The organism is Mesorhizobium sp. M0077 (assembly GCF_040322955.1).
GTDB lineage: Bacteria > Pseudomonadota > Alphaproteobacteria > Rhizobiales > Rhizobiaceae > Mesorhizobium.
In genome coordinates this window covers 393870-579969 of the sequence record NZ_JAMYUL010000002.1, presented here as the reverse complement: position 1 = coordinate 579969, position 186100 = coordinate 393870, and the positions used below count along the sequence as shown (strand labels likewise).

The 186100-nt window shown below is 62.1% G+C and carries 193 protein-coding genes, 3 tRNA genes and 7 pseudogenes (1 of these 203 running past the window's edge); 117 read left to right on the top strand and 86 right to left on the bottom strand.

Going from position 1 to position 186100, the window contains the following annotated elements; translation table 11 throughout:
• Positions 1-367: 367 nt before the first annotated feature.
• A complete protein-coding gene (locus NKJ57_RS07160) occupies positions 368-1582 on the top strand; it encodes an AI-2E family transporter (protein ID WP_352511391.1) in 1215 nt (404 codons plus the stop codon).
• On the opposite strand, the gene NKJ57_RS07155 is transcribed toward NKJ57_RS07160, so the two are convergent.
• The 3 genes from NKJ57_RS07155 to NKJ57_RS07145 form a co-directional block, all read right to left on the bottom strand.
• Positions 1570-2466 (bottom strand): DMT family transporter, encoded by an 897-nt coding sequence (locus tag NKJ57_RS07155; protein ID WP_023829426.1) that lies wholly within the window; start codon positions 2464-2466, stop codon positions 1570-1572. The genes NKJ57_RS07160 and NKJ57_RS07155 overlap by 13 nt on opposite strands.
• Positions 2467-2586: 120 nt before the next feature.
• Entirely contained in the window at positions 2587-3351 is a 765-nt protein-coding gene (locus tag NKJ57_RS07150) for an arginyltransferase (RefSeq protein WP_023682417.1), read from the bottom strand.
• A 139-nt stretch (positions 3352-3490) separates the two neighbouring features.
• Positions 3491-3961, bottom strand: a complete 471-nt coding sequence (locus tag NKJ57_RS07145; protein ID WP_023673020.1) for an RDD family protein — start codon at positions 3959-3961, stop codon at positions 3491-3493.
• A gap of 191 nt (positions 3962-4152) precedes the next feature.
• Between NKJ57_RS07145 and sthA the strand changes: the two genes are divergently transcribed.
• Positions 4153-5541 carry a Si-specific NAD(P)(+) transhydrogenase gene (gene sthA, locus NKJ57_RS07140; protein ID WP_023682415.1) on the top strand — a complete coding sequence of 463 codons (1389 nt, stop codon included), beginning with the start codon at positions 4153-4155 and terminating at the stop codon, positions 5539-5541.
• A gap of 57 nt (positions 5542-5598) precedes the next feature.
• On the opposite strand, the gene NKJ57_RS07135 is transcribed toward sthA, so the two are convergent.
• Positions 5599-6270, bottom strand: a complete 672-nt coding sequence (locus NKJ57_RS07135) for an alpha/beta hydrolase (protein WP_352511390.1) — start codon at positions 6268-6270, stop codon at positions 5599-5601.
• A gap of 217 nt (positions 6271-6487) precedes the next feature.
• Here NKJ57_RS07135 and NKJ57_RS07130 point away from each other — a divergent pair, with 217 nt between their 5' ends.
• Positions 6488-7702: an OpgC family protein gene (locus NKJ57_RS07130; protein WP_352511388.1), complete on the top strand. Its 1215-nt coding sequence runs from the start codon at positions 6488-6490 to the stop codon at positions 7700-7702.
• A 15-nt stretch (positions 7703-7717) separates the two neighbouring features.
• On the opposite strand, the gene NKJ57_RS07125 is transcribed toward NKJ57_RS07130, so the two are convergent.
• Positions 7718-8800: a LacI family DNA-binding transcriptional regulator gene (locus NKJ57_RS07125; protein WP_352511387.1), complete on the bottom strand. Its 1083-nt coding sequence runs from the start codon at positions 8798-8800 to the stop codon at positions 7718-7720.
• A gap of 145 nt (positions 8801-8945) precedes the next feature.
• Here NKJ57_RS07125 and NKJ57_RS07120 point away from each other — a divergent pair, with 145 nt between their 5' ends.
• Both NKJ57_RS07120 and NKJ57_RS07115 read left to right on the top strand, forming a co-directional pair.
• Positions 8946-9089, top strand: coding sequence for a hypothetical protein (locus tag NKJ57_RS07120; protein WP_023705079.1), 144 nt, complete (start codon positions 8946-8948; stop codon positions 9087-9089).
• A 62-nt stretch (positions 9090-9151) separates the two neighbouring features.
• The gene (locus tag NKJ57_RS07115; RefSeq protein ID WP_352511385.1) at positions 9152-9295 is read left to right on the top strand and encodes a hypothetical protein; all 144 of its coding nucleotides are present in this window, start codon (positions 9152-9154) and stop codon (positions 9293-9295) included.
• Between the two features lie 39 nt (positions 9296-9334).
• Here the strand turns inward: NKJ57_RS07115 and NKJ57_RS07110 are convergent, their stop codons facing one another.
• Positions 9335-9709, bottom strand: a complete 375-nt coding sequence (locus NKJ57_RS07110) for a DUF423 domain-containing protein (protein ID WP_023673013.1) — start codon at positions 9707-9709, stop codon at positions 9335-9337.
• A gap of 43 nt (positions 9710-9752) precedes the next feature.
• Positions 9753-11018, bottom strand: a complete 1266-nt coding sequence (locus NKJ57_RS07105) for a multidrug efflux MFS transporter (protein ID WP_352511384.1) — start codon at positions 11016-11018, stop codon at positions 9753-9755.
• A gap of 150 nt (positions 11019-11168) precedes the next feature.
• Between NKJ57_RS07105 and NKJ57_RS07100 the strand changes: the two genes are divergently transcribed.
• Both NKJ57_RS07100 and NKJ57_RS07095 read left to right on the top strand, forming a co-directional pair.
• Positions 11169-11834 carry a GntR family transcriptional regulator gene (locus tag NKJ57_RS07100; RefSeq protein ID WP_027049606.1) on the top strand — a complete coding sequence of 222 codons (666 nt, stop codon included), beginning with the start codon at positions 11169-11171 and terminating at the stop codon, positions 11832-11834.
• A gap of 109 nt (positions 11835-11943) precedes the next feature.
• Positions 11944-12177, top strand: a complete 234-nt coding sequence (locus NKJ57_RS07095) for a DUF982 domain-containing protein (protein ID WP_245259900.1) — start codon at positions 11944-11946, stop codon at positions 12175-12177.
• Positions 12178-12249: 72 nt separating this feature from the next.
• On the opposite strand, the gene NKJ57_RS07090 is transcribed toward NKJ57_RS07095, so the two are convergent.
• On the bottom strand, positions 12250-12408 hold the full coding sequence (locus NKJ57_RS07090; RefSeq protein WP_023673009.1) for a hypothetical protein: 159 nt from the start codon (positions 12406-12408) through the stop codon (positions 12250-12252).
• A gap of 178 nt (positions 12409-12586) precedes the next feature.
• Here NKJ57_RS07090 and NKJ57_RS07085 point away from each other — a divergent pair, with 178 nt between their 5' ends.
• Complete coding sequence (locus NKJ57_RS07085) at positions 12587-13558, top strand: glycosyl transferase family 90 (protein ID WP_352511383.1); 972 nt, start codon at positions 12587-12589, stop codon at positions 13556-13558.
• 20 nt (positions 13559-13578) lie between these two features.
• On the opposite strand, the gene NKJ57_RS07080 is transcribed toward NKJ57_RS07085, so the two are convergent.
• A complete protein-coding gene (locus NKJ57_RS07080; RefSeq protein WP_352511381.1) occupies positions 13579-14622 on the bottom strand; it encodes an aldo/keto reductase in 1044 nt (347 codons plus the stop codon).
• Between the two features lie 243 nt (positions 14623-14865).
• Between NKJ57_RS07080 and ppk2 the strand changes: the two genes are divergently transcribed.
• On the top strand, positions 14866-15786 hold the full coding sequence (ppk2, locus tag NKJ57_RS07075) for a polyphosphate kinase 2 (RefSeq protein ID WP_023689516.1): 921 nt from the start codon (positions 14866-14868) through the stop codon (positions 15784-15786).
• A 188-nt stretch (positions 15787-15974) separates the two neighbouring features.
• On the opposite strand, the gene NKJ57_RS07070 is transcribed toward ppk2, so the two are convergent.
• A complete protein-coding gene (locus tag NKJ57_RS07070) occupies positions 15975-16619 on the bottom strand; it encodes a dihydrofolate reductase family protein (protein ID WP_023689515.1) in 645 nt (214 codons plus the stop codon).
• A 110-nt stretch (positions 16620-16729) separates the two neighbouring features.
• Complete coding sequence (locus NKJ57_RS07065) at positions 16730-17425, bottom strand: winged helix-turn-helix transcriptional regulator (RefSeq protein WP_023682403.1); 696 nt, start codon at positions 17423-17425, stop codon at positions 16730-16732.
• Positions 17426-17601: 176 nt separating this feature from the next.
• Here NKJ57_RS07065 and NKJ57_RS07060 point away from each other — a divergent pair, with 176 nt between their 5' ends.
• On the top strand, positions 17602-17928 hold the full coding sequence (locus NKJ57_RS07060; protein ID WP_023673003.1) for a DUF1330 domain-containing protein: 327 nt from the start codon (positions 17602-17604) through the stop codon (positions 17926-17928).
• A gap of 34 nt (positions 17929-17962) precedes the next feature.
• On the opposite strand, the gene hemB is transcribed toward NKJ57_RS07060, so the two are convergent.
• Together hemB and NKJ57_RS07050 are read right to left on the bottom strand one after the other, a co-directional pair.
• On the bottom strand, positions 17963-19018 hold the full coding sequence (hemB, locus tag NKJ57_RS07055) for a porphobilinogen synthase (RefSeq protein ID WP_352511379.1): 1056 nt from the start codon (positions 19016-19018) through the stop codon (positions 17963-17965).
• Positions 19015-19530 carry a pyridoxamine 5'-phosphate oxidase family protein gene (locus NKJ57_RS07050; protein ID WP_352511378.1) on the bottom strand — a complete coding sequence of 172 codons (516 nt, stop codon included), beginning with the start codon at positions 19528-19530 and terminating at the stop codon, positions 19015-19017. Before NKJ57_RS07050 ends, hemB begins: the two co-directional genes overlap by 4 nt.
• Before the next feature lie 263 nt (positions 19531-19793).
• Here NKJ57_RS07050 and NKJ57_RS07045 point away from each other — a divergent pair, with 263 nt between their 5' ends.
• From NKJ57_RS07045 to NKJ57_RS06955, 19 genes are all read left to right on the top strand, one after another.
• Positions 19794-20831, top strand: a complete 1038-nt coding sequence (locus NKJ57_RS07045; RefSeq protein ID WP_352511376.1) for an enoyl-CoA hydratase/isomerase family protein — start codon at positions 19794-19796, stop codon at positions 20829-20831.
• Positions 20828-21250 carry a DUF6163 family protein gene (locus tag NKJ57_RS07040; protein ID WP_023689511.1) on the top strand — a complete coding sequence of 141 codons (423 nt, stop codon included), beginning with the start codon at positions 20828-20830 and terminating at the stop codon, positions 21248-21250. The genes NKJ57_RS07045 and NKJ57_RS07040 overlap by 4 nt, the downstream gene beginning before the upstream one ends.
• A 203-nt stretch (positions 21251-21453) precedes the next feature.
• Positions 21454-21969, top strand: coding sequence for a transcriptional regulator LdtR (ldtR, locus tag NKJ57_RS07035; RefSeq protein WP_023672997.1), 516 nt, complete (start codon positions 21454-21456; stop codon positions 21967-21969).
• Positions 21970-22346: 377 nt separating this feature from the next.
• Complete coding sequence (locus NKJ57_RS07030) at positions 22347-23600, top strand: L,D-transpeptidase family protein (protein ID WP_023693255.1); 1254 nt, start codon at positions 22347-22349, stop codon at positions 23598-23600.
• 203 nt (positions 23601-23803) lie between these two features.
• Positions 23804-23950 carry a hypothetical protein gene (locus tag NKJ57_RS07025; RefSeq protein ID WP_245265594.1) on the top strand — a complete coding sequence of 49 codons (147 nt, stop codon included), beginning with the start codon at positions 23804-23806 and terminating at the stop codon, positions 23948-23950.
• A 171-nt stretch (positions 23951-24121) separates the two neighbouring features.
• The gene (gene glyA, locus NKJ57_RS07020; RefSeq protein ID WP_352511375.1) at positions 24122-25435 is read left to right on the top strand and encodes a serine hydroxymethyltransferase; all 1314 of its coding nucleotides are present in this window, start codon (positions 24122-24124) and stop codon (positions 25433-25435) included.
• Between the two features lie 80 nt (positions 25436-25515).
• Positions 25516-26100, top strand: coding sequence for a hypothetical protein (locus tag NKJ57_RS07015; protein WP_023819340.1), 585 nt, complete (start codon positions 25516-25518; stop codon positions 26098-26100).
• Between the two features lie 138 nt (positions 26101-26238).
• Positions 26239-26733: a transcriptional regulator NrdR gene (gene nrdR, locus NKJ57_RS07010; protein WP_023669351.1), complete on the top strand. Its 495-nt coding sequence runs from the start codon at positions 26239-26241 to the stop codon at positions 26731-26733.
• Positions 26734-26735: 2 nt separating this feature from the next.
• Positions 26736-27866, top strand: a complete 1131-nt coding sequence (ribD, locus tag NKJ57_RS07005; protein ID WP_352511373.1) for a bifunctional diaminohydroxyphosphoribosylaminopyrimidine deaminase/5-amino-6-(5-phosphoribosylamino)uracil reductase RibD — start codon at positions 26736-26738, stop codon at positions 27864-27866.
• A 1-nt stretch (position 27867) separates the two neighbouring features.
• On the top strand, positions 27868-28485 hold the full coding sequence (locus tag NKJ57_RS07000; protein WP_023708666.1) for a riboflavin synthase: 618 nt from the start codon (positions 27868-27870) through the stop codon (positions 28483-28485).
• Positions 28485-28664 (top strand): hypothetical protein, encoded by a 180-nt coding sequence (locus tag NKJ57_RS06995; protein WP_352511371.1) that lies wholly within the window; start codon positions 28485-28487, stop codon positions 28662-28664. Before NKJ57_RS07000 ends, NKJ57_RS06995 begins: the two co-directional genes overlap by 1 nt.
• Positions 28665-28742: 78 nt before the next feature.
• Entirely contained in the window at positions 28743-29237 is a 495-nt protein-coding gene (gene ribH / locus NKJ57_RS06990) for a 6,7-dimethyl-8-ribityllumazine synthase (protein WP_023669354.1), read from the top strand.
• Complete coding sequence (gene nusB / locus NKJ57_RS06985; RefSeq protein WP_023669355.1) at positions 29234-29734, top strand: transcription antitermination factor NusB; 501 nt, start codon at positions 29234-29236, stop codon at positions 29732-29734. The genes ribH and nusB overlap by 4 nt, the downstream gene beginning before the upstream one ends.
• Positions 29731-30948 (top strand): MFS transporter, encoded by a 1218-nt coding sequence (locus NKJ57_RS06980; protein WP_023705069.1) that lies wholly within the window; start codon positions 29731-29733, stop codon positions 30946-30948. The genes nusB and NKJ57_RS06980 overlap by 4 nt, the downstream gene beginning before the upstream one ends.
• Positions 30949-31126: 178 nt before the next feature.
• Positions 31127-32038, top strand: coding sequence for a glycine betaine ABC transporter substrate-binding protein OsmF (gene osmF, locus NKJ57_RS06975; protein WP_023689505.1), 912 nt, complete (start codon positions 31127-31129; stop codon positions 32036-32038).
• A 316-nt stretch (positions 32039-32354) separates the two neighbouring features.
• Positions 32355-33518 (top strand): ABC transporter permease, encoded by a 1164-nt coding sequence (locus NKJ57_RS06970; protein ID WP_352511369.1) that lies wholly within the window; start codon positions 32355-32357, stop codon positions 33516-33518.
• Positions 33515-34453 (top strand): ABC transporter ATP-binding protein, encoded by a 939-nt coding sequence (locus tag NKJ57_RS06965; RefSeq protein ID WP_352511368.1) that lies wholly within the window; start codon positions 33515-33517, stop codon positions 34451-34453. Before NKJ57_RS06970 ends, NKJ57_RS06965 begins: the two co-directional genes overlap by 4 nt.
• Positions 34450-35217, top strand: coding sequence for an ABC transporter permease (locus tag NKJ57_RS06960; RefSeq protein ID WP_352511367.1), 768 nt, complete (start codon positions 34450-34452; stop codon positions 35215-35217). The genes NKJ57_RS06965 and NKJ57_RS06960 overlap by 4 nt, the downstream gene beginning before the upstream one ends.
• A 260-nt stretch (positions 35218-35477) precedes the next feature.
• Positions 35478-37619, top strand: a complete 2142-nt coding sequence (locus NKJ57_RS06955; RefSeq protein WP_023689501.1) for a sodium-translocating pyrophosphatase — start codon at positions 35478-35480, stop codon at positions 37617-37619.
• A gap of 77 nt (positions 37620-37696) precedes the next feature.
• On the opposite strand, the gene NKJ57_RS06950 is transcribed toward NKJ57_RS06955, so the two are convergent.
• Together NKJ57_RS06950 and NKJ57_RS06945 are read right to left on the bottom strand one after the other, a co-directional pair.
• Positions 37697-38695 carry a glycosyltransferase family 2 protein gene (locus NKJ57_RS06950; RefSeq protein ID WP_352511366.1) on the bottom strand — a complete coding sequence of 333 codons (999 nt, stop codon included), beginning with the start codon at positions 38693-38695 and terminating at the stop codon, positions 37697-37699.
• A gap of 1 nt (position 38696) precedes the next feature.
• On the bottom strand, positions 38697-39242 hold the full coding sequence (locus tag NKJ57_RS06945; protein WP_245265717.1) for a dTDP-4-dehydrorhamnose 3,5-epimerase family protein: 546 nt from the start codon (positions 39240-39242) through the stop codon (positions 38697-38699).
• Positions 39243-39538: 296 nt separating this feature from the next.
• On the opposite strand from NKJ57_RS06945, the gene NKJ57_RS06940 reads away from it, so the two are divergent.
• Together NKJ57_RS06940 and NKJ57_RS06935 are read left to right on the top strand one after the other, a co-directional pair.
• Positions 39539-40000, top strand: coding sequence for an anthrone oxygenase family protein (locus NKJ57_RS06940; protein ID WP_352511365.1), 462 nt, complete (start codon positions 39539-39541; stop codon positions 39998-40000).
• A gap of 75 nt (positions 40001-40075) precedes the next feature.
• Positions 40076-40633: a hypothetical protein gene (locus NKJ57_RS06935; RefSeq protein ID WP_023705063.1), complete on the top strand. Its 558-nt coding sequence runs from the start codon at positions 40076-40078 to the stop codon at positions 40631-40633.
• A 58-nt stretch (positions 40634-40691) separates the two neighbouring features.
• Here the strand turns inward: NKJ57_RS06935 and NKJ57_RS06930 are convergent, their stop codons facing one another.
• Complete coding sequence (locus NKJ57_RS06930) at positions 40692-41606, bottom strand: LysR substrate-binding domain-containing protein (RefSeq protein ID WP_352511364.1); 915 nt, start codon at positions 41604-41606, stop codon at positions 40692-40694.
• 209 nt (positions 41607-41815) lie between these two features.
• Between NKJ57_RS06930 and NKJ57_RS06925 the strand changes: the two genes are divergently transcribed.
• Positions 41816-42856 carry a helix-turn-helix domain-containing protein gene (locus NKJ57_RS06925; RefSeq protein ID WP_352511363.1) on the top strand — a complete coding sequence of 347 codons (1041 nt, stop codon included), beginning with the start codon at positions 41816-41818 and terminating at the stop codon, positions 42854-42856.
• A gap of 100 nt (positions 42857-42956) precedes the next feature.
• Here the strand turns inward: NKJ57_RS06925 and NKJ57_RS06920 are convergent, their stop codons facing one another.
• Positions 42957-43469 carry an outer membrane protein assembly factor BamE gene (locus tag NKJ57_RS06920; protein ID WP_023669368.1) on the bottom strand — a complete coding sequence of 171 codons (513 nt, stop codon included), beginning with the start codon at positions 43467-43469 and terminating at the stop codon, positions 42957-42959.
• A gap of 115 nt (positions 43470-43584) precedes the next feature.
• Here NKJ57_RS06920 and NKJ57_RS06915 point away from each other — a divergent pair, with 115 nt between their 5' ends.
• From NKJ57_RS06915 to NKJ57_RS06885, 7 genes are all read left to right on the top strand, one after another.
• On the top strand, positions 43585-44127 hold the full coding sequence (locus tag NKJ57_RS06915) for a ubiquinol-cytochrome C chaperone family protein (protein ID WP_023669369.1): 543 nt from the start codon (positions 43585-43587) through the stop codon (positions 44125-44127).
• Positions 44128-44142: 15 nt separating this feature from the next.
• Positions 44143-44691: a YceD family protein gene (locus NKJ57_RS06910; RefSeq protein ID WP_027049589.1), complete on the top strand. Its 549-nt coding sequence runs from the start codon at positions 44143-44145 to the stop codon at positions 44689-44691.
• A gap of 147 nt (positions 44692-44838) precedes the next feature.
• Complete coding sequence (gene plsX / locus NKJ57_RS06905) at positions 44839-45909, top strand: phosphate acyltransferase PlsX (RefSeq protein ID WP_352511362.1); 1071 nt, start codon at positions 44839-44841, stop codon at positions 45907-45909.
• Positions 45910-45918: 9 nt separating this feature from the next.
• Entirely contained in the window at positions 45919-46890 is a 972-nt protein-coding gene (locus NKJ57_RS06900) for a beta-ketoacyl-ACP synthase III (RefSeq protein ID WP_352511361.1), read from the top strand.
• Positions 46891-46994: 104 nt separating this feature from the next.
• A complete protein-coding gene (locus tag NKJ57_RS06895; protein WP_006201891.1) occupies positions 46995-47318 on the top strand; it encodes an integration host factor subunit alpha in 324 nt (107 codons plus the stop codon).
• A 134-nt stretch (positions 47319-47452) separates the two neighbouring features.
• Positions 47453-47995 (top strand): MerR family transcriptional regulator, encoded by a 543-nt coding sequence (locus NKJ57_RS06890; protein ID WP_023669374.1) that lies wholly within the window; start codon positions 47453-47455, stop codon positions 47993-47995.
• Between the two features lie 84 nt (positions 47996-48079).
• Positions 48080-48382 (top strand): hypothetical protein, encoded by a 303-nt coding sequence (locus NKJ57_RS06885; RefSeq protein ID WP_023669375.1) that lies wholly within the window; start codon positions 48080-48082, stop codon positions 48380-48382.
• Positions 48383-48454: 72 nt separating this feature from the next.
• Here the strand turns inward: NKJ57_RS06885 and NKJ57_RS06880 are convergent, their stop codons facing one another.
• Positions 48455-48724, bottom strand: coding sequence for a hypothetical protein (locus NKJ57_RS06880; protein ID WP_352511360.1), 270 nt, complete (start codon positions 48722-48724; stop codon positions 48455-48457).
• Between the two features lie 418 nt (positions 48725-49142).
• Between NKJ57_RS06880 and NKJ57_RS06875 the strand changes: the two genes are divergently transcribed.
• A complete protein-coding gene (locus NKJ57_RS06875; protein WP_352511359.1) occupies positions 49143-49364 on the top strand; it encodes a hypothetical protein in 222 nt (73 codons plus the stop codon).
• Between the two features lie 214 nt (positions 49365-49578).
• Here NKJ57_RS06875 and NKJ57_RS06870 read toward each other — a convergent pair whose 3' ends face one another.
• Both NKJ57_RS06870 and NKJ57_RS06865 read right to left on the bottom strand, forming a co-directional pair.
• Positions 49579-49773 (bottom strand): hypothetical protein, encoded by a 195-nt coding sequence (locus NKJ57_RS06870; RefSeq protein WP_352511358.1) that lies wholly within the window; start codon positions 49771-49773, stop codon positions 49579-49581.
• Positions 49774-49934: 161 nt separating this feature from the next.
• A complete protein-coding gene (locus NKJ57_RS06865) occupies positions 49935-50549 on the bottom strand; it encodes a hypothetical protein (protein ID WP_352511357.1) in 615 nt (204 codons plus the stop codon).
• A gap of 296 nt (positions 50550-50845) precedes the next feature.
• On the opposite strand from NKJ57_RS06865, the gene NKJ57_RS06860 reads away from it, so the two are divergent.
• Positions 50846-51127, top strand: coding sequence for a helix-turn-helix domain-containing protein (locus tag NKJ57_RS06860; RefSeq protein WP_023689492.1), 282 nt, complete (start codon positions 50846-50848; stop codon positions 51125-51127).
• A gap of 77 nt (positions 51128-51204) precedes the next feature.
• Here the strand turns inward: NKJ57_RS06860 and NKJ57_RS06855 are convergent, their stop codons facing one another.
• The gene (locus NKJ57_RS06855) at positions 51205-51657 is read right to left on the bottom strand and encodes a cupin domain-containing protein (RefSeq protein ID WP_352511356.1); all 453 of its coding nucleotides are present in this window, start codon (positions 51655-51657) and stop codon (positions 51205-51207) included.
• A gap of 244 nt (positions 51658-51901) precedes the next feature.
• Between NKJ57_RS06855 and NKJ57_RS06850 the strand changes: the two genes are divergently transcribed.
• The 3 genes from NKJ57_RS06850 (at position 51902) to NKJ57_RS30890 (ending at position 53816) form a co-directional block, all read left to right on the top strand.
• Positions 51902-52360 (top strand): YbaK/EbsC family protein, encoded by a 459-nt coding sequence (locus tag NKJ57_RS06850; RefSeq protein ID WP_352511355.1) that lies wholly within the window; start codon positions 51902-51904, stop codon positions 52358-52360.
• Between the two features lie 95 nt (positions 52361-52455).
• Positions 52456-53244: a hypothetical protein gene (locus tag NKJ57_RS06845; protein WP_352511354.1), complete on the top strand. Its 789-nt coding sequence runs from the start codon at positions 52456-52458 to the stop codon at positions 53242-53244.
• Positions 53241-53816: a CatB-related O-acetyltransferase gene (locus tag NKJ57_RS30890; protein ID WP_488377244.1), complete on the top strand. Its 576-nt coding sequence runs from the start codon at positions 53241-53243 to the stop codon at positions 53814-53816. The genes NKJ57_RS06845 and NKJ57_RS30890 overlap by 4 nt, the downstream gene beginning before the upstream one ends.
• Positions 53817-53885: 69 nt before the next feature.
• On the opposite strand, the gene NKJ57_RS06835 is transcribed toward NKJ57_RS30890, so the two are convergent.
• Positions 53886-53962, bottom strand: a tRNA-Pro gene (locus NKJ57_RS06835).
• Positions 53963-54132: 170 nt separating this feature from the next.
• On the opposite strand from NKJ57_RS06835, the gene NKJ57_RS06830 reads away from it, so the two are divergent.
• Both NKJ57_RS06830 and NKJ57_RS06825 read left to right on the top strand, forming a co-directional pair.
• On the top strand, positions 54133-55101 hold the full coding sequence (locus NKJ57_RS06830; RefSeq protein WP_084013644.1) for a glycosyltransferase family 8 protein: 969 nt from the start codon (positions 54133-54135) through the stop codon (positions 55099-55101).
• Positions 55102-55149: 48 nt separating this feature from the next.
• Positions 55150-56133 (top strand): glycosyltransferase family 8 protein, encoded by a 984-nt coding sequence (locus NKJ57_RS06825; RefSeq protein WP_352511353.1) that lies wholly within the window; start codon positions 55150-55152, stop codon positions 56131-56133.
• A gap of 53 nt (positions 56134-56186) precedes the next feature.
• Here NKJ57_RS06825 and NKJ57_RS06820 read toward each other — a convergent pair whose 3' ends face one another.
• The 4 genes from NKJ57_RS06820 to NKJ57_RS06805 all read right to left on the bottom strand — a co-directional run bounded on the left by NKJ57_RS06820 (position 56187) and on the right by NKJ57_RS06805 (position 60759).
• A complete protein-coding gene (locus NKJ57_RS06820; protein ID WP_352511351.1) occupies positions 56187-57440 on the bottom strand; it encodes an O-antigen ligase family protein in 1254 nt (417 codons plus the stop codon).
• Positions 57437-58972: an undecaprenyl-phosphate glucose phosphotransferase gene (locus NKJ57_RS06815; RefSeq protein WP_023711534.1), complete on the bottom strand. Its 1536-nt coding sequence runs from the start codon at positions 58970-58972 to the stop codon at positions 57437-57439. Before NKJ57_RS06815 ends, NKJ57_RS06820 begins: the two co-directional genes overlap by 4 nt.
• Before the next feature lie 85 nt (positions 58973-59057).
• Positions 59058-60188 carry a glycosyltransferase gene (locus NKJ57_RS06810; RefSeq protein ID WP_352511350.1) on the bottom strand — a complete coding sequence of 377 codons (1131 nt, stop codon included), beginning with the start codon at positions 60186-60188 and terminating at the stop codon, positions 59058-59060.
• A gap of 7 nt (positions 60189-60195) precedes the next feature.
• A complete protein-coding gene (locus tag NKJ57_RS06805) occupies positions 60196-60759 on the bottom strand; it encodes a polysaccharide biosynthesis/export family protein (RefSeq protein WP_023669390.1) in 564 nt (187 codons plus the stop codon).
• A 265-nt stretch (positions 60760-61024) separates the two neighbouring features.
• Between NKJ57_RS06805 and NKJ57_RS06800 the strand changes: the two genes are divergently transcribed.
• Positions 61025-63241 (top strand): GumC family protein, encoded by a 2217-nt coding sequence (locus tag NKJ57_RS06800; protein WP_352511349.1) that lies wholly within the window; start codon positions 61025-61027, stop codon positions 63239-63241.
• Positions 63242-63339: 98 nt separating this feature from the next.
• On the opposite strand, the gene NKJ57_RS06795 is transcribed toward NKJ57_RS06800, so the two are convergent.
• The 6 genes from NKJ57_RS06795 to NKJ57_RS06770 form a co-directional block, all read right to left on the bottom strand.
• Positions 63340-64176, bottom strand: coding sequence for a GNAT family N-acetyltransferase (locus NKJ57_RS06795; protein ID WP_352511405.1), 837 nt, complete (start codon positions 64174-64176; stop codon positions 63340-63342).
• A gap of 5 nt (positions 64177-64181) precedes the next feature.
• Positions 64182-64928 (bottom strand): aspartate/glutamate racemase family protein, encoded by a 747-nt coding sequence (locus NKJ57_RS06790; RefSeq protein WP_352511347.1) that lies wholly within the window; start codon positions 64926-64928, stop codon positions 64182-64184.
• Positions 64929-64930: 2 nt separating this feature from the next.
• Positions 64931-65749, bottom strand: a complete 819-nt coding sequence (locus tag NKJ57_RS06785) for an ABC transporter permease (protein WP_023669394.1) — start codon at positions 65747-65749, stop codon at positions 64931-64933.
• Between the two features lies 1 nt (position 65750).
• Complete coding sequence (locus NKJ57_RS06780; protein WP_023697429.1) at positions 65751-66662, bottom strand: ABC transporter permease; 912 nt, start codon at positions 66660-66662, stop codon at positions 65751-65753.
• Between the two features lie 237 nt (positions 66663-66899).
• Positions 66900-68189 carry an ABC transporter substrate-binding protein gene (locus tag NKJ57_RS06775; protein ID WP_352511346.1) on the bottom strand — a complete coding sequence of 430 codons (1290 nt, stop codon included), beginning with the start codon at positions 68187-68189 and terminating at the stop codon, positions 66900-66902.
• 34 nt (positions 68190-68223) lie between these two features.
• Complete coding sequence (locus NKJ57_RS06770) at positions 68224-69324, bottom strand: ABC transporter ATP-binding protein (protein WP_352511345.1); 1101 nt, start codon at positions 69322-69324, stop codon at positions 68224-68226.
• A 264-nt stretch (positions 69325-69588) separates the two neighbouring features.
• On the opposite strand from NKJ57_RS06770, the gene NKJ57_RS06765 reads away from it, so the two are divergent.
• Positions 69589-70299, top strand: coding sequence for a GntR family transcriptional regulator (locus tag NKJ57_RS06765; protein WP_023697427.1), 711 nt, complete (start codon positions 69589-69591; stop codon positions 70297-70299).
• 3 nt (positions 70300-70302) lie between these two features.
• On the opposite strand, the gene NKJ57_RS06760 is transcribed toward NKJ57_RS06765, so the two are convergent.
• Entirely contained in the window at positions 70303-71532 is a 1230-nt protein-coding gene (locus tag NKJ57_RS06760) for a GNAT family N-acetyltransferase (protein ID WP_023669399.1), read from the bottom strand.
• 91 nt (positions 71533-71623) lie between these two features.
• Here NKJ57_RS06760 and NKJ57_RS06755 point away from each other — a divergent pair, with 91 nt between their 5' ends.
• Complete coding sequence (locus NKJ57_RS06755) at positions 71624-72682, top strand: polysaccharide deacetylase family protein (RefSeq protein ID WP_023697426.1); 1059 nt, start codon at positions 71624-71626, stop codon at positions 72680-72682.
• A 15-nt stretch (positions 72683-72697) separates the two neighbouring features.
• Here NKJ57_RS06755 and NKJ57_RS06750 read toward each other — a convergent pair whose 3' ends face one another.
• Complete coding sequence (locus tag NKJ57_RS06750; RefSeq protein ID WP_023669401.1) at positions 72698-72913, bottom strand: DUF2842 domain-containing protein; 216 nt, start codon at positions 72911-72913, stop codon at positions 72698-72700.
• A gap of 151 nt (positions 72914-73064) precedes the next feature.
• On the opposite strand from NKJ57_RS06750, the gene NKJ57_RS06745 reads away from it, so the two are divergent.
• Positions 73065-74189, top strand: a complete 1125-nt coding sequence (locus NKJ57_RS06745; RefSeq protein WP_023697425.1) for a COX15/CtaA family protein — start codon at positions 73065-73067, stop codon at positions 74187-74189.
• Positions 74190-74242: 53 nt separating this feature from the next.
• On the opposite strand, the gene NKJ57_RS06740 is transcribed toward NKJ57_RS06745, so the two are convergent.
• The 3 genes from NKJ57_RS06740 to speB all read right to left on the bottom strand — a co-directional run bounded on the left by NKJ57_RS06740 (position 74243) and on the right by speB (position 77101).
• Entirely contained in the window at positions 74243-75082 is an 840-nt protein-coding gene (locus NKJ57_RS06740; protein ID WP_352511344.1) for an aminoglycoside phosphotransferase family protein, read from the bottom strand.
• Positions 75083-75143: 61 nt separating this feature from the next.
• Positions 75144-76070, bottom strand: a complete 927-nt coding sequence (gene argC / locus NKJ57_RS06735) for an N-acetyl-gamma-glutamyl-phosphate reductase (protein WP_352511342.1) — start codon at positions 76068-76070, stop codon at positions 75144-75146.
• A 29-nt stretch (positions 76071-76099) separates the two neighbouring features.
• Positions 76100-77101, bottom strand: coding sequence for an agmatinase (speB, locus tag NKJ57_RS06730; RefSeq protein WP_023669405.1), 1002 nt, complete (start codon positions 77099-77101; stop codon positions 76100-76102).
• Between the two features lie 141 nt (positions 77102-77242).
• Between speB and NKJ57_RS06725 the strand changes: the two are divergent.
• Positions 77243-77445, top strand: a pseudogene (locus NKJ57_RS06725) (glycerophosphodiester phosphodiesterase family protein); the annotation flags it as partial.
• 199 nt (positions 77446-77644) lie between these two features.
• Here the strand turns inward: NKJ57_RS06725 and NKJ57_RS06720 are convergent.
• On the bottom strand, positions 77645-78517 hold the full coding sequence (locus NKJ57_RS06720) for an aldo/keto reductase family oxidoreductase (RefSeq protein ID WP_352511341.1): 873 nt from the start codon (positions 78515-78517) through the stop codon (positions 77645-77647).
• 91 nt (positions 78518-78608) lie between these two features.
• Here NKJ57_RS06720 and NKJ57_RS06715 point away from each other — a divergent pair, with 91 nt between their 5' ends.
• Positions 78609-79508 (top strand): LysR family transcriptional regulator, encoded by a 900-nt coding sequence (locus NKJ57_RS06715; RefSeq protein ID WP_023669407.1) that lies wholly within the window; start codon positions 78609-78611, stop codon positions 79506-79508.
• Between the two features lie 292 nt (positions 79509-79800).
• Here NKJ57_RS06715 and rpsI read toward each other — a convergent pair whose 3' ends face one another.
• The 3 genes from rpsI to NKJ57_RS06700 all read right to left on the bottom strand — a co-directional run bounded on the left by rpsI (position 79801) and on the right by NKJ57_RS06700 (position 81430).
• Positions 79801-80283, bottom strand: a complete 483-nt coding sequence (rpsI, locus tag NKJ57_RS06710; RefSeq protein WP_023669408.1) for a 30S ribosomal protein S9 — start codon at positions 80281-80283, stop codon at positions 79801-79803.
• 1 nt (position 80284) lies between these two features.
• Positions 80285-80749 (bottom strand): 50S ribosomal protein L13, encoded by a 465-nt coding sequence (gene rplM, locus NKJ57_RS06705; protein WP_023669409.1) that lies wholly within the window; start codon positions 80747-80749, stop codon positions 80285-80287.
• A 216-nt stretch (positions 80750-80965) separates the two neighbouring features.
• Entirely contained in the window at positions 80966-81430 is a 465-nt protein-coding gene (locus NKJ57_RS06700; RefSeq protein ID WP_023693292.1) for a PaaI family thioesterase, read from the bottom strand.
• Between the two features lie 146 nt (positions 81431-81576).
• On the opposite strand from NKJ57_RS06700, the gene NKJ57_RS06695 reads away from it, so the two are divergent.
• The 6 genes from NKJ57_RS06695 (at position 81577) to NKJ57_RS06670 (ending at position 86110) form a co-directional block, all read left to right on the top strand.
• Positions 81577-82398: an enoyl-CoA hydratase gene (locus NKJ57_RS06695; protein ID WP_023689473.1), complete on the top strand. Its 822-nt coding sequence runs from the start codon at positions 81577-81579 to the stop codon at positions 82396-82398.
• 11 nt (positions 82399-82409) lie between these two features.
• Positions 82410-82832, top strand: a complete 423-nt coding sequence (locus tag NKJ57_RS06690) for a VOC family protein (RefSeq protein ID WP_023689472.1) — start codon at positions 82410-82412, stop codon at positions 82830-82832.
• A gap of 8 nt (positions 82833-82840) precedes the next feature.
• Positions 82841-83617, top strand: coding sequence for an AAA family ATPase (locus NKJ57_RS06685; protein WP_023693294.1), 777 nt, complete (start codon positions 82841-82843; stop codon positions 83615-83617).
• Complete coding sequence (locus NKJ57_RS06680) at positions 83614-84135, top strand: CoA-binding protein (protein ID WP_023669414.1); 522 nt, start codon at positions 83614-83616, stop codon at positions 84133-84135. Before NKJ57_RS06685 ends, NKJ57_RS06680 begins: the two co-directional genes overlap by 4 nt.
• A gap of 167 nt (positions 84136-84302) precedes the next feature.
• Positions 84303-85583: an O-acetylhomoserine aminocarboxypropyltransferase gene (locus NKJ57_RS06675; protein WP_023693295.1), complete on the top strand. Its 1281-nt coding sequence runs from the start codon at positions 84303-84305 to the stop codon at positions 85581-85583.
• Between the two features lie 194 nt (positions 85584-85777).
• Positions 85778-86110, top strand: a complete 333-nt coding sequence (locus NKJ57_RS06670) for a cupin domain-containing protein (protein WP_373420123.1) — start codon at positions 85778-85780, stop codon at positions 86108-86110.
• Positions 86111-86130: 20 nt separating this feature from the next.
• Here NKJ57_RS06670 and NKJ57_RS06665 read toward each other — a convergent pair whose 3' ends face one another.
• From NKJ57_RS06665 to NKJ57_RS06650, 3 genes are all read right to left on the bottom strand, one after another.
• Complete coding sequence (locus NKJ57_RS06665) at positions 86131-86658, bottom strand: type 2 periplasmic-binding domain-containing protein (RefSeq protein ID WP_280790547.1); 528 nt, start codon at positions 86656-86658, stop codon at positions 86131-86133.
• A 206-nt stretch (positions 86659-86864) separates the two neighbouring features.
• A complete protein-coding gene (locus NKJ57_RS06655) occupies positions 86865-88112 on the bottom strand; it encodes a cytochrome P450 (protein ID WP_352511340.1) in 1248 nt (415 codons plus the stop codon).
• Positions 88113-88219: 107 nt separating this feature from the next.
• On the bottom strand, positions 88220-88810 hold the full coding sequence (locus tag NKJ57_RS06650; protein ID WP_352511339.1) for a hypothetical protein: 591 nt from the start codon (positions 88808-88810) through the stop codon (positions 88220-88222).
• A 310-nt stretch (positions 88811-89120) separates the two neighbouring features.
• Between NKJ57_RS06650 and clpP the strand changes: the two genes are divergently transcribed.
• From clpP to NKJ57_RS06630, 4 genes are all read left to right on the top strand, one after another.
• Entirely contained in the window at positions 89121-89750 is a 630-nt protein-coding gene (gene clpP, locus NKJ57_RS06645) for an ATP-dependent Clp endopeptidase proteolytic subunit ClpP (RefSeq protein WP_023682306.1), read from the top strand.
• 295 nt (positions 89751-90045) lie between these two features.
• A complete protein-coding gene (clpX, locus tag NKJ57_RS06640) occupies positions 90046-91320 on the top strand; it encodes an ATP-dependent Clp protease ATP-binding subunit ClpX (protein WP_023682305.1) in 1275 nt (424 codons plus the stop codon).
• A gap of 273 nt (positions 91321-91593) precedes the next feature.
• The gene (gene lon / locus NKJ57_RS06635; protein ID WP_023682304.1) at positions 91594-94005 is read left to right on the top strand and encodes an endopeptidase La; all 2412 of its coding nucleotides are present in this window, start codon (positions 91594-91596) and stop codon (positions 94003-94005) included.
• A gap of 196 nt (positions 94006-94201) precedes the next feature.
• Entirely contained in the window at positions 94202-94474 is a 273-nt protein-coding gene (locus tag NKJ57_RS06630; RefSeq protein WP_023669423.1) for an HU family DNA-binding protein, read from the top strand.
• Between the two features lie 90 nt (positions 94475-94564).
• Here NKJ57_RS06630 and NKJ57_RS06625 read toward each other — a convergent pair whose 3' ends face one another.
• Positions 94565-95587 carry an aldo/keto reductase gene (locus tag NKJ57_RS06625; RefSeq protein ID WP_352511337.1) on the bottom strand — a complete coding sequence of 341 codons (1023 nt, stop codon included), beginning with the start codon at positions 95585-95587 and terminating at the stop codon, positions 94565-94567.
• 184 nt (positions 95588-95771) lie between these two features.
• On the opposite strand from NKJ57_RS06625, the gene NKJ57_RS06620 reads away from it, so the two are divergent.
• Together NKJ57_RS06620 and NKJ57_RS06615 are read left to right on the top strand one after the other, a co-directional pair.
• Complete coding sequence (locus NKJ57_RS06620) at positions 95772-96338, top strand: SIS domain-containing protein (RefSeq protein ID WP_023669425.1); 567 nt, start codon at positions 95772-95774, stop codon at positions 96336-96338.
• A 3-nt stretch (positions 96339-96341) separates the two neighbouring features.
• Positions 96342-97085 carry a creatininase family protein gene (locus tag NKJ57_RS06615; protein ID WP_023705033.1) on the top strand — a complete coding sequence of 248 codons (744 nt, stop codon included), beginning with the start codon at positions 96342-96344 and terminating at the stop codon, positions 97083-97085.
• A 112-nt stretch (positions 97086-97197) separates the two neighbouring features.
• Here NKJ57_RS06615 and NKJ57_RS06610 read toward each other — a convergent pair whose 3' ends face one another.
• From NKJ57_RS06610 to NKJ57_RS06600, 3 genes are all read right to left on the bottom strand, one after another.
• Complete coding sequence (locus tag NKJ57_RS06610; RefSeq protein ID WP_023669427.1) at positions 97198-98115, bottom strand: carbohydrate ABC transporter permease; 918 nt, start codon at positions 98113-98115, stop codon at positions 97198-97200.
• A gap of 9 nt (positions 98116-98124) precedes the next feature.
• Positions 98125-99240, bottom strand: coding sequence for a carbohydrate ABC transporter permease (locus NKJ57_RS06605; protein WP_023705032.1), 1116 nt, complete (start codon positions 99238-99240; stop codon positions 98125-98127).
• Positions 99241-99338: 98 nt separating this feature from the next.
• On the bottom strand, positions 99339-101003 hold the full coding sequence (locus NKJ57_RS06600) for an ABC transporter substrate-binding protein (RefSeq protein WP_023705031.1): 1665 nt from the start codon (positions 101001-101003) through the stop codon (positions 99339-99341).
• 273 nt (positions 101004-101276) lie between these two features.
• Here NKJ57_RS06600 and NKJ57_RS06595 point away from each other — a divergent pair, with 273 nt between their 5' ends.
• From NKJ57_RS06595 to NKJ57_RS06570, 6 genes and pseudogenes are all read left to right on the top strand, one after another.
• Positions 101277-102329, top strand: a complete 1053-nt coding sequence (locus NKJ57_RS06595) for an ABC transporter ATP-binding protein (RefSeq protein WP_023705030.1) — start codon at positions 101277-101279, stop codon at positions 102327-102329.
• A 42-nt stretch (positions 102330-102371) separates the two neighbouring features.
• Positions 102372-102824 (top strand): RbsD/FucU family protein, encoded by a 453-nt coding sequence (locus tag NKJ57_RS06590; protein WP_023705029.1) that lies wholly within the window; start codon positions 102372-102374, stop codon positions 102822-102824.
• Positions 102825-102828: 4 nt separating this feature from the next.
• A complete protein-coding gene (gene rbsK, locus NKJ57_RS06585) occupies positions 102829-103758 on the top strand; it encodes a ribokinase (RefSeq protein WP_023705028.1) in 930 nt (309 codons plus the stop codon).
• Positions 103759-103859: 101 nt separating this feature from the next.
• Positions 103860-104228, top strand: a pseudogene (locus NKJ57_RS06580) (alpha/beta fold hydrolase); the annotation flags it as partial.
• Between the two features lie 4 nt (positions 104229-104232).
• A complete protein-coding gene (locus tag NKJ57_RS06575) occupies positions 104233-104835 on the top strand; it encodes an alpha/beta fold hydrolase (protein WP_050587681.1) in 603 nt (200 codons plus the stop codon).
• Between the two features lie 130 nt (positions 104836-104965).
• Positions 104966-105601: an SGNH/GDSL hydrolase family protein gene (locus NKJ57_RS06570; RefSeq protein ID WP_023705027.1), complete on the top strand. Its 636-nt coding sequence runs from the start codon at positions 104966-104968 to the stop codon at positions 105599-105601.
• Positions 105602-105662: 61 nt separating this feature from the next.
• Here NKJ57_RS06570 and NKJ57_RS06565 read toward each other — a convergent pair whose 3' ends face one another.
• Positions 105663-106676, bottom strand: coding sequence for an NADP-dependent oxidoreductase (locus NKJ57_RS06565; protein WP_023700514.1), 1014 nt, complete (start codon positions 106674-106676; stop codon positions 105663-105665).
• Between the two features lie 92 nt (positions 106677-106768).
• Between NKJ57_RS06565 and NKJ57_RS06560 the strand changes: the two genes are divergently transcribed.
• The 5 genes from NKJ57_RS06560 to NKJ57_RS06540 all read left to right on the top strand — a co-directional run bounded on the left by NKJ57_RS06560 (position 106769) and on the right by NKJ57_RS06540 (position 111774).
• Positions 106769-107701, top strand: a complete 933-nt coding sequence (locus tag NKJ57_RS06560; RefSeq protein WP_352511335.1) for a LysR family transcriptional regulator — start codon at positions 106769-106771, stop codon at positions 107699-107701.
• A gap of 194 nt (positions 107702-107895) precedes the next feature.
• Positions 107896-108300 (top strand): MAPEG family protein, encoded by a 405-nt coding sequence (locus NKJ57_RS06555; RefSeq protein WP_023682292.1) that lies wholly within the window; start codon positions 107896-107898, stop codon positions 108298-108300.
• A 645-nt stretch (positions 108301-108945) separates the two neighbouring features.
• Positions 108946-109851: an SMP-30/gluconolactonase/LRE family protein gene (locus tag NKJ57_RS06550; RefSeq protein ID WP_023693321.1), complete on the top strand. Its 906-nt coding sequence runs from the start codon at positions 108946-108948 to the stop codon at positions 109849-109851.
• Between the two features lie 68 nt (positions 109852-109919).
• Positions 109920-111092 (top strand): alpha-hydroxy acid oxidase, encoded by a 1173-nt coding sequence (locus NKJ57_RS06545; RefSeq protein WP_031246463.1) that lies wholly within the window; start codon positions 109920-109922, stop codon positions 111090-111092.
• Positions 111085-111774, top strand: a complete 690-nt coding sequence (locus NKJ57_RS06540) for an RraA family protein (RefSeq protein WP_023682289.1) — start codon at positions 111085-111087, stop codon at positions 111772-111774. The genes NKJ57_RS06545 and NKJ57_RS06540 overlap by 8 nt, the downstream gene beginning before the upstream one ends.
• Before the next feature lie 13 nt (positions 111775-111787).
• Here NKJ57_RS06540 and NKJ57_RS06535 read toward each other — a convergent pair whose 3' ends face one another.
• The 7 genes from NKJ57_RS06535 to NKJ57_RS06505 form a co-directional block, all read right to left on the bottom strand.
• On the bottom strand, positions 111788-112741 hold the full coding sequence (locus tag NKJ57_RS06535; RefSeq protein ID WP_023669440.1) for a response regulator: 954 nt from the start codon (positions 112739-112741) through the stop codon (positions 111788-111790).
• Positions 112742-112805: 64 nt separating this feature from the next.
• Positions 112806-113825: a chemotaxis response regulator protein-glutamate methylesterase gene (locus NKJ57_RS06530; RefSeq protein ID WP_023693323.1), complete on the bottom strand. Its 1020-nt coding sequence runs from the start codon at positions 113823-113825 to the stop codon at positions 112806-112808.
• A 22-nt stretch (positions 113826-113847) separates the two neighbouring features.
• The gene (locus NKJ57_RS06525) at positions 113848-116121 is read right to left on the bottom strand and encodes a hybrid sensor histidine kinase/response regulator (RefSeq protein WP_023713485.1); all 2274 of its coding nucleotides are present in this window, start codon (positions 116119-116121) and stop codon (positions 113848-113850) included.
• Positions 116118-116822, bottom strand: coding sequence for a chemotaxis protein CheW (locus NKJ57_RS06520; protein WP_084559018.1), 705 nt, complete (start codon positions 116820-116822; stop codon positions 116118-116120). The genes NKJ57_RS06525 and NKJ57_RS06520 overlap by 4 nt, the downstream gene beginning before the upstream one ends.
• The gene (locus tag NKJ57_RS06515) at positions 116822-118063 is read right to left on the bottom strand and encodes a CheR family methyltransferase (RefSeq protein WP_023742809.1); all 1242 of its coding nucleotides are present in this window, start codon (positions 118061-118063) and stop codon (positions 116822-116824) included. Before NKJ57_RS06515 ends, NKJ57_RS06520 begins: the two co-directional genes overlap by 1 nt.
• Positions 118060-118527 carry a chemotaxis protein CheW gene (locus tag NKJ57_RS06510; protein WP_023700505.1) on the bottom strand — a complete coding sequence of 156 codons (468 nt, stop codon included), beginning with the start codon at positions 118525-118527 and terminating at the stop codon, positions 118060-118062. Before NKJ57_RS06510 ends, NKJ57_RS06515 begins: the two co-directional genes overlap by 4 nt.
• Positions 118528-118550: 23 nt before the next feature.
• Complete coding sequence (locus NKJ57_RS06505; RefSeq protein WP_352511334.1) at positions 118551-120188, bottom strand: methyl-accepting chemotaxis protein; 1638 nt, start codon at positions 120186-120188, stop codon at positions 118551-118553.
• A gap of 1103 nt (positions 120189-121291) precedes the next feature.
• Between NKJ57_RS06505 and nanR the strand changes: the two genes are divergently transcribed.
• From nanR to ligD, 13 genes and pseudogenes are all read left to right on the top strand, one after another.
• Positions 121292-121999 carry a transcriptional regulator NanR gene (gene nanR, locus NKJ57_RS06500; RefSeq protein ID WP_023742808.1) on the top strand — a complete coding sequence of 236 codons (708 nt, stop codon included), beginning with the start codon at positions 121292-121294 and terminating at the stop codon, positions 121997-121999.
• A complete protein-coding gene (locus NKJ57_RS06495; protein WP_023742807.1) occupies positions 121999-122304 on the top strand; it encodes a putative quinol monooxygenase in 306 nt (101 codons plus the stop codon). The genes nanR and NKJ57_RS06495 overlap by 1 nt, the downstream gene beginning before the upstream one ends.
• 47 nt (positions 122305-122351) lie before the next feature.
• Positions 122352-123128 (top strand): HpcH/HpaI aldolase family protein, encoded by a 777-nt coding sequence (locus NKJ57_RS06490; RefSeq protein ID WP_023726880.1) that lies wholly within the window; start codon positions 122352-122354, stop codon positions 123126-123128.
• A 14-nt stretch (positions 123129-123142) separates the two neighbouring features.
• Positions 123143-124195, top strand: coding sequence for an NAD(P)-dependent oxidoreductase (locus tag NKJ57_RS06485; protein WP_023742805.1), 1053 nt, complete (start codon positions 123143-123145; stop codon positions 124193-124195).
• A gap of 120 nt (positions 124196-124315) precedes the next feature.
• Entirely contained in the window at positions 124316-125971 is a 1656-nt protein-coding gene (locus tag NKJ57_RS06480) for an extracellular solute-binding protein (RefSeq protein ID WP_023742804.1), read from the top strand.
• Between the two features lie 87 nt (positions 125972-126058).
• A complete protein-coding gene (locus tag NKJ57_RS06475) occupies positions 126059-127000 on the top strand; it encodes a carbohydrate ABC transporter permease (protein WP_023705662.1) in 942 nt (313 codons plus the stop codon).
• Positions 127000-127848, top strand: a complete 849-nt coding sequence (locus NKJ57_RS06470; RefSeq protein ID WP_050586890.1) for a carbohydrate ABC transporter permease — start codon at positions 127000-127002, stop codon at positions 127846-127848. Before NKJ57_RS06475 ends, NKJ57_RS06470 begins: the two co-directional genes overlap by 1 nt.
• A gap of 12 nt (positions 127849-127860) precedes the next feature.
• Complete coding sequence (locus NKJ57_RS06465) at positions 127861-128955, top strand: ABC transporter ATP-binding protein (RefSeq protein WP_023705660.1); 1095 nt, start codon at positions 127861-127863, stop codon at positions 128953-128955.
• Positions 128952-130925, top strand: coding sequence for a D-apionate lactonase family protein (locus NKJ57_RS06460; RefSeq protein WP_023742803.1), 1974 nt, complete (start codon positions 128952-128954; stop codon positions 130923-130925). Before NKJ57_RS06465 ends, NKJ57_RS06460 begins: the two co-directional genes overlap by 4 nt.
• Positions 130926-131080: 155 nt before the next feature.
• A pseudogene (locus NKJ57_RS06455) lies at positions 131081-131329 on the top strand (hypothetical protein); the annotation flags it as partial.
• Between the two features lie 36 nt (positions 131330-131365).
• Entirely contained in the window at positions 131366-131860 is a 495-nt protein-coding gene (locus NKJ57_RS06450; protein WP_023682271.1) for a YidB family protein, read from the top strand.
• Between the two features lie 56 nt (positions 131861-131916).
• Positions 131917-132276, top strand: a complete 360-nt coding sequence (locus NKJ57_RS06445; RefSeq protein ID WP_023827578.1) for a DUF4112 domain-containing protein — start codon at positions 131917-131919, stop codon at positions 132274-132276.
• Between the two features lie 96 nt (positions 132277-132372).
• On the top strand, positions 132373-134142 hold the full coding sequence (gene ligD, locus NKJ57_RS06440) for a DNA ligase D (protein ID WP_023705656.1): 1770 nt from the start codon (positions 132373-132375) through the stop codon (positions 134140-134142).
• Positions 134143-134196: 54 nt separating this feature from the next.
• Here the strand turns inward: ligD and NKJ57_RS06435 are convergent.
• The 5 genes and pseudogenes from NKJ57_RS06435 to NKJ57_RS06415 all read right to left on the bottom strand — a co-directional run.
• A pseudogene (locus tag NKJ57_RS06435) lies at positions 134197-134346 on the bottom strand (DUF3606 domain-containing protein); the annotation flags it as partial.
• 578 nt (positions 134347-134924) lie between these two features.
• Complete coding sequence (locus tag NKJ57_RS06430; RefSeq protein WP_502902035.1) at positions 134925-135962, bottom strand: sensor histidine kinase; 1038 nt, start codon at positions 135960-135962, stop codon at positions 134925-134927.
• Positions 135962-137449: an ATPase domain-containing protein gene (locus NKJ57_RS06425; RefSeq protein ID WP_023705654.1), complete on the bottom strand. Its 1488-nt coding sequence runs from the start codon at positions 137447-137449 to the stop codon at positions 135962-135964. The genes NKJ57_RS06430 and NKJ57_RS06425 overlap by 1 nt, the downstream gene beginning before the upstream one ends.
• 170 nt (positions 137450-137619) lie before the next feature.
• Positions 137620-137823: a CsbD family protein gene (locus tag NKJ57_RS06420; protein ID WP_023682266.1), complete on the bottom strand. Its 204-nt coding sequence runs from the start codon at positions 137821-137823 to the stop codon at positions 137620-137622.
• Between the two features lie 273 nt (positions 137824-138096).
• The gene (locus tag NKJ57_RS06415) at positions 138097-138858 is read right to left on the bottom strand and encodes a CGNR zinc finger domain-containing protein (protein WP_352511330.1); all 762 of its coding nucleotides are present in this window, start codon (positions 138856-138858) and stop codon (positions 138097-138099) included.
• Between NKJ57_RS06415 and NKJ57_RS06410 the strand changes: the two genes are divergently transcribed.
• Positions 138845-139816, top strand: a complete 972-nt coding sequence (locus tag NKJ57_RS06410; RefSeq protein WP_352511328.1) for a DMT family transporter — start codon at positions 138845-138847, stop codon at positions 139814-139816. The two genes, NKJ57_RS06415 and NKJ57_RS06410, sit on opposite strands and share 14 nt — an antisense overlap.
• Before the next feature lie 275 nt (positions 139817-140091).
• Here the strand turns inward: NKJ57_RS06410 and NKJ57_RS06405 are convergent, their stop codons facing one another.
• From NKJ57_RS06405 to NKJ57_RS06395, 3 genes are all read right to left on the bottom strand, one after another.
• On the bottom strand, positions 140092-140352 hold the full coding sequence (locus tag NKJ57_RS06405; protein ID WP_245260004.1) for a hypothetical protein: 261 nt from the start codon (positions 140350-140352) through the stop codon (positions 140092-140094).
• Between the two features lie 1022 nt (positions 140353-141374).
• Positions 141375-142265 (bottom strand): adenylate/guanylate cyclase domain-containing protein, encoded by an 891-nt coding sequence (locus NKJ57_RS06400; RefSeq protein WP_023731706.1) that lies wholly within the window; start codon positions 142263-142265, stop codon positions 141375-141377.
• A gap of 406 nt (positions 142266-142671) precedes the next feature.
• The gene (locus NKJ57_RS06395) at positions 142672-143700 is read right to left on the bottom strand and encodes a LacI family DNA-binding transcriptional regulator (protein WP_352511327.1); all 1029 of its coding nucleotides are present in this window, start codon (positions 143698-143700) and stop codon (positions 142672-142674) included.
• 355 nt (positions 143701-144055) lie between these two features.
• On the opposite strand from NKJ57_RS06395, the gene NKJ57_RS06390 reads away from it, so the two are divergent.
• The 14 genes and pseudogenes from NKJ57_RS06390 (at position 144056) to NKJ57_RS06325 (ending at position 158037) form a co-directional block, all read left to right on the top strand.
• Positions 144056-145669: an extracellular solute-binding protein gene (locus tag NKJ57_RS06390; protein ID WP_352511326.1), complete on the top strand. Its 1614-nt coding sequence runs from the start codon at positions 144056-144058 to the stop codon at positions 145667-145669.
• Positions 145670-145750: 81 nt separating this feature from the next.
• On the top strand, positions 145751-146611 hold the full coding sequence (locus NKJ57_RS06385) for a carbohydrate ABC transporter permease (protein WP_352511325.1): 861 nt from the start codon (positions 145751-145753) through the stop codon (positions 146609-146611).
• Positions 146608-147564 carry a carbohydrate ABC transporter permease gene (locus NKJ57_RS06380; protein WP_023834197.1) on the top strand — a complete coding sequence of 319 codons (957 nt, stop codon included), beginning with the start codon at positions 146608-146610 and terminating at the stop codon, positions 147562-147564. The genes NKJ57_RS06385 and NKJ57_RS06380 overlap by 4 nt, the downstream gene beginning before the upstream one ends.
• Positions 147561-148652 carry an ABC transporter ATP-binding protein gene (locus NKJ57_RS06375; RefSeq protein WP_352511324.1) on the top strand — a complete coding sequence of 364 codons (1092 nt, stop codon included), beginning with the start codon at positions 147561-147563 and terminating at the stop codon, positions 148650-148652. Before NKJ57_RS06380 ends, NKJ57_RS06375 begins: the two co-directional genes overlap by 4 nt.
• A 1-nt stretch (position 148653) precedes the next feature.
• On the top strand, positions 148654-149715 hold the full coding sequence (locus tag NKJ57_RS06370; protein ID WP_352511323.1) for an ABC transporter ATP-binding protein: 1062 nt from the start codon (positions 148654-148656) through the stop codon (positions 149713-149715).
• A 35-nt stretch (positions 149716-149750) separates the two neighbouring features.
• Entirely contained in the window at positions 149751-150848 is a 1098-nt protein-coding gene (locus NKJ57_RS06365; protein WP_352511322.1) for a Gfo/Idh/MocA family protein, read from the top strand.
• 26 nt (positions 150849-150874) lie between these two features.
• The gene (locus NKJ57_RS06360; RefSeq protein ID WP_352511320.1) at positions 150875-151789 is read left to right on the top strand and encodes a sugar phosphate isomerase/epimerase family protein; all 915 of its coding nucleotides are present in this window, start codon (positions 150875-150877) and stop codon (positions 151787-151789) included.
• A gap of 55 nt (positions 151790-151844) precedes the next feature.
• Complete coding sequence (locus tag NKJ57_RS06355; RefSeq protein ID WP_023689426.1) at positions 151845-152786, top strand: sugar ABC transporter substrate-binding protein; 942 nt, start codon at positions 151845-151847, stop codon at positions 152784-152786.
• A 61-nt stretch (positions 152787-152847) separates the two neighbouring features.
• Positions 152848-153852 (top strand): ABC transporter permease, encoded by a 1005-nt coding sequence (locus tag NKJ57_RS06350; protein WP_050586906.1) that lies wholly within the window; start codon positions 152848-152850, stop codon positions 153850-153852.
• Positions 153849-154631 (top strand): ATP-binding cassette domain-containing protein, encoded by a 783-nt coding sequence (locus NKJ57_RS06345; protein ID WP_196814833.1) that lies wholly within the window; start codon positions 153849-153851, stop codon positions 154629-154631. The genes NKJ57_RS06350 and NKJ57_RS06345 overlap by 4 nt, the downstream gene beginning before the upstream one ends.
• A gap of 10 nt (positions 154632-154641) precedes the next feature.
• On the top strand, positions 154642-155817 hold the full coding sequence (locus tag NKJ57_RS06340; RefSeq protein WP_352511318.1) for an aldose 1-epimerase family protein: 1176 nt from the start codon (positions 154642-154644) through the stop codon (positions 155815-155817).
• Positions 155818-155934: 117 nt separating this feature from the next.
• Positions 155935-157029, top strand: a complete 1095-nt coding sequence (locus tag NKJ57_RS06335) for a fatty acid desaturase family protein (protein WP_023709721.1) — start codon at positions 155935-155937, stop codon at positions 157027-157029.
• A gap of 27 nt (positions 157030-157056) precedes the next feature.
• A pseudogene (locus NKJ57_RS06330) lies at positions 157057-157351 on the top strand (Rieske 2Fe-2S domain-containing protein).
• Positions 157352-157719: 368 nt separating this feature from the next.
• A complete protein-coding gene (locus NKJ57_RS06325; RefSeq protein ID WP_352511316.1) occupies positions 157720-158037 on the top strand; it encodes a hypothetical protein in 318 nt (105 codons plus the stop codon).
• Between the two features lie 274 nt (positions 158038-158311).
• Here the strand turns inward: NKJ57_RS06325 and NKJ57_RS06320 are convergent, their stop codons facing one another.
• The 5 genes from NKJ57_RS06320 to NKJ57_RS06300 all read right to left on the bottom strand — a co-directional run bounded on the left by NKJ57_RS06320 (position 158312) and on the right by NKJ57_RS06300 (position 160750).
• Positions 158312-158788 (bottom strand): hypothetical protein, encoded by a 477-nt coding sequence (locus NKJ57_RS06320; RefSeq protein WP_352511314.1) that lies wholly within the window; start codon positions 158786-158788, stop codon positions 158312-158314.
• A gap of 23 nt (positions 158789-158811) precedes the next feature.
• Positions 158812-159018, bottom strand: coding sequence for a hypothetical protein (locus NKJ57_RS06315; protein WP_023708917.1), 207 nt, complete (start codon positions 159016-159018; stop codon positions 158812-158814).
• 195 nt (positions 159019-159213) lie between these two features.
• Entirely contained in the window at positions 159214-159654 is a 441-nt protein-coding gene (locus tag NKJ57_RS06310; RefSeq protein ID WP_156033661.1) for a hypothetical protein, read from the bottom strand.
• A 38-nt stretch (positions 159655-159692) separates the two neighbouring features.
• Positions 159693-160049, bottom strand: a complete 357-nt coding sequence (locus NKJ57_RS06305) for a hypothetical protein (protein ID WP_352511312.1) — start codon at positions 160047-160049, stop codon at positions 159693-159695.
• 188 nt (positions 160050-160237) lie between these two features.
• Entirely contained in the window at positions 160238-160750 is a 513-nt protein-coding gene (locus NKJ57_RS06300) for a DUF4142 domain-containing protein (RefSeq protein ID WP_023743176.1), read from the bottom strand.
• Between the two features lie 599 nt (positions 160751-161349).
• Between NKJ57_RS06300 and NKJ57_RS06295 the strand changes: the two genes are divergently transcribed.
• The 4 genes from NKJ57_RS06295 (at position 161350) to NKJ57_RS06280 (ending at position 162951) form a co-directional block, all read left to right on the top strand.
• Positions 161350-161895 (top strand): hypothetical protein, encoded by a 546-nt coding sequence (locus NKJ57_RS06295; RefSeq protein WP_352511310.1) that lies wholly within the window; start codon positions 161350-161352, stop codon positions 161893-161895.
• A gap of 36 nt (positions 161896-161931) precedes the next feature.
• Entirely contained in the window at positions 161932-162324 is a 393-nt protein-coding gene (locus NKJ57_RS30885) for a hypothetical protein (RefSeq protein ID WP_023743175.1), read from the top strand.
• Positions 162325-162493: 169 nt separating this feature from the next.
• Complete coding sequence (locus NKJ57_RS06285) at positions 162494-162643, top strand: hypothetical protein (RefSeq protein ID WP_023834193.1); 150 nt, start codon at positions 162494-162496, stop codon at positions 162641-162643.
• A 98-nt stretch (positions 162644-162741) separates the two neighbouring features.
• Positions 162742-162951, top strand: coding sequence for a hypothetical protein (locus NKJ57_RS06280; protein ID WP_023708908.1), 210 nt, complete (start codon positions 162742-162744; stop codon positions 162949-162951).
• Here the strand turns inward: NKJ57_RS06280 and NKJ57_RS06275 are convergent.
• The 3 genes from NKJ57_RS06275 to NKJ57_RS06265 form a co-directional block, all read right to left on the bottom strand.
• Complete coding sequence (locus tag NKJ57_RS06275) at positions 162948-163316, bottom strand: hypothetical protein (RefSeq protein ID WP_155923565.1); 369 nt, start codon at positions 163314-163316, stop codon at positions 162948-162950. The genes NKJ57_RS06280 and NKJ57_RS06275 overlap by 4 nt on opposite strands.
• A 439-nt stretch (positions 163317-163755) precedes the next feature.
• Positions 163756-164007 carry a hypothetical protein gene (locus tag NKJ57_RS06270; RefSeq protein WP_023708906.1) on the bottom strand — a complete coding sequence of 84 codons (252 nt, stop codon included), beginning with the start codon at positions 164005-164007 and terminating at the stop codon, positions 163756-163758.
• 421 nt (positions 164008-164428) lie between these two features.
• The gene (locus NKJ57_RS06265) at positions 164429-164830 is read right to left on the bottom strand and encodes a Ros/MucR family transcriptional regulator (protein WP_084014356.1); all 402 of its coding nucleotides are present in this window, start codon (positions 164828-164830) and stop codon (positions 164429-164431) included.
• Positions 164831-165100: 270 nt separating this feature from the next.
• Between NKJ57_RS06265 and NKJ57_RS06260 the strand changes: the two genes are divergently transcribed.
• From NKJ57_RS06260 to NKJ57_RS06250, 3 genes are all read left to right on the top strand, one after another.
• On the top strand, positions 165101-165850 hold the full coding sequence (locus tag NKJ57_RS06260) for a Crp/Fnr family transcriptional regulator (RefSeq protein WP_023708903.1): 750 nt from the start codon (positions 165101-165103) through the stop codon (positions 165848-165850).
• 366 nt (positions 165851-166216) lie between these two features.
• Positions 166217-166759: a sensor histidine kinase gene (locus tag NKJ57_RS06255; RefSeq protein ID WP_352511307.1), complete on the top strand. Its 543-nt coding sequence runs from the start codon at positions 166217-166219 to the stop codon at positions 166757-166759.
• Positions 166707-167033, top strand: coding sequence for a sensor histidine kinase (locus NKJ57_RS06250; RefSeq protein ID WP_196814989.1), 327 nt, complete (start codon positions 166707-166709; stop codon positions 167031-167033). Before NKJ57_RS06255 ends, NKJ57_RS06250 begins: the two co-directional genes overlap by 53 nt.
• Before the next feature lie 144 nt (positions 167034-167177).
• Here the strand turns inward: NKJ57_RS06250 and NKJ57_RS06245 are convergent, their stop codons facing one another.
• The 4 genes from NKJ57_RS06245 to NKJ57_RS06230 form a co-directional block, all read right to left on the bottom strand.
• Positions 167178-167471 carry a helix-turn-helix domain-containing protein gene (locus NKJ57_RS06245; protein WP_081726104.1) on the bottom strand — a complete coding sequence of 98 codons (294 nt, stop codon included), beginning with the start codon at positions 167469-167471 and terminating at the stop codon, positions 167178-167180.
• A 324-nt stretch (positions 167472-167795) separates the two neighbouring features.
• The gene (locus tag NKJ57_RS06240) at positions 167796-168095 is read right to left on the bottom strand and encodes a DUF1236 domain-containing protein (RefSeq protein ID WP_023669226.1); all 300 of its coding nucleotides are present in this window, start codon (positions 168093-168095) and stop codon (positions 167796-167798) included.
• Positions 168096-169337: 1242 nt separating this feature from the next.
• The gene (locus tag NKJ57_RS06235) at positions 169338-169622 is read right to left on the bottom strand and encodes a hypothetical protein (RefSeq protein WP_352511305.1); all 285 of its coding nucleotides are present in this window, start codon (positions 169620-169622) and stop codon (positions 169338-169340) included.
• A gap of 321 nt (positions 169623-169943) precedes the next feature.
• Positions 169944-170204: a hypothetical protein gene (locus tag NKJ57_RS06230; protein ID WP_023745949.1), complete on the bottom strand. Its 261-nt coding sequence runs from the start codon at positions 170202-170204 to the stop codon at positions 169944-169946.
• Positions 170205-171037: 833 nt separating this feature from the next.
• On the opposite strand from NKJ57_RS06230, the pseudogene NKJ57_RS06225 reads away from it, so the two are divergent.
• The 3 genes and pseudogenes from NKJ57_RS06225 to NKJ57_RS06215 all read left to right on the top strand — a co-directional run.
• Positions 171038-171242 (top strand): annotated as a pseudogene (locus NKJ57_RS06225) (adenylate/guanylate cyclase domain-containing protein); the annotation flags it as partial.
• Positions 171243-171503: 261 nt separating this feature from the next.
• Positions 171504-171689 (top strand): hypothetical protein, encoded by a 186-nt coding sequence (locus NKJ57_RS06220; RefSeq protein ID WP_352511304.1) that lies wholly within the window; start codon positions 171504-171506, stop codon positions 171687-171689.
• A gap of 26 nt (positions 171690-171715) precedes the next feature.
• Positions 171716-172453 (top strand): hypothetical protein, encoded by a 738-nt coding sequence (locus NKJ57_RS06215; protein ID WP_352511302.1) that lies wholly within the window; start codon positions 171716-171718, stop codon positions 172451-172453.
• A gap of 45 nt (positions 172454-172498) precedes the next feature.
• Here the strand turns inward: NKJ57_RS06215 and NKJ57_RS06210 are convergent.
• Positions 172499-172575 (bottom strand) — tRNA-Asp (locus NKJ57_RS06210).
• Positions 172576-172793: 218 nt separating this feature from the next.
• On the opposite strand from NKJ57_RS06210, the gene NKJ57_RS06205 reads away from it, so the two are divergent.
• Positions 172794-172869, top strand: a tRNA-Val gene (locus NKJ57_RS06205).
• A 77-nt stretch (positions 172870-172946) separates the two neighbouring features.
• Here the strand turns inward: NKJ57_RS06205 and NKJ57_RS06200 are convergent.
• A complete protein-coding gene (locus NKJ57_RS06200) occupies positions 172947-173510 on the bottom strand; it encodes a hypothetical protein (RefSeq protein ID WP_031203220.1) in 564 nt (187 codons plus the stop codon).
• A gap of 87 nt (positions 173511-173597) precedes the next feature.
• On the opposite strand from NKJ57_RS06200, the gene NKJ57_RS06195 reads away from it, so the two are divergent.
• The gene (locus tag NKJ57_RS06195; protein WP_352511300.1) at positions 173598-174419 is read left to right on the top strand and encodes a M15 family metallopeptidase; all 822 of its coding nucleotides are present in this window, start codon (positions 173598-173600) and stop codon (positions 174417-174419) included.
• Here NKJ57_RS06195 and NKJ57_RS06190 read toward each other — a convergent pair whose 3' ends face one another.
• The 5 genes from NKJ57_RS06190 to NKJ57_RS06170 form a co-directional block, all read right to left on the bottom strand.
• Positions 174420-175190, bottom strand: a complete 771-nt coding sequence (locus NKJ57_RS06190) for an SDR family oxidoreductase (RefSeq protein ID WP_352511298.1) — start codon at positions 175188-175190, stop codon at positions 174420-174422.
• A gap of 13 nt (positions 175191-175203) precedes the next feature.
• Positions 175204-176199, bottom strand: coding sequence for an ABC transporter permease (locus tag NKJ57_RS06185; protein ID WP_352573668.1), 996 nt, complete (start codon positions 176197-176199; stop codon positions 175204-175206).
• A gap of 160 nt (positions 176200-176359) precedes the next feature.
• Positions 176360-177400 carry a sugar ABC transporter substrate-binding protein gene (locus NKJ57_RS06180; RefSeq protein ID WP_023684845.1) on the bottom strand — a complete coding sequence of 347 codons (1041 nt, stop codon included), beginning with the start codon at positions 177398-177400 and terminating at the stop codon, positions 176360-176362.
• A 41-nt stretch (positions 177401-177441) separates the two neighbouring features.
• Positions 177442-178206, bottom strand: coding sequence for an ATP-binding cassette domain-containing protein (locus tag NKJ57_RS06175; protein ID WP_023669142.1), 765 nt, complete (start codon positions 178204-178206; stop codon positions 177442-177444).
• The gene (locus tag NKJ57_RS06170) at positions 178203-179369 is read right to left on the bottom strand and encodes an ROK family transcriptional regulator (RefSeq protein ID WP_023694099.1); all 1167 of its coding nucleotides are present in this window, start codon (positions 179367-179369) and stop codon (positions 178203-178205) included. Before NKJ57_RS06170 ends, NKJ57_RS06175 begins: the two co-directional genes overlap by 4 nt.
• A 212-nt stretch (positions 179370-179581) precedes the next feature.
• Between NKJ57_RS06170 and NKJ57_RS06165 the strand changes: the two genes are divergently transcribed.
• Complete coding sequence (locus NKJ57_RS06165) at positions 179582-180763, top strand: M24 family metallopeptidase (protein WP_352511296.1); 1182 nt, start codon at positions 179582-179584, stop codon at positions 180761-180763.
• Between the two features lie 47 nt (positions 180764-180810).
• Here NKJ57_RS06165 and NKJ57_RS06160 read toward each other — a convergent pair.
• The 3 genes and pseudogenes from NKJ57_RS06160 to NKJ57_RS06150 all read right to left on the bottom strand — a co-directional run.
• A pseudogene (locus NKJ57_RS06160) lies at positions 180811-181077 on the bottom strand (ABC transporter permease); the annotation flags it as partial.
• A 156-nt stretch (positions 181078-181233) separates the two neighbouring features.
• On the bottom strand, positions 181234-182517 hold the full coding sequence (locus tag NKJ57_RS06155) for a M23 family metallopeptidase (RefSeq protein ID WP_023690221.1): 1284 nt from the start codon (positions 182515-182517) through the stop codon (positions 181234-181236).
• Positions 182518-182679: 162 nt separating this feature from the next.
• Entirely contained in the window at positions 182680-183147 is a 468-nt protein-coding gene (locus NKJ57_RS06150) for a peroxiredoxin (RefSeq protein ID WP_352511294.1), read from the bottom strand.
• 162 nt (positions 183148-183309) lie between these two features.
• Between NKJ57_RS06150 and NKJ57_RS06145 the strand changes: the two genes are divergently transcribed.
• Positions 183310-186100 carry the 5' portion of a hypothetical protein gene (locus tag NKJ57_RS06145; RefSeq protein WP_352511293.1) on the top strand. 596 nt of this gene lie beyond the right edge of the window, so only the first 2791 of its 3387 coding nucleotides appear in the window; the start codon lies at positions 183310-183312; its stop codon lies beyond the right edge, outside the window.

The following is a 186100-nucleotide window of genomic DNA, read 5'->3' as shown; positions in this document are numbered from 1 at the left end:
AAGAGCTGGCCGAGTGGATCGGCGCGAGAGCGTCGGCCGGACGGATGGTGCCGAAGGGATTCCCGCGGACGGGGAAATTTGGTTGAAGCTGCTGATCTCCCCCCAAGTGGGGGAGATGGCCGGCAGGCCAGAGGGGGGCGCTGTCCCGCCAGCGCATCAAATGGTCATGGCTCGCCACTCGGTCGCAACTCTTGGGTCTTCAATGTCGGGTGCCAGGCTGGCGATCCTTCGCGCCCCCCTCTGTCCTGCCGGACATCTCCCCCACAAGGGGGGAGATTGGCAGCTTCACCAGCCATTTGGACTATCGTCACGATTGCGGCACTATGACAGTGCACAAACGCTGTGTAGGCCGGGGAGAATTGACCGTTTGAAGGAAGCGAAGATCCAGAAGCCGGCACGTCAGCAGCGCCTGTTCGGCCTGTCGACACCGCTCAGAGCCGCCGTCATTCCGCCGCTGTCGGCGGCGCGCTGGCTGTTGGTGCTGATCGTTGCCGCCGGCGTCTATTTCTTCCACGGGTTCCTGTTTCCCGTGCTGGCAGCCCTCGTCATTGCTTTTGCCAGCTGGCCGCTCTACCGCCGGCTGCTTGCCGGTGTCGGAGGCAACCGCACGGTCGCCGCGACGCTCGCCATCCTGTTCATCCTCGCCTTCCTGGTGGTGCCGATAGCGCTTGCCGGCACCTACGCCATCAACGAGGTCCGCGAATGGGTCGGCTGGGCGATCGAAACCAACAGGCACGGTGCGGTCACACCGCACTGGATCACCTCGCTGCCGGTCGTCGGCGAGTGGCTGAACGAACAGTGGATCGACAATTTCGGCCATCCCGGCGGCATCGGCGAGCTGATCCAGCTGGTCAGCGGCGCCAATATCGGCAGCATCTATCGCGGCGTGCTGGCTGCCGGCGGCAGCGCCTTCGGTCTGTTGCTGACGCTGCTGTTCATGATGATCGCGCTGTTCTTCGCCTATCGCGACGGCGCACACTTTGCCGGTCAGATCGACCGCCTCGGCGAACGCATCCTGCCGGCACGCTGGGAGCGGATTTCGCGCGTCGTACCGGCAACGATCTCGTCCACCGTCACCGGCATGACCGTGATCGCCATCGGCGAGGGGCTGGTGCTGGGCATCGCCTACTGGCTGGCCGGGGTGCCGTCGCCGGTGACGCTGGGCGCATTGACCGGCGTGATGGCGCTGATCCCCGGTGGCGCGCCGCTGTCGTTTACGCTTGTGTCGATCTACCTCGCCGCCAGCGGCTCGCCGATGGCGGGTCTGGCGCTGTTCATCTGGGGCGCGGTGGAACTGTTCATCGTCGACAAGACCTTGCGCCCGAAGCTGGTCGGCGGACCGATCAAATTGCCCTTCCTGCCGACCTTTTTCGGCCTGATCGGCGGCGTAAAGACAATGGGCTTTCTCGGCCTGTTCATCGGCCCGGTGCTGATGGCGCTGCTGGTCGCGATCTGGCGCGAATGGCTGCGCGAGGTGGAACTGGCCGAAGACACCGTTCCCGACGCGGCGGCCGAGCTCGAAGGCGGGCCGCCGCAGATCGAGATTGTCGCCGGCCCGGCGAAGAAAAGTCAGGCTGGGTAAGCGACGGCGAGCGCTGCCCGGCGCTTGCGCCCTTCATGCAACTGCCACAGGGAATGGGCAACCAGCGTGACGATCAGGATCACGCCGCCGATCAAGCTGTTGCGCGACGGCGTCTCGGCAAAGATCATCCATATCCAGACCGGCGCCAAAACCGTTTCCAGGAGATAGAACATCGCCACTTCCGGGCCTGAAATGTATTTCGGCCCGTTGGCTAGGCAGAAGAAGGCGAACGGCATGATGACGGCGCCGTTGAAAACGATCCACCATGGCGCCTCCACCTGAAAACCGGTCTTGGAGACCATGAGCGCCGCCAGCCCGAACGGCAGCAGGACGCCGGTCAGCGCGGTGAATCCCATATCCCTGCCGCTGGCGCGTGAAACGGTGATGGCGCAGGCAATCGCCAAGGCCGAACACAGCGCCATCACATCGCCGAACAGATTTCCCGTGCCGACGGAATCGCCGACGATGATCGCGATGCCGACGATCATCAGCGCCATTGCCGCAAGCGTCAGCGGCTGCGGTCGCTCCTTCAGGAACAGCCACGACAGCAGCGCCGAGAACATGGTGGAGAAGGCGAGGATGAAAACCAGATTGGCGGTCGAGGTGTTGTAGACGGCGGTGATGAAGGCGATTGCGCCGAGCCCGTAGAGTGTGGCGACCACGAGCCCCGACCAGCCGGGTATCAGCTGCGGAGCATTCTTGCTGAACGAGCGCCAGATGGCCCATACGATCAGCCCTGCCACGAAGGTGCAGCCGGTGCGCAGCAAAAGGATCGTCCAGGCTTCGCCATGGGCGAGCCGGATCAGGGGAATGTCGATGGTCAGCGCCAGCCCGCCAAGCGCGGTGAGCAGGAGTCCTTTGGTGTGGGCATTGTGAGAGGACATGCAACGGCTTTCGCAATGATTTGAGCAGATGCCGGTCGGCGCAATCGCCCCGCCAACGGGCGGAAGACCAGCATCGTCTCGGCTGAAAATGTTTAGATCAGGATCTGGTAAGAAGAAAAATCAGCGCGTGACCGCTTCGTGGTCGTAGCGTTCCCAGCCCTTCGGGCCGAGATGCTCCTGCGGCATGAAGCGCATTTTATAGTTCATCTTGCGCGAGCCGTTGACCCAGTAGCCGAGATAGACATGGGGCAAGCCCATGGCCCGGGCGCGGGCGATATGGTCGAGGATCATGAAGGTGCCGAGCGAACGGTCCTCGAACTCGGGATTGAAGTAGGAATAGACCATCGACAGGCCATCGGCCATCTTGTCGGTCAGCGCCACGGCGATCAGCTCGCCCTGGCCCTTGCCGGTGATGAATGTGTCGGGGCCGCGGCGCCGGTATTCGATCACCTTGGTGTCGACATGGGTATCCTCGACCATCATGGCGTAGTCGAGCACCGTCATGTCGGACATGCCGCCGCGGCGATGGCGAGCGTCGAGATAGCCGCGAAACAGCGAATACTGCTCGGTCGACGGCTGCGCGTCGTGCATGGCGCCGATCAGATCGGAATTGCGCTGGATCACCCGCTTCATGTTGCGGCTGGCGGTGAACTCCTGCGCCAGGATGCGCACCGAGACGCAGGCGCGGCAGGTCTCGCAGGCGGGACGGTAAGCGATGTTCTGCGAGCGCCGGAAACCGCCTTGCGTCAACAGGTCGTTCATCTCCGGCGCCTTGTCGCCGACCAGATGCGTGAACACCTTGCGTTCGAACTGGCCCTCGAGATACGGGCACGGCGATGGCGCGGTCAGGAAGAACTGCGGCGACTGGGTCGGATGGTGCGTCATCGAACCTTGGGAACACTCCTGCGAATCGCTCTACCTTTGGCTTGGCTGGCGAAAAATTCAACAGGATTGTGAAGGCGGGGTTGAACGGACCCCTTCACATTTGCGCACAAATGCCTGTTGGCGTCGGTTGGACGCCGGTTCAACGGTCGCTGCGGCTGACGACCGTGCCAAGCAGCAGGTCGTGCAGTGTGCGCTTGCGATCGGAAAACAGCGTCACCAGGAGGACGAGCGGCGTCAGGATGACCGTGCTCGCCCAGAACAGCACCGAATGGACAACGGCGGTGAGGCCGTCGATACGGCTGCCGTCGAGACGATCGAGCCGAATGCCCATCATCTTCATGCCTGATGTGGCCTGGTTGCGACCGCCCAGCGTGTTCCAGATGTAGAGAATGGCGACCGCCGGCACGAGGATGGAATACAGCGCCCAGCCAAGACCGAATGTCAAAAGGCCAAGCACGGCCACCAGGATCGCGAACGGAATGGTGAGCAGCGCCACGATGCAATAGTCGATGATGAAGGCCAGGATCCGCCGCGTGCGCACACCGTCATAGGCCCTGACGTCGTCGAGCCTGCTGGTGATGATTTCGCCGTCAAGTACGCGCGCGTTCATGTCATGTCCTCGCAACAGGCGCCACGCTAGGGTGCGCCGCCACTGAAATGGTGAAGACCGCGGGCGGAATCAAGATCGGTTCGTCCATCCGGTCCTGCTCGGCAGTGTGACGCGGTTGAGCCGATTGAATTTGGTGGACGGATGGCGTTAGCTTGCTGCGGCGCAACAAGACGCCGAGGGGACGGGGTTACATGGATTACGACATGCTGGTCATCGGCAGCGGCCCTTCCGGGCGCCGCGCGGCGGTGCAATCGGCCAAGCTCGGCAAATCGGTGCTGGTGGTCGACAGGGGCCGGCGCCTCGGCGGCGTCTCGGTGCACACCGGCACCATCCCGTCGAAGACGCTGCGCGAGACGGTGCTGAACCTGTCCGGCTGGCGCGAGCGGGGCTTTTACGGCCGCGGCTACCGGGTCAAGCAGGACATCTCCATCGCCGACCTGGTCGAGCGGCTGCACAAGACGCTCGACCACGAGGTCGAGGTGCTGCAGCACCAGTTTATGCGCAACGCCGTCAAAAGCGTGCGCGCCATGGCGAAATTCGTCGGCCCAAACAAGGTCAGCCTGACGGCAGACAATGGCGACTACTCGGAGGTTGGTTTCACCAATGCGCTGATCGCGGTCGGCACCAGGCCGCACCGGCCGCGCGACGTGCCTTTCGACAAGATCCGCGTCTTCGACAGCGATGAGATGCTGGAACTCGACCATCTGCCGCGCACGCTGACGGTGATCGGCGCCGGCGTCATCGGCGTTGAATATGCGACGATCTTTTCGGCGCTCGACGTGCCGGTGACGCTGGTGGAGCCGCGCAACACCATCCTCGATTTCGTCGACCGCGAGATCGTCGACGACTTCATCCACCAGATGCGCGACCGCGGCATGACCATTCGCCTCGGCAGTACGGTCAAGGAAATCGTCTCAAAACCCGACTATGCCGAAGTGACGCTCGCCGATGGCCGCACCATCCGCTCCGAGATCGTGCTTTACGCCGCCGGCCGCAGCGGCAATCTCGGCAGCCTCGGCCTCGACGTGGTCGGCATCGAGGCCGATTCCCGGGGCCGCATCAAGGTCGATCCGCAGACCTTCCAGACCAGTGCGCCCAACATCTATGCCACCGGCGACGTCATCGGTTTCCCCAGCCTTGCCTCGACATCGATGGAGCAAGGCAGGGTGGCCGCCTGCCACGCTTTCGGCGTGCAACTGCCACCGCCGCCGGAAACCTTCCCCTATGGCATCTACGCCGTGCCGGAAATCTCCACCGTTGGTCAGTCGGAGGAGCAGGTGCGCGAGAGCGGCGCTGCTTATGAAGTCGGTCTGGCGCGGTTCCGCGAAACCTCGCGCGGCCACATCATGGGCGTCAACTCCGGCTTTCTGAAGCTGCTGTTCTCGGTCGAAACGCGCCGCCTGCTCGGCGCCCACATCGTCGGCGAAGGCGCCACCGAACTGATCCATATCGGCCAGGCGGTGATCAACCTCGGCGGCACGGTTGATTTCTTCGTCAACAACACCTTCAACTATCCGACGCTGGCCGAAGCCTACAAGATCGCCGGGCTCGATGCTTGGAACCGGATGGGACAGGGCTAGGCGACGAGCATCTGCTCAGCTGTTCCGCCGGGCGCCGATGCGGTCTACCAAGGTCTCCTAGCCTGCCTGGCGTGCGACCAATGCTGGTCCCGCAAGCCACTGCCGGACGATGGCGGCATCCGGGTCGCCGATTTCGTGACCTGAAGGCACGATGCGCGCATCGACCTCGGCGCCATGTTTGTTGAGCAGCGTCACCAGTGGCGGCGCAAACGGCCCGTAGGTCTCATCGGCGGCACCGGCGACAATCAGGACGCGCGTTCCGGTCAGATTGGTTGCCGGCGCATCGTCAAGCACGGGCATTGCTCTCAGCAACGCCGCTTTTCGGACGAGGCCGGAGTTGAGCAGCATCAGGCTGGAAACCAGATTGGCGCCGTTGGAATAGCCGAGGAAAGTCGCCCGGGCGAGGTCGAGCCCGTAGCGCTTTGCGGCCTCGCTTGCGAAGGCGGCAAAGTACGATGTTTCGGCACGGATGCTCGCCTGTTCGAAACTGGTCGGCGTGATCCGCTCGAACCAGCGGAAGCCGTCTTCTTGGCGGATGCGGCCACGCACCGCGACCAGCGTGGCGTTGGGGGCGATCTGCCTCGCAATCGGCACCATCGTCGTTTCGTCGACACCCGATCCGTGCAGTAAAAACAGGCTCTCGCCGCCGGCATTCTCCGGCTTGAGGAGGCGGTAGGGAAAGGCCAGATCCTGATGCAGAAAGGCGTTCTCGTCGCTATATCGATGCACGCTCATATCTCATTGATTTCACGGAGACATTGGTCCTTTGCCAGCTTCAAAACGGAATATTTTCACGCTCCGCGAAATGTGATTGCAACAGGCTCATTTCAGACCGTTTCTGCGCCGATATGCTCCCTGCGGGAGGAATCGAAGCGGTGTGCGCCGATGGTCGCATCCCGGCATGAACAACGCGAGCACCCTTGCTCTCCTTTGAGGCCTTTTATCGATGACCCTGCCAGTTCCGCCCGATCGCGCCCCGCGTATCGCCGATCGCGCTCCGCGTATCGCCGATCGCGACACGCGCATTGACGTGTTCCGTGCGCTCGCACTCCTGACCATCTATATCGACCACGTGCCGGGCACCGTCTTCGAAACGCTGACCTACAAGAATTTCGGATTCTCGGACGCGGCGGAAGCCTTCGTGCTGATTTCCGGCATGTCGGTCGCACTCGCCTATGGCAACAAGTTCCAGCCGGGCGGCCGGCTGCTGGCGACGTTGAAGATGTGGCGCCGGGCCGGCGTGCTTTACAGCGCCCACATCGTCACCACCATGGTTGTGATGGCGTTATTCTGCGCCGCGGCGGTGTTCGGCCGGCGGCCGGAACTGCTCAAGCTGATCAACATCGAGCCGCTGATGAAGAACACGCCGGAGGTCATGATCGGCATTGTCACGCTCGGCCACCAGCTTGGCTACAACAACATCCTGCCGGTCTATGCCGCGCTGCTGTTGATGGCGCCGCTCTTCCTGCTCTTCGTCAGCTACCGGCCGCTGCCGGCGCTGGTCTTTTCCGGCGCGCTGTGGCTCGTCGCCGGCCTCTGGCAGATCGCGCCGCCGAACTATCCCGAGCCCGGCTTCTGGTTTCTCAACCCACTATCCTGGCAATTCCTGTTCAACGTCGGGCTTGCCGGCATGCTGCATGTCAGGCGCGGCGGCACAATTCCCGTCAATCGTTGGTTGGTAGGCGCCGCGGCGACCTATGTCGCGGCAGCAGCGGTCTGGGTGCACAGCCCGCTCTGGGGCCAAGTAAGCTGGTTCGACCTGCCCGTGGTGATCGGCGGCTTCGACAAGACGTTCCTGTCGCTGCCGCGGCTCCTGCACATATTGGCGGTGAGCTATCTGATCGTCGCCCTGCCGGCTTTCTCGAACCTGTTCCGTCTCAGCCCGGATCATCCGCTTGCTCTGCTCGGCAAGCGTTCGCTGCCGGTGTTCCTCGCCGGCACGCTGATCGCCATGGCGGCACAGGTGATGAAGGTGATCAATCCGGGCGGCTTTGCCTACGATGCGCTGCTGTTATCTTCCGGCATCGCCATGCAGTTCGCGCTGGCCTTCTATCTCGAATGGCTGTCGACTATCGGCTCGAGCAAAAAGCCGGTTCGCAAAGAAGCGCCAGCCGTTCACCAGACCTTCGGCATGCCCGCGATGCCAAGGCTAAGCCGATGATCCCACATCAGCCGCCTAGCTAGCAGGCGAGGGGCCGGACGACCCCCGCACCACAAGATCGACCGGCAGCAATCGCCGGTGCTGCGAGCCGTCATTTTCGAGGATCGCCTTGACGGCCAGGCGGCCCATCTCGGCGATCGGCTGGGCGACAGTGGTTAGTGGCGGCTCGGAGTCGGCGCCTTCCGGCACGCCGTCGAAGCCGACGATTGACACATCGCCCGGCACGGCAATGTTACGCTCGCGCAGCCAGTCGAGCGCATGCAGCGCGATCTTGTCCGACATGGCCAGGATTGCCGTCGGCGTCTGCGGCAGCGCGAAAATATGATCGAGGCCGGCCCGCACGCTCGCCTCGTCATTGAGGGTTTCGTAGATTGGCACTTGCGAGACGTCGATGCCGAAGCGGGAGAGCTCGCCGAAATAGCCACGCAGACGGTCGCGTGTGCCCGAGTAGAGGGATGTCGTCTCGACTTGCTCCTGCGTGACGGGACCAAAGCCAGCGTCGGCAGATTCCAGGGCGAGTACGGCAAAGCTGCGATGGCCGAACTCGGCCAGATGGCGCGCCGCCAGACCCGCGCCGGCGACGTTGTCGACGCCGATCGCAGCGACCGCCTCATTTTCCGAATCGAGGTCAAGCGCCACGAAAGGCAGTTTGCGTTCGCGCGCCAGTTCGACCAGCCGCGACCCGCCCTCGATGCAGAACACGATGAAGCCATCGACCAGGGCGCTCTGGATGTTCCAGGCGAGCTGCTCGCTGTTGGCGGCCGAGACCAGCGAAATTCCGGCGCCGGTGGCGTCGCAGGCCTGCGAAATGCTGGCCATCATGACGCGGGCAAATGGATCGTCGAAGAAATAGGACAATGGTTCTGCCGTTGCCACGCCGATGGCGTTGACCTTGCCGGCGCGCAGCAGCCGGCCCTTGGGATCCGGGCCGGCATAGCCCATCGCTTCCGCCGCCGCCTTGACCCGCTCGCGGACCTCTTCGCGCACGATTTCCGGGCGAGCGAACACGTTGGACGCGGTACCGTGCGAGACCCCGGCCGCCTTGGCGATGTCGGCAAGCCGCACTGGTCTCGTCTTGCCGGAGGTCAATGCCGTCATTTTCGTCTCCTGAACCGGAGCCTGTTTAGCACTTTCGTTGGATCGGTTCAAATTTTCCCTTGATCGGACGGCGGAGAGGGTCTATATTGAATCGATCCAAGGGATTCACCAAGTACAACTTGGATCGATTCAAGAGGAGGGTGCCATGCATCCCGTGAATTATCTGTTCGAAGACATCTACGGCAATGATTGGGGCATAGTCTCCGACGCCGCCACCCGCAAGCGCCGCGACAAGGTCGGGCCGTGGAGGCGTGACCTGCAATACCTTGTGAAACGCAAGCGCAGCTGATCGGCCCCGGCATTTTCGTGCCAGCTGATTGGATCGATTCAAGTTCTTAAGAGGAGACGAACATGCATCCCGTGAAGCATCTGTTCGAAGACATTTATCGCAACTACTGGGGTATCTCGCCTGCCACGGAGCAGCCGGAAAGGCGGCGGCCGACCAAGTCTGCCAAGCGCAACCGCGACCTGCTGCCGGAAAACCGGCAGGATTAAGCCTCGTGTGATATCTGATGGGGCAGGGTTTTTGCCTCGTCAGGACCGTTGCCGCACGAGCGCCGAGGCCGCGATCACCAGCCAGCCCGCGATGAGCAAGGTGCCGCCGATCGGCGCCGACATCGGGAACAGCCGCGATCCCACGAAATCCCGTGCCAGCAGATCGCCGCAGAACAGAACAAGCCCGACGAGCAGCACCAGGCTGCCGATCCGCAAGATCCGGTTTGCGCCGGCGAGGCCGACGGCCAAAAACACCGGCGCATGCATGAGCAGGAAGGATGCGGCCGTGCCGACGAACGCGCCGCCGAGATGCGCTGAAGCCGCCGACAGCGCCACGCCCGCCGCGCCGGCAATGCCGCCGGCGAAAACGAGGATGCGCGCGCTGTTTGCTGGTGCTGACTCGGCGATGCTCATTTCTCGGGCTCCGTGATTGACGATAGGCGGCGCGACCTGTCTGTCAGGATTTTTCCGATATCGCCAGCATGTCGCGCGTGCGGCGCGCCTGGGCCAGCCAATTATACGCGGCACCGCCCGCCATCAGCAACGACGTGCCGAGAAACACCGCGCGCATGCCGAAATGGCCGCCGACGAAGCCGCCCAGCAGCGGCCCCGCAACCTGGCCGACATATTGCGCCGAGATTGCCAGGCCCAGCACATTGCCGCCGACCCCATCGGGAACATTGTGGCGGATGACGCTGGTGATGCAGGGCAACAGCCCGCCCAGCACCAGACCCATAAGGAACCGCAGCCCGACCAACTGCCAGCTCTCGGTGACGAAGGCCTGCGGTATCAACAGCAGAGCCGAGACGGCCAGCGATGCGACGATGACGTTCCAGTGGCCGATGCGGTCGGCGAGTTTGCCCAACCGTGACGCCGACAGGATGGCGCCGAGTGCGGCCGCCGACATGACGACACCTGAGACCAGGGTCACCCGGCTTGCGTCCGCGACCAGTTGCTGGACGTAGACGGTGATGATCGGCTCGATCGACATGTTGGCGAAGGTGAACAGCATGCCGGTCGCCAGCATGGCCACGACAGGGCGTTTGTCGAGGATCTGCGCCCAACTTCCCTTTGGTTTCTCCTCGCGTTTTGCCTGTACTGGCGGGCGAGGCATCTCCTTTATCAGGAACGTCGTCGCCAGCGCCGCCAGGAAAATGACGCCGCCCGCGATGAGGAAGGTGGCGCGAATACCGATCAATGGCGGCAGCGCGCCGCCAAGCAACGGGCCGACCAGGGAGCCTGCGGTGATGCCGGCCGACAGCACGCCAAGCGCCCAGCCGGAGCGCTCCTTCGGCGTCTGCATGGCGACAAGGATCGTCGAGCCTGAGGAATAACCGCCGGCAAAGCCGATCAACAGGCGCAAAAGCACCAATTGCCAGACGGTCTGCACCATGCCGGTCAGCGACATGCAGATCGCCATGCCGAAACTGGCGCGCACCAGCATCACCTTGCGGCCATAACGGTCACCCAGCCGTCCCCACAGTGGCGCGACAAGGGCGGCGGCAAGGAAGGTGGCGCCGAAAGCGATGCCGGACCATTGCACGATCGCCGCGTGGCCCACGGCGCCCAGCTGTTCGACATAGAGCGGCAGGAACGGCAGCAGCAACGTCATCGCCACAAGCGTGCTGAACGATCCGGCAAAGCACACGAACAGGTTGCGCCGCCAATGAATGTTGTAGGTGGAAGGCACTTCGGCGGCCCGCGCTGCACTGTCCTGCGGCATGTCCTGTCCTGTCCGCTTGCTGCGGATACCAATTTGGGATACCAACTTGGTACCCTCATGGACGCAAAGCCCGGCTGCTGTCAATCAGGCGCTCTCAATGTGATCGGCAAGACCAACGGGCAAGGCCGATCGCCAGCAATGGAAGCAACTATGTCGCAGATGCACATCGTCGAAAAAGCGCTTCGCGAGATGATCCTTGGCCTCGAGGTCGGTCCTGGCGAGCGGCTGACGGAGCGCTGGATCGAGAGCCGCTTCGGCGCCTCGCGCACGCCGGTCAGGGCAGCCCTGCTGCGGCTGGAGACGGAAGGGCTGATCTGCCGCGACGGGCGCGGTTGGACCGTGTCGCCGATCAACCTTGCCGAACTGGAACAGATCGCGGTGTACCGCGAAGCCGTCGAGGTCGCGGCGGTCAGGCTGACTTCGGCGCTGGCCGACAGGAGCGCAGCCGATGTCATCGAGGCGATGCTGGGCTCCTGCGACACTGCCACGCCGCGCGAGGAATGGCACCGCGTCGGCATGGATTTCCATATCGAACTGGCGCGGCTCTCCGGCAACGAGTTCCTGTTTCGGGCCGTGCGCGATGCCATGACGCGGCTGTCGCGGGCGCGCTGGCTGGAGGTGCGCGACGAGGCGGCCCTTGGCCGCGCCTGGAGCGAGCATCACGCCATTCTGGCAGCGGTGCGGGCCGGCGATGCCGATGCGGCGGCGGCGCGACTTTCCGCCCATATAGCCGGCAGCCGCGACCGCCTGGTGACGTCGTTGCACAGTGACCGGCGCGGCCTGCGCGCCAGGGGTTTTGCCGTCGTCGCCGCTTGATACTGGTCACGAAAACGAAAGAACGCCGTCGCGATCCGCTTTCGGCCTCGCTTCGCGGACGCCGATGGCGTAAGAGGCGGCCATGGAAAACAACCGATTTGAAACACCCGTGACCGTTAAGTCGGGCACGGAGGGAAGCACTCAGCTCTTGCGTACAGTGCGCGAGGCTTCCGATTACCTGCTCAACAGCTGGCCCGGCAAGCGCAGCCCCAAGCACCGCGAAGCGCTGCAGGCCTGCCATGACGCGCTGGCCGGCGACAAGCCGGCGATGATAGCAAGACGCGCCTTCATCGCCGCCGCGCGCGAGGTCAACGTCTTCGTCAGCGACAAGGCCCCGGCCTGATCACATCGGCCTGATCAGACCGGCATTTTGCCAGGATCCGGCCCGTTTCGTGGGCCGGTGATCCTGTCTTGCCTATTTCTCTGTCTCGGTGTCGGTTTTCGAACTTGCCTCGTTCTCAGGCTCGGCGCGCTCCTTGGCCGCGACCTTGGCGGCGAGCTTCTCCGCCTTCTTGGCGGCCTTCTGCCGGTCGCGCTCTTTGCGTTCCTGACCGTAATTCGGTGGTCGAGCCATATCGTTTCCTTTCGCTGTGCCTGATCCTGCCTAGAAGCATTGGCCGGCAAACACAACAGCGCCGCGAGGGCAGATGCCAGCGGTTCTGGACTTGCGTGATGGCGAACACAATGGTTTAGAAAAGGCTGCGGGACAGTTGCTGGAGCCGCCGCCGACCGATTTCGAATCAAAACGACCGATGGCCACGCTTCAAAGAAACGCACAGAAGCTGATCTACTATGCGCGCAACGCCATGCGCGACATCGCGCCGCCGGTTCTTTTCCGGCGCCGGCTCGGCCGGCTGCTCGATCAGGCCAGGCTTTCCGACGCATCGGTCCGCCAGCGGCTCAATTACTACAACACGCTGCGGGAGCCTTTTAGCCCCAGCCCCGAGGCCGTGCCGGTCAGCCGGCTGCCGTCGGACCGCAGCATGTACTATTACGATCTGAAGGAGTTCACCCGTTATTTCGACCCAGATCTGCGCATCGACCTGGAATTCGGCGACGTCATCGAAGTGCCGAAGATGCCGTCGATCGTCAAGGACCGGCCGATAGCGGACGACAACGGCAACGGCGTCCTGTTCAAGCTGAACAAGTTCCGTCATTTCTACATGCCGGCCGACGATGTCGCCTTCGCCGACAAGCATCCGCTCGTCGTTTGGCGCGGCGAACTCAACAATCCGATCCGCACCTTGTTGCTGGATGCAGCCCGCAATCTGCCGTTCTGCGATGTCGGCACGCCGAGGGCGACAGCACCTGCGGAATACCGCAAGCCCTATCTCAGCATCGATCAGCAGCGCCGCTACCGCTACATCATCTCGCTCGAAGGCAATGATGTCGCGACCAATCTGAAATGGATCATGAGCTCGAACTCGCTCTGCCTGATGCCGCCGCCGACCTATGAGACCTGGTTCGCGGAAGGGCAGCTCGAGCCCGATGTCCATTATGTGCCGCTGGCGCCCGACTTCAGCGATCTGGCCGAGCGCGTGCACCATCTCGAGAAACATCCGGCCGAGGCCCAGCGCATCGTTGCGGCGGCCAACGCCTATTGCCGCAAATTCGCCGACGAGCGGGCCGAGCAGGCGATCTGCCTGCTCGTGCTCTACAAATATTTCGTGCTCAGCGGCCAGATCGAGCCCGATCCGCAGGTCTGGCGGTTTATCGCGGGCTAGCGGCTTCCGGCGCCCTTAAGTCAGATGACGCTGCGGTCCATAACCAGATCGGCCGGGCCGAAGCGGTCCTTCGCCGTAAACTGCTGGTGCCAGTAGGGATAGAGCACCGGAGGCCGGCTGACGGCATCGAGACGCTGGCGTTCATCAAAGGACAGCGTCAGGCTCGCCGCGGCGAGATTGTCTTTCAACTGGGCTTCGTTGCGCGCCCCGATCACCAGCGAGCTGACGGCCGGCCGGCCAAGCAGCCAGGCCAGCGCCACCTGGGCCGCCGAAACGCCGCGTGCCGCACCGATATCGACCAGCACGTCGACAATCCGCCACAGCCGATCCTCGTCGCGGATCGGGGGTTCCGACCAGCCGCCGATCTGGCGCGCCGTCGGACTGTCGCGGCGGTATTTTCCCGACAGCAGGCCGCCGGCGAGCGGGCTCCACACCAAAACGCCAAGGCCCTGGTCGACCGAGATCGGCAAGAGCTCATACTCGGCCTCGCGTGCTTCCAGCGTGTAGTGGATCTGCTGGGTGACGAAGCGCGGCTGGTGCTGGCTGTCGCCGATGCCGAGCGCCTTCATGACCTGCCAGCCGGAATAGTTGGAGCAGCCGACATAGCGGATCTTGCCCTGGGCAACCAGCGTGTCGAGCGCGGCGATGGTTTCCTCGAGCGGCGTCGCGCCGTCCCATTCGTGCAGGAAATAGATGTCGATGACATCGGTCCTGAGGCGCTTCAGGCTCTTCTCGCATTCGCGGATCAGATGATGGCGCGACAGGCCTTCGTCATTGGGGCCCTTGCCGATCCGCATGCGCGCCTTGGAGGCGATCAGCACGTCGTTCTTGCGCTTGCCGCCGAGCGCCTCGCCGATGATCTCTTCCGACAATCCGTTCGAATAGACATTGGCGGTGTCGATGAGATTGATGCCGGCATCGATGCAAGTGTCGATGATGCGCGAGGCCTCCGCGAGATCGGAATTGCCGACGGCAGCGAACGGCCCGCTGCCGCCGAAGGTCATGGTTCCCAAGGTCAGCGCCGAAACTTTCAAGCCGGAACGGCCAAGCGTGCGGTATTCCATGTCAGATCCTCGTAGTTTTGGTGGGGAGGTGGTTTTAGCAGGAAAGGGCGGGGAAGCCCGAACGGGTCCGCCATTTGTAGGACAATTTGAGCGGCTTGTCGCCATCCCAGGGCGATGGATCGGCAATGCTCGCTGGTTTGCAGTGATGACCGGCTGGCCGGCGGCTTGCAATAAAACCGTCATTGCCGGCCTATATCAAGTCGGCTCAGGGTTTCATGTCAGCCGGCAAGCGGAGCAGTGGAAATGAATGAGCTAAAGCAGAATTCTGCGGCCAGGGATTGGCTGGAAGCCGAACTCGCCGACACGCTCGATGAGGACTATGAGCTGGAAATCTCGGAGCCGGCGCTGTCGCTGGAGATCGCCAAGATCTACAAGAACGCGCATCCGCCGTCGATCGATCGCATGCAGTATTTCCGCGACCTGATCGGCTTGCAGTCGGAACTGATCAAGCTGCAGTCCTGGGTTGCCTACCACAAGAAGAAGCTGGTGGTGGTTTTCGAGGGCCGTGATTCCGCCGGCAAGGGCGGCGTCATCAAGCGCATCACCCAGCGCCTCAACCCGCGCATCTGCCGCGTCGTGGCGCTGCCGGCGCCGACCGAGCGCGAAAAGTCACAATGGTATTTCCAGCGCTACGTGCCGCATCTGCCGGCCGGCGGCGAGATCGTGCTGTTCGACCGCTCCTGGTACAACCGCTCCGGCGTCGAGCGGGTGATGGGCTTTGCCGAACCCGATCAGGTCGAAGAGTTCTTCCGCGATGTGCCGGAGTTCGAACGCATGCTGGTCCGCTCCGGCGTCACGCTGGTCAAATACTGGTTCTCGATCACCGACGAGGAACAGCAGATGCGCTTCATGATGCGCATCCACGATCCGATGAAGCAGTGGAAGCTGTCGCCGATGGACCTGCAGTCGCGCGTGCGCTGGGAGCAGTACACCAAGGCCAAGGAAGAGACGTTTGCCCGCACCAACATCCCAGAGGCACCGTGGTACATCGTCGAAGGCAACGACAAGAAGCGGGCGCGGCTGAACTGCATCGACCATCTCCTCAAACAGCTGCCCTATGAGGACGTGCCGCACGAAGAAATCACGCTGCCCGAGCGGGTGTTCAACCCGGAGTACGAGCGCCAGGTCCTGCCGCGCGAGCTTTACGTGCCGGAGAAGTATTGAGCACTTTTCCTTCTCCCCGTTTCACGGGGAGAAGGTGCCTGAAGGCGGATGAGGGGCAGCGCCGGCATCGACGAATTCACAGCCGTCGGACGCTGCTAACCTCCAAAAGCAGCGCTGCCCCTCATTGCCTGCCGGGCATTTCTCCCCGCAAAACGGGGAGAAAGAAGCCTGCGCCTGTTACTTCGCCACTATACCCGCTTGATCGTCACATGCGTGGCGAGCGCCGTGGCCACCTGCTCGGTGCACTGGTAACCCAGCTTCAGCATATCCAGCCCGGCAAACAGGCTCTCGCCCCTCCCGAGCAACACTGGCGACACAGCCAGATGCAACTCGTCGATGAGCTTCTCCTTGAGATATTGCCGGATAGTGGAAACGCCGCCGCCGACGCGGACATCCTTGCCGCCGGCCGCAGCCTTTGCTTGTTCGAGCGCGGCGTGGATGCCGCCGGTAACGAAGCGGAAAATGGTGCCGCCTTCCATCACAATGGGGTCGCGCTTGTGATGGGTCAGCACGAAGGTCGGCACGTGATAGGGCGGGTTGTTGCCCCACCAGCCCTTCCAGTTCTCATCCGGCCATTCGCCGCGGATCGGGCCGAACATGTTGCGGCCGAGGATCCAGGCGCCGACATTGTCGAAGCTGCGGACGGTGAACCGGTCGTCCACATCGGTGCTGCCGCCATCCTTGCCGACCATCTCGTGGAAGGTGCGGGTGCCGGTCATCCATTTGTGCAGATCTTCGCCACCAACGCCGAGCGGATTTTGCAGGTCCTGGTCAGGACCGGCGCCGAAACCGTCGAGCGACAAGGTGAAGGCATTGACGCGCAGTTTGGACATGGAAGACTCCCTTTGGTGACCAGTTGTGATTTGCAATCAGTATTCAAACTGATTGCATTTTGCAACTAGTATTTTTAGAGGCAAGCCGATCTGTGGAATGCGCAGGGACCTCAAGCCGCCACGCGCTTCGGCATCACCGCAAACGGGCTGAGCCCAAGCCAGATCTGCATCTTGCCGGCGACGTCGAGATCGCCGGTCAGGCTGATCTTGTCGCGTTCCTTGTGAACTGTCGTCAGCCCCATCCAGATCGAGGTCATGGTGCACAGATCGGTCGAGACGTAGAGATCGACGTCGAAGCCCGGATCGTACCAGCAAAGATCGACCTCGCCCTGCTTCTCGACGATCAGCCACCACGATCGTTTTGACGCCGGCAGGTCATGGTACAGGAATTGTATCACGGTGCGCCCGTCCGGCAGCGGACTGGGGTTCAGATTGCGCCGCATGTCCCACATCAGCAGCGACGGATCGAGGTTTTTGAGCGACAGCCTGGCCTCGACCCATTTCTGGCCCCAAAACCCCATCGCCTCGACAACCGGGCGCAAATCCCGGCCCGCCTCGGTCAGCCGGTATTCGAACACGCCCTTCTCGGTCGCGATCTCGGTCCGCTCGACGATGCCGCCGGCCTCGAGGTCCTTGAGCCGTTGCGACAGAAGGGTTGGCGACATTTTCGGCACGCCGCGGCGCAAATCGTTGAAGCGGGTCGATCCCGCCACCAGTTCGCGCAGCAGCACCATGGTCCAGCGTGTGCAGAGCAGCTCGGCGGCCATGGAGAGCGGGCAGAATTGCTTGTAACCGGCTTGTGTCATGTGGTGAGCTCCAAAAGATGTTGCCGGACCTTATTCAGAAAACCTGAGTTCAGCCAGTACAGAAGCTGTACTGGCACCCCCGGTACAGTTCTGTGACTGGAGCGGTCCGGCGCCGCCATGCGAGGCAGCGGTCACGTCACCGGGCAGTCCGGTGCCGATCCATGAGGAGTTGGACAATGACCGCTTACGTGATCGCAGACATCAAGGTGAAGGACGACAAATGGGTGCCGGCCTATGCCGCTTCGGTGCATGACCTCGTCCACAAGCATGGCGGCAAGTATCTCGCCCGCAGCGGCAATGTGAAGACGCTGGAGGGCAAGCCGCTCGACACCAGCCTGATCGCCATCATGGCGTTTCCGTCGGCAAAGGCAGCCGAAGCCTTCACCAACGATCCGCAATACGCTCCGTTTGTGGCGGAGCGCCGGAAGGGCAGCGACAGCCGCTTCCAACTGATCGACGATACCGATCTCGCCGGAACGATTCCTTATTTGCCAAAGGCGTGAGGAAAAGCCGGAACCCGGAGCATCCAGGTTCCGGCTAACCCTTCAGCAGCTGCGCCACTTCCGGCGCGAAGTAAGTCAGGATGCCGTCGCAGCCGGCGCGCTTGAAGGCGAGCAGGCTCTCCAGCATTGCCTTTTCGCCGTCGATCCAGCCATTGGCGGCCGCCGCCTTGATCATCGAATATTCGCCTGACACCTGGTAGGCGAAGGTCGGCATCTGGAACTCGTCCTTCAGCCGGCGGATGATGTCGAGATAGGGCAGGCCGGGCTTGACCATCAGCATGTCGGCGCCCTCGGCGATATCCTGCTCGGCCTCGCGCACCGCTTCGTCGGAATTGGCGTGGTCGAGATAGTAGGTCTTCTTGTCGCCCTTGAGCAGGCCGGCGGTGCCGACCGCCTCGCGGTAGGGGCCGTAGAAGGCGGAGGCGAATTTCGTCGCATAGGACATGATCGCCACATCCGAAAAACCGTTGGCGTCGAGTGCGTCGCGGATGGCGCCGATGCGGCCGTCCATCATGTCGGACGGCGCGATGATGTCGGCGCCGGCCGCTGCCTGGATGACGGCCGCGGCGGTCACCTGTTCCACTGTCTCGTCATTGACGATGATGCCGTCGCGCAAGATGCCGTCATGGCCGTGCGAGGTGAACGGATCGAGCGCGGCATCGGTGATGATGCCGATCTCCGGCACCGCGTCCTTGATGGCGCGGGTTGCGCGGTTGATGATGTTTTCCGGGTCGAGGATGTGCGATCCCGTCAGGTCGCGCAGGCTGAGTTCAACATTGGGGAAGGTGGCGATCGCCGGAATGCCGAGCTTAGCGGCCCGCTCGGCCTCCTTGACGGCGAGGTCCAGCGACAGGCGGAATACGCCGGGCATGGCGGCGATCGGCTCGCGCGTGTTCTTGCCGTCGATCACGAAGATCGGCCAGATCAGATCGTTCACCGTAAGCCGGTTTTCCTGCACCAGGCGGCGCGACCAGTCGGCCTTGCGCATGCGCCGCAAGCGGCGGCTGCCGGTGATCTCGTCGACGCTGCGCGCACCGCCGGGCTTTGCCGGCGCGAATTTGTTGCTCGTCGCGGGGGTGAATTTGTTCATCGCAAAAACTCCGGGTCGAGGCGGCTTTTACCACGAGGCCTTGCCGCTGACCAATGCGACACGATTGTGCCAGTCGATAACGCGCTGCTTACGGCTTCGGCGGCCACGCCCAGCTCGGGGCCGGTTTTGAAGAACGACACATTGTTGGTGAAGATGCTCTTCGGGGCAAGCCGGATCAGGCGCCCGTCCGGATGGCCGATGTCGGCGACATTGTCGATGAACCAGCGGTTCCAGGTCGCCTCCGGGCCGAGATATTTGTGCAGCAGCCGTTTGAAGCGTTTCGGCGCCATCGGCTCGATGGTGGCGGAGCCGCGCAGGCCGAGATGCAGCAGGATGCCGGCCTCATTGTCGAAATGGACGATCTCCACGGCGCAGCGCGGGTCACGTTCGAGGTGTTTGACAGCACTTGCCCCGGTCGAGCCGAGCAGCCAGATTGCAGCGTCCTCCCAGATGAACCACATCGGCGCGTTGCGCGGCGCGCCGTCAGGTGTCACGGTCGCCAGATTGGCCATCAGCGGGCGGCTGAGAACATCATCCGGGTCGAACTTTTTCGCATCTCCCAGCCATGGCTCGGCGCTGCGGTTTCAAGCGTCATGCGTTTGTTTCTGCATCAGAAGAAAGGCTGTTTCGCCCGGCAATTCTGCGCGCATTTCTGCGGGGGGCAAAGCACGGTCGCGTTCCCTTGCGAAAATCCAAACCGCGCCCGCCGGTTGACGCACCCATGCGCCACCTTTAGCACTTCAGTCCCGCAGGCGCGGGGAGGGATTCTCTGACGATGGATTTTGGCGGCGGCGACGAGATCCGCTTCGAACAGTTGGGCAAGGCGGGCGTCGTCACGCTGACGCGGCCGCAGGCGCTCAATGCGCTGACACATCGCATGATCAAGGCGCTGGACAAGGCGCTCGACGCTTTTGAGCGCGATACCGGCGTCGATGTCGTCATCGTCAAGGCCGAGGGCAGGGCGTTTTGCGCCGGCGGCGACATCATGCACGTCTACGAGGCCCGCGCCGGAAAGCCGCCGGTCGAGTTCTTCGCCGACGAATACCGGCTCAACGCCCGCATTAACAGTTACAAAAAGCCCTATGTCGCGCTGATCGACGGGATCGTGATGGGCGGCGGCGTCGGCATCTCGTTCCACGGCTCGCAGCGCGTGCTGACCGAGAACGCCCAGTTCGCCATGCCCGAAGTCGGCATCGGTTTCTTCCCCGATGTCGGCGGCAGCCATCTTCTGCCCGACCTTGGCGGCAGCTTCGGCATGTATCTGGCGCTGACCGGCAACCGCATCCGCTATGGCGATGCATTATGGTCGGGCCTGGCCACCCACACCATCAAGGCCGCCGACCAGGCTGCCTTTCTCGACCGGCTCTGCGCCAATGGCGATCCGGAATCGGTCCTGCGCGGCTTCTTCGTGCCGGCCCGGCGCGAAACCGCCCAGCCGGTGCTGGAAGCCATCGCCCGGCATTTTTCCCAACCCTCGCTCGCCGAAATCCTCGAGAGCCTGGAGCGGGCGGCAGGCGCCGACGAGTTTGCCGCCAAGACGCTGGCCACCATCCGCACCCGCTCGCCGACCAGCCTCAATGTCGCGTGGCGCCAGATCAGCGCCGGGCTGACGCTGTCGATGGAAGCCTGCATGAAGATGGAGTTCCGCATCCTCAACCGCATGCTGGCCGGGCACGACTTCTATGAAGGCATCCGCGCCGCCATCGTCGACAAGGGCTCGACGCCGCAATGGCGGCCGGCAAGCCTGGCCGAGGTTGACGCTGCTTCGGTGGACGCCTATTTCGCGCCGCTCGAACGGGAGCTCGAACTGTGAGCGAGGTCACGTCGCGGCGCATCGTGCTGCAGCCCTCGGGTGTCGAGATCATCTTCGCCTGGTTCCAGCGCGTCATAGCGGGCTATTGCCTGCTGTTCGGCATCCTGTACTGGATCCGGCTGATCGGCTTTTATCCCGGCCCGCTGTGGCGCTTCGACCTGATGCCGGTGCACTGGCAGGTCGTGGCGGTGATGCTGGCCGTGTTCTTCCCCTTCGCCGCCGCCGGCCTCTGGATGCTGGCGTCGTGGGGCCCGGTGATCTGGTTCATCTGCGCGGTGACCGAGACCATCATGTATGCCGGCTTCCCCAATCTGTACGGCCACCGGCCGCTGATCGTCTTCTCGCATGCCGCGGTGGCGCTGCTCTACATCGCCTTCCGCGTCGTTATCTGGATGCGCAAGCGCCCCGCGCGCGCCTGAAACGCCGCCCCGCAGCCATTGGCTAAATCTTTAGGTTAATTATCCTTGCTCGGGTGACCGTTCGTTAAGCGTCTTGCGAAACCTATTACCGGTAAGCTCTTGTTAGCCCTAGCGTTTAAGTCGAATTTTATGAGTATTCGATAGTGTCGCAATCAAGGTGAAAAACAAAAAATCACCAGGGCGACAAACGAGAGGCAAAGACAATGATCAATTCGCGTCCGGCGGCGAAGACCGCCAACGTATCCGACGATCGCCGCGAGGCTATCCGTTCGCTTTACATGGAATCGCTTCAGCTGGTGGAGCGTTTGCATCGCCGTCTGCTTGACGTGATCAAGGACGAGTTCGACCGCAACGGCCGTTCCGACATCAATGCCATCCAGGCGCTGCTTCTGTTCAATATCGGCAATTCCGAACTGACCGCCGGCGAGCTGCGCTCGCGTGGCTACTATCTCGGCTCGAACGTCTCCTACAATCTGAAGAAGCTGGTCGATCTCGGCTTCATCAACCACCAGCGCTCGCGCATCGACCGCCGTTCGGTCCGCGTTTCGCTGACGCCGAAGGGCAATGAAGTGGCGGAAGTCGTCGCCGGTCTCTATGAGCGCCATGTCGGCTCGATCGAACAGGTCGGCGGCATCAACAGCGAAGAGTTCAAGCAGATGAACCGCGCGCTGCAGCGCCTCGACCGCTTCTGGAACGACACCATCGCCTACCGGATGTAATCAGCGGGCCATTGAATAGCAGCTGCGCCGGAAGAAGCGCGGCCGGAGGAAAGTCTCAGCCAACAGGCCGGTGCCGAAAAGCACCGGCCTTTTCTTTTCGAGCCGCCGGCGTTCCAAATTCGGCGCAAAGCCACGTTGCCGCCATATTCGCGGTGGAAGCGAGGGGTGTGGGTATGCGGCGGCGAAAGCTGTTCGCGCGCCTGTAAGGTCGCATCGCCGTCCGGTTTTTACGGCCAGGTGACGCAGGTCATGGTTGGCTAATTCTTAACAATGCCAACTTTAAAGTGCGGGCGATATCGCCCAAAATCGAGCACGTAGCCGAACGCTGCAACAGCCAAACGCTACAAGCCAACACGACAAGAATGTCTGGAACGTCCATGAGAACCAGCCGCCGCTTTTTCCTTTCCGGAGCTTCAGCGCTCGCCGTTGCCATGGTTGCCAATGCCGCCAGCGCGCAGGATGTCATCGACGACATCCTGAAGTCTTCGAACCGTGGCAATTGGGACGACCAGTTCGACGCCCGCGCCTCCGAAGGCGGCAAGGTCGCCTCGACGCTGCCGATCTTCAGCCTACAGACGGTCGCCTTCACCGAACAGGCTGTGGCGCAGTATCAGAACATCGTCGCCCAGGGCGGTTGGGGCGAGGTGCCGGCGACAAAGAAGCTGCAGCTTGGCGTCGACGATCCGGACGTGGTGCCGCTGCGCAAGCGGCTGATGGTTTCGGGCGACCTGGCGCAGAGCGCCGGCATTTCGACGTCGTTCGATTCCTATGTCGACGCCGCGGTCAAGCGCTTCCAGGCGCGCCATGGCCTGCCGGCCGACGGCGCCATGGGCAAATACACCTATGCCGCGATGAACGTTTCGGCGCAGATCCGCCTCGGTCAGCTGCAGACCAATCTGGAGCGCCTGCGCGAAAAGGCCGGCACGCTGGGCAGCCGTTATGTGCTGGTCGATATCCCGGCGGCACAGATCGAGGCGGTCGAGAACGATCGCGTCGTGCTGCGCCACACCGCAATCGTCGGCAAGATCGACCGCCAGACCCCGGTGGTCAATTCCAAGATCAACGAGATCATCGTCAATCCTTACTGGAACGCGCCGGTCTCGATCGTGCGCAAGGACATCATTCCGCTGATGCGGAAGAACCCCGACTATCTCAAGGACAGCCACATCCGCCTGTTTGCGCCGGATGGCAGCGAAGTCGATCCGATGACTGTCGACTGGTCGACGGACGATGCCGCAAAATACCGCTTCCGCCAGGATCCGGGCTCCGGCAACGCCATGGCTTCGGTCAAGATCAACTTCCCCAGCCCCGACGGCGTCTACATGCACGACACGCCGCAGCAGAGCCTGTTCGGCAAGATGATGCGCTTCGATTCCTCGGGCTGCGTGCGTGTCCAGAACGTGCGCGACCTCGTCACATGGATCCTGCGCGACACGCCCGGCTGGGACCGCCAGCATTTCGAGGCGACCATCAAGACCGGCGAGAACACGCCGGTGCAGGTCGTCAACCCGGTCCCGGTCCACTTCCTCTATGTGTCGGCCTGGTCGACGGGTTCGGGAGTCGTGCAGTTCCGCGACGACGTCTACGCGCTCGATGGCGCCAGCGAACTGCAGATCACCTCTTCGCTTTAAGCGGCTGATCTCAGTCAGGAAAGGCCACCGCAAGTGGCCTTTCCGTTCGAAGTCCCACGAGGCGGGGCTGGTGGCGCCGGCCATGCGCCAGGCTTGCCGCCGCCGAGAACATCGTCGCCGGCTACCGGCGCCGCATCGCCACCTCGGACGAGGCCGACGACGCCCGGACGGAGGCCCGCGAAGCCGGGCGGCTGGAGCTCGAAATGCGGCTTGCCGGCATCGAGGCCGAGCGCATCGCCGTGCGCGACATGTTAAGCAGCGGCGCGATCAACGACCATACGGCGCGGGCGCTGTTTACCGAGATCACGCTCACCGAAGCCTTGCTGCAGGGGCGGCAGGAGCGAAAATAGCGGTTCAGGGCCGCTCTGGCGCAATCCGGCCAGCAAATTTCGCGCTGCAAACGTGGCGAGGCGAAAACAACTGTGTTAATGGCGCGGCAATGCATGTCGCCCGGAACCGTGCAGCGGTTTCGGGGCAACGATATGCATAGATAAATGCCCCGAACCGAAGGATTTCAGGCCATGGCAACTGCAGCGGCAGCGTCGAACAAATTCGAATCCTTCTTCGAAACCACGCTGGAAGATGCCGATCCGGAGATCTTCGGCTCGATCCGCAACGAGCTTGGCCGCCAGCGTCACGAGATCGAGCTGATCGCCTCGGAAAACATCGTTTCGCGCGCCGTGCTCGAGGCGCAGGGCTCGATCATGACCAACAAATACGCCGAGGGTTATCCGGGCAAGCGCTATTATGGCGGCTGCCAGTTCGTCGACGTCGCCGAGGAACTCGCTATCGAGCGCGCCAAAAAGCTGTTCGGCTGCAACTTCGCCAATGTCCAGCCGAATTCCGGCAGCCAGATGAACCAGGCGGTCTTCCTGGCGCTCTTGCAGCCCGGCGACACCTTCATGGGCCTCGACCTGAATTCCGGCGGCCACCTGACGCACGGCTCGCCCGTCAACATGAGCGGCAAATGGTTCAAGGTCATTTCCTACGGCGTGCGCAAGGACGACCATCTGCTCGACATGGACGCGATCGAAAAGACCGCGCATGAGACCAAGCCGAAGCTGATCCTGGCCGGCGGCACCGCCTATTCGCGCATCTGGGACTGGAAGCGCTTTCGCGAGATCGCCGATGCGGTCGGCGCCTATCTGATGGTCGACATGGCCCATATCGCCGGCCTGGTTGCCGGCGGCGTGCATCCGTCACCGCTGCCGCACGCCCATGTGGTCACCACAACCACGCACAAGTCGCTGCGCGGCCCGCGCGGCGGCATGATCCTGTGCAATGACGAGGACATCGCCAAGAAGATGAACTCGGCGGTTTTCCCCGGCCTGCAGGGCGGGCCGCTGATGCATGTCATCGCCGCCAAGGCGGTCGCCTTTGGCGAGGCGCTGAAGCCGAGTTTCAAACTCTATGCCGAGAGCGTCGCCGCCAACGCCAAGGCGCTGGCGTCGAGCCTCAAGGAAACCGGCCTCGACATCGTCTCCGGCGGCACCGACAATCATCTGATGCTGGTCGATCTCAGGCCCAAGAACGCCACCGGCAAGCGCGCCGAGGCAGCGCTCGGCCGCGCCAACATCACCTGCAACAAGAACGGCATCCCGTTCGATCCGGAAAAGCCTTTCGTCACCTCTGGCGTGCGTCTGGGCACGCCGGCCGGCACCACGCGCGGCTTCGGCCATGCCGAGTTCCGCGAGATCGGCAAGCTGATCGCCGAAGTGCTGGACGGGCTGAAGGTCGCCAATTCCGACGAAGGCAATGCGGCGGTCGAGGCGGCGGTGAAGGCCAAGGTCGTGGCGCTGACCGATCGTTTCCCGCTCTATCCCTATCTCGGTTGACCGCCAGCGGCGCTTCGTCTTTTATCCCGCGCTCTGCGCCGGTTGCTGTTCGGGCGGCGCGGCCTGTTGGAGATCTGACGATGCGCATGTTCCATCCTGCCGTTCTGGCCTTTCTCGGCTCGCTTGCCGCTGTCGCCGTGTCGGGCGCGATCGCCCAGGAGCAGACGCAGCCGGGCACGGATATCCCGGGCACCAACACCTTTCGCAGGTGGACCACCATCATTGATGCGCTCGACACCGGCCAGGATTCGCACAAGACCTGTGCGGCCTCCACGGCCTTTCTCGACGGCAACGGCAATGCCGGCACGCTGACGCTTTCGATCTCGACTGGCGACGCCCTGCCGCCCGATGCCTATCCGGCGATCATGTTCACGATCGCCAACAAGGACCTGCCGACCGGCAAGAAGATCGCCGCGACCTTTGGCGACCCCGGCGTCAAGGTTTCCGCGACCGTCTATTCCAATGATGCCGGCCGCCCGAGCTGGACCGTCGACAACCAGGTCAAGACCAGTCTCGCTTTGTTGCGGGCCATGCGCCAGGTCATCTCGCTCGATGTGACGTTCGGCAAGCAGGCTGTCGCCAGCATCCCGATGGATGGCTTCACCAAGGCCTACCGCAACCTCGGAACGTCCTGCGGCTTCCCGACCAAGGACGTCGCCCCCTGACATATCTGGCGCGGCTGGCAATTTTCCTCCCGCCTCGCTATCTCTGAGGGCGCGAGCGGCCGTTGCCGAACCTTTGCCGTCCCGGCAAAAACCTCTAAGCCTATCGTTCCGCCAGAATCGCCAACCTGAAGGCTCTCCATGCGCTGTCCCTATTGCCAGTCCGAAGATACGCAGGTGAAGGATTCGCGCCCCGCCGAGGATGGCGCCGCGATCCGCCGGCGGCGCGTCTGTCCCGATTGCGGTGGCCGTTTCACCACTTTCGAGCGCGTCCAGTTGCGCGACCTCGTGGTGGTGAAGAAGTCCGGCAGAAAGGTGCCGTTCGACCGCGACAAGCTCTTGCGTTCGGTGGAGATCGCGGTGCGCAAGCGCAATGTCGATCCCGAGCGCATCGACCGCGCCGTCACCGGCATCGTGCGCCAGCTCGAAAGCTCCGGCGAGACTGAAATCGCCTCGGGCGAGGTCGGCCGGCTCGTCATGGAAGCGCTGAAGTCGCTCGACGACGTCGCCTATGTCCGCTTCGCCTCTGTCTATCGCAATTTCCGTGAGGCCAAGGATTTCCACGATGTGCTGGGTGAGCTCAAAGGCGACGAGCTCAAGGGCGACGAGCTGAAGAGCGAAGAGGACGCCGGCTGAGCATGGCAACCCAAACGTCAGGGAAGGCCGATCAGCAGGCTCTCGATCGCGGTTTCATGGCGGCAGCGCTGAGGCTCTCGCGCAGAAATGCCGGCCGCACCTCGACCAACCCTTCGGTCGGCACCATCATCGTTCGCGACGATGGCCCCGGCCCGATGATCGTCGGCACAGGGGTCACCGCCGTTGGCGGCCGGCCGCATGCCGAGACCGAGGCGCTGACTGAAGCCGGCGAGTTGGCGCGCGGCGCCACGGCCTATGTCACGCTGGAGCCCTGCGCCCACCATGGCCGCACCCCGCCTTGCGCCAACGCGCTGGTCAATGCCGGAGTGGCGCGGGTGGTGGGCGCCGCCAGCGATCCCGATCCGCGCGTCTCCGGCAAAGGCTATGCCATCCTGCGCGCCGCCGGCATCGAAGTGGTCGAAAAGGTGCTGGCCGAGGAAGCCGCCGAGCAGATGGCCGGCTATTTGATTCGGTCCCTGAAAAAGCGCCCGGAAGTGATTCTGAAGCTTGCGCTTTCCAGCGACGGCAAGATCGGCAGGCATGGCGCCGGCCAGGTCGCGATCACCGGCGATATCGCCCGCCGCGAAGTCTATCTGATGCGCGCCGAAGCCGATGGCATACTGGTCGGCATCGGCACGGCGCTGGAGGATGATCCCGCGCTCACCGTGCGGCTGCCGGGGCTGGAGAACCGCTCGCCGGCGCGCATCGTGCTCGACCGCCAGATCAGGCTGCCGGAAGCCTCGAAGCTGGTCTCCGGCACCGACCGGGTGCCGCTCTATGTCGCCGCGAGCCTGGAGGCTGATCCGCTACGGCGGTCGGTGCTGGAGCGTGCCGGCGTGCGCTTCATCGGCACCGAAACCCATGAAGGCGGCGTGGCCTTGCCGGAACTGCTCGAGGATCTCGGCGCGCTCGGCATGGCCAGCGTTCTGGTCGAAGGCGGCGCCAAGGTGGCCAGCGCCTTCCTCGCCGAAGGACTGATCGACCGCATCGTGCTGTTCCAGGGACCGGAAGCGATCGGCGAGGGCGGCATTGCATCGCCCATCGACGCCAACCATATCCCGGCAGGCTTCCGCAAATTGCGCGAGATGCGCTTCGGGGAAGACAGCTATGCCGAATGGGTGAGAGATATCTGAAATGTTCACTGGAATTGTCACCGATATCGGCACCGTCGCGGCCGTCAAGCCGCTGAGCGAAGGCGTCGGCCTGCGCATCGACACCGCCTATGACCCCGCGACGATCGCCATCGGTGCCTCGATCTCCTGCGGCGGCGTCTGCCTGACGGTGACGGCGCTGCCAGATGGCGGCTCGAACGCCCGCTGGTTCGAGGTCGAAGCCTGGGAAGAGGCACTGAGGCTGACCACGGCGTCGGGCTGGAAATCAGGCACCAAGGTCAATCTCGAGCGGGCACTGAAGATCGGCGACGAACTCGGCGGCCACATCGTGTCGGGTCATGTCGATGGCATGGCCGAAATCGCCGAGCGCAAGGATGAAGGCGATGCCGTTCGCTTCACGCTGGAGGCGCCGCGCGAACTGGCGAAATTCATCGCGCCCAAAGGGTCCGTCGCACTCGACGGCACCTCACTCACCGTCAACAAGGTCGAAGGCGCCCGTTTCGACGTGCTTTTGATCCATCATTCGCTGACCGTGACCACCTGGGGCGAGCGCAAGGTCGGCGACAAGGTCAACCTCGAGATCGACACCATGGCCCGCTACGCCGCGCGGCTGGTCGAGGCCGCGAAGGAAGGTTTGTGATGACAAGAGACGAAATTCACTTCGGGCAGCGGGAAGAGCTCCACACTGAGGACGCGCTCGGCCTCAGTTTGTCGGTCAACGATCGCAAGGTTTTCCCTGAAGCTCTGATCAATGCTCAGCCCATAAACGATCGTCTTCGCGATACAGTGCGTCGGTATCGCGAGGCTACCGGTATCTGACGGCCTCACCTCCAGCAATCTTCCGCTTGCGATCAAACCGGCTTCGGCCTAAGTCACCGGCTACCCCCGGAGACATTCATGGCAGGCACATCCCAACACGGCAAAGCGTTCATTCGCCCGAAGAAGAAGGCCCACCTTCTGATCATCGAGGCGCGCTTTCATGACGATCTTGCCGACGCGCTGCTCGACGGCGCGACGAGCGCGCTCGACGAAGCCGGCGCGACCTATGACGTCATCACCGTTCCCGGTTCGCTGGAAATTCCAGCAGTGATCACTTTTGCGCTCGACGGCATGGGCGAGGGCGGCAAGGACTATGATGGTTTTGTCGCGCTCGGCACCATCATTCGTGGCGACACTTATCATTTCGACATCGTCGCCAATGAATCGAGCCGCGCGCTGATGGATCTCTCGGTGCAGGAAGCGATTGCGATCGGCAACGGCATCCTGACCACCGAGAACGACGCGCAGGCCTGGACGCGCGCCAAGCGCTCGGAGGGCGACAAGGGCGGCTTTGCCGCGCGCGCGGCGCTGACCATGATCGCGCTCAAGGAGAAGCTGGGAGCGCAATCGTGAGCGAACCCGCTTCGCCCGGCCAGCCCGCGACACGCCATGCCAATAAGCGTGGCGCCGCCCGTCTGGCCGCCGTGCAGGCGCTTTACCAGATGGACGTGGCCGGCAGCGGCGTCTTCGAGATCACCGCCGAATACGAGGCGTTCCGGCTCGGCAAGGAAGTCGACGGCGCGCTTTATCGGGAGGCCGACGCGCAGTGGTTCCGCGCCATCCTGGCCGGCGTCGTCGAGAACCAGACGACCATCGATCCGATCATACGCCAGGCGCTGACGGAAGACTGGCCGCTGTCCAGACTCGATTCGACGTTGCGCGCCATCCTGCGCGCTGGCGTCTACGAACTGATGAAGCGCGACGACGTGCCGGTGGCCGTCATCGTTTCGGAATATGTCGACATCGCCAAGGCCTTCTACGAGGAAGACGAGCCGAAGCTGACCAACGCCGTGCTCGACCGTGTGTCGCGCCGGGTGCGGGGCGAGGGGCGCGGCAAGGACGCATTGTGACCGGCACCGTCCCCGGCGCAGCAAGGGAAGCGCGCCGCACGGCGATCATCCTGGCGACGTCGCAGGCGATTATCGGTTCGGCCGCGCCGATTGCCATTTCCATGGGCGGGCTGGCCGGGCAATATCTGCTTGGCCCCGATAAGTCGCTGGCAACGGCGCCAATCACCGGCTTCAACATCGGCGTGGCGCTCGGCGCGTTGCCGGCCGCGGCCATCATCCGCTGGCTCGGCCAGCGCGGCGGCTTCATGACCGGCACCATCGTGACCGCGCTTGGCGGCGTCATCTCCACGCTGGCACTGTTCCACGCCAGCTTCTGGCTGTTCGCTTTCGCGCTGCTGGTGATCGGCGTCGGCGGCGCCTTCGTCCAGCAGTTCCGCTTCGCCGCCGCCGATAATGCTCCGCCCGAATTCAAGGCGCGCGCCATTTCCTTCGTGCTGGCCGGCGGCGTCATCACCGCGATCCTCGGGCCGCAGATCGTCATCTTCACCCGCGAATTGCTGGCGCCGGTGATGTTTGCCGGCTCGTTCGTGGCCATTCCGGTTCTGGCGGCGGCCGGCGCCATCATCCTGTCATTCCTGCGCATCCCGGCCAAGGCTCCCGGCCACGCGGAAGTCGCGTCAAGCGACGCGCGGCCGCTGTCCGAGATCGTCACCCGGCCGCGTTTCGTCGCGGCACTGTTTTGCGCCGTCGGCAGCTATGCGCTGATGAGTTTCGTCATGACCGGCGCGCCGCTGGCCATGGTCGGCTGCGGCCTGTCGACGGACGACGCCACGCTCGGCATTTCCTGGCATGTGATGGCGATGTTTGCGCCGAGCTTCTTCACCGGATCGCTGATCCATCGCTTCGGCGCCGAACGCATCGTCGCAACCGGCCTGGTCCTGCTCATCGGCTGCGCCGCGGTGGCATTGTCCGGCCTGCATCTATGGCAGTTCTGGACGGCGCTGATCCTGCTTGGCCTCGGCTGGAATTTTGCCTTCATCGGCGCCACCTCCATGGTCGCCGACAGCTACCATCCGTCCGAAAAGAGCAAGGTGCAGGGCTTCCACGACTTCGTCCTGTTCGGCTCCGTCGCCTTCGCCTCGCTAATGTCGGGCGCCATCTACAATGCGTGGGGCTGGGAGATGCTGAACTGGCTGGTTTTCCCGGTCGTCGCCCTCTGCTTCGTCGCCCTTGGCGCGCTCAAACTGACCGGATCACGCAAAGCCCGCGCCTGATCCGGTTCTATCTTTGGCTTGGCACGACCTGTCAGCATGGCGTCGGCCGAAATCGCGGCGACCGCACAAAATTATTGCGTCTGTACCCATTGTTATGAAACCGTGTGCCCCGACGGGGCGTTGGAGCCATGCTCATATGCGGCCACCGCATTTCGGTCCAAAGCAAGGGGTTTTCACAATGTTTTCAGTCAAGATTCTGGCCGGGGCGGCGTTGGCGCTCGGCATCACGGCCGCCTCCGCCAATGCCCAGGTGGTCGTCTCCTCGAAGATCGACACCGAGGGCGGCGTGCTCGGCAACATCATCCAGCTTGTGCTCAACGCCAACAACATCAAGACCACCGACCGCATCCAGCTCGGCGGCACGCCGGTCGTACGCAAGGCGATCACTGCCGGCGAGATCGACATCTATCCCGAGTACACCGGCAATGCCGCTTTCTTCTTCGAGAAGGCCGACGATCCGGTCTGGAAGGATGCCGCCAAGGCCTATGAGACCGCCAAGAAGCTCGACTATGATGCCAACAAGATCGTCTGGCTGTCGCCGTCACCGGCCAACAACACCTGGGCGATCGCGCTGCGCAAGGAGGTTGCCGAGACCAACAAGCTGGCGACCCTGACCGACTTCGGCAAATACGTCGCCGGCGGCGGCACGGTGGTTTTGGCGGCGTCGGCTGAGTTCGTCAATTCGGCGGCAGCCCTGCCGGCGTTCCAGACCACTTACGGCTTCACGCTGAAGCCCGAGCAGTTGATCACGCTTTCGGGCGGCGACACCGCCGCGACAATAGGTGCTGCCGCCAACCAGACCAACGGCGCCAACGCCGCCATGGTCTACGGCACCGACGGCGGCATCGCGCCGTCCGGCCTGGTCGTGCTCGCCGACGACAAGGGCGTGCAGCCGGTCTACCAGCCGGCGCCGATCATCCGCGAAGCGGTGCTGAAAGAGCATCCGGAGATCGAGACGCTGTTGAAGCCGGTGTTCGCCAAGCTCGACCTCGTCACGCTGCAGGAACTCAACGGCCGCGTCCAGGTCGGCGGCGAGCCGGTCAAGGGTGTCGCCGAGGACTTTTTGAAGAAGAACGGGTTTTTGAAGTAGTCAGCGCATAGCTGATCGTGACGCTGGTGCGAGACACCCCTCTCTGGAAGCTGCTGATCTCCCCCCTTGCGGGGGAGATGTCCGGCAGGACAGAGGGGGGTGCTGTCCCGCCGACCTCACAACCGGTAGCAGGTGCGTGCCTCGACAGGGTTGCTTCCGAACAGGCCGACGCTCGAAAGCTGACGATCCTTCACACCCCCCTCTGGCCTGCCGGCCATCTCCCCCGCAAGGGGGGAGATCGGACTTCGCGTCGGCTTGCGCCGATCAACAGCGTAGTCTGCGCAACGTGGAAAATCGCTCCTCATGAGGGGCATCCATGACCCTGCGTTTCGACAAGCTCGGCATGGTTATCGCGGCGATCGTTGCCTATGCGGCGTTTCTGGCTCCGTTCGCCACCTTCCGCGCCAATCGTATCGTACCCGGTCAGGCGCGCTCGGTCCTGGAGGCGCTGCCGGCCACAGTCGGGCCGCTACTGCTGGCGATCGTCGTCGTGGCCGCAATTGTTGCCTTGCTGAAAACCCCGCTTGTCCTGCGCCTGGCCGCAAGCGTCGTGGCGCTCGCCGCCCTTGCCATCCTGATCGGTGTCGCCGGCACCTTCCTGATGCCGGCCGGCAACACCTTCGCCCGCATCTCGCCGGCTTCCGGGTTCTGGCTGTTGATCTTTGCCTTCACATTGTTGCTCGCCGACGTGCTGACCAGGCTCAACCTGTCGCCACCGGCCCGCGTCGGCGTGCTCGTCGTCGCGGCGCTGGCCATCGGCTTGTTGCTAATATCGGGGCAGTGGGACAGCCTGTCGATCCTCAAGGAATATGCAAACCGCGCCGATAGTTTCTGGGCCGAAGGCTCCAAGCACATCACACTGGCGCTGGGGTCGCTGGCGGCGGCGGTGATCGTCGGCCTGCCGCTCGGCATCCTGTGCCACCGCGTCGAACGGTTGCGGGCCGGCGTGCTCAATGTGCTCAACATCGTCCAGACCATACCCTCGATCGCGCTGTTCGGCCTGCTGATCGCGCCGCTCGGCTGGGTCGCCGCGCATGTTCCGGGTGCCGCAGCGCTCGGTGTCAGAGGCATCGGCACCGCGCCGGCCTTCGTTGCCTTGTTCCTCTATTCGCTGCTGCCGGTGGTGGCCAACACCGTGGTCGGGCTTGCTGGCGTACCCCGCGCGGCCAATGATGCAGCTCGCGGCATGGGCATGACCGATGGCCAGCGCCTGTTCGGCGTCGAGTTTCCGTTGGCCTTTCCGGTGATCCTCACCGGCATCCGCATCGTGCTGGTGCAGAACATCGGCCTGGCCACCATCGCCGCACTGATCGGCGGCGGCGGCTTTGGCGTCTTCGTCTTCCAGGGCGTCGGCCAGACCGCAATGGACCTGGTGCTGCTCGGCGCCGTGCCGACGGTGGCGCTGGCCTTCGCCGCGGCCATCATCCTCGACGCAGTGATCGAAATGACCGCCACCAGGCGCAGGGTTGAAACGGCATGATCGAGATCGAAGGCATTACCAAGCGCTATGACGCGACGACCGTGGTCGACGACGTGTCCATGGTCGTCGAGCCGCGCACGGTTTGCGTCATTGTCGGTACCTCCGGTTCCGGCAAGACGACGCTGCTGCGAATGATCAACCGGCTGGTCGAGCCGACCGCCGGCGTCATCAAGCTCGACGGCAACGACAACCGCTCGCTGCCCGGCTACGAACTGCGCCGCAGCATCGGCTACGCCATCCAGGGCCACGGCCTGTTCCCGCACCGCACCGTTGCGCAGAACATCGCCACCGTGCCGGTCCTGCTGGGCTGGGACAAGGACCGCATCAAGGCCCGCGTCGATGAGTTGATGACACTCTACCAGCTCGACCCCGAGGCCTATGGCCAGCGCTACCCGCACGAACTGTCCGGCGGGCAACAGCAGCGTGTCGGCGTCGCGCGCGCGCTCGCCGCCGAGCCCAATGTGCTTCTGATGGACGAGCCGTTCGGCGCACTCGACCCGATCATCCGCACCAAGGCGCAGGAAGATCTGCTGGCGATCCAGAAGCGCTTCGGCACCACCATCATCCTCGTCACCCACGACATGGAGGAGGCGGTCCACATGGGCGACAAGATCGCCGTCATGGATGCCGGAAAGCTGGTGCAATACGCCAAGCCGGAAGAGATCCTGGCGTGGCCGGCGAACGCCTTCGTCGAAACCCTGGTCGGCGCCAGCGAAAAGCCGTTCCGGCTCTTGTCGCTCGGCCGCGTGCGCGACGCCGTGGAAAAGGGGTCTGCCGAAGGCGAGGCGATCCCAGGCGACGCCAGCCAGCGCGACGCGCTGGCCGAGCTTCTGTGGTCGGGCCGGCCGGCGCTGCCGGTCAAGGGCGAAGACGGCAAGCCTCTCGGCCGCGTCACCGTCGACGGGCTGGTGAAGCGCGCGGCGAGACCGGCATGAAACGGGCCGGTCTAAAAGCCTGGCTGCCTTCGCTGCTCAGGCTTGCCCTGGTGGTGCTTCTCATAGCCTTCGTTACCAATCCCGGCTGGTTCGAGCCGCTGTTGAAGCCGCTGACCGAAAACAATGCGCCGGCGATCTACAATCAGGGCAGCCTGCTGACGCTGACCCTGCTGCATCTCAGGACCGTGCTGATCGCTACCGTCGCCGCAACCATCGTTGCCGTGGCGCTTGCCATCCTGGTGACCAGGCCGGCGGGCGCCGAATTCCTGCCGCTGTCGCGCAGTCTGGTGAACATCGGCCAGACCTTTCCGCCGGTGGCGGTGCTGGCGCTGGCGGTGCCCGCCGTCGGTTTCGGCGAGAAGCCGACGCTGATTGCGCTGTTTGTCTACGGCCTGCTGCCGATCTTCGAGAACGCGCTGACCGGCCTCACGACACTGCCCGGCAACATCATGGAGGCCGCGCGCGGCGCCGGCATGACGGGCTGGCAAAGGCTGATCAAGGTCGAATTGCCGCTGAGCGCGCCGATCATTCTGGGCGGCATAAGGCTGTCGGTGGTGATCAGCCTGGCCACGGCGACGATCGGTTCGACGGTTGCCGCCAAGACGCTGGGCGAGGTGATCATCGCCGGCCTGCTGTCCAACAATCTCGCCTTCGTCCTGCAAGGCGGCCTGATCGTCGCGGCGTTGGCGGTGCTGATCTATGACGGACTGTCCGCCGTCGAGCGCTATACGGCGCGCAAGATGGGGCAGGAGACTGGCGACTGATCTTCGCTGGACTGCGGGCAAAGCATTGACTGACGCGGCGTCATTTCAATCGATCTAATATCAGGGCATCGGCCATGGGAATGTTGTGGCCTAAACCTTTTGGCTGAAAGCGGGGCAAAAACCGAACAATATCTTGACGTTCCGAGCCCTGTTTCGCATACACCGCTGCGAAGGACGGATTCCGCCTAGGCTTATCCGCTCCCCGCACCAACGGCCCAGGGAGGGGTTCTTTTGGGCCATCAATCGAGGAAAATTCGGCAATGACCATCATTTCTGCCGTCATCGCCTGCGGCTTGCTTTCAATCCTTTACGCCATCTGGGCGACACGATCGGTTCTTGCAGCCGATCAGGGCAATGCACGCATGCAGGAAATCTCCGCCGCCATCCGCGAAGGCGCGCAGGCCTATCTGGCGCGCCAGTACACCACCATCGCCATCGTCGGCGTGGTCGTGCTCGTGCTCGCCTGGTGGCTGCTTTCGATCACCGCCGCAGTCGGCTTCCTGATCGGCGCCGTGCTTTCGGGCGCCGCCGGTTTCATCGGCATGCACGTCTCGGTGCGCGCCAATGTGCGCACCGCGCAGGCGGCGTCCAACAGCCTCGCCGCCGGTCTCGACATCGCCTTCAAGTCGGGCGCCATCACCGGTATGCTGGTGGCTGGCCTGGCGCTGCTCGGCGTGTCGATTTACTACTATATTCTGACCGGCCCGATGGGCCTGCAGCCCAATGACCGCATCGTCATCGATGCGCTGGTTTCGCTCGGCTTCGGCGCTTCGCTGATCTCGATCTTCGCCCGTCTGGGCGGCGGCATCTTCACCAAGGGCGCCGACGTCGGCGGCGATCTCGTGGGCAAGGTCGAAGCCGGTATTCCCGAAGACGATCCGCGCAACCCGGCCACCATCGCCGACAATGTCGGCGATAATGTCGGTGATTGCGCCGGCATGGCCGCCGACCTCTTCGAGACCTATGCGGTGACCGTCGTTGCCACCATGGTGCTGGCTGCCATCTTCTTCGGCGGAACCGCCGCTCTGGGTGCGGCGATGCTCTATCCGCTCGCTATCTGCGGTGCCTGCATCCTGACCTCGATCGTCGGCACCTTCTTCGTCAAGCTCGGTTCCAACGGCTCGATCATGGGCGCCCTCTACAAAGGCCTGATCGTCACCGGCCTGCTGTCGATCGTCGGTCTCGGTGTCGCTACCTCGGCAACCGTCGGCTGGGGCGAGGTCGGCACCGTCGCCGGCATGACCATCATCGGCAAGAACCTGTTCATCTGCGGCCTGATCGGTCTCGTTGTGACCGGTCTCATCGTGGTGATCACCGAATATTATACCGGCACCAACAAGCGCCCGGTGAACTCCATCGCCCAGGCCTCGGTGACCGGTCACGGCACCAACGTCATCCAGGGACTTGCGGTGTCGCTCGAATCGACCGCACTGCCGGCAATCGTCATCGTTGGCGGCATCATCTCGACCTACCAGCTCGCCGGCCTGTTCGGGACGGCGATCGCGGTCACCACCATGCTCGGCCTGGCCGGCATGATCGTCGCCCTCGACGCCTTCGGCCCGGTCACCGACAATGCCGGCGGCATTGCCGAAATGGCCGGCCTGCCCAAGGAAGTGCGCCACTCCACCGACGCGCTCGACGCGGTCGGCAACACCACCAAGGCGGTGACCAAGGGCTATGCCATCGGTTCGGCCGGTCTTGGCGCGCTGGTGCTGTTTGCGGCCTATTCGAACGATTTGAAGTTCTTTGCCGCCAATGGCGACAAATATCCATACTTCCAGGGCATGGGCGATGTCTCCTTCGACCTCTCCAATCCCTATGTTGTCGCCGGCCTGATCTTTGGCGGCCTGATCCCGTACCTGTTCGGCGGCATCGCCATGACGGCGGTCGGCCGCGCGGCGGGCGCCATCGTCGAGGAGGTGCGCAAGCAGTTCCGCGAGGACCCGGGCATCATGGCCGGCACCTCCAAGCCGAACTATGCCCGCGCCGTCGACCTTCTGACCAAGGCGGCGATCCGCGAAATGATCATCCCCTCGCTGCTGCCGGTGCTGGCGCCGCTCGTCGTCTATTTCGGCGTGCAGCTGATCTCGGGCTCCAAGGCGTCCGCCTTTGCGGCACTCGGCGCCTCGTTGCTCGGCGTCATCGTCAACGGCCTGTTCGTCGCCATCTCGATGACTTCGGGCGGCGGCGCCTGGGACAATGCCAAGAAGTCGTTCGAGGACGGTTTTGTCGACAAGGACGGCGTCAAGCACCTCAAGGGCTCCGAAGCGCACAAGGCTTCGGTCACCGGCGACACGGTTGGCGATCCCTACAAGGACACCGCCGGCCCGGCGGTCAACCCGGCAATCAAGATCACCAACATCGTGGCGCTTCTGCTGCTGGCCGTGCTCGCGCACGGCTAAGGCAACGCCACTGCTTCAGGAACAAACCCGCGGGAGCGATCCCGCGGGTTTTTGTTTGAGATTTACGCTGGTGGCAGTCAACCCTCATCCGGCTCGGTCCCGGCATCGCCGCGCTTGCTGTAGCGATCGAGCAATTCGCTCACGCCAGGTTCGCGCTCAGGCATCGGCGCCAGGCCACGCAGGCGCCGCAGCTTGGCAAGGAAGGCGCCTCGCTTATACTTGCGGCGGAAGGCGCGGGCGCGGGGATGGATGCCAAGAGCCGCCATCAGCCTGCGCCTGAGATAACTCGATGCCGCGAGGCGAATGGGTTCGCCCGCGCAGCCAAGGATTTTCACGCGCAAGGCGTCCGGCGTCTGCATGGCATCCAGAAGATCCTTCTGTTCCTGCGCATTGTCGCCGAGATAGGAACCCTTGCGTATGCCGGAATGAAGCTTGATCACCGTGAGGTGCGGCATCGTCGCGATCACCGCGCCCTTTCGCCATGCCCGAAACAGCCAGTCCTGCGAGCTTTCGCAAAAGCACTGGCTGGCGGGTCGCCAAGGTCCGAGCAGGCTGAACGAAGCGCGGCGAAACATGTGTGCCGAGCCAAATCCTTCCGTCGTGACGGGGTCGTAAAAACCATCCTTGCCGATCCCGAAGATCGAATTGACAGGATTGCCGGCCGCCGACGTCGGCTGGATGACGGCACCGCGCGCCAGCACCACGTCGGCGCCCGAGGCGTCGATCCAGCCGGTCATCGCCGCCAAATGGTCGGGAAACCACAGATCGTCGTGGTTGAGCAAGGCGACGAAGCGGCCACGCGCCCTGGCAAAGCCGATATTGTTGGGACCGGACTGTTCGCCGAAATTGACGGGAAGATCGATGTAGACGATGCGGGCATCGTCAAATTCAGCGACAACGGCCGCCGTATCCGGCCTGCAACCGTCGCCGATGACCAAGGCTTCCCAGTCTTGCAACGTCTGGCGCATGACGCTGGTCAATGCCTGCCGCAGTGCTGCCGGCCGGTTGTGCGTCGCGATCACGATCGAAACCAGCGGTTCGCCGCCGGCCTGATCGCGCTGCGCCGATGCTTCCACGCTACACCAGTCTGTAGGGAATGTGGTCGGTGTCTGGCGGCAGGCGCCAATGGTCGGGCTGATCGTAGGCATAGGCCTTGTCGACGAGGTTGAGCAGCACCGCCGTCTCCGCTCCGAGCGAAACAACACCGTGCCATATTCCGGGTGGAATGATGACGACCGCCGGGCGCAACGGGCCGATAATCTTGTGCCAGACGGCGCCGAAGGTCGGCGACGCCTTGCGTCCGTCAAACAGCGAAATGCGAACGCTGCCGACGCAGCAGAACAGCCGGTCGGTCGTCACCGCATGGGCATGCCAGCCCGTCACCGCGCCGGGATACAAGGTGCGTTGGAAGACCTGGCCGACCGGCTCCGAATCGAGCTCCCACTCCTCGCGAAAGATCTCGGTCAGATAGCCGGTGGAGGTTGCGACCGGCCTGATCTCCTTGACCCTCACGCCATCGATCGTCACCGGCTCGATGGGCATCCAGTCAGGCGTGACCACTTGGCTGTCAGCCGTTCCGGTCGCCATCCAGCCTGTCGGTTTTGTCCGGGTTTTTTCCGGCACGGATGCTCCTCCCAATTCAGCGTGATGCGCCATTGGCCAGCACGGTCTGATACGAATTTGACCGGTCGCTGGCAAGTACGCGTCAAGGTTTGCTGATGGGTTTCGATCTCACGGCACTTGATGTTTTGATGCAATCGGAGGGCCGCATTGCCCAAAACATCGTTCCGTTCTGCCCAAGCCCGGACCGTTCGCCTGCTTTAATACCCCGGCCATGGCCAGGACATTGCGATCGACGCGGTGTCTGCTCGCCCTCGCGGCGATTTCGGGCAGGGAAAGGCATTTCGGCAGGAAAAGACATGGACATGTTTTTGATGACGGCTTCGCTTGCGCTGGCTGGAATTATTGCCGGCATCTACGTCTCGGGCGTAATCCATGATTTTCGCATCGATGATCTTACCGCCGGCCAGTACATGGCCATGCATCAGATGCGCGACCGGACGTTTACCCGGGTGATGCCGGTCGTCAGGCTGACGACGCTGGTGCTGATCGCGGCGCCGGCGATGTTTGCGGTCGATGCCGGCCTGCCGCGCATCCTGACGATCGTCGCCGCGGCGCTGGTGGTGATCGACATTGGCTTCACCGTCAGCCGTCAGGTGCCGCTCAACAAACAGGTGCAGAGCTGGACGCCGGTGACCATCCCCGATGATTGGGCGCAGACGCGCGACAGCTGGGCGGCCAACCACAATCTGCGCCTTGTGCTTGGACTGGCCGAATACGCCTGCCTGTTTGCCGCGGTCATCCTGACGCTCAGCCGGTGATTCAGTTTTCGCGGAACGCCGCGGCATGGGTCGGCACTTCTGCCGGCCGCCGCCGTTGAAAACAGGAGTATTGCCATGCTGCACCACGCTTCATTCAACGCCCGCGATCCGCAGGCCGTCGCCAGCGTCCTTGCCGAAATGCTTGTCGCCACCGCGGTTCGTGCGCCGTCGCCGCCATTTCCTGAGGGAGCATGGTTCGTCTGCCTCGGCGACGATTTCGGCTCGCTGATCGAAATCCTGCCGTGCGGCACGGTTCTGGACCAGCAAGCGCCGCTCGGCATCGGCTTCGACCCGAACATGCGCCTGCGCTCCGGCTCGCATGTGCTGCTCAGCACGCCCAATTCGACCGAAACCATCCAGGGCATTGCCGCCCGCATGGGCTGGCATAGCGAGCTGATCGATGCGCGCCTGTTCAAGGTGCTCAAGGTCTGGGTCGAGGACGAAACCCTCGTCGAATTCCTGACGCCCGAGATCGCACCGCTGTACCGCGCGACATTCGGCTGGGGCGGCATGGCGACACTCGACGCCAAGCTGCGCGAGCTGGAGAGCCAGATGGCGGCAGCGCTTGCCGCCAAGGCCGCGAACCAGTCGGGCCGCAAGGATGACCAACCGGCCGGTGCAATGAGTCCGTGAGCACCGGGGGGCGCCTTCTGCTGACCTCCCGAGGAGAGTTCCCAAACGGCCGCCGAGGTCAACCGGCGCCGGCGCTGTCGCCGGCTTCCGCCTTCAGCCAGTTGATGAATGATCTGGCAGGCTCCCAGGCGGAGATGGACGGGTGGACGACGACGTAGTGGTTCCAGTTCGTCGGTATGTCCGTTGTCAGGAGGCGGACGAGCCTGCCTGTGCGCAAATCGCTCTCGACCAGCGACTTCCTCGCGATGGCGACGCCCAGACCGCTCGCCGCCGCTTCGACCGCCAGCAAGGTGCCGTTCAGATTCATGCCGTCGCCAACCGTATCCAGCGGCAGATTGTTTCTCTCGAACCAGTGGCGCCAATTGGCGCCGTTCTCGTCATTTTCGGCCGTCGTGTCGAGGATGCGAAACAGTCGCAGCACATCGTGCTGGTCTCTGACCGGGCCGTTGGCGGCGAGATAGTCGGGACTGACGACAGGAAAGATCGCATCTGCCATCAGCCATTCGGTCTTGACGGCCGGATAGTGTCCGCTGCCGAAGCGCAATGCGATGTCGACTGTTCGCTGCGAAAGGTCGACGACTGCAAGATCCGCATTGATGTCGATCTCTGTTTCGGGATGCTTTTTGCGAAACCTGTGCAGGCGCGGGGCCAGCCAGCGTACGGCATGCGAAGGAATGGCGGTGACCCTCAGCCTCGTGCGCTCGTTGCGCGCGACACTCGCGATCGTGCTCTGGATTTCCAGCAATGCGCGTCGCACGCCTGCGGACAATCTTTCGCCTTCAAGCGTGAGTTCGACGCGGCGGACATGGCGGGTGAACAGAAGCACGCCGAGATCGGCTTCGAGATCGGCGATGCGGTGGCTGAGCGCGCTTGGCGTAACATTCAGCTCATCGCCGGCGCGCTTGAAGCTGCCCAGCCGGGCAATGACCTCGAAAGCCCGAATGGATTCCAGTTGTGGAAGCCGTCTTGTCATTTGCCGTTACCCTATCCTGCCCATGGGTTCCTTAGCATGAATGAACTAAGCTCATCCATAGCTTCGTAAATAGTCTTTTGTCCAAGTGCGCAAATCATTGTAGCCATCCACTGCCCCCCGATTGCCGCCGTCGGAATGAGAGGCCGTTCATGGAACGAGCCTCGACTACGAACGACAGTGAAATGAAGACAATCGCTTGGGAGTACCCCATGACTATTCGACCCCCCGAGTTTGCGCATGCGCGCTTTTCGACCGCCATGTGGCCCCGAGCCGAATGGAGAAACGTCTATTGCGACCTGTTGCGCCGGATGGTGACCGACATGGATTTTGACGTCACGGAGGAAAAGCTCTCCGTCGACGCGACCATCCTGCGGCTGCCGGGCGTCGGCATTGCCGATTCGAGGACCACCGCCTTCCGCACCATCCGTTCCAGCGCCATGGCCAAGGGGACCGATGACTACATTTTCTTCATGTGTCTGGAGGGCGCTGCCACCTTCTCGCATCTCGGCCGCGAGGCCAGCATCGAGGCCGGCCAGGCAATCCTTCTGTCCTCCTCTGATCCGCATGTGATCGAGCGGGCGATGTCGCATCATCTCTTCATCACCATCCCCAAGGCAGCGCTCGGGCCCGTGGCTGCGAATGCGGATGCCGCCCTGATGACTCCGATGTCATGCGTGGGCGAAAAGTTCTTGCTGCTGACCAGCTATGTCCGTCTGCTGATGCAGGAGCCGAACCTGGCCGCGTCCGAATTGCGCTGGCTTGCCGCCAAGCACATACAGGACCTTGTCGCGGTCGTGGTCGGGGCAACGCAGGACGCCACTGAGGTCGCCGCAGGCCGCGGCATACGCGCCGCGCGGCTGCGCGCCATCAAAGCCGATATCGAAAGCAATCTGGCTTCCGGCGATGTCGGGTCCGACGCGCTGGCCGGGCGCCACCGCGTCAGCGCGCGCTATATCAGAAAGCTGTTCGAGGGTGAGGGTACCTCGCTGTCGCAGTTCGTGCTTGGCCGGCGGCTGGCGCTGGTTTGCAGCAAGCTATCCGACCTGCGCCTGGCACACCGCACCATCGGCGCCATCGCCTTCGACGCCGGCTTCGGCGATCTCTCGACCTTCAACCACGCCTTCCGCCGGCATTTCGGCATGACGCCTTCGGAAGCGCGGCAGAGTGCGGCTGTGCACCGCGCCTCGCTGGAGCCCGGCGGCCGAACAGGCCACGCGCGGCAAAGCGCGACGGGTGTTGCGGCCGCATGACCTCAAAACAAAAGCCCGCAGGATCGCTCCCGCGGGCTTTTGGTCGCCTGAGATGGTGTCGCTTCGGGGGAAGCAAAAATCTAAGGAAGGCGGTCGCTTCTTAGGCGCCGCCGCCAGGAATGGGGGGCGCCAGCTTGCTGGCGCCTTTGATGATCTGGCTGAGGAAGTTCTGGTCCTTGCCGCCGGTCGGCGTGGTGCGCGAGATGAAGTCGAAGATCTTGCCGTCCTTCAGACCGTAATTGGCAATCTGGGTGACGCGCCCGTCCTCGCCAAAATAGACCGCGAGCACTTTCTGGTCGACCAGGCGCGGCTTGTCGAAAGCGACATAGCGCTTGCGCGTTTGCGAAATGTAATAGAACGCCTCATTGTCGAAGGTGGCTTTCGTCGATGGCGTGCCGAGCGCCAGAAGCACCTGTTCGCGGCTGGAGCCCACCGGCACCGAATCGACCGCCTGCTGGTCGATAACATAGCCCTGCGTCAGCGTCTCGCTAGGGTTAAGGTCGCCGAACATCTTGGACGAATTGCAGCCCGACAGCGCGGAAGCCACCAGCACCAGCGAAACCGCGGCGGTGGCCCCAGGCAGAAAAGTCGACTTGAATTTCAGCGCGCGCAACAACAACTCCATTAGCTGGCCGCAACTTGCGCTGGGCGGCAAAACCGGTAAACCAGCTTGCTTGCCGATGCAACAAGGCCCATTCAAACAATCGGTCCCCAGGAGACCACCCTCAATGTTCCAGCGCCTTTTTGGCCGCGAACGCAACGCCAACCGCGCTATCACCGAGGCGCTTTACGCACAAATCGTGGCGGCGGCGCGGCAGACCGTGTTTTATTCCCACTGGAATGTGCCGGATACGCCGCTCGGCCGTTTCGAGATGCTGTCGCTGCATATGTTCCTGTTTCAGCACCGGCTCCGCGGCGAAGAGGGCGTCGCGCATGAGGTCGCGCAGGTGCTGATCGACGAGTTCTTTCTCGATGTGGAGCATTCGCTGCGGGAACTGGGCGTTGGCGATGTCGGCGTGCCCAAGCGCATGAAGAGGCTGGCCAAAATGTTCTACGGCCGTACCGCCGCCTATGACGACGCGCTGGAACGCAGCGATCGCGACGCGCTTGCTGCCGCCCTGGCGCGCAATGTCAGACCCGATGCCGGCGCCTGGCCGCAAGCCTTGCCGCTGGCGTCCTATGTAATCGATGCCGCAAGGCAGCTTGAAGCACAGCCGTCCGAATCGATCGTTTCCGGTGCCGTGGCGTTTCCCGTCGCGAAAGCGGAGTGAGGAGGGGAGACCAAGATGAAACATGTGGACACGCCTAGCCCGGTCTCATTCGCGGCCAATGTCGGCCGCCTGCCCCACAAAGGTTTGCAGGTGGTGATCGACGCCGACGCCGCGCAGCGCGCAATGCTTGCGCGCGAGCACGAGCTGCTTTCTGTCGAAAACTACCGTGCTGAGCTTTTGGTGGCGCCGTGGAAGCGCAATGGCGTCAAGGTCAGCGGCCGCGTCGAGGCTGATATCACCCAGGCCTGCATCGTCACCCTTGAGCCGGTCGCGGCCCATATCGACGAAGAGGTCGAGGCGCTGTTCCTGCCCGAACAATCCAAACTCGGACGGCAAGGTTTCGAAGGCGGTGGCGAAATCCTGCTCGACGCCGAAGGGCCGGACAGCCCGGAAACTTTCTCCGGCGACACGATCGACGTCGGCGCGCTCGCCGAACAGTTCTTCGGGCTGGCGATCGATCCCTATCCGCGCAAGGCAGGCGCCTCGCTCGATGCCGCCGGCCCGGACGAGCCCGTCGAGAATGAATTCCAGCAAAAGCTGCGATCCTTGCTTGGAAAATCCTAAAACACGAAGCGATCGGAGAAAAGCCGGTTGTGCGGCAGCCCAAAACCGCTATTTTCGCCGAACCTTCGCGAGCCCCCGAATTTCGCGAGTTTCGTATTTCTTTCGCGGGCCATGTGCCCTGGCCCAAGCTAGTGAGATAAAGACCGCGTGATCAGGATTTCCATCGATGCCATGGGTGGCGATCACGGGCCAAACGTGGTCATCCCGGCACTCATGACGGTCGCCGTCAGGCGTCCCGACATCCGCTTCGTCATATATGGGCGCGAGGAACTGGTGCGCCCCGAACTCGCCAAATTCCCCAAACTTGCCGAGGTCAGCGAGTTCCACCATTGCGAAGTCGCGGTCAGGATGGATGACAAGCCGAGCCAGGCGCTGCGCCACGGCCGCTGGAAGTCGTCGATGTGGAAGGCTGTCGAAGCAGTCAAGAGTGGCAGCGCGCAGGCCTGCATTTCGGCCGGCAATACCGGCGCGCTGATGGCGATGTCGAAATTCTGCCTGCGCACGATGGCGACCATCGACCGTCCGGCGATCGCGGCGATCTGGCCCACGATGCGCGGCGAGAGCGTGGTGCTGGATGTCGGCGCCACCATCGGCGCCGATGCGCACCAGCTGATCGACTTTGCCATTCTCGGCACCGGCATGGCGCGCTCGGTGTTCGGCATCGACCGGCCGAAAGTCGGCCTGCTCAATGTCGGCGTCGAGGAGATCAAGGGACAGGAAGAAGTCAAGGAAGCCGGGCGCATGCTGCGCGAGGCCAACATGGCCTCGATGAATTATCATGGCTTCGTCGAGGGTGACGACATCGGCAAGGGCACGGTCGACGTGGTCGTCACCGAGGGCTTTGCCGGCAACATCGCGCTCAAGACGGCAGAGGGCACTGTGCGCCAGATCTCAGGCTATCTGCGCGCCGCGATGAACCGCACGCTGATGGCCAGGATCGGCTATGTCTTCGCCAAGGCCGCTTTTGACCGCCTGCGCGAAAAGCTCGATCCGGGCCGCTCCAATGGCGGTGTTTTCCTGGGTCTGAACGGCATCGTGGTAAAGAGCCATGGCGGCGCCGATTCGGACGGTTTCGCGGCAGCGATCGAGCTTGGCTACGATATGGTGCGCAACAATCTGATCGACCGCATCGAGGCCGATCTCGACCTGTTCCATGCGCGCAACCCGCATGCCCAGGCAAGCAGGAAATCCGACGCCACCGTCGACGAAAAGGAATAGGAAAGAGCTTTGATCAGATCAGTCGTGCGCGGCACCGGTGCTGCGCTGCCCCGCCGCATCATGAAGAATGCCGATTTCGAAGGCATGGTCGAGACCTCGGACGAGTGGATCGCCCAGCGAACCGGCATCCGCCAGCGCCATATCGCCGCCGATGACGAGACGACGGCATCCCTGGGCGAGGCGGCGGCGCGCGCAGCGCTCGACAATGCTGGTCTTAGGCCTGCCGACATCGACCTGATCGTGCTGGCGACCTCGACGCCCAACAACACCTTTCCGGCGACCGCCGTCGAGATCCAGAACCGGCTCGGCATGCATCACGGCTTTGCCTTCGACCTGCAGGCGGTGTGCTCGGGCTTCGTCTATGCGGTGACCACCGCCGACCTCTACATCAGAGGCGGCCTCGCCAAGCGCGTGCTGGTGATCGGCGCGGAGACCTTTTCGCGCATCCTCGACTGGAGCGACCGCTCGACCTGCGTGTTGTTCGGCGACGGCGCCGGCGCGCTGGTGCTGGAAGCGGATGAGGGCACCGGCGGCATTGCCGACCGTGGCGTGCTGGCGATGAGCCTGCGCTCCGACGGCGCCCACAAGGACAAGCTTTTCGTCGATGGCGGTCCCTCGACCACCGGCACGGTCGGCCATCTCAGGATGGAAGGCCGCGAGGTGTTCAAGCACGCCGTCGGCATGATCACCGACGTCATCGAGGCGACGTTTTCGCAGGCCGGCATAACCGCCGACGATCTCGACTGGTTCGTGCCGCATCAGGCCAATAAACGCATTATTGACGCTTCGGCCAAGAAGCTCGGGATTGCTGAGCAAAAGGTGGTGGTCACCGTCGATTTGCACGGTAACACCTCGGCTGCTTCCGTGCCGCTGGCGCTTTCGGTGGCCGTCGCCGACGGTCGCATCAAGAAGGGTGATCTCGTGCTCCTGGAAGCGATGGGCGGAGGCTTCACCTGGGGCGCGGTTCTCGTTCGCTGGTAAGTGCCGAACGGTCCGGTTTCGGTCCTTGACCTTGCCGGATCAATTACTTAGGCTCTGCCTTTACCTGTATCGATTTATGTTTTTTGAACTGATGGGACGGTCGCATGGGGGGAAAGACACTTACGCGCGCCGACCTTGCCGAAGCTGTTTACCGTAAGGTCGGCTTGTCACGCACTGAATCGGCAGAACTCGTCGAAGCGGTGCTGGACGAAATCTGTGAAGCCATCGTACGCGGCGAGACGGTGAAGCTGTCGTCCTTCGCCACCTTCCACGTCCGTTCCAAGAACGAACGCATCGGCCGCAATCCCAAGACCGGCGAGGAAGTGCCGATCCTGCCGCGCCGGGTGATGACCTTCAAGTCGTCGAACGTGCTGAAAAGCCGTATCCTGCGCTCGCACCAGAACAGCAAGGCCAAGGGCGGCAAATAGGTTCTGCCGCAGGCTTCGGTTGAAAACGCCGGGCCGTTTTGACGCCGGGCTTGAATATTGTTTCATAAACCGCTGAAATGATACCCGATTCGGTAGACTGGGCCGGATCGCCGTCCAGCGAGAGGATTTCGCCCATGGACAAGAGCCCCGACGCTTTCCGCACCATCAGCGAGGTCGCGGAGGATCTCGATCTGCCGCAGCACGTGCTGCGCTTCTGGGAAACCCGTTTCAACCAGATCAAGCCGATGAAGCGCGGCGGCGGCCGCCGCTACTACCGGCCACAGGATGTCGAACTGATCAAGGGCATCCGCCACATGCTCTACGACCAGGGTTACACGATCAAGGGCGTGCAGAAACTGCTGCGCGAGAACGGCAACCATTTCCTGGTCGCCATCGGCAATGGCGACATGGCTGCCGTCGAAGCGATCTCGCAGCGCAGGCAGGCCGATCAGGTGCCGCTGACTCCGGCCGCCCAGCCTCGCGGCATGGATGACGAGATGCTGGTCGGCCAGCCCAAGGTAAAGCCCAGCCGCCGCTTTTTCGGCCTGGGCAAGACCGAGGAGGAAGGTCCGGTCCAGCCCGGCGCGTCGAAACTATCGCGCGACAACCGGGCCTTGCTGCAGGAGGCGCTGTTTGACCTCCTGGAGTGCAAGCGTCTGCTCGACCAGGTGCGCTAACCTTTCCGCTGCCTCGGGCAAGCAGACCGGAACCGGTTCCGAGGCCATGCGTTTGGCCTTCTCTCAAAAAGAAGGAAAACAATCATGGTATCGCTTTCGACCCTCTCCGATCTCGATCTCGAAAAGCAGGTCGCGACCCTTTCCAAAGAGCTCGCCGCGTTGCGCAAAGTCGTGGCCAAACGCGGCGGTGCTTACTACGAGGACGGGCGCGATGCCGCTTCGGACTATTATGGGCAGCTTGCCGACCTTGTCAGCGATGCGCTGCCGGCGATCAGGAAGCAGGGCAGGGCGATCGAAAAGACGGCGCGCGATCGTCCGGCAACAGCCGCTGCTGTTGGGTTGGTCGTGGTCGGCCTTCTCGCCAGCTTGTTGCTCAGCCGGCGCTAAAACAATTCACGAAAACAAAAGAAAATGGCGGCCGTCCCGCGGACGACCGCCATTTCCCTGATCTGCGGCCGATTACTTGGCGAGCTTGATCTTGGCCTGTGGCGAAACCTGCGCGGTCTGGCTGCACTTGCCATAGACAGTGCCATTCTTGTCCGTGGCGTCGGTATAGGTGCCTTTGCACTCGATCGAGAGCACCAGGCAATGACCGGAGCCCTTGCAAACCGCGCTGCCGTCGCCCGTGGGATGCGTGCCGTTGGCGAAAGCCGAGGTCGGAACGGAAGCCGAACCGAAGGCCGAGACGATGAGAGCCGCGGCGAGCGTGATGCGCTTGAAGTTGGTCATTTGAGCATTTCCTTCTCTGGATCGAGGATCGCCACCATGGCGTCCTTCTGTGTTGGGATCGCCTTCTCGGCGTCCATGCCGGTTAGTGCGGCCTCCAAAGCAAAGGTTCATGCGTGGTTCGAATTTTCTTCGCGTTTTTTCGCGACGTCGATTTTTAGCCTTCGCCAACGGACGGCGCCTGGCGGGGCCGGGGCGGGCATCGATCATGCATTTCGCGTGAAGGGCGCTGACGTAGCAGCGCGGCATCCCATGCGAAGGTCACACGGTGGCGTGCCCAAATGGCCAGCCAAGACCTAGTCCGCCCCCGGCTCTTGTCAGGTGGCGGCAGCAGTCATTGCCGCCACTTGGCACCGCGCTTTCTGCCACTCCCGGCTGCGACTATAACGCCAGTCCAAAGGTACCGGCGGAGGAGACGGGCGTGGTCGCAAATTACATCGACGAGTTCATCATGTTCTGCGCTGGGTTGTGGATGACAGGCGTTGGTTTTGGGCTGCTCCAAAGTCCTTTTCGGGCCCAGCAAGGTCAGCAGCCATGGTGGCTGCAGGTCGCGAAGCATTTCAAATGGATGGGGCCGCTTTTGATTTTGATCGCAATAGTGCTCGCGTTCGCGGCGCCGTCTAGCGGGTTCCGACGGCATTGAGAGACCTGGGGTGTCCTGCGGCTGGCTACCGCTGTGTTGTCGGCCTTGCGCCTGATACGTTCGTTGGGTGCGCTGTGGTTGCTCGCATTCTGGCGCATGGGCGCCATCGAATCCTGCCTTCAGCTTTTCCACGTGTCGCCTGGCAAAAACCAACGGGAAGGCGGCCCTGGCGAGGACTCCAGGGCCAGCCTTCCCGTTGGGCAAGTCGGCCGTGTCAGGCCTTCTTGGCCTCCACCTTGTTGTGGTGGTGGTGGTGGTGATGGTGACGGCGGTGATGCTTGTTGTGATGATGATGATGGTGATGCTTCTTGTGCAGCGATGCTGCGTCGGCGCTGCTGGCGCCGATGAGGGGCAGAGAGACAGCCAGGGCAAAAGCCAGCCCGAGAGCCGACAGGAGGGACTTCTTCATGACTTCGTTTCCTTTTCTGCGCGGGCTGAATTTGACCGTCACCGAGCAAGATCGGTCCCGGTGAACCCCGCAGTCATGACTATCGCCTCCGAACTTTTCGACAGTTTTTCCGGACTGTAGAATTTTGTTTCTGGATTGTGTCTGGCGGCTTCGTCGGCAACTTACATCGGCGGAATGACGCCGTTGGTGCCGACAACGACCCGGCCCGCGGTCAGCTTGCCGTCGCTGCCACGCTCGGCGTTGACGAACACCACAGCGCCAGGCTTGAGGTCGGCGGGCGTCGCCGGCGCGAAGGTCACCACCGGCGTCGTCTGCGGGATCGCGATCTGCTTTTTCTGGCCATTGTCGTAGGTCAGCGTCACCGTGCGACCTGCAATCTCGGTGACATCGGCGACCGTGCCGTTGGTCATCCGGCTGTTGGGCTCGAGATCCCACGGGCGGTCGCCTTCGCCGGCGCCCTTCAGCGCGGCCGGGAAGATCACCACCTCAAGCGCGCCGCTGCCGCCATCGGCCTTCGAAACAGAGGCAATGCCGAGGAAATCGCCTTGCTTGATATCCCCGGCATCCGCCTTGGCGACGCTGGAAATCTTCCACCCTTCAGCCAGCGCGATGGCGTCGGTAGCGCCTTCGCGGGTCTTCACAGTCAGCGTCGCTCCGGCAAAGGCGGTCACCGTGCCGCGAATGCGCACGGCCTCGGCGGCTTGCGCCGCGACCATGCTCGCGCCGGCGAGGCCTGAAATCGTGGCGAGCACGATGGCTGATGTCTTGAATGTCATGGATCTGATCCTCTTGGGAAAAGCTGGCCCGATGCGGCTGCCAGCAACATCAGGCTAACGCGCGAGCGGCGCAAAACCGCTGAACACTTCGGCGTGCGGCCCTTCAAAAGAACTTGATTGGGAGATCGGGGCGGAGATCCTATATGTGCCCTGGCGCCTGCGGTTTTGACGCCGGTTCACGATGCTGTGACGGTCGGTTTGGGCCTTGGCAAATCGCCGTCAAGCGGGCATTGTCCCGGCTCTCAGGCAACACCCTATCATTTGATCCAAAACTCTTTAGCCCCATGGAGTTGCCAATGCCCCAAACTGCAAAACACGAACCCTTCTCCAGGCTGGCGGCCGACGTTGCGCTCGAGCACCCCGGCCTCAAAGCCATCCGGGAGACAAAGGGATACAGTATTGAAGAGCTTTCCCTGACCTGCGGTCTGTCGACCAGCGAGATTGCCGACATAGAGAGCGGCAAGGACACCGATCCGACGAAACTTCGCCGGATCGCCGCAGCATTGCAATTGCCGGAAACGGCCCTGATCGATGCCCCGGCGCCCACGGCGCCTGTGGAAAACCGGTCCGTTTCATAAACAACGGCCAAGCGTCGTTCAACAAGCCCGCCATGGTTTGCCCTGGCGGGCTTGTTGCATTCGCCCAACGGCGAATGTCACTTCTTGCTCGGATCGTCCGCCGGGTTGACGTAGGTGATCGCGAACGGCCCCTCGCCATGAACCTGGACGATCGTAGCGCTTGTCGTCCAGGCGTGATGGTTCATTCCCTGTGGGGCTACGCCGAAGCCGCCGGCGGTCAGTTCGATGCCTTTGGTCTCGTCGAGCTTGTCGCCCATGCCGATATGAAAATTGCCGGAAATCACCGTCACATATTCCGAGGTGGGATGGTTGTGCGCGGCAATCCTGTAGCCGGCCGGCAGCTTCAACCGCAGCACGTAGATGCCATCCTTCGAGGGGTCCCCGGCGATGACAGCCATGTCCGCGCCGGCGGGCAGGACAGCAGGAGCAGGGCCCCATTTGATGGCGTCCGCGTTTATCGGCATGTCGTCGGCAAGCAGCGGCGCCGTCCCGACAAGCAGCAGCGCCAGAGCCGAGGCGAGCTTGAGCATGATGATCTCTCCGGTTGGTCGTGGGAGCACAGCATCAGCGCCGGCCCTGATCCATTGCGACCTACCAAGGCAGCAGCCCGAACACATCTCCCGCACGGGGGATGCGCCTTGCGTTGCTGACATGCGGCGCGACCCGCCTGGCCTGGTATCGCTGCAGCCGTCGAGGGGCGGGGAGGTTGCCGCCGACCGAGCGTGAAGCTATCCAGTGTGAACGCTAACCGTTTTCGAATGGGACAATGCCGAGATGAGCCTTGAATCCGTGCGCGCCTTCCTGGCTGCCCATGCGCCCGATGTCGAAGTGCTCGTCACCGAAGCGAGTTCCGCGACGGTGGCGCTGGCGGCTGAGGCGCATGGCGTGGAGCCGGCGCAGATCGCCAAGACCATCTGCCTGCGCGTCGGCGGTGAGACCATGCTGATCGTGGCCGGCGGCATGTCGAGGCTCGACAACCGCAAATTCAAGGACCGTTTCGGCGGCAAGCCGCGCATGCTTGACGCCGACGAGGTTGTCGCGATTACCAGCCATCCCGTCGGCGGCGTCTGCCCATTCGGCCTGCCGGCGCCGCTGCCGGTCTATTGCGACGTCTCGCTGCGCGCCTTCGATGAAGTCGTGCCCGCGGCCGGCGCCACCAACGCCGCGGTGCGGCTGAGCCCTGAGCGCATGGCACAGATTGTCGGCGCCGAATGGGTCGATGTGTGCCAGTAGTAATCGTCGGCTGATTTCAGCAGGAGATTTCTGGGAGCAAAACGACTGCGAGCGCAGCTAGTAGAAGATTGAACGACCCATTATACGTGGCGGAAATGAACGACGTTTTTGGTTACATCGCCTATGGTGAGAACGAGCTTTACCATCGCGGCGCGCTACTCAGCGCCCTCAAGCTTTTGCACCATTGCCCGACCGCCAGAATAGTCGTCGCAACGGACAGGACTGACCTATTTCGCGCTTATCCTGTTGAGACAATGCTCATAACGGCCGAACAGAAAGACCAGTGGTCTTTCGGCGGAAGCTACCATTTCGGTATCAAGGCCGGGGCTATGTGTGAGCTTTTGCAGCGAGCAGATCGGCTCCTTTTCATGGACACCGACATGTACCCGGTGGGTGACCCGTCGAAGGGCTTCCGCTCGATCTCTGCGACCCATTCCACTATGCGCCTGTGCGAAGGGCCGCATCGCATCTATCAGAACGCGCTGCCGGGCAAGAACATCAGCGTCGGCGGCCAGGTCCTGACCGGCCAGGAACCGATGTGGAACAGCGGCATCGTCGGGATCCACCGGGACAACCTCACAGCCATGGTGGACGCCTTCGCCGCTATCAAGGCCGTTCATAAGGTGACCGACACTTGGGCGCCCGAGCAGTTCTGCCTCGGGGTAGCCCTTTCTCAAAACGGCCGAACCATAAGCCCTCATAGCCTGCCGATCCGACACTACAATACCCGAGGCAAAAAGCAGTTCGCTGAGCCGCGTGTTCATGCGTTCTTTAACGCGTACGGCATGGCGCCAGTCGGCCAGCAGGTTGCAAAGGCCAGTCGATATCGTCTATGGCGGACTCCCGCGGATCTCTTGCTCCAGAAGCTTAAGAGGTCACTGTGACGGGCTGGCTGCGCATGAGGAATCTGTTTCGATCCAAGCTGCCCCCAAGCGTGACCGTTGGACGTCACACCTATGGGGTGAGCCGGAAGAAGGTGCTTGGAGCGTCTGCCGCCACTCCGTTGGCCCTTGGGGCGTTCTGTTCGGTCGCCGGCAACGTGAGCTTTGAATGTTCCGGGGGAAGCCACGTGCCTTGGGCTGCAACCACTTTTCCGATCCACAGCCGCATGATGAACGCGACCGATCTCAATTCGCACGGCGGCAAACCCGTCGGCATTACCATCGCCAATGATGTCTGGATCGGCCGCCAAGCGCTGATCATGCCAGGCGTCCACATCGCGGATGGCGCTATTGTTGCGGCCGGCGCCATTGTCACCAGGGATGTGCCGCCATACGCGATCGTCGGCGGAGTCCCGGCCAAGCTTATCCGGTATCGCTTTTCACAGGATGTTATTGCGAAATTGCTGGCGATCCGGTGGTGGGAATGGAGCGACGAGAAGATCAAGCAGGAGGCTGCTTTTCTCACAGGTCCCATCGAACTCTTTATCGAGCGGCACGCCAGCATGACGGCTTAAGAATGCATCTTGTTTGCGGGAAGTCGAAAAGACGGTAGCCACCTTGGGGGAAGCGGCCAACTATTTGTTTGGTCGGAGTGGCCGGATTCGAACCGACGACCCCTTGACCCCCAGTCAAGTGCGCTACCGGGCTGCGCTACACTCCGGACCGCGCAAAGCCATATATTTTCAAGGGTTATGGTGCAAGCGCTAAAACGGCGCGTTGGACCGGAAAAATCGCGAGGCATCCGGCCTTGTCGGCGCAACGCCAAGACGGTATGGCTCGCCCAATACCGAGACGGTATGGCTCGCCCAATACCGATAAGAAGGATTGCGCGTGGCAAATTCCTGTTTTTTTCTAGCGGCCGACGCCAACTATTTCCCATATGCATGCTTGGCGGCGCGCAGAATTCTGGACGTTTCGGGAGACGCAACGCCAGGCTTCATCCTGCATTTCGGCGCACGCGATGCCGATATGCGTGTTGCTGAACGCCTGCTGAAGAATCGCCTTCGCATAATGGACGTATCGGCGTTGTTTGCGCAGGCCGGTCATACTTTCCGGCCAAGCAATGTCGGCACTTTTGTTCGGCTTTTCGCCGACCAACTGCCTCAGTTCGCGGACTATGACCGCATCGCCCATGTTGATTGTGATGTCCTCTTCAATCGGGATATAGGTGACCTGGTGGGCCAGACACTTCATGCCCCATTGTTGGCCGCCCATGACGATTATATGTACTTCCGCCCAGGCTACCGGCACAAATTGTCGATGCAGCCGGGAGCGCCTTACTTCAATGCCGGTATCATCGTCTTCAACATGCCGCTGGTGCGTGAACAGGGACTTTTGCACCGCGCCAGAGATGTCGCCGTTGCCGGGCAGATGAACGATCAGAACGCGCTGAACATCGTCTTCGAGGGCAAGTGGCAGACGATGCATCCGAACTGGAATTTGATGTCCAACGATACGAAGGAATTTCGGTTCGCCCAAGCCTATGCCCGGCATTTCGCCGGCGGCAAGCCGTGGGGGAGCCAGGTCGACGTGGAACTTGAGGCGCTTGCCGTCTGGCGCGGTCTGGCAAGGGATACGCCTTGGCTCCAGCCCTTCCGGCAGCGCATTCCCTTCGAGCGAGGCGTCATGAGGCGATTCGCTCGCAGATTCGACGGCATCATGGGGATGTTGCCTGCCAAGGATCGGTATCGGCGGCGGGCAAGGTATGATGGAAGCAAGGTGCATAGGATTTATGCCGAGCATGCCCTTGCCGGTGCGATGGCCGTGCAGTTTCCTGAAATACTCGGCGGTTTCGCTTGAGATATTCGCGACTTTGATCCGTAAGGCGCAGGGCAGGAGAATTAGACTGTGTCGCAAAAGCCATGCTTCTTTTTCGCCGCCGATCAAAGGTATTTTCCGTACACCTGCTTGGCGGCGCGCCGTGTGTTGGATTTGTCCGGCGCCGTCGACGGCTTTATTTTGCACACCGGCGTCATTCCCAGTGACGACCGGTCTGCCGGTGAGCGTTTGCTCGAGGGGAGGATCGGCATCATCGACGTAACGAAGTTCATGGAGGCGACGAACTTCAATCGTGGAACGCATCCCACGCTTGCGACCTACATCAGGCTGTTCGCCGATCAATTGCCTCAATTCGAGCCATACGACCGCATCGCCTATTCAGACGCCGATGTGCTTTTCAACCGATCGATAGCAGATCTCTGCAACACCCCGCTCAACGCTCCGCTGCTGGCCGCACACGACGAGCAGACCTATTTCGACGTAAAGTATCGACAGCATTTGCCGATGCAGCCAGGGGCGCCGAAGTTCAATGCCGGCGTGCTGGTGTTCAACATGCCGCTGGTCAGGCAGGAGGGGCTTCTGGAGAGTACCCGACATCTGGCGTCCGAGCATATCTACGGCATGGATCAAGGCGCGATGAACTTGGCCTTCGAGGGCCGGTGGCAGACGATGCACCCGTTCTGGAATGTGATGACCAACTACACCAGCCAGATCCCTTTCAACCGCTGCTACGCCCGCCACTTCGCCTGGGGCAAGCCCTGGGACCGTCCGCCGATCGGTGTCGAGGTCGACGCCATGGCGATCTATCGCGATCTGGCGAGAGGCACGCCCTGGGCCGGCCGTTTCAGCCGCAACTGGCCGATGAAGAGAGGCCTGTTGAAGAACCTCGGCCGCAAGTTCGATGCTGTCAGCGGGATCTTGTTGAACGACGAGAAGCGCAAGAGACGGGCGAGGTTCGATGCCGAAAAGGTCAGCGCCGTTTTTGCCGACCATGCGGATCGTCTGATGATGGCCGTGCAATACCCCGAACGGGTGGCCGGCATCGCGAGATAAAACGAAATCTGCTACCGCAATTGGGTGCGGGTCACCTGGACTCGGCGGTTTTTCTATTGGTTCGGATTGCCGCTGGCCATCGCCCTCAATCCGCGCTGATGCCTGTATTCCAGCGCGATCGCTCCCCAGATCAGGCCGAGCAGCAGGTAGACATGGCGCCAGTGGTCGATGTCGATGAAAGTGCCGAGCCCGATATTGCCGATGAACGCGACGTAGGCGCAGAGCAGATAGGGCTGCCACGGCCGGTCGCGCAAAAGGATGCGGAAGCCGGCGGCGATCGTCCACAGCGTCAGCGACAGGAACGAGACGAAGCCGAGCCAGCCATAATCCATCAACGTCTTCAGCCAGATGTCGTGCGTGTCTTCGCCGAAAATGGTGCCGAACACCAGCGGGCCGATGCCGAGCGGATGTTCGAGCGCCATCTGGAAGCCGATCGTGTAGCGGGCGAAGCGGCCAAGGCGCGCCGTGTCGTAGCTCTGTTCCAGCTGGGCGCGGCTGGAAAACATCTCGCCGACGCCGGGCAGCTGCAGGATGACGATCATGGCGACCACCAGCAGGGTGACGGCGGCAATGGTCATGACGATGACGCGCAGCCGGAACTTGCCGCTGTTGCTTTGCAGGAACAGGGCGCCGGTGAGCAGGATGGCCGAGACGGCGAACATGCCCCAGGCGCCGCGCGAGAATGAAAAGAAGATGCCCGCGGTGATGATCAGCAGCGGCACCGCCAGAAGCGGCATGCGCGCGATCGAGCCGGTCAACAGCAGATAGAGCAGATAGATGCCGGGCAGCACCAGGAACGGCCCGAACACGTTCGGATCCTGGAAGGCGCCCTGGGCGCGGTCGTATCTGGTGAAGATTTCAGCGCCCGGGAAAGCGTGGAAATAGCCGGCAATGCCGAGCAGCGAGGTCACCACCGCAGAGACGACATAGGCGATGAAGATCAGCCGGTAGAGGCCGGGCTGCACCGCCGTCACCGACGAGAAGAACACCGCGGTGAACGCGAGAAACAGCGAGACGGCGAGATAGAGCGGTGTGTTGGCGAGATCGGCCATCTGCGTCATGGCAATCATGCCGCCGATGTTCATCGTGATCAGCAGCACCAGCAGCGGCACGGCCGCGCGCGATATGCGCAGGCCAAACAGCCCCCACACCCCGATCAGCCCGACCATGAAAAGATCGTAAGGCGCCGGCTCGTCGATGACGAAGCCTGACAGGAAGACGCCGAAAAACACCGCGCCCGACGATATCAGCGCGATCAGCTTGGCATTGACCGCAGCCTGCGGCACATCATGGGAAATCGCGCTCAATAGGCGTTTTCCGTGTTGAGCAGCCGCAGCGGCGTCATGAGCAGGATGCGCAGATCGAACAGCATCGACCAGTTCTCGATGTAATAGAGGTCATATTCCGTGCGCATGCGGATCTTCTCATTGGTGTCCATCTCGCCGCGCCAGCCATTGATCTGCGCCCAGCCGGTAACGCCGGGCTTGACCTTGTGGCGGGCGAAATAGCCGTCGACCACCTCATTGTAGAGAAGGTTGTGCGACTGCGCGGCAATCGCATGCGGGCGCGGGCCAACCAGTGACAGCGTGCCGAACAGCGAGTTGAAGAACTGCGGCAGCTCGTCGATCGAGCTCTTGCGGATGAAGCGGCCGACGCGGGTGACGCGCGGATCGTTCTTGGTCACCGTCTGCTTGGCGGTCGGGTCCGACCGGTCGGTATACATGGAGCGGAATTTGTAGACTTCGACGATCTCGTTGTTGAAGCCGTGCCGCTTCTGCTTGAACAGCACCGGACCCTTGCTGTCGAGCTTGATGGCGATGGCCGTCGCCAGCATCACCGGTGAGAACAGGACGATGCCGATCAGCGAGAAGACGATGTCGAAGGCGCGCTTGGCGACCGAATCCCAGTCGTTGATCGGCCTGTCGAAGATATCGAGCATCGGCACCGAGCCGATGTAGGAGTAGGCGCGCGGGCGAAACTGCAAAGCGTTCGAATGCGCCGAGAGCCGGATGTCGACCGGCAGCACCCAGAGCTTCTTCAGCAGCTGCAGCACGCGCGTTTCGGCAGTCAGCGGCAGCGACACGATCAGCATGTCGATGCGCGCGATGCGGGCGAATTCCATCAGCTCCGAAATGGTGCCGAGCTTGGGATAGCCGGCCACGATCGGCGGCGAGCGCTTGTCGCCGCGGTCATCGAAGATGCCGCAGATGCGGATGTCGTTGTCTGGCTGCTTCTCGACCGAGCGGATCAGCATCTCGGCCGCCTTGCCGCCGCCGACGATGACGGCGCGGCGTTCCATGCGGCCGTTGCGCGCCCAGCGCCGGATCAGCTTCGACATCACCAGCCTGAGGCCGAACAGCAGAAGCAGGCCGACGACAAACCAGGTGCCGAACAGCAGACGCGAATAATCCTCCGACATTTTCATGATGAAGGCCGTCAGCGCCATCAGCGCGAAGGTGCCGGCCCAGACCATCAGCACGCGGCCGAGATTGGAGATCGGTCGCATCAAGGCGGAGATCTGGTAGCAATCGCTGACGTCGAGCAGCACCACGGCCACGAATGACGCCGCGGCAATGGTCAGCGGATATTGCCAGGCGAGATAGTTGAAGAAGCCGACAAAGTGGAAGTAGAGCGCGAGCCCCGACAGGAACAGCAAGCCGAATTCGACGATGCGCAATACGCCGCTGACCATGACCGGCGACATCGTATCGCGCCGGTATTGCGAGGCGACCTGGCGGGCAACACTGTTCATGCCGCCGGGCGTGGGGCTCTCGGCAGGACTGTCGAATTTGCGCACCGCATCGGCCGAAAAGCGGCGCGTGGGGTCGGTCTCGTTCATCGGGTTTCCCACAAGCTTCCGCGATGACGATAGCAGAAAGAGAGCTAAAAAAACCTTGAGACAACTTATGGTTTTGGACGGTCGTCTATCTGTTGAGCGCGGCGAAATAGGCCTTTTCGATTTCGGCGGCCATCACATCGGCGCCGAATCGCGCCTTGAGGCTGGCGGTATCGGGCATGACGCGCCGGTAGGCGTCGAGATCGCGCAGCGCTTCACCCACCTTGTCGCCGAGTTGGCGCGGATCGGGACGGATCAGGGCAGGGGATCCCTCACCGAAGATTTCGGGAATGCCGCCGACGGCCGTGGCGATCATCGGCCTGCCTGCGGCCAGCGTCTCCAGCACGATATAGGGCATGGCTTCCGCGCGCGACGGCACAACCACGAGGTCGGCCAGTGCAAAGGCCTCCCTGGCTGGCATAGGCGGCAAGAAGCGGACCTGTTTTTCGAGGCCCAGCCGTTTCACCTGCGCATGATAGCGCGGCAGGTCGTCGCCATCGCCGACCATGACCGCGGTCAAGCGGCGCTCAAGCTGGGACCCGGCCAGCACCAGCGCGTCGATGAAAATGTCAGGCCCTTTGAGGTCGCGCATCATGCCGATGTAGAGCAGGTCGGCTGCGTCGGGCTGTGTGACCACCGGCTCGAATTCGGCGGCGCGCAGGCCGTTATAGACCAGCGTGTTCGGGATAGGCGGCTCGCCGACCTTCCTGCGATAGGTGCGCCGCTCATAGTCGGAGACGAACAGCAGGCAATCGGTGAAGCGCCCCATGAAGCGCTCCAGCGCGAAGAACAGCTTTCCGGTGGTCGTCGTTTCGTCATAGTGGAGGGAGCCGCCATGCGGCGAATAAAGGCGGGCTACGCGAGACCTTGATACTCGCAACAATGAGCCGAACAGACGGGCATAGGCGCCACCTTTGGCGCCGTGCCCGTGCAACACGTCCGGCCGCAATTCCTTGATGATTCGATAGGTACGCCAAGCGGAGGCGAGGTCGCCCGGTCCGACATGGCGCTGCATCGGCGTGCGATGGATACCGAGCGCCAGGCTGTCCTTCATCTGGTCGAACAGGCGTTCCTCGTATTGGCCGCCGGTGGTCGAATCGCAGACGATGCCGACAGCATGTCCGGCGGCGAGCTGGGCCTCCGTCAGGTCGCGCACATGCCGGAAGATCCCGCCGACGGGTGAGCGAAAGCAGTGGACGATCCTGAGCTGGTCCGCCACGTTGATGTCAGAACAGGCGTTCGCGAACGTAGACCGTGTCGCCCGGCAGCAGCGGATCGGAGGTAACCACCCGGCCTGTCATCACCTTGCCGTTGATGTCGCGGGTGATATCGACGCTTTCCTGGTTGGCGCGCGGCGAGAAACCGCCAGCAATCGCGATGGCCTTCTGCACGGTGAGGCCCGGCACGTAGGAATACTGGCCGGCGGCACCCACTTCGCCCATGACGAAGATCGGCCGGTAGCGATCGATCTCGACCGACACGTCGGGGTCGCGCAGATAGCCTTGGCGCAGTTTGTCGGCGAGCGCTTTTTCCAGCTGCTGGGCCGTGTGGCCGCGCGCCGGCACCGCGCCGACCAGCGGGAAGGACATGTAGCCGGACTGGTCGACACTGTAGGTGTTGGTCAGACCGTCCTGTTCGAACACCGTGACGCGGACACGGTCGCCGGCGCCGAGCCGATACGGCTGGTCGAGTACCTCGTGGAAGGCCGCCGGCGTCGGCCGGTAGCTGGAGCAGCCGGCGAGCATCGACACGGCCAGCAGAGCGCGAAACAGACCAGCAGCGCTTTTCATGATCGGACACACACCTTCGTCGCTATGGCCGCCAGGACACGGCGGCAAACCTTAAGGATCTGGGTTCGTTATCATCCTGTTAGGGTTAATGGCCGGTAAAGGGACGCGGCCGATTTGGCGGCAATCGACAAAAAGCCGTATAGTTTTGCTGGCTTTGTTTACCGGATGTCAGCAAACCCTAACAGCTGCTTGCCGCGATCTTAACGGCTGAGTTACCATAGTTGTTTACGCTACCATCTAGCCTCATGTTCCGGAGCAGGAATGCATGTCCGACCAGTCCGCGGCCGCAGATGTCGATGTCGACCTGAGACAGCTCTTCGCCAGCCTGGCGCGGAACTGGCTGCGCATTCTTGTGATCACGCTTCTCGTCACTGGTCTCGCCTTCGCGTTCGCGTGGCTTGCCACGCCGCATTACAAGGCGACGACGCAGCTGAAAATCCAGTTGAGCGAATCGGCCTATACGCGGCCTGCCGGTACCAATGAAGACGACAAACCTGTGCTCGATGCGGAAGGTGTAGCAACTGAGGTTCAGGTCATTTCCTCGTCCGACATTCTCAATAAGGTGGCTGGCAATCTGCACCTGGGCGACAAGCCCGAGTTCAACGATGCGCTCGGCATGTCGCCGGTAGCCCGACTTCTTGTCATTGCCGGACTGAAAAGTGATCCGGCAGAGATTCCGCTCGAAGAGCGCGTGCTGACTAAAATGCGCGACAAGCTAAACGTCTATGGCGTCGAGAAGACGCGTGCCATCGCCGTCGAATTTTCCTCGGAAGACCGCCAGCTTGCCGCCGATATTCCGAATGCCATCGCCAAGGCCTACATGGCCTATCAGGCCGATGCCAAGACCACGTCGAACGCGGCCGCGACCGCCTTCCTCGGGCCGGAGATCGAGGAGCTGCAGAAGCAGGTCAGGGATGCAGAGGCCAAGGTCGCGGCCTTCCGCTCCGCTCAGTCGGACCTGTTGATGGCTGGCAACAATTCGGTGCTGGCGACACAGCAATTGTCCGAACTATCGAGCGAGCTGTCGCGTGTGCGCGCCAGCCGCGCCTCGGCTGAGGCAACGGCCGAAAGGGTGCGCCAGGCCCTGCAGAATGGCGGTTCGCTGGACGCTGTACCCGAAGTGCTGTCTTCCGATCTGATCCAGCGGCTGCGCGAGCGTCAGATCGAGCTCAGAACCAACATCGCCGATCTTTCCACCACTTTGCTCGACAACCATCCGCGCCTGCGGGCGATGAGGTCGCAGCTAGCCGATCTCGACGGTCAGATCCGCAACGAGGCGCAAAAGATCATGCGCGGGTTGCTGACGCAGGCGCAGACCGCCCAGGCGCGCGAAAACCAGCTGATATCGGACGTCAACAAGCTGAAAGCGGCGTCGTCGCGCGCCGGCGAGGAGCAAGTCCAGCTGGATGCCCTGCAGCGTGAGGCGAACGTCCGGCGCCAGCAGCTTGAATCCTATATGGCGAGCTTCCGCGAAGTGTCCTCGCGCAAGAATTACCTGCCGGTCGATGCCAGCGTGTTTTCCGAGGCGCGCGTGCCGTCGGAACCCTATTTCCCCAAGCTCGTGCCGATCGTCGGCGCCGCCTTCGTCGGCTCGCTGGTTCTGATGTCGGTCATCACGCTGCTGCAGGAGCTGTTTTCGGGCCGCGCCATGCGTCCGGCCCCAGGGGCGCGCTTCGAGCGTATCGAGCAGGTTGCGATGCCGGCAATGTCGGCGCCGGTAGTCGACCCGGAACCGGCTCCTGAGGTCGTGGAAGTGGACGATCAGCCGACGACCATGGAGTCTGAACTGGCGCCAAAGCCCGAGCCGGCTCCTGCAGTGCAGGAGGACGCAGCGATCGCCGGTTCCGAACCGCAAGCCGAACCTGAACCTGTCCGCTCCAGCCTTGGCGAGATCGATGTCGAGAAGGCGGCGGAGAAGCTGATCGCCAGCGGTGCTGCGCGCGCCATCTTCGTCTCGCCCGAAGGCGATGAGGCCGCGGCCTCGGCAGTGCTGGTAGCGCGCGAAGTCTCCGACGCTGGCCTGCGCGTGCTGCTGCTCGATCTCACGGCGTCAGGTGCCGCCTCGCGGCCGATGCTGGACAGCGGACTTTTCCCCGGCATCACCAATCTGCTGGCTTCGGAAGCGCAGTTCAGCGACGTCATCCACGCCGACCTCTATTCGGACTGCCACGTCGTTCCCGTCGGCACCGCCGATCCGGTGCGCGCCATGCGCGCCGCCGACCGGCTGCCGATCATCATGCAGTCGCTGACCACCGCCTATGATCTGGTCATCGTCGAATGCGGACCGGCCGATGCGCAAGGCATCAGCCGACTGGTCGGCGACAGCACCGAGGTCTTCATGTCCATGCTGCAGGCGGACGATGAGGTGGCGCAGGCCGCCGTCGAGCTGATCGAAAGCGGCTATCCCGACCTCACTCTGGTGACGCCGATCGGCCACGAGACGCCGGGTAACCCGGTGCCGGGACGACGTAGCGCCGCCTGAGACATCGGACAATTCAACTTAGGCGGCGCTACTACGGATTGGCTCGTCCATCGCCCGCCGGCTCCCGAAAAACCAAGCTTGTCAGTCGGCGCCGGGATCTACCCCAACTCCAGGGTTGTCACGCCAAATATTCGGCGCGAGTCGACCTTCGGAGGCGGGCCCTTGTACATGCGCGTGGTGGTGAAGGTCGGCCTGAAACCAATTGCTGAAAGCGCCGTGGTGAAATCGAAATTTTCGGCAGGAACGTCGATATGCAGGTCGCCACCTTGGCATGCGGCAGCCAGACTGCCCATGAGCTGCATCGCCGTCTCGGTGTCGTCGGCAAACAGCGGGCCGATCTTGTAACCCGAACGGCAGGGACGAGCCACGGCGTAGCCTATGGTGCCGAGTGAACTGATCGCGGCGAACCCGCAATGCGGCGGCTGCGCCCAGCGGTGCAGGAAGGCTCGTCGAGGCGCGGGGAAACAGCGGGCGTCATAGACGATGATGTCGGGCACGAGTTGCGTGGTTATCATGCGCACCCCTTCGCTTCGGACGGGCGGGGTCGCGATACGGCCGCTGAAGCGGATGGTTTCGTACGCCGAGCTGAATCCCGTGCGGCGATAATTCGCCAGCTGCGCGGCGACCCCGTCGAGGCCGACCGTTCGGCCGGCCAGCCTGGCCATGCCCGCATTCCAGACTGCTTTGCCATGGCCTTTGCCGCGCATGTCTGGTCGGCAGATGTAGAGACCGATGAAACCGAAGTTGCCGCCATAGGCGACAGCCGAGATGGCGGCGGTCATCTCGTTGTCGACAAAAGCGCCGATGAACCCTTCAGGATCGGTTGGCCGGAACGCCGCGGCATCGTCAAGGCCAGGGTTCCAGCCTTCAGCCGCCGCCCAGTCGATGAGAACGGTCAGTTCCGGCGGAGACAATGCGCGGACGGTAGGCTTCATAGCGTTCACTCCGCGGCGACCACCCCCGGCGAGAAGGATTTCAGCACGCCGCGATAGGGCTTGGCCAGCGGACTGGCATAGGAGCCGCGCTTCGAGGTCGACAGGCCCAATGCGATCAGCGCCTCGGCCTGTTTGAGGGCGGCGCCGACGCCGTCGATGACGGGCAGGTCGAACTCTTGCTGCAACCGGTGTGCCAGGTCGGCCATGCCGGCGCAGCCGAGCACGATGGCCTCGGCGCGGTCTTGCGCTATGGCGCGGGCGATCTCGGCGCGGAGTTTCTCGACAGCGCCGGAAGCAGCGTCTTCAAGCGAGAGTACGGGAATGTCGGCGGCGCGCACGCGGGCACGCCCGGCCATGCCATAGCGCTGCACCAGCCCCTCGACAGGGACACGCGAGCGTTCGGTGGTCGTCACCACTGTGAAGCGCTGGGCAATGTAGGAGGCGACACTGAGTGCGGCCTCGCAGATGCCGATGACCGGAATGGAGGCCATGGCGCGTGCCGCATCCAGGCCGGTATCGTCGAAGCAGGCGATGATGGCGGCCTGAGCCCCGGCACGTTCGCCGGCGGCGATCTCCATCAAAAGGCCGGGCACGGCCAATGCCTCGTCATAATAGCCCTCGATCGAGGCCGGGCCCATCGAGGAGGTGACCGCGATCACCTCGGTCCCGGCGCCGGCAACGCCGCGCGCCGCCGCCGCGATCGTCTCGGTCATGCTCGCCGTTGTGTTGGGGTTCACCACCAGTATCTGCACAATCAAACCCTGGCCCGCCTGCGGCCAACATAGAGGATGGCGCCCAGTGTGGCCAGGATCACCAGGAAGGAGAACACGGTGGTCACCGTGCCCAGCGCGTAGAGCACCGGCGTCGTGACATTGGTGGTCATGCCGTAGATCTCGAGCGGCAGCGTGTTGAAGGTGCCCGACGTCATCAGCGTGCGGGCGAACTCGTCATAGGACAGCGTGAAGCCGAACAGGCCGACGCCGATCAGGCTCGGCGCGATCATCGGCAGCACGACATGGGCGAAGGTCTGCCAGGAGTTGGCGCCCAGGTCACGCGCGGCTTCCTCATAGGCGGGCGAGAAGCGGTTGAAGACGGCGAACATGATGAGCACGCCGAAGGGCAAGGTCCAGGTCAGGTGCGCGCCGAAGGCCGATGTGTACCAGGCTGGGCGGAAGCCGACCTGCTGGAAGACGACGCCGATGCCGAGCGAAATGATGATCGAGGGTACTACGAGGCTGGCGACCGCCAGGTAGAACAAAGCGGTGGCGCCACGAAATTTTTGCCGGAAAGCGAGCCCTGCCAGCAGCGACACGACGACGGTGACGATCATCACCATAAGGCCGAGCACGAGCGAGCGCTTGAAGCTGCCGCCGAAATCGCCGACCGCCTGGCGCTCGAACAGATTGGCGAACCAGTGCAGCGACACGCCATTGAGCGGGAAGGTGAGGCCGCCGGTCTCACCTTGGAAAGAAAGGATCAGGATCGCCGACAGCGGGCCGTAGAGGAACAGCACGAACAGAGTGAAGAAGACCGCAAGCACATAGAATTCGAGGGTGCGTTTTTCGTGGCTCACCTCAAAGCTCCTTGCGGATGTCGACGATGCGCAGGATGCCCGCGACCATCAACAGTACCAACACCAGCAACACTACGGCATTGGCGGCGGCTGCGGGATACTGCAGCAGCGACATCTGGTTCTTCATCATCAGTGCGACCGACGCGCTCTGGCCGCCCGACATCACCTGCACAGTGGAGAAATCGGCCATCACCAGCGTGACGACGAAGATGGTGCCGATCGCCATGCCGGGCTTGGCCAGCGGGATGACGACGTTCCACAAGACCTGCCAGCCGGACGCGCCGGCATCGCGCGCGGCCTCGACCAGCGAGCGGTCGATGCGCATCAACGTGTTGAAGATCGGCGTTACCATGAACAGCGTGTAGAGATGCACCATGGCCAGCACCACGGCGAATTCCGAATAGAGCAGCCATTCGATGGGTTTTGGCACCAGCCCCAATTGCACCAGCGTCGAGTTGATCAACCCGTTGCGGCCAAGCACCGGGATCCACGAGATCATGCGGATGATGTTGGAGGTCAGGAACGGCACCGTGCAGACAAGGAACAGCACCATCTGCATGGCGGTGGTGCGGATATGGAAGGCGAGGAAATAGGCGACCCAGAAGCCGATGAACAAGGTCAGAGCCCAGACGATGGCAGCGAATTTGATGGTGTTGAGATAGGTCTTCCAGGTGACCCATGATCCCAGCACGTCGGAATAGTTCGTCGTCAGGAAATCCGGATACATGGCGGCGAAGTCATAATCCCAGAAGGAGACGACGACGATCATGATGATTGGCAAGAGCAGGAACGCACCGAGGATGAGCGCCAGCGGCGCCGATTGCAAATAGGGCGTGACGGCGCCAAGGGAGACGCGGCGGCGTCTGGCGGGCTTGGCTGCTGCGATGGCGGGGCGTTCGAGCGCGACTGTCATTGGGAAAATCCTCCGCGTGATCGCGATGACTTGCGATCCTTCGCGCCCCCCTCTGTCCTGCCGGACATCTCCCCCACGAGCGGGGAGATCGAACTCTCATAACGGCCTTCGCCAAACTCCAACGTTGCTAACGAAGAGCCGGCCATGACGCTGCCAATCTCCCCCCAAGTGGGGGAGATGTCCGGCAGGACAGAGGGGGGCGCGAAGGATCGCAACATCACAGTGAACGCGTCCGCTCTACGCCGCGATGAATTCGTTCCAGCGCTTCACCATGTAGCGGTCCTCGTCCATGACCGAGTTCCAGCAGGCGACCTTGCCCATACGCTCTTCGAACGAGCCGCCGTCGCGCACGGCGCCGGCCTTTTCCATGACGGTGCCGTCCGGCGCCTTGATCTCGCCCTTGGCCGGCTTGCCTTCGATCCAGTAGCCCCATTCGTCCTCGGACATGAACTTCTTGGCCGAGACCATATTGGCGGAATAGTAGCCCTGGCGGTTGAGATAGCCGCCGACCCAGCCCGACGTATACCAGTTGATGTATTCGTAGGCGGCGTCGAGCTCGGCGCCCTTGAGATGGGCGGCAAGGCCAAGGCCGCCGCCCCATGAGCGATAGCCCTCCTTGAGCGGCTGGAAGCGGCATGCGATGCCTTTGGAGCGCACGGCAGCGACGGCCGGCGACCACATAGACTGGATGACCACTTCGCCCGATGCCATCAGGTTGACGCTCTCGTCGAACGACTTCCAGAAGGCGCGGAACTGGCCGGCCTGCTTGGCCTTGATGAGGAAGTCGATCGTCTTGTCGATCTCTTCCTTGGTCATGTTGCCCTTGTCGGCATATTCGATGTTGCCTGTGGCCTCCATGATCATGGCCGCATCCATGATACCGATGGACGGGATGTTAAGGATCGCGGTCTTGCCCTTGAAGGCCGGATCCATGATGTCGGCCCAGGTGGTGATGTCGCGGCCGACGAGGTCGGGCCGGATGCCTAGCGTATCGGCGTTGTAGATCGTCGGCACCATGGTGAACCACTTGGTCGGCGCCTTGGCGAAGGTCTTTGAGTCCTGCGCTTCGACATAGCCGACCGTGTGCGGCGCGGTGCCCTGGGCAATGATGCTGTCGGGCGTCAGCTTGCCGGTTTTGAACAACGGCACCAGCTCGTCGTAGTATTTCAGCTTACTGACATCCATCGGCTGCAGCACGCCGCTCGGGAACACCTTCTTGCAGATCCAGTATTCGATGTCGGCGATGTCATAGCTGTCGGGCTGGGTCACGGCGCGCTGGGCGGCCGCGTCCGAATCGGTCGCCGTCATTTCCAGCGTGATGCCGAGGTCGGCCTTGCACTTGTCGGCGATCGCGTTCAGGTTCGACACGCCGGTGCCGAACTGGCGCAGCGTGATGTTGGACTGCGCCCAGATGGTCGGGAAGCCTGTAATGGCGCCCGAGCCTGCGGCGAGGCCGACGGCGGCCGCACCTGTCTTGAGCAACGAACGTCGCGAAATTCCGGTCTTTGTTTCTACTGTTTTTGTCATTCCTATTCCCCTGTTTTGTTTTGCTTCGTTGAATTCATGAATGAAGGCGGCCGAGGACGATGGCGTCCTCGGAATCCCAGGCGAGCGGTACGGCGTCGCCAAGGGCGACGGGTTTGGCGAAGAAGTCGGAATCGTCGATGATAACGGTGAAATCGTCGATGCCGCCGCCGGTGACCGACAGCTTCACCGTGGCGCCGCGATATTCGATGTTGGAGACGATGCCGGTGAAGCCGAGGCCGGGAGAGGGTGCTTCGCCGATGCGCACATGGTCGGTGCGGATGGCGATGTCGATCGGCGTGCCCACCTCCTGGCCCGCCTCCCGGCCTTGCCCGCGGGCGGCGAGCGAGGCGCCACCATTGACGTCGAAGACGACCATGCCGTCGCGCGCGCCGGTAACCCGGCCGGAGATGACATTGTGGTCACCCATGAAGCGCGCGACGAAGGCGGTGGCCGGCCTTTCGAACACATCTCGCGGCGGCGCCGCCTGTTCGATGCGGCCGTCATTCATCACCACGATCAGGTCCGCCAAGGCCATGGCCTCTTCCTGGCTGTGGGTGACGTGGACGAAAGTGATGCCAAGCGAGGTCTGCAATTTCTTCAGCTCGGCGCGCATGCGTATCTTCAGGAACGGGTCGAGTGCCGACAGCGGCTCGTCGAGCAGCAGCGCCTCGGGATCGGTGATCAGAGCGCGGGCGAGTGCAACACGCTGCTGCTGGCCGCCGGAAAGCTGCGCCGGCCGGCGCGTCGCATAGGCCTCCATCTGCATCAGCTTGAGCATGTCGAGCGCCTTGGCACGGCGCTGCTCCTTGTCGACGCCCTTCATCTTCAGGCTGAAGGCGACATTGTCGACAAGGTCGATATGCGGAAACAGCGCATAGGACTGGAACATCATCGCCGTGCCACGCTTTGCCGGCGGCAAGTCGGTGACGACGATGTTGCCGAGGCGGACATCGCCCGACGAAATGCTTTCGTGGCCGGCGATCATGCGCAGCGTCGAGGTCTTGCCGCAGCCGGAGGGGCCAAGCAGGCAGCAATAGGTGCCTGCCGGTATCTTCAGGCTGATGGCCTCGACGGCAGTCGTCGTTCCGTACACTTTCGAAACGGAGACGATGTCGATCTCGGCGGCTTTGGACATTCAGGCTTCCCCGTTTGGTCGCGTCAACCAATGCATTATGCGTGCCAATCGGCGAGATTCGGCCAAGCGTTTGAATCATCAGCAAAATCGGAATTCGTGCCCACTGCCTAGCCGGTGGGCTATCTTGTGCATTGCACAAATTATGGGCGATTGTGCGCGATCCGCGCAAGAATCGTATGCAATCTTTTTTGGCTTCGTGTCCACTTTGCCTCTCGTGCGCAGGCGACGAGTTGCGCTAGAAAGAGGCTGGGAACCATCATCGCCATGAACATTGCCGATCAGATCCATTCCGCCGACAGCGCCAACCAGGATCGCGCCCAGGCGATTCGCGACAATCTGCGGGACGCCATCGTTGACCGTCGGCTGACGCCCGGCACCAAGCTGTCGGAAGGCGAGGTCGGCACGCTGTTCGACGTCTCGCGCACGGTCGCGCGCGCGGCGCTGCAGATGCTGTCCTTCGAGGGGCTGGTGCGTACCGAGCGCAACCGTGGCGCCTTCGTCGCCAACCCTACGCCCGAGGAAGCGCGCCAGGTGTTCGCATCGCGCCGGCTGATCGAGCCGGGCATCGCCATTGCCGCCTGCGGGCGGGTCACAGCCACCGATATCGCTGCGTTCCGCGCGCAGCTCGACGAGGAAGGCCGCTTCATCGCCGAGCGCGGCCCAACCGCGCGGCGCTCCGAAATCAAGGCATCAGGCGATTTCCACCTGCTGCTCGCCTCCGTCGCCGGCAATGCCATCCTGCAGCGCTTCATGGAGGAGCTGGTGGCGCGTTCGTCGCTGGTGATCGCCCTTTACGGACGATCCGGCGTGTCGGCCTGCGGACACAGTGAGCACACGGAAATGGTCGGCGCGCTGGAAAGCGGCGATTGCGGGTTGGTGAGCCGGCTGATGCTGCACCATATCGACCACATCGAGGCGGATCTCGACCTGCGGGTCAGGGCCGGCCCGGCGCTCCGCGAAGCGCTGAATTTCTGAACGCTAGTTTTCGTCGTCCGTGGGAGCGGGCGCTGCCTGTCCGGCGGCCTTGCGGCGCAGCATCTTGGTCAGCTTCCAGACCGTCGGGTTGTTCTTGATGAAGGCTTTCGCCCGTGCGCCCTGCCGCAGCGCCGACGCCAGGGCGCGTCCCTTCAGCGTCAGGGGCGCCAGCACCTCGAAATGCTGGGTCTCGATATCGCACCAGAGCCGCTTGTAGGGCTCGTCGCCGACCGAGAAATCATAGACATCGAAGCCTGTTTGGCACGCTTCCTCGATGATGTCGAAGAAAAGGAAATCGCCGGGGCTGGTGTGGCCGAGATCGTCCTCGGCGATGGCGCCGAATTCGCAGATCAGGCGTTTGCCCGAGCGGCTCGAGCCGGTGATTGCGCGCAGCTTGCCGGCCACTTCGAGCCCATGCAGCACAAAGGCCGGTTTCTCCTCGGCCAGCGCGCCGGCGAAGAGGGCACGGAAGAAAGCCCGCACCTCCGGCTCGCCGAAGACATTGGCGATGCCCATCTTGGCGAAACGGAACTCCTTCATCTCGAAGAAAGCGTCGAGCAGCCGGTTCACGTCTTCGGGTGTCTGCGCCTCGATGCGGCGATGAACGCCGACCGCCTCGAATTTGCGTGTCTGCGAACGGTGCTTCTTGCGCTTGCGCTTGCCGCCCACACGCGACAGCAGCGCATCGAAACCACCGTCGAGATTGACGGCGAGCGACAGGTTTGGGCTCGGAAAGTTGGAGAACGCCACCAGCGGATTGGCAACGCCATCGAGGTCGGGCAGAAGCCTTTCCAAGGCAACGAGATCGATGTCGGGACGCGCCTTGCCGATCGCCGTCACCAGCCTGCGGATCCCCCCGGCATCTGCCTTTGCCAGCCATGCCGGATCGGCGGCGGCGAAATTGCCGTTGGCATGGCGCCCGCCCATGAAGCGGGCGACGCGGAATGGACCAGTTCGCGTGATTTCCAGTGCCAGTGCAAAGACCGGCCTGTCCTCGATTGTCAGCGTGGCAATGACGGCATCGGGATTAGCCTGCGCCGTCCAGGCACGAACCCAGTCCGCGCTTTGCGCCGGCGCAAACAGCGCCGAACGGCAGAATTCGCCGTAAGAGGCGAGCGCGGCAGCATCTGCGATCGACACCGACAGACTGGTCTGGTCGGCAGCCGGCGTGCGCGCAGACGCCTTGCTTGCGGCGAGCCGATTGCCGTCAAATGACGCGGTGGCGTCAACCATACCTCAATCCTTAAGGCGTATTCGTCGCGATCAGGAGTTCGCGTCGGCGCGTTCCGTGCTTGGATCGAGCCTAGGCGCAAAAGGTGAATGAATGATCGACGGTGGTGAGGCAGTTCGGAAACTGGCGCTTAATATCGCCCGCTTTACCGGCCTTGCACCGCTGGCCAAGCCGTTTGTCGGCGGCATTGGCGCCATCCTCATGTTGCATCGGGTCACCGCCACGCCGGAGAAGCCGGACGGCGTTAACCGCCACCTCAACATCGCCCCGCGATTCCTCGACGCTCTCGTCGCCGACATGAAGTCGAGGGGCTATGCCTTCGTCACCCTCGACGAGGCGATCGAGCGCATCAAGGCCGGCGGCAAGGACGGCCAGTTCGCCACCATCACCGCCGACGACGCCTATCGCGACAACATGACCGAAGCGCTGCCAGTGCTCGAAAAGCACGACGCGCCGATCACCATCTATGTCGCGCCGGGTCTGATCGACGGCAGCGCCGATTTATGGTGGGACGTGGTCGAGGATATCGTCAACGCGCGGGAGCGTTTGACGCTGGCGACGCCGAAGGGGCCGGTGACCATAGACTGCTCGACCCACAGCAAGAAACTCCACGCCAATGCGCGTCTGCATGCCTATCTGACGCTCGAGGTGCGCGAGGAGGATCAGCGCGCCGTGCTGCGCGATCTGGCGCGCTCGAACGGCATCGACCTCGATGGCTTGCGCCCAAGCACGCTAATGACCTGGGACGATATCCGCGCCGTGGCCGGGCACAGGCTGGTGACGATCGGCGCGCATACGGTCAACCACCGCAATCTGAAGCGGCTCGACGAAGCCGATGCGCGCCATGAAATCGTCGACGTCAGGCGCCAGCTGCAGGCGCAGCTCGGCGAAGACCCACGTCATCTCGCTTACCCCTATGGTTACGCCAGCGCTGTCGGCTGCCGCGAAGTGGGCTTTGCCCGCGACGCCGGCTACGCCTCGGCGGTGACCACTCGCCACGGCGTGCTGCACGCCGAGCACGCCGGCTTCCTGCACGCGCTGCCGCGCATTTCGGTCAACGGCCGCTACCAGAGTGTCGCCCATATCCGCACCATGTTGTCGGGCGTGACGACGCCGCTGGCCAATGCCGGCAAAATGGTCGTCACCATCTAACCTGGGTCGGGCGCTTCAGCCTTTCGGCGGCGGCTCCAGGATCAGCCATTTGATGATGCCCATCGCAGGCAGCACCCAGAACAGGCCGCTGAACAGGAAAAACAGGAAATGCACCAGCGGGCTGGATTGCGACAGCTGCGCGACCGCTATGATCGACGCGACCAGCGCATAGATGATGACAAGCGCCACCAGCAGGAAGGTTCCGATCAGCTTTTTCAGGCGGATGGGCATGAGCGTTCTCGTTGATCGCCTCCGCTTAGGCCCAACCGGGGGCGCGTGCAACCCGTGACTTGCGGCGCGACGGCGTGCCGCGCCGTCCGGTCTTGTCAGCCGGGTTGCGATGGTTCACCAATCCGCCACGTCAACCTGCCGGGACCAGCCCATGGCCGCCATATCAGCCGCCGCGCCTTACATTGACCGCGATCGCGATCTGCAAAACCGGGCTCTGCTGCGCGGCTGGCTTTATGTCGTGCTTCTGGTGCTGTTTGCGCTGGTGCTGGTTGGCGGCGCCACCAGGCTCACCAATTCCGGCCTGTCGATTACCGAGTGGAAGCCGATCCACGGTGTGATACCGCCGCTCAATGACGCGGAGTGGCAGGAGGAATTCCAGCTCTACCAGAAGATTCCGCAATATGCCGAGCTCAACAAGGGCATGAGCCTCGATGCCTTCAAGTCGATCTTCTGGTGGGAGTGGGCGCACCGTATCCTGGCGCGCAGTGTCGGCCTGGTCTTCGGCCTGCCGTTGCTGGTCTTGTGGGCGACGCGCCGCATCGAGCGCGGCCTTGGGCCAAAGCTGGTCGGTATTCTGCTGCTTGGTGGCCTGCAAGGCGCCATCGGCTGGTGGATGGTGGCCTCCGGCCTGGTCGACCGCGTCTCCGTCAGCCAGTACCGGCTGGCCACGCATTTGACGCTTGCCGCCCTGATCTTCACTGCCACCATGGTGGTCGCGCGCGGGCTGGCGCCGCATTCGGAGCCTGCCGCCGACCGGCCGACACAAAGGCTGGCCGGCTTCATCGTGCTGCTGGCGCTGATCCAGATCTATCTCGGCGGCCTGGTCGCAGGGCTCGACGCCGGCCTGAGCTACAACACCTGGCCGCTGATGGACGGCAAGGTGATCCCGTCAGATTTGCTTCTGCTCGAGCCGGCCTGGCGCAACTTGTTCGAGAACCCGAAGACGGTGCAGTTCGTCCACCGACTGGGCGCCTACACGGTCTTTGCCGTCGCGCTCTGGCACATGATCGCGACACGCCGGCGTTTACCAGGCACGACACACGCACGCCGCGCGACGCTGCTGTTTCTGCTGGTGCTGGTCCAGGCCTCGATCGGCATCGGCACGCTGCTGATGCAGGTGCCGCTGCACATGGCGCTGACCCATCAGGCCTTCGCGCTTGTCCTGCTGGGATTTGCCGCCGCCCACTGGCGCGGCACCAAAGGCGCCTATCCACTGCCAACGCGGCCGCCCATGAACGCAGGTACATCGTCTACGGTGTCTTGGCCGTCGCAATAATCTATTTCGCGAACGAACTGCCTCGCTACGTCTAACGCGCGAGGCTGCGCCGGTCAGAAGCTGAGCCGCACCTTTCGGATCACTCCCGCAACCGACAGCTCGCGGTTCTCGTCGACCGCATTCTCGTCCTCATGATGCCATGCGGCCGACAGGCAGCCATAGGCGATGGCATGGTCGAGAATGGCAGCCGGCGTCTGGCCGAGTGTCCTGGCGAAGATCTCGGCCATATGCGCGATGCGCTCGGGATCGAGGCAGAGGTCGTCGCGCCCCAGTGGGTTGTAGAACAGATTGGCGGCGTCGAAGCCGGGATCGCCGAGCACGCCCTTCGGGTCGATCGCCAGCCAGCCGCGCGCACCGTGCAAAATGTTGTCGTGATGCAGATCGCCATGCAGCGGCTTGACCGCATGCGGGGCATCGAGCAGCCGGTCCGCGATTTCGGCGGCCTCGACATAGAGGCTGTGCTCTCCGGCGTCGCGATCGGCTCCGGCCTTTTTGAACAGGCTGGCAAACCGTGTCCGCAGCGGCTGCAGGTCCGGCGGGGCAGGGTGTCTTGAGGGCGAGAACAGTCTCCCCATCAACTCGGCCGCGATTGCGGTCGCGGCGTTGTCGCCTTCTTTGGCCAGAACTTCGGAAAGCAGGGTGTCGCCGGCATATTCCAGCAGCATGCGGTGGCCGTCCCGGCCAAGCAGCCGCACCGCGCCTTCGCCGCGCCGCCATGCGAGATAGTGCTCGCCGCGCAACTCGTCGTCGACATCGTCGAATGATTTGAGCGCCTTGACGATGGCCAGCGAGCCGTCCTCACGCCGCACCTTCCAGATGCGGCTCGATAACGTCTCGGCAATGAGCTCGGGCGCGCCGATCTTCCAGCGCTTTGGAAATGCAGGCGCGTCCATTCAGAGCGTGATGCCGAAAAGTGTTAAGCGGTTTTCGGGCAACATGCTCTCTCCAACTGAATTAAAGGCCGAGCATCAGATCCATGTTCTGAACGGCAGCACCCGAGGCGCCCTTTCCGAGATTGTCATAGACCGCAATCAGCAGCGCCTGCGCCCTGTCGTCATTGGCAAAGACATAGACCTTCATGCGGTTGGTGCCGTTATAGACCTCGGGATTGATCTCGGGCAGGCGCTCCACGTGCTCGTAAGGAGCTACCTCGACCACGCCGCCCTTGATGGCGGCAAAATGGTCGGCGATTGCCGCGTGCAGTTCGGCGCCGGCCGGCACATGGTCGAGCCCGCCGAGCTGCAGCGGCACCACTGTGATCATGCCTTGGGCGAAATTGCCGACCGCCGGCTGCATGATCGGATCGTGCGACAGCTTCGCATAGGTGCGCAGCTCCGGCACATGCTTGTGCTGCAGGGTCAGCCCATAGACCTGGAATTCAGAGGCATCCTCGCCCTTGGCGACATAGTCCTCGATCATCGGCCGGCCGCCGCCCGAATAGCCCGAAATGCCATTGACCGTGATCGGGAAATCCGTCGGCAGCAGACCGGCAGCGACCAGCGGCCGCAGCGTCGCGATCGGCCCTTGCGGCCAGCAGCCGGGATTGGCGACGCGTTTCGCATTGGCGATGATCCTGGCCTGATCCTTGTCCAGCTCGGCAAAACCGTATTCCCAGCCCTCGGCGACGCGATGCGCCGTGGAGGCGTCGATCACCTTGGTGGTGTCGTTGGCAATCAGCGACACGCTTTCCTTGGCAGCCGCATCCGGCAGGCACAGGATGGCGACATCGGCGGCATTGAGGAACTCGGCGCGCGCCGCCGTTTCCTTGCGGCGCTCGGCCGGGATCGAGATGATCTCGAGGTCGCCGCGCTCGGCCAGCAGCGCCCGGATCTGCAGGCCGGTGGTGCCGTGTTCGCCATCGATGAAGATTTTCGGTTTCATGTGCCCGTCAATTCCCTGCTAATTCAGGCCTATATGCCCTGGCCATGGTTTGCCGCGCCATGGTTGCCGCTGTTCAGCTCTTCCGCCCGCGCTTTTCGCTCGGCCACCAGGCCGAGATAGTGCATGGCCACCATCGAGCCGGCGATCGCCGTTATATCGGCGTGATCATAGGCCGGCGCAACCTCGACGACGTCGGCGCCGACAATATCGACCTGGCCGAGCTGGCGCAGCGTCGACAGGATTTTCGCCGAGGACGGTCCGCCGGCAACCGGCGTGCCGGTGCCGGGCGCAAAGGCCGGGTCGAGGCAGTCGATGTCGAAGGTGAGATAGGTCTTCCTGCCGCCGGTGCGGTCGACGATCGCATAGGCGATGTCGGAAGCCCGCATCTCCTCGATCTCGTGACCGTAAAGGATCTTGATGCCGAACGTATCGGGGGCATGCGTGCGGATGCCGATCTGGATCGAGCGGTCGGGGTCGATGATGCCTTCATTGACGGCGCGGCCGACGAACGAACCATGGTCGATGCGCTTGCCATCGTCGGGCCAGGTGTCCTGGTGCGCATCGAACTGCACCAGCGCCAGCGGCCCGTGGATGGCGGCATGTGCCTTGAGCAGCGGCCAGGTGACGAAATGATCCCCGCCGAGCGACAACAGGAAGGCACCCGATTTCAGGATCTTCGCCGCCTCGCGCTCGATCGTGCCTGGTGTCTTCTGGTGATTGCCCGAATCGAGCAGGCAATCGCCATAGTCGATGACGGCGAGATGCTCGAACAGGTCGCGCGAGAACGGATATTGCGGGTCGTTGTCGAGGATCGCCGAGGCGCGGCGGATCGCCTGCGGCCCGAAGCGCGCGCCCGGCCGGTTGGTGACGGCGGCATCGAACGGAATGCCCCACACGACGGCGTCCGCGCCCTTTGCATCCTTCGTGTATTTGCGCCGCATGAACGACAGCGCGCCGGCATAGGTCGGCTCGAAGGAAGGCCCCGTCTTGGAGCGGGCGGTGAAGGCGTTGTCGATGGTCTGGTTCGCCATTACGGGTCCTTCTTTGTTCATCGGGCTGCCACAACTACAGAACCGGCACGCAAGATGCCAGTCACAGCTTGGCGAAACGCCATAGCGTTCTAGAGGGGCGACACAGGATTTGTATCGCCAAGGCGCAAGGCCCGGCGACTCCTCTCCGGCGGCCGCGGCGATGAACTGGCGGTGCGGGCCGGCATGCCGGCCGAGACACGGTTTCTGGGCCGAACGCGGCGCCACCATCATCCAGACCGAAGAACCGAAGGCTGCGATTGGCTGGTTGGGGGCCGATGGGTTTCGGGCGCCTTATGTGGATGAGGGAAGCCGGCCGAGCCGCGAATACGGCGAGTATCAATTAGAAATCGTACGTCGGCGCCATCACCCCACCCGGCGCTGCGCGCCGACCTCCCCATCGAGGGGAGGTAGGGCGTTGGCGCTTTAGATCCGACAGTCGTAGCGATTGCGAGGCATGCAAGGCTGCCGCGACCTCCTACCTCCCCTCGATGGGGAGGTAGCGCCGAAGGCGCGGGTGGGGTGACAGCGCCGCCCGCAAAATCTTCACGCCGCTTTCGCCACCCCATTCAATTCCCTCAGCACATCAGCCGACAGCTCCAGTTCCGCCGCCGCCAGGTTCTCTCTCAAATGCCCGACCGACGACGTCCCCGGGATCAGCAGGATGTTCGGCGAGCGGCGCAGCAGCCAGGCGAGCGCAACCTGCAAGGGTGTGGCGCCGAGCCGCGTGGCCACATCCGACAAGGTCGACGACTGCAGCGGGCTGAAGCCGCCGAGCGGGAAGAACGGCGTGTAGGCGATGCCGGCGCGCGCCAGTTCATCGATCAACGCGTCGTCGTCGCGATGCGCCAGATTGTACTGGTTCTGCACGCAGACGATCTCGGCGATCCCACGGCCTTCCTCGACCTGCGCAGGGGTGACGTTGCTCAGGCCGATATGGCGCACCAGGCCCTTCCGCTGCAGTTCGGCAAGCGCCGTCAACTGCGTCTCGATCGAGCCCTCGGCGGGACCCATCACCCCGAACATGATGCGCAGATTGACGACATCCAGCACCTCAAGGCCGAGATTCCTGAGATTGTCGTGCACGGCCTGCTCTAGTTCCTTGGCGGAATAGGCAGGCAGCCAGGAGCCGTCGCTGCCGCGCCGCGCCCCGATCTTGGTGACGATGACGAGGTCTTGCGGATAGGGCGCCAGCGCTTCGCGGATCAGCTGGTTGGTGACATGCGGGCCATAATAGTCGCTGGTGTCGATGTGGTTGACCCCGGACGCCACCGCTTCGCGCAGCACAGCAATGGCCGCGTCCCGATCTTTCGGCGGACCGAAAACGTGCGGGCCGGCAAGTTGCATGGCGCCGTAGCCGAGCCGTTTCACGGTGTGGCTGCCGAGGGTGAATGTGCCGGATTTTTGGATGGTGGACATGGTCGATCTCCTTTGAGGAGGCGAAGATAGACGCTGCTCAACCTTGGGATAATAAGGTACAATCCGTACAGCTTGTGCGGAATGGCGAACAATGATGGATCTTGGCGATCTGAATGCTTTCGTGACGGTGGCGCGTGCCGGCGGTTTTCGCGAAGGGGCTCGCGCCGGCGGCGGCAGCGCGTCGGGCCTGAGCGAAGCGGTGCGCCGCCTGGAGACGCAGCTCGGCGTCAGGCTGTTCAACCGCACGACACGCAGCGTTGTTCCAACCGACGCAGGCCTCAGCCTCTTGGGAAGGCTTGGCCCGGCGCTGTCGGAGGTGGAGGCGGCCCTCGACGTGGTTAATGGCTTTCGCGACAGGCCGGCCGGTTCGCTGCGCCTCAACGTCCCGGTCAGCGCCGCGCGGCTGATATTGCCCGACATCGTTCCGGGCTTCCTCGCCGCCTATCCCGGCATTCGGCTGGAGGTCATCGCCGATGAGAACTTCGTCGACGTGCTGGCGGCCGGCTGCGACGCCGGCATCCGCTATGACGAGCGACTGGAGCAGGACATGATCGCGGTGCCGATCGGACCGCGCGTCCAGCGCTTCGCCACTGGCGCCAGCCCCGCCTATCTCGATCGCCATGGGCGGCCGCAGCACCCGAGCGACCTGCTTGGCCATGCTTGTCTGCGCGGTCGTTTTGCCAGCGGTGCGATGCTGCCGTGGGAATTCGAGCGCGACGGCGAGGTGGTGCGGGTCGACACGACGGGGCCGTTGATCGTGCGGATCGGCGGGGCGAGCGATCTTGCCGTCCATGCGGCCATTGCCGGCAGCGGCATCGTCGCTCTCTTCGAGGGCTGGCTTCGCCCTCACTTCGAAAGCGGCGCCCTGGAGCCCGTGCTCGAACCGTGGTGGCAGAGCTTTCCCGGGCCATTTCTGTACTATCCCGGACGGCGTCTGGTTCCGGCGCCGCTACGGGCGTTTATCGATTATATCAAGGCCGGCAAGTTCTGAGACTTGAACCGAGGCCGGCGCCATCACCCCACCCGGCGCTTCGCGCCGACCTCCCCATCGAGGAGAGGTAGGGCGTCGCGCTCTTATGGTCGGGTTTTGGTGTCAGCCGAACCTTTGGATTATTCAGGGCGGCGAAACCGCCGTGACCCCTACCTCCCCTCGATGGGGAGGTCGCTTCGAAGGCGCGGGTGGGTGACTGCCCAGACCCAAAAGAAAAGGCCGCCCGGAGGCGGCCTTCGATAAGGACGTTTCCGAGCGCTTAGCGCTTCGAAAACTTGGCCCCAAGCGCCTCTTAGCGCTTCGAGAACTGGAAGCTGCGGCGGGCCTTCGCCTTGCCGTACTTCTTGCGCTCGACGACGCGGCTGTCGCGGGTCAGGAAGCCGCCCTTCTTGAGCACGGCGCGCAGTGCCGGCTCATAGTAGGTCAGCGCCTTGGAGATGCCGTGACGAACGGCACCGGCCTGGCCGGACAGGCCGCCGCCGATGACGGTGGCGACGATGTCGTACTGGCCGGCGCGGTTGGAAGCGATGATCGGCTGGTTGAGGATCATCTGCAGGACCGGACGCGCGAAATAGGTCGCGAATTCCTTGTCGTTGACGACGATCTTGCCCGAACCCGGCTTCACCCAGACGCGGGCGATGGCGTTCTTGCGCTTGCCGGTGGCATAGGCGCGGCCCGACTTGTCGAGCTTCTGGACATGGACGGGTGCTGCCGGCTGGGTGTTGGTGTTGCCGGTGGCGGCGCCCAATTCTGCGAGCGAGGAAAGCTCAGCCATCTTATGCAACCTTCTTGTTCTTGGCGTTCAGCGCGCCGACGTCGAGGGTGACGGGCTGCTGGGCGACATGCGGATGTTCCGTGCCTGCATAGACGCGGAGGTTCTTCATCTGACGACGGCCGAGCGGCCCGCGCGGGATCATGCGTTCGACGGCCTTCTCGACGACACGCTCGGGGAAACGGCCCTCGAGCAGCTGGCGCGCGGTGCGCTCCTTGATGCCGCCGGGGTGACCGGTGTGCCAGTAATAGACCTTGTCGGTGAACTTCTTGCCGGTGAACACCACCTTGTCGGCATTGATGACAATGACGTTATCGCCGTCGTCGACATGCGGGGTGAAGGTGGGCTTGTGCTTGCCGCGAAGATGATTGGCGATGACAGTGGCGAGACGGCCGACGACGAGACCCTCGGCGTCGATCAGCACCCACTTCTTCACCACATCCGCAGGCTTCTGCGAAAAGGTTGCCATGGATTTTCTGCTTTCGATTTTGACCTTCCGAAGAAGGCGTTTCTTGTTGCTTGGATTGGCGACAAGGCACTTGCCCGCCGCCAATAACAAAACGGCGGCCTTTGCGGGCCGCTGCTTCGTGACGGCTTATAGGCGAGGGGGTGGTGCACGTCAAGGCGCGGGAAAAGCACGTCTGCTCGTAAAGTGTAATAAAAACAAAGGTTTGATCAAAAGGTATTATTTTACCACATCGGCGGCGCGCTTCGGCGGGATCGAATAGGTGCCGGTCGCATGCGCTACCGTGTGTCCCTTCGGTCCGGCGACGATGTCGATATCGAACACCATCAGGCTCTTGCCCAGCTTCAGGATGCGGCAATGGCCGTCGATCGGCCCGGCTTCGGCCTTGCGGACAAAATTGATGTTGAGGTTGACGGTAACCGAAAGCGCATCCGGCCCGGCATGGCTGAGCACGCAGACATAGCCGCCAATGTCGGCCAGCGTGAACAGCGAGGGCCCGGACACCGTGCCGCCGGGACGCAAATGCCGTTCGCTGGCGTTGAGCCGCACCGTGCAGCCGCCGGGAAACACATCGAGCGCCTCATACGACGTGAACTCGTCGTTGAGCTGGGGGTAGACGCTGGCCATCAGCGCATTGACTTCAGCCGCCGTCAGCACCGGCTTGAGATTGTCCTGGGCGGGCATGTCGGTCTCTCGTTCTATGCCGGGCCTGTATGAACGCAATGATGCGCTTCTGGCAACACCTCTGGCGCAAGCGATGGGTGTTGATGAAACTCGATCCGATATTAGATAGTCTGGCGGCGCCCGGCGGAATCGCGGAGACCCTTGTCATGGCCGAAATCCTTTCGATCAAACCTGTTGCCATAGACGGGCCGGTCATCGCCGGGCTGGACAAGGGCGTGCTGCGCCTGACGCTCGCCAATCCGCCCGCCAATGCCTTGTCGCTTTCCGTCATGGCGGCATTGAGCGCCGAGCTCGACCGTGCCAAGGCCAACAAATCGGTCCGCGTCATCGTCTTGGCGGCCGCCGGGAAAGTCTTCTGCGCCGGTCACGATCTCAAGGAAATGACCGCGCGCCGCGCCGACGCCGACAAGGGCAAGGGGTTTTTCGAGCAGACATTTTCGGCTTGCGCGGCGTTGATGCAGCAGATCGTGCGCCATCCGCTCCCGATCATCGCCGAAGTCGATGGCCTAGCCACCGCTGCGGGGCTGCAACTGGTTTGCAGTTGCGACCTCGCCATTGCCTCGCATGAAGCGACCTTCTGCACGCCGGGCGTCAATATCGGCCTGTTTTGTTCGACGCCGATGGTGGCGCTGTCACGCAACGTGTCTCACAAGCACGCCATGGAAATGCTGCTCACCGGCGAGACCATCGATGCCGCAACCGCCAAGGAATTCGGCCTGGTCAACCGCGTCGTGCCGCGCGAATACCTGAATCAGATCGTCACCAAATACGCGCAAACCATTGCCTCCAAATCATCTCTGGTGGTCAAGACCGGCAAGGAAGCCTTTTACGCGCAGGCCGAGATGGGGTTGGCGGACGCGTATGCCTATACCGGCCGCGTCATGGTCGAGAACATGCTGGCCCGCGACGCCGAGGAAGGCATCGGCGCCTTCATCGGCAAGCGCAAACCGGAATGGACGGACGAATAGGTTTTCGATCCATGGAACCGCGCATCTCCATCATCACCATCGCCACCGACGATCTCGAGCGCGCCGTGCGCTTTTACGAAGGCATGGGCTTGAAGCGCCACGCCGGCATCACCGATGGCGTCGCCTTCTTCCAGATGGGCGGCGCCATTCTCGGCCTGTTCCCGAGGCCAAGCGCCGAGGAGGATTCAGGCATTGCCTTCGCCGCAGCACCGTCGGCGGTCTACCTCGCCTACAACACCCGCTCCGATGCCGAAGTCGACGACGTGCTGGCGGCCGCCGAGAAGGCCGGCGGCAGGATCGTCAAGCCGGCAGGCCGCGCCTTCTGGGGCGGCTGGTATGGATATTTCGCCGATGCCGACGGCCATGTCTGGGAAGTCGCACACAATCCGGCCTTCCCGATCGCGGATGACGGCACCATCTCGCTGCCGGACTGAGCGTCCGCATGGGCTATCGCAAGCAACTGACCCGGCTTAAGGCGCCTTATCTCAAACGCATCCTGATTGACCCCGAGCGCGTGGAAGATTGGGACAAGTATCCCTGGAACCTGCCTCTGTTCCGCGGCCGCGAATTCGAGCTCGAATTCACCACGCCGATCACCATCATTGTCGGCGAAAACGGCACCGGCAAATCGACGCTGCTGGAAGCGATCGGCGCGCTGGCCGGTTACGACGAAGCCGGCGGCGGCAAGGGCTACATGCCCGTCGACCACTCCGGCGCCATCGACGAGAGTGGTGCAGCGCTTGCCGACACGTTGCGCGGCCACTGGCTGCCGAAGGTCACAGCGGGTTGGTTCTTCCGCGCCGAATCTTTTTACTCGGTTGCCCGCTATCTCGATCAGGCGGCGCTGGAATCTGGCGGGGCGCCGCCGGATTTCCTGTCCTGGTCGCATGGTGAAGGGTTCATCCGCTTCTTCGAGGAGCGCTGCCGCCGGCAAGGTATCTACATCCTCGACGAGCCCGAAAGCGCGCTGTCGCCATCGCGGCAGATCGAGCTGCTGAAGATGCTGCGGCGCATGGACCGGTCCGGCACGGCTCAAGTGATCATGGCGACGCACTCGCCGCTGCTGATGGCCTGTCCGGGCGCGCGGCTGTTCCGCATCAGCCGCTTCGGCCTCGACCCCACAGATTTCACCGATACCGATCATTTTCGCATGATGCGCGACTTCTGCACGGACCCGCAGTCCTTTATGGAGGAAGCACTGAGGGAGACCGACGAGTGAATCACGATAGCTACGACAATGCCTATATCGGCGGCATCCTCAATTCTGTGAAGACCATCGCCATGGTCGGCGCGTCGGCCAACGATGTCAGGCCGAGCTTTTTCGTGCTGAAATACCTGCTGGCCAAGGGCTTTTCGGTGTTTCCGATCAATCCGGGGCAGGCCGGCAAGGAAATCCTCGGCCGCATGACCTATGCCAGCCTTGCCGATCTGCCTGAACCGGTCGACATGGTCGACATCTTTCGCGCCTCCGCAGCGGTGCCCGGCATTGTCGATGAGGTGCTGAAGCTCGACCCCTTGCCGAAAGTCGTCTGGATGCAGCTTGGCGTGCGCGATGACGAGGCGGCCGCGCGTGCCGAGGCGGCCGGTATCAAGGTGGTGATGAACCGCTGCCCGAAGATCGAATATGGCAAGCTGTCGGGCGAGATCGGCTGGACCGGCGTCAACTCCGGTGTGCTTTCGTCGAAGAAGCCGCTGATGCGGTCGGGATTCCAGAGTTTCGGTGTGCGCCAGAAGTAAGGCAGTGAATGGTGAATGGTGAATAGAAGGATTTTCCTGGAAGCCGGGTAAAGCCGCATATGAGCGGCTTGCAATCAAGGTGGGACTGGCCGACTTTGCGACCACCATTCATCGCTCACCATTGACCATTTCATCATTCACACGTTTACCGCTCAGGGAGGTTTTCGATGACCCGCACGCCCGGTTTCAACACGCTCGCCGTCCATGCCGGCGCCAAGCCCGACCCGGCGACGGGCGCACGCGCCACGCCGATCTACCAGACGACCTCCTTTGTGTTCGACGATGCCGACCATGCCGCCTCGCTGTTCGGGCTGAAGGCCTTCGGCAACATCTACACCCGCATCATGAACCCGACCCAGGCGGTGCTGGAAGAGCGGATCGCGGCGCTCGAAGGCGGCACGGCTGCACTTGCCGTTGCTTCCGGCCATGCCGCACAGGTGATCGTGTTCCACAATCTCATGCGGCCTGGCGATAATTTCGTCGCCGCCACAAGGCTTTACGGTGGTTCGATCAATCAGTTCGGCCATGCCTTCAAGAATTTCGGCTGGGAGGTGCGTTGGGCCGACACCAACGACGTCTCCACCTTCGAAAGCCAGATAGACGACAAGACCAAGGCGATCTTCATCGAGAGCCTGGCCAATCCCGGCGGCACCTTCGTCGACATAGAGAAAATCGGCGACATCGCCCGCAAGCACGGCTTGCCGCTCATCGTCGACAACACGCTGGCCTCGCCCTATCTGGTGCGGCCGATCGAGCATGGCGCCGACATCGTCGTCCATTCGCTGACCAAGTTCATCGGCGGCCACGGCAATTCGATCGGCGGCGCCATCGTCGATGGCGGCACGTTCGACTGGTCGAAATCCGGCAAATATCCGATGCTGTCGGAGCCGCGCCCCGAATATGGCGGCCTTGTCCTGCACGAAACCTTCGGCAATTTCGCTTTCGCCATCGCCGCGCGCGTGCTTGGCCTGCGTGACATCGGCCCGGCGATTTCGCCGTTCAATGCCTTCCTGATCCTGACCGGGCTGGAGACCTTGCCACTCAGGATGCAGCGCCATTGCGACAATGCGATCACCGTAGCCGGCTGGCTGTCCAACCACCCCAAGGTCGCCTGGGTCAACTATCCCGGCCTGCCCAGCGACAAGAACAACGCGCTGCAGAAGAAATACTCGCCGCAAGGCGCCGGTGCTGTCTTCACCTTCGGCCTGAAGGGCGGCTACGACGCAGGCATCAAGTTCGTCGAGGCGCTCGAACTGTTCTCGCACCTCGCCAATGTCGGCGATACCAAGTCGCTGGTCATCCATCCGGCCTCGACCACGCATCGCCAGCTTTCCGACGAGCAGAAGGTCAAGGCGGGTGCCGGACCGGACACGGTCCGGCTTTCCGTCGGCATCGAGGATGTCAACGACATCGTCGCCGATCTGGAACAGGCTTTGACCAAGGTTTGAATTTTTTTAGTGAGTAGTGAGTAGTGAGTAGTGAGTAGTAGTCGGTATTCACTAGTTAGCAGTGATTAGTGATCAGCCACCCGCTCGAGGGAGCGCTTTCCGCTCACTACTCACTACTCACTACTCACTAGTCACTACTCTGCACTACTCACTAGTCACTAATCTGTTGGAGGCAAACCCTGTCCGCGCATTACTTGGCAATATCGACCGACAGCGTCGACGCCGAACATGGCGCCCCGGCGCCGGATCGTCTGATTGCGGGCGATCCGAAGTTCCGCACCTGGAATGTCGAGGAGCGCGATGGCCGCCTCTATGCCGGCATCTGGGAAGCGACGCCGGGCAAATGGCGCATCGAATATGACGAATGGGAGTTCTGCCACATCCTGTCCGGCGTCTCGGTGGTTGCCGAGGATGGCGGCGAGGCGCGCACGGTCCGGGCCGGCGACAGCTTCGTGCTCAGGCCAGGCTTCAGGGGCAGCTGGGAAGTGCTTGAAACGACCCGCAAGGAGTATGTGGTCAAGCTCTGATCTCGCGGCGCGCTTGGACTTCACAAAAGCCGATCGATGTCAGTGTCGGAAAAGCCGTATCCGCTCATCATCTCCCTGTGCCAGGGACTGCCAAGCAAATCACTGAGGCATAAGTCGACGCGCTGGAGCAGGGTGGCACTGCCTTTGGCGAGAGCGAAAGCGCCGGGCGCTGGCTGTTTTTCGACTGCCGGGACGTCGACGACGTCGAGAGGCGCGTCGGGTCGCCGGCTCAGATAGCCGCGATGCGCGAGCGCTACACTCGCATAGGCATGCACCACGCCGGCCGCGACGGCGTTAGCTGCTTCGGCCTGGGTGGCAAATATCCTTAGCCGTTCGGGCTGAATAGCGTTTTGCAGGGCCGTCCGGTGCTGGATCTGGCCCGATATGACGCCGATCAGCGCCGTCCGATCATTGGCGACGGACCGATAGCCATCAAAGGCGCGGGGATTGTCTTTCGCGACCAGCAATCCATCCGCCAGCATCCAGATCGGCCTTGTGAAGTCGACCAGCTTCCGGCGGTCTTCGGAAATGAACAGGCCGGTGGTCATGTCCCACCCCTTCGGCAAGCCCAGGCAGCAGCTCGGCAAACTCGGTCTCGATGGGCAAAAGTTCCAGCCCGAGCGTCAGGCAGACCCTCTTGGCCAGTTGGGCATCGCTGCCGCCCAGACGTCCCGATCCGTCGATAAAGCAGAAGGGGTGGTTCCTGTAGAAAGGCGAATCTCATTTTCTCGGGCATGCGTCGGCTCCGCCGTCCTCACAAGCTCACAGTGAGCTTTTCCAGCCCATGGAAATGATAGGTGTCGCGGAAGCGCGGCTGCTCCGCAAGATGGAGTTGCGGCTGCCGCTCGAACAGGGTTTTCAGCGACACCTGCAACTCCAGCCGCGCCAGCGGCGCACCGATGCAGAAATGGATACCGGCGCCGAACGAGACATTCTTCTGGTCTAGTCGGCCGGGCCGGAAGGCGCCAGGTTCGGCAAAGGCAAGCGGATCATGATTGGCCATGCCGAGCAGCAGGCCGATCGTCTCGCCCGGTTGTACGACAACCCCCGATGTCACCTCGACCTCCTGATAGGCGTAGCGGGTGAACATGTGCAGCGGCGCGTCGAAGCGCAGGCACTCCTCGACCGTTGCAGCGGTTGCTTCCGGCGAGGTGAAGAAACGGCCGGGGTCGCCGCCTTGCGCCAGCAACGTGCGCACGGCGTTGCCGGTTTGATGGACGGTCGCCTCGTGGCCGGCATTGAGCAACAGGATGGCGGACGAGACCAACTCGTTTTCCGACAGCTTCTGGCCATCCTCTTGCGCCACGATCAGCAGCGATAGCAGGTCGTCGCCAGGCTTCTTGCGCCGCTCGGCGACATAGCCGCGCAAAAAGTCGGAAAAATCGTGCGCGGCGCGATTGGCCGCTTCCTCGGTCTCGCGCGTCCGGCCATGCATGTACATGGCCACCATCCGGTGCGACCAGTCGAGCAGTTGCGGCCCCATTTCGACCGGCACACCGAGCATTTCGGCAATGATGGTGATCGGCAAAGGTGCGGCGAAGCTGGGCAATAGATCGACCTGGCGCGGTTCGAAACGGTCGATCAGCTCATTGGCCAGCGCCTCCACGCGCGGCCGCAGCCGCTCGACCTGGCGCGAGACGAAGGCGCGGTTGACCAGGGTTCTGAGCCTGGTGTGCACCGGCGGCTCCAGCTCCAGCATCGAATTGCTCTCGATGCCGTCGAAAGCGGCCAAATGCGAGCGATCCTCGCCGATGCCGCGGCTGTCGGGAATGCCGGCCGGGTTCTGGCGACCGAAGCGGCGGTCGCGCAACAGCCGGTTGACGTCGTCGAAGCCGCCAAAGCACCAAAAGCCGAATTCCTCCCAGAAGAAGGCATTCGATGCGCCATGCAGGACGGCATAGGCGTCGTAGGGGTTCTGGAAAAACGCCGGTTCGTGCGGATCGAGCCGCAGGCGGCGCGTGGCTGGATCAAAGGCGAGGTAGGGCGGCATGGATGTGGTCATGCCAGACCATTACCGCGGCTTGCCGGCTTGGTGCCAGACCGGATGTTGGCACCCGACGGCCCTATGGATTGAGCCAACCGAGGCGGACCTCGGCGAAGTACCGAAGTCTAATCCTCGCAATGCCTGGCAATATGCACGCGGCGCCAGCTGGTCGAGCCTTCCTGCACCACCACCCGGCGCGCCATCCTCTGGTATGACGGCGCTATCTGGGTGACGTGCCGCCGCTCGGGCCGCACCAGCACTTCATGGGCGACGCTCTCATATTCGGCCGGCAGCACAACCCGGCGGGTGCGCTCCGGTTCAACCACCACCGTTTCGGCCACACGCGCGTAGCGGGCCTTGCGCCACACCTTGCACAGCACCTTGCGGCCGTGGATGACGCGCCATTCCCAGGCATAGCCGCCATCGTCGACCTGGACCGTGCTGTAAACGGTGCGGGTTCTCGCCGGTACGATGTCATAGGTGACTCGGGGCGGCGCGATCTGCTCGACGCGCTCCATGGTGCCATAGATCGGCGGATCATAGTCGACCAACTGCCCGCCGGGACTGACCATGACGTCTTCATAGACGGTGTCATAGAGCGCCGGCCTGTGCACCGGCTCATAGCATTCGGCGGCCCGGCCGCCGGCAACCGCATCGGACACCATGCCGAGACCGGCAAGGCCGGAGATGGCGAGGCAAGCAGTTTTCCTGATCATGGCACTCCCCCTGTTTGAACCCGAAACGTGAGGTTCAATGTTGAATTGTAGGGGAAGGTCCTCCGGGGGAAAGCGGTTTCGCCGCATTTCGTTAAGCGACGCGGTTAAGGAATTGCTACACCGCAAAAACGCCGCTGGCCGCGTTCGGACTTTCCCTTGCGCGGAAACCTTGATTCGACTTAACCAGATGGCTAGGAGGAGGCGGCCTTGCGCTAGGGTGAGCCGGCATCCTATTTACATTCTAACCGTCAAGAACCGATTCTGCCCGATGTTCCGGCGCCGGAATCCCCATCTCCAAAAAGGGTAGTCCATGAAGAACCCCGTCGAAACCTACATGAACCTCGTTCCGATGGTGGTCGAGCAGACCAATCGCGGCGAGCGGGCCTACGACATTTTCTCGCGCCTGCTGAAAGAGCGCATCATTTTCATCACCGGCCCGGTCGAAGACGGTATGGCGACGCTGGTTTGTGCACAGCTTTTGTTCCTCGAGGCCGAGAACCCGAAGAAAGAGATCAACCTCTACATCAACTCGCCGGGCGGCGTGGTGACCTCGGGCATGGCGATCTACGACACCATGCAGTTCATCAAGCCGGCGGTGTCGACGCTGTGCATCGGCCAGGCGGCGTCGATGGGCTCGCTGCTTCTGACCGCCGGCCACAAGGACATGCGTTTTGCCACGCCGAACGCCCGTATCATGGTTCACCAGCCTTCCGGCGGTTTCCAGGGCCAGGCCTCCGACATCGAGCGGCACGCGCAGGACATCATCAAGCTGAAGCGCCGCCTCAACGAGGTCTACGTCAAACACACCGGTAAGAGCTACGAAGACATTGAAAAGACGCTTGACCGCGACCATTTCATGACAGCCGACGAAGCCAAGGATTTCGGCCTCATCGACAAGGTCATTTCGTCGCGCGAGCCGGTCGAAGGCGCTGCGGCATAAGCGCTGCATGGCAGTTGCGTGGGTGGATAACGCGCTTTTGCTGGGATTTGCGGCATTTCGGCCACAATTGGCTGTTCCCTCGGTGGATGGGATTGCCTACGTTAAGGCTATGTTGATTTTCGACGGCTTAGCTTTGTGCAGGGTTGGCGCGAATCATTGCGACGTTTTCTGATTTGTGTTTCGTACGGAATGCGTTGCGGGAGCCGGGACACTGGCGGCGGCGAATTCCCGCGATAGATAGAATATGCGCCCTTTCAGCCAGACCATCGGCGGGCGGCCATGAAAGGACAGGAAAATGAGCAAAGTCGGCAACAACAGCGGTGATTCGAAGAACACGCTTTATTGCTCGTTTTGCGGCAAAAGCCAGCACGAGGTGCGCAAGCTGATCGCCGGCCCAACGGTGTTCATCTGCGACGAGTGCGTAGAGCTGTGCATGGACATCATCCGCGAGGAGAACAAGACCTCGATGGTGAAGTCGCGCGAGGGCGTGCCGACCCCGCAGGAGATCCTGAAGGTTCTCGACGACTATGTCATCGGCCAGCCCTACGCCAAGCGCGTGCTGTCGGTGGCTGTCCACAACCACTACAAGCGCCTGGCGCATGCCGGCAAGAACAACGACGTCGAATTGGCGAAGTCCAACATCCTGCTGATCGGCCCGACCGGCTGCGGCAAGACGCTGCTTGCCCAGACGCTGGCCCGCATCATCGACGTGCCCTTCACCATGGCCGACGCGACGACGCTGACCGAAGCCGGTTACGTCGGCGAGGACGTCGAAAACATCATCCTGAAGCTGCTGCAGTCGGCCGACTACAATGTCGAGCGCGCCCAGCGCGGCATCGTCTACATCGATGAAATCGACAAGATTTCGCGCAAGTCCGACAACCCATCGATCACCCGCGACGTGTCGGGCGAGGGTGTGCAGCAGGCGCTTCTGAAGATCATGGAAGGCACCGTTGCCTCCGTGCCGCCGCAGGGCGGCCGCAAGCATCCGCAGCAGGAGTTCCTGCAGGTCGACACCGCCAACATCCTGTTCATCTGCGGCGGCGCCTTCGCCGGGCTGGACAAGATCATCTCGGATCGCGGCAGGAAGACTTCCATCGGCTTCGGCGCCATCGTCGCTTCGCCCGAGGATCGCCGCACCGGTGACGTGTTCCGCCTGGTCGAGCCCGAGGATCTCTTGAAGTTCGGCCTCATCCCCGAGTTTGTCGGCCGTCTGCCGGTCCTGGCGACGCTGGAAGACCTCGACGAGCCGGCGCTGATCCAGATCCTGACCGAGCCGAAAAACGCGCTGGTCAAGCAGTATCAGCGGCTGTTCGAGATGGAGAGTGTCGACCTGACCTTCCATGAGAATGCGCTGTCGGCGATCGCCAAGCGCGCCATCGAGCGCAAGACCGGCGCCCGTGGCCTCCGCTCGATCATGGAAGCGATCCTGCTCGACACCATGTTCGAACTGCCCGCCCTGGAAGGCGTGCGCGAAGTGGTGATTTCGGAAGAAGTGGTGACCGGCAGCGCCCGGCCGCTCTACATCTATTCCGAGCAGAAGGAAAAGAAGGGCAACGTCAGCGCCTGATCTGGCATCTGGCCTAACCTTTTTATGGAACGGCGCCCGCGGGGCGCCGTTTTGCTGTGGTGAGGTACCGATCCTTGTGACGGAGTGGATGAACGAACGTGTCGACCCTTGATCTTTTCCCCTCGTGCATCCAACTAACATCGGAAGGCCGTGGTGCCGAATTCTGTGCTGTAAAACTCCCGTCACAAACGGTGGTAGGCGGAACGATCCTCGGTCGTTAATATGAGATTCGCGGTTGGCTCGATTAGCGGCCGCGACATGAAAGGTTGGACAATGGCCAAAATATCCAAGGCTCCCAGCGACGGCGTCTTCGCAGTCCTCCCACTGCGCGACATCGTGGTGTTCCCGCACATGATCGTTCCGCTCTTTGTCGGGCGTGAAAAGTCGATCAAGGCGCTGGAAGAGGTTATGGGTCAGGAAAAGCAGATCCTGCTTGCCACCCAGATGAATGCCGCCGATGACGATCCCGAGCCCGATGCGATCTTCGACATCGGCACGCTCGCCAATGTGCTGCAATTGCTGAAGCTGCCCGACGGCACCGTCAAGGTGCTGGTCGAAGGCGCGTCGCGTGCCAAGATCGTCTCGTTCACCGACCGTCCGGACTTCCACGAAGCTACCGCCACGGCGCTGGTCGAGCCGGAGGAGGAAGAGGTCGAGGTCGAGGCGCTCGCCCGTTCGGTCGTCACCGACTTCGAAAACTACGTCAAGCTGAACAAGAAGATCTCGCCTGAAGTGGTGGGCGCCGCCAGCCAGATCGACGACTATTCCAAGCTCGCCGATACGGTTGCTTCGCACCTCGCCATCAAGATCCCCGAGAAGCAGGAGATGCTGGCCACGCTGTCCGTCAAGGAACGGCTGGAAAAGGCGATGGGCTTCATGGAAGCCGAAATCTCCGTCCTGCAGGTGGAGAAGCGCATCCGCTCGCGCGTCAAGCGCCAGATGGAGAAGACGCAGCGCGAATATTACCTCAACGAGCAGATGAAGGCGATCCAGAAGGAGCTCGGCGAAGGCGAGGACGGCCGCGACGAGGCCGCCGAGATCGAGGCGCGCATCAAGAAGACCAAGCTCTCCAAGGAGGCCCGCGAAAAGGCGGAAGCCGAGTTGAAGAAGCTGCGGACGATGTCGCCGATGTCGGCGGAATCGACCGTCGTGCGCAACTACCTCGACTGGATCCTGTCGATCCCGTGGGGCAAGAACTCCAAGGTCAAGCAGGACCTGGCGTTTGCGCAGAACGTGCTCGACACCGATCATTTCGGCCTCGACAAGGTCAAGGACCGCATCGTCGAGTATCTCGCCGTGCAAAGCCGCCAGAAGAAGCTGAAGGGGCCGATCCTGTGCCTCGTCGGCCCTCCCGGCGTCGGCAAGACCTCACTCGGCAAGTCGATCGCCAAGGCGACCGGCCGCGAGTTCATCCGCATGGCGCTTGGCGGCGTGCGTGACGAGGCCGAGATCCGTGGCCACCGCCGCACCTATATCGGCTCGATGCCCGGCAAGGTCATCCAGTCGATGAAGAAGGCCAAGAAGTCCAACCCGCTCTTCCTGCTCGACGAGATCGACAAGATGGGCCAGGACTTCCGCGGCGATCCGTCATCGGCTTTGCTCGAGGTGCTCGATCCCGAGCAGAACTCGACGTTCATGGACCATTACCTCGAGGTCGAATACGACCTGTCGAGCGTGATGTTCGTGACGACGGCGAACACGCTGAACATCCCTGCGCCCCTGATGGACCGCATGGAGATCATCCGTATCGCCGGCTACACCGAGGACGAGAAGATCGAGATCGCCAAGCGTCACCTGATGCCCAAGGTGATCCGCGATCATGCCCTGCAGCCGAAGGAATTCTCCGTCGGCGAGGACGCGATCCGCGGCATCATCCAGACCTACACCCGTGAAGCGGGCGTCAGAAGCCTGGAGCGCGAGCTGATGAAGCTCGGGCGCAAGGCGGTGACCGAGATCCTGAAGACGAAGAAGAAGACGGTGAGCATCACGGCGGCGAACCTCGCCGATTACCTCGGTGTTCCGCGCTTCCGCTTCGGCCAGGTCGAGGCTGACGATCAGGTCGGTGTCGTCACCGGTCTTGCCTGGACGGAAGTCGGCGGCGAGCTGCTGACGGTCGAAGGCGTCATGATGCCCGGCAAGGGCCGCATGACGGTGACCGGCAATCTGCGCGACGTGATGAAGGAATCGATCTCGGCGGCGGCCTCTTATGTCCGCTCGCGGGCCATCGATTTCGGCATCGAGCCGCCGCTGTTCGACAAGCGTGACATCCACGTCCACTTGCCCGAAGGCGCCACGCCGAAGGACGGTCCGTCTGCAGGTGCTGCCATGGCGACGGCCATCGTATCTGTCATGACTGGTATTCCGGTCCGGGCCGATGTGGCGATGACTGGCGAGATAACGCTTCGCGGCCGCATCTTGCCGATCGGCGGCCTCAAGGAGAAACTGCTCGCCGCACTGCGCGGCGGCATCAAGAAGGTGCTGATCCCGGAAGACAACGCCAAGGATCTGGCGGAGATACCGGACAATGTGAAGAACGGTATGGAGATCATTCCGGTCTCACGTGTCGGCGAGGTTCTGAGGCACGCGCTGGTGCGCATGCCGGAGCCAATCGAGTGGGTCGAGCCAGTCAATCCGCCGGCTTCCACCGATACCGTTGACGATGCTGGAAAGTCGCTTGCACATTAGAAACTACTAAAGTTGCAGTGCACAAAGAGAGAGCCGGGCCTTGAGCCCGGCTTTTTCATGTGAAAAACCCACCATTTCCGGGCTTTTTTCAACTTTTTTCCGGCTTTTTGACTTGGGTTTGCGAGCGCTTCTTTCTAAAGTCCCTCTCCTGCCGGATGAGTCGAAAGTTCCGGTTTTCTCATGGAAGGGAATTTTTATGAACAAGAACGAACTGGTTTCCGCTGTCGCTGAATCCGCGAGCATTTCGAAGGGTGACGCACAGTCGGCGGTTGAGGCGGTGTTCTCCGTCATCACTGGCGAACTGAAGAAGGGCGGCGATGTACGGCTCGTCGGCTTCGGAAATTTCACCGTCTCCAAGCGTGCGGCATCGACTGGCCGCAACCCGCAGACTGGCGCGGAAGTGAAGATTCCGGCGCGTACCGTGCCGAAGTTCTCGGCCGGCAAAGGCCTCAAGGACGCGGTCAACTAAAAATTTTTCAGAGAATGTTGAAAAGCCGGGTTCGCCCGGCTTTTCTTTTGCCTCGATGGCGGCAGGCCGTCAGCCCGCTGAGGCGAGCCTTCAGCCCACCGGCGCATCCGCGCGCATCAGGCCTTCCTGCTTGAGGTCCGCCCACAGCGCCGCAGGCAGCTTGGCATCGAGCAGGGCGCGGTTGCTTTCGACTTCACTCGGCCGCTGGCCGCCGGGGATGACCGACACCACGGAAGGGTGCAGCAGCGGAAACTGCAGCGCCGCCTCGATCAGCCTGACGCCATGGCGCTGGCAGACGACCTCGATGCGCCCGACGCGATCCATGATGTCCCTTGGCGCCTCGGAGTAATTGTAATAGGCGCCTGGCTTCGGCCCGGTCGCCAGGATGCCGGAATTGTAAGGACCGCCGAGAACGATGCCGATGCCGCGTTGCTCACAGAGCGGCAGGAAGGTGGCAAGCGCTTCCTGTTCCAGCAGCGTGTAGCGCCCGGCCAGCAGGAACAGGTCGAAGTCGCCACGCTCCGCCAGCGTCTGGCAAACCTCCCATTCGTTGATGCCGCCGCCGAAGGCCTTGATCACGCCCTGGTCGCGCAGCGCAACCAGTCCGTTGTAGCCCGAGGCCATGAATTCCTCGATGCGCTGGTCTGACGCCTCCTTGCTGCCATGGGTGAAGATGTCGAGGTCATGGACGAAAAGGATGTCGATGCGGTCGACGCCAAGCCGTTCCAGCGACGCCTCGAACGAGCGCATGACGCCGTCGTAGCTGTAGTCGTAGACCTCCTTGCGCGTCGGTGTGTCGAAGAACTTGCCGATGCCGGTTCGTTCCTCCGGCGGGCAGGCGCGCAACAGGCGACCGACCTTGCTCGACAGCACATAATCGTCGCGCTTCCTGCCGCGCAGGAAAGCATTGAGCCGCGTTTCGGCGAGACCCAGGCCATAGAGCGGCGCGGTGTCGTAGTAACGGCAGCCGGTCGCCCACGCCGCCTCCAGCGTTGCGTTGGCATCCGCGTCAGGGACGGCGCGGTAAAGGTTGCCGAGCGGCGCGCTGCCGAAGCCAAGCTCGGTGAAGTCGAGGCCGCCATTGCCGATGCGGTCGAAATGCCGTGTCTTCATGTCGTGCTGATTTCCTGGATTGATTTGTCTGACATGACACTATCACGCCGCTGGCTCAGCAAAAGCCGCCATGGCCGTTGGACAGGCATTTTCGCGGTGATAGCATGAACAAAAACAAGCCTTTCTCCGAAAGCGCGCAACCGAAATCACCGGCCACAAACCCAGCCGGACAGATGGGACTCTCATGACGAATGCCGGCTCGGATATGTTTTCGACCGCCCTGCAAGAGCTGGGCGCCGTACTGGCGCGCGTCGACGAAGCCGGCATCGACACCGCCTGCGAAACCCTGGCCCGCGCGCAAAAGATCGTCGTCTATGGCTGCGGCCGCGAGGCCTTGCAGCTCAAGGGTTTCGCCATGCGCCTCTATCACCTCGGGCTTGAGGTGTCGGTGGTCGGCGACATGAACACGCCACCGCTTGGCGCAGCCGATGTCTTCCTGGTCAGTTCCGGCCCGGGCGAGACGACGACGGTGCTCACCTTGATGCAAGTCGCCCGCAAGGCCGGCGCCACCGTGCTTTTGCTCACCGCCGAGGCAGGCAGCAGTGCGGTCGCGCTTGCCGACTTCACCTTGCTTATCCCGGCGCAGACCATGGCGCGCGACCAGGGGCCGCAAAAGACATCGCTGCTGCCGATGGGCTCGGTCTTCGAAGGGGCGCTGTTCCTGCTGTTCGAGGTCATGGTGCTGAAGCTCAAGGCGCTGACCGGCCAGTCGTCCGAGGCCATGCGCGCCCGCCACACCAACATGGAATAGATCATGCGCTACGAACTGATGCTGCCGCACCAGATCCGCAAGGCGATCGCCGAGAACTGGCCGGTCGCTCTCCCGCTCGGCGTGCTCGAATATCACGGCGAGCACATGGCTGTCGGCATGGACACGCTGGCCGTCATCAAGACGCTGGAGCTCTACGAGAAGGAGGCCGACATCGTCATCCTGCCGGCTTTCTACTACGGTGCGGCGAGCTATGTGGTGGCAGCACCCGAAGGCAACGGCTCGGTGCAGGTCGGCGGCAACCAGCTGGCGCCGTTCGCCGAAGAATTGTTCTACAGCCTGCTGCGCATCGGCTTTCGTAACATCAACGCCATCATCCACCACCAGACCGAGAACTTTGCCGCCGGCATGCCGACCGATCTCGCCTTCAAGGCCGCCGGCCGCCAGGCGATCTTCCGCTTCCTCGAGAAGCAGCGCGGCGAGGGCTGGTGGGGCTCAGACGGGATGGCCGATTATTATGCCGGGCACGCCGCCGGCGAGAATTTCTTCAACTGGGTGCAGGTGCACCCGCTAATGTCGGCTGCCATGAACGGGAAGTATCCGTTCGATCATGCCGGCATCGGCGAGACGTCGCTGATGCTGGCGCTGTGTCCGGAAGCGGTCGATGCCGGGCGTTTTGCGGACAATACAAGCTGGTACACGGCGAGTGCCAAGGACGCCTCGGCGGAGCTTGGGCAGAAGGGCGTCGCGATGATCATGGATCATCTCACGGAAATCCTGAGGCGCTAGCTACGAGACTGTCGGGCGGCTTTCGTATTTTCGTTATCTTAGGGTGTGCGCCGCGTCGCTTCGCTCCTTGCTTCGCCCTAGGATGACGAAGCGATGGGGGGCTGCCTCTCGCCTACTTCACCGCCCCAGCCGTCATGCCCATGATCAGATACCGCTCAAGCGCAATCCCGATGACCGCCAGCGGTGCGATCGCGGCGGTGGCAAGAGCCGCCATCGACCACCAGTTGATGCCTTGCGAGCCGGTCTGGCTCGCCACCATGACCGGGATGGTCTTGGCGTCGGTCGAGGTCAGCAGCGCGGCGAAAAAATACTCGTTCCAGCACAGCACCATCGCCAGGATGAAAGCGGCGACCATGCCCGGCAGCGCAATCGGCATGACGATGCGGAAAAAAGCGCCCCAGATCGACAGGCCGTCGACCAGCGCTGCCTCCTCGAGCTCGACCGGGATCGAGTTGAACTGGTCGCGCATGATCCAGATGACGATCGGCAGCACCATCAGCGTGTAGAGCAGGATCAGGCCGATGCGTGTGTCGAGCAGGCCGACCTCGCGGTAGAGCACCAGGAAGGGCAGGGCCAGCACCACCGGCGGTAGGATCAGCTGCGACAGGAAGAAGAAGGAGATGTCCTCGTTCTTGAACCAGGCGAACTGATAGCGGTAGCGGGTCAGCCCATAGGCGGCGAGGCTGCCAATGACGATGGCGAGGCTCGACGCACCGACCGAGGTGATGACCGAATTCATGAAGCGCTTGAAAAACTCCTCCCGCACCGTCGAGGTCTGGAAGATCGAATCCGGCGACAGGCCGAGCGAGCGCCAGCCCTTCCAGTCCGGCTGGAAGTCGACGAACGGGATGAGGTGTCCTTGCGTGACGTCGACCGCGGTCTTGAACGAGGTGGTGATGGTCCAGTAGATCGGGAACAGGCAGATGAAGGCCCAGAACGCCAGCGCGCCATAGATGAAGATGCGATTGGCCAGAAAACCCAGCGGTGAGCGGATTTCCGAGGCAGCATAGTCGGTGGTCTGGACGCTCATTGTGCCTCGTCAGTTCACGTTGCGCACGAAGCGATTGGCGAATTTCAACAGCCAGGTCACGAACACGACGATGATGACGAGATAGGCCATCGCCAGCATGGTGCCGTAGCCGACATTCGAACGGTCGCGGTATTCGCGGTAGATGAAGCTCGACACTGAATCCGTGGCGCCGCCGGGGCCGCCGGAGGTGACGGTAATGATGATGTCGGCAAGCTTCAGCTTGAAGATGATGCGCAGGATCACCGCCGTGACCGACACCGGCAGCATCAGCGGGAAGGTGACCTGCCAGAAAGTCTGCCAGGGCGTGGCGCCATCGACGCGCGCCGCTTCCAGCACGTCGCGCGACATCGCCTGCAGGCCGGCAAGCAGCATGATCATCATGAACGGGATGAAGGTCCAGGCGTCGAGCACCATGATCGAGATGCGGGCGGTGATCGGGTTGGAGAAGAAGGCGGGGTTTTCCCAGCCGAAATGGCGCGCCAGCGTCGCCGCCGGCCCGAAACGGTACTCCATCAGCGATTTGCCGATCATCCACGACACCGCGACCGGCGACAGCATCAGCGGCATCAGGAAGACGACTCGGAAGAATTTGCGCGCCCGGATCTGCGCGTTGAGCAGCAGCGCCAGGCCGAAGGCAATCACATACTCAACCAGCACGGCGAGCACATAAAGCACCATGTTGAACAGCGCGTTGCGGTAGTAGGGATCGGCCAGCATCTGCCAGAAATTGTCGAGCCCGTTGAACTTGCGGCCGGAAAAGGACGACAGGTTCCAGTCGGTCAGCGCGATATAGAAGCCGAACAGCGTCGGGAAGATCACCATGGCGATGGTGAACAGCAGCGCCGGCAGCAGGAACAGCGCGCGCTGGCCGTCCTCGCCGCGCGTCAGCACCTGGCCGATGCCAAGCGTCACGCCCCACAGAACATAGGCGTAGACGATCGGACGCCAGGTCTCGAAGCCGAGCGTGGTGATCTCGTTCTTGTAGAGGATCTCAAACGCGATCACCGCCAGCAGGCCAAGCGTGGCGGCCGCCATCAGGGCAAAACCCGCCCGCTTGCGGGCCGGCGAGATCAGATCGGCTGGGCCGGCGTTGGCCGGCCATACATTGGTGGTCTGGTCAGCCACGCGTCCCCGTCCGTTTAAAAAATCAAGCCTGCGACCGGCCCGAGCCGGTCAGGTCCGGCGGCTTGCACCGCCGGACCTGTTGTCACGATAGGATCAGCCTACACGCCGAGCGAGGCCTTGTAGAGCTTGATCTGGTTTTCGCGGCCGATCTGGTCGGTCAGCTTCTCCCAGGCCGCGGCAATGGCGTCGGCGCCTTCCTGCGCCTTCATCTTGCCGGCGAATGTGTTGGCCAGAATGTCCTCGGCAGCCGAATAGTACTGGAAGATGCCGGGGATGCGCGGTTCGATCGCCGCGTTCGGATGGTTGTAGCTGTCGGCTTCCGACTTCAGATACGAGGTGATGAACGCCTCGTCGTAGCCTGCCGCCACCCATTCGGGAATGTCGAAATGCGAGTTGCGGTAGGGCTGGAAGCCGGACGGATACATCGCCGTCCAGATTGACAGGTCCTTGCCGCCGAGATGAGCGGCGGCCGACCATGCCGCTTTTTTCTTCTTTTCGTCCGTATCGACGCGGGCCATGACATAGACGCCCCAGCCGAGATAGGCACAGTTTGGCGCATAGTTCGGGCCGCTGGCGAGTTTGTCCCAGGCGCCGGTCTTGGCATTGTAGACGTCGTCGGATCCCGGCAGGATCGAGAAGCCGGTGACGTCGCCGATGACCGAGCTATCGTTGGTCTTGACGTTGGAGCCGACGTCGCCCCACCAGGTGACCATTGAACCGGTGCCGGCCAGGAACTGCTGGAAGGCTGTCGTGTTCGGGTCGGCGTTGATCTGGTCGGCGGGCTCCGACGGCAGCGCGTCGATGACGTCCTGGATGGCGCGCACCCAGGCCGGATTGTTGATGCGCGGCTTCATCGTGTCGGCATCGAACAGCCAGGCCTTGTCGTCGGGATGCTTGGCATAGGCGGTGGCGCGGCTGCCGAGGAAGTAGAAGCCGAAACCGCCCCAGGCCTTGGGCGCATCGAGATAGCCGAAGACGTCCTGGTCCTTGAACTTCTTGCCCTTGAGGAATTTTGTGACGGCCTGGACTTCCTGCCAGGTCTTCGGCACACCCCATTCGGTGGTCGCACCGCCGTCCTTCCACGCCTTGGCGAGGTCGGCATCGGCAAAAACGTCGGTGCGGTAGTTGAAGTTGTGCGCATCGCCATCGACGGTGATCCGGTACTGCTTGCCGTCCCAGGTGCCGACTGGCGGCTGCAGGTAGGCCACGACATCCTTCATGTCGATCTGCTCTTTGACCCAGTCGGGCATCTCGGAGGTCAGGCCCTTGCCGCAGACATCGCCTTCGAAGGGCGCGCCCATCTCGATGATGTCGAAGTCGACGGTGCCGGTGGCGATCGACTGCTGCAGGCGGGCATTGTAGTCGGCCTGCGCCAGGTCGATCCAGCTGATCTTGGCGCCGGTATAGGCCTCCCACGGCTTCAGGAAGCCGCGGAACAGCACATTGTGCAGGTTCTGGTTGTTGAGGCCCATGAAGGTGAGCTCGACGCCGGCGAATTCGCCTTCCTTGACGTTGGCCTTGGTGGCTTCCAGGCAGAGTTCGCCGACCTTCTGGAAATCGGCATCCGTCGGCTGACCCTTGCCGACGCCGGGGATCTGCAGAATTTTGGAGCGTAGCTCGCTGGCGGCTTCAGCCGGGCGGGTGAAAGCGCCGAGCCCAGCGCCCGATGCGGCGGCGATCGCGGCCATTGAGGCCGCGCCCTTGAGTATGTCACGCCGGGTGGCACCCGCGCGGACGAGTTTTTCGTAAAGACCGACTCTCATCTATTCCTCCCAGAACAACAGTCGTGAATTGAAATGCCAATCCCTCCGACGCCGAAACGTCGGCGGTTCTCCTTTATCATACGGGGACGTGGGACCCCACCCTGCGTCGCCTGGAGCTCCGATTTTCGGATAAAAATCCGACTGCCGGATTGGCAACAGCTAATATTTGCGTAATCGATTACCTTGTCAACACGAATGGCTTTTTATCGATAACATACCGACTTGCCCTTGCCGTTGGCAATGGCTAGCTTCACCGCGAGAAAAGGGGGGACGATGGCTCAAGTCGCGATCAGCAATGTGGCCAAGGCGTTCGGAACCGTCAAGGTCCTGCACGAGGTCAGCGTCGACATCGCCGATGGCCAGTTCGTGGTGCTGGTCGGCCCGTCGGGCTGCGGCAAGTCCACGCTGCTCAGGATGGTGGCCGGGCTGGAGACCGTCTCCGGCGGCACGATCGCCATTGGCGAGCGCATCGTCAACAATCTGCCGCCGGCCAAGCGCGACATCGCCATGGTGTTCCAGAACTACGCGCTCTATCCGCACAAGACGGTGGAGCAGAACATGGCGTTTGCGCTGAAGCTGCGCAAGACCGATCCGGCCGTGGTCGCCGAGCGGGTCAAGCGCGCCGCCGACATTCTCGACCTCAATCCGTACCTGAAACGCTATCCGCGCCAGCTCTCCGGCGGCCAGCGCCAGCGCGTCGCCATGGGCCGCGCCATCGTGCGCAACCCGCAGGTCTTCCTGTTCGATGAGCCGCTCTCCAATCTCGACGCCAAGCTGCGCGTGCAGATGCGCACCGAGATCAAGGAACTGCACCAGCGGCTGAAGACCACCACCATCTACGTCACCCACGATCAGATCGAGGCCATGACCATGGCCGACAAGATCGTCGTCATGCGCGACGGCCGCATCGAGCAAGTCGGCGCGCCATTGGAATTGTTCGACCGGCCGGCCAATCTGTTTGTCGCCGGCTTCATCGGCTCGCCGTCGATGAACCTGCTCAAGGGCGTGGTGCGCAAGGGCGACAAGGTCGAGGTAGCGGGCACGCTGTTCCCGATCGCGGCCGGCAGCGCCGCCAAGGAGGGCCAGGCCGTGGTCTATGGCGTGCGGCCCGAGCATCTCGAAATCCATGCCGACGGCGTGCCAGCAAAGATCTCGGTGGTCGAGCCGACCGGTTCCGAAACGCTGGTCTTCGTGCGTTTCGGCGAGGGCGAGATGGTGGCGCTGTTTCGCGAGCGCCACGACTTCAAGCCCGGCGACACGCTCAATCTCAAGCCGCGCCTCGACCAGGTCCATCTCTTCGACGCCGAGACCGGCAACCGGCTCTGATTTCCAATCGACTTTGACCAAACCTGTTTGACGAGGACTGCCATGCTCAAAGGGATCAACCCATTGCTCAATGCCGATGTGCTCCAGGCGCTCAGGGCAATGGGACACGGCGACGATCTGGTCATCGCCGACACCAATTTCCCCGCCGATTCGGTGGCAAAGCAGACCGTGCTCGGCAAGCTGCTGCACATCGACGCCTCGGCGGCCGATGTGGTCAAGGCGGTGCTGTCGCTCTATCCGCTGGACACTTTCGTCGACGATGCGGCCGCGCGCATGGAGATCGTCGGCAAGCCGGAGGAGATCCCGCCGGTGCAAAAAGAGGTGCAGAAGGAGATCGACAAGGCGGAAGGCAAGGCCTGGCCGATGATCTCGGTCGAGCGCTATGCCTTCTACGAGCGCGCCAAGAAAGCCTATTGCGTCATCCAGACCGGCGAGCGCCGCTTCTATGGCTGCTTCGCCTTTCGCAAGGGCGTCGTGCCGCCCGACGCCGAGTAGGGCCATGGCGTCGGGCAAACCTGTCGTCATTCTGGGCGTTTTCGTCGCCGACACCGCCTACCGCGCCGATCGACAGCCGCGCATGGGTGAAACCATTCTTGGTAATTCCTTCAAGCTGGGACCGGGCGGCAAGGGCTCGAACCAGGCGGTGGCGGCAGGCAAGCTCGGCGCGGACGTCACCTTCCTGACCCGGCTTGGCGTCGATGCTTTCGCCGACATGGCCAAGGCGACCTGGGCAGAGGCGAGCGTCAAATCCGCCGTCATCGAGACGCCGCAAAGCTATACCGGCGCGGCCTATATCTTCATCGAGGAGACAACCGGCAACAACGCCATCATCGTCAGCCCGGGTGCGGCGATGCTGATCTCGCCTGAAGACATCGAGGCCAACGCCGGCCTGATCGGCGGCGCCGGCGTCTTCGTCACCCAGCTCGAACAGCCGATCGACGCGGCACTGCGCGCACTCGAAATCGCGCGCGGTGCAGGGGTGACCACCATCCTCAATCCGGCGCCGGCGGCCAAGCTGCCGGACCGCATCTATACGCTTTGCGACTATGTCACCCCCAACGAGACCGAGGCCGAAGAGCTGACCGGCATCAAGGTTTCTTCGATCGACGAGGCTCGCCGCGCCGCCGACAGCCTGCTCAAAAAGGGCGTCGGCTCGGTCATCATCACGCTCGGCGAAAAAGGCGCGCTGCTGCACACGGCGAACCGTTCCGACCATGTTCCCGTGGTCAGTGCTGGCCCGGTGGTTGAAACCACTGGTGCGGGTGATGCCTTCAATGGTGGCCTGGCCGCAGCACTCGCCAAAGGCGTGGAGCCGCTGCAAGCCGTCCGCTTCGCCTGCGCCGTCGCCGGCATTTCGGTGACAAGGCCGGGTACGGCGCCATCCATGCCGACGCTGCAGGAGGTCGAGGCGCTGCTGGCCAAGGGGTGACGTCGTTGCGGGAGAGACCGAATTCAGATCCGACCGGATCTGAATTTCCACATGCAAGACCATGATTCTAGACGATTATGTCACATTTCTCCTGAGGAGAAATGGCGCGAGTGACGGGGCGCGAACCCGCGACCTCCGGCGTGACAGGCCGGCGAAAACCCCTGATTAATCAACGAATGGTTTCAATTCCTCACGCTCTCGAATTTTCGGGAAAAAGCGCGAAATTGAAACTTGCCTATCAGAACTCCTCGTCAACTCCGCGAGGTATTCACTTTGATCGACGCCTCCGCTGCTGCCAGCCTAGCGGCTGGACCGGGACAGACTGCTCCCGGCGACTTCTGGATCGGCTGGAGACGGCAGATCGATGCGCTCGCTACCGCCGGTTCCGGGTCATCGTTCCCGACCAGAGGGGCTACAACACCAGTGACAAGCCGAAAGCCATCCGTGAATACACGCTCCCCAAGCTCGTCGGCGATGTCGTTGCCATCGCCGACGCGCTCGGCATCGGAAGGTTTCACCTCGTCGGTCATTTACTGGGGCGGTATCGTCGCCTGGGCCGCAGGCGCAAAGCTGCCGCACCGCCTGGAAAGGCTCGTCATCCTGAACGCGCCCCATCCCGAGGTGCTGCTTGCCCATTCCTTGCGATCTCCGACCCAGTTCCTGCGGAGCAGCTATGCGGCCTTCTTCCAGTTCCCCTTGCTGCCGGAGGCTTTTCTGGGGGCGGGGCGCTCGGCTCTGCTGGCACGGGCGCTCATCAAATCCAGCCGAACAGATGCCTTCACGGCGGAGGAAATCGCAGAGTATCGGCAGGCCTGGGAACGGCCGGGGGCGCTGACAGGCATGCTCAACTGGTATCGGGCGCTGCGCTTCCGCCCAAGCCTGAATGAGCGGATCACGACGCCGACCCTTGTACTGTGGGGGATGCAGGACCAAGCTCTGGAATATGGCCTGGCCGAGCGCAGTCTGGCCCTTTGCAACGATCGGGGCCTGCAGACGTTCGAGAAGGCGACGCATTGGGAACAGCGCGAAGAGGCCAGCGCGGTGAATGCCGCGCTTCTGGCGTTCCTGGACGGCTGAGATGCCGTTCCGTTCTGTAGGTGGCCTGACTCGCCGTGATCTCCTGACCGTGCTCGCTGCCGCGGTCACAACCCACCACCTTACCTCCTCTGCTGATGCAGCATTGGCAGAGGCCTCAACGGAGCATCCGATGCCACACGTCGTCCTTCTCGGGGATTCGATCTTTGACAACGCTGCCTATGTCGCGCACGGGCCCGACGTAGTGCGGCAGCTGCGGGAGCGGTTGCCGGAGGGGTGGCGTGCAACGGTAAACGCCGTCGACGGCGCCGTCACAAGCGGCGTCGAGCGGCAGCTTGAACGGCTCCCCCAGGATGCTAGCCATCTTGTCGTCAGCGTCGGTGGCAATGATGCTCTTCGTCATGCAGGGATTCTGGAGCAGGGGGCCTGTTCGGTGGCCGAGGTTCTGGACAGGATCAGCGATATCCGGGAGGAATTCGAGCACGACTACTGTACGATGCTCGAGGGGGCGCTGGGCCAAAACCTACCCACCGCTGTCTGCACGATCTACGAGGCGCGCTTTCCCGACCCACAGCGTCGTAGACTTGCCGCAACTGCCCTGACGGTCCTCAACGACGTCATCACCCGGGCGGCGTTCTCGCGCGGTTTGCCGCTCGTCGACCTGCGCTTGGTATCGAATGAGGACGCGGACTTCGCCAATCCTATCGAACCGTCAGTGCAAGGCGGCGCGAAGATCGCGGCAGCCATCGCGGCACTTGTAGTCGAGCACGATTCAGCCGGACGTCGGTCGGTGGTCTTCGTCGGCTAAACGGCGTAATCGCGCCCGATCGTCTGCACTCCCGATGGTCGTTCGGACTGAAAGCAACAATTCAGACGGCCAGCACGATCTTGCCTTGAATACTGCCGTCGGCGGCGCGCTCATGTGCGCGCGATGCCTCGGCCAGCGGGAATGTGCTGTCGATGACGACACGCACAAGGCCGTCGTCGAGCAGGCGGGCGGCTTTTGCCAACTGCGCGCCATTGGATCGAACCTGTGTGGATGAGACCGTGATCCCCAGCCTCTCTGTCTCTTCGTGACCAGCGAAGCCCAGTGGGTTGACCAGGAACAGCGCGCCGCCCGGCTTCAGAACATGGAAGAAGCGCTCCATGTCCGCGCCGCCCACCGCGTCGAGGACAAGGTCGACGTCTCGAACGACATCTTCCGCCGCGGTTGTCTTGTAGTCGATGAATTGATCCACGCCGAGATCGCGCATCAGCGCCTCGTTCTTGGCCGATGTCACCGCGATGACGCGCGCGCCCCGCCATTTCGCCAACTGGACGGCCAGATGCCCGACACCGCCTCCGGCACCATTGATGAGCACCGTCTTGCCGTCGAGGGGCACCGGCTCATGCGGTAAGGGCTGGAACGGATTCGGCTCGTCGTGGCCAAGTTCGATCAAGAACTGCCATGCCGTCAGAAGCGACATCGGCGCACCAGCCGCATGAATATGGTCGATGCCGGCTGGTTTCAATGCAACATGCGATGCCGGCACACTGACATAATGCGCGTAGGCATTGCTACCCGTCATCAAGTTATCGGGGAAGCGAACCATTGCGTAGACCTCGTCACCGATGCTGAACTCAGCGACGTCAGCGCCAACCGCTTCAATGACGCCCGACACGTCCGTGCCGAGAATCAGTGGGAAGGACGCGTTGGGTCGCCATTCTGGCGGCAGTGCGCGATAGCCATCCCGCAGATACCAGTCGGGCGGATTAAGCCCGGCCGCCTGGACTCGGACAAGCACCTCGCCGGGCTTCACACCCGGCCTAGGCGCGTCTTCGTACACCAGCATCTCGGGACCACCGAATGCGTGCAGACGGACTGCCTTCATCTTATCGCTCATTGGTGAAATCTCCGCTCATCCATGTCATTGGAGCGAATCTAGCGGCATGACCGCCGGTTGATAATCGGTGCCGATGGCGGTTAAGTAATGCCATGGCGGAACATATCACTTTGGATCGGCTCACTGGCATCATCGCCTTCGCGCGTGCGGGATCGCTGGGCAGCTACACGGCAGCGGCGCGCGCGCTGTCGATTTCCCCTTCGGCGGTCAGCAAGAGCGTCCAGCGGCTCGAGCGGCATTTAGGAGTGTCGCTGTTTACCCGTACAACGCGCTCGCTCACCTTCACGCCCGAAGGGCGCGACCTGCATGAGCGCGCGCTGCGTCTGCTACGCGAGGCGGAGGAAATAGAGCAGGCGGCAATGACCGCGCGCTCCGAACCATCGGGCACGTTGCGCGTGGCCGCGTCGCTGCCGATCGGACTGCATCTGATCGCTCCGGCTTTACCGGCTTTCCGTCGGCTCCATCCGAACCTGATCGTCGATCTCAGGCTGGGTGACCAGATGGTGGACATGATCGAGGAAGGGATCGATGTCGCCATACGCATCGGTGATCTGGCTGATACCCGGCTACTATCACGCAAGATCGCACCCCATCGGCTTTGCTGCTTCGCCTCGCCAGCCTATCTCGAGGAACGCGGCACACCGACCCATCCCGATCACCTGGAAGGGCACGACACCGTCAACCTTCGATATCAGAGCACAGGCCAGGCCTTTCGCTGGCCCTTCCGGATTGGCGACCGTGAAATCGAGATCGTGCCCAATTCCGGTGTGGTCGCCGATGCCAGCGATGCCGTGCTCATCATGCTGGCAGCCGGCGGTGGGATAGGCATAGGCGCCTCCTTCATGGCGGCTCCCTATGTGGAGCGCGGCGAACTGGTCCCAGTGCTGTCCACGTTCGCGGTCGAGCGAAACAATGTCACCGTGCTCTGGCCGGCAAGCCGACGCGCCAACCCCGCCGTGCGCGCCTTTCTGACCATGCTCGACGCCGCTTTCACTCTGCGAATGGCAGCTTCAAGCATCGACTGATCTGGCGCGGAAGGGTCGCTAAAGGGCGAAAGCGGTCAATCCTGCTGATTGGCTGAACGGCAGCTATTCCGGGCACAACGTCCAAAAGCTGCTATTCCGTTTCGGCCCCACTACAGGCCGCCCCTCCTCGTCGAATAGCATTAGACTAGTTGATCGGCTACAACGACCTAGATTGCTAGCAACGGGGAGGGCACATGTCGGCGAGTGCTTACGCATTGACTGGCTTCATCTCGTGGGCGCTGGCCCTGCTGATCGTGATGGAAGTTATCCGGAGCTACCTGGTGATCTCTGGGCAAGTCCCGGCAAACGGCTTTACGCCAGATAACGGAGCCCTCTCCCCGTTTATGCGGAGGTTAGCCCGTGCCCACGCCAACTGCATTGAAGGGCTTCCAATCTTCGGAGGTCTGCTCGGAGTCGCGATCATCATTTCAAAGACAGATGTCACGGATCCCTTGGCCTCCACGATGTTAGGCGCACGTATAGTGCAGTCGGTGATCCACCTCGTCTCAACCAGCCAACTCGCGGTCAGTCTCAGGTTCACCGCGTTCGCTGTGCAAATGGTGATTGGTGCGTATTGGTGCTGGTTGCTGTTGATCTGAAGAGTGGCGGAGCCCCGACGCAAAAGTGGGCCACCTCGATTCCGGGAGCCTTGGCAAACCCACTCCGGATCGTGACCCGAAAGACTGTCCCTTTTGACAGGCGAGCGAACCGCAAAACTGGCAGTGGCAAAACCGCCGTTGAGGCATGATATTGGTGTTGGATTTTGGGGCTACTCCCCAGCTTCGGAGAAGGATCGGCGTTCAGAGAGCAATTTGCACGCCTGGGCGCTGCGGCGCTCCCCAGCTTTTGGCCACACGCACGCCCTGCAAACGCTCGGCTCAAGAGCGCCTGGCAGCGGAGCAGAGAATTGTTGGACTTTGTGAGTGTTAGAGGGAGAGGAACTGAGATTCAACCTTCTCCACCTGCACTTGTTCCTTGCACGCTGGCCTCAGCAGCACCTAATCCTGCCACCCAACCTGGAGGAGCAAGCCAGTGCTACCGAGCTATGTAGACACCGATCGGCTCGCGCTGTAGCCATAGGCCTCCGCCCGTCGGGGTTCACCGGCGCCGGGGTGGGGGGGCGGCCTAGGGGGGCCAGCAACGCGCACGTCAGCCAAGCTATCTTTGAGTCGCCGGGTCCGGAGACCGCCAGGCTGGATTATACCCGACAAATCTTGTTAGGCTGCCGTTCTGGGGGTCGCACGATGAACGAGGTTGAAAAGCTGGCCGTCGAGGTTGTCGCGACCGGCCTTGGCTGGCCCGAGGGCCCGACGGTGCTGCCCGATGGCCGAATTGTCATCGTCGAAAGCTATCGCAGCCAGCTGACGGCCATAGATCGCGACGGAAGTGCTCGCCAGTTCGCGTATGTTGCCGGAGCGCCCAACGCCTGCGTTCTCGGATCGGATGACCTGCTCTATGTCTGCCAGAACGGCGGCACGACCGGACCTTGGCGGGCCGCGGACATGACGACGCCATCGATCCAGCGGGTTGCCGAAGGCGGAAAGCCGGAAATCCTGCTGAGCGAAGTCGCGGGCATTCGGCTCAATGGGCCAAACGATCTTGTATTTGCTGCTGACGGCCGGCTCATCTTCAGCGATCCCGGCACATACAACCCGGGGAATCCGGACCCAAGCTACATTTTTGCCGTCAACCCCGATGGCAGTGCTTACCTTGCTCTCGGTTTCGACAAGCCGACCTTCCCCAATGGTGTGGCGATCGAAGCCGACGGCTCGATCATTTGGGGGGAGTCCTATACGGGGCGCGTCAAGCGGCAGCGTCCGGATGGTTCCGTCGAAGACCTGGGCCGCTTGCCTGGGGCCAATCCGATCCCGGACGGGCTGAAGGTCGGAGCCGATGGCCGCCTTTATGTCACGGATATTGCCGCCAACGGCATTCACGTTCTGAAGCCCAACGGCACAGCGGAGGGTTTCTTCGTCTGCGGCAAGGCAACGACCAACTGCGTCTTCTCGGGCGAGATGCTTTGGGTGACAAATGCCGGCGTGCTGGCGACCGGCAGCGATCCCTCCTTTGAGGGAACACTCTCCTGCGTGCGTGTTCCGGGAGGCGGTGGACCGACGCATCATGGTCGCATCGGCGGAAAGCAACCGTGAGTAGCTCCTCGTCCGCCTCAAACACAGGCGATGACCGCGGTGCGGGCGGTGCGGCATCGTCTGCTTCGATGGCGGCGTTGAAGTGCCTGTACAGCGTGGCCGCGGTCCGCGTCGCCGCGCGGCGGACTTTGCCACGCCCGGTGTTCGACTTCGCCGATGGCGGTGCCGAGGATGAGCGAACGCTGCGCCGGAACGAGCAAGCTTTTAACGAGGTTGCCATTCTGCCGCGACCACTCAACGGTGCAACGACGCGAGACCTTTCCCTTGACCTCTTCGGCGCGAAACTTGCCATCCCGCTGGGCATCGCGCCAACCGGCCTGGCTGGGCTGTTCTGGCCCGACGGCGAGCGCGCAGCCGCCCGAGCCGCAGCGGCCGCAGGGACATTCTACTGCGCCAGCCACGGATCGGTCTGCACGCTGGAGGATATAGCAGCCACCGGAAGTAGCCCACGGTGGATGCAGGTGTTCGTCTATACCGATCGCGGCTTCACCCGAGAAATGGTGGATCGGGCGCGTGCCTCAAGCTACGACGCGCTGGTGCTCACCATTGATAACCAGATGCTTGGCAACCGTGAACGCGACATCCGCAACGGTTTTGCCATCCCGCCGCGCTTCGGTGTGGCCGGAACCCTCGCGGCCGCCACCAAGGCGGCGTGGCTTCTTCGTATGCGCACCCGACTCCCGAAACTGACTTTCGGCAACTACGCGCGCCCCGGAGATACGGCGACGGTCGGTGCATTGGCGGGCCGAATGGCCGCAATGCTCGATCCCGGACTCTCCTGGGCCGATGTCGACTGGCTGCGCACTGTCTGGTCCGGACCGTTGTTGCTGAAAGGCGTCCTGCATCCCAGCGAAGCCGCCGAGGCTGTAGCCCGAGGAATCGACGGCATCATCGTATCCAATCATGGGGGACGTCAGCTTGACGGCGCCGCCGCATCCCTGGACGCGTTGACGGCGGTTGTCGCGGCTGTCGCCGGCCGCGTACCAGTGCTTATCGACGGCGGCATCAGGCGAGGCTCTGACGTCGTCAAGGCCCTGGCGCTCGGCGCCTCGTGCTGTCTGATCGGGCGGCCGCAGTTGTGGGGGCTCACGGTCGCCGGCGAGGAGGGGGTACGCCACGTGCTCGAACTCTACCGCAAGGAGATCGACCGCGTCATGGGACTGATGGGCGCGCGGAGCCTGCGCGACCTCGGGCCGGACTGTATTTCGTTCGTTCAGGGAATGGGGCCGCTACATGATTGAAGACCCACCACTGCTCACCATCAAGCGCCGTTTCGAACGGCCCGCAGCAGAAATCATCAGTGCTTTTGCGGGCGTGCCGGTTAGCCAGGTCGTAGACGCGATGGGGGGACGCGGCGCCTTGCATTATGCGATCAAGCCACTGTCGCCAGCTACTGCGACGATGGTCGGCGTCGCCGTGACCTGTCACTGCGGTCCCGCCGACAACCTCGCCCTGTTTGGAGCACTGGATGCCGCAGCAAGTGGCGATGTCATCGTCGCGGCCACCGACAGCTTTGCCGGTACCGCGGTAACTGGCGATCTCGTGCTCGGCATGGCGCGCAACAAGGGGGTCGCCGGCTTCATCACTGACGGTCTGGTGCGCGACGTTGTCGGGATCGAGGCGGTCGGGTTGCCGGTTTACTGTGCCGGGGTCATTGCGAATTCGCCTGCGCGAAATGGTCCAGGCACGGTCGGATTCCCGGTGGTGCTGGGAGGAGTGACTATCTCGCCGGGAGACATACTGGTCGGCGACCGCGACGGTGTCGCCGTGGTGCCTCGCCTGGAGGCTGAGACTGTGCTGGCCCGGCTCTCCGCCATCAGGGCGGCTGAGAAAACTCTTGATGGCCTGGTGCGGCAAGGTCTCGAGATGCCCGACTTCGCCAAGGTCGTCCTCAAATCGAACAGGGCGCGCTTCGTTGACTGAGATGTGAGCTTCTCTAGCTGCGGGACATATGAAGCGCAACACGATTTCGTCCTTCCGATTTGGCACGAAACAGAGCCAAATCGGCGGCATTGACGAAATCGTTTGGCGTCTCGTTCTCGGTGGGCACCGCTGTTGCGACGCCGACGCTGATGGTCACGCGATCCGGGCCGTGGGGTATGTTCAACTCCCGCACGCTCTGGACGAGCCGCTCGGCGATCGCACTGGATTGTTCCAGTATAGTGTCGACCAACACGATGACGAACTCTTCGCCTCCGTACCGCGCAGCGAGATCGGTGGAGCGGCCGGAACCGCTCTGGATTACGCGGGCGATTTGCTTCAGCACATCGTCGCCGGCCATATGGCCATAGGTATCGTTGTATCGTTTGAAGTTGTCGGCATCGATCATCAACAGCGACAGTGGGGACTGTGCGCGAAAAGCGCGTTTCCATTCAGCCGCCAGATATTCGTCAAAATAGCGCCTGTTGCCGAGACCCGTCAGGCCATCGATCCGCGTCAGACGTTCAAGCTCTAGATTTGCACTGATCAGCTGTCGCTGGCTTTCCCTCAGCGCTCGGTGTGCCGAGTCTCGCTGGACGTGATCCAGATAGGCCCGCGTGTGATATCGAATGCGTGCAATCAACTCGATACGATCCGGCAGTTTGACGAGATAGTCGTTCGCGCCCGCAGCGAAGGCTTCGCCCTTGGTGGCTGGATCTTCCTTGCTCGACAGCACAATGACTGGCACCGCGCGTGTCGACGCATGCTTCCTGTATTCTCGCACCAGATGCAGCCCATCGACCCCTGGCATCACGAGATCCTGCAGGATAACGGTTGGCTTTACCTCATCCGCGACCGTCATCGCTCTCAACGGGTCGGTGCAGAAGTGTAAGGAAATATCGGGCTCGTTGGCTAGAGCGCGCCTGACCGCCTCGCAAACCATGATCTGATCATCGATGAGCAGGACCATGGATGAATAGTTATCTGCGAGTGGCGGGACCAACTCTGGTTCTTGCGTCATCGGAAGGGGCCTTTCACGTGGAGCGCTCGCAGGCTTCGATTATACGTGAGCCGATCGCACCCAAAGGAAGAATATCAACGGCCGCGCCGATGTCGGCGGCGGCCTTCGGCATGCCATAGACGGCACTGGTTGCTCTATCCTGCGCGATTGTGAGATGTCCCTTGTCACGGAGCTGTCTCAGCCCGCGCGCACCATCCCTGCCCATGCCTGTGAGCAGAACACCAATCACCGAGCCAGGCCACCATTGCGCCGCACTTTCGAAGAACACATCTACCGACGGCCGATAAACATTGTCCTTGGGGCTGGGCGTATAGCCAAGTTGCTGAGCTGACTTGAAAACCAGATGATCCGCAGAACTGGCAACGAGAACGGTGCCCGCTTGTGGACTATCCCTTTCCCCCGCCGGACGGATCGGGAGACGCGTATGCTGCCCTAGCCAATCAACAAGGCCTGGAACGAACTGAGCATCGAGATGCTGGACGAGCACAATCGCGCCGCCAAAATCAACGGGAAACGCGCTCAGGACTGCGGCAACGGCAGCCGGCCCGCCCGCAGAGGCGCCGATTGCTATCAGGCGTCGAGTTGACGGCTCAGCCGCACGTGACATCCGCCTTTTTGCCTGGGTAGGCGCATCACCGATCAACTTGCCTATCGTTCGTATCTTGTTCGTCAAAAGCCGGGCGGATTGCGAGGACGCGTTGCCTTCGATGCCCACCGACGGAATATCGACTGCGTCAAGCGCGCCATGACCCATTGCTTCGTAGACGCCGGCGAGGTTGGCTTCGATACTGGCGGTCACCAGCAAGATTGAGCACGGGGTTTCCGCCATGATTCTGCGCGTCGCTTCCACGCCGTCCATCTCTGGCATCGCTAGATCCATGAGTATCAGATCCGGCAGATCACGTCTGCAGACCTCGACCGCCTCACGCCCATTGGTCGCGATCCACGCGACCTGATGTTCGCCGGTCGACAGGACCAGTCGACGCAGAAGTTCAACCGCCATCGGCATGTCGTTGACTACGCCGATTCTCATTCGCTGGCTTCCAATCTCGATCTCATTCAGCCGCCTCGCCAATCATGTCCACGACGGCATGGATCAGCGCCTCGTCCTGAAAACTACTCTTGGTCAGATAATAGTCCGCACCTGCGTCGAGCCCGCGCGCGCGATCTTCTTCCCGATCCTTGTATGAAACGATCATAATGGGTGTGTTCTTGAGATCAGCGTCCTTTCTGATCAAACTCACCAGCTCGATGCCATCCATGCGAGGCATGTCGATGTCGGTGACGACGAGATCGAAAGGACCAGACCGGACGGCATTCCACCCGTCCATGCCGTCTACCGCCACTTCGACCTCATAACCGTAATTGCCGAGCATCTTGCGCTGGAGTTCGCGAACCGTCAGTGAATCGTCAATCACGAGCACGCGCTTGCGCCTGCTCGCTTCGGGACCGCCCGCGGCGCGCCGAAGAGCTCGAAATCCGCTGGACGATGCAAGCTTTTCCACCGATCGGATCAGATCGTCGACATCGAAGATCAGAACGGGCGAACCATCTTCCATCAGGGCCGCTGCGCTGATGTCCTTGATCTTGGCAAACCGTGGATCGAGAGGTCTGATCACTAACTCGCGTTCCCCGAGAAAACGGTCAACGATCAGGCCGTACGCATCGCCCCGACCCGCATCTACGACGACGACCGATAGTTCGTTCGGTTCCGATCCGGGCTCACCTCGATCGAGCACCTCGCGAGCGGTGACCAGCCCGATCTGTCGATCGTTCAATCGAAAATGCGGCCGGCCCTGCAGGACGTTGATCTCCGTCCGCTGCAGTTTCAAAGTCTTGGAAATGGCAGCGAGTGGAAAAGCATAGGGCTCTCCATCGACATCGACGAGCAGCGTGCGCAGGACCGACAGTGTCAGCGGCAATTGCAGTTGAAATCGGGTTCCGTGGCCAAATTCTGAGGAGACGCTTGCGACTCCCCGGACTTCCTTCGTCATGGCTTGCACTGCATCGAGCCCCACACCGCGACCTGAGACGTCGGTAAGGCCCGCTTTCATGGAAAAGCCTGGCAGAAACAGAAACGCGAGCAATTCGCTTTCGCTGAGTGTTTCAGCACTTTCCCTGGTTGCAAGTTGCCGGGCGACGACGGTCTCGCGCAGCTTCGAGAGCTCTATCCCCCTGCCGTCGTCCACCACGGCTATCTGCAGCAGCCCGGCATTGTGCCTCGCTTCGAGCCTGATGAGCCCCTCTTCGGGTTTGCCCATCGCGAGGCGCTCCTCAGGCGGTTCAAGCCCATGGTCTACAGCGTTGCGCAGAAGGTGCCCCAAAGGGGCATCGAGCTGCTCGAGGATATCGCGGTCGATGCCGGTCGAGCCGCCTACGATCTCCAGTCGCACCCGCTTGCCAAGGGTACGACCGAGGTCGCGGATCATTCTCGCATAGTGTCGCACGCCGTCCTCAAAAGGCCGCATCCGGCTCGCCAACGTTTCGTCGTACAATCTGTTGGCAAGATCGGTCGCTTTCCGATCCACTGAATCCAACTCATCGAAACGCTCCGCCAGGAACGCTTGGCTCAACCGAAGCTTTCGCTGCGCTTCAGCCAGCGCCTCCACCACCGCCGCATCGTTTGAAACCGGCGGCAGCACTGCATGAAGATTGTCGAACGCACTTGCGAGGTCCGATTGAAGTCGCTTCAGCCGTAGCAGCCCGTCAGCGAATGGCCTGAGCCGCCGAGCTTCCATCAGCGACTCGCCAGCCAGCCCGAGCAATCGGTTCAGGCTGTCTGCCGTCACCCGAACCATTCTATCAGAGCCGATGCTGCCGTGGGCTTGCGGTACCGCCCCAACGAGGAGGTTCGCTGAAGAGGTCGTCGCCAGTTGCTCCTGGGCATGATCTGGAGTTGCGAAATCAGCTGCAGAATCTTGGGGACCGGGCTTTGCCTGGGGGAGGGACAACCCCTCGAACTTCGCGAGAAAGGTTTCGACTTCTGAGTTGGCGCTCTCGCTCGATGATCCCGATGCGATCAATTTCAAAAGGTCAGAACCTTGCAGAAGCGCGTCTATATGCTCCCGTCGCACCCTCAGATGCCCGCGTTGCGCTGCGACCAGGCAGTCTTCCATCGCATTTGCAACTTTGACTGCGGGCATCAGGTCGATGATGCGGGCAGCTCCTTTCAGGGAATGCGCGGCACGCATGCATGCTTCCAGGGCGTCGGCGGCGATAGGATCGCGTTCGAGTGCCAGAAGTCCAGAGGTCAGAGCCCGTGACTGCGTCTCCAGTTCGGCCTGGAAGAGGCTGAGCATCGAAACCTGGCTGAAGTCTTCATCTGTCATGCGATGCTCCGATCCAGCATCGTGAGCAGTTGTCGTGGATCGAGACAGCCAACGGCTCGTCCTTGCCATAGCAGCACGGCAACCGTAGCGGCAGACAGTGCCTTGCCAATCATGGCCGGAACAGCGAGAGTGTCGCGTTCCTGGTACCGATGTAAGCCGTGGATCTCATCAACCATAAAAGCAACCCGCTTGTCGCGCTCGCCTACCACGACAAGGCGGCGAAATACCTTGGTTCGTGTGCCTTGTTCCCCTTCCTTGCGCTCGTCTATCCCGAGCAATTCGGCCAGGGACAGGCAAATGAGCAATTCACCACGGACATTCGCAATGCCGAGCAGTGCACTGTTCCTGCGATGTGGAAGTGAATGAACGCGACGAGATTCAGCCACTTCATGAAAAATACCGACCGGAAGTGCCAGCCATTCCTCCCCCAAACGGAAGAGAACGGCCGTCTGCAGCGCGTCGCTGTCTGCCGAATCGATCCCTGCACGACCAGCGTTGTCAGGCCATTCGTCGCGAGATGCCGAGGGAGCTGCACGGTCGAGGAGGCGTCGTGCGATCTTCTTGTAGGTCGGGCAATTGCGGCAGTGGAGATGCTGCTCTAGTAGCGGACATGACTTGTCACCCCGTACGCCTATTTGCCGCCAGCAGTCGTTGATTTCGATCTCCTCCACCGGCTGAGCGATCCTTGTCGAAGCCGCCATCAACTGCCGCTCCTTTTCTGGACCCGACCCAGCCGGCCGGCCAGCGCCTCGGCGCCGTTATGGTCGCCTTGCTTGCTAAGCAGCAAAGCCAGATGGACAAGAGCTTCTAGATGATTTGGCGCGAGATAGAGCGCCTTGCGATAACTTTGCGCGGCTTCGGGTGCAGAACCATCCGCATCCTGGACGAGGCCTAGCAGGTAGAAGATTTCTGCGGAAGGACCGAACTCCCTGAGATGCGCCAGGGCGACCTCCTGTGCCTCCTTTACGCGTCCTGCATTGGCGATCCGTTCAACCGCGATGAGGCTTTCCGAGGCGTGTGCAAGCGGCTTGGCCGGAGCCTGCCCGCGGCCTTCATTGCCAATTGTCGGTCGGAACGGACGAAGAGGCTCGCTCTTGTTGACCTTAGGGCTTAGCGTCCGCACCGGGACGGCGGCCGAAACTTTCGGCGCCGTGGTCTTGACGGGCTCCGATTTCAGAAAGGCGAAGGCCAATGGCCATTCAGCGGAAAGAAAGCCATGCACCCTTGGAAGAGCTGCTTCCGCCGGACCGACCAGAAGAAGTCCGTCTTTGGCCAGCAGGTCCTTCAGGCAGATCAATGCGCGATCCTGCAGCTCTCGATTGAAATAGATCAGCAAATTGCGGCAAAGCAGGATGTCATAGACCTCTTGCCCGAAAGGCGCGTGAGAACCGAACAAGTTTCCTACCATGAACCGAACCTGTTTCAGCACCCCAGCAACAGGCCGCAACCCGCCCTCGGCCGCTTCGAAATAGCGATCCTTGAATTCTAAATGGCTGCCGCGAAACGAATTGCGGCCATAGATGGCGTGTTCAGCCGTCGCGATATTGCGGCTGCTGACGTCCACGCCATCGATCTTGAACTCATGTGCCTCAAAGCCGGCATCGAACATGGCCATGGCGACCGAGTAAGCCTCTTCGCCGGTTGAACATGGCAGGCTCAGGATTCTTATCGGCTGAGCAGGCTTGTGCGCGCGCGCATGCCGCGCCAGCATCGTGAACGCTTCTCGGTCGCGAAAGAACCAGGTCTCTGGGATCACCACCGCATTGATCAGCTCCTGCAGCTCCTGCGAGGAACCGGCCAAGTGTTGCCTATAGGCCTGAGGGTTGGTTATCCGGCATGCTTCCATCCGTTCTCTGACCGCCTGACGAACCACTGTCGGACCAACGCTGGCACTGTCCAGTCCAATGGTTTCCGTCAGGAGCTTTTCTATTGCTCCGGTCATTGATCACCTATTGCCGCCTGGCGGAGCAAAGCGGTACGAATCTCTTCCGAAAGCAGCGCTTCCACTTTGACCCACTGAATGATCTCCAAACCATCGGAAGCCACCGGCCCAAGATAGGGCGGGGTTCCTGGTTCCAGTCCGAACGGCGCGAAATCGGCCGGGTCTCGCTCGATCGTATCCGTCACCCGTTCCGCGATCAGCCCCAGCAGGCGTCGCTCGCCATCATCCGCCGGATAGCGCGTCACAACGATCCGGGTGCTCAACAGGCGCTCCGATGGTCGGCCAAGCGCAAGAAGGGTGACATCGATCAGGGGGATGGGTATTCCGTTATAGCTGACCAAACCCACCACACCAGTTGGCGCACCCGGAAGAACTTTCACGTCGATATAGGGCAGCACCTCTTCAATTTTGTGGACATCGATCAAGTAGCGATCCGGACCCATGCTGAAGGCGAGGAATAGCATTGTCACCTCCTACTGCCGGCTCGCTATGCTCGTAGCTTGAACCTCGATATGCTACTTCGCATGCCGCCTGAGACTTGATTGAGCTCGTCGATCGCGAGCGTCGATTGCTGAAGGGACTCGACTGTTTGCTGAGCTGCCTCGCTTAGCTGGGTTAGCGTGTCGCTGATCTGCCCCGCGCCGGTCGCCTGTGCTTGCATGCCTTCATTGGCGACTTCGAAACGTGGCACCAGCCCCTGAACCTGCTGAATGATCTCGAAGAGTTGCCCGCCGACCTGCTGGATGTCCTGCATACCCCGACGGACCTGCTCGGAAAACTTGTCCATGCCCATCACCCCGGCCGCGACTGCCGACTGGATGTCCTTGACCATTTGCTCGATATCGTAGGTGGAGACAGCTGTCTGGTCCGCGAGCCTTCGGATTTCCGTCGCCACCACTGCAAAACCCCGGCCATATTGGCCTGCCTTCTCCGCCTCGATGGAAGCGTTGAGCGACAACAGGTTCGTCTGATCGGCCACTTTGGTGATGGTCGTCACCACCTGATTGATGCTGCCGGCTTTCTCGCTCAGGATCGCCAGTTTGGAATTGATCGCGCCAGCCGCTTCCATGACCTGCTGCATGGTTTCTTCCATACGGGTCAGCCCCGCTTGCCCCCCGCCAGCCACGGCAGCGGTTTGTTCGGCAACTGTGGAGACCTCGTTCATCGTGCGGACCAGTTCGTTTGATGTGGCGGAGATTTCCTTGGCTGTCGCTCGGATTTCTGTTGTGGTCGCTGCGATTTCAGTCGCAGTTGCCTGCTGTTGCTTGGAGGTGGCGGCGATCTCAGTTATCGACGTGCCGACCTGTATGCTGGACCTTTGAACCTGACCAATGAGGGTTGTGAGATCGGCCGCCATTGCGTTGAAGCCGTCGGCAAGCACGCTGAATTCGTCTCGGCGCCTCAGATCGAGCCGTTCGCTGAAGTCGCCTTGCCGCATCAATTGAACCGCGTCGACCAAACGGGTGAGCGGACCTGTAATGGCGCGAAACAGCTGGTAACCCAAAAGAAGGGCTAGCCCGAGGGCTATCAACAAGCCAACGCTCAAACCGACTTCGGCCGTTCTGACGATCGAGCTGATCCGCTGCGTCGCGCTGTTTGCCTCGCCTCTGTGATCCTCAACCATGGCCTGCAGAGCGGACTGCAATTTTACAAAGATCGGCTCTACTTCGTTCTTGATAGCTGGGCTTTCATTGGGAGTTTCACCTTTCGACAAGGCAGCCCGGCTTGTTTCCAGCACAGCAGTTTCAGCCAGACGGAATTGGTTGGCGAGTTGTTTGACGGCTGCATAATTCTGCTTGTCGATATCGGAGACGATCGTTGCCTCATAGTCGTCCATCGACCGCTGCACCTGGTTGCGATTGGTCGTGATCGCGTTTTCAACCGTGCTTCTGTCTGACGGGTTGTCCTGAAGGGCATATTCCTGAAGCAGACTATGGGCCGCCATCTGGCCCGTCATGATCTCGGTACTGTGATAAAGGTCCGGAAGGATGCCCTTCTCGACCTCAGTCGCCTCCTCCCCCGCCTGAAGAAACCAGGCGTACGCGATGAGGGCTATCACGGACATGACCACCAGAACGGCTGCGAAACTGACGAGGATGCGGTGGCGTATTGTCAGACTCTTCATGGAACCGGTTCACCAATGGGGGGCATCGTGGGCTGCGCGACAAGCGCTCGTTCCGACATATTCGAAAAGGTGCGTCGAAAAGCGGTAGTCTGATGCTGAATGGTTTCTTTTCCGTTCCATAGCTAATGATGGCGAGGCGGCTCGCCAATCGGCGCCGCCAGAAGCGGTGGTCAAAGGACGACTGCCGTCCACGCACATCAGCCCGAGATCGGCTGGATGGCACGCCGCGTCAGGAGGAGCGTGGATGAGCTGCTTGAGGCCACGAATTGAATGACTGCTTAGGCCAGGTCGAGGCAAGAAAGCCGACGTCCTGCTTGCTGCCCCTAAGCTGCCAGGCGGGAACGCGCCTCATATCAGCCGTCCAGCATGATCGTCGCACTGAAAGCGGATCGCCGAAACCACATGTCGCAAACTGGCCAGCGCGTAGATTGGCGCCGAGTACGGGTTCGACATGCGCAGGTGACGATAACTAAATGGCAAGCGCCCCCGCCTGAGGCCCCTCAGGACTAAAATGATCTTGAGACAGTTTCAAATGCGCATCCTCAAGCGGCGGCCGCCAACCGCACAAGGATGAGCACAACGTGACGAGCGCTCTGGAGCGTAGAGGGGACTAACCCGACAATCCCTTCCTTTGCGACATTGCGGCGGGGAAAAAGATTACGAGATGGAGCAGGCGTATTGCCAAAAGGGTCCAGCAGCGAGAGTTCGCGTTTTCCGCCTCGGCTGTGAACCCGCTTCCATTCGCTGATCTTGCTCAGGTCGAGGTCTACTTGCCATCGAGGGCTCATGTCCCAGCTCATAAGCAGGCGGTTGGGTAGGTCTCGGCCAGCACACGGCCCGGTGGCACTCCTGGGGTCCACACCGCAGGTTCAAACTGACCACCGACCCAGGGTTCGAAGACCGTTCCCGATCGGAACACCGAGCAGATTGTGCTCGCTCTCCCTCAAGTTACTGAAATCTTCGTGAAGACATTGAAGGCGTCGCAAAGGACGCCTCGACAACGACGGAGTGCTTTAAGGGCCCGGCCACCGGATGCTTAGATCTCGTTGACAAGGGGTGCTATGGGATCATAACGTACCTGATTGGTATAACAGGTATGCCACATGATCGGAGTTCTGATCAAACAGCGGAAGCTTTCGGACGAGGTGGCAGCGCACCTCGAGCGGATGATCCGAGAGGGAGAGTTGGCCGAAGCCGACCGTCTCCCATCTGAACGGGAACTCATGCGGCAGTTCGGGGTAGGGCGGCCTTCCATCCGTGAGGCGCTGCTGCATCTGAGCAAAATGGGCCTTGTCGAGGTAAAATCGGGGGAGCGTGCCCGCGTCACTCGACCCACTCCTCAATTCGTGATCGACGCCCTTTCAGGGCCGGCTCGGCACATGATTTCGGCGCCGGGAGGGGTTCACGACTTCCAGAGCGCGCGGTTGTTTTTCGAGGTCGGCCTTGCCCGCAACGCCGCTGTGCATGCTACCCCGGAAGACATTGAGAGCCTCAAGGAGGCGCTCGAACTCAACCGTCAATCAATCGGCGACCTGGCGCGCTTCGAGCGCACGGACGTAGACTTCCATTACGTGCTGGCGGTAATCACCCGCAATCGGATCTTTACAGCTATTCACGCGGCGTTGGCTGAATGGTTGCTCGAACAGCGTCGCACCACATTGGCCAAGGGTCAAGACCGCAAGGCTTACCAGGCTCATCGCGAAATCTTCGAGGCCGTGGCCGCGCGCGATCCAGACGCGTCAGAGACGGCCATGCGCAGCCATCTCGAATATGTGGCCAAGCGGTACCTGCAACTTGCGAGGCCCAAGTGATGACCGGATTTGTCGTCTGGGTCGATTTCCGCCTGAGGCCTGGTGCCCGGGACAGGTTCCGAGAACTTGTCGACGCCAATGCAACCGCGTCGATGCGCACCGAGGCCGGCTGCCGCCGCTTTGACGTGACGGAGGCGCGTGGCGAACCGGATCGGGTCCTGCTCTATGAAATTTACGATAGCGAGGCCGCATTCGAGGACCATTGCCGCACCGCTCATTTCGACGAATTCAATACGCGGAGCGCGCCGCTCGTCGTGACCAAGTTGGTGACGACCTGCGACCTCGTTCTTGAGGCCACGCATTGAAGAGAACGTAGGCGGATTGCCCCATTGGGGCGAACGGGAGGAAGTGCATGTCAGAGCCAAGTCTCAGGGCGTTAGCTTCTCACAGGCGGGTCAAGCTCGGTACGCTCGTCGCCGAGTTCGCCACGCCGGGAATCGGTCACATCCTGAAGTCCGCTGGCTGCGATTTCGTCTTTTTCGACATGGAGCATTCGGGATTTAGCTTGGAGACGCTGAAGAGTGCGATTCGCTATTTCGAGGCGGCTGACCTGCCGGTCATGGTGCGTGTGCCATCGCAGGACTACCACTTCCTTGCCCGCGCCATGGATATGGGCGCCGAAGGCCTGATCGCGCCGATGGTGAGCAGCGTCGAACAGGCGCAGCACATCATCAATTCCATGAAGTACCACCCTGCCGGCGCCCGCGGCGTGGCGCTGCAGATCGCTCATGACCGCTACCGCCCAGGCTCGGTCGCTGATAAATTCGAGGCCGCCAACAAGCGCTCCACGTTCATCTGCCTGATCGAGACCGCCGACGGCGTCAAGAACATTGACGGCATCGCGGGACTGGACGGGGTTGATTGTCTTTGGGTCGGACATTTCGATCTGTCCGTCTCGCTCGGCATTCCTGGCGACTTCGCCCACCCCACTTTCACTGCTGCAATGGCCAAAATCGTTGCCGCCGCCAAAAAGCACAACAAATCGCTTGGACGCTTGGTGCCCAACGTCGCCCAGGGACACGAGTTCTACGCACAGGGCTTCGATTTCATTTGTTATTCAGGCGACGTTTGGGTCCTGCACGACGCGATCGCCGACGCGGTTTCCAAGATCCGGGCCGGGTGCCAATAGGAGCGGAGGAGACGATGGACGGCGTAGAATTCAGGGTGGCGCTTTCCGGTGATTTCCGCAAGCCGGACGGCTCGCCGACCTACCCAGATTTCGATCTGGAGCCGCTGCGCAATGCGACAGGTGTCGAGATGGTGTTCCTGGAGTCAAACAGTCCGCTTCGCGCCGACCAACTTGAGGATTTCGATGCGCTCATCCTCCTCGCCCATCGTTTCGATGCCACGAGTGTCCCCAGGAGCGGCCGCCTGGCCGTCGTTGCCCGCTTCGGGGTCGGCTACGACACTGTCGACGTTGAGGCATGCACCGCAGCCGGTATTGCCTTGGTCATCACGCCCGATGGCGTGCGACGGCCCGTCGCCGTATCCGTCATCACCTTCATGCTGGCGCTGACCGGCAAGCTGCTGACAAAGGACGCGCTCACCCGCAAAGGGTCTGTTGGTTTTGAGAAGCGCTCCGAACATATGGGGGTCGGCCTCGTCGGGCGTACGCTTGGGTCGCTGGGCATCGGCAATATCGGTGCCGAGGTCTTCCGCTTGGCGAAGCCCTTTGACATGCAATTCATTGCCCATGACCCGTTTGCCGACAAGGGGGTCGCTGCCGACCTGGGTGTCGAGCTGGTCGGGCTGGAGGATCTGTTTCGCCGCGCCGACGTGCTGTCGGTGAGTTGCCCCCTGTCGCCCCAGACCCACCACATCGTCAATGCCGAGCGGATCGCCCTGATGAAGCCGACAGCTTACCTGATCAACACCGCGCGCGGCCCGATCGTCGACCAGAAAGCGCTGACGCAAGCGCTGCAGGAGCGCCGCATCGCCGGCGCCGGTCTCGACGTGCTGGAACAAGAGCCTCCCGAGGCAGACGATGCGATCCTCAAACTCGACAATGTCATCCTGGCGCCGCACGCGCTTTGCTGGACCGACCAGTGCTTTGCCGGCAACGGTGCCGCCGACGTCAAAGCGGTAATGGAGGTGCAGCGTGGTCGCGAGCCGCGCGGCGTGGTCAATCGCGAGGTGCTTTCGAGCGAGCTGTGGAAGACCAGGCTGTCTGGGCTCGCCGCCCGCTTTGGAACCTAGGAGGACACTGATTTTCGGCGCGCCGCCGCGGCCTCTTTGCGGCGACCTTACGGGAGGAAATGCTTGACCGCTGCGCCGGCGGACGAGTGAAGCAAAAGGAAAATGGGAGGACCAAGCACTATGAACGATCGTGAAAAACGTGACTTTCAGGCAGGTCTCGAAGCAGAGGTCGACGCCTTCATGCGCGGCGAAACCACCCGCCGAACTTTCATCACCCGCTTCGGTCAGATGACCGGCATGTTGGCCGTGTCCGGCCCGCTGCTGGGGATGATGACCGATTGGGCGCTGGCGCAGCAAACATTGGAATTGGCGGACGCCACGTCGCCGCTCGGCCAGGCGCAGGCCGCAGCCCTGAAAGCATCGAAGGAAGGGCCTCCGGACGGTTCCGCCTTTCGCGCGGCGGAGGCGGCCAAGGCGCATTCGGGCGTCACCCTCAACATGACCTACGAGGCTGGCCTGCAGGCACTCGACCCGCGCAATTTCAGTGGGCCGATGTGGGAGCAGCTTACCGGGATGAAGTCGAATGTCGTCGAGCTGTCGAACCCGGACCAGTACTCCAAGGCGGTCGCCGAGCACATCGCCGGCTCGGGTGCCTATGACGTCCTCGACATCTCGCCGGCCTGGACGCCGTCGCTTGCCGATGGCGGCGTCATCGCCCCTCTAGACGACTACATCGCCAAATACATGAACCCGGCAGACCTCGAGGACTATCATCCCCTGTACAAGGCGCTGCCGACCTACAAGGGTAAGATCTGGGGGTTCTTCGACGACGGCGACATGTTCGCTCTCTACTACCGCAAGGACATTTTCGAGGACCCTAAAATGGTGGAGGCTTACCAGGCGAAGTTCAACGCCAAGCTTGGACCGCCCAAGACATGGGAAGAATATGCCCAGATCGCCCAGTTCATCACCGACCAGATGGCGCCAAAGGTCTATGGCGCGGGACATTTCCGCAAGGCGGGCAGCCCCGGCAATCAGTTCGACTTTCTGCAGCAGTACCGGGCCAACGGCGGAAAACTCTTCGGCGACGACATGAAGGCAGGTTTGGTTTCGGATGCCGGCGTCAAGACGCTGACAAACATGCTCGCCGCAAACAAGGCCTCGATCCCCGGCAACAACGAGCTCGACGCCGTCTCCTTGTGGGCGGCTTTCCTGACCGGCAAAGTCGCGATGATCTATTCCTGGCCTCCTAGCGGCCGTATGGCGGCCAACTATTCGCAGTCGGCCACGGCAATCAACTTCATTCCGCAGTCCCAAATCGCCGGCAAGGTCGGCTATGCCGTGGTTCCGGGAAATCCGGAACATGCCACCGGCTACAACAAGGCACTGTCGGCCGACTCGCCCAACGCTGAGGCGGCGTATCTGTTCATGCAGTGGGTATGCTCGCCACCCGTCTCGCTGGCACGTTGCATGCTGCCCTACGCTCTACGCGACCCGTACCGCATCTCGCACTTCAAGTCCGAGCTCTACGGCGCGCTCTTCCCGAGTGCCAAGGAGTACCTTGCCAACCTCAACAACTCGGCAAATGTCGGTCTGCTCGACCCGATCATGCCAGGCGCGCAGGACTACTTCTTGAGCATCGATCGCATGTGCACGGCGGTGTGGGCTGGTGCGGATCCGAAGGCGTCGCTTGAAACGGCGGCCGCCGAGTGGAACGAGACGACCGACCGACTGGGTGTGGATTCGCAGAAGGGCTTCTACACCGAGTTCTTGAAACTGCCTGGCGCCACCGCCGACAACACGGTGGAAAAACTTGGCATGGCGGTCACCCTCTGAGGGCAGGCGGACTTCTCTGGAGCAATCGGTGTTGCGGGCGCTTGGCTCGCAACACCTCCCCGCTAAGCGGCGATTTTGGATACGCCTATGCAGCCCACCGCCACGATCCGTCGTTTGAAGGCAGCCGGCGCACCGCCCCGGCTGTCTGCCTTTGCTCAATGGGCAGACCGTCATTTCAAGTGGCTGCTGGTCGGCCCCGCTGTGCTGCTGATATTGGCACTGTCGATCTATCCGCTTCTGTTCTCGCTGGTGGTATCCTTCATCAACTACGACTTCCAGGTGCCGGGCCACGCCTTTGTCGGATTGAAGAACTTCGAGCGGGTCGTGTTCGATCCCGTAGCACGTTGGTCCCTGTTGCTGACAGCATCGCTGTCGGGCATCAGCGTCGCTATAGAATTCGTTCTCGGCCTCTTGGTGGCGCTGACAATGGTGCGCAGCTTTCCGGGCCGCGGTGTGATCATGTCGATCCTGATCGTGCCGCTGTTCATCAGTCCGGTCATCGTCGGCCAAGCCTGGACGCTGCTTTTACAGCGGCCTTTCGGACCGACGAACTATATCCTGACGCAACTATTGGGGCAGGAGGTTACGATCGGCTGGATGACGGAGCGCCCGTGGCTCTACGTCTCGCTGATCATCGCCGATGTCTGGCAGTGGACGCCGTTCATGTTCGTCATCCTGCTCGCCGGGCTGACCGCAATCCCACCCAATCTCTATGAGGCGGCAGAACTCGACGGCGTCAACGCCTGGCAGGTTTTTTGGGCGATCACGCTCCCGCATCTCGGGCCGATGATGCTGCTGGCGCTGACCTTCCGTCTGCTCGACGCAATCCGTATGTTCGACACCATTTTCATCATGACAGGGGGTGGCCCGGGAACACAAACCTACACGGCCTCCTATTATCTTTATACCATCGGCTTCACACAGTTTCATCTGTCGCAGGCAACAGCAGGAAGTTGGCTGTTCCTGATCTTTACGGCGCTCATCGTGACGTTGCTGGTGCGTCGGCTCTTGAAGGTAGAACCGGTCTGATGGCCGCCGTCGCGCCCGCCCGCCGCAGGAAACGCCGGTCGTTGCCGATCGGCCGAATTCTGCTGCTGGGGTTCTTCCTGGTGTTCGTGCTGTGGCCGCTCTACTGGATGTTCAACACCTCCATCAAGCCCAGCGACGACTACCTCACCGTACCGCCTGTCTGGTTCCCCGCCGCTCCGACGCTTGTCCACTACAAAGCTGCGCTGTTCGCCTATCGTGGTCTCGACGGGCTCATCAACAGCCTGATTATTTCGCTTTCGGCCACGGTGCTTTCGGCGCTGCTCGGCACGCTGATGGCCTATAGCCTGGCGCGCTACGACACCGGCGGCAAGCATCTGTCTTTCTGGGTGCTGTCGCAGCGCTTTTTGCCGCCGATCGGGATCGTGCTGCCGGTGTTCCTGATCTATCGCCAGGTCGGGCTCTACGACACTCATGTCGGCCTGATCATCGCCTATACGGTCTTCACGCTGCCGGTCTCGGTGTGGATGATGTTCGCCTATTTCCGCGGCATGCCGAAGTCGATGGAGGAGGCGGCCCTCGTCGATGGCTGCACGAGATGGGAGGCGTTCTGGCGCGTTGCCATGCCGCTCGCAGCACCGGGCATCGTCGCGGCGGCTGTCTTCGCCTTCATTGCATGCTGGACGGAGTTCTTCTTCGCTCTGATCTTGACCAGCCGAACTGCCTTTACACTGCCAACGGTCTTCCGCGCCTTCATCGGCTTCCAGGGCGCGCAATATGGCGAAGCCGCGGCCCTTGCCATCGTCTCCCTTGTGCCATCGATCGCCCTCGGGGTCCTTGCTCAACGTCATCTGGTGCGCGGGCTGACGCTCGGCGCCGTTCGCGGTTAGGAAAGCTCCCGCATGGCCGAAGTCAAAATTACCGGCTTGCACAAGCGCTACGGCGCGTTCCATGCCGTGCGCGGCATTGACCTCCACATCCGCGACGGCGAGTTCACCGTCCTGGTTGGACCGTCCGGCTGCGGCAAGTCCACGCTGCTCCGGACCATCGCCGGCCTGGAGGAGATATCGGAAGGCACGATCGAGATCGGCGGCGAGGTGGTCAATGATTTCCGGCCGCGCGATCGCGACGTGGCAATGGTGTTTCAAGATTATGCGCTCTATCCGCATATGAGCGTGGCCAAGAACATTGGCTTCGGCCTCAAGGCTCGCAAGATGCCGAAGCCAGAGGTCGAGGTGCGCGTCGCCGAGGCGGCACGCATGCTTGGCATCACTCCCTTGCTGGGGCGTTTTCCGCGCCAATTATCCGGTGGCCAGCGCCAGCGCGTCGCCATCGGCCGCGCCATAGTCCGCAACCCCCGCATCTTTCTATTCGACGAGCCGCTGTCCAACCTCGACGCACAGCTTCGCGACGAAATGCGCGGCGAAATCAAACGCCTTCACCAGGACATTGCGACAACGATGATCTACGTCACCCATGACCAGATCGAAGCGATGACGTTGGCTGACCGTATCGTGCTGATGCGCGACGGGTTGATAGAGCAGCAGGGCGCGCCACTCGAGTTGTTCGAGCACCCGGCCTCCACGTTCGTCGCTGGGTTCCTGGGTTCGCCGCGGATGAGCTTCCTGCCAGGCACCCTTGCCTTGGACGCAGGCGCCGCTGCCATCCGGCTCGCAGATGCACTGCTACCCTTAGCGCCCGGCAGGGGGCTGAAGGGCGTCGCGGACGGACAGCAGGTGCTGCTCGGGTTAAGGCCAGAACACCTCACTCGTGCGCACACTGCCATGCCGGAGCAGGGCACGTTTCGCTATGAGGCAACGATCGACCTGCTGCAGCCGACCGGCTCGCGCAGTTACGCGACATTCCGACTGGCCGGCGCGCCGGTGATGGCTGAGCTGCAGGCGCACGATGTCAGCCGTCCGGGCGAGAAGCTTGCGATCGACATCAACATGAACCGGGCCTCGATCTTCGACGCCACGACGGAGCGCGCAATTTGACCTCGACAGCTTCCCTGGCAGTCCGCTTGTGTGGCACCGAGCAGCTCGAGGCACCGCTGCGCACACTGCGCGCCGGATCCTTGTCGGTCGCCTTCGACAATGGCGCCTTGCGTTACATCCGCATCGGGACGATCGAGGTCTTGCGCGGAATCTCGTTTCTTGTACGGGACGAAAACTGGGGAACATGTACCACCGTTCTCGATGATCTGCGGATCGACGAGAGGCCGGATGCGTTCGCCATTGAATACCGTGCAACATGTGCCGCAACATCCGGCCGCCTGATTTACCGGGCGCGCGTCTCAGGCAGTGGCGATGGTGCGCTGTCGTTTGTGGCGGAGGCAGAGCCCGAGACTGACCTTTTGACGAATCGGACCGGCTTCGTGGTCCTTCATCCGATCGAGGGCTTAGCCGGCAAGCCGATAAAGGTGCTGCATGAGGATGGTCACGACGAGCTATCGTTCTTTCCGGACCACATCGATCCAAAATGTCCGTTCACCGACATCCGGGCGTTGTCGCACGAGATCGCGCCTGGGATCTGGGCGACATGCACCATGGAGGGTGATGCCTTTGAGATGGAGGACCAACGCAATTGGTCTGACGCCTCCTATAAAACATATGTCCGCCCTCTGCGTCGCCCGTGGCCTTACAGACTGCCCAGGGGCCAGAAATTCACGCAGGCCGTCCGGCTTCACGTGTCAGGAACGCTCCCTGCCGGGACGTCTGAAAATCGAAATCCACTCATCAACCTGACGATCGGCGGACCGGTCGGCCGAGTGCCCCGCACTGGCGTCGGCGTCGCCGCCGACGAGGCAAAGCACGCGCTCGAAACCCCCGAGCTCCTACGACGAATGGCTCCTCAGTGGATGGTCTGCCAGGTCGATCTCCGGATCGCACACGGCCAGGACGAACTAGAAAGCTACGCCGCGCTCGCACGGCTGACCGGCGCTGGAGTGGTCCTCGAGATTATCACCAAGGGCACGCGCGATCCATTCGGCGAATTGGCGCCGGTCGCGGATGCTGTCGACTCACTCGGCCTCAAACTAGAAGCTGTCTCCGTCTTTCCGGCGCAGGACATGACATCCGTACAGCCGGGAGCACCGTGGCCGACTATGCCCAGCTTCCACGAAAGCTACTCCGCCGCTCGCCGGGCTTTCCCGGGCATCGCGCTGGGCGGCGGCATGGCCGCTTACTTCACCGAACTCAACCGCAAGCGTCCGCCAGCCGAAGCGCTCGACTACGTGACCTTCACCACCTGTCCAAGCGTGCACGCCGCAGATGATGTCTCGGTGATGGAGACACTTCAGGCAATCCCCCATCTAATTCGCTCCGCGCATGCTTTCATGGGGGAACGCTTGCCACTGCGTATCGGTCCCATCCAGCTCGGCTGCCGTGAGAACCCATACGGAAAATCCACTGCGCCGAATGAAGCGAACGCTCGCGTCTGTCTATCGCGCATTGATCCTCGTCAGCGCGGGCTGTTCAATGCGGCTTGGACTGTCGGATATTTCGCGGCCTGCGCTCGCGAAGGAATCGAGGCCGTCGCGTTCGGTGACTTCGCCGGCCCCTTTGGCCAAATCCATAGGAAGGCTGATTTCGTGCAGCCATGGTATGATCAGCAGGATGGCCCAACGGTCTATCCCGCTTTCCATGTCTTGGCTGGTCTCTCAAAGCTCGGCGGAGCCACCTTGCTGTCCGTAGGAACTTCCGGCGCTGACGGCGTCGCCACGATCGCGGCTGAAAAAGATCGCCGCGTGACCCTGTGGGTCGCTAACCTTACCGCCAAGACGCAATCTGTGCGGCTTTCGGATTCGCCGAGCAGCGCCCGCATTGCTCTTCTCGGCGCCGAGCAGTTCGAGCGGGCGGCAACCGATCCCGACTTCATGGAAAGTTCCGCAAGACCGCTGGATGATCAAAGCATCTCGCTTGGCGCCTACGCCGTCGCGCGAGTCGACCTCGATCGATCGTCTTAGGCCTAGCCGATGTTCGCTGTTTGGCCAAACCCCCGTCAAGGATGAGGGTGATAGTTCCATACTCTAAGGCAGCGCGTGGAATCCATCTCGCTTATACGTTGTACTATCGCGACGGCGACCAGGCTCGCTAGGTTCCGCCTGCCGAGACGCCAAGTTTTGAGGCCGCTCGCGCCGAAGCGATCCGTTGCGGAATCGGCCTGTTGGCTGATCTGGGCGATGACGATATGACCGGATGGTTAGTGCGCATGCGCGATCAGGCAGGCAACGAGCTTTGCACGATCAACGTCTGCGAGGCCGAAGCCGCACCGCAAACGGAAACAAGCCGGTTAGGCAGCACCGCTCACGTCTGTGTCGATACGCCAGCCCTTATTCAATTAGATCGTCGCCAGTCGGAACTTTTGTGATGTTGAGCCCTTGTCCATTGAACAGTGGAGGTACCAATGGCTAACCTGGGAAAATTGGCGATCGCGATGCTCGGCGTCTTGGCATACCAAAATCGCGACAAGATCGGCGACATGATCCGTGGAGCGGGCGATCGCAACCCAAATGATCCGCAAGGCGGGATTCTGGATCAGCTTTCAAAAGGCGTTTCGGGGACCGCGCTTGGCGATATTCTCGACCGGTTCAGAGGGGCAGGCGCCGGATCGAAGGTCGATTCGTGGGTAGGCACCGGGCCGAACGAGCCGATCCAGCCAAGCGAGGTGGAAGCAGCCATAGACGAAGACACCCTGACTTCCCTCTCGATGCAGACCGGCCTATCGCGCGAGGAGCTCATAAGCCGGATCACGCGAGATTTGCCTGAGGCCGTCAGCAAAATGACGCCTACTGGTGAATTGCCCGTTGAGGCGCCGAAAAGCTCCGGTGAGACGACCTTGCTCGACGACGTGCCATCGCACAGGACGCAAGCGAATTCAGGCGGTCAAAGCGATATCTAAGGTGACGGCTATCCCATCAGGGAGAGATACCAAATCGTACTGGCGCGCGAGTTGGCATGATCGGGCAGGGCGGTCACGGTGGTCATACAGCAAACGTACTTGCCGAGTTGGATCTATTGGCCGCGCTACTCGATTCCCGCTGGCGCATTCCAGGCACATCAATTCGTTTTGGACTGGATGCGCTCGTAGGTCTGGTCCCCGTACTCGGAGATGCGGCGACGGGCATTGTCTCGGCCTACATCGTCTTGCGAGCTCGAAACGTCGGTGCCGGAAACGGCTTGGTCGCCCGCATGCTAGGCAACGTGCTGCTGGATACGCTCGTAGGAAGTGTCCCAATTCTCGGCTCGATCTTCGACGTCTATTTTAAGGCGAACAATCGCAACGTCACTCTGCTGCGCCGTCACATCAACAAGTGAGGCGGATAACCAATCGTCGCGATGCAATTCTTCTAAAAGGCTCGGAACCGACAGGGGCGCTGGGGCTTGAGTCGCGATTCCTGGAGTCGCGAGCATATGACCAGTGCCATTGACCGGCTTTCGTTCATCGAGTTCCAATCGCCCACACTGGTCGAGAAAGCTCCCGAAGGCGGAGATTGGCTTCACGAGATCAAATATGACGGCTACAGGACGCAGCTGGTCGTTGAAGGCGGAAAGGCGCGAGCATTCACGCGTCGCGGCTACGATTGGTCCCACCGTTACAAGGGGATTGTTCAGGCCGCGGCAAGCCTGCCGGTCAAATCCGCTATCATCGATGGTGAAGCTGTCGTCCTGGGCGACACCGGCCTGCCGGACTATCAAGCCCTGGAACGGGAGCTGGGCAACCCAAGTTCGCTACGGATGACTCTCTACGCTTTCGACCTCCTGTACCTCGATGGCCGTGATCTACGGGAACAACCGTTAGTGAAGCGCAAGGCTGCGCTGAAGAAGCTGCTGACCGAAACCGAGCCAACCCTGACTTATGCCGAGCATCTGGAGGTGAACGGCAAGGATATGTTCGACCATGCCTGCCGGATGGGCATAGAGGGAATCGTATCGAAGCGAGCGGATGCTCACTACCGCTCGGGCGTCCAGACCAGTTGGGTCAAGGTCAAATGTGTCAAGAGCGACACTTTTCCAATCGTGGCTTTCGTCGAGAAACTTGGCGCGCAGCCGCGCCGCATCGCATCGTTGTACATCGGCAGGCGAGAGGGCGACCGGCTGCTTTATGCCGGGAAGGCCCAGACCGGCTATACGCTGGACGCAGCCCGGCGCGTTAGGGAGCGGCTTGATCCGCTTGTTGTCGCCAAGTCACCGCTGTCGGAGCCGATCAAAAAGCCCAAGGCGACATGGGTCAAACCAGACGTTCTCGCCGAGGTGCAATTCAGTGGCGTGTCGGACCGGGGCATCTTGCGTGAGGCGGTCTTCAAGGGACTCCGCGAGGACCTTCAGGCAATCCCGCCCAAGCCTCCATCGCCGTCCAAGCGGAGGTCGGATGGCCAACACGGCGTCCCGCGCGAGAACATTCTCCAACTGCTACCCGATGCGGTTGCACCTTCCAAGGAAGAGCTGGCAGACTATTGGCGGCGGGTCGCTGATCAAGCTCTAGTTCATCTGGTTCGGCGACCGCTGAAGCTGGTCCGCCACGCCTCCGGCGCAACCTTCTATCACAAGGGACCGCTACCTCGGATACCGGCGTCCGTGCACCAGCTCCGCGTTCAAAAGCGCGAAGGCGGCGAAGGCATTCGGGTATGGATAGATGACATGGATGGTCTGCTTGGCTTGGTCGAGATGGATGCCGTTGAGCTTCATCTTTGGAACGCGACGATTGACGACATCGAACATGCGGACCGGCTCGTCCTCGACCTCGATCCCGGAGAAGGCGTGCCATGGGACGCTGTGATCGAGGCCACGCTGGCGCTACGGGGCATCTTGGAAGCGGCAGGCTTGGAGAGCTGGCCAAAGGTCACTGGCGGCAAAGGCATCCACTTGATGGCCCCGCTCGTTGCGAAGATGAACCATGACAGCGCCCGGAAACTGGCCAAGTCGCTCGCCCACCGTCTGGTTGATACCGATCCTGACCGATACCTGTTGTCAGCTGACCCCGCCGCCCGAGGAGGCCGGATATTTCTCGACTATCTCCGCAACGGACGGGGCAATACCGCAATAGGCGCTTTTTCCCCGCGAGCGCGGCTCGGCTTCCCAATTGCCCACCCGGTCACATGGAAGCAAGTCGAGGCGGGCATCCGGCCAGACGTTTTCACGCTCGCGCAGCCATTCAGACCCGCTCGTCGAAAAGCCGCGTGATGCGTCGCGACCATCAGCCGATATCAGCCCGTTTCTTGCCTCGCGTTCGAGCCTCTTCCGGTCGTTGCCGTGTTCTCTGATTAGCTCGCGGACCTGTTCTGGCGTGATACGATGCTGTTTGGCGAAATAGCGAACCTCATAATCTTCATCGACTGATACACGGTTGCGATCTCGAAAATCACGCTTGCTCTTATCGTCTGCCATTATCTTTCCTCCTGATCAGAGAAACAACGACCGACGTTGTATGTTCCCGGCGCCTCACTTCGGCCGCCAGAGGCGCGGGCTGTCCGACCGGACTGGGGCCGCAGGCATTGCGAAGGTGATCTGGCGAAAGTTGGTTGGCCAAAGGCGAGGGTGATTTCGTTTGCTGTTCGGGATAGCTGACCGTCGATCGAGCCTGCCTGCGGGCCTCTTGTTTTTTTACGACGCCAGTCGGAACCCCGACGGGTCGCAGATGATTCAGATGCGCATCCGGCTATCAACGAGGATCGTGAGCAAAATGGCGGGGGTGACCACGAAGGCGACAAAACTGCGCTCCGGGAGCCCAAAGTTTCGTCTAGGACGCATGACCCGGGTCACAGCGCCGCGGCACGAGTTCGACTTCATCACCAAGGTCGGCCGCATAGACCACGCCGGAGCTCTCGCAATGTTGCAGAGGCACATGGGAGATATAGAGGCGGTCTTTTTCGGAACTGATGTTTTGGCTAAAGCGCTAGACCAGCCTGCCGAGTGACGCTCAGTTAATCCCTATCGCGGCGCCCAGCCTGCCTTTCCGTTGCCGCTCAGTAAGCCGGCACAAGGCGCGTGTTTCGCAACGGCAAGGCCATGGTGAACTGCAAGCCGTCACGATGGTAGTTCAATTCGATCTTGGCGTTGCATTGCACGGTCACGACTTTTTCCAGGAGTGTCGTGCCAAACCCGCGGCGACTGGGCTGCTCGACTTTCGGCCCATCTCGTTCCCGCCAGTCAAGATTGACGATCTGTGTATCGCCGGACCCGCCTAACGACCAGCGGACATCAAGGCGGCCGCCCGTTTGCGAAAGCGCGCCAAACTTCGACGAATTGGAGGCCAGTTCGTGGAAAGCCATCCCGACAGGGACCGCAATGTCGGCGACTAGCGCTACGTTCGGGCCTTCCATAACGATACGCGGCCTGTCGCGCGTCTCATAGTGGTCAAGCTCGCTTTCGAGCAGCTTGTGCAGGGAGGCAGTCTGCCAATAATCGTCGGTAAGCATCGAATGGGTCTGGGCCAGGGAAATGAGCCTGGCTGAAAAATCGCGTACGAAATCGTCGACGTTGCCGCTCGACTTGGCCGTCGCGCCCATCATGGCGCGAACGTTGGCCAGCGTGTTCTTGACGCGGTGATGCAGCTCGCGGATGAGCAATTTCTGCCGATCGGCGACCTCCCGCTTCTGTTCGATGTAGGACTGGACCTCGCGCTGGCGGGCGCGGGCACGCAAGGCGGAGCGCACCGAGTTGGCGAGGCTCGAAGCCAGAAATGGCCGTTCAAGCACGATCAGATAGCGGTCCAGAAATGCCATCCGCGTGTCGACTTCGTTCCCCCGCATCGTCAGAAGCACGATCGGAAAATCCGACCATGCGGGTTGGGCTTCAAGCCAGGCCGCAAACTGCGTTCGATCGGAACTGAGCAGGGCCTCCTCGGCCACGACAAGGCACTGAGCCTCGTCGAGAAGCGGCACTGCCTCTTCCAAGCTGCCGCACACACGCGAGGCAATCTGGTTTGTAGCCAGGATGGAGGCCGCGATCCTCGCGTCACGGCCAAGCGGCGCCAGCACGAGAACGGCGGGGCTGGACGACATCACAGCGCCTTATCCCTCAGAAGGTCTGTCGGCTTGCCTTCAAATTCCGGAGATCCCATCAGGATGCCGCGGAATTGTTCCAGTGGCTCACCTACGGCCACGCCGTTACCGCCGATTTTAAACTCACGAATCGTCTCTTCGTGGGGGCCGACACGTTTCTTGACAACGGAAATCGCGCGTCTCAACTGACCTGCGTTCTCGAAGAAGCGCAGAAGCATGATGGAATCGCAGAGATAGGTCATATCGACCGGCGCTGCCGTTTGCCCAAACAGCCCGTGATTGGCCAACAGCAGGATCGTCGCCACTGCCTTCTGATTGAGATAGGTGAGGATCTCGTGCATCTGAAGCACCAGATGCTGTTCTTCGGACATGGCATTGAGATAGCCGGTTAGGCTGTCGATCACGACGATCCGCACATTGGATTCTTCGACGGCCGCTTGGATGCGCGAAGATAATTCGCCTGGTGAAAGCTCAGCCGGATTGACAGATTCAAGCATCAGCGTGCCGTCCTCGGCAAACGGCTCCAGGTGCATGCCGAGCCCGGCGGCGCGCGCCAAGAAGATGCGCTTTGTCTCGTCAAACAAAAGCACCAGCACACGCTCGCCACGCTCGAGTGCGGCATAGCAATAGGTGCAGGCAATGGTAGACTTGCCAACGCCAGACGGCCCCATCAGCATCGTGCTGGTACCACGGGCCAGCCCGCCGCCAAGCAGGGTGTCGATCCGGTTGTTGCTCATGGCCGGCGTATCATGCTCGGCCACCTCATGCTCGGCTGCAACGAGCCGCGGATAGGCGACAACGCCGCCTGGGCGAATTACGAAATCGTGAAAGCCGCCCCGGATCTGCACGCCGCGCATTTTGATCACGCGTAGCCGCCGACGCTCTCCACCATAGACGGGCGACAGCTGCTCCATCCGAATGACGCCGTGACTGATCGAATGCAAATTGAGGTCATCCTGCTCAGCCGTCAGGTCGTCGAGCATAAGCACCGTCACATTGTTGAGCATGAAGAAGCTCTTCAATGCCAACACCTGGCGCCGATACCGCAATGACCCTTGCGATAAAAGTCGAATTTCAGAGAGCGAATCGAACACCACGCGATCGGGTCTGACGCGTCCGATCTCGGCCATGGCAGACTGCACGGTTTCGCCGAGTTCCAATTCCGAGGAATGGATCAAGGTCTGTAGCTGCGCCGGATCGAAACTGAGCTCCGGCGGCACAAGTTCAAGAATTTGCACCCCCTTCAGGTCCCAGCCGTGACGGCCAGCAACCGAGAGCAGTTCGCGCTTGCTTTCTGACAAAGTGATGTAAAGGCATGTCTCGCCTTTCTTGGCGCCCTCGATCAAAAACTGGAGGCCAAGAGTGGTTTTTCCAGAACCTGGTTTCCCTTCGATGAGATGGGAGCGGTTCCTGGCGTAGCCGCCACGAAGAATGTAGTCGAGCCCACTAACTCCAGTTGCGATCGCTGAGGCGTCGTCTCTGTCCAACTAATCCCCCAATGTAATTTCGAGAACCAGATAACGACGGGCACCTTTGGCGGTTCCACGTCTCTCGGTGAGCGCTATTGTCGTGAGACGAAAAGGCGACAGGAAGCGCGGCAAAAAAGGGCGCCGTACCTCTCGGAGCCCTTTTTCAAGTTCAGTTTGGAACCGGCGACCTACCAGCCTTGCCGGCCGTACCAGTCATCGATGTCGCGCTGAGCGCGGTCCTTCTCAATGCCGTAGCGCTCCTGAATCTTGCCTTCCAACTGATCGCGGTTGCCGGCAATACGGTCCAGATCATCGTCTGTGAGTTTGCCCCACTGTTCCTTGACCTTGCCCTTTACCTGCTTCCAATTGCCTTCGACACGGTTCCAGTCCATGGCACCTATCCTTGTTTGTTTCGGACTGAGAAAAACGCCGTAACGCTACCGGAGTTCCCGTCAAGTTTGAGCAGATCGACCGATCGAAGCGTGGCGAGGTAGGCGGCCCCGAAGCAACCCGCTCTGGAACGCGATGATGGCTTGCCGCGCCGGCTGTGTTCTCCACAGTCTTGGCCACAGTCGCTCGCGAGACCAGCTTCGTTGGACAAACAGCGACAGGGATAGCGTGAAGCCAACTATGCTGCGTTGGTCATCCAAGCCTGGCGTCAGATACTAATTCTTGCTGTTGGGAGCCATGTTCCCTGCGGCTTTTGCCCTGAAGCGCCTTACCCGGCTGCGTGTGCCGCAGCTCTCATCCGAGCACCACCGCCTGCGCCCGCCACGCGAGGTGTCGATGAAAAGCCAACCGCAGTTCGGCCCGGTGCACTCGCGCACGCGGCGGCGGTCATTCCTGGACACCAAAAACTCGGCTGTCTCAAAGGCCACGCGGTGGCCGATCGTGTTCAGACTGGCTGCGTCGGTCCACTGCCAAGCGAGGCGGTCGCCGGACGGGAAAAGCGAGCGCTTCGGCAGGGCTAGGGCGACTGCATCGCGCACGATTTGCAAGGCATCGTCCGGCACCCGGGCGCCTGCCGCCTCGGCCTGGAGAGCCGCGTAAACGGCCTCGCGCAAAATCTTGGCCTTTTCCAATGCCGCCTCCGCAAGGAGCGGGCGGGCGGAAGCCTCCGCGAGCAGTGCTCGCGCCTCATCGACGTCGATCAAATCGGCACGTCCAGCCCAGACGACCAGGTCGGCATAGGTCTGCAAGAGGTCTGGCCCCCATACATCGCGTCGCGCGTCGACCGTGTTGACGAAGTCCAGGCAGGCGTGACCGCCAACCATGCGCATGTCGACGATAGTCTTCGCAAAATCCATCCCGGAAACATCGGTTGGCGGAACCGTATTGGCAAGAGGCCGTTGTAACGAAATAAATGTCTTTTGGCCGTTACGAACCAACAACGCCCAGCGAAGGCTGCTTCCGATGAACCGCAACACAGCGACATTTCTGGTTTTGTGTGTGATCTGGGGCACCACGTGGATCGGTATCAAGGCAGGGATCGCCACCGTGCCGCCTCTGATGTTCGCAGGCACGCGTTTTACAGTAGCCGGCTTGCTGATCCTCAGTGCGACGCGCCTAAGGGGCGCTGCTCTACCAAGGGTGGCGAAAAGGAGTTGGCCGCGCCTTTTCGTTGTTACGTTGTTCATGATTCCGCTTTGCTATGGCCCACTCTTTTGGGGCATGCTCTACATCGATACGGGCACCGCGGCTGTTCTTGAGCTTTCGCTGACCCCCGTCACGCTGCTTGGGTTTGCGTTGCTTCTGGGGGACGAACGCTATGACGGCCGCAGGCTTTTTGCCATTTTGCTCGGTGCGGCCGGTCTGTGCATCCTGTTCGGGCCCGAGGCCTATGCTAGTTGGACACACGCAGACCAGCAGGGCAGGGGGCTCCGGCTGCTGGCGATGACAGCGGTGGCGTCGGCAGCTGTAATCTATGCATGGGGTTCGGTGCTCGCGCGGCCGCTTCTTGAGGTATATTCATCGGACTTCATCGCCGGCTTCACCACCCTTTTCGGGGGCGCATTCCTAATTCTCATCTCACTCGTTGTGGAGCCAGGCGCGGCCGCGGCTCTAAAAGGCGATTGGGGCTGGCCGGCCTGGGCCGGGTGGCTGTTCCTCGTGCTGTTTGGTTCGTTCATAGGCTACACACTCTTTATCCGGCTCCTGCACGAAATCGGCGCCTCGCGCGCCGGAGCATTTGCCTTCGTCTCACCCGTCATTGCCGTCGTGCTTGGCATCATCACCTACGGCGAGGAGGTTAGCCTGATCGACATCATCGGCATGGCTATCATGCTCTTCGCAGCGTTTCTTGCGCTACGCGAGCGCAAACAGGAAACATCATCCGCTTCCCCGCCGTTGATTCCACGCTCCGCGCGGGCTGATGGCAGAACATGAAAGACGGCGCGCGCATCCAGCCGCCAATCAGCCTTGAGATGGAAAAGCACAAGGTTCTCGTCTATGCGATAAGAGGGCTCTCCCGGCAGCGTATCCCGCCTACCACCGGCGGCGAGGAAAGCTCCAGCTCATATGACAACACTAGTCGGCGAGGGATTTGCCGAGTTGCTGTAAAGATTGCAGGCGGGATTTGATGGAAAAATCGCGAGGCTGCAATCAGCGACCTATTCGTTCCGATCGCGATGCAGGCTATCCGCCAACGCGTCGACAAAGTGTCAGCCGCATCGCTTCAGTTCCGCCACCTGAACGCCGAGACGGAATGCCTGACCATCGGCATAAGAACGTGCATAGCTTTCTGCTTCGAACGGAAACGTCAGGGTGCTGCCGTAGGCGGTGATGCGGACCGTCCACTTCTTGTCGCGAACGAGTTCGACTGAATTGTCGGGCGACGTCATGATTTCCTCCGGCACCAGCAAGGCGAAGGCACGGATAACGTCGCAAAGGTCGTTTGAATGCAAACAATCCGACACGCTCATGTCGCTTGTTCTATACGCCCAGACTTTCTCTCGATTAGAGCAGCGCCACGGCTGCAATGTCGGTGGCGTTAAGTCCCCTAGCTGCCAAGACCTTTCCCATCGCGTTGGTCCCCTTGCGGCGTCACGCAGCGACCTTTCTGAACCCAACCGCCGAGATTGTCAGCCCGCAGTGTCCCGAGAGAATAGCCGGCAAGCCGCACGGTGCGAATGGCAACTCTGCGACGACTGCTTCAACAACTTTCGCGACTGGCTCATGTGAACGTCGACCACTGGGCGCTCACACTGGCTTCTGCGACCAGCCAGCTGCGATGAATTCATCACGGCTGATCACCTTGCAGGATTCTCGAGCATGTGGCGCACCAACTTGAACTCGATCGGCCCAAGAGGAATTTTCCCCGGTGCTGCAAATACGGTGGTATCGAGCTCCATCTCGAGGTCGCGATATGTCAGTGGTCTGCGCTTCTGCGCCAATTTCGTGACGGTAGCCCAATCGCGAGCCTTCGCAGGTGCTCGAGGAGCTATTGCGGCGCAAATGGTCTGATGAAGCGTTCGTCGACCCCGGGCTGCAACAGCCTGTGCTGACCTTCAGCGCCTGGGGACATCAAGGCGACACAGGGCAGGGAATTGGTCCGGGCATCCCGCTTCAGCCGGCCGCTCCCGTCGGCAGCTCATTGTCTGGCCGACAGTCCAGCACAATTCCCACGGCCTTTTCGCGGCAAGACCTAGCGCGTCATCGATCGAGCGGGCCAGCTTGCTGCCGAAACCATCCACCTGCAGAATGTGGCCTCGGAGCAGGTAGAACTCCGCATCCTGCGAGGGAGATGCATCGGCCGCGGCTCCGTCGAACTCAGCGAGGGAAACGGAAGTCAGCTCTTCGCAGTTCAACTTCGAGAGCAGACGTTCCTGGATTGGCCTTGGCACATTTGTGAACGGTCGATTCCAATGGCTGTCAAAGAGTACGGCGCGACATTGAGGCGCCAGCGAACCAGCTCGAAACCGGTCGAGCTAGTATCCGGGCCGGGTCAATCCGAGACAATTTCGTAGTGAAGAAGCTGGGCTTCGTCGAGTGCCGACTTCACTCCAGGCGAGATGACGCCGGAGCCGAAGAGGATAATATCTTCACGGCGTACGAATACTTCATGGCCGAGTCCCATGGACACAAATGTGCCCGAAGAGCTTCGTTCGAGAAGCCGAGCTCTGCCATTCAATATGGTGAAGGCGGCGTGGCGCCTCGATACCCAGGGCCGCTCGACGATGATATCGCATTCCGCCGATCTGCCGATTGTCACGGATTCGCCGTTTCGACAGGATCGCAGCTGATCTCTGTAGCGGATGACCAGATGAATCTGCCGCGGCAGGACCGAGCGTCTATCTGTAGTGGCGCCATGGCTGGTGATCTGCGTACCGGGGGCCCCATCGTCGCTCCACAGGGTATAGACATCGAAGAACTCTTGCTTCCCCTTCAAGGCCATTTTGTCGAGGAGCCGCAGGCCCTTGCGGCTTCTCGGGGAAAGGGCTTCGCAGAAGCTCTGGCTGATCAGCACCTCTCCGGGGTTCGCCGTGGTGGACAACCTTGCGGTGACATTGACAACATCACCGAATATCGCGCCCCGCGCGCGAATGACCGCCCCGAAATGCAATCCGATACGGGCGCTCAACGGCCCTTTAGTCAGTTGATGGGTAATTTGGCAGACGGCCCTCAGCGCCATTTCCGGGCTCTCGAAGAGGCTGAGTATGTCATCGCCTTTCGAGTAAATGAAATCACCACGGTGCTTGGCGACAATCTCGCGCATCGTGTCCAGGCAATCCGAGACCTGCTGTAGAGCGGCATCGTCTCCGATCCGCTCATAGAGCGGCGTGCTGCCCACGACATCAGCTAAGAGGACTGCGGCAAGAAGCGTTTCCTGGTCCATCGATCTCGTGTCCGACCCAAAAAGTCAGCGTGCGTGTATAACACACGAGGTTGCCTGCGACATATCTGCTCGTGCGCCTGGGGCCGGGGCGATGCCTCAGGTGATCGTCGCGGACGGACGGGCGTATGCCATTCGTCGGCTTCGTGCCGACATCCAGAACCCTCTTCGCCCCAATCGTTCGCGACTTCGGTGCTATGAGTGGACTTGGTCTTTTAGGCTGACCGAGTTGCAACGGGCGACGGCCTTCTCATGCACCATCAACCACGACCCGATCTCGGCCCCTCCGACTTCGCACGGAATAGTGCCAGATCGGCGGCTTTGACGAGATCATTCGGGCTCTCGTTCGTATTTGGGACCGGTGGCGACGCCAACGCCGTGCTTTGCGATAAGATCACGGATCCATTGATCAGATTTCAGGTATATTCTCTTTGAAGATCACCTGAAGTCGTGGTTGATGCGGTTCATAGTTCAGGTGCCTGACAGAGTGGCTTAAAATGTTGAGCGCTTCCCGCGCCTCGACGCGCGGATTTTGATCTATGACCGCATCGAGCGTCCCATCCAACAAAAGTTCCTTGGTGCCGTCTGTCACCTCGTGGCCGAGAAAGAGAATGTCTTTGGCGCGTCCACGCTCCTTCAGCGCCCGAGCGATGCCGGTGTTGCCGGCGCCGACATTGTAGATCGCGGCAAGATCGGGGTGCCGGTCCAGAAGCGCTGATGCTTCCGAATAAGCCTTCTCTCGGTCATCCAGCATTTCGCGCATCTCGACGATCTCGAGATTGGGCGACTCCTCGGTCAAGATGTGCCGGAATCCCATCTCGCGTTCCTCATGGCCGCGATAGGACAGCGAGCCGGCGAACAGCGCCACCTTGCTTGGGCGTTCCGATCCCATGAAGCGGTTGAGCAGATAGCCGGCCAGCCGCCCCGCGGCGCGGTTGTCGATGCCGATATAGGCCACTCTCGGAACATGCAGGATGTCGGAGGCGATGGTCACCACCTTGACGTCATTGGCTGACAGCGAGCGGATCGCCTCGCGCACCGTTGGATGATCCAGCGCGATCACGCCGACGCCTTGTGTCTGTCCACGCAATTCTTGCAGCAGGCGGGCGAGCCGGTCGGGGTTGAAGCCCTCTATGGTGGCGATGTGGACGTCGAGATCGGGGCGCGCTAGGGCCTGCGCTTCGATGTGTCGATGCAGCATCTTGATGAAGGAATTGGTGCCGGCCGGCAGAGCGAAGTCGAGACGGATGACCTCTCCGGGTGAGGGCCTGGGCGGCGCTCCGTTCGGGCGCTCCGCGATGTAGCCGAGGCGCTGCGCCATTTCGAGCACGATCTCACGCGTGCGCGCCCGCACACCGGGCCTGTTGTTCAGCACGCGGTCGACGGTGGCGGCGGAAACGCCGGCTTCCCGGGCTATGTCAGTCAAGGTGGAACGCACCGTCTTCATCTCCTCAATGCGTCAGATCGCACAATGCCGCTAGCCCGTCCGACGGCCACAGCTGCCAGCCATCAGCGATTCTGATGGGAAATGATGTATCGAGCCTTAGCCGATGCGCAAGGAGGTTGGGCTAAATCGCGTCGCCCGACGTGATAGTCGCGTGCCAGAAAGGCAGATTTCCCATCAAATCGAGGCATTGAGCCCGTGAGTCGACCTTTGCATGACGTATTTTCTCCGCGGTTGCGGTGTTACGATGTATTTTGAGTATTTATGATGTTGACAGCATTCCGGTGCTGCCGTCAATATCCCTCAATGGGCTCGTGGAGGAAACATCGGCCCTGAGGGAGGAATTCCAATGTCTGATTTGATCCGCATATCGCGACGCGGCTTGTTGGCGTCCGGAGGAAAGGCCGCGGCGTTCGTGGCTGCGGCCGGTATCGCACCGCAATTCATCCGTCCCGGCCGTGCCGTTGCGGCCGACGCGCTGGCGCCAGGCATGGTCGGCGGCCCCACCGGTTTCGAGGGCGCAGAGCGCTATCAATATGGCGCCGACACGCCGGAAGGCCGTGCCGTTGAGGCGGCCAAGGCCTTGAAGGGAGCTGGCAAGGCACCGGCCAAGATCGTGCTTGGCCTGTCGGATGGCTCGATTGGCCAACTCACACAGCCTTTCCCTGCGGGTGCGCCGTCGATCAAGGAACTGTGGGAAAAGGAGACCGGCATCCAGATTGAGATCGTCGGCCTGCCGAACGGCCAGGAATTCACCAAGACGATGCAGGACATCTCCACCAAGGGTGGGGCCTATGACATCTACTCGACGGAATGGAACCGCCTCGGCGACCTTGCCGAGACCGGCGGCATCGCCAAGCTCGACGACTTCGTCGCCCAGTACAAGCCCGAATGGGACGATCCCAAGACCGGCTATGTCGACGGCGCCAAGGGCGTGTCGCTGCTCAACAAATATCGCGGGTCCAACTATGGCGTGTCGCTGGACGGCGACTTCCAGACCTGGGTCTACCGCACCGACCTGTTCGGCGACGCTGCCGAGCAGAAGGCGTTCAAGGACAAATTCGGCTACGATCTGGCGCCGCCGAAGACCTGGAAGCAGCACAGTGACATCGCGGGCTTCTTCCAGCGGCCCGACAAGGGCCTGTTCGGCTCCACCGACCTGCGCAACCAGGGCTGGGGCTACACCAACTGGTATCAGCGCTATGTCTCGATGGCATCGCCCAACCAGTTCCTGTTCGGCGACGACGGCAAGCCGCTGATCAATTCCGAGCACGGCATTGCCGCCACCAACGAATATGTCGGCTCGCTGGTTCATCACTCGCCGGACGCGATCTCCTGGGGCTGGCCGGAGCAGTATGGAAATTTCGCCAAGGGCGGCGCGGCGATGACCTGCGCCTTCTCGAACCTGCCGAAATTCCTCGACAATGCCGGCAACAAGGATTCTGCCGTCACCGGCAAGATCGGCTCGATGCTGCCGCCCGGCCGCGAAGTCGACGGCAAGCTGATCAGCCGTTCCGTGCTGTGGTTCTCGCTGACCGGCATGGTCTCGTCGCAGTCGAAAAACCAGGAGGTCGCCTACCTTTTGCTGCAGTGGCTGGGCTCCGCCCGCATCTATGCCTGGATGAGCGTCAATCCGGGCGGCTATCTCGATCCGTTCCGGCTCTCGGATTTCTCCGATCCGCTGGTGCGCCAGACCTACCACGCCTACCACATCGACGTGGTGCGCGAGACCGTCGCCCGCACGGTGCCGACGATCAACTATCCCGGCGCCACCGCCTTCCACAACGCATTGGACGAAAATCTGATGGCGTCGCTGACCAAGGCCAAGACAGCGGAACAGGCGATGGCCGACACGGAAGCGGAATGGAAGAAGATCGCCCGCCGCATCGGCGAGGACAAATTGCTCGAAGCCATCAGGACGAACAAGGAGGCCTGGCCGACGGTTCTCGACCCGATCAGCTGATCCGTCTCCCTGGATCAGCGCTGGAGGGGAGGAGCATCTGTTCCTCCCCGCCGCAGTCAACGCCACCAGCAAAGCAGCCAGATGAAGCGTTCCGTCCCCTTCGAGATATTCCGCTACGCCGCGATCTTCGCGGCGATGGCGGTGACGCTGGTACCGATCCTGTGGATGGTGTCGATGGCCTTCAAGCCGATCGCCGAATGGTCGGCGACCGGCGCCGACCTGACATGGTGGCCGAAGAACCCGACGCTCGGCAATTTCCAGTTCGTCTTCGGTGAATCCAACAACAATCTGATCGTGGCGCTCGACCGCACCGCGCTGAAGCCGATCCTGTCGTCGCTGCTGTCGGCGGTGTTCGGCACGGCGATCGCGATGTCGGCGGGCACGGCTGCGGCCTACGGGCTGTCGCGTTTCGGCTCGGGCCAGAACCTGCCGCTGGCGCTGATCCAGCTCAGGCTGTTTCCGCCAATGGCGGTGATGATCCCGGTCATGATCATGTGGGCCTTCCTGAACTTCACCGACAGCTGGTTTGGCCTGGCGCTGATCTACGGCATCGTCACCCTGCCATTCGCTTTCTGGCTCATGAAGACCTTCTTCGACGACATGCCGCGCGAGATCGAGGAAGCGGCGCTTGTCGAAGGTTGTTCGTGGCTGCGCGTCTTCACCCGCATCACGCTGCCGATGATGCGCGCACCGCTGGCCAGCGCCGCCCTCTTCGTCTTCATCCTCAACTGGTCGGACTATCTGATCGCGCTGCTCCTGACGACGCGCGAATGGGTGACGATCCCCGTCTACATGGCCTCGCTGTCCTCCTCGATGACCGGTCAACTCTATGGCGCCAAGGCCGCGCTCGGTCTTATCGCCGCGGTGCCGCCGGTCATCATGGGCATTGCCATCCAGCGCCATCTGGTGCGCGGCCTGACGTTCGGCGCGCTCAAGCAATGAGCGCGGTGACCGTGACTGTCTCGAAGGACGCAAAGGCCGCGCTTGGCAAGCCCGCGCTGCGGGACGAGGGAGCGCGGCTGGGATTCCGGCTGACGCTGCCGGCGCAGGTTTTGGTGCTCTTCATCTCCGTCTTCCCGCTGCTGATGCAGCTCTACATCAGCGTCACCGACTGGTCGCCGCTCTCCGGCCTCGGCTGGTGGAACGCATGGGAGATGTGGAACAGCTTCGCCAACTACACCGACCTTGCCGCCGATGCGCGCTTCTGGAGCGCGCTGAGGCGCACGGCCATCGTCATGGTCGTGTGCGTGCCCGTCGAATTCCTGCTTGGCCTGGCATTGGCGACGCTGTTCGCGGACGATTTTCCGGGCAAGCGGATCTTCTATTCGATCCTGCTGATGCCGATGATGGTGGTTCCAGCGGTGGCCGGCTACATGTTCTTCATGCTGTTCCAGTCGGGCGGGCCGCTGAACGACATCCTGTCGGCACTCAGCGGTTCCCGCGTCACCATCGCCTGGCTGTCTGACCCCACACTGGCGCTGATCGCGGTGATCATCGCCGATATCTGGCAATGGACGCCGCTGATGTTCCTGATTCTGCTTGCCGGCCTGGTCGGCGTGCCGCAGGACCAGATCAAGGCGGCGACCCTGCTCGGCGCCAATCCGTGGCAGCGCTTCGTCACCATCGTGCTGCCGAAGATGAAGACGATCATCATCATCGCGCTGGCGATCCGTGTCATCGAGAACTTCAAGATCTTCGACACGCTCTACATCATGACCGGCGGCGGCCCCGGCGTCGCCACGGAGACGATCTCCGTCTACATCTACAAGGTCACGACGCAGGACCTGATCTGGGGCTATGTGGCGGCGATCGCACTGGCCATCCTGGTCGTGCTTTCGATCGTTGCCGTATTCGCCATGAAGCGCATGGCGCGCGCAAGGCTGGTGCCGGCATGAGTGCGATCCAGCTGCGCAACCTGGTCAAGACCTTTGGCGAGTTCACGGCGCTGAAGACCATGGACCTCGACATCGCCGATGGCGAGTTCATGGCGCTGCTCGGGCCTTCGGGCTGCGGCAAGTCGACAACGATGAACATGATAGCCGGCATGGAGGAGCCGACCAGCGGCAAGATCCTGTTTGGCGAGCGCGACATGGCCGGCGTGCCCATGGGCCGCCGCGGCGTCGGCTTCGTTTTCCAGAACTATGCCATCTTCACCCATATGACGGTGCGCCAGAACCTTGCCTATGGGCCGCGGATGCGTGGTGCGGCGAAAGCTGAGATCGACCGCCGCGTCGGCGCCACCGCCGAGCTGCTGCAGTTGACGCCGCTGCTCGACCGCAAGGCCGACCGGCTCTCGGTCAACATCCTGCAGCGGGTGGCAATCGGACGCTCGGCGATCATGGAGCCGGCCATCTTCCTGCTCGACGAGCCGCTGTCCAATGTCGACGCCGCCTTCCGGGCGGTAATGCGGACCGAGCTCAAGCAGCTGCAGCGCCAGTTCAGGCAGACGATGGTCTACGTCACCCATGACCAGCTCGAGGCCATGACCATGGCCGACCGCATTGCCGTCATGGATCACGGCGTGCTGCAGCAGGTGGGAACGCCGCTGGAAGTCTACAACAATCCAGCCAATGTCTTCGTCGCCCGCTTCATCGGCGCTCCGGGCATGAACCTGCTGAAGGGAAGGCCGGCGGAGAGCGACCTGGGCCTGGTGGTCGATCTCGGGCCACTGGGGGTCACGCCGACGCTGCCGGATGCGCTGGCCGCCACCTTGCGCGGATCGCGCTCTGAGGTGCTTTACGGCTTCCGGCCCGAACAGGTGTCGCTGGTGCAGAGCGGGCAGGGCCTCGCCATGCCGGTGAGCTTCGTCGAGCGGATCGGCGCGAGGACCATCGTCCATCTCGGCGATGGCGAGACCGCCGTGAAGGCGGTGTTCGACAATGCTGTCGGACTGTCGATCGGCGAGCTTGCCGTCGTCGCCCCCGTGGCATCGTCCGTGCGTGTCTTCGATGCCCGCAGCGGCATTGCGATGAAGGCAGGTTGACATGGCCGATATCGTCTTTCGCAATGTCAGCAAGCGTTACGGCACGACGCTCGCCGTCGACGACGCGTCGTTCACCGTCAATGACAACGAATTCTTCTGCTTCTTCGGGCCGCCGCTGTCGGGCAAATCGACAATCCTGCGCCTGGTGCTCGGGCTGGAGACGCCTGACGCCGGAGAGATCCTGATCGGCGGCAAACCGGTCAACACCGTCTCGCCGGCCGAGCGCAATGTCGCCATGGTGTTCCAGAACCTGGCGCTGTTCCCCCATATGAGCGCGCGCGAAAATGTGCGTTTCCCGCTGGTCGAGCGCAAGGTCGCCGAGGCCCAGATCGAGAAGCGTGTCGCCGACGTGGCCGCCAAGCTCCACATCGGCCATATCCTGCACAAGCCGCCGGCGCAGCTTTCCGGTGGCGAGCGGCAGCGCGTGGCCATAGCCCGCGCCCTGGTGCGCGACCCGAACGCCTATCTGATGGACGACCCGATCTCTGCGCTCGATGCGCGGCTGCGCGAGGAAACGCGCGTCGAGCTCAAGCGCATCCAGCGCGAACTCGGCAAGACGCTGATCTACGTCACCCATGACCAGGAAGAGGCGATGTCGATCGCCGACCGCATCGCCATTCTGGAGAATGGCAGGATCCGGCAGATCGGCGCCCCGTCCGAGATCTACGACCGCCCGGCGAACACCTATGTGGCGCGACTGCTTGGTTCGCCTGTCATGAACATCCTCAAATCCGTGCGCGGCGACGGTGGCATCGAGGCCGCCGAAGGCGCGGTCAGCATCGACGATCGCGCTGCTCCGGCCGACGCGATCGAAATCGGGCTGAGGCCGGAGGACATCAAGGTCCGGCCCTGGGTCGACGGGGGCGTTGGCCGCCCGGCACGCGTGTTCGAGGTCGAGCCGCTTGGCGGCTACACGGTGGTAACGCTCGCCGCCGGAGAGGCGCGGCTGAAGGCGCTGCTGCGCGGCCAGCCCGACATCAGGCCGGATGCGGCGGTAGCGATATCCTGCGAGCCGGCCCGGGTGCATTATTTCGGGCAGGACGGAGGCGCGTTGGCGAGATGATCGCGGCTGCGAAAACAGAATTGCGGGAGGAAGACATGGCGAGCGAAGGCTTCGAGCCGGACGTGAAGGTCCGCACGAAAGAATACCGTATCGGCTGCATCGGCGCCGGCATGATCATGGCCGAGTGCCATCTGGCAGCCTATCGCGAAGCGGGGTTCAACGTGATGGCGATCGCCTCGCGGACCCGTTCCAATGCGCAGAAGGTCGCCACGCGTTGGGACATCCCGACCGTGCACGACACGCCGGAACAGCTGATCGAGGATTCTGAGGTCGAGATCGTCGACCTTGCCTTTCCGCCCGACCAGCAGCCGGCGCTGATCCGCCATGCGCTGAAGCAGCCTCACATCAAGGCGATCCTGGCGCAGAAGCCACTGGCGCTGTCGGTCGATGAAGCCGTGAAGCTGCGCGACGAAGCATCAAAGTCCGGCAAGATCCTCTCGGTCAACCAGAACATGCGCTACGACCAGTCGATGCGCGTTCTGAAGCAGATCATCGACAGCGGCGCGCTGGGCGACATCGTCTTCGCGCAGATCGACATGCATGCCATCCCGCACTGGCAGACTTTCCTTCAGGATTACGACCGGCTGACGCTCGCCAATATGAGCGTGCACCATCTCGACGTGCTGCGCTTCCTGTTCGGCGATCCCTCGGAAATCACCACGCTGACACGCAAGGACCCGCGCACGACATTCGAGCATAGCGACGGCATCACCGTCTCGACGCTGCGCTTTCCCTCCGGCGTGCTCGCCGTGTCGCTGGAGGATGTCTGGTCCGGACCGCGCCAGGAGGGCTATCTGGACGACCAGCACATCAACTGGCGCGTCGACGGCACCAAGGGTGTCGCCAAAGGCACGATCGGCTGGCCGAAAGGCGCTGCCTCGACGCTGACCTACGCGTCGACCGAGACGACCGGCGGCGAATGGGTCAGCCCGAGCTGGGACACGATGTGGTTCCCGCATGCCTTCATCGGCGTGATGGAGCAATTGCAGCATGCGGTGAAGACAGGCGCGCCGCCGGCGCTCTCCGTCGCCGACAACGTCAAGACAATGGCACTGGTCGAGGCCGGCTATCGCTCGATCCACGAGGGCCGCACCGTCAAGCTTTCCGAAATCTCGATAAAATCAGCCAACTGAATCGCTTACAGGGAGGAATTCACATCATGATGCAGGCAGGTATTTTCACGGGCTATTTCCCGTACGGCCTCGAAGAGACGGCAAAGAAGATCCGCGGGCTCGGTTTCAACACGGTGCAGCTCGACCTGCATTTTAGGGATATCGATCTGTCGGCCGGGCAGATCACTGAGGAAAAGGCCAAGCAGGTGCGCGACGTCTTCCGCGACAACAACCTGCCGATCTGCTGCGTGTCGGGCTACACCAACATCATCCATCCCGACAAATCCGAGCGCGACAAGCGCGTCGGCTATCTCAAGGAGATCCTCCGCAACGCCCGCAGCTTCGGCTCGCCCTACGTGATCTCCGAGACCGGTACCTACAACACCGAATCCGACTGGGTGCATCACCCGAAGAACAAGACCGAGGAAGGATTCGAGGAATGCCGCAAGGTGATCGCCGAGCTTGCCCAGACCGCCTATGACCATGGCGCGGTCTTCCTCCTCGAGACCTACGTCAACAACGTCGTTGGCTCGGTCGAGGAGACGGTGAAGATGTTCGCCCACGTCGACCATCCCGGCCTCGGCCTGCTGATGGATCCGACCAACTATTTCGAAACCCACAACATCGACAGGATGGACCAGATCCTGAACCAGGTGTTCGATACGCTGACCGACAAGATCAAGATCGCGCATGCCAAGGACGTCAAGCGTTCGGGCAGCGACAAGTCGGAAAAGCATGCCGACATCGGCGACGAGGATGCGATGGAGAGCCACACCTTCCGCGGCGTCGGCGAGATCGAGCTGCCGGCGCCCGGGCTGGGATCGCTGAATTACGATCTCTATCTGCAGCGGCTGGCGGAAAAGCACCCAAACATCCCGGTCATCATCGAGCATCTCTCGGAAGACGACGTGCCGCGCGCGAAGAAATTCCTCGACGGGAAGTTCCGCGCCAACGGCCTGTGAGCGCCGGTTGCGCCGCCGGCGCATGGCGGCGCAACTCCAACCAAGGGAGGAATGAATGTTGAAATTCGCATTGAAAGTGGCTGCCGCGGCAACGCTGGTGGCCGGGGTCTCCTTGAGCCTGCCGGCATTCGCGCAGGACGGCCAGAAGACCTTCTATCTGCTGTCGCATGGTGGCCCTTCGGACGCGTTCTGGATCGACTGGAATGCCGGCGCGACCAAGGCCTGCGACCAGCTCAAGGTGACCTGCAAGATCTCGTTCAGCGGCGGCGACATGGCGGCGCAGAAGGAGGCTTTCAACTCGGCGCTCGCCGCCAAGCCGGACGGCATCGCCACCACCTCGGCTCAGCCCGGCCTGTGGACGGAGGAGGTGAAGGCCGCCAAGGCCGCCGGCATACCGATCGTGTTCTTCAACACCGACGATCCGGCGACCGGGCGGCAGGCCTATGTCGGGGCCGACCTCAGGGAAGCGGGCGTCATCTGGGCCAAGTATCTCGTCGACCACAAGATGGTGAAGCAGGGCGACAAGGTGTTCCTGCCGGTCGAAGTGCCGGGCGCCAGCTACCAGCAGCTGGAGACCGAGGGCATCGCCAGCGTCTTCGATCCGCTCGGCATCAAGTACGACGTGGTCGATTGCGGCACCGACCCGGCCGGCATCATCGCCAAGATGACCGACTACATGGTCGCCAACAATCCGCCGGCAATCATTGCACTCGGCGATTCCGTGGCAGCAAGCATCAAACGCGTCTTCGACGGGGCCGGTGTGTCGGCCGGCAAGGTCCCGGTCGTCGGCTGGGGCAACTCAAAGGAGACGGCCGAGGCGGTCAAGTCCGGCTTCGTCAATGCTGCGGCCTGGCAGTACCCGTCGGCGCAGGGCTTCATGCCGGTGGCGCTGCTCGGGCTTGCGGCCTCTGGCGAGCCGATCGGCTACGACATTCACACATTCAGCCTCTACGACGCCTCGAGCGTCGAGCCGATCCTGAAACTCTACAACAAGTGACGACAATCGGCGCCCGCCCCGAAATGGCGGGCGCCGGACGAAACGCATGGTCCTGACAGATATGGCAATCACAGCAGACGACGACACGCAGCGAGCGAAGGGCAGGTCTGCGCTGCTGCGTTCGCCGCAATTCTCCTCGCTCATCATCCTCATCGTGCTGCTCGTGGTATTCGCCATCGCCGACGGCAACTTCCTGTCGCCGCTCAACATATCCAACATGATGGCGTTCCTGCCCGAGCTCGGCATCATCGCTCTCGGCATGACGCTGCTGCTGACGGCGGGCGAGTTCGATCTGTCGGTCGGCGCCGTGTTCGGCCTTGCGCCCGTCGTGGTGATGCTGCTGGTGCAGAATGGCGGTATCGACATCGGCGTCGCCCTCCTGGCCGGGCTTGTGCTGTGCATCGCGATCGGCGCCATCAACGGGCTGATCGTCACCAAGATCGGCATTTCCTCGTTCCTGGTCACGCTGTCGATGCTGCTCGTCGTGCGCGGCGCGGCGCTCTACATCACGCAGGGATTCCCCCTGAAGTCGTGGGACCAGCCCGGCTTCTTCGTCACGCTGCTTGCCGGCAGCTTCAATGTAGGCTCGTTCCGGTTCTACACCTCGCTCTGGTGGTTCATCGGCCTGTCGCTGCTGGCGATTTACATCCTGCGCTACGCCAAGCTCGGCAACTGGATCAGCGCCATCGGCAGCAACCGCAACGCAGCGGTGGCGCGCGGCGTGCCGGCCGACGCGGTCAAGATCTGGCTGTTCATCCTGACCTCGGTGGTGGCCGGGCTGGCCGGCATGATCAGCGCGTTCCGGATTTCGGCCGCCTCGCCGGTGGCCGGCACCGGCTACGAACTCGAAGTGATCGCCATGGTGGTGGTCGGCGGCACGGCGCTCACCGGCGGGCGCGGCACCATCCTCGGCACCATCGTCGGCGCGCTGATGCTGCGCGCCATCCGCAACGGCATCGTGCTGATCGGTGTGCCGGGCTTGGCATACAACATCTTCGTCGGCGTCATCATCCTCGCCATGCTCATCCTGCACGCTTTGCTGCAGAAGAACGCCGCAAGGAGCTGAGGATGGAAGTGCTGCGTCTGCAAGACCTGCAAAAGTCCTTCGGCAACGTGCGTGCGCTGAAGAACGCCTCGTTCACCCTCAACGAAGGCGAGGTGGTTGCCCTGCTTGGCGACAATGGCGCCGGCAAGTCGACGCTGATCAAAGCGATCTCCGGCGTCTTCCCGGCCGACCACGGCGACATCTTCGTGCGCGGCGAGAAGGCGTCGATCCGCTCGACGCGCGACGCGATGGACCTCGGCATCGAGACTATCCATCAGGACACATCGCTCGCGCCGGACCTCAGCATCGCGCGCAATCTTTTCTTGGGTCGGGAGCCGGTCAATTTCGGCTGGCTCGGCGTGTTCGCGCCCCTCGACCTCGCCAAGCTTCGCAACGCCGCCTCGGCGCTGCTGAAGCGGGTCGGCATTTCGAAAAAGCTCGATGCCGATGCACTGGTTAGCACGCTCTCGGGCGGTGAGCGGCAATCGATCGCGATCTCGCGCGCCATGCAGTTCGCCGCCAAGGTGATCATACTCGACGAGCCGACCAACAATCTTGGCGTCGAGGAAACCCACGGCGTGCTGCGCTTCGTCAAGGAGGTGCGCGACGCCGGCCACTCGGTGCTGCTCATCACCCACAACATCCACCACGTGTTCCAGGTCGCCGACCGCATCATCGTCATGCGCCGCGGCGAAATCGTCGCGGAACAGACGGTCGCCGACACCGACCTGTTGACGGTGGAAAGCATCATCACCGGCGCCGACATGTCGGCCTTGCTCAAGGAGGCGAGGGCAAAGTGAAGGACGTCGCATGGTAGAGCTTTACGGCAAGACGCTGTCGCGAAGGCAGGTGGCCGAGCGGTCCGGCATGCTGTCGCAGTTTGCCGGTGTGCGGCTTATGACGCTCGGCGACGGCGTGGAGCGCGGCATCCGGATGCTCGAGTTCCGCACCGGCTCCGGCCTGCGCTTCACGGCGCTGGTCGACCGGGCGCTTGATATCGCCGATTGCGACTTCCGGGGCCAGGCGATCGGCTGGCATTCGCCGAGCGGCTTTCGCCACCCCGGACTGCACGAGCATGAAGGGGAGGACGGTTTCGCCTTTGGCCGGTCGTTCTCGGGGCTGCTCGTCACCTGCGGCCTCGATCATATACTGGGCCGGCAAGACGTGCCGGCCGAAAGCTACAATTATCCCGGGCGCAAGCGGGTATTGCACTCGCTGCATGGCCGCATCGGCACCGTGCCGGCGCGGCTGACCGGCTACGGCGAGGCCTGGGACGGCGACCGCTGCGTGCTGTGGGCGGAAGGCATCGTCCAGCAGGCAACCGTGTTCGGCGAGGATCTCCAGTTGCTGCGCCGCATCGAGGCCGATGTCGGCGGCACCGAGATCCGGCTGTCGGACCGCGTCGTCAATCACGGTTTCAGCCGCACGCCGCACATGTATTTCTATCACGTCAATGTCAGCCATCCCCTGCTCGACGAGGGTTCGCGTTACCTGGCGCCGATCCGGGATGTCGTCTGGGCGGCGCACGCCGGCGAACGCTACGAGGCGCAGAAAGTCGGCTACCGAACCGTGCCGGCGCCGCAGCTGGGATTCAGCGAGCAGGTCTGGGAGCACGAGCTTGGCGCCGATGCGGCGGGCGAGGTGCCGGTGGCCGTCGTCAATGACCACCTGGGCCTCGGCTTCGAGGTCGTTACCCGCAAGGATCAGCTGCCCTGCACCTATCAGTGGCAGAACTTCCAGGCAGGCCTATATGCGTTGGGAATCGAACCCTCGACGCATCATGTTCTCGGCAATCTCGCCGCGCGCGAACGGGGCGAGATGATCTGGCTGGACCATGGCGAAAGCCGCTCCTATGACGCCGTGTTCCGGGTGCTCGACGGTGCCGGTCAGATCGCCCAAGCGGAAGCGAGGATAGGGTCGATCGCCCGGCAGCCGCAACAGGATTACCCTGCGCCGTCGGGCGCTTTTGCGAGACTGCAGGCGTGACCGGCTTGAAACACACGATCGGTTGCCGCGGCGGGCGGGAAGTGCGCCGGAATACGGAAGCAGGCGCGGCCCGGCCGACCCCAGGCGGCCCTTGCGGAGCGCAGGCGGGAAACGGAGATGACGATGACGGCAAGCAGGAAGCGCGACTACAGCCTGGTCGGTGAAAGCACCAAGCGCGCCATCGAGACCGGATTGGCTTCGGCCGAATGGTATCACACCGATGTCCCGCGCAAGGCGATCAAGGAGTTGATGCAACGCTCCGACGGGCCGGCGATCCGCGACACGATCATCTGGGTCGCGGCGATCCTGGTGTCGGCCGCCGGCATCGTATGGTTCTGGGGCACGTGGTGGGTGGTACCGTTCCTGTTCGTCTATGGCGTGCTTTACGGCTCGTCGAGCGACTCGCGCTGGCACGAATGCGGCCACGGCACCGCGTTCCGGACGCGCTGGATGAACGATGTCGTTTACCAGATCTCAAGCTTCATGCTGATGCGCAACCCAGTGCAATGGCGCTGGAGCCATGCCCGCCATCACACCGATACCATCATCGTCGGCCGCGATGCCGAAATCGCCGTCATGCGCCCCCCAGATCTGCTGCGGGCGGCGCTCGCCTTCACCGGTATTCTCGATTTCCGCTATTCGCTGCCGACGCTGGTGCGCCAGGCGTTCGGCAAGCTGTCCGATGAAGAGAAGAGCTATATCCCCGAGATGGAGCAGCACAAGGCGGTGATCGCTGCGCGCTGGCATGTCGCCATCTATGCGGCGACAGTCGGGCTGGCGTTGTTCACGTGGTCGCTGCTGCCGCTGGTGCTGATCGGCCTGCCGCGCCTCTATGGCAGCTGGCACATGGTGCTGACAGGGTTGCTGCAGCATATCGGCCTGGCCGACAATGTCGTCGACCACCGGCTGAACACGCGCACCGTCTACATGAACCCGGTCAGCCGCTTCATCTACTGGAACATGAATTATCACGTCGAACACCATATGTTCCCGATGGTGCCCTATCATGCGCTGCCAAGACTGCACGAGCTGATCAAGCACGACCTGCCGGTGGCGAACCCGTCGATGTGGCATGCCTATCGCGAGGTCTGGCCGGTGCTGCTTCGACAGCTGAAATATGAGGATTTCTATCTTAAGCGGAAATTGCCGCCGACAGCCAGACCCTATCGCGGCGAATTTCACCAGGTGGATATGTCGGCGGCCGCTGAATAGCGACAGCGAATTTTGCCGGAGCCGGAGATTGCTGACTGGATCGAAGCGTGCGCGGTGGACGACATCTCCAAAGAGGATGTCATCTGCTTCGATCCTCCCGGTTTGCCGCTCGCCCGATGACGAGTTCTTCGCCACCGACGGATATTGGACGCATGAGAAGGCGCATCTAGCCGAAAGCTGGTGATCGGCGACGTCATCGATGCCCGAAGCACAATGGCCGCTTCAATTACAACACCGGCCAGGCCAGGGCGCGCCGGTCTGCGTCAATCTCGCGATCTATCCGGTGAGAATCGAGGCCGGCAACGTGGTGATCCAGATCTGACGCGTGGTAACCGATCCAGCACCGCGTCTAGCAAACACAGAGTGACGTTTTCATGAGCCGAAAGAGGCCGACCGTCGCGATCTGCGCGCGATGAAGCGCCAGCTGACCATGCTGCGCGTGCTGACCATGGACGTAGCCGGGGCCGTCGAGCGGGAGTGGGTCGATCAACTCGGTGCCGCCGGAGCTGTGCTGAACCCTATATCGCAATGCGGCCCCCAGCCTGTTCACCGTGCCGGGCTAGAATTTCTTCGAGATCGGCACCGCCGACGATTTTCTTAGTTGGGCTTTCCGGCTCCGGGCGCCGACGCCGTCATTGCAGCGCCGGCTATGCCACGGTCACCGTGCCCAGACATATGTGCTCGGCCCCTTTGGACCCTGATCGACAAGATCCTGATTCACTGCTGCTTCTGCTGATCAGCTTTGAGGTGCTGATTGTGCGGTTTGATCCGCCAGCGTTGATACTGGGCGCTACCGCGATCGAAGCGGAAGGACAGCGCCTGCCAGCGGGAAAACGACCGCCTGCGCAAGATCAGTTTGAGGGAAGGAGATGGAAATTATTGGTGCGCAGCGAGCGCGGCAAAGCTGCGCAGGTGATCGTGGCTGGAAAGCGTCGCTACAAAGGCGGTGCGTTTGTCAGTTTGGAAGCCGACACGCGTCCGGCAGACGACGGTGATCTCGCTGGCTGACTGCGGCGCGGGATTATTATTGAACGACGGCAGGAAGTAGGCTCGTTGCTGCGCCGTGCGTCCAGGACTCGGGTTGGAGTGGATTATGGTTCGGGGTCACGATAGGAGATCTGCGCAGCCTCGAACCTCCAGTGCTTGCCGCATGTTGGGCAGGGTACAATTGTCACTTTCACGCTCGACCTGCCCGCGTGTGCGTCAGCATGACGATACACTCAAATTCTCACCACGGCTCAAGGTCGACATGCCGTAAGCGAGCCGCCCCGGGAAACTGACTTCAATTCCTTCGCAGCCGCAACGAGGCGCGGTCATTCCCGGCGGCTATGATGAGCTCCATCGCCTGCTCAGGCGTTATGCCGTTCTGCTGGGCAAAATGGAAGTGTTCGTTGCGTTCGTTGGACGAGACCCGGTTCCTGTCGCCAAAATCACGCTCGCTTTTGTTGTCCGTCATCATCTTCTCCTTCAACCTCAATTCGTCGGCCCGAACCGCCCGCTGGAGCAAAACTTCCGAAACCGCCGAACGCGGAGGCTGATCGAGCCTCGCTAGGGCTGCTGCAAGTAGACGAAAGCTCCAACTGGCGAAAGCTGGAGGGTTGTCGAATGCCGGGGTGAGGTCGGCGCACGCCGTGGCATCGCGTCGGCGACCTTCACCACCCGCCCAGAACACGGACGGGAGCAGCCTCGGAATGATTTGCCCGACCGCCAGGCAATGAAGATGGAACTTCGCGACACCGAGTTCCTCGTCCTGTGGCATCAGCAGACGCTCTCGTGGATGTCTTACCCGGCATTCTCGCCGGAATGATCGAAGTGGATGGCGAGGCCAAAGGCGAGCGCTCGCTCGGCGATCATATTGACAAGATGGCTTTCGCCGATCGACAGCGCCGGAAGGGCCTCTTTCAACGCCTCGAGAGCATGCCGTGTCGACAAAAGACCCCGCCGCTTGCGGCTGCTCACATATTGATCGATCAGGCACTCCAGTGGCATCTGCCTGCCTCCGCTTCGGACAGGATCTCGTAGCGTGGCTGCGGAGCGACAGCATTCACATTGGTTAAGAGACGGCGGCGAACGCCATCATGCATGCCGCCAACAGACGGCGGTGGGGCTGATTTACGCCGGGTTGGAGCGCTATCCTAGGGTAAGCATGGCGCGACCGTCGCGCCGGGTTCGGACATTTCGATGCTACTGCTCCGGTACCGCGGAGGTTTGTGGATGGTTGCGTGCCGCCTCGGCGATTTCCGGAATGAACTTCGTCGCGGTGCAGCTTCGGTTTACATTGGCGCGGGCGGCAAATACCTCTTGCCGGCAGACTTGCGAAGCGAGCGCGATCGGCACATGAACCGCCAGTGGTACCTCGGTCTCAGCCACCCCCAGGTGCCTTGCAACCTGTTGCTTCACCTCCGGCCGGCCGAGCGAGACGTCAACGCCGACATCATCCTTGGCGGTCGGCGACGATCCTTGCGCCGGCAGACGATCGTGCTTGCCTGTTTGCGATGAGTCGCTGGATTGTTGAGCCGGCTGACTGGTCTGCGCAGAGGCCTGAGCGCCCAAAATCAGAGAGGCCCCCAGTCCCAAAAAAAGCCCGAGCCCCAAAGACACAATCCGAAGTCCGAATGTGCTCATTGTCATGTTCCTCACCGTGGGTTCAAACTTGGCGCCGCTCAGAGGTCGGTGTTGCTTCGGCCTCTTTCGAAGACAGGGATGTCTTCCTCGTCCTCATCATTGTCACCGGTTGGTATGTCCTCGGCGTAGCTGCGGGTCAGTTCCTCGGTTTCGCTTAAGCCGTCCATCGTCTCATTGGCGCCTGCCCCTTCATCATGACGACCGGTAATTTCGCTGCGGGGCCTTGCGCCGAGCGGCTGGTCGACATCGTCGGCTCCCACGAAACCTGGCTCCGCGCCGTGCCTGTCTTCGTGGCCCACGGGGCTGTCCAACACGGCGGCATCCTCCGGGCGAATGGATTCATCATTGGCGAAGTCACTTCGTCTCGAATGCGAGGTCTCGTTTTGCTTTGGCATGTCAGGTCTCCTGTTCGTTTGGCAACTTCGACGACGCTGGTGCTTGCACGCCGGACTACCTGAGCGACGCACCTTTAGAGTTCCTGCATCGACCACCGCTTAAAGGTTGCAGCGTCCCTGAGGGCGGAGGCAGTGTTGGCCACAGACTCCACAGCGCCGCGAAGAACCAACGTCGTGGCCAGATCCACTCAGCCCTGAGAACCGCTCTTGCTCAGTTGCTGGGCATGTTTGAAATGCTGCCGGATCACCGGCGCGGTCTTTTTCGCATGAGCCGCCAGATGTTTTGCCTGACCGTTTTCTGCATAGGAGGTCATCAGCGTCAGGGCTTCCTGGTGCGCTGCCACCTGGGCGTCGATATAGGCGTTATCGAACGCCCCGCTGCTGTCGTTGCTCAACGCTTCCAATTGGGCAGCATGCTTGCTTGTCATCTCCGGCGCCACTGCGACGTCGTCCTTCTTTGCCGCCGCAATGAGCCGCTTGGAAGAAGTCGTGTGGTCCTTGATCAGCATGCGAGCGAATTCCTTCACTCGTGATGTCTTCGATTTCCGCAGCGCCAACTCACTCGACTGGATCTCGAACATGTCTGAACTCGCAGCTGCTTTGACAAATTCCTGCGGGGACGTCGTCGCGGTCTGAGCCATTGCCCCCGGGCTGATGAGACCGATGGCGATCGCAGCCAAAAGCGCTTTGACGAAATGCATGTTGTGCTCCTGCAATATTGCTTAACTGGCCCAACACGGCCGAGCTGCCGTTGTTCCCCTTGTTGTGACAATAAATACGGGGCGGCAGGCGTAGACCCCGGATGGCTCCGGCTCAGGGCTTTCATCATAGATCCGGCCGTAGCCAAGACCGGTGACTGCGCGGAGCTCAGCGCGGCGGTCGGCTGGTGGGCAGCACGTTGTGCGACATTCAAATCTCCGAAAGAAATCGTCGGCCATCGTCGCGATGCTTCAGGCAGACCAGTGCGATTTTGTAGGGTTGCGCTGACGGGATTCTGATTCCGCCCGCCGGTCGGGTTCGTCAAGAGGAGCTAATATAGCATTGTATGTCAGATCGGCGGTATTAGCCGCTTACTGATCGTCGCATGGTCCATCTCTGAATCTTGTTGCACCGCACAATATTATTGACGATGGGGTGCTTAGGCAAGGATATTGAATGACAAGTAGAGGAATCACGTCCTAGTCAAAGTAAAATTTTATTATGTCTGACTCTTGCTATTACCAAGTAATGACCCAAGACGCAGCTTTCGCGGGCCGTTAGCTTGTTTTTAAACTCTAGTGCGTCACTATCGGGTCCGTAAATGCCCAAAAATGTCCCATCCTTTGAAGGGCAACAAGGAGGCGTACTATGGCAAGAATTTTTGAAATTCTTATGGGGCAGTCTGACTGCCGGATCTGTTCTCGCAATTCTTTGCATGCCAGCGACAGCAGCTGGAATTAGTGTCGGAGGCGTCGGCGGGGTATCCGTCGGCAGCGGAGGCGCCAGCGCTAATGTGGGCGGCAACAGCGGCGCTACGGCTAGCGTGTCCCTAGGCGGTTCTGGGGCAAATGCCGCAGCCTCCGTCGGCGACACTGGCGGAGCGACTGCTTCCATCGGAACCGGCAGCGCCAATGTCGGTGTCGTCACCGGGGTTGGTACCGACGTAAATGTCGGCGTTGGAACCAATCCAGCCGCCAACCCCAGCAACCCGACCGCTTCGAGCAACCCGAATCTGGCTAGCGTTGTCGGCGATATGTCGAACGCCCAGGTCACTCGGATGAAGAAGCGCTGCGTCGAAGTGCTTAGCAACGAAGACACCTATGACCGTGACCTGCGCCGGCTCTGCCTGCTGATCTCGCGCCGCTAACCAGCGACCCCTTTCCGACCTGTCGGGGCTGTCGACATGACACTCTCTAGTTCCGACAGTGGAAGCCCGCCCGCCGAAAGGTTGGGCGGGCTTTTACAGTCAGCGTCCTTCCATCCGCAGCAGACAATCGCGCTTGGCATCAGCGACCTGGCCGAGCAAGCGATGGAAGACCGCGCGGACAAGCTGGGCATATCCTGCGCAGAGGAAGTCGGCAGCGTGTACGCGGCGATTCTCGGTGCTATCATGCACCGCGATGCCGCTTGGCTGACTGACCGAGGCCGCGCTATATCGCGCCCGGCGGGCGTATTCAGCTCAGCGAGCCTCTGCCGGGGGGAAGCCAAGACCATCTTTCACTTGCTCGACAAGGCCGGACTTGAAGGCAAGGTGTCGAAGCGCAAGGACAGCAAATACCGTCGACCAACTGGCTGAAGGCCAAGTGCTTTGCGAACGACGAGTTCGATCTGCTCGGCGTCGAGCGTGAAGCGGGCAAGCCGGCGTTCGCTGAGGATGACACAAATCGCCGTGCCTAAGAAAGATCAGGAGCGCGCCACCTACGCCTGGATATACGGCGCCCAAGCGCGCAAGGATGGCAAGGAGCGTGAGGTGCCATTATTGGCAGGAACATGCCGACGGGTGGCTGCAGGGTTTTGACGGTGTGCCGATGGCTGGTTTTGGAAAGACCAAGACCGTCAACGACGAGATGGAAGCCGAGGTCGACGAAGCCGCCGTCGAGCGGCCCGACGAATAGCCATTTTGCCATGTGCCGTATGTTCGTTTTTGATTGAAGAAAGGGTTTCGTCGGGCTTATAAAGATTGCGTTTACCATTGCCTTTTTGGGAGGATGCGATGGTTGCAACGCCCATAGATATCGCTCAAGCGGCCACTGCGACTACGGCCACCTTGCTGAAGTGGCAGAAGTCCATGGAGGAACGCGCCACGTTTCGCCAGAACATGGATCAATCGCGCAGGGCGATCCAAGCCTCACGCGATCTGCTGAAGCGCCTTCGTCAACGTCATCGCGACGACGATAGCGGCGCGGATGCACTAAAGGATTAGCCGCCAGGGCAGATGTGAGACGGAGGTCCGGGAACGGATTGGGGCCACGTGCGGCACCTAATGTCGCGATGGTGATGGCCGATGATGTGCTTGAACAGGAGATTGCCCATCTCCTGCATTGCCGTCATATCCGGGTAAGCCGCTAAAACGGAGCCTTCACCACCGACGCTGCCGAGCAGCGGGATCAACACGAAGCTGTCATCCCGAAACTTGCTTATGGTGGTGATCGTGAAGAAATCGTAGTCGGGATAGGCCTCATCAAGCAGGGCGCTGATCTCGGCGAGGAATTCAGGCGTCTCGAACTGTGCGCCGATCGGCGGCACCACAATCATGTCTTTGCATACTTGCATCTCGCGCCTTCCCAAGCCGTCTCATCGTGAGCGGCTGTTCCGCCAAGGTCAAATCACGTCTTCCCTGCCGATGATCTGGAGTCAGCAAAGTTATTCACACGTCGACAAGATGGTTAGAATTGTCGCGGTTCGGTTAAGACCTCGATCATGAGGCGTGGCGCATCGTGTTGTTGGGTCTACATATTGCCTTCCTGACCCTACCCGGTAGCTCAAGCCCGTTGCCGTAATTGGCAACGGGTTTTTTTACGTCTTCATCTGGCACAGTTGATCTAATGGTATGGAAACGCGACGACAACCAAGCAATTCTGCCTTAAGCGGTCGATTCCTCGGATGTAGCCGTGACTACGAAAACCCGCTGTTGCGCGCGCGGCGGGGTTTCTTGGCATCAAGACGCTACCCCGCCCTCAGGCCCGTTGCTTAATTGCGGCGGCCTTTACAGGTCCGGCGCCGCTATCTACTGCTGAATAGGTGGAGTCACGAGACCCGGAAAGGGCAACACGTTGCCGCCCGTCCCCCGCCGGCGGCGCAGTTCAATCTCGCGATAGACCAGGGTGCCCATCACCATTTCCGCGCTGGCGATTTCCGATCTCGATGGCAACGACTTGAGCAATTGGTGCAGTTGTCGCGTTTCCATGGTCGCAATGTGGGCGGCAATGGCTTCGATGCTATCGCCCAAATTCGCCAGTAACCCTGCGGACATCTGCATCGCGCTACTCTACAGCCGGGAAAACGTGTTGAGATGCAGACGCGACCTTTGGCCTTCTGCAAAGGCCAAAGCATAGGATTCGAGCTTGAATGATCGGGTGAGTTCCTGGTCTTCCTCGACCACGCGAACAAACCACTCGCCACAGGCTTCGCCAACTTCGACACAAGGGCGTGCTTTGCGAATTGGAATGATATCAGCCAGGGCGTTGCCTCCCAGCAATCAGGCCAAACGGGATTGTAACGTCGTAAGCGGTCTTCAACAAGAAGAGTTTGGGCAGCAATACGAAACTGAGGTGTGGGCCACAAATGGCCGGCGCCATGGGTTGGGGAACCTGGGTGGGCACCGGCCAAGAGCGGACAGGTCCGCCGCGATGCATACATCGTCGATTGGTGCCGCAGTGGTAATGGTGTGATCGCGGAAGCTACGCTTTAGCCTTAGCCGCCGGCCTTGCCTTGCCCGTTACAGTTGCCGTGGGCTGCGGTGCCTTCCTACCCAGACCGATCGACTTCGCCATGGCAGACCGTGAGGCCGCATAGTTGGGAGCGACCATCGGATAAGTGGATGGCAAGTTCCACTTTGTTCGATACGCGTCAGGAGTGAGACCGAAATCCACGCGCAGATGTCGCCGAAGGGTTTTGAACCGCTTACCATCTTCAAGACAGATGATGTAATCGGGAAATACTGACTTCTTCGGATTTACCGCAGGCACTGGTTCTTCGGTCGCGGCAGCCACGCGATGGCCAATCCCAGACAGCGACGCGTGCACTGAGGCTATCAGGTCCGCCAAACCCGCGACCGGCACGGGATTGTTGCTGACGGTCATGGTGTGAGTCCTCGAATTTGAGAACGATCTATTATAGCTGCTGCCGCAGCTGCGCAACTCGAGGCCCGATGATGGGCCGCTTCCCTCGTAAGCACCAATCCTGTTGAGCCTGTGTTTGCCGATGGAGGAAAGGACCATCCGAAGCAGTGCCAGACTTATCACAGGTTAAGTCGGTCCGGTGTTTATGATATAAGGTCGGGCATCATTCGCGTTCTGCTGGCCGCGGGTGACTGAGAGACCATAGCGCTCCCGCCCAAACGGAGAGCCGACATGCTTTATCAAAGCCCATTAACCGCCAAGTTCCATCGTGCCTTCACCCTCACGTCAGGTGAGCGTCAAGCTCTCGACGCGGTAAGAATAAGGATCGTTGCGATTGGCGCAAACCAGAACTTGGTTCGGGAAGGCGACCAGCCGTCCCGGTGCATAATGGTCCTGGCTGGCTTAGCCAGCACCTCGAAGGTAACAGGAGACGGGAAGCGTCAGGTCACTGCTTATCATGTGCCTGGCGACATGCCCGATCTGTTGAGCCTGCACCTCGATCTGTTGGATAGCGACGTTCGAACGGTGAGCGCTTGCAGTGTTGGCTTCATAGATCACTCGGCTATACGGCTGCTCTGCGAACGCCACCCCAGGCTGGCGGCAAATCTTTGGCGAACGACACTGGTTGATGCATCGATTTTCCGCGAATGGGTGGTCAATGTCGGGAAGCGCCAAGCGCTTGGCCGAGTGGCCCACCTTCTCTGTGAAATCATGCTACGTATGGAAGACGCCGGACTCGCGTCCGATCAAACCTGCGCTTTTGCTGTGACTCAAGCTGACCTTGGCGAGGCGACAGGGCTGTCGGCAGTCCACATCAACCGCACGCTCAAGTCTCTTCGGGAGAAGCGCCTTACATCACTTGTGAATGGCCAATTGACCATCCATGATTGGGAAGGACTGGCCTTTCTTGCTGAGTTCCGGCACGATTACCTGCACTCAGCAAGGACCAATAAAACGGCCGAGTTCATGTCAATGCACTGATTGCTCCAGGGGAAAATCGCCAGAAATGCGGATTGGCTCCAAGGGTAGCCGGACCACTTGTTGGCCTTCGCTGACCATCAGCGGTGCGATCGCCCCCCAAACATGTTTTGCCATGGTGGCGCGGCGGAAATGATCAGCAGGTTGATACCAAGCCTGTCTGGCTTGCTTCTTTTTGATGCGGCAGGCGGGGCCGCCTTGCCCCAGGCCAAACGCAGGCCCCAAACGAAACCGGCCTCACTTGGTGCACGCTCCTTTTACCGCGCGGTCAATGCTTTGATGGCGCGTCGAAGCGTTAGCGCAAGGGGTTCACTTGCGCGCAGAGTGCATTCGAATGCTTACCGGCCCACACGGGCGTTGACTATCCGTATGGCCGTCTGGGTCGTGGAGGTTAACTGGGACGGGACACCTGCTCTCCTTGCCAGCCTTCGGAACGTTTCCTCGCAGCGTGCGCAGGAGGAACGTCGACGTCAATCCGAGAAGCTCGGAGCAATTGGCCGCCTCGCAGCCGGCATAGTTCACGATATCAAAAATCTGATAGCAGCGTTCGACTCGGGCCTGCGGCTCCTGCAAAAGCAACTCGCCGAAAATCCCGGCGATCCGAAATCAGCCATCCTGATCGACGAACTGCTCAAACGAACACAGAACGGCGGGGCACTTACGCAGCAATTGCTTGCGTTTTCTCGGCGCCAGTCGCTTACGCCCGAAGGCATTGATCTGAACGGACGGATCGAACAGCTTTCGATGCTGCTGGAACGAACGCTCGGGAGTGCAATCAAAATTGAACGCAACTTGGACGCGGCGCTTGGCCCTGTTCTGGTCGACCCCAACCAGCTCGATGTCGCCATGCTCAATCTGGATGAACGCCAAGGACGCCATGGCCGGCGTGGGAACGCTCACAATCGAGACTAGCGATGTCCCTGACGACATCGACGACGTGCATTCACTGGCGGGTTCGTGCGTTCGTATGACCGTGCGCGATGCCGGTTGCGGCATGAACAAGGAGATTCTGGCGCAGGTCTTCGAGCCGTTCTTCACCACCAAACCCGATGGACGCGGGACTGGACTTGGACTTAGCCAGGTTTATGGCTTCGTCCAACAATCCGGCGGGCACATTCGGATCGAGAGCGAAGCTGGTGAAGGAACAAGCGTCCACCTTTTTCTGCCGCGTGTGCAGAAGCAGTAACCAAGCTCTGCCGGGATCGCTTTGCATTGGGTATGGCGGAAGTGACGTGGCCAGTCCGCCAAAGCAATCCCGTAGAGCGACATAATGGGTGGTTAGCGGCCGCTTTAGAGATCGGGTGCAGAGGGTACACGGGCTTTTCCCCCTTTATCCTTTTTTCTCCCGGCCGCGCCACCGTCTATTATCGGCGGCTAGGCCGCTATCACCTTCTGAGCGGGTTAGCGATGGAGTGCCTTGGACGGTGAAAACGATTCCGGCATCCTCAAACGCTTTGCGGATGGCGGCGATGTTGTGGGGACGCGGTTTCCTGTATCCGTTCTCAAAAGCGCTGATCACCATCTCGCTAAGATTGGCCTTGGCGGCAAGTCGCACACGCGGCCAGTTCAATAGGGCTCGTGCTGCTCTGACTTGATCTGCTGAGAGTAGGGTTCGGCTGTCCATAGCCAGTCGAACATTTAGTATCGCTAAACTGTTCCTCTTGACCTTCTGCGATTTCTAACGGTGTGAGGCCGGCCTGTCGCAAGCCGTCATCGATTATGGCTGCAACCTTTCGGACGGTTGTTACCTCGGCTCCAACAAGACGTGCTGCCTGCATTCTTGCTTGGAGATCAGCCAAGCGGGCAACCAGGGCTTGCGTCCCCTCGAGTTCAGGGTTCGTCATGTTCATTGTCCAGCTGAGTGGCAATTTGAATTTGTCCGGCTGAGTAGCGTTTGAATGCACACACTCGCCACCCAAGGGTGGCGAGCGTGGGTTCGTTCGAAATCTCAGTCGTAAACTTTCACGATCTTGCGGGTGCCCGGATCGACCAGGACCGTGCGGTTGTCGACCACCACGTAACGGTATTTGACGTTCGGGACCTCGTGGATCTCCACAGTTTCCGGCAGAGCTGTCCCGACGTTCAATTCCACGCCGGGAAGGTTCACCGAAGCCAAGGGCTGCTTCTTGACATACTCACGGATGACCGTGTCCTGTTCCGGCTGGATGATAATGTCGTCAGCGGCGGCGGAGCCGATCCCCGCCAAGAGCAACATGGCTGCGGCGGTGTTCACAAAGTGCATCTTCATATCTTCTCTCCTGCAAGGACCGGCACACGACGATCATCGTCCCGCACTGCCCGGCAACCAACTTTGAACCGGGGTAAACGTTCCCGCCTACGCACCTTTGTCTAATCCGATTGGTCTAAAGTCCGACCGTACAACGCAATGGTCTTACCTTTGGACTAGGCGGAACGGATTAGGGCTTCAGGTTGTTGGTTCTCCACAACGGGAGAGAACAAATGGATCAAAGTGTTGGCCAGGCGCGATGGTTGCTCGCACCGATTTTTGCAACAGCCGTTACCTTTCTGGTAATGGCGGTCGTCCTTAGCTGACATGTCTTGGATCGGCGCAGCCAGGTCCCTTCCTGCGCTCATAGGATTCGCGAGTTGCTTGAGCGGCTGGCGAATCCTCTATTTTACCGTGCGCTGGGCCTGCTCCTTCAGCAGGCGGGGCGCTTCGTTCAGCTCATGTAAGTTGGGAGGTTTACTATGCATCGGCGATCCTTTTTGACAGCGATGTTTGGCGTTGCAGGGGCAGCAGCCTTTGCAAGCGCGGTCCGGCCTATCAACGCATTGGCCGGTGTTCCAGCGGCCAAAAGCGGCATTCTCGAAGAACTCGACGCGCCAGACGCCTTCGACAACGAAGGTACTCACGCGGAAGTGGAGCCGGTCAACCATCGGCGCTACTACGACCAAGATTACGACCCAGACTACGACCCAGATTACTACCACCGGCGCCGCCGCCGCCGGCGGGGCTGGAGAAGAGTCTGCCGTAGTTACTGGCGACACGGGCGCCGTCGGGTCCGGTGCTATCGCCGACGGGGTCCTTCGGTCGTCTTGCGATTTTAGCTAGTCGGCTGCTTCTGCCCATGGCCCGTTCCGGCTGACGTGCTGAGAACGGGCCGGTACGATTCCTTTTTCGTGGCAAACGCAATCCATCTGAGGGCACTCATCAGCAGGGCCGATGGACCTGACTTACAGCTTGGTGGTGCCGCTGTGTGTGGTGCGCCAGGAGCGGTCTGACGATCCCTCTGTGCAGCGCTTCGGCTGCCGCCAGCCTGGGAAAGCTTTTCGGAACGTTTGGTTCTGGCCGTTAGGCCACGGGGCCAAGCTCAGCCATCAGGACACCCCGCAAGCGATGAGCAGCGGGGCCTGGTAAGGCCCGGCGACCTCCTTTTGACATACGGGGAGAAACCAAGAAGGGCGCCGAGCCTTACCGGCGCTGCTTTGAGGGAGACGACGCCGGACGAGATGAGAGTAGGCGATCATGCTAATTTCTGCGAACCATGCGAATGAGGGAAAGCCGTGTGCGATTCTTCGCTATCCAGCCACGAACCTCTGCCTTTCGGACATGGCGGTCCGTCGCTCGATCGATGATGAAGAACGCCTGATGTAGCTGCTCGACTTCGTAGAGCCCGACCCGGATCTCGAACCCTGTCTGGCGGGTGGCATCGAAGTCACCGGGACCGATGACAGGGAAGGCGACGACGATGGCGAAGCGGACGACGAGCGCGAAGCCAACGATGCCGAGTATGGCTTCATAGAGGGAGGGCAAGGCCTATAATTGTCCGGTCGAGAATGAATAGCCCGCTGCCTCACGGTGGCTGGCTTCAGTTTTTGTGTGGCACGATGTAGCGACTGCTCACCGCACCCGCCCCTGTGCCCCGCGTGACGACAATCGTGCTATACCCGGCTGGAACGGAACCTGTAGCGGAGGGGTCGATCGAACTGCATCGCCCGACGATCTCCCCGTTGGGAGCGCCCTCGAGCCTCACGGCTAACGCCAACTGGCATGTGTCAAGGGATCCGAACATGGCCGGTGATGTATCGAGTGGCTTGCAGACTCCCTGGGCGGGACTGCAAGAAAGCAAAATCATCACAGCTGCAGTTGCCGGATCCATTCGTGAAGCTCCGTTGTTCGACGAGCCTCAACGCGGAATAGCGAGCTTTGTTTCGCAGGGGCTAAAATATGAGTTTTCTGGTCTGGCACGGTGGCGGGCTTTTCATTGTCACAGCTTTCGCCTCTCAATTGTCCGGATCCCGAACGGTAAAACAGCCATCCGACGAGACACACCGAGAGGATCGCGATGGCCAGAAGGATGCCGCCGGCAATGTTCACCATCAACATGAAATCCATCGGACCTCTCCCTCTTATATGCCGACAGTCGGAAACTCGTGAAATCAACATGGGTGAACAGGTTGCGAACATGCTGCTACGGTTTTTGCAGACCCAAGAGATGAGACGAGACGGACCAGCACGACAGGGACTAGCTCTCGTCGCAACAAATTGACACACAAGGACTCGACGGAGTCGAACGGCAAGGGCAGGGACGCCATCAAGCGAATTTCAAAACCGGTGCCTTGGCCGACGGGCAATCGCTGATAACATCAAGGTATGCCCTGAGGCGACGTTACAAGGCAGTGTACTTGGGTGCAGCCGTCCGCAGGCGGCCGAACTCTCGCCTTCCAGAGGTTCTGGAGTGCGCCGACCGACCCCGTCGTGCTCGTCAATGTGTAGGTTTGCAGTGTGGTGTTCCTTCAAGGTCAATCAGCAGCTTATGCATGGAGGACCACGGCAAGCGGCGTTTTATTCCCGGACAGCGCAAATTCTGTCTCGACAATGTGATTGGTCCGGGCGCCTCGTTTTTTAACGCTCTTTGGCCCGCAACATCGGCCGTCCAGTTCGGGAATATCGGGACCTTTCAAGAATTCGGATATTGTGAGAGCAGCGACGCGTCGTGCGACGAAGGGGAAACAACTTCGCAGTCTCGTGCGACAGCGGCAAAGCTGCCTTCCTCAGCAGCGTCGAGTAAGTGGCGAAGCAGGCTTGTGTCCGTCACTGCAGTCAATTTCCACCCGAGCCGAGATGAGGCGCCTGGCTCAGCGTCTGCTTGCCGGCATCCTGTGTGGGGCGGGAGCGCGGGGGGCAGTCCAGGCGACCGGCAGGCAACGCTCGCGTCTGTCCATCGCGGTGATGGGAGCCTCGTCGAGTTCAGCAGCGTTGTGGAAGCAGTCCGCTGCGCGCGTCAGAACGCTATTGCCAAGCGGGGTGCCCGATGATCGTCGCATTGAGTTCCGGATTGGCATTCACCTGGGTGACGTCGTGCAGGAGCGCGATGACGACCTGATGGGTAATGGCGTCAACATCGCCGAGGGTATCCGGGTTGCCTGGGCGTAGCGGCTTCGAAGCCGCCGATTATAAGTATTCTCGCCCTGTGGCGGCCGATTCTGCGATTAAGAATTGGACGAATAGGCATGGGGGAGAAAGGCCGTTATTCTAAGCCTCATCCACCCTCGATGCGGGAAATAACGAGATCATGGAGTAGGAAAATCTCATGCTATGCGGCGGAGGTGCTTACAAGGGCGAGATTCACACCCGCCCAACGACAAGGCGCCCATCCCCTGCCCGATGGACGGTGGATAGAGATTTGGTGCCATGAGCCAAACCCACACATTACAACCGTCATCTATCCGCTTCCCGGTACAACCACGGCTGGTGCCGGCGATCAAGGCGGCGTACTTCGCCGACCTGCCGCCAGCCGACATCACCCTCGAGCTGCTCGACGACGGTATGGCCGTCTGCTGCGGGTCAAAGGTGTCGACATCGCCTACCGTGCCGTAAAGACGTGGCGTTCGCTCTATAATTTCATGGCCGGCATGAAGCTATGCCCGGCCGGCTCCGACCCGTCGCAGGCGATCCGCCGCCAGACGCCACCACCGCGCCACCAGACCTGGACGGCAGGCGAGGCGGTGCGCATGGTCAAGTGCGCCTGGCGCTCCGGCTACCGCGGACTGGCCTGCATCATCGCCGTTGCGTGGGACACGAGCTTCTCACCCGTCGACGTGCGCACTCTCACACCGGCGCAGGCAATGCAGACAGCGCAGGAATGGGGTTTTCTGATTGCACGCAGCAAGAGTGGCGAGGCGGCTTTCGGCACGCTATCGTCACGCACGCAGCGCCTGGTGCTGGCCTATGTCGAATCACTAGGCGTCACCCTGCTCGACGATGCGCCGATCTTTCGCTCGCGCGGTTTCGCGCCGGGCCCGAAGGGCGGGCGGCCGCGCGCCGGCGTGCCTTACACCAAGGATTCTCTGGTCGACGACTTTGCCGATCTGCGGACGCTGGTGTTCGGGACAGCGGAGAAGCGGCGGCTGATGGACATGCGGCGTTCCGGCGCGGTCGAGGCGAATGCCGGAGGCGCGTCGGTCGAGGCGATCTCGGCCAAGATGGGCAATTCGATCGACGGGAACAAGGCGCTGCAGAAGACCTATATGCCGGTCAATCTGGCCGCCGTCCGCTCAGCCGATGCCAGCCGCCGCAAGGGCAGAAAGCTGCTTCGCCTGGAACGGAACGAATACAGAAAGTTGAAACTCTCCGGAGAATGAGAGTTGAAACTTTTCAAGGGGCGGTAGCTAACCCCTTGAAATTAATGGCGCGAGTGACGGGGCTCGAACCCGCGACCTCCGGCGTGACAGGCCGGCACTCTAACCAACTGAGCTACACCCGCGCATTGGACGAGCACGTGTCAGCCGTGTTCGTCGTTGGGGCGGTGGATAAGGGGTTCGCCACCGGGTGTCAAGCGCAGCTGGACAGCATAAACGCAAACAGGAGAAGGTTTTTTGACGGGCGGCACTTTGCCCGCGAAAACCACTGTGCGGCTAAGCTCGCAGCTGTTCATTTGGCCTTGCGAAGCCGGTCGCGACCGCTTAAAGGTCCGGCCGGAGCGGGCGATTAGCTCAGTTGGTAGAGCGCTTCGTTTACACCGAAGATGTCGGCGGTTCGAGCCCGTCATCGCCCACCATATCCCGGCCGACATATCTCGAATGCCGGGCGCGGCCGCAATGAGCCGCACCCGCCGTTCTTTCCCGGCGCGCTAGCCTATCGCTTGACGTAGCAGTTCTTCTTCACGCGGCGGATGGGATCCTCGCCAAAGGCGTCGACGCTGCATGTGACGCCGTTCCTGAATACACCCTGGACGTACTGGCCACGCGCCCCGTATCTCACCACTTTGCGGCCACGGAACTCGCAGAACCGCCCCTCCGAGGCGCAAGCCACCCATCTGCCGCGGCCCTGGCCGTAATCATTATCGCCGTAATTGTCATCATTGCCGTAATTGTCGTCGTCGTTGTCACCATAATCATTACCGCTATCGCGCCTCGCAATATAGCAGGCCTTGTCGCGGCCGGGCGCCGGGTCGCCGAAGACGCGATTCGAGCAAGGCACGGAACGACGATCGAAGAAGCGGGAGGTGGTCTGGCCGCGCGCGCCGTAGACCACTTCCGAGGGGTAGGGCAGGCGGCACGTGCCGCCTTCATCGGCGCATTTCTGCATGCGCTGGGCCGACGCGGTGGCGGGGAAAAGGATAGAAACGGACGAGGCCAGGCCGACCAGGCAAATGAATGTAAACGTCATCCGGATCAAAGCAGTGAAGGTTTTTGACATGATTTTGTCTCCCGTTCGATTCGACCAGCATGGTACAGCTGCCTTGTTAAATGCACGATGAATGAAAGCCCTCGCGGAGGCAGCACAATGATCGACCATCCACGGCGGCTGATGTTACAACTGCTATTGGCATTGGCAATCTCTGGTATTGGGCGCTTCGCCTATGCAGGGAATGCGGGCGACGGCGTCGACCAGCCGGCGGCCAAGGCCGCCTTGCTCAAGGTCTATCCCGGACTTTTCACCATTTCGGGCAATGTACTGACCTGGACCGACGGCACCACGATGGTGTGGGACGACGGCAAGGCGCGCGAAGCCGACGCGCTGCTGGAGAGCCCTGACATCGAAGACATGTTTCGCTACGTCTATCCCGGAGCAGCCGAGGGCGCGCTGGTCCCGGCGGAGGATTTCGATCCCGGCCGTATCCGCAATGAACCTTTCTTCGAGAAGCTCTACGGGGCAAGTGCCGCCGAGGTGGGCAAGCACATCGCCAACGTCAAATGGTTGCCGAAGCTCGGCAAGAAGACCGTGCAGGTCACCAGGATTTTCGGCATCAACGACCGGCTGGGCAAGGTCTCCGCTGCGCTTGAGGCGATGCCCGCGGAGCTGAGCCGTTACGGGCTCAAGCCCGGCGGCGGCTTTGTCTGGCGGCCGATCGCCGGCACCGACCGGTTGAGCGTTCACTCGTTCGGAGCGGCCTTCGATATCAATGTCGGCTTCTCCGACTATTGGTACAACAACAGGAACAAAACCAACCCGAAGGCCCACATTCCCTTCAAGAACCGGATTCCGCTGGAAATCGTGGAATTGTTCGAGAAAAACGGCTTCATCTGGGGCGGGCGCTGGTATCACTACGACACCATGCACTTCGAATACCGGCCTGAGTTGCTGCTGTACAAGAAATCCGGCTGATCACGGCGGCAGCAGCCGGAAATCCTTGCCTTCGGGCAGCAACTGGCCGCCATCGACGATAATCGTCGTGCCGGTGATATAGCTGGCATCGTCGGAGGCGAGGAACAGGAAGGCGTTTGCGACGTCGCGCGGGCTGCCGAGGCGTCCCAACGGGATGGAGTCCTCCATGTTCTTGATGTACGCGGCGCCGCGATGCAGCTCGATCGCTTCGGTCAGGATGTTGCCGGGCTCGACGCCGTTGACGGTGATGCCGTAGCCCGAAAATTCCAGCGCCGCCGAGCGGATGAAGCCGTTGATGCCGGCCTTGCTGGCGGCATAGTGGCCGTGGCCGGGGCTGGTGACGTGCGGACCGGTGATCGACGAGGTGTAGAGCATGCGCCCGTAACCTTGCACCTTCATCGGCGCCAGCGCCGCCAGCGTGGTGTTGAACGTGCCGCGCAGATTGACCGCCATCACCCGGTCCCAGTCGTCCGGGCTGGTGTTTTCGATCAGCTGCCAGGGATAGATGCCGGCATTCTGCACGACGATGTCGAGGCGGCCATGGCGGCTCAGCGCCAGCGCCACCGCAGCTTCTGCATCGGCCATTTGCGAGATGTCGGTGCGAATGAAATCCGCGCCGAGCTCGTCCGCGGTCGCCTGGCCGGCTTCGGCCTCGCTGTCGGCCAGGACCAGCCTTGCGCCTTCCTCGGCAAAGCGCAGCGCAATGCCCTTGCCGATGCCGCGCGCGCTGCCGACGATAAGCGCGACCTTGTCTTGCAGCCGTCCGGTCATGTGAGCTGTCCTGTCATGCGAGTCTTTGGCGAATGGTTTGCTTGAAGGCGTCGAGCAGCACGGCGGCGAGCACCAGCAGGCCATGGATCACCTGGGTGAAATTGGCCGGCAGGCCCATCAGGTTGATTGCCGTGTTGATGGAGGAGAGCAGCAGCACGCCGGCATAGACGCCGGGCAAGGTGCCGACACCGCCTTTCAGGCTGACGCCGCCGATGACGACCGCGGCAAAGGCGTTGAACAACAGCCCGGTGCCGAGATTGGCGGTGGCGCCCGAGGTGCGGATGGCGAGCAGCCAGCCGGCGAGGCCGGCAATGGCGCCGGCAAGTACGAAGGCGATGATCAGATTGCGGTTGACGCGGATGCCGGCGCGGAAGGTCGCGGTCTCGTTGCCGCCGATCATCACGAGGTGGCGGCCGAACGGCGTTTTGGCCATGATCAGCGAGAACAGGACGAAACAGGCGACCGCGATCCAGGCGGTCAGCGGCAGGCCGGCCATTCGCTGGATGCCGAACCCGCGGATGGCCGGCGCCAGATCCTGTGCCGAGCGGCCGCCGGAAATCACCAGCACCAGGCCGCGCACCCAGATGTAGGACGCCAGCGTAATGATAAAGGCGCTCATCTTCACCTTGACCACGAGATAGCCGTTGAAGGCGCCGATGAGGCCGCCGACGGCCAGCGCAACCAGCAGCGAAACCGGAACCATCAGCCATTGCGGATTGAGCTGTATGCCCATGCCGATGCCCGATGAGCAGAACAGGATGCCGACCGCCATGGCGCTGAGTGCGGCCACCGATTCCACCGACAGGTCCATATGGCCGGCAATGATGACCAGCGACAGGCCGATCGACATCACGCCGAGAACGCTCGAGGCCTCGATGATGTTGGCGAAGATGCCGAGCTGGAAATAGTTGGGGACGAAGACGGAAAAGACAACCAGCACAAAGATCAGCATGAACCAGACGAGGTTGTCGAGGACGAACTCCAGGGCTTTGCGGCTGCGCGGGTTCATGGGCTGATCCGGTTGGCGCCCCCGAGAAAATCAGGCTGAGAAATCAACTCGATTTCATCGGGTTCAGGCGCGGGTTTAGGTTCGCCACGGTGTCCTGGGACGCGGCGTCGTGAATGGGCAGGCTCCGGGCCGCAATGGCCCGGAGCGCTTCGCTAGGCGACTATTCGACAGACTTGATCGTGTCCGTCGGCGGCTTCTGGTTGCCCCAGAAGGCCGGATTGTCGACGTTTTCCTTGGTGATGGCGGCGCCCGGGATCTTGATGTTGGGGCCCCAGCTCTCCTTGGTCACGGTCGACTTCAAGCCGAGCACGTCATACTCGCCAGGCTTGATTTCCTGCTTGCCGGCGATCTTGTCCATGAACATCGCCACGGCCGCGGCCTGCGCGTAGAGCGGCTGCTCGACTTCGACATTGAGCCAGCCCTTGCGGATCAGGTCGAGACCGACCGGAGCGCCGTTCGAGCTCATCAGCATGACGTCGCCCGGCTTCTTGCCGGCGGCCTCGAGCGAGGCGACGGCTGCGACCGACAGGTGCGCGGCATGGCTGAAGATCAGGTCGATGTCGGGGTTGGCGAGCATCTGGTCGGCAACGATCGTGCCGGCGTTGCTGGCTTCCCATTGCATGGCCGGCAGCGAGATGATCTTGACGTCAGGAAACGCCTTCAACTTCTCCTCGAAACCCTTCTGGATGTCGAGCGTGTAGGGATCGCCGGGATCGCCGAGCACCTGCAGGATCTTGCCCTTCACAGAACCGTTCTTGGCGGTCAGAAGCTTTTGCGCCTGCTCGGCGGCGACGTAGCCGATCTCGACCGTGCCCGCCACCGAGGTGAAATCGGACGGGGTCGAGGTGATCTGGCGGTCGAACTCGACCACCGGGATGCCGGCCGCACGCGCCGCTTCGATGGACGGCTTCAGCGCGTTGAAATCGACGGCGGCCAGGATGATCGCCGCCGGCTTCAGCGCAATGACGTCGTTCATCTGCGATTGCTGCGCGTCGGTCTTGTTGTCGGCGTTGAGTGTTTTCACCTCATAGCCGACCTGCTTGAGGAACAGCTCCAGCGCGCTCACCGAGCCGGTCTGGAATTCATCGAGCAGGGTCGGGACCATATAATAGACGGTGCCCTTGGTCTGGGACATTGCCGGCGTGAGCGAGGCAAGAGCCAGTGCCAGGATACCGAAGACAAGAACCAGTATTCGCTTCATGTCGTTCGCTCCTCTTTTATACCGGACCCCTCTTTTGTCCCTCAACCTGCCGGTCCGGCACCGGCAAGCGTCTCACCGGTGATCATGTTGATCACCGCATCGGGACTTGTTTTGTTGCGTGCGACATCGCCGGCCACGACGCCTTGCCGGATCACCACGATCCGGTCGGCGACCTGGAAAGCCTGTTGCATGATGTGGGTGATGATGACGACGCCGATGCCCTGGTTGGCCACCTGGCGGATCATCTCGAGACCGCGCCTGGTCTGCTCGACGCCGAGTGCCGCGAACGGCTCGTCAAGCAGCACCAGCTTGCCGCCCCAGTGCACGAAGCGGTTGAGCTCGATGGCCTGGCGTTGGCCGCCCGAGAGATGCTCGACATTGGTGCGCAGCGACGGGATGCGGGTGCCGGCACTTGCCAGCGCCTTGCCGACCACGGCCTCCATGGCGCGCTCGTCGAGGATGGGGACACCGAGAACCTTGCGGGTGATTTCGCGGCCCATGAAGAAATTGGCGACGACGTCGACATTGGTGCAGAGCGACAGGTCCTGGTAGACGGTCTCGATGCCGGCAGCCTTGGCCTCGGCTGGCGTTTTCGCCAGGAATTCCTTGCCCTCGAACAGCATGCGGCCGGAGCTCGGCTCGAGGCCGCCGGCGATGATCTTGACCAGTGTCGACTTGCCGGCGCCGTTGTCGCCGAGCAGCGCCACGACTTCGCCCTTGCCGATCGAGAAGCTGATGCCCCTCAGCGCATGAATGGCGCCGTAATTCTTGGTGACGTTTTCGAGTACCAGCAGCGGTTCGGTCATGCCGCCACTCCCTTGCTGTGCATGAGGTCGGACCGGCGCTCGCGCTCGGCAATGAACATCTGGCCGAAGCGCGGCGACAGCACGCCCGAAACGGCTAATGCGGCAGCGCCGCGCAGCACCGAATGCTTGCCGCCGGTCGCCACCGTCACGCGCGGTGTCTTGCGGTCGCGCCGCGCCGAGACCGAATTGGGAAGCTGTCCCGCCGCGCCGACCAGCTTTTCGAGCAGGTCGGTGGGCGCAAGCCCGCCGAGGATGACGGTTTCCGGGTCGAACACATTCTCGATGGTGACGATGGCGTTGCGGAAGATCGGCGCGATCTCGGCCACCCAGGCGGCGTCGCTGATGTTGCGGCGGCGACGTGCTTCGAGCGAGAGATACCGTTCGAGGCAGCCGCTGTTACCGCATGGGCAAGGCTCGCCACCGGGAACGGCAGGGATGTGTCCGATTTCGCCGGCATTGCCCCAGGCGCCGCGCATCACCGCGCCGTCATGCACGATGACGCCGCCGAGGCCGACGCCGAAATAGAGGTAGTAGTATTCGGAATAACCGGAGCCGAGACCGTAAAGCCGTTCGCCCATGGCCGCCGCCGCCATGTCGGTTTCGAAGAAGGCCGGCAGCCCGGTCGACGCCGCCAGCCGTTCCGGCAGCGCGACATCCTTCCAGCCGGCCATGGTCGTCGGGCCGACGAAGCTCATCGACTCCACGCCGAAGGGTCCAGGCAGCGCCATGCCGATGCCGAGCACGCGTCCGCCGGGGCGCAGCGCGGTCAGCTCGGGCACCATCGCGCCGATCAGCTCGAAGGCATGGTCGGGCGTCGCATGCGGCGCCTCGCGATGCATGCTCTCGATGACATCGCCGCTGAGATTGATGAGCGCCGCGTCGATCCCCAGCGGGGTGAGGTGGACGCCGACGGCATAGCCGCCCTCGGGGTTGATCCTGAGCGTCGCCGGCGGCAACCCGCGTCCGCGCGGCTCTTCGCGCAGCGACAGCACATAGCCATGCTCTTCGAGTTCGCGAACGATGGTCGATACGGTCTGGACGGTGAGGCCAACGCGGCCGGCAATGTCGCCGCGAGCTATGGGACCGTGAAGGCGGATGGACTCCAGCACGATGCGCCGGTTGTAAGGCCGCCCGAACTCTTGATTGGTTCCCCGCAGTGCCATGTCCCGCGCCCTTTAGGAAGGCTAAGACTTGCACAGGCAATTTATTCAGTCAAATGGAATTCAAAAATAATTCGGAATGGTTCCCAGACGCGGTGCAGGACCTGTCCCATGCGCCGCGCTGGCCGATTGCAGCCGGGCTGAAACCACCGCAATGGTGAATGACGTCAGGCGGGCGCGGGGCTCGCCCGACCAGTGATCCAGCAGGAAAACCGATGATCGAATTGCCTTTTGCGCGCGATGAGTACCAGCGGCGGCTCAAGAAGATCCGCACCGAGATGGCGGCGCGTGGGCTGGAACTGCTGGTCGTCAACGATGTCGCCAACCAGCATTACATCACCGGCTATGACGGCTGGTCGTTCTACACGCCGCAGGTCGTGCTTGTCCCGATCGAAAACGAGGCCGAGCCGGTCTGGATCGGCCGCGCCATGGATGCGGCAGGCGGCTTGCTGACGGCCTGGATGAAGCCGGAGAATGTGGTCGGCTTCCCCGAGGACCACGTGCAGCGCGCCGATCGCCATCCGATGGACTGGATAGCGGCCTGCATCGTCGCCAAGGGCTGGGGCGCGAGACATATCGGCATCGAGCTCGAAGCCTATTATTTCTCGCCGAAGGCGCATGCCCGGCTCGTCGCCGGCCTGCCCAATGCGAAATGGCACGACGCCGATCTGCTGGTGAACTGGATCCGCGCCGTCAAATCCGCGCCCGAAATTGCTTATCTGCGCAAGGCGTCGACACTTGCCGAATCGGCGGTTTCGCGGGCCTTCGAAGTCATCGCGCCAGGCGTGCGCGAATGCGATGCGATTGCCGCGATCCAGGCGGCGCAGATTGCCGGCAGTCCAGACTTCGCCGGCGACATCACGGCACTGCCGCCGACCATCCTCGGCGGCGAGAATGCATCGGCTCCGCACATCATGTGGAGCGATCGGCGCTTCGGCAAGGACGAAACGATTGCGCTCGAACTTGCCGGTGTCTGCCGCCGCTATGCCGCAGGCCTCGCCCGAACGATGCAGCTCGGCAAGACGCCGGCTTGTGTCGCCGACACCGCAAAGGCGGTGATCGAAGGCATGGATGCGGTGCTCGACGCGGTCAGGCCGGGGACCACAGCCGAAGCGGTCGAGGCCGCATGGCGCAAGGTTATCCAGCGCTACGGGCTGAAGAAGGAATCGCGCATCGGCTACTCCATCGGCGTCGCTTATCCCCCGGATTGGGGCGAGCACACGATCAGCCTGCGGCCCGGCGACAAGACCGCGCTGCAACCCGGCAACGTCCTGCACTCCATTCTTGGCATGTGGATGGATGGCTGGGGCATCGAGATCAGCGAGACCATTCTGGTGACCGAGACCGGCCATGAGACGCTGACCAAATTCCCGCGAGACATCCATGTCAAATCCTGACCGGTCAGCCACGACGGACGCCACCGCGACCCGCCTGACGCATCTGCTCAATATTGGATCGTCCGGCGCTCGATCAGCACCACAAGACAAAACAGGACGATCGACAGGCCCGATGACAGCACGATCGCCGCGTAGAGGCGGTCCGACTGGTAGTTGAAGGACGCCTGGATGATCAGCACGCCAAGTCCTTGGTCGGAGCCGATCCATTCGCCGACAATGGCGCCGATCACGGCGGTGGCCGAGGCAATCCTCAGCGATGAGAACAGCATCGGCAAAGCGCGCGGCAGCCGCAGGCTCCAAAACACTTCTGGGCGCGTGCCTCAGAGGGTTTCCAGCTTGCAGAAACTTCACGCCGCAGGGCGTGAGTCAACGATCACGACGCCGGAGCACGCGATGTCGGATTGCCAAACAACAGGATGGTACAACGGGTGAAGGAGGCGGGGGCGTGCAACCAGCCGCCTGGCTTGACCCTACAGATACTGCTCGACCTTCTTGCCGACGGTCAGGAAGCGCAGCGGGTCGATGGCCTCGCCATTGTGGCGGACCTCGTAGTGCAGGTGCGGGCCGGTCGAACGGCCGCTGCTGCCGGTTTTGCCAATGATGTCGCCGGCTGCGAGTTTTTGGCCGACGGCAACGTCGATCTCGCTCAGATGGCCGTAGCGCGTGGCAAAGCCGTTGCCGTGATCGACCTCGACCATGCGGCCATAGCCGCCGTTCCAGCCGGCCTTGGTAACGATTCCGGCCGCCGTGACCTTGGCTGCCATGCCGACCGGCGCGCGGAAATCCATGCCCGAGTGCAGGGCAGCGGTGCCGAGGATGGGGTCAGTGCGTACGCCGAACGGGCTGGTGACGGAGTGGCCCGGCGCCGGGTTGGCGAGCGGCAGCCGCCGCGCCTCTTTCTTCAACTGGTCGAGCGTATCCAGCGCCTCGTCCAGTTCCTTGACCTTGCTGTCGAACATCATCGAGCTGTCAAGCGGGATCAGCGGTCCGCCGACATCGCTTTCGTTTTTGCCGAAATCGCTGTCGACCGGCAGACCGGCCGCTTCCAGCGCCTGGGTGATGGCATCGGCGTTCTTGTAGGCGTTGTCGGCCAGGGTTTCGATGCGGGTGAGTTGCTGGCTCTCGATAGCCTTCAGTGAATCATTGATCGAGACGAACAATTTGTCGGCGCGGTCCGCAGCCGTTTCGCTGGGCAGCGGATCGGAACGTGTCGACCACAGCGAGAATGGCCTGGTGTCGCCCGAACCAAGGCTGGCGACCGAATAGGCGAGTGGCTCGCCGCCAGTCAGTTCGGCATGTTCGTCGGGTTTTGTTGTCGCTGCGGCATCAGCGGTTGGCGGCGTCCCGACTTCGTTTTCTGCCCGCTCGAGAATCGGGCCGAGGCGGCCATGGCGCTGGCTGAGCTGGCTCTGCCGCTCGATCAATTCGCTGACCTTGGTTTCCATCAGTTTTTGGTCGAGAAGCTGGCGGCTGGTGATGCGGTCGACCTGCGCGCGCAATGCGGAAATGCGATCTTCATAGGCCTGCTGCATGCGCGCCTGCCGGGCCGTGGTGGCGCCGATCAGATCGTCGCGCAGTACGAGATAGGAGGTCGCCAAGAGATAGCCGATGGCGATCGCCGCCAGTGCCGAGCCGAGAAAGGCGACGAGCCACGGCCGGATGGTGAAATGCCGTATTTCATTGCCCCGCGCAATGATGACCGTATGCGGCTCCTTGCGCCTGCCGAAGACCGCTGACTGACCGGTTAGGTTCACGGGACCAAGCTTTCGTTACGACACCAACGAAGCCCGATTACACATTATTAGGGTTAACAAAGTTTTGCCGTTCGCGGGCGCGCTAGTGGCCAACGGTGTCAGCCACCCGCATATGTCTTACGCCCCAATGCACTGCGCGGCGTTGGCCAGATCGGTGGCGCCTCAAAGCGCGCGCACCGCCTCCAGCACTGCTTCGGCATGGCCTTTCACCCGGACCTTGCGCCAGATCCCGGCGATCCGCCCGTCCTTGCCGATCAGGAACGTCGCCCGCTCGACGCCCATATAGTTGCGGCCATACATCGTCTTCTCGACCCATAGATTGTAGGCCTCGATCACCTTGCGCTCCTCGTCGGCAACCAGGTCGACGGTGAGATCGTATTTCGTTTTGAACTTGTCGTGCTTCTTCACGCTGTCCGGCGACAGGCCGATCACCACGGCGCCGGCCTTTTCGAACTCCGGCTTCAGCTGCGAAAAGCTGATCGCCTCATTGGTACAACTTGTGGTGTCGTCCTGCGGATAGAAATAAAGTACAACAGGCTTCCCCCGCATCGAGGCAAGGCTGAGTGAGCCGCCGCCGTCGCGCGGAAGATCGAATTGCAGCGCAACGTCGCCAATGTCGAGATCAGCCATATCGATGCCCTTGTTTGAGGTTACGCGGCCCTAAATCAAAGAGATAGAGCATGATGTCGTCCGAAAACCGCCTCACACTTTTCGGCATCATGCTCTAGCCTGCGTCGTTATAGTGTCGGGCGGGGATTCGTCCACGATCGAATTCGCACAACGGAAAATTGCGTGGATCAGGAAGAACCGCAGCACGAGAAAATCCGATTCAGGCGTGACGAGATCACCGACCTGGGGGCTTTCCCGTCCGCTTGCCGCGTGCCGCCGCTCGGCAAGGCACGGATCGGCCGCGGCTTTCGCATCCTTGCCCGGCTGTTTGCCGGCATTGGAGCCCTTGTGCTGCTGGCAGCGGCCGCCGTCTACGTCATCGGCGCCACCGGCATCGGCAACGAACGGCTGCGGTTGGAAGCCGAAACGGCGATCGAGAAACTGGCCGGTTTCGACGTCAAAGTCGCCGTCGGTCCTGCCAGCCTGACACTTGACGGATCGAGCTTCATTGCGCTGCAGGTCAAGGATGTCAGCGTCGAGACGGCCGACGGCAAGCCGATGGCCGATGCCGGGCGCGTCCGCTTCGGCATCCGGTTGATCCCGCTGCTTTCGGGCGAGGTTCGGCTGACCAGCGCCAGGATTTCCGACGCCCATATCGTCACCGCGGCAATGCCGTCGGGTGGCGACTGGACAGCGCGCCTGCGCAATCAAGACGGTCTCATCGATCCGGAAAAACTGGCCGCCGCCGTCTTCAGTGACGTCAATCGTGCACTCGATGCCGTGCGCGAGGATTCGATGCGCCGCATCGATCTCAAAAATGTCGCATTCGAGCTGCCCGAGGCCGGATCGGTCAAGCTGGTGATGATCGCCAACGCGACGGTGCTGCAGTCGGGCCCCGGCAGCGTGGAGTTCTCGTCCGAGGCGGATGTCGATGGCCGCGCGCTCACCGTCACGGCCACCGCCACCCGCGATACGAGCTCGATGCGCGTCACCGCCTTGAACGCCGCCATCGACATGGCGGATGTCGCGGAGACAACGCCGGCGGCCGGCGGGCGAACCGGCGCGATTGCTTTGAAGCTCACCGGATCCGAAGGCTCGGGCGAGACCGATTCGCGGCTGACGGGCTCGCTGTCGCTAACCGGCTCGGTGCTCGACCTCGGCACACGCGGGCTGTTGCCGGCCGATGTCAATGTCGACGCCGCCCTCGTCTCCGGCTCCAACAAGATCGATGTCGGCAGGCTGGTTCTAAAGACCGGGCGCTCGGCGTTCAATTTCGCCGGCTCGATCGGGCCAAAGCCGTCGACCGGCGCGGCCGGCGAGGAGCCTTCCTATCGTTACGACCTGACCAGCGACGGCTCGACGCTGGCGCCTTCGGAATCGCCCGAGCCGGCGCTGAATTTCTTCGCCCGCATCGCCGGCGTCTATCAGGTCAAGAGCCGCAAGCTTGTCGCCGACCAGATCGGCATCAGGTCGGGATCGGGGAGCGAAGTGCTGGGAACCGCTGCGGTTTCCTTCATCGACAACGGACCGCCGGGTATCTCGGTGTCGCTCAACGTCCACGACATGGCGGTCTCGCACGTCAAGCAATTGTGGCCCTGGTTCTCGGCCAAGAACGCGCGGCTGTGGGTGCTGCAGAACCTGTTTGGCGGCCGCGTCGTCGATGCCAGCCTGCAGTTCCAGGTCGTGCCGGGGCGTCTCGGCAACGGCGTGCCGCTTTCGGCCGACGAGGTGTTCGGCCGCTTCCAGGTCGAGGGCTCGCGTTTCGACACCGCCGGCCGCATCCCGCCGATACGCGATGCCGTCGGCGTCGTTTCCTTCCACGGCAACGATGTCGACGTCGCGCTGTCGTCGGGCAGCGTCTATATGCCGAGCGGCCGCACCGTGGCGGCAAGCAATGGCACACTGTCGGTAAAGGCGGCAAACCACCCGCCGGTGATCGGCGCGCTCGACATCGACGTCGCCGGCGAGGCGCCGGCCATCGCCGAACTTGCCTCCTACGAACCGATCAACGCCATGCGCCATGTCGGCATCTTGCCGGACGACCTGTCGGGCACGGTGACCGGCCACGTCAAGGCCGACATTCCGTTGCAATCCGGCGTCGACACGTCGAAGCTCGATTGGCTGGTATCGCTCGACTACAAGGACCTGTCGCTCGCCAAGCCGTTCGAAGGCCAGATGGTGACCGATGCCGACGGCTCGATCGAAGTCGGGCCCGGCAAGGCGGTGATCTCTGCCAAGGCGCGGCTGAACGGCATTCCAGCCGAGCTCGATCTGGTTGAGCCGCTCAGGGATGGCGGGCCGCCGCGCAGCCGCAAGGTGGCGCTTGTGCTCGACGACAAGACGCGCGCCATCGCCATGCCTGGCCTGTCGCCGCTGATTTCCGGCACCATCAAGGTGGCAATCGACAAGAGCGGCGAAGGCGGCAGCCAGAACGTCGACGTCGACCTGACGAGCGCCAGGCTGGACATTCCCTGGGCAGGCTGGAGCAAGGGGCCGGGCATTGCCGCCAATGCCACTTTTACCATGAGCAAGTCCGGCGATACCACGACGCTGTCCGACTTCGACCTCGACGGAAAGAGCTTTTCGGTCGAAGGCGATGTCGTCCTGGTCAAGGGCGCGCTGTCTTCGGCCCGCTTCAGCAAAGTCGCCTTGAACCGGGGCGACGATGTCGCCGTGACGGTGAAGCGGTCGGGCAAGGGCTTCGCAGTCGATGTCAGCGGCAACGCGCTCGATGCCCGCTCGCTGATCAAGCAGTTCACCTCCGATGTCGATACCGCCACCAAAACCACCGGCACGGACGCGGTTTCGGTTAGCGCCGACGTCAATTCGCTAAGCGGGTTCCATGACGAGGTCCTGTCCAATTTGAAGCTCGACTACAGTGCCGCCGGCTCCAGGGTGAACAGGCTCAAGGTCAGCGCCGCGGCAAGTTCCGGCGCCGCCATCACCATCAGCAATACGGCAGGCAATGGTGCTC

Bases quoted from the DNA above. Each gene is read 5' to 3' on its own strand.
- NKJ57_RS06515 (WP_023742809.1), bottom strand. From the start codon at position 118,063: ATGACCGGAGCAATAGAAAAGCTCCTGACGGAAACCATTGGACTGGAC.
- NKJ57_RS06765 (WP_023697427.1), top strand. From the start codon at position 69,589: ATGAACATTGCCGATCAGATCCATTCCGCCGACAGCGCCAACCAGGAT.
- NKJ57_RS06545 (WP_031246463.1), top strand. From the start codon at position 109,920: ATGGCGGCGTTGAAGTGCCTGTACAGCGTGGCCGCGGTCCGCGTCGCC.
- NKJ57_RS06860 (WP_023689492.1), top strand. From the start codon at position 50,846: ATGCCCCAAACTGCAAAACACGAACCCTTCTCCAGGCTGGCGGCCGAC.
- speB (WP_023669405.1), bottom strand. From the start codon at position 77,101: ATGGCGAACCAGACCATCGACAACGCCTTCACCGCCCGCTCCAAGACG.
- NKJ57_RS07145 (WP_023673020.1), bottom strand. From the start codon at position 3,961: ATGAACGCGCGCGTACTTGACGGCGAAATCATCACCAGCAGGCTCGAC.
- ppk2 (WP_023689516.1), top strand. From the start codon at position 14,866: ATGAATGAGCTAAAGCAGAATTCTGCGGCCAGGGATTGGCTGGAAGCC.
- NKJ57_RS06575 (WP_050587681.1), top strand. From the start codon at position 104,233: ATGTCGTTGCCATCGCCGACGCGCTCGGCATCGGAAGGTTTCACCTCG.
- rbsK (WP_023705028.1), top strand. From the start codon at position 102,829: ATGGCGTCGGGCAAACCTGTCGTCATTCTGGGCGTTTTCGTCGCCGAC.
- NKJ57_RS06340 (WP_352511318.1), top strand. From the start codon at position 154,642: ATGGTAGAGCTTTACGGCAAGACGCTGTCGCGAAGGCAGGTGGCCGAG.
- NKJ57_RS06880 (WP_352511360.1), bottom strand. From the start codon at position 48,724: ATGACCAACTTCAAGCGCATCACGCTCGCCGCGGCTCTCATCGTCTCG.
- NKJ57_RS06250 (WP_196814989.1), top strand. From the start codon at position 166,707: ATGAACGCCAAGGACGCCATGGCCGGCGTGGGAACGCTCACAATCGAG.
- NKJ57_RS06260 (WP_023708903.1), top strand. From the start codon at position 165,101: ATGCTTTATCAAAGCCCATTAACCGCCAAGTTCCATCGTGCCTTCACC.
- NKJ57_RS06865 (WP_352511357.1), bottom strand. From the start codon at position 50,549: ATGACATTCAAGACATCAGCCATCGTGCTCGCCACGATTTCAGGCCTC.
- NKJ57_RS06590 (WP_023705029.1), top strand. From the start codon at position 102,372: ATGCTCAAAGGGATCAACCCATTGCTCAATGCCGATGTGCTCCAGGCG.
- argC (WP_352511342.1), bottom strand. From the start codon at position 76,070: ATGAAACCGAAAATCTTCATCGATGGCGAACACGGCACCACCGGCCTG.
- NKJ57_RS06995 (WP_352511371.1), top strand. From the start codon at position 28,485: ATGACAAGAGACGAAATTCACTTCGGGCAGCGGGAAGAGCTCCACACT.
- NKJ57_RS06690 (WP_023689472.1), top strand. From the start codon at position 82,410: ATGGAACCGCGCATCTCCATCATCACCATCGCCACCGACGATCTCGAG.
- NKJ57_RS06485 (WP_023742805.1), top strand. From the start codon at position 123,143: ATGGACGGCGTAGAATTCAGGGTGGCGCTTTCCGGTGATTTCCGCAAG.
- NKJ57_RS06170 (WP_023694099.1), bottom strand. From the start codon at position 179,369: ATGGCACTGCGGGGAACCAATCAAGAGTTCGGGCGGCCTTACAACCGG.
- NKJ57_RS06675 (WP_023693295.1), top strand. From the start codon at position 84,303: ATGACCCGCACGCCCGGTTTCAACACGCTCGCCGTCCATGCCGGCGCC.
- NKJ57_RS06940 (WP_352511365.1), top strand. From the start codon at position 39,539: ATGGACATGTTTTTGATGACGGCTTCGCTTGCGCTGGCTGGAATTATT.
- NKJ57_RS06335 (WP_023709721.1), top strand. From the start codon at position 155,935: ATGACGATGACGGCAAGCAGGAAGCGCGACTACAGCCTGGTCGGTGAA.
- NKJ57_RS06855 (WP_352511356.1), bottom strand. From the start codon at position 51,657: ATGCTCAAGCTCGCCTCGGCTCTGGCGCTGCTGCTTGTCGGGACGGCG.
- NKJ57_RS06650 (WP_352511339.1), bottom strand. From the start codon at position 88,810: ATGATCAGGAAAACTGCTTGCCTCGCCATCTCCGGCCTTGCCGGTCTC.
- NKJ57_RS07080 (WP_352511381.1), bottom strand. From the start codon at position 14,622: ATGGAATACCGCACGCTTGGCCGTTCCGGCTTGAAAGTTTCGGCGCTG.
- ldtR (WP_023672997.1), top strand. From the start codon at position 21,454: ATGATCAATTCGCGTCCGGCGGCGAAGACCGCCAACGTATCCGACGAT.
- NKJ57_RS06720 (WP_352511341.1), bottom strand. From the start codon at position 78,517: ATGTCCACCATCCAAAAATCCGGCACATTCACCCTCGGCAGCCACACC.
- NKJ57_RS06480 (WP_023742804.1), top strand. From the start codon at position 124,316: ATGAACGATCGTGAAAAACGTGACTTTCAGGCAGGTCTCGAAGCAGAG.
- NKJ57_RS06775 (WP_352511346.1), bottom strand. From the start codon at position 68,189: ATGACAAAAACAGTAGAAACAAAGACCGGAATTTCGCGACGTTCGTTG.
- NKJ57_RS06870 (WP_352511358.1), bottom strand. From the start codon at position 49,773: ATGAAGAAGTCCCTCCTGTCGGCTCTCGGGCTGGCTTTTGCCCTGGCT.
- NKJ57_RS06770 (WP_352511345.1), bottom strand. From the start codon at position 69,324: ATGTCCAAAGCCGCCGAGATCGACATCGTCTCCGTTTCGAAAGTGTAC.
- NKJ57_RS07115 (WP_352511385.1), top strand. From the start codon at position 9,152: ATGCATCCCGTGAAGCATCTGTTCGAAGACATTTATCGCAACTACTGG.
- NKJ57_RS07120 (WP_023705079.1), top strand. From the start codon at position 8,946: ATGCATCCCGTGAATTATCTGTTCGAAGACATCTACGGCAATGATTGG.
- NKJ57_RS06795 (WP_352511405.1), bottom strand. From the start codon at position 64,176: ATGAAGCCTACCGTCCGCGCATTGTCTCCGCCGGAACTGACCGTTCTC.
- NKJ57_RS06535 (WP_023669440.1), bottom strand. From the start codon at position 112,741: ATGGTCCTGCTCATCGATGATCAGATCATGGTTTGCGAGGCGGTCAGG.
- NKJ57_RS07025 (WP_245265594.1), top strand. From the start codon at position 23,804: ATGCGGCTTGCCGGCATCGAGGCCGAGCGCATCGCCGTGCGCGACATG.
- lon (WP_023682304.1), top strand. From the start codon at position 91,594: ATGGCCAAAATATCCAAGGCTCCCAGCGACGGCGTCTTCGCAGTCCTC.
- NKJ57_RS07060 (WP_023673003.1), top strand. From the start codon at position 17,602: ATGACCGCTTACGTGATCGCAGACATCAAGGTGAAGGACGACAAATGG.
- NKJ57_RS06385 (WP_352511325.1), top strand. From the start codon at position 145,751: ATGAAGCGTTCCGTCCCCTTCGAGATATTCCGCTACGCCGCGATCTTC.
- NKJ57_RS06570 (WP_023705027.1), top strand. From the start codon at position 104,966: ATGCCACACGTCGTCCTTCTCGGGGATTCGATCTTTGACAACGCTGCC.
- nrdR (WP_023669351.1), top strand. From the start codon at position 26,239: ATGCGCTGTCCCTATTGCCAGTCCGAAGATACGCAGGTGAAGGATTCG.
- NKJ57_RS06800 (WP_352511349.1), top strand. From the start codon at position 61,025: ATGTCCGACCAGTCCGCGGCCGCAGATGTCGATGTCGACCTGAGACAG.
- NKJ57_RS06755 (WP_023697426.1), top strand. From the start codon at position 71,624: ATGATCGACGGTGGTGAGGCAGTTCGGAAACTGGCGCTTAATATCGCC.
- NKJ57_RS07155 (WP_023829426.1), bottom strand. From the start codon at position 2,466: ATGTCCTCTCACAATGCCCACACCAAAGGACTCCTGCTCACCGCGCTT.
- NKJ57_RS06630 (WP_023669423.1), top strand. From the start codon at position 94,202: ATGAACAAGAACGAACTGGTTTCCGCTGTCGCTGAATCCGCGAGCATT.
- NKJ57_RS06195 (WP_352511300.1), top strand. From the start codon at position 173,598: ATGATCGACCATCCACGGCGGCTGATGTTACAACTGCTATTGGCATTG.
- NKJ57_RS06295 (WP_352511310.1), top strand. From the start codon at position 161,350: ATGCCCAAAAATGTCCCATCCTTTGAAGGGCAACAAGGAGGCGTACTA.
- sthA (WP_023682415.1), top strand. From the start codon at position 4,153: ATGGATTACGACATGCTGGTCATCGGCAGCGGCCCTTCCGGGCGCCGC.
- NKJ57_RS06885 (WP_023669375.1), top strand. From the start codon at position 48,080: ATGGTATCGCTTTCGACCCTCTCCGATCTCGATCTCGAAAAGCAGGTC.
- NKJ57_RS06565 (WP_023700514.1), bottom strand. From the start codon at position 106,676: ATGAGCGATAAGATGAAGGCAGTCCGTCTGCACGCATTCGGTGGTCCC.
- NKJ57_RS06445 (WP_023827578.1), top strand. From the start codon at position 131,917: ATGATCGGGCAGGGCGGTCACGGTGGTCATACAGCAAACGTACTTGCC.
- NKJ57_RS06400 (WP_023731706.1), bottom strand. From the start codon at position 142,265: ATGGACCAGGAAACGCTTCTTGCCGCAGTCCTCTTAGCTGATGTCGTG.
- NKJ57_RS06815 (WP_023711534.1), bottom strand. From the start codon at position 58,972: ATGAACGAGACCGACCCCACGCGCCGCTTTTCGGCCGATGCGGTGCGC.
- NKJ57_RS06850 (WP_352511355.1), top strand. From the start codon at position 51,902: ATGAGCCTTGAATCCGTGCGCGCCTTCCTGGCTGCCCATGCGCCCGAT.
- NKJ57_RS07090 (WP_023673009.1), bottom strand. From the start codon at position 12,408: ATGGCTCGACCACCGAATTACGGTCAGGAACGCAAAGAGCGCGACCGG.
- NKJ57_RS07000 (WP_023708666.1), top strand. From the start codon at position 27,868: ATGTTCACTGGAATTGTCACCGATATCGGCACCGTCGCGGCCGTCAAG.
- NKJ57_RS06490 (WP_023726880.1), top strand. From the start codon at position 122,352: ATGTCAGAGCCAAGTCTCAGGGCGTTAGCTTCTCACAGGCGGGTCAAG.
- NKJ57_RS06845 (WP_352511354.1), top strand. From the start codon at position 52,456: ATGAACGACGTTTTTGGTTACATCGCCTATGGTGAGAACGAGCTTTAC.
- NKJ57_RS06560 (WP_352511335.1), top strand. From the start codon at position 106,769: ATGGCGGAACATATCACTTTGGATCGGCTCACTGGCATCATCGCCTTC.
- NKJ57_RS06350 (WP_050586906.1), top strand. From the start codon at position 152,848: ATGGCAATCACAGCAGACGACGACACGCAGCGAGCGAAGGGCAGGTCT.
- NKJ57_RS06930 (WP_352511364.1), bottom strand. From the start codon at position 41,606: ATGACAAGACGGCTTCCACAACTGGAATCCATTCGGGCTTTCGAGGTC.
- NKJ57_RS06505 (WP_352511334.1), bottom strand. From the start codon at position 120,188: ATGAAGAGTCTGACAATACGCCACCGCATCCTCGTCAGTTTCGCAGCC.
- NKJ57_RS06600 (WP_023705031.1), bottom strand. From the start codon at position 101,003: ATGAGAGTCGGTCTTTACGAAAAACTCGTCCGCGCGGGTGCCACCCGG.
- NKJ57_RS06370 (WP_352511323.1), top strand. From the start codon at position 148,654: ATGGCCGATATCGTCTTTCGCAATGTCAGCAAGCGTTACGGCACGACG.
- NKJ57_RS06305 (WP_352511312.1), bottom strand. From the start codon at position 160,049: ATGCCAAAGCAAAACGAGACCTCGCATTCGAGACGAAGTGACTTCGCC.
- NKJ57_RS06270 (WP_023708906.1), bottom strand. From the start codon at position 164,007: ATGCAGATGTCCGCAGGGTTACTGGCGAATTTGGGCGATAGCATCGAA.
- NKJ57_RS06935 (WP_023705063.1), top strand. From the start codon at position 40,076: ATGCTGCACCACGCTTCATTCAACGCCCGCGATCCGCAGGCCGTCGCC.
- NKJ57_RS07130 (WP_352511388.1), top strand. From the start codon at position 6,488: ATGACCCTGCCAGTTCCGCCCGATCGCGCCCCGCGTATCGCCGATCGC.
- NKJ57_RS06915 (WP_023669369.1), top strand. From the start codon at position 43,585: ATGTTCCAGCGCCTTTTTGGCCGCGAACGCAACGCCAACCGCGCTATC.
- NKJ57_RS06685 (WP_023693294.1), top strand. From the start codon at position 82,841: ATGGGCTATCGCAAGCAACTGACCCGGCTTAAGGCGCCTTATCTCAAA.
- NKJ57_RS06625 (WP_352511337.1), bottom strand. From the start codon at position 95,587: ATGAAGACACGGCATTTCGACCGCATCGGCAATGGCGGCCTCGACTTC.
- NKJ57_RS06740 (WP_352511344.1), bottom strand. From the start codon at position 75,082: ATGGACGCGCCTGCATTTCCAAAGCGCTGGAAGATCGGCGCGCCCGAG.
- NKJ57_RS06925 (WP_352511363.1), top strand. From the start codon at position 41,816: ATGACTATTCGACCCCCCGAGTTTGCGCATGCGCGCTTTTCGACCGCC.
- NKJ57_RS06420 (WP_023682266.1), bottom strand. From the start codon at position 137,823: ATGGACTGGAACCGTGTCGAAGGCAATTGGAAGCAGGTAAAGGGCAAG.
- NKJ57_RS06365 (WP_352511322.1), top strand. From the start codon at position 149,751: ATGGCGAGCGAAGGCTTCGAGCCGGACGTGAAGGTCCGCACGAAAGAA.
- NKJ57_RS06165 (WP_352511296.1), top strand. From the start codon at position 179,582: ATGATCGAATTGCCTTTTGCGCGCGATGAGTACCAGCGGCGGCTCAAG.
- NKJ57_RS06360 (WP_352511320.1), top strand. From the start codon at position 150,875: ATGATGCAGGCAGGTATTTTCACGGGCTATTTCCCGTACGGCCTCGAA.
- NKJ57_RS06410 (WP_352511328.1), top strand. From the start codon at position 138,845: ATGAACCGCAACACAGCGACATTTCTGGTTTTGTGTGTGATCTGGGGC.
- NKJ57_RS06525 (WP_023713485.1), bottom strand. From the start codon at position 116,121: ATGACAGATGAAGACTTCAGCCAGGTTTCGATGCTCAGCCTCTTCCAG.
- NKJ57_RS06280 (WP_023708908.1), top strand. From the start codon at position 162,742: ATGGTTGCAACGCCCATAGATATCGCTCAAGCGGCCACTGCGACTACG.
- NKJ57_RS06355 (WP_023689426.1), top strand. From the start codon at position 151,845: ATGTTGAAATTCGCATTGAAAGTGGCTGCCGCGGCAACGCTGGTGGCC.
- NKJ57_RS06230 (WP_023745949.1), bottom strand. From the start codon at position 170,204: ATGGATTTCATGTTGATGGTGAACATTGCCGGCGGCATCCTTCTGGCC.
- NKJ57_RS06520 (WP_084559018.1), bottom strand. From the start codon at position 116,822: ATGGCGGCTTCGACAAGGATCGCTCAGCCGGTGGAGGAGATCGAAATC.
- NKJ57_RS07100 (WP_027049606.1), top strand. From the start codon at position 11,169: ATGTCGCAGATGCACATCGTCGAAAAAGCGCTTCGCGAGATGATCCTT.
- rpsI (WP_023669408.1), bottom strand. From the start codon at position 80,283: ATGGCTGAGCTTTCCTCGCTCGCAGAATTGGGCGCCGCCACCGGCAAC.
- NKJ57_RS06470 (WP_050586890.1), top strand. From the start codon at position 127,000: ATGGCCGCCGTCGCGCCCGCCCGCCGCAGGAAACGCCGGTCGTTGCCG.
- NKJ57_RS30885 (WP_023743175.1), top strand. From the start codon at position 161,932: ATGACACTCTCTAGTTCCGACAGTGGAAGCCCGCCCGCCGAAAGGTTG.
- NKJ57_RS06965 (WP_352511368.1), top strand. From the start codon at position 33,515: ATGATCGAGATCGAAGGCATTACCAAGCGCTATGACGCGACGACCGTG.
- NKJ57_RS07150 (WP_023682417.1), bottom strand. From the start codon at position 3,351: ATGACGCACCATCCGACCCAGTCGCCGCAGTTCTTCCTGACCGCGCCA.
- NKJ57_RS06715 (WP_023669407.1), top strand. From the start codon at position 78,609: ATGATGGATCTTGGCGATCTGAATGCTTTCGTGACGGTGGCGCGTGCC.
- NKJ57_RS06805 (WP_023669390.1), bottom strand. From the start codon at position 60,759: ATGAAAAGCGCTGCTGGTCTGTTTCGCGCTCTGCTGGCCGTGTCGATG.
- NKJ57_RS06190 (WP_352511298.1), bottom strand. From the start codon at position 175,190: ATGACCGGACGGCTGCAAGACAAGGTCGCGCTTATCGTCGGCAGCGCG.
- NKJ57_RS07110 (WP_023673013.1), bottom strand. From the start codon at position 9,709: ATGAGCATCGCCGAGTCAGCACCAGCAAACAGCGCGCGCATCCTCGTT.
- NKJ57_RS06970 (WP_352511369.1), top strand. From the start codon at position 32,355: ATGACCCTGCGTTTCGACAAGCTCGGCATGGTTATCGCGGCGATCGTT.
- NKJ57_RS07015 (WP_023819340.1), top strand. From the start codon at position 25,516: ATGCGCATGTTCCATCCTGCCGTTCTGGCCTTTCTCGGCTCGCTTGCC.
- NKJ57_RS07030 (WP_023693255.1), top strand. From the start codon at position 22,347: ATGAGAACCAGCCGCCGCTTTTTCCTTTCCGGAGCTTCAGCGCTCGCC.
- NKJ57_RS07065 (WP_023682403.1), bottom strand. From the start codon at position 17,425: ATGACACAAGCCGGTTACAAGCAATTCTGCCCGCTCTCCATGGCCGCC.
- NKJ57_RS06895 (WP_006201891.1), top strand. From the start codon at position 46,995: ATGGGGGGAAAGACACTTACGCGCGCCGACCTTGCCGAAGCTGTTTAC.
- NKJ57_RS06465 (WP_023705660.1), top strand. From the start codon at position 127,861: ATGGCCGAAGTCAAAATTACCGGCTTGCACAAGCGCTACGGCGCGTTC.
- NKJ57_RS07085 (WP_352511383.1), top strand. From the start codon at position 12,587: ATGGCCACGCTTCAAAGAAACGCACAGAAGCTGATCTACTATGCGCGC.
- NKJ57_RS06540 (WP_023682289.1), top strand. From the start codon at position 111,085: ATGATTGAAGACCCACCACTGCTCACCATCAAGCGCCGTTTCGAACGG.
- NKJ57_RS06175 (WP_023669142.1), bottom strand. From the start codon at position 178,206: ATGACCGAACCGCTGCTGGTACTCGAAAACGTCACCAAGAATTACGGC.
- ribD (WP_352511373.1), top strand. From the start codon at position 26,736: ATGGCAACCCAAACGTCAGGGAAGGCCGATCAGCAGGCTCTCGATCGC.
- NKJ57_RS06700 (WP_023693292.1), bottom strand. From the start codon at position 81,430: ATGCCCGCCCAGGACAATCTCAAGCCGGTGCTGACGGCGGCTGAAGTC.
- NKJ57_RS06910 (WP_027049589.1), top strand. From the start codon at position 44,143: ATGAAACATGTGGACACGCCTAGCCCGGTCTCATTCGCGGCCAATGTC.
- NKJ57_RS06610 (WP_023669427.1), bottom strand. From the start codon at position 98,115: ATGAGCGTCCAGACCACCGACTATGCTGCCTCGGAAATCCGCTCACCG.
- rplM (WP_023669409.1), bottom strand. From the start codon at position 80,749: ATGGCAACCTTTTCGCAGAAGCCTGCGGATGTGGTGAAGAAGTGGGTG.
- ribH (WP_023669354.1), top strand. From the start codon at position 28,743: ATGGCAGGCACATCCCAACACGGCAAAGCGTTCATTCGCCCGAAGAAG.
- NKJ57_RS06200 (WP_031203220.1), bottom strand. From the start codon at position 173,510: ATGTCAAAAACCTTCACTGCTTTGATCCGGATGACGTTTACATTCATT.
- NKJ57_RS06220 (WP_352511304.1), top strand. From the start codon at position 171,504: ATGAGCCAAACCCACACATTACAACCGTCATCTATCCGCTTCCCGGTA.
- NKJ57_RS06495 (WP_023742807.1), top strand. From the start codon at position 121,999: ATGACCGGATTTGTCGTCTGGGTCGATTTCCGCCTGAGGCCTGGTGCC.
- NKJ57_RS06780 (WP_023697429.1), bottom strand. From the start codon at position 66,662: ATGACAGTCGCGCTCGAACGCCCCGCCATCGCAGCAGCCAAGCCCGCC.
- NKJ57_RS06240 (WP_023669226.1), bottom strand. From the start codon at position 168,095: ATGAAGATGCACTTTGTGAACACCGCCGCAGCCATGTTGCTCTTGGCG.
- NKJ57_RS06380 (WP_023834197.1), top strand. From the start codon at position 146,608: ATGAGCGCGGTGACCGTGACTGTCTCGAAGGACGCAAAGGCCGCGCTT.
- NKJ57_RS07045 (WP_352511376.1), top strand. From the start codon at position 19,794: ATGGATTTTGGCGGCGGCGACGAGATCCGCTTCGAACAGTTGGGCAAG.
- NKJ57_RS06595 (WP_023705030.1), top strand. From the start codon at position 101,277: ATGGCTCAAGTCGCGATCAGCAATGTGGCCAAGGCGTTCGGAACCGTC.
- NKJ57_RS06300 (WP_023743176.1), bottom strand. From the start codon at position 160,750: ATGCATTTCGTCAAAGCGCTTTTGGCTGCGATCGCCATCGGTCTCATC.
- NKJ57_RS07070 (WP_023689515.1), bottom strand. From the start codon at position 16,619: ATGTCCAAACTGCGCGTCAATGCCTTCACCTTGTCGCTCGACGGTTTC.
- NKJ57_RS06390 (WP_352511326.1), top strand. From the start codon at position 144,056: ATGTCTGATTTGATCCGCATATCGCGACGCGGCTTGTTGGCGTCCGGA.
- NKJ57_RS06665 (WP_280790547.1), bottom strand. From the start codon at position 86,658: ATGACCACCGGCCTGTTCATTTCCGAAGACCGCCGGAAGCTGGTCGAC.
- ligD (WP_023705656.1), top strand. From the start codon at position 132,373: ATGACCAGTGCCATTGACCGGCTTTCGTTCATCGAGTTCCAATCGCCC.
- NKJ57_RS06695 (WP_023689473.1), top strand. From the start codon at position 81,577: ATGGCCGAAATCCTTTCGATCAAACCTGTTGCCATAGACGGGCCGGTC.
- NKJ57_RS06750 (WP_023669401.1), bottom strand. From the start codon at position 72,913: ATGCCCATCCGCCTGAAAAAGCTGATCGGAACCTTCCTGCTGGTGGCG.
- NKJ57_RS06430 (WP_502902035.1), bottom strand. From the start codon at position 135,962: ATGTCGTCCAGCCCCGCCGTTCTCGTGCTGGCGCCGCTTGGCCGTGAC.
- NKJ57_RS06185 (WP_352573668.1), bottom strand. From the start codon at position 176,199: ATGAACCCGCGCAGCCGCAAAGCCCTGGAGTTCGTCCTCGACAACCTC.
- NKJ57_RS06450 (WP_023682271.1), top strand. From the start codon at position 131,366: ATGGCTAACCTGGGAAAATTGGCGATCGCGATGCTCGGCGTCTTGGCA.
- NKJ57_RS07105 (WP_352511384.1), bottom strand. From the start codon at position 11,018: ATGCCGCAGGACAGTGCAGCGCGGGCCGCCGAAGTGCCTTCCACCTAC.
- NKJ57_RS06265 (WP_084014356.1), bottom strand. From the start codon at position 164,830: ATGACCGTCAGCAACAATCCCGTGCCGGTCGCGGGTTTGGCGGACCTG.
- NKJ57_RS07050 (WP_352511378.1), bottom strand. From the start codon at position 19,530: ATGGCCAATCTGGCGACCGTGACACCTGACGGCGCGCCGCGCAACGCG.
- NKJ57_RS06320 (WP_352511314.1), bottom strand. From the start codon at position 158,788: ATGCCACAGGACGAGGAACTCGGTGTCGCGAAGTTCCATCTTCATTGC.
- NKJ57_RS06375 (WP_352511324.1), top strand. From the start codon at position 147,561: ATGAGTGCGATCCAGCTGCGCAACCTGGTCAAGACCTTTGGCGAGTTC.
- NKJ57_RS06555 (WP_023682292.1), top strand. From the start codon at position 107,896: ATGTCGGCGAGTGCTTACGCATTGACTGGCTTCATCTCGTGGGCGCTG.
- NKJ57_RS06475 (WP_023705662.1), top strand. From the start codon at position 126,059: ATGCAGCCCACCGCCACGATCCGTCGTTTGAAGGCAGCCGGCGCACCG.
- clpX (WP_023682305.1), top strand. From the start codon at position 90,046: ATGAGCAAAGTCGGCAACAACAGCGGTGATTCGAAGAACACGCTTTAT.
- NKJ57_RS06315 (WP_023708917.1), bottom strand. From the start codon at position 159,018: ATGCCACTGGAGTGCCTGATCGATCAATATGTGAGCAGCCGCAAGCGG.
- NKJ57_RS06310 (WP_156033661.1), bottom strand. From the start codon at position 159,654: ATGAGCACATTCGGACTTCGGATTGTGTCTTTGGGGCTCGGGCTTTTT.
- NKJ57_RS06890 (WP_023669374.1), top strand. From the start codon at position 47,453: ATGGACAAGAGCCCCGACGCTTTCCGCACCATCAGCGAGGTCGCGGAG.
- NKJ57_RS06760 (WP_023669399.1), bottom strand. From the start codon at position 71,532: ATGGTTGACGCCACCGCGTCATTTGACGGCAATCGGCTCGCCGCAAGC.
- NKJ57_RS06655 (WP_352511340.1), bottom strand. From the start codon at position 88,112: ATGACCACATCCATGCCGCCCTACCTCGCCTTTGATCCAGCCACGCGC.
- glyA (WP_352511375.1), top strand. From the start codon at position 24,122: ATGGCAACTGCAGCGGCAGCGTCGAACAAATTCGAATCCTTCTTCGAA.
- NKJ57_RS06150 (WP_352511294.1), bottom strand. From the start codon at position 183,147: ATGGCTGATCTCGACATTGGCGACGTTGCGCTGCAATTCGATCTTCCG.
- NKJ57_RS06255 (WP_352511307.1), top strand. From the start codon at position 166,217: ATGGCCGTCTGGGTCGTGGAGGTTAACTGGGACGGGACACCTGCTCTC.
- NKJ57_RS06960 (WP_352511367.1), top strand. From the start codon at position 34,450: ATGAAACGGGCCGGTCTAAAAGCCTGGCTGCCTTCGCTGCTCAGGCTT.
- NKJ57_RS07125 (WP_352511387.1), bottom strand. From the start codon at position 8,800: ATGACGGCATTGACCTCCGGCAAGACGAGACCAGTGCGGCTTGCCGAC.
- nanR (WP_023742808.1), top strand. From the start codon at position 121,292: ATGATCGGAGTTCTGATCAAACAGCGGAAGCTTTCGGACGAGGTGGCA.
- NKJ57_RS06530 (WP_023693323.1), bottom strand. From the start codon at position 113,825: ATGAGAATCGGCGTAGTCAACGACATGCCGATGGCGGTTGAACTTCTG.
- NKJ57_RS06615 (WP_023705033.1), top strand. From the start codon at position 96,342: ATGCGCTACGAACTGATGCTGCCGCACCAGATCCGCAAGGCGATCGCC.
- clpP (WP_023682306.1), top strand. From the start codon at position 89,121: ATGAAGAACCCCGTCGAAACCTACATGAACCTCGTTCCGATGGTGGTC.
- NKJ57_RS06215 (WP_352511302.1), top strand. From the start codon at position 171,716: ATGGCCGGCATGAAGCTATGCCCGGCCGGCTCCGACCCGTCGCAGGCG.
- NKJ57_RS06550 (WP_023693321.1), top strand. From the start codon at position 108,946: ATGAACGAGGTTGAAAAGCTGGCCGTCGAGGTTGTCGCGACCGGCCTT.
- NKJ57_RS06510 (WP_023700505.1), bottom strand. From the start codon at position 118,527: ATGCTATTCCTCGCCTTCAGCATGGGTCCGGATCGCTACTTGATCGAT.
- NKJ57_RS06180 (WP_023684845.1), bottom strand. From the start codon at position 177,400: ATGAAGCGAATACTGGTTCTTGTCTTCGGTATCCTGGCACTGGCTCTT.
- NKJ57_RS06405 (WP_245260004.1), bottom strand. From the start codon at position 140,352: ATGAGCGTGTCGGATTGTTTGCATTCAAACGACCTTTGCGACGTTATC.
- NKJ57_RS06955 (WP_023689501.1), top strand. From the start codon at position 35,478: ATGACCATCATTTCTGCCGTCATCGCCTGCGGCTTGCTTTCAATCCTT.
- hemB (WP_352511379.1), bottom strand. From the start codon at position 19,018: ATGAACAAATTCACCCCCGCGACGAGCAACAAATTCGCGCCGGCAAAG.
- NKJ57_RS06245 (WP_081726104.1), bottom strand. From the start codon at position 167,471: ATGGACAGCCGAACCCTACTCTCAGCAGATCAAGTCAGAGCAGCACGA.
- osmF (WP_023689505.1), top strand. From the start codon at position 31,127: ATGTTTTCAGTCAAGATTCTGGCCGGGGCGGCGTTGGCGCTCGGCATC.
- NKJ57_RS06745 (WP_023697425.1), top strand. From the start codon at position 73,065: ATGGCCGCCATATCAGCCGCCGCGCCTTACATTGACCGCGATCGCGAT.
- NKJ57_RS06620 (WP_023669425.1), top strand. From the start codon at position 95,772: ATGACGAATGCCGGCTCGGATATGTTTTCGACCGCCCTGCAAGAGCTG.